This window comes from Thiothrix unzii (assembly GCF_017901175.1).
GTDB lineage: Bacteria > Pseudomonadota > Gammaproteobacteria > Thiotrichales > Thiotrichaceae > Thiothrix > Thiothrix unzii.
In genome coordinates this window covers 3,262,504-3,493,189 of sequence record NZ_CP072793.1, presented here as the reverse complement: position 1 = coordinate 3,493,189, position 230,686 = coordinate 3,262,504, and the positions used below count along the sequence as shown (strand labels likewise).

At 51.5% G+C, this 230,686-nt stretch carries 218 protein-coding genes and 1 pseudogene (1 of these 219 cut by a window edge); 103 read left to right on the top strand and 116 right to left on the bottom strand.

Features of this window, described 5'->3' with window-relative positions; genetic code table 11:
• Nucleotides 1-789, bottom strand: the beginning of a protein-coding gene (locus tag J9260_RS17410; protein WP_210218968.1) for a ribonucleoside-diphosphate reductase subunit alpha. It extends 2,088 nt beyond the left edge of the window; 789 of the gene's 2,877 nt are visible here — the first part of the coding sequence; it begins with the start codon at nt 787-789; its stop codon lies off the left edge, out of view.
• Nucleotides 790-1,101: 312 nt separating this feature from the next.
• Between J9260_RS17410 and J9260_RS17405 the strand changes: the two genes are divergently transcribed.
• Nucleotides 1,102-1,605, top strand: coding sequence for an HvfA family oxazolone/thioamide-modified RiPP metallophore (locus tag J9260_RS17405; protein WP_210218967.1), 504 nt, complete (start codon nt 1,102-1,104; stop codon nt 1,603-1,605).
• Nucleotides 1,606-1,724: 119 nt separating this feature from the next.
• Nucleotides 1,725-2,780, top strand: a complete 1,056-nt coding sequence (locus J9260_RS17400; RefSeq protein ID WP_210218966.1) for a thioredoxin fold domain-containing protein — start codon at nt 1,725-1,727, stop codon at nt 2,778-2,780.
• 5 nt (nt 2,781-2,785) lie between these two features.
• Here J9260_RS17400 and dsbD read toward each other — a convergent pair whose 3' ends face one another.
• From dsbD to J9260_RS17380, 4 genes are all read right to left on the bottom strand, one after another.
• Nucleotides 2,786-4,657, bottom strand: a complete 1,872-nt coding sequence (gene dsbD / locus J9260_RS17395; protein ID WP_210218965.1) for a protein-disulfide reductase DsbD — start codon at nt 4,655-4,657, stop codon at nt 2,786-2,788.
• A gap of 41 nt (nt 4,658-4,698) precedes the next feature.
• Complete coding sequence (locus J9260_RS17390) at nt 4,699-6,483, bottom strand: ABCB family ABC transporter ATP-binding protein/permease (RefSeq protein ID WP_343231188.1); 1,785 nt, start codon at nt 6,481-6,483, stop codon at nt 4,699-4,701.
• 153 nt (nt 6,484-6,636) lie between these two features.
• The gene (locus J9260_RS17385) at nt 6,637-7,083 is read right to left on the bottom strand and encodes a hypothetical protein (RefSeq protein WP_210218964.1); all 447 of its coding nucleotides are present in this window, start codon (nt 7,081-7,083) and stop codon (nt 6,637-6,639) included.
• 100 nt (nt 7,084-7,183) lie between these two features.
• Nucleotides 7,184-8,065: a DMT family transporter gene (locus J9260_RS17380; RefSeq protein ID WP_210218963.1), complete on the bottom strand. Its 882-nt coding sequence runs from the start codon at nt 8,063-8,065 to the stop codon at nt 7,184-7,186.
• A gap of 380 nt (nt 8,066-8,445) precedes the next feature.
• On the opposite strand from J9260_RS17380, the gene J9260_RS17375 reads away from it, so the two are divergent.
• Nucleotides 8,446-9,246, top strand: coding sequence for a phosphodiesterase (locus J9260_RS17375; protein ID WP_210218962.1), 801 nt, complete (start codon nt 8,446-8,448; stop codon nt 9,244-9,246).
• Nucleotides 9,247-9,251: 5 nt separating this feature from the next.
• On the opposite strand, the gene J9260_RS17370 is transcribed toward J9260_RS17375, so the two are convergent.
• The 6 genes from J9260_RS17370 to J9260_RS17345 form a co-directional block, all read right to left on the bottom strand.
• On the bottom strand, nt 9,252-9,704 hold the full coding sequence (locus J9260_RS17370) for an NfeD family protein (RefSeq protein ID WP_210218961.1): 453 nt from the start codon (nt 9,702-9,704) through the stop codon (nt 9,252-9,254).
• Nucleotides 9,704-10,579, bottom strand: a complete 876-nt coding sequence (locus J9260_RS17365; protein ID WP_210218960.1) for an SPFH domain-containing protein — start codon at nt 10,577-10,579, stop codon at nt 9,704-9,706. The genes J9260_RS17370 and J9260_RS17365 overlap by 1 nt, the downstream gene beginning before the upstream one ends.
• A 109-nt stretch (nt 10,580-10,688) precedes the next feature.
• Nucleotides 10,689-11,672 (bottom strand): GTP cyclohydrolase FolE2, encoded by a 984-nt coding sequence (gene folE2, locus J9260_RS17360; protein ID WP_210218959.1) that lies wholly within the window; start codon nt 11,670-11,672, stop codon nt 10,689-10,691.
• Between the two features lie 100 nt (nt 11,673-11,772).
• Nucleotides 11,773-12,261: a rod shape-determining protein MreD gene (gene mreD, locus J9260_RS17355; protein ID WP_210218958.1), complete on the bottom strand. Its 489-nt coding sequence runs from the start codon at nt 12,259-12,261 to the stop codon at nt 11,773-11,775.
• The gene (gene mreC, locus J9260_RS17350; protein ID WP_281419484.1) at nt 12,261-13,241 is read right to left on the bottom strand and encodes a rod shape-determining protein MreC; all 981 of its coding nucleotides are present in this window, start codon (nt 13,239-13,241) and stop codon (nt 12,261-12,263) included. Before mreC ends, mreD begins: the two co-directional genes overlap by 1 nt.
• 33 nt (nt 13,242-13,274) lie before the next feature.
• On the bottom strand, nt 13,275-14,321 hold the full coding sequence (locus J9260_RS17345; protein WP_210218956.1) for a rod shape-determining protein: 1,047 nt from the start codon (nt 14,319-14,321) through the stop codon (nt 13,275-13,277).
• A gap of 229 nt (nt 14,322-14,550) precedes the next feature.
• Between J9260_RS17345 and hslO the strand changes: the two genes are divergently transcribed.
• From hslO to J9260_RS17330, 3 genes are read left to right on the top strand one after another with little or no spacing between them, the layout of a single operon-like run.
• The gene (gene hslO, locus J9260_RS17340; protein WP_343231187.1) at nt 14,551-15,435 is read left to right on the top strand and encodes an Hsp33 family molecular chaperone HslO; all 885 of its coding nucleotides are present in this window, start codon (nt 14,551-14,553) and stop codon (nt 15,433-15,435) included.
• Between the two features lie 35 nt (nt 15,436-15,470).
• Nucleotides 15,471-16,055: an NAD(P)H-dependent oxidoreductase gene (locus J9260_RS17335; protein ID WP_210218955.1), complete on the top strand. Its 585-nt coding sequence runs from the start codon at nt 15,471-15,473 to the stop codon at nt 16,053-16,055.
• Nucleotides 16,049-16,819, top strand: coding sequence for an alpha/beta fold hydrolase (locus tag J9260_RS17330; RefSeq protein ID WP_210218954.1), 771 nt, complete (start codon nt 16,049-16,051; stop codon nt 16,817-16,819). Before J9260_RS17335 ends, J9260_RS17330 begins: the two co-directional genes overlap by 7 nt.
• Here J9260_RS17330 and J9260_RS17325 read toward each other — a convergent pair.
• The 7 genes from J9260_RS17325 to J9260_RS17295 form a co-directional block, all read right to left on the bottom strand.
• Nucleotides 16,816-17,787 (bottom strand): hypothetical protein, encoded by a 972-nt coding sequence (locus tag J9260_RS17325; RefSeq protein WP_210218953.1) that lies wholly within the window; start codon nt 17,785-17,787, stop codon nt 16,816-16,818. The genes J9260_RS17330 and J9260_RS17325 overlap by 4 nt on opposite strands.
• Nucleotides 17,788-17,940: 153 nt before the next feature.
• On the bottom strand, nt 17,941-18,858 hold the full coding sequence (locus tag J9260_RS17320) for a hypothetical protein (protein WP_246499511.1): 918 nt from the start codon (nt 18,856-18,858) through the stop codon (nt 17,941-17,943).
• Nucleotides 18,859-19,029: 171 nt separating this feature from the next.
• On the bottom strand, nt 19,030-19,881 hold the full coding sequence (locus J9260_RS17315) for a BPSS1780 family membrane protein (RefSeq protein ID WP_210218952.1): 852 nt from the start codon (nt 19,879-19,881) through the stop codon (nt 19,030-19,032).
• A 102-nt stretch (nt 19,882-19,983) separates the two neighbouring features.
• Nucleotides 19,984-20,271, bottom strand: coding sequence for an Asp-tRNA(Asn)/Glu-tRNA(Gln) amidotransferase subunit GatC (gene gatC / locus J9260_RS17310; protein ID WP_210218951.1), 288 nt, complete (start codon nt 20,269-20,271; stop codon nt 19,984-19,986).
• A 2-nt stretch (nt 20,272-20,273) separates the two neighbouring features.
• Entirely contained in the window at nt 20,274-21,704 is a 1,431-nt protein-coding gene (gene gatB / locus J9260_RS17305) for an Asp-tRNA(Asn)/Glu-tRNA(Gln) amidotransferase subunit GatB (protein WP_210218950.1), read from the bottom strand.
• A gap of 12 nt (nt 21,705-21,716) precedes the next feature.
• Nucleotides 21,717-23,177, bottom strand: coding sequence for an Asp-tRNA(Asn)/Glu-tRNA(Gln) amidotransferase subunit GatA (gatA, locus tag J9260_RS17300; RefSeq protein ID WP_210220827.1), 1,461 nt, complete (start codon nt 23,175-23,177; stop codon nt 21,717-21,719).
• Between the two features lie 115 nt (nt 23,178-23,292).
• On the bottom strand, nt 23,293-26,949 hold the full coding sequence (locus tag J9260_RS17295; RefSeq protein ID WP_210218949.1) for a DUF11 domain-containing protein: 3,657 nt from the start codon (nt 26,947-26,949) through the stop codon (nt 23,293-23,295).
• A gap of 211 nt (nt 26,950-27,160) precedes the next feature.
• On the opposite strand from J9260_RS17295, the gene J9260_RS17290 reads away from it, so the two are divergent.
• The 6 genes from J9260_RS17290 (at nt 27,161) to J9260_RS17265 (ending at nt 36,348) form a co-directional block, all read left to right on the top strand.
• A complete protein-coding gene (locus tag J9260_RS17290; protein WP_210218948.1) occupies nt 27,161-28,411 on the top strand; it encodes an MltA domain-containing protein in 1,251 nt (416 codons plus the stop codon).
• Between the two features lie 80 nt (nt 28,412-28,491).
• Nucleotides 28,492-29,589, top strand: coding sequence for an MltA domain-containing protein (locus tag J9260_RS17285; RefSeq protein ID WP_210218947.1), 1,098 nt, complete (start codon nt 28,492-28,494; stop codon nt 29,587-29,589).
• A gap of 73 nt (nt 29,590-29,662) precedes the next feature.
• Nucleotides 29,663-30,892, top strand: coding sequence for a coiled-coil domain-containing protein (locus tag J9260_RS17280; RefSeq protein ID WP_210218946.1), 1,230 nt, complete (start codon nt 29,663-29,665; stop codon nt 30,890-30,892).
• Between the two features lie 117 nt (nt 30,893-31,009).
• Nucleotides 31,010-32,479, top strand: a complete 1,470-nt coding sequence (dacB, locus tag J9260_RS17275; RefSeq protein WP_210218945.1) for a D-alanyl-D-alanine carboxypeptidase/D-alanyl-D-alanine endopeptidase — start codon at nt 31,010-31,012, stop codon at nt 32,477-32,479.
• A 147-nt stretch (nt 32,480-32,626) separates the two neighbouring features.
• Nucleotides 32,627-35,017 carry a YgiQ family radical SAM protein gene (locus J9260_RS17270; protein WP_210218944.1) on the top strand — a complete coding sequence of 797 codons (2,391 nt, stop codon included), beginning with the start codon at nt 32,627-32,629 and terminating at the stop codon, nt 35,015-35,017.
• A gap of 254 nt (nt 35,018-35,271) precedes the next feature.
• Nucleotides 35,272-36,348: a Fic family protein gene (locus J9260_RS17265; protein WP_246499509.1), complete on the top strand. Its 1,077-nt coding sequence runs from the start codon at nt 35,272-35,274 to the stop codon at nt 36,346-36,348.
• A gap of 44 nt (nt 36,349-36,392) precedes the next feature.
• On the opposite strand, the gene J9260_RS17260 is transcribed toward J9260_RS17265, so the two are convergent.
• From J9260_RS17260 to J9260_RS17250, 3 genes are all read right to left on the bottom strand, one after another.
• Nucleotides 36,393-38,513 carry a hypothetical protein gene (locus tag J9260_RS17260; protein WP_210218942.1) on the bottom strand — a complete coding sequence of 707 codons (2,121 nt, stop codon included), beginning with the start codon at nt 38,511-38,513 and terminating at the stop codon, nt 36,393-36,395.
• A gap of 73 nt (nt 38,514-38,586) precedes the next feature.
• Nucleotides 38,587-39,369, bottom strand: a complete 783-nt coding sequence (locus tag J9260_RS17255) for a nucleotidyltransferase domain-containing protein (protein ID WP_210218941.1) — start codon at nt 39,367-39,369, stop codon at nt 38,587-38,589.
• Entirely contained in the window at nt 39,370-40,278 is a 909-nt protein-coding gene (locus tag J9260_RS17250; RefSeq protein ID WP_210218940.1) for a nucleotidyltransferase domain-containing protein, read from the bottom strand. It abuts the gene before it with no gap.
• Nucleotides 40,279-40,317: 39 nt separating this feature from the next.
• Here J9260_RS17250 and J9260_RS17245 point away from each other — a divergent pair, with 39 nt between their 5' ends.
• The 5 genes from J9260_RS17245 to J9260_RS17225 all read left to right on the top strand — a co-directional run bounded on the left by J9260_RS17245 (nt 40,318) and on the right by J9260_RS17225 (nt 44,544).
• Entirely contained in the window at nt 40,318-40,461 is a 144-nt protein-coding gene (locus J9260_RS17245; protein WP_210218939.1) for a Fic family protein, read from the top strand.
• On the top strand, nt 40,458-40,880 hold the full coding sequence (locus tag J9260_RS17240) for a Fic family protein (protein ID WP_210218938.1): 423 nt from the start codon (nt 40,458-40,460) through the stop codon (nt 40,878-40,880). The genes J9260_RS17245 and J9260_RS17240 overlap by 4 nt, the downstream gene beginning before the upstream one ends.
• Nucleotides 40,881-41,071: 191 nt before the next feature.
• Nucleotides 41,072-41,338 (top strand): type II toxin-antitoxin system VapB family antitoxin, encoded by a 267-nt coding sequence (locus tag J9260_RS17235; protein WP_210218937.1) that lies wholly within the window; start codon nt 41,072-41,074, stop codon nt 41,336-41,338.
• Nucleotides 41,335-41,754 carry a type II toxin-antitoxin system VapC family toxin gene (locus J9260_RS17230; RefSeq protein ID WP_210218936.1) on the top strand — a complete coding sequence of 140 codons (420 nt, stop codon included), beginning with the start codon at nt 41,335-41,337 and terminating at the stop codon, nt 41,752-41,754. Before J9260_RS17235 ends, J9260_RS17230 begins: the two co-directional genes overlap by 4 nt.
• A gap of 132 nt (nt 41,755-41,886) precedes the next feature.
• Nucleotides 41,887-44,544 carry a DUF2339 domain-containing protein gene (locus tag J9260_RS17225; protein ID WP_210218935.1) on the top strand — a complete coding sequence of 886 codons (2,658 nt, stop codon included), beginning with the start codon at nt 41,887-41,889 and terminating at the stop codon, nt 44,542-44,544.
• Here the strand turns inward: J9260_RS17225 and J9260_RS17220 are convergent.
• A complete protein-coding gene (locus J9260_RS17220) occupies nt 44,541-44,627 on the bottom strand; it encodes a DMT family protein (RefSeq protein ID WP_343231193.1) in 87 nt (28 codons plus the stop codon). The two genes, J9260_RS17225 and J9260_RS17220, sit on opposite strands and share 4 nt — an antisense overlap.
• Before the next feature lie 148 nt (nt 44,628-44,775).
• Here J9260_RS17220 and J9260_RS17215 point away from each other — a divergent pair, with 148 nt between their 5' ends.
• The 7 genes from J9260_RS17215 to J9260_RS17185 all read left to right on the top strand — a co-directional run bounded on the left by J9260_RS17215 (nt 44,776) and on the right by J9260_RS17185 (nt 49,541).
• Nucleotides 44,776-45,615, top strand: coding sequence for a complex I NDUFA9 subunit family protein (locus J9260_RS17215; RefSeq protein WP_210218934.1), 840 nt, complete (start codon nt 44,776-44,778; stop codon nt 45,613-45,615).
• The gene (locus tag J9260_RS17210; RefSeq protein WP_210218933.1) at nt 45,603-46,076 is read left to right on the top strand and encodes a DUF2269 family protein; all 474 of its coding nucleotides are present in this window, start codon (nt 45,603-45,605) and stop codon (nt 46,074-46,076) included. The genes J9260_RS17215 and J9260_RS17210 overlap by 13 nt, the downstream gene beginning before the upstream one ends.
• A gap of 1 nt (nt 46,077) precedes the next feature.
• Complete coding sequence (locus J9260_RS17205; RefSeq protein WP_210218932.1) at nt 46,078-46,668, top strand: DUF4166 domain-containing protein; 591 nt, start codon at nt 46,078-46,080, stop codon at nt 46,666-46,668.
• 78 nt (nt 46,669-46,746) lie between these two features.
• Nucleotides 46,747-46,974: a type II toxin-antitoxin system Phd/YefM family antitoxin gene (locus J9260_RS17200; protein ID WP_210218931.1), complete on the top strand. Its 228-nt coding sequence runs from the start codon at nt 46,747-46,749 to the stop codon at nt 46,972-46,974.
• On the top strand, nt 46,971-47,375 hold the full coding sequence (locus tag J9260_RS17195) for a type II toxin-antitoxin system VapC family toxin (protein WP_210218930.1): 405 nt from the start codon (nt 46,971-46,973) through the stop codon (nt 47,373-47,375). Before J9260_RS17200 ends, J9260_RS17195 begins: the two co-directional genes overlap by 4 nt.
• Complete coding sequence (locus J9260_RS17190; protein WP_210218929.1) at nt 47,375-48,445, top strand: PDDEXK nuclease domain-containing protein; 1,071 nt, start codon at nt 47,375-47,377, stop codon at nt 48,443-48,445. The genes J9260_RS17195 and J9260_RS17190 overlap by 1 nt, the downstream gene beginning before the upstream one ends.
• A 151-nt stretch (nt 48,446-48,596) precedes the next feature.
• Nucleotides 48,597-49,541 carry a DUF808 domain-containing protein gene (locus tag J9260_RS17185; protein ID WP_210218928.1) on the top strand — a complete coding sequence of 315 codons (945 nt, stop codon included), beginning with the start codon at nt 48,597-48,599 and terminating at the stop codon, nt 49,539-49,541.
• Here the strand turns inward: J9260_RS17185 and ppx are convergent.
• From ppx to rpoZ, 4 genes are read right to left on the bottom strand one after another with little or no spacing between them, the layout of a single operon-like run.
• Nucleotides 49,538-51,022 (bottom strand): exopolyphosphatase, encoded by a 1,485-nt coding sequence (ppx, locus tag J9260_RS17180; protein WP_210218927.1) that lies wholly within the window; start codon nt 51,020-51,022, stop codon nt 49,538-49,540. The genes J9260_RS17185 and ppx overlap by 4 nt on opposite strands.
• A 57-nt stretch (nt 51,023-51,079) precedes the next feature.
• Entirely contained in the window at nt 51,080-51,466 is a 387-nt protein-coding gene (locus J9260_RS17175) for a RidA family protein (protein WP_210218926.1), read from the bottom strand.
• A complete protein-coding gene (locus J9260_RS17170) occupies nt 51,438-53,597 on the bottom strand; it encodes a RelA/SpoT family protein (protein WP_210218925.1) in 2,160 nt (719 codons plus the stop codon). Before J9260_RS17170 ends, J9260_RS17175 begins: the two co-directional genes overlap by 29 nt.
• A gap of 41 nt (nt 53,598-53,638) precedes the next feature.
• Nucleotides 53,639-53,854 carry a DNA-directed RNA polymerase subunit omega gene (gene rpoZ, locus J9260_RS17165; RefSeq protein ID WP_210218924.1) on the bottom strand — a complete coding sequence of 72 codons (216 nt, stop codon included), beginning with the start codon at nt 53,852-53,854 and terminating at the stop codon, nt 53,639-53,641.
• 183 nt (nt 53,855-54,037) lie between these two features.
• Here rpoZ and J9260_RS17160 point away from each other — a divergent pair, with 183 nt between their 5' ends.
• From J9260_RS17160 to J9260_RS17145, 4 genes are read left to right on the top strand one after another with little or no spacing between them, the layout of a single operon-like run.
• Nucleotides 54,038-54,241, top strand: coding sequence for a hypothetical protein (locus J9260_RS17160; RefSeq protein ID WP_210218923.1), 204 nt, complete (start codon nt 54,038-54,040; stop codon nt 54,239-54,241).
• Between the two features lie 3 nt (nt 54,242-54,244).
• Nucleotides 54,245-56,998 (top strand): sensor histidine kinase, encoded by a 2,754-nt coding sequence (locus tag J9260_RS17155; protein ID WP_210218922.1) that lies wholly within the window; start codon nt 54,245-54,247, stop codon nt 56,996-56,998.
• On the top strand, nt 56,995-57,369 hold the full coding sequence (locus J9260_RS17150; protein WP_210218921.1) for a response regulator transcription factor: 375 nt from the start codon (nt 56,995-56,997) through the stop codon (nt 57,367-57,369). Before J9260_RS17155 ends, J9260_RS17150 begins: the two co-directional genes overlap by 4 nt.
• Nucleotides 57,366-59,552, top strand: coding sequence for a 3'-5' exonuclease (locus J9260_RS17145; RefSeq protein ID WP_210218920.1), 2,187 nt, complete (start codon nt 57,366-57,368; stop codon nt 59,550-59,552). The genes J9260_RS17150 and J9260_RS17145 overlap by 4 nt, the downstream gene beginning before the upstream one ends.
• 93 nt (nt 59,553-59,645) lie before the next feature.
• Here J9260_RS17145 and J9260_RS17140 read toward each other — a convergent pair whose 3' ends face one another.
• The 4 genes from J9260_RS17140 to J9260_RS17125 form a co-directional block, all read right to left on the bottom strand.
• Nucleotides 59,646-60,671 (bottom strand): AraC family transcriptional regulator, encoded by a 1,026-nt coding sequence (locus J9260_RS17140; RefSeq protein ID WP_210218919.1) that lies wholly within the window; start codon nt 60,669-60,671, stop codon nt 59,646-59,648.
• Nucleotides 60,672-60,677: 6 nt separating this feature from the next.
• Nucleotides 60,678-60,962 (bottom strand): hypothetical protein, encoded by a 285-nt coding sequence (locus J9260_RS17135; protein WP_210218918.1) that lies wholly within the window; start codon nt 60,960-60,962, stop codon nt 60,678-60,680.
• An 85-nt stretch (nt 60,963-61,047) separates the two neighbouring features.
• Complete coding sequence (locus tag J9260_RS17130; RefSeq protein ID WP_210218917.1) at nt 61,048-61,806, bottom strand: HvfC family RiPP maturation protein; 759 nt, start codon at nt 61,804-61,806, stop codon at nt 61,048-61,050.
• Nucleotides 61,803-62,636 (bottom strand): HvfB family MNIO-type RiPP peptide maturase, encoded by an 834-nt coding sequence (locus J9260_RS17125; RefSeq protein ID WP_210218916.1) that lies wholly within the window; start codon nt 62,634-62,636, stop codon nt 61,803-61,805. The genes J9260_RS17130 and J9260_RS17125 overlap by 4 nt, the downstream gene beginning before the upstream one ends.
• A 74-nt stretch (nt 62,637-62,710) precedes the next feature.
• Between J9260_RS17125 and J9260_RS17120 the strand changes: the two genes are divergently transcribed.
• The 3 genes from J9260_RS17120 (at nt 62,711) to J9260_RS17110 (ending at nt 64,347) form a co-directional block, all read left to right on the top strand.
• The gene (locus J9260_RS17120; protein ID WP_210218915.1) at nt 62,711-63,577 is read left to right on the top strand and encodes a class I SAM-dependent methyltransferase; all 867 of its coding nucleotides are present in this window, start codon (nt 62,711-62,713) and stop codon (nt 63,575-63,577) included.
• A gap of 84 nt (nt 63,578-63,661) precedes the next feature.
• A complete protein-coding gene (locus J9260_RS17115) occupies nt 63,662-63,937 on the top strand; it encodes a type II toxin-antitoxin system Phd/YefM family antitoxin (RefSeq protein ID WP_210218914.1) in 276 nt (91 codons plus the stop codon).
• The gene (locus tag J9260_RS17110; protein ID WP_210218913.1) at nt 63,925-64,347 is read left to right on the top strand and encodes a PIN domain-containing protein; all 423 of its coding nucleotides are present in this window, start codon (nt 63,925-63,927) and stop codon (nt 64,345-64,347) included. The genes J9260_RS17115 and J9260_RS17110 overlap by 13 nt, the downstream gene beginning before the upstream one ends.
• A gap of 125 nt (nt 64,348-64,472) precedes the next feature.
• Here the strand turns inward: J9260_RS17110 and purD are convergent, their stop codons facing one another.
• Nucleotides 64,473-65,759, bottom strand: coding sequence for a phosphoribosylamine--glycine ligase (purD, locus tag J9260_RS17105; RefSeq protein ID WP_210218912.1), 1,287 nt, complete (start codon nt 65,757-65,759; stop codon nt 64,473-64,475).
• 123 nt (nt 65,760-65,882) lie between these two features.
• On the opposite strand from purD, the gene J9260_RS17100 reads away from it, so the two are divergent.
• Nucleotides 65,883-66,215 carry a hypothetical protein gene (locus J9260_RS17100; RefSeq protein WP_210218911.1) on the top strand — a complete coding sequence of 111 codons (333 nt, stop codon included), beginning with the start codon at nt 65,883-65,885 and terminating at the stop codon, nt 66,213-66,215.
• Nucleotides 66,216-66,257: 42 nt separating this feature from the next.
• Nucleotides 66,258-66,689, top strand: coding sequence for an FKBP-type peptidyl-prolyl cis-trans isomerase (locus tag J9260_RS17095; RefSeq protein WP_210218910.1), 432 nt, complete (start codon nt 66,258-66,260; stop codon nt 66,687-66,689).
• Between the two features lie 27 nt (nt 66,690-66,716).
• Here the strand turns inward: J9260_RS17095 and J9260_RS17090 are convergent, their stop codons facing one another.
• Both J9260_RS17090 and J9260_RS17085 read right to left on the bottom strand, forming a co-directional pair.
• Nucleotides 66,717-67,229, bottom strand: a complete 513-nt coding sequence (locus tag J9260_RS17090) for a PIN domain-containing protein (RefSeq protein ID WP_210218909.1) — start codon at nt 67,227-67,229, stop codon at nt 66,717-66,719.
• Nucleotides 67,210-68,280: a helix-turn-helix domain-containing protein gene (locus J9260_RS17085; RefSeq protein ID WP_210218908.1), complete on the bottom strand. Its 1,071-nt coding sequence runs from the start codon at nt 68,278-68,280 to the stop codon at nt 67,210-67,212. Before J9260_RS17085 ends, J9260_RS17090 begins: the two co-directional genes overlap by 20 nt.
• A gap of 152 nt (nt 68,281-68,432) precedes the next feature.
• Between J9260_RS17085 and ispH the strand changes: the two genes are divergently transcribed.
• Nucleotides 68,433-69,371, top strand: a complete 939-nt coding sequence (ispH, locus tag J9260_RS17080) for a 4-hydroxy-3-methylbut-2-enyl diphosphate reductase (RefSeq protein WP_210218907.1) — start codon at nt 68,433-68,435, stop codon at nt 69,369-69,371.
• 4 nt (nt 69,372-69,375) lie between these two features.
• Here the strand turns inward: ispH and J9260_RS17075 are convergent, their stop codons facing one another.
• The 9 genes from J9260_RS17075 to def form a co-directional block, all read right to left on the bottom strand.
• On the bottom strand, nt 69,376-69,951 hold the full coding sequence (locus J9260_RS17075) for a GspH/FimT family pseudopilin (RefSeq protein WP_210218906.1): 576 nt from the start codon (nt 69,949-69,951) through the stop codon (nt 69,376-69,378).
• Between the two features lie 154 nt (nt 69,952-70,105).
• On the bottom strand, nt 70,106-71,557 hold the full coding sequence (locus tag J9260_RS17070) for a TrkH family potassium uptake protein (protein ID WP_210218905.1): 1,452 nt from the start codon (nt 71,555-71,557) through the stop codon (nt 70,106-70,108).
• Between the two features lie 3 nt (nt 71,558-71,560).
• Nucleotides 71,561-72,934, bottom strand: a complete 1,374-nt coding sequence (gene trkA / locus J9260_RS17065; RefSeq protein WP_210218904.1) for a Trk system potassium transporter TrkA — start codon at nt 72,932-72,934, stop codon at nt 71,561-71,563.
• 5 nt (nt 72,935-72,939) lie between these two features.
• Entirely contained in the window at nt 72,940-74,325 is a 1,386-nt protein-coding gene (locus J9260_RS17060) for a sigma-54-dependent transcriptional regulator (protein WP_210218903.1), read from the bottom strand.
• Entirely contained in the window at nt 74,325-76,532 is a 2,208-nt protein-coding gene (locus J9260_RS17055) for a sensor histidine kinase (protein ID WP_210218902.1), read from the bottom strand. The genes J9260_RS17060 and J9260_RS17055 overlap by 1 nt, the downstream gene beginning before the upstream one ends.
• Nucleotides 76,517-77,089 carry a DUF4390 domain-containing protein gene (locus J9260_RS17050; RefSeq protein WP_210218901.1) on the bottom strand — a complete coding sequence of 191 codons (573 nt, stop codon included), beginning with the start codon at nt 77,087-77,089 and terminating at the stop codon, nt 76,517-76,519. The genes J9260_RS17055 and J9260_RS17050 overlap by 16 nt, the downstream gene beginning before the upstream one ends.
• Entirely contained in the window at nt 77,086-78,405 is a 1,320-nt protein-coding gene (gene rsmB, locus J9260_RS17045) for a 16S rRNA (cytosine(967)-C(5))-methyltransferase RsmB (RefSeq protein ID WP_343231186.1), read from the bottom strand. The genes J9260_RS17050 and rsmB overlap by 4 nt, the downstream gene beginning before the upstream one ends.
• On the bottom strand, nt 78,396-79,331 hold the full coding sequence (gene fmt, locus J9260_RS17040) for a methionyl-tRNA formyltransferase (RefSeq protein WP_210218899.1): 936 nt from the start codon (nt 79,329-79,331) through the stop codon (nt 78,396-78,398). The genes rsmB and fmt overlap by 10 nt, the downstream gene beginning before the upstream one ends.
• Complete coding sequence (def, locus tag J9260_RS17035; protein ID WP_210218898.1) at nt 79,328-79,870, bottom strand: peptide deformylase; 543 nt, start codon at nt 79,868-79,870, stop codon at nt 79,328-79,330. Before def ends, fmt begins: the two co-directional genes overlap by 4 nt.
• Before the next feature lie 98 nt (nt 79,871-79,968).
• On the opposite strand from def, the gene J9260_RS17030 reads away from it, so the two are divergent.
• The 12 genes from J9260_RS17030 to J9260_RS16975 all read left to right on the top strand — a co-directional run bounded on the left by J9260_RS17030 (nt 79,969) and on the right by J9260_RS16975 (nt 87,657).
• Nucleotides 79,969-81,084, top strand: coding sequence for a LysM peptidoglycan-binding domain-containing protein (locus J9260_RS17030; protein WP_210218897.1), 1,116 nt, complete (start codon nt 79,969-79,971; stop codon nt 81,082-81,084).
• A 277-nt stretch (nt 81,085-81,361) separates the two neighbouring features.
• On the top strand, nt 81,362-81,760 hold the full coding sequence (gene soxX / locus J9260_RS17025; RefSeq protein ID WP_210218896.1) for a sulfur oxidation c-type cytochrome SoxX: 399 nt from the start codon (nt 81,362-81,364) through the stop codon (nt 81,758-81,760).
• Between the two features lie 35 nt (nt 81,761-81,795).
• Nucleotides 81,796-82,251: a thiosulfate oxidation carrier protein SoxY gene (soxY, locus tag J9260_RS17020; RefSeq protein ID WP_210218894.1), complete on the top strand. Its 456-nt coding sequence runs from the start codon at nt 81,796-81,798 to the stop codon at nt 82,249-82,251.
• Between the two features lie 16 nt (nt 82,252-82,267).
• A complete protein-coding gene (gene soxZ, locus J9260_RS17015) occupies nt 82,268-82,576 on the top strand; it encodes a thiosulfate oxidation carrier complex protein SoxZ (protein WP_210218893.1) in 309 nt (102 codons plus the stop codon).
• 16 nt (nt 82,577-82,592) lie between these two features.
• On the top strand, nt 82,593-83,447 hold the full coding sequence (gene soxA / locus J9260_RS17010) for a sulfur oxidation c-type cytochrome SoxA (protein ID WP_210218895.1): 855 nt from the start codon (nt 82,593-82,595) through the stop codon (nt 83,445-83,447).
• Between the two features lie 204 nt (nt 83,448-83,651).
• Nucleotides 83,652-84,107: a thiosulfate oxidation carrier protein SoxY gene (soxY, locus tag J9260_RS17005; RefSeq protein ID WP_210218894.1), complete on the top strand. Its 456-nt coding sequence runs from the start codon at nt 83,652-83,654 to the stop codon at nt 84,105-84,107.
• 16 nt (nt 84,108-84,123) lie between these two features.
• Nucleotides 84,124-84,432, top strand: a complete 309-nt coding sequence (gene soxZ, locus J9260_RS17000) for a thiosulfate oxidation carrier complex protein SoxZ (RefSeq protein WP_210218893.1) — start codon at nt 84,124-84,126, stop codon at nt 84,430-84,432.
• A gap of 112 nt (nt 84,433-84,544) precedes the next feature.
• Complete coding sequence (locus tag J9260_RS16995; RefSeq protein WP_210218892.1) at nt 84,545-85,495, top strand: MBL fold metallo-hydrolase; 951 nt, start codon at nt 84,545-84,547, stop codon at nt 85,493-85,495.
• 49 nt (nt 85,496-85,544) lie between these two features.
• Complete coding sequence (locus J9260_RS16990; protein ID WP_210218891.1) at nt 85,545-86,120, top strand: DsrE family protein; 576 nt, start codon at nt 85,545-85,547, stop codon at nt 86,118-86,120.
• A gap of 68 nt (nt 86,121-86,188) precedes the next feature.
• On the top strand, nt 86,189-86,911 hold the full coding sequence (locus J9260_RS16985; protein ID WP_210218890.1) for a DUF4395 domain-containing protein: 723 nt from the start codon (nt 86,189-86,191) through the stop codon (nt 86,909-86,911).
• 57 nt (nt 86,912-86,968) lie between these two features.
• Nucleotides 86,969-87,223 carry a type II toxin-antitoxin system Phd/YefM family antitoxin gene (locus tag J9260_RS16980; RefSeq protein WP_210218889.1) on the top strand — a complete coding sequence of 85 codons (255 nt, stop codon included), beginning with the start codon at nt 86,969-86,971 and terminating at the stop codon, nt 87,221-87,223.
• Nucleotides 87,223-87,657 carry a type II toxin-antitoxin system VapC family toxin gene (locus J9260_RS16975; RefSeq protein ID WP_210218888.1) on the top strand — a complete coding sequence of 145 codons (435 nt, stop codon included), beginning with the start codon at nt 87,223-87,225 and terminating at the stop codon, nt 87,655-87,657. The genes J9260_RS16980 and J9260_RS16975 overlap by 1 nt, the downstream gene beginning before the upstream one ends.
• Here J9260_RS16975 and J9260_RS16970 read toward each other — a convergent pair.
• Nucleotides 87,642-88,337, bottom strand: coding sequence for a hypothetical protein (locus J9260_RS16970; RefSeq protein ID WP_210218887.1), 696 nt, complete (start codon nt 88,335-88,337; stop codon nt 87,642-87,644). The two genes, J9260_RS16975 and J9260_RS16970, sit on opposite strands and share 16 nt — an antisense overlap.
• Nucleotides 88,334-88,873, bottom strand: coding sequence for an RNA polymerase sigma factor (locus J9260_RS16965; RefSeq protein WP_202715545.1), 540 nt, complete (start codon nt 88,871-88,873; stop codon nt 88,334-88,336). Before J9260_RS16965 ends, J9260_RS16970 begins: the two co-directional genes overlap by 4 nt.
• A gap of 146 nt (nt 88,874-89,019) precedes the next feature.
• Between J9260_RS16965 and soxB the strand changes: the two genes are divergently transcribed.
• Nucleotides 89,020-90,765 carry a thiosulfohydrolase SoxB gene (gene soxB / locus J9260_RS16960; protein WP_210218886.1) on the top strand — a complete coding sequence of 582 codons (1,746 nt, stop codon included), beginning with the start codon at nt 89,020-89,022 and terminating at the stop codon, nt 90,763-90,765.
• Between the two features lie 79 nt (nt 90,766-90,844).
• Here soxB and J9260_RS16955 read toward each other — a convergent pair whose 3' ends face one another.
• Nucleotides 90,845-91,267, bottom strand: coding sequence for a GNAT family N-acetyltransferase (locus J9260_RS16955; RefSeq protein ID WP_246499793.1), 423 nt, complete (start codon nt 91,265-91,267; stop codon nt 90,845-90,847).
• Nucleotides 91,268-91,420: 153 nt separating this feature from the next.
• Here J9260_RS16955 and lipA point away from each other — a divergent pair, with 153 nt between their 5' ends.
• Entirely contained in the window at nt 91,421-92,362 is a 942-nt protein-coding gene (lipA, locus tag J9260_RS16950) for a lipoyl synthase (protein ID WP_210218884.1), read from the top strand.
• Between the two features lie 8 nt (nt 92,363-92,370).
• On the opposite strand, the gene J9260_RS16945 is transcribed toward lipA, so the two are convergent.
• Nucleotides 92,371-93,801 (bottom strand): hypothetical protein, encoded by a 1,431-nt coding sequence (locus J9260_RS16945; RefSeq protein ID WP_210218883.1) that lies wholly within the window; start codon nt 93,799-93,801, stop codon nt 92,371-92,373.
• Between the two features lie 237 nt (nt 93,802-94,038).
• Here J9260_RS16945 and J9260_RS16940 point away from each other — a divergent pair, with 237 nt between their 5' ends.
• From J9260_RS16940 to J9260_RS16920, 5 genes are all read left to right on the top strand, one after another.
• Entirely contained in the window at nt 94,039-94,794 is a 756-nt protein-coding gene (locus J9260_RS16940; protein WP_210218882.1) for an ATP-binding protein, read from the top strand.
• A 42-nt stretch (nt 94,795-94,836) separates the two neighbouring features.
• Complete coding sequence (locus tag J9260_RS16935; protein WP_210218881.1) at nt 94,837-95,571, top strand: ankyrin repeat domain-containing protein; 735 nt, start codon at nt 94,837-94,839, stop codon at nt 95,569-95,571.
• Nucleotides 95,572-95,586: 15 nt separating this feature from the next.
• On the top strand, nt 95,587-95,970 hold the full coding sequence (locus tag J9260_RS16930) for a hypothetical protein (RefSeq protein ID WP_246499507.1): 384 nt from the start codon (nt 95,587-95,589) through the stop codon (nt 95,968-95,970).
• On the top strand, nt 95,951-97,009 hold the full coding sequence (locus J9260_RS16925; RefSeq protein ID WP_210217672.1) for an IS701 family transposase: 1,059 nt from the start codon (nt 95,951-95,953) through the stop codon (nt 97,007-97,009). The genes J9260_RS16930 and J9260_RS16925 overlap by 20 nt, the downstream gene beginning before the upstream one ends.
• Nucleotides 97,010-97,082: 73 nt before the next feature.
• The gene (locus J9260_RS16920; protein ID WP_210218880.1) at nt 97,083-97,682 is read left to right on the top strand and encodes a hypothetical protein; all 600 of its coding nucleotides are present in this window, start codon (nt 97,083-97,085) and stop codon (nt 97,680-97,682) included.
• A 2-nt stretch (nt 97,683-97,684) separates the two neighbouring features.
• On the opposite strand, the gene xerC is transcribed toward J9260_RS16920, so the two are convergent.
• The 3 genes from xerC to dapF are packed head-to-tail and all read right to left on the bottom strand — an operon-like array spanning nt 97,685 to nt 100,149.
• Nucleotides 97,685-98,596 (bottom strand): tyrosine recombinase XerC, encoded by a 912-nt coding sequence (xerC, locus tag J9260_RS16915; protein ID WP_210218879.1) that lies wholly within the window; start codon nt 98,594-98,596, stop codon nt 97,685-97,687.
• Nucleotides 98,597-99,313, bottom strand: a complete 717-nt coding sequence (locus J9260_RS16910) for a DUF484 family protein (protein WP_210218878.1) — start codon at nt 99,311-99,313, stop codon at nt 98,597-98,599.
• Entirely contained in the window at nt 99,310-100,149 is an 840-nt protein-coding gene (gene dapF / locus J9260_RS16905) for a diaminopimelate epimerase (protein WP_210218877.1), read from the bottom strand. Before dapF ends, J9260_RS16910 begins: the two co-directional genes overlap by 4 nt.
• Before the next feature lie 126 nt (nt 100,150-100,275).
• On the opposite strand from dapF, the gene J9260_RS16900 reads away from it, so the two are divergent.
• Nucleotides 100,276-100,506, top strand: a complete 231-nt coding sequence (locus J9260_RS16900; RefSeq protein ID WP_210218876.1) for a sulfurtransferase TusA family protein — start codon at nt 100,276-100,278, stop codon at nt 100,504-100,506.
• Between the two features lie 48 nt (nt 100,507-100,554).
• Nucleotides 100,555-101,751 carry an 8-amino-7-oxononanoate synthase gene (gene bioF, locus J9260_RS16895; RefSeq protein ID WP_210218875.1) on the top strand — a complete coding sequence of 399 codons (1,197 nt, stop codon included), beginning with the start codon at nt 100,555-100,557 and terminating at the stop codon, nt 101,749-101,751.
• On the opposite strand, the gene truD is transcribed toward bioF, so the two are convergent.
• Nucleotides 101,660-102,742 carry a tRNA pseudouridine(13) synthase TruD gene (gene truD, locus J9260_RS16890; RefSeq protein ID WP_246499505.1) on the bottom strand — a complete coding sequence of 361 codons (1,083 nt, stop codon included), beginning with the start codon at nt 102,740-102,742 and terminating at the stop codon, nt 101,660-101,662. The genes bioF and truD overlap by 92 nt on opposite strands.
• 7 nt (nt 102,743-102,749) lie before the next feature.
• The gene (locus tag J9260_RS16885) at nt 102,750-103,685 is read right to left on the bottom strand and encodes a prenyltransferase (protein ID WP_210218874.1); all 936 of its coding nucleotides are present in this window, start codon (nt 103,683-103,685) and stop codon (nt 102,750-102,752) included.
• A gap of 83 nt (nt 103,686-103,768) precedes the next feature.
• Between J9260_RS16885 and ubiD the strand changes: the two genes are divergently transcribed.
• Nucleotides 103,769-105,232: a 4-hydroxy-3-polyprenylbenzoate decarboxylase gene (gene ubiD / locus J9260_RS16880; RefSeq protein WP_210218873.1), complete on the top strand. Its 1,464-nt coding sequence runs from the start codon at nt 103,769-103,771 to the stop codon at nt 105,230-105,232.
• On the opposite strand, the gene cobO is transcribed toward ubiD, so the two are convergent.
• The 3 genes from cobO to J9260_RS16865 are packed head-to-tail and all read right to left on the bottom strand — an operon-like array spanning nt 105,227 to nt 108,054.
• Nucleotides 105,227-105,832, bottom strand: coding sequence for a cob(I)yrinic acid a,c-diamide adenosyltransferase (gene cobO / locus J9260_RS16875; protein ID WP_210218872.1), 606 nt, complete (start codon nt 105,830-105,832; stop codon nt 105,227-105,229). The two genes, ubiD and cobO, sit on opposite strands and share 6 nt — an antisense overlap.
• Nucleotides 105,816-106,793: a tRNA-dihydrouridine synthase gene (locus tag J9260_RS16870; RefSeq protein WP_210218871.1), complete on the bottom strand. Its 978-nt coding sequence runs from the start codon at nt 106,791-106,793 to the stop codon at nt 105,816-105,818. Before J9260_RS16870 ends, cobO begins: the two co-directional genes overlap by 17 nt.
• Before the next feature lie 13 nt (nt 106,794-106,806).
• Complete coding sequence (locus tag J9260_RS16865; protein WP_210218870.1) at nt 106,807-108,054, bottom strand: ATP-binding protein; 1,248 nt, start codon at nt 108,052-108,054, stop codon at nt 106,807-106,809.
• Nucleotides 108,055-108,147: 93 nt separating this feature from the next.
• On the opposite strand from J9260_RS16865, the gene cobU reads away from it, so the two are divergent.
• The 6 genes from cobU to J9260_RS16835 all read left to right on the top strand — a co-directional run bounded on the left by cobU (nt 108,148) and on the right by J9260_RS16835 (nt 112,777).
• Nucleotides 108,148-108,678, top strand: coding sequence for a bifunctional adenosylcobinamide kinase/adenosylcobinamide-phosphate guanylyltransferase (gene cobU / locus J9260_RS16860; RefSeq protein ID WP_210218869.1), 531 nt, complete (start codon nt 108,148-108,150; stop codon nt 108,676-108,678).
• Nucleotides 108,666-109,709 (top strand): nicotinate-nucleotide--dimethylbenzimidazole phosphoribosyltransferase, encoded by a 1,044-nt coding sequence (cobT, locus tag J9260_RS16855; RefSeq protein ID WP_210218868.1) that lies wholly within the window; start codon nt 108,666-108,668, stop codon nt 109,707-109,709. The genes cobU and cobT overlap by 13 nt, the downstream gene beginning before the upstream one ends.
• A 93-nt stretch (nt 109,710-109,802) precedes the next feature.
• Nucleotides 109,803-110,072 (top strand): helix-turn-helix domain-containing protein, encoded by a 270-nt coding sequence (locus J9260_RS16850; protein WP_210218867.1) that lies wholly within the window; start codon nt 109,803-109,805, stop codon nt 110,070-110,072.
• On the top strand, nt 110,069-111,367 hold the full coding sequence (locus tag J9260_RS16845; protein ID WP_210218866.1) for a HipA domain-containing protein: 1,299 nt from the start codon (nt 110,069-110,071) through the stop codon (nt 111,365-111,367). Before J9260_RS16850 ends, J9260_RS16845 begins: the two co-directional genes overlap by 4 nt.
• A complete protein-coding gene (locus J9260_RS16840) occupies nt 111,364-112,098 on the top strand; it encodes an adenosylcobinamide-GDP ribazoletransferase (RefSeq protein ID WP_210218865.1) in 735 nt (244 codons plus the stop codon). Before J9260_RS16845 ends, J9260_RS16840 begins: the two co-directional genes overlap by 4 nt.
• A gap of 97 nt (nt 112,099-112,195) precedes the next feature.
• Complete coding sequence (locus J9260_RS16835) at nt 112,196-112,777, top strand: Uma2 family endonuclease (RefSeq protein WP_210218864.1); 582 nt, start codon at nt 112,196-112,198, stop codon at nt 112,775-112,777.
• Between the two features lie 30 nt (nt 112,778-112,807).
• Here J9260_RS16835 and J9260_RS16830 read toward each other — a convergent pair whose 3' ends face one another.
• Genes J9260_RS16830 through J9260_RS16810 form a run of 5 tightly spaced genes read right to left on the bottom strand, consistent with a single transcriptional unit; the run spans nt 112,808 to nt 117,773 of the window.
• Nucleotides 112,808-113,542: a sterol desaturase family protein gene (locus J9260_RS16830; RefSeq protein ID WP_210218863.1), complete on the bottom strand. Its 735-nt coding sequence runs from the start codon at nt 113,540-113,542 to the stop codon at nt 112,808-112,810.
• On the bottom strand, nt 113,542-114,423 hold the full coding sequence (locus tag J9260_RS16825; protein WP_210218862.1) for a DUF6999 family protein: 882 nt from the start codon (nt 114,421-114,423) through the stop codon (nt 113,542-113,544). Before J9260_RS16825 ends, J9260_RS16830 begins: the two co-directional genes overlap by 1 nt.
• Nucleotides 114,420-116,327 carry a 3-oxoacyl-[acyl-carrier-protein] synthase III C-terminal domain-containing protein gene (locus tag J9260_RS16820; protein ID WP_210218861.1) on the bottom strand — a complete coding sequence of 636 codons (1,908 nt, stop codon included), beginning with the start codon at nt 116,325-116,327 and terminating at the stop codon, nt 114,420-114,422. The genes J9260_RS16825 and J9260_RS16820 overlap by 4 nt, the downstream gene beginning before the upstream one ends.
• A 13-nt stretch (nt 116,328-116,340) precedes the next feature.
• Nucleotides 116,341-117,219, bottom strand: a complete 879-nt coding sequence (locus tag J9260_RS16815; protein ID WP_210218860.1) for a fumarylacetoacetate hydrolase family protein — start codon at nt 117,217-117,219, stop codon at nt 116,341-116,343.
• A 53-nt stretch (nt 117,220-117,272) separates the two neighbouring features.
• Nucleotides 117,273-117,773 (bottom strand): SH3 domain-containing protein, encoded by a 501-nt coding sequence (locus J9260_RS16810; RefSeq protein ID WP_210218859.1) that lies wholly within the window; start codon nt 117,771-117,773, stop codon nt 117,273-117,275.
• Nucleotides 117,774-117,917: 144 nt separating this feature from the next.
• Between J9260_RS16810 and J9260_RS16805 the strand changes: the two genes are divergently transcribed.
• Nucleotides 117,918-119,213 carry a hemolysin family protein gene (locus J9260_RS16805; RefSeq protein WP_210218858.1) on the top strand — a complete coding sequence of 432 codons (1,296 nt, stop codon included), beginning with the start codon at nt 117,918-117,920 and terminating at the stop codon, nt 119,211-119,213.
• Here J9260_RS16805 and J9260_RS16800 read toward each other — a convergent pair.
• Both J9260_RS16800 and J9260_RS16795 read right to left on the bottom strand, forming a co-directional pair.
• Nucleotides 119,210-120,391, bottom strand: a complete 1,182-nt coding sequence (locus tag J9260_RS16800) for a hypothetical protein (protein WP_210218857.1) — start codon at nt 120,389-120,391, stop codon at nt 119,210-119,212. The genes J9260_RS16805 and J9260_RS16800 overlap by 4 nt on opposite strands.
• Before the next feature lie 90 nt (nt 120,392-120,481).
• Nucleotides 120,482-122,491: a sodium-translocating pyrophosphatase gene (locus tag J9260_RS16795; RefSeq protein ID WP_210218856.1), complete on the bottom strand. Its 2,010-nt coding sequence runs from the start codon at nt 122,489-122,491 to the stop codon at nt 120,482-120,484.
• 395 nt (nt 122,492-122,886) lie between these two features.
• Here J9260_RS16795 and J9260_RS16790 point away from each other — a divergent pair, with 395 nt between their 5' ends.
• The 5 genes from J9260_RS16790 (at nt 122,887) to J9260_RS16770 (ending at nt 128,510) form a co-directional block, all read left to right on the top strand.
• Nucleotides 122,887-124,167 carry a CoB--CoM heterodisulfide reductase iron-sulfur subunit A family protein gene (locus J9260_RS16790; protein WP_210218855.1) on the top strand — a complete coding sequence of 427 codons (1,281 nt, stop codon included), beginning with the start codon at nt 122,887-122,889 and terminating at the stop codon, nt 124,165-124,167.
• 1 nt (nt 124,168) lies between these two features.
• A complete protein-coding gene (locus tag J9260_RS16785) occupies nt 124,169-126,385 on the top strand; it encodes a hydrogenase iron-sulfur subunit (protein ID WP_210218854.1) in 2,217 nt (738 codons plus the stop codon).
• A gap of 13 nt (nt 126,386-126,398) precedes the next feature.
• Nucleotides 126,399-127,034 (top strand): 4Fe-4S dicluster domain-containing protein, encoded by a 636-nt coding sequence (locus tag J9260_RS16780; RefSeq protein WP_202715589.1) that lies wholly within the window; start codon nt 126,399-126,401, stop codon nt 127,032-127,034.
• 16 nt (nt 127,035-127,050) lie between these two features.
• A complete protein-coding gene (locus J9260_RS16775; protein WP_093064866.1) occupies nt 127,051-127,950 on the top strand; it encodes a CoB--CoM heterodisulfide reductase iron-sulfur subunit B family protein in 900 nt (299 codons plus the stop codon).
• 83 nt (nt 127,951-128,033) lie between these two features.
• Nucleotides 128,034-128,510, top strand: a complete 477-nt coding sequence (locus tag J9260_RS16770) for an FKBP-type peptidyl-prolyl cis-trans isomerase (RefSeq protein ID WP_246499502.1) — start codon at nt 128,034-128,036, stop codon at nt 128,508-128,510.
• Here J9260_RS16770 and J9260_RS16765 read toward each other — a convergent pair.
• The 11 genes from J9260_RS16765 to J9260_RS16715 all read right to left on the bottom strand — a co-directional run bounded on the left by J9260_RS16765 (nt 128,507) and on the right by J9260_RS16715 (nt 138,820).
• Complete coding sequence (locus tag J9260_RS16765; protein ID WP_246499501.1) at nt 128,507-128,998, bottom strand: metallophosphoesterase family protein; 492 nt, start codon at nt 128,996-128,998, stop codon at nt 128,507-128,509. The genes J9260_RS16770 and J9260_RS16765 overlap by 4 nt on opposite strands.
• 101 nt (nt 128,999-129,099) lie before the next feature.
• Entirely contained in the window at nt 129,100-129,426 is a 327-nt protein-coding gene (locus tag J9260_RS16760) for an RNA-binding regulator (protein WP_210218853.1), read from the bottom strand.
• Between the two features lie 179 nt (nt 129,427-129,605).
• Nucleotides 129,606-130,523, bottom strand: coding sequence for a YkgJ family cysteine cluster protein (locus J9260_RS16755; protein ID WP_210218852.1), 918 nt, complete (start codon nt 130,521-130,523; stop codon nt 129,606-129,608).
• Nucleotides 130,524-130,622: 99 nt separating this feature from the next.
• The gene (locus tag J9260_RS16750) at nt 130,623-131,882 is read right to left on the bottom strand and encodes a 6-phosphofructokinase (protein ID WP_210218851.1); all 1,260 of its coding nucleotides are present in this window, start codon (nt 131,880-131,882) and stop codon (nt 130,623-130,625) included.
• Nucleotides 131,883-131,928: 46 nt separating this feature from the next.
• Nucleotides 131,929-132,282: a hypothetical protein gene (locus J9260_RS16745; protein WP_210218850.1), complete on the bottom strand. Its 354-nt coding sequence runs from the start codon at nt 132,280-132,282 to the stop codon at nt 131,929-131,931.
• 18 nt (nt 132,283-132,300) lie between these two features.
• Nucleotides 132,301-132,813, bottom strand: a complete 513-nt coding sequence (locus tag J9260_RS16740) for an FKBP-type peptidyl-prolyl cis-trans isomerase (RefSeq protein ID WP_210218849.1) — start codon at nt 132,811-132,813, stop codon at nt 132,301-132,303.
• A gap of 82 nt (nt 132,814-132,895) precedes the next feature.
• Entirely contained in the window at nt 132,896-133,549 is a 654-nt protein-coding gene (gene adk / locus J9260_RS16735) for an adenylate kinase (RefSeq protein WP_210218848.1), read from the bottom strand.
• Nucleotides 133,550-133,663: 114 nt separating this feature from the next.
• Nucleotides 133,664-135,691, bottom strand: a complete 2,028-nt coding sequence (gene aprA, locus J9260_RS16730; protein WP_210218847.1) for an adenylyl-sulfate reductase subunit alpha — start codon at nt 135,689-135,691, stop codon at nt 133,664-133,666.
• Between the two features lie 41 nt (nt 135,692-135,732).
• Nucleotides 135,733-136,203: an adenylyl-sulfate reductase subunit beta gene (gene aprB, locus J9260_RS16725; protein ID WP_202715578.1), complete on the bottom strand. Its 471-nt coding sequence runs from the start codon at nt 136,201-136,203 to the stop codon at nt 135,733-135,735.
• A 156-nt stretch (nt 136,204-136,359) separates the two neighbouring features.
• Nucleotides 136,360-137,562, bottom strand: coding sequence for a sulfate adenylyltransferase (gene sat / locus J9260_RS16720; RefSeq protein ID WP_210218846.1), 1,203 nt, complete (start codon nt 137,560-137,562; stop codon nt 136,360-136,362).
• A 295-nt stretch (nt 137,563-137,857) separates the two neighbouring features.
• On the bottom strand, nt 137,858-138,820 hold the full coding sequence (locus J9260_RS16715; RefSeq protein ID WP_210218845.1) for an MBL fold metallo-hydrolase: 963 nt from the start codon (nt 138,818-138,820) through the stop codon (nt 137,858-137,860).
• Nucleotides 138,821-138,959: 139 nt separating this feature from the next.
• Between J9260_RS16715 and J9260_RS16710 the strand changes: the two genes are divergently transcribed.
• Nucleotides 138,960-139,541 carry a thioredoxin family protein gene (locus tag J9260_RS16710; RefSeq protein ID WP_210218844.1) on the top strand — a complete coding sequence of 194 codons (582 nt, stop codon included), beginning with the start codon at nt 138,960-138,962 and terminating at the stop codon, nt 139,539-139,541.
• A gap of 55 nt (nt 139,542-139,596) precedes the next feature.
• On the opposite strand, the gene J9260_RS16705 is transcribed toward J9260_RS16710, so the two are convergent.
• From J9260_RS16705 to J9260_RS16650, 12 genes are all read right to left on the bottom strand, one after another.
• The gene (locus tag J9260_RS16705; RefSeq protein WP_210218843.1) at nt 139,597-142,095 is read right to left on the bottom strand and encodes a glycogen/starch/alpha-glucan phosphorylase; all 2,499 of its coding nucleotides are present in this window, start codon (nt 142,093-142,095) and stop codon (nt 139,597-139,599) included.
• Nucleotides 142,096-142,113: 18 nt separating this feature from the next.
• Nucleotides 142,114-143,577 (bottom strand): glycogen synthase GlgA, encoded by a 1,464-nt coding sequence (gene glgA, locus J9260_RS16700; RefSeq protein ID WP_210218842.1) that lies wholly within the window; start codon nt 143,575-143,577, stop codon nt 142,114-142,116.
• 64 nt (nt 143,578-143,641) lie between these two features.
• Complete coding sequence (locus J9260_RS16695; protein WP_210218841.1) at nt 143,642-144,550, bottom strand: type II toxin-antitoxin system RelE/ParE family toxin; 909 nt, start codon at nt 144,548-144,550, stop codon at nt 143,642-143,644.
• A gap of 3 nt (nt 144,551-144,553) precedes the next feature.
• Nucleotides 144,554-145,621 (bottom strand): AAA family ATPase, encoded by a 1,068-nt coding sequence (locus tag J9260_RS16690; protein ID WP_210218840.1) that lies wholly within the window; start codon nt 145,619-145,621, stop codon nt 144,554-144,556.
• The gene (locus J9260_RS16685) at nt 145,618-147,168 is read right to left on the bottom strand and encodes a DUF262 domain-containing protein (protein WP_210218839.1); all 1,551 of its coding nucleotides are present in this window, start codon (nt 147,166-147,168) and stop codon (nt 145,618-145,620) included. Before J9260_RS16685 ends, J9260_RS16690 begins: the two co-directional genes overlap by 4 nt.
• 43 nt (nt 147,169-147,211) lie before the next feature.
• A complete protein-coding gene (glgB, locus tag J9260_RS16680) occupies nt 147,212-149,101 on the bottom strand; it encodes a 1,4-alpha-glucan branching protein GlgB (protein ID WP_246499499.1) in 1,890 nt (629 codons plus the stop codon).
• Complete coding sequence (malQ, locus tag J9260_RS16675) at nt 149,098-150,468, bottom strand: 4-alpha-glucanotransferase (protein ID WP_210218838.1); 1,371 nt, start codon at nt 150,466-150,468, stop codon at nt 149,098-149,100. Before malQ ends, glgB begins: the two co-directional genes overlap by 4 nt.
• The gene (locus J9260_RS16670; protein ID WP_210218837.1) at nt 150,468-152,192 is read right to left on the bottom strand and encodes a glycoside hydrolase family 57 protein; all 1,725 of its coding nucleotides are present in this window, start codon (nt 152,190-152,192) and stop codon (nt 150,468-150,470) included. Before J9260_RS16670 ends, malQ begins: the two co-directional genes overlap by 1 nt.
• On the bottom strand, nt 152,174-153,514 hold the full coding sequence (glgC, locus tag J9260_RS16665; RefSeq protein ID WP_210218836.1) for a glucose-1-phosphate adenylyltransferase: 1,341 nt from the start codon (nt 153,512-153,514) through the stop codon (nt 152,174-152,176). The genes J9260_RS16670 and glgC overlap by 19 nt, the downstream gene beginning before the upstream one ends.
• Nucleotides 153,511-154,509, bottom strand: coding sequence for a glucokinase (gene glk / locus J9260_RS16660; protein ID WP_210218835.1), 999 nt, complete (start codon nt 154,507-154,509; stop codon nt 153,511-153,513). The genes glgC and glk overlap by 4 nt, the downstream gene beginning before the upstream one ends.
• Nucleotides 154,510-154,614: 105 nt before the next feature.
• The gene (gene pgi / locus J9260_RS16655; protein ID WP_210218834.1) at nt 154,615-156,216 is read right to left on the bottom strand and encodes a glucose-6-phosphate isomerase; all 1,602 of its coding nucleotides are present in this window, start codon (nt 156,214-156,216) and stop codon (nt 154,615-154,617) included.
• 185 nt (nt 156,217-156,401) lie between these two features.
• Nucleotides 156,402-157,028, bottom strand: coding sequence for a TetR/AcrR family transcriptional regulator (locus J9260_RS16650; protein ID WP_210218833.1), 627 nt, complete (start codon nt 157,026-157,028; stop codon nt 156,402-156,404).
• A 95-nt stretch (nt 157,029-157,123) separates the two neighbouring features.
• Between J9260_RS16650 and J9260_RS16645 the strand changes: the two genes are divergently transcribed.
• From J9260_RS16645 to speE, 10 genes are all read left to right on the top strand, one after another.
• Nucleotides 157,124-158,233 carry an S-(hydroxymethyl)glutathione dehydrogenase/class III alcohol dehydrogenase gene (locus tag J9260_RS16645; protein ID WP_210218832.1) on the top strand — a complete coding sequence of 370 codons (1,110 nt, stop codon included), beginning with the start codon at nt 157,124-157,126 and terminating at the stop codon, nt 158,231-158,233.
• 9 nt (nt 158,234-158,242) lie between these two features.
• On the top strand, nt 158,243-159,079 hold the full coding sequence (fghA, locus tag J9260_RS16640; protein ID WP_210218831.1) for an S-formylglutathione hydrolase: 837 nt from the start codon (nt 158,243-158,245) through the stop codon (nt 159,077-159,079).
• A gap of 224 nt (nt 159,080-159,303) precedes the next feature.
• Complete coding sequence (gene lexA, locus J9260_RS16635) at nt 159,304-159,909, top strand: transcriptional repressor LexA (RefSeq protein ID WP_210218830.1); 606 nt, start codon at nt 159,304-159,306, stop codon at nt 159,907-159,909.
• 21 nt (nt 159,910-159,930) lie between these two features.
• Nucleotides 159,931-160,257: a hypothetical protein gene (locus J9260_RS16630; protein WP_210218829.1), complete on the top strand. Its 327-nt coding sequence runs from the start codon at nt 159,931-159,933 to the stop codon at nt 160,255-160,257.
• A gap of 80 nt (nt 160,258-160,337) precedes the next feature.
• Entirely contained in the window at nt 160,338-161,789 is a 1,452-nt protein-coding gene (locus J9260_RS16625; protein WP_210218828.1) for a hypothetical protein, read from the top strand.
• Between the two features lie 119 nt (nt 161,790-161,908).
• A complete protein-coding gene (locus J9260_RS16620; RefSeq protein WP_210218827.1) occupies nt 161,909-163,096 on the top strand; it encodes a FimV/HubP family polar landmark protein in 1,188 nt (395 codons plus the stop codon).
• Nucleotides 163,097-163,403: 307 nt separating this feature from the next.
• Complete coding sequence (locus J9260_RS16615; protein ID WP_210218826.1) at nt 163,404-164,402, top strand: adenosine kinase; 999 nt, start codon at nt 163,404-163,406, stop codon at nt 164,400-164,402.
• 9 nt (nt 164,403-164,411) lie between these two features.
• Complete coding sequence (gene dprA / locus J9260_RS16610) at nt 164,412-165,587, top strand: DNA-processing protein DprA (protein WP_210218825.1); 1,176 nt, start codon at nt 164,412-164,414, stop codon at nt 165,585-165,587.
• On the top strand, nt 165,587-166,060 hold the full coding sequence (locus tag J9260_RS16605; RefSeq protein ID WP_210218824.1) for a Smg family protein: 474 nt from the start codon (nt 165,587-165,589) through the stop codon (nt 166,058-166,060). Before dprA ends, J9260_RS16605 begins: the two co-directional genes overlap by 1 nt.
• Nucleotides 166,061-166,131: 71 nt before the next feature.
• Nucleotides 166,132-166,989 (top strand): polyamine aminopropyltransferase, encoded by an 858-nt coding sequence (gene speE / locus J9260_RS16600; RefSeq protein ID WP_210218823.1) that lies wholly within the window; start codon nt 166,132-166,134, stop codon nt 166,987-166,989.
• Nucleotides 166,990-167,053: 64 nt separating this feature from the next.
• Here speE and J9260_RS16595 read toward each other — a convergent pair whose 3' ends face one another.
• Nucleotides 167,054-167,449, bottom strand: a complete 396-nt coding sequence (locus J9260_RS16595; RefSeq protein WP_210218822.1) for a hypothetical protein — start codon at nt 167,447-167,449, stop codon at nt 167,054-167,056.
• 7 nt (nt 167,450-167,456) lie between these two features.
• A complete protein-coding gene (locus J9260_RS16590) occupies nt 167,457-167,744 on the bottom strand; it encodes a heavy-metal-associated domain-containing protein (RefSeq protein ID WP_210218821.1) in 288 nt (95 codons plus the stop codon).
• A gap of 164 nt (nt 167,745-167,908) precedes the next feature.
• On the opposite strand from J9260_RS16590, the gene J9260_RS16585 reads away from it, so the two are divergent.
• Both J9260_RS16585 and J9260_RS16580 read left to right on the top strand, forming a co-directional pair.
• Nucleotides 167,909-168,181, top strand: coding sequence for a helix-turn-helix transcriptional regulator (locus tag J9260_RS16585; RefSeq protein ID WP_210218820.1), 273 nt, complete (start codon nt 167,909-167,911; stop codon nt 168,179-168,181).
• Nucleotides 168,178-169,452, top strand: coding sequence for a type II toxin-antitoxin system HipA family toxin (locus tag J9260_RS16580; protein ID WP_210218819.1), 1,275 nt, complete (start codon nt 168,178-168,180; stop codon nt 169,450-169,452). Before J9260_RS16585 ends, J9260_RS16580 begins: the two co-directional genes overlap by 4 nt.
• On the opposite strand, the gene J9260_RS16575 is transcribed toward J9260_RS16580, so the two are convergent.
• The gene (locus J9260_RS16575) at nt 169,438-170,943 is read right to left on the bottom strand and encodes a B12-binding domain-containing radical SAM protein (RefSeq protein ID WP_210218818.1); all 1,506 of its coding nucleotides are present in this window, start codon (nt 170,941-170,943) and stop codon (nt 169,438-169,440) included. The genes J9260_RS16580 and J9260_RS16575 overlap by 15 nt on opposite strands.
• A 552-nt stretch (nt 170,944-171,495) precedes the next feature.
• On the opposite strand from J9260_RS16575, the gene J9260_RS16570 reads away from it, so the two are divergent.
• Both J9260_RS16570 and J9260_RS16565 read left to right on the top strand, forming a co-directional pair.
• Nucleotides 171,496-171,885: a 3D domain-containing protein gene (locus J9260_RS16570; protein ID WP_210218817.1), complete on the top strand. Its 390-nt coding sequence runs from the start codon at nt 171,496-171,498 to the stop codon at nt 171,883-171,885.
• A gap of 73 nt (nt 171,886-171,958) precedes the next feature.
• Nucleotides 171,959-173,161 (top strand): BaiN/RdsA family NAD(P)/FAD-dependent oxidoreductase, encoded by a 1,203-nt coding sequence (locus J9260_RS16565; RefSeq protein WP_246499497.1) that lies wholly within the window; start codon nt 171,959-171,961, stop codon nt 173,159-173,161.
• Nucleotides 173,162-173,177: 16 nt separating this feature from the next.
• Here the strand turns inward: J9260_RS16565 and J9260_RS16560 are convergent, their stop codons facing one another.
• The 4 genes from J9260_RS16560 to J9260_RS16545 all read right to left on the bottom strand — a co-directional run bounded on the left by J9260_RS16560 (nt 173,178) and on the right by J9260_RS16545 (nt 178,322).
• Nucleotides 173,178-173,477 (bottom strand): TusE/DsrC/DsvC family sulfur relay protein, encoded by a 300-nt coding sequence (locus J9260_RS16560; RefSeq protein WP_210218816.1) that lies wholly within the window; start codon nt 173,475-173,477, stop codon nt 173,178-173,180.
• Between the two features lie 96 nt (nt 173,478-173,573).
• Nucleotides 173,574-174,800, bottom strand: coding sequence for an OmpP1/FadL family transporter (locus tag J9260_RS16555; RefSeq protein ID WP_210218815.1), 1,227 nt, complete (start codon nt 174,798-174,800; stop codon nt 173,574-173,576).
• 109 nt (nt 174,801-174,909) lie between these two features.
• Nucleotides 174,910-177,663 (bottom strand): DNA polymerase I, encoded by a 2,754-nt coding sequence (gene polA, locus J9260_RS16550; RefSeq protein ID WP_210218814.1) that lies wholly within the window; start codon nt 177,661-177,663, stop codon nt 174,910-174,912.
• The gene (locus J9260_RS16545; RefSeq protein ID WP_210218813.1) at nt 177,660-178,322 is read right to left on the bottom strand and encodes a thiopurine S-methyltransferase; all 663 of its coding nucleotides are present in this window, start codon (nt 178,320-178,322) and stop codon (nt 177,660-177,662) included. The genes polA and J9260_RS16545 overlap by 4 nt, the downstream gene beginning before the upstream one ends.
• A 148-nt stretch (nt 178,323-178,470) precedes the next feature.
• On the opposite strand from J9260_RS16545, the pseudogene J9260_RS18715 reads away from it, so the two are divergent.
• A pseudogene (locus J9260_RS18715) lies at nt 178,471-179,265 on the top strand (nitrilase-related carbon-nitrogen hydrolase); the annotation flags it as partial.
• A gap of 91 nt (nt 179,266-179,356) precedes the next feature.
• On the opposite strand, the gene J9260_RS16540 reads toward J9260_RS18715, so the two are convergent.
• From J9260_RS16540 to J9260_RS16510, 7 genes are all read right to left on the bottom strand, one after another.
• Complete coding sequence (locus tag J9260_RS16540) at nt 179,357-180,514, bottom strand: ChaN family lipoprotein (RefSeq protein WP_210218812.1); 1,158 nt, start codon at nt 180,512-180,514, stop codon at nt 179,357-179,359.
• Between the two features lie 131 nt (nt 180,515-180,645).
• Nucleotides 180,646-181,377, bottom strand: a complete 732-nt coding sequence (locus tag J9260_RS16535; RefSeq protein ID WP_210218811.1) for a MipA/OmpV family protein — start codon at nt 181,375-181,377, stop codon at nt 180,646-180,648.
• Nucleotides 181,378-181,397: 20 nt separating this feature from the next.
• On the bottom strand, nt 181,398-181,604 hold the full coding sequence (locus tag J9260_RS16530; RefSeq protein WP_210218810.1) for a hypothetical protein: 207 nt from the start codon (nt 181,602-181,604) through the stop codon (nt 181,398-181,400).
• Nucleotides 181,582-182,532 (bottom strand): hypothetical protein, encoded by a 951-nt coding sequence (locus J9260_RS16525; RefSeq protein WP_210218809.1) that lies wholly within the window; start codon nt 182,530-182,532, stop codon nt 181,582-181,584. The genes J9260_RS16530 and J9260_RS16525 overlap by 23 nt, the downstream gene beginning before the upstream one ends.
• Before the next feature lie 12 nt (nt 182,533-182,544).
• Entirely contained in the window at nt 182,545-183,747 is a 1,203-nt protein-coding gene (locus tag J9260_RS16520) for an RtcB family protein (RefSeq protein WP_210218808.1), read from the bottom strand.
• A 245-nt stretch (nt 183,748-183,992) separates the two neighbouring features.
• The gene (locus tag J9260_RS16515) at nt 183,993-184,409 is read right to left on the bottom strand and encodes a type II toxin-antitoxin system VapC family toxin (protein WP_210218807.1); all 417 of its coding nucleotides are present in this window, start codon (nt 184,407-184,409) and stop codon (nt 183,993-183,995) included.
• Complete coding sequence (locus J9260_RS16510) at nt 184,396-184,632, bottom strand: FitA-like ribbon-helix-helix domain-containing protein (RefSeq protein ID WP_210218806.1); 237 nt, start codon at nt 184,630-184,632, stop codon at nt 184,396-184,398. Before J9260_RS16510 ends, J9260_RS16515 begins: the two co-directional genes overlap by 14 nt.
• 147 nt (nt 184,633-184,779) lie before the next feature.
• Here J9260_RS16510 and J9260_RS16505 point away from each other — a divergent pair, with 147 nt between their 5' ends.
• Together J9260_RS16505 and pbpC are read left to right on the top strand one after the other, a co-directional pair.
• Nucleotides 184,780-190,416, top strand: a complete 5,637-nt coding sequence (locus tag J9260_RS16505) for an alpha-2-macroglobulin family protein (protein ID WP_210218805.1) — start codon at nt 184,780-184,782, stop codon at nt 190,414-190,416.
• 116 nt (nt 190,417-190,532) lie between these two features.
• Entirely contained in the window at nt 190,533-192,860 is a 2,328-nt protein-coding gene (gene pbpC / locus J9260_RS16500; RefSeq protein WP_210218804.1) for a penicillin-binding protein 1C, read from the top strand.
• Here the strand turns inward: pbpC and J9260_RS16495 are convergent.
• From J9260_RS16495 to tkt, 10 genes are all read right to left on the bottom strand, one after another.
• Nucleotides 192,847-193,317 (bottom strand): hydrogenase maturation protease, encoded by a 471-nt coding sequence (locus J9260_RS16495; RefSeq protein WP_246499495.1) that lies wholly within the window; start codon nt 193,315-193,317, stop codon nt 192,847-192,849. The two genes, pbpC and J9260_RS16495, sit on opposite strands and share 14 nt — an antisense overlap.
• A complete protein-coding gene (locus tag J9260_RS16490) occupies nt 193,314-194,783 on the bottom strand; it encodes a Ni/Fe hydrogenase subunit alpha (RefSeq protein ID WP_210218802.1) in 1,470 nt (489 codons plus the stop codon). The genes J9260_RS16495 and J9260_RS16490 overlap by 4 nt, the downstream gene beginning before the upstream one ends.
• Nucleotides 194,784-194,793: 10 nt before the next feature.
• Nucleotides 194,794-195,330, bottom strand: coding sequence for an NADH-quinone oxidoreductase subunit B family protein (locus J9260_RS16485; RefSeq protein WP_210218801.1), 537 nt, complete (start codon nt 195,328-195,330; stop codon nt 194,794-194,796).
• Nucleotides 195,323-196,054 carry a 2Fe-2S iron-sulfur cluster-binding protein gene (locus J9260_RS16480; protein WP_210218800.1) on the bottom strand — a complete coding sequence of 244 codons (732 nt, stop codon included), beginning with the start codon at nt 196,052-196,054 and terminating at the stop codon, nt 195,323-195,325. The genes J9260_RS16485 and J9260_RS16480 overlap by 8 nt, the downstream gene beginning before the upstream one ends.
• Nucleotides 196,051-197,805 (bottom strand): NADH-ubiquinone oxidoreductase-F iron-sulfur binding region domain-containing protein, encoded by a 1,755-nt coding sequence (locus J9260_RS16475; RefSeq protein ID WP_210218799.1) that lies wholly within the window; start codon nt 197,803-197,805, stop codon nt 196,051-196,053. Before J9260_RS16475 ends, J9260_RS16480 begins: the two co-directional genes overlap by 4 nt.
• Nucleotides 197,806-197,975: 170 nt before the next feature.
• A complete protein-coding gene (gene fba / locus J9260_RS16470; RefSeq protein ID WP_210218798.1) occupies nt 197,976-199,040 on the bottom strand; it encodes a class II fructose-bisphosphate aldolase in 1,065 nt (354 codons plus the stop codon).
• Nucleotides 199,041-199,084: 44 nt separating this feature from the next.
• Nucleotides 199,085-200,527, bottom strand: coding sequence for a pyruvate kinase (gene pyk / locus J9260_RS16465; protein ID WP_210218797.1), 1,443 nt, complete (start codon nt 200,525-200,527; stop codon nt 199,085-199,087).
• A 109-nt stretch (nt 200,528-200,636) separates the two neighbouring features.
• Complete coding sequence (locus J9260_RS16460; RefSeq protein ID WP_210218796.1) at nt 200,637-201,818, bottom strand: phosphoglycerate kinase; 1,182 nt, start codon at nt 201,816-201,818, stop codon at nt 200,637-200,639.
• A gap of 107 nt (nt 201,819-201,925) precedes the next feature.
• Nucleotides 201,926-202,930 (bottom strand): type I glyceraldehyde-3-phosphate dehydrogenase, encoded by a 1,005-nt coding sequence (gene gap, locus J9260_RS16455; RefSeq protein WP_210218795.1) that lies wholly within the window; start codon nt 202,928-202,930, stop codon nt 201,926-201,928.
• Between the two features lie 78 nt (nt 202,931-203,008).
• Complete coding sequence (tkt, locus tag J9260_RS16450; RefSeq protein ID WP_207250445.1) at nt 203,009-205,006, bottom strand: transketolase; 1,998 nt, start codon at nt 205,004-205,006, stop codon at nt 203,009-203,011.
• 221 nt (nt 205,007-205,227) lie between these two features.
• Here tkt and hisA point away from each other — a divergent pair, with 221 nt between their 5' ends.
• Genes hisA through J9260_RS16415 form a run of 7 tightly spaced genes read left to right on the top strand, consistent with a single transcriptional unit; the run spans nt 205,228 to nt 209,533 of the window.
• Nucleotides 205,228-205,962 carry a 1-(5-phosphoribosyl)-5-[(5-phosphoribosylamino)methylideneamino]imidazole-4-carboxamide isomerase gene (hisA, locus tag J9260_RS16445; RefSeq protein WP_210218794.1) on the top strand — a complete coding sequence of 245 codons (735 nt, stop codon included), beginning with the start codon at nt 205,228-205,230 and terminating at the stop codon, nt 205,960-205,962.
• Nucleotides 205,963-205,964: 2 nt separating this feature from the next.
• Nucleotides 205,965-206,738: an imidazole glycerol phosphate synthase subunit HisF gene (gene hisF, locus J9260_RS16440; RefSeq protein ID WP_210218793.1), complete on the top strand. Its 774-nt coding sequence runs from the start codon at nt 205,965-205,967 to the stop codon at nt 206,736-206,738.
• Nucleotides 206,739-206,745: 7 nt separating this feature from the next.
• Nucleotides 206,746-207,069 (top strand): phosphoribosyl-ATP diphosphatase, encoded by a 324-nt coding sequence (locus J9260_RS16435; protein ID WP_210218792.1) that lies wholly within the window; start codon nt 206,746-206,748, stop codon nt 207,067-207,069.
• A gap of 19 nt (nt 207,070-207,088) precedes the next feature.
• On the top strand, nt 207,089-207,343 hold the full coding sequence (gene tatA / locus J9260_RS16430) for a twin-arginine translocase TatA/TatE family subunit (RefSeq protein ID WP_210218791.1): 255 nt from the start codon (nt 207,089-207,091) through the stop codon (nt 207,341-207,343).
• A 15-nt stretch (nt 207,344-207,358) separates the two neighbouring features.
• Entirely contained in the window at nt 207,359-207,649 is a 291-nt protein-coding gene (gene tatB / locus J9260_RS16425; RefSeq protein WP_210218790.1) for a Sec-independent protein translocase protein TatB, read from the top strand.
• Complete coding sequence (gene tatC / locus J9260_RS16420) at nt 207,630-208,676, top strand: twin-arginine translocase subunit TatC (RefSeq protein ID WP_210218789.1); 1,047 nt, start codon at nt 207,630-207,632, stop codon at nt 208,674-208,676. Before tatB ends, tatC begins: the two co-directional genes overlap by 20 nt.
• Before the next feature lie 20 nt (nt 208,677-208,696).
• Nucleotides 208,697-209,533: a CvfB family protein gene (locus J9260_RS16415; RefSeq protein WP_210218788.1), complete on the top strand. Its 837-nt coding sequence runs from the start codon at nt 208,697-208,699 to the stop codon at nt 209,531-209,533.
• A gap of 278 nt (nt 209,534-209,811) precedes the next feature.
• Here J9260_RS16415 and J9260_RS16410 read toward each other — a convergent pair whose 3' ends face one another.
• Nucleotides 209,812-210,192, bottom strand: a complete 381-nt coding sequence (locus J9260_RS16410) for a tetratricopeptide repeat protein (protein WP_210218787.1) — start codon at nt 210,190-210,192, stop codon at nt 209,812-209,814.
• A 126-nt stretch (nt 210,193-210,318) separates the two neighbouring features.
• On the opposite strand from J9260_RS16410, the gene tsaE reads away from it, so the two are divergent.
• Together tsaE and J9260_RS16400 are read left to right on the top strand one after the other, a co-directional pair.
• Nucleotides 210,319-210,801 carry a tRNA (adenosine(37)-N6)-threonylcarbamoyltransferase complex ATPase subunit type 1 TsaE gene (tsaE, locus tag J9260_RS16405; RefSeq protein WP_343231185.1) on the top strand — a complete coding sequence of 161 codons (483 nt, stop codon included), beginning with the start codon at nt 210,319-210,321 and terminating at the stop codon, nt 210,799-210,801.
• Between the two features lie 155 nt (nt 210,802-210,956).
• Entirely contained in the window at nt 210,957-212,222 is a 1,266-nt protein-coding gene (locus tag J9260_RS16400) for an N-acetylmuramoyl-L-alanine amidase (RefSeq protein WP_210218786.1), read from the top strand.
• A 5-nt stretch (nt 212,223-212,227) separates the two neighbouring features.
• Here the strand turns inward: J9260_RS16400 and J9260_RS16395 are convergent, their stop codons facing one another.
• Genes J9260_RS16395 through J9260_RS16385 form a run of 3 tightly spaced genes read right to left on the bottom strand, consistent with a single transcriptional unit; the run spans nt 212,228 to nt 216,405 of the window.
• A complete protein-coding gene (locus J9260_RS16395; RefSeq protein WP_210218785.1) occupies nt 212,228-213,385 on the bottom strand; it encodes a GNAT family N-acetyltransferase in 1,158 nt (385 codons plus the stop codon).
• 18 nt (nt 213,386-213,403) lie between these two features.
• Complete coding sequence (gene tsaC, locus J9260_RS16390) at nt 213,404-213,958, bottom strand: L-threonylcarbamoyladenylate synthase type 1 TsaC (RefSeq protein ID WP_210218784.1); 555 nt, start codon at nt 213,956-213,958, stop codon at nt 213,404-213,406.
• On the bottom strand, nt 213,955-216,405 hold the full coding sequence (locus tag J9260_RS16385; RefSeq protein WP_210218783.1) for a DNA topoisomerase I: 2,451 nt from the start codon (nt 216,403-216,405) through the stop codon (nt 213,955-213,957). The genes tsaC and J9260_RS16385 overlap by 4 nt, the downstream gene beginning before the upstream one ends.
• 268 nt (nt 216,406-216,673) lie before the next feature.
• Between J9260_RS16385 and J9260_RS16380 the strand changes: the two genes are divergently transcribed.
• Nucleotides 216,674-217,027 carry a hypothetical protein gene (locus J9260_RS16380; protein ID WP_210218782.1) on the top strand — a complete coding sequence of 118 codons (354 nt, stop codon included), beginning with the start codon at nt 216,674-216,676 and terminating at the stop codon, nt 217,025-217,027.
• Nucleotides 217,028-217,080: 53 nt separating this feature from the next.
• On the opposite strand, the gene mnmE is transcribed toward J9260_RS16380, so the two are convergent.
• The 4 genes from mnmE to rpmH are packed head-to-tail and all read right to left on the bottom strand — an operon-like array spanning nt 217,081 to nt 220,682.
• On the bottom strand, nt 217,081-218,421 hold the full coding sequence (gene mnmE, locus J9260_RS16375) for a tRNA uridine-5-carboxymethylaminomethyl(34) synthesis GTPase MnmE (protein WP_210218781.1): 1,341 nt from the start codon (nt 218,419-218,421) through the stop codon (nt 217,081-217,083).
• Between the two features lie 14 nt (nt 218,422-218,435).
• Nucleotides 218,436-220,112: a membrane protein insertase YidC gene (gene yidC / locus J9260_RS16370; protein ID WP_210218780.1), complete on the bottom strand. Its 1,677-nt coding sequence runs from the start codon at nt 220,110-220,112 to the stop codon at nt 218,436-218,438.
• A gap of 26 nt (nt 220,113-220,138) precedes the next feature.
• The gene (gene rnpA / locus J9260_RS16365; RefSeq protein WP_210218779.1) at nt 220,139-220,543 is read right to left on the bottom strand and encodes a ribonuclease P protein component; all 405 of its coding nucleotides are present in this window, start codon (nt 220,541-220,543) and stop codon (nt 220,139-220,141) included.
• Nucleotides 220,544-220,547: 4 nt separating this feature from the next.
• Nucleotides 220,548-220,682, bottom strand: a complete 135-nt coding sequence (gene rpmH / locus J9260_RS16360) for a 50S ribosomal protein L34 (protein WP_028488473.1) — start codon at nt 220,680-220,682, stop codon at nt 220,548-220,550.
• A gap of 235 nt (nt 220,683-220,917) precedes the next feature.
• Between rpmH and dnaA the strand changes: the two genes are divergently transcribed.
• The 7 genes from dnaA to J9260_RS16325 all read left to right on the top strand — a co-directional run bounded on the left by dnaA (nt 220,918) and on the right by J9260_RS16325 (nt 230,502).
• On the top strand, nt 220,918-222,321 hold the full coding sequence (gene dnaA / locus J9260_RS16355) for a chromosomal replication initiator protein DnaA (protein WP_210218778.1): 1,404 nt from the start codon (nt 220,918-220,920) through the stop codon (nt 222,319-222,321).
• Between the two features lie 219 nt (nt 222,322-222,540).
• Nucleotides 222,541-223,650, top strand: a complete 1,110-nt coding sequence (dnaN, locus tag J9260_RS16350; RefSeq protein WP_210218777.1) for a DNA polymerase III subunit beta — start codon at nt 222,541-222,543, stop codon at nt 223,648-223,650.
• An 18-nt stretch (nt 223,651-223,668) separates the two neighbouring features.
• On the top strand, nt 223,669-224,766 hold the full coding sequence (gene recF, locus J9260_RS16345) for a DNA replication/repair protein RecF (protein ID WP_210218776.1): 1,098 nt from the start codon (nt 223,669-223,671) through the stop codon (nt 224,764-224,766).
• Nucleotides 224,767-224,796: 30 nt separating this feature from the next.
• Nucleotides 224,797-227,229: a DNA topoisomerase (ATP-hydrolyzing) subunit B gene (gene gyrB / locus J9260_RS16340; RefSeq protein WP_210218775.1), complete on the top strand. Its 2,433-nt coding sequence runs from the start codon at nt 224,797-224,799 to the stop codon at nt 227,227-227,229.
• A gap of 8 nt (nt 227,230-227,237) precedes the next feature.
• On the top strand, nt 227,238-229,277 hold the full coding sequence (locus J9260_RS16335; RefSeq protein WP_210218774.1) for a M3 family metallopeptidase: 2,040 nt from the start codon (nt 227,238-227,240) through the stop codon (nt 229,275-229,277).
• On the top strand, nt 229,274-230,041 hold the full coding sequence (xth, locus tag J9260_RS16330) for an exodeoxyribonuclease III (RefSeq protein ID WP_210218773.1): 768 nt from the start codon (nt 229,274-229,276) through the stop codon (nt 230,039-230,041). The genes J9260_RS16335 and xth overlap by 4 nt, the downstream gene beginning before the upstream one ends.
• Nucleotides 230,038-230,502, top strand: a complete 465-nt coding sequence (locus tag J9260_RS16325; protein WP_210218772.1) for a hypothetical protein — start codon at nt 230,038-230,040, stop codon at nt 230,500-230,502. Before xth ends, J9260_RS16325 begins: the two co-directional genes overlap by 4 nt.
• Nucleotides 230,503-230,686 lie beyond the last annotated feature (184 nt).

Here is a 230,686-nt window from a genome sequence, read left to right as displayed (position 1 = left end):
GATCTGAATGGTTTTTTTCAAGACTTCCGCATAAAGCTCAACCATTTCGTGCTGGGTGGCTTCGGTGTGCTGGCCTTCGAGGAAACTCAAGGCTTCGCGGCGCAAGCTGTCCATCAACATCCGCGCGGCTGCTTGGGAATAGTTGGGTTCGCGGTCAATCATTACGCGGGTGCTGATAATCAACGCGGTGGCAACTTCTTTTTCGGAAATGCCATCGTACAAATTGCGCATGGTGGCGGTCATGACTTGTTCAGCACTGACACCTTCCAAACCGTCAACCGCTTCTGCAATGATCTTGCGTAACCGATCTTCATCCAACGGTTTCAAATCGCCGGTAGCAGATTTTACGTGGATCACGTTTTCGGATTTTTTGCCTTTTTTCTTGGATTTTGACTCTTTTTCAGCACGTAACCGCGCCCGTTCGGCACGATACAGCACGTAGCTGCGGGCGACTTTGTGTTCACCAGCCCGCATTAACGCTAATTCCACTTGATCCTGGATGTCTTCAATGTGCACCATGCCACCATCGGGGGTGCGGCGCAGCAGGGCTTCAATCACTTGTTCGGTCAGCTTGCGCACCGTGTCGTGAATGCGTGCCGAACCGGAAGCCTGGCTGCCTTCCACATCGAGAAACGCTTTTGCCATCGCAATCTGAATTTTACTGCCATCAAAGTCCGTAACCTGCCCGTTGCGGCGCACGACTTTGCAGTGAAGCTGCAATTGCACGGGTGAAAGAGCCGTGGTGAATGAACTTTTTGATGTTATTTCAGGTGCGCTGGCAGCTTGCATGGTGATCCTCGGTGTCAGAAAACGGCTTGACAATACAGTTGAATTTTGATTTAGCCCAATAGTGGATTTCTTTTGGGTAAATACTATAGGATGTGTCTATATCGGTGGTCAAGCACAACATATTGTCAAAAACGTGTGTAAAGCCTGTGGATAACTCTTGCAAGCCTGTACCGGTACGGTGTTGCATCGTTACGTTGGATCATGAAAAAATCACGATTTGTTGCATCCAAGTTTCGATAGCTTGCGTACAATGCAATGAATCAGCACGACTGATTACAAAACAACCTTATTAGATGTATGGAGAGTACTCTCATGAATGCAAAATCATCACTGAAATTAGCTTTAGGCACGACTTTCGCAGCAGGTATCGCATTCGGTGCGACCCAAGCTTTAGCAGAAAATCCGTTCTCCGCCGACAAACTCAGCAGCGGTTACATGCAATTGGCTGAGAATAAAGCAGGCGGCGAAATGAAATGCGGTGCTGGCATGTGCGGCGCGAACATGAAAAAAGACGCGGAAGGTAAATGCGGCGGTGCGAAAGGTGACGAATGCCCAGCCGATACTGACAAAGACGGCAAAGTCACTAAAGACGAATTCATGACTCACCACGAAAAAATGTTCACAGAAGCCGATGCTGACAAAGACGGCTCTTTGAGTGCTGATGAGCGCAAGGCATTGCACGCTAAGATGGCTGAAGGCAAATGCGGCGGCAAGCAAGGCTCTTGCGGCGCGAAAACGCAAGCAGCACCAGCAGCGGCTGCGCCAGCTACTCCGGCTGCACCTGCGGCTGACAAACCGGCTGAAAGCGCGAAATAAGCGCGTATGGGGTTGCCCCATCCACGGCAACCCCTTTCCTTGCTTTCACACAGTTAATTGCCAACGCCTTGTTACCCTTGTATTTTCTGTTGATAAGCACAACGACGAGGAGGATGGCAATGAAAACCCTGTTAATCGCGCTCAGCCTAATGCTGTTTGGCGCAGCACACGCGGCATCACCGCCCGCACACCCCACCCAACTGGAAGCCGGACTCAATAACCCCGGTTATCAAGAAAAACCAGCGTGGTTTAAAGAATCGTTTCTCGATTTACGCGACGACCTCAGCGAAGCCAAGGCTGCTAACAAGCGTGTCATTTTGTATTTTTACCAAGACGGCTGCCCGTATTGCACCAAACTGCTGCAAGACAATTTTGGTAAAGCCGACATCGCTGATAAAACCCGTAAGCATTTTGAAGTGATAGCCATTAATATGTGGGGGGATCGCGACGTAACCGATCTCGATGGCAAATCCGTCACTGAAAAAACTTTTGCTGCCGCCCAGCAAGTGCAATACACCCCAACACTGCTGTTTTTGGATGAGTCCGGCAAAGTGGTATTGCGCGTCAATGGCTATTACGCCCCCGATAAATTCAACCTCGCGCTGGATTTTGTCGCGGGTAAACACGATCAGGCAGGCAGCTTCCGCGACTATTTCGCCAAACTCAAAGCAGATGGCAAAATTAACCCGTCCAGCAAAGAATACACCCTACCCCGCAGTTTACCGCAGCCCTTACGTTTACAAGAGGCGCGTAAAGGCACAGGCCGCCCCTTGATGGTGGTATTTGCTAAGGCAGATGAATGTGACACTTGCGCGGAATTGTTCGACGATATTTTCAAGCGTGAAAATGTGGTGTATTCACTCGGCGGACTCGACGTAGCGCAAGCCAACCCGGATGCGGACACCGCGATTCAAACCCCGGATGGCAAAGACATCAAACTCAACGAATGGGCAAAATCGCTGGGGATAAAATACAGCCCCAGCGTGGTGTTTTTCGATACTGATGGCAAAGAAGTGTTTCGCACCGAAGCGTATTTAAAAGCCTTTCACATCCACGGGGCGTTGGATTATGTCGCAACAGGTGCGTATCGCGCCCAACCGGAATTCCAACGTTACTTGCAACACCGTCGCGAAGTGCTGGAAGCCCACGGCTTTACCGTGGACTTAATGAAATAAGCGAATTATTTCAGCGCCTTATCCAGATGTGCGGCAAAGGCCGCCGCTGGCATAAACCCGACTTGGCGGTATTGGCGCAATTCCTGCCCGTCCTTGCTGAAGAACACAATCGCAGGCGGGCCGGAAATCTTAAAGTGTTGCAGCAACGCTTTGGATTCCGGGGTGGTTTTACTCACATCCGCTTTCAACAATACCGCCGTGCGTAATTGCGCCTGCACTGCGGGATCAGAGAACGTGTATTTCTCCATCTCTTTGCAGGTAACACACCAGTCCGCGTAAAAGTCCAGCATCACCGTTTGTCCTTTAGCATCAGCCAAGGCTTCGTTCACGGCATCCAGCGTAGTGACGGTGCGAAACGGAAGCGCAGTGGATTCCGTCGCGGCATTAGCTGCCCCGAAACCGCGTAACGGTTGCCACAATTCACCCTTGCCGGTGGTGCTGCCTACCAACACCAAACAGCCGTAAACCAGCACCAAAATACCCACGCCTTTCCAAAGCTTACGCCAACCGGTACTTTCGGTGGTTAATGGAGTCAACGCCCCCAAGAAAATCGCGGACAATACCAGCAACGCCGCCCACAACAACAAACTGACCGAGCTTGGCAACACCCGTTCCAGCAACCAAATGGCCACGCCTAACAACATCACCCCGAAGACGGCTTTAATCGCCTCCATCCAGCCGCCCGCACGTGGCAACCATTTACCCGCCGAAGTGCCGACCAAGAGCAACGGAATGCCCATGCCGATACTTAGCGCGAATAACGCCATGCCGCCCAACAGCGCGTCGCCAGTATTGCCGATGTAAATCAAAGCCCCCGCCAACGGCGCGGCGACACACGGCCCAACAATCAAAGCCGACAACATCCCCATCACCGCCACGCCCACTAAATTACCGCCTTCTTGACGATTACTCAGGTTGTTCAAACGGCTTTGAATCGCACTGGGCATTTGCAACTCATAAAACCCGAACATGGATAATGCCAACAACACAAAAATCGCACTGAACCCCGCCAACACCCAAACATTTTGGAACGTTGCCTGCAAGTTCTGCCCGAAAACACCTGCTAATACGCCCGCAATGGTGTACGTCACCGCCATGGCCAAGACGTAAACCAACGACAGCACAAACGCTTTACGTGGGGTTAAATTTTTCTGCCCAACAATAATCCCGGACAAAATCGGAATCATCGGAAATACGCACGGGGTAAACGCCAATAACAACCCAAAGCCCAAAAATCCCAGTAAAGTCAACACCGTATTACCGCTGGCAAGACGTTGTGCAATGGCATCTTGTTCCGGCACTGGCTCTGTCGTCGTGGCAGCGGTTTGCGCTACGGGTACACTGGTGGTTTCCCACGTCAGCGCGGCGGGGGCAGATACGCCCACTTTAAATGCCTGTAATTCTTCTGGGTAACAAATCCGCCCTTCCTCACAGCCGCGCCACCCCAACTCCAGCACAAAATTACCCGGTTGATTGGCATCGGTCAGTTTGAGGGGAATCACGATTTCTGCGTGTTCGTACAAGGCTTCGATATTACCGAAAAATTCATCGGTCTTTTTCTTGCCATCCGGCAGTTGCGTCTCACCGACCACCACACCATTCACCTGATGGGTTTTTACGATAAAGCGGTCTTTATAGAGGTAATGATTGGGCGCGACGACCCACGACAGATAGAGTTTATCGCCCTCCCAACGCGGCTTTCCAAACGCAAACGCCTGTTCCGGGGATAAACCTTCGTCACCAAAATCGAATGCGGCGGCATCCGTCGTCGCTGGTGGCGCGGTAGCAGCCGGTGGTTCAGCCATTACCACGCTGCTGGCTAACAATAACGCCAACAACCACACGTACCAGCCTTGAATCCAGTTTCGTTTCAACATACCGTCACTCCTCCTAGCTCTTTTCTAACATTTTCAGCATTCTACCGTGAGTCGTCATGCAATTGCAGTTCCCACATTCGCGCATACAACCCTTGCAAAGCCAGCAACGTCGCGTGATTACCCTGCTCGACCACTCTGCCTTGATCCAGCACTAAAATCTGATCTGCATCAACAATGGTGGATAAGCGGTGCGCAATCATCAACGTGGTGTAATGCCCCGCGACTTCGTGCAGGGTGTGCTGAATCGCCTGCTCCGTTGCGCTATCGAGTGACGATGTGGCTTCGTCGAAAATTAAAATTGGTGGTTGTTTTAAAATCGCCCGCGCAATCGCCACGCGCTGTTTTTCGCCGCCTGATAGTTTTAAACCGCGCTCACCCACCATGGTTTCCCAACCCTCTGGCAGGCTTTCAATGAAATCAAAGATATGTGCCATTTTCGCGGCGCGTTCAATATCCACTTGGCTGGCTTGCGGGTTGCCGTATTGCAGGTTGTAACGAATGCTGTCGTTAAACAGCACCGTGTCTTGCGGCACAATTCCAATCGCACGGCGTAAACTGGCTTGGCTGACCTGCGCAATATCCTGCCCGTCGATTAAAATACGCCCGCCAGTCACGTCATAAAAGCGGAACAACAACCGCGACAAAGTGGACTTACCCGCACCGCTATGCCCGACCACTGCCAATTTTGCCCCCGACGGCACGCTGAAAGATACCCCGTGCAAAATCGGGCGTTCCGGTTGATAGCCAAAATCTACCGCCTCAAAACGGATTTCACCGCGCGTCACTTGTAACTCGCTCGCCGTCGCACTGTCTTTAACCTCTTGCGGTGTTTCTAGCAAACGAAACACCATATCCATATCCGCCAGCGTGTATTTCACTTGCCGATAAACAATCCCTAGCGTTCCCAGCGGCAAAAACAATTGCAGCAAAAATGCATTCACCATCACCAAATCGCCAATGCTCATTTCGCCTTGCACGACCGCATTGGCAGCAAAAAACATAATGAACGTCACACCAATCGCAATAATCGACGACTGCCCGAAATTCAATATCGACATCGAAGTCTGGCTTTTCACGGCAGTTTCTTCCCACTCGCCGAGGGTGCGGTCGTAACGCTGCAACTCCAGCGTTTCGTTATTGAAGTATTTGACGGTTTCGTAATTGATTAAACTATCAACTGCTTGGTTGCTCGACTGCGAATCCAAACGGTTCATTTGATGGCGATGATCCATGCGCCACTCGGTAATTTTCACGGTAAACAGCACATAAACCGCCACCGTCGCAAAAGTAATCAAAGCAAATACCGGCGAGTAATTGCCCAACAAAATAAACGCCACCAAGGTAAATTCCACCGCAATCGGAATAATGCTGAACACCATGAAATTCATCAAAGTACTCACCGAAGCCGTGCCACGCTCCAGATCACGGCTGATTGCCCCGGTTTTACGCTCAAGGTGGAAACGCAGCGACAAATTGTGTAAATGCTCAAACACCCGCACCGACAGCTTGCGCATGGCGTGGTAGCGCACCCGCGCAAACACAGTGTCACGCAACTCGTTAAACAGCGCACTCGCCAACCGCAATGCACCGTAACCCAGCAGCAAAATTACCGGCAAAATCAACACCTGCTCCGGCTTACCTTGCAATGTGTCCACGATGTCTTTTAGCACCACCGGCACACCGACATTCGCCACTTTGGAAAAAATCAGGCAGGCCAGCGCGAATAAAGCCCGTCCCCGGTATTCCCACAAAAATGGCAACATGGAGCGCAGGTTATGCCAATCACGGCGGTTATCGGTGGGGCGTTCGGTGCGTGTGACCATCATATTGCGTATCTTTTAGAAAAGAGGAATACATGATAGCGCACAAGTGAAAGTGGGGGCAGTCGCATGTACTGCCCGCCCTGCCAAGGCTACCGCAATTCTCACGCAAATAAGACCTTGGCACGGTGGGCATCACCTCAGTTTGAGGTACTTGAGTTAACTGCGGTTAAACAGCTCGTCTGAACGGTAGTCACGACGACCGGGATCGCGGAAATCGGTGTAAATAATCACCCGTAACCGCCCGTCAGCCAAACGCTTGAAACGGATGTCACGTTTGGCAAAACCCTGATCAATCGTGCCACGCAACCAACCACCGGCGATGCTATTCGCGCCGACTTCCTGCCACTCACACGCGGTTGGATGGCAAGAACCGTACAATTTAATGTAAAACGGTTCGCCCGGTGGATAAGGTTGCCCATTCAAGATCTGATCCTGACACTGAAAACGCACATTAGCCCGAACGATGCCACGAGTATTAGCATCCACATTTGTCCATGCCCCCGCTTCACCCGGCGTTACACACAGCGCGGCGGCCGGGGCAGCATAAAACCCCGTTAAACTCAGTAAAAACAACAGACTTGCAATGATATTGGAACGTTTCATAGTGATTTCTCCCTCTGCTTTGGTTAGCTTCGCCTCTCGCTAAGGCTTGGGATAAAGGTACTGCGAAACCGCGCGTGATTCTGTGAAAAAGTACCCAAAGCTAACGCAACCACCGCCCGCCCCACTGGAAACTCGCCAGCCCCGCAAGGATCAAGCCAGTCCCCAGATACACCGTCAGCGACAACGGCTCGTGGTTTAACCAATGTCCAATCAACAACGAAGTCACCGGAGTCACCAGCGTAATCAACGCCACCCGTGACGCCTCAATACGGTTGATTAAAAAATAGTATAGTGAGAACCCCAACAACGAGCCAAACACCGCCAGATACACAATCGACAACCCAGCCCGTAACGGTATCTGCTGCGGCCATTGCCCATCAAAAATCCACCAAGTCAGCGTGAAAAACGGCAATGACAGCAGCAAACCGCTGGCGGTCATCATCAAGCCATGCTCTTTCGCATCCAACCATTTCAACCACACTGCGGTTGAGGATTGCCCCAACACCCCGCCCAACACCAGCAACACGCCCAACCAGGCTTGCTCACCGGCTTCTTGGCTGCGCAAAAAAATAGTTGCCAAGCCACCCACGCTCAATAACAACCCAAGGATACGGTTTAACCCCAACGGTTCGCCCAAATAACGCTGCGCCAAAATTCCGGTAAATACCGACGATGTGCCCCAAATGACCGCCACCCACCCCGAAGGAATGTACTTCGCCCCCCAATACGCACACAACATCGCCACATAGATACCCAATGCCGACGCACCGTAAGCCGTTACGGACTTGCGCGAAAGCCCCATAGGAATCCGCAACAACATCACCGCCACAATCGCTAACACGCAACCAATCGCCATCCGCGCCGTTAATCCGAACAGAAAACTGATACCCTCTTCCCCACTCCATTTGATGCCCAATGGCGTGGTTGACCAGATAAGAATTACGCCCAAATAGGCAGAAATAACCGACGTTGATGGTTGCACGGGCGTGTTTCGGTGATGATAAAGGCGTGTGGTATACCACAAATAAAAAACCCCGTCAGGGGGAACGGGGCTTGAGATAGTGAGGAGAGAGTTGCATTTTTTTATTCGCCTTCGGGTACGCTTGTTCCGAACAGTCGCATCCATGCGTTTCAGGGCTTACCTTGTAACCATCAATGCTTGTACCCTACTGTGGCTGCTAAACGGTAAAACTTACGTCTTACCTGCTGAAGAGTATAGGCGGTGAATCGCAATCCGCTCAACTAGAGTGCATTAACGGTCGGATTTAGCACTCAAACGGTTAGATGACATGACGTTAATGGCGCGTTTAAAAATTTTGTTTTACGCTAGGTGCTTATCCATCAAGATAGCGTTATCCAACCATGACGACCGCTGCATCCTCGACCGTGCGCCTTTGGCAAATTTCCGACAGCCATTGTTACCCTGATGATTCCACTGCGCTGGAATGGTCAAAGGAAACGGTGTACCCGAACCAATCGTTACGCGCAGTATTAGACCACCTGCAAACGACAGCAGCGGATCATGCGGCACTGTTTATCACCGGGGATTTAGCGCAAGAGGAAACCGCGCAAACCTACCAACGCACCAATGAGTTACTGGCTGACTTTCCGCGCCCGGTATACGTTTTACCCGGCAATCACGACATCCCCGAACTCATGCAGGCAAATTTAAGCGGCAAGGTGACACTCCCCACGCACGTAGCGTTTGGGCAATGGCACGTGCTGTTGCTGGATACCCATTCACCGGGCAAACCCGACGGGCATCTGGATGAAGCGCAATTTACCCAACTGGAACAGCAATTACGCGCTCTTCCTGAGCAGGCATTCGCCATTATCCTCATGCATCATCACCCCATCGACATTGGCAGCGAGTGGATGGATCGCATGGGGCTACAACAAAAACAACGCTTTTGGGAAATCGTCAGCGCGTTTAACAGCGTCAAAGCGGTGTTTAACGGACATATCCATCAAGCGTTTAACGGCGAATACCGCACTGCCAGCGGGCGCGTGATTCCGGTGTTTGGCACACCTGCCACCTGCATTCAACTCAAACCCACGCATCCGGTGTTTGCGTTTGACCACTTACGTCCGGCATGGCGCGAAATCGCGCTGCATCCTGATGGCACGTTGGAAACCGAGGTGCATTACCTGACACTGAGCTAGGCCAACTACACGGAACCGGCTTTTTCCACGGTAAACAACACGCCATCTACGCCCGTTACCCGCACACGTGTTCCCGATGGTAAATCTTCACCCGTCACCCGCCATGCGGTATCGCCGACACGCATGGTTCCGCGTCCGTTGATAATCGCTTCCGTCAGCACGTATTCCTTACCGATGTGACTGTGCAAGCGGTTGTTTAAATCAGGGGAATCACTGCTAATGTTTTCCTCACGAAACCGCGATTTGCGCCAACCCAACACACTGACCCCGGAAACCACCGCAAAAATCAGCAGTTGCCAGCTCAATCCCATATCAGGGATGAGCCACAGCAACAGGCCAGTCACAATCGCGCCGAAACCGAACCACATAACCAACATGGCAGGCACAAACACTTCCAAAGCCATCAGTAATACACCGAAAACCAACCAGTGCCAAAAGGCAAGGTGTTGTATATCCATCAGGTTTTATCCTTCATCGCCTTCCACAATTCATTGATACTGCCAATCGACCCCATCAAACCGCTGGTATCCAATGGCATGAAAATGGTTTTCTGTTGATTGGAATCGGCAAACTTACCCAGGGCTTCCACGTATTTCTGGGCGACGAAATAATTCAATGCCTGCACGTCACCTTGCGCTACCGCTTGAGACACCATTTGCGTCGCTTTGGCTTCTGCCAGTGCCTCACGTTCCCGCGCTTCCGCACGCAGGAATGCCGCCGATTTTGCACCTTCGGCTTCAAGAATCTGGGATTGTTTTTTACCTTCGGCTTCGGTGATTTGGGCGCGTTTTTGGCGTTCAGCCGTCATTTGCAAGTTCATCGCACGCACCAACTCTTGTGGCGGCTCAATGTCTTTAATTTCGACACGCAATACTTTTACGCCCCATGCGCTGGTAGCTTCATCCACGATGGTGAGTACCCGTACCCCGATTTCATCACGCTTACTCAGCAAGTGGTCAAGCTCCAAGCCGCCACACACTGAGCGCAAGTTAGTCATAATCAGATTCAGGATAGCGTGTTGCAAGTTAGCGACTTCATACGATGCTTTGGCGGGATCAAACACCTGATAAAACACCACCCCGTCGATATTAACGTTAGCGTTATCAGCGGTAATGACTTGTTGTGGCAGAATATCAAGCACCTGTTCCATCATATTAACCTTACGGCCTACCTGATAGATGACAGGAACCAATAAACCCAAACCGGGCTGCAAGGTGTACACGTAACGTCCAAAACGCTCGACCGTGTAGGCGAAGCCCTGAGGAACCATCTTCACACCCATGAAAATGAGCGCGACGATGAAAACTAAAATTGCAATGGCAAACGAGGTCATGTTAACTCCTTGGCGTGGTCATCCGCTTGATTATTGTAAGCATAACCAAGTTTAGTCCCGATCCTGCCAAGGAGCTAATATTTCCAGACGAAGCTGGGGTTATTCACTATCAGGTTGGGTGAACGTACTCGTGCGGGTCATCGCGATAGCCGTTTTCGACACCCTTGACCACAATCGACACCGCATCGTGGGCGTGTAAACTTTCCATATGATTGACGCGCACCCAGAAATCGCGCACCGAAGCATCATCGCTCAACGCTTGTTTCAAACGGCGGGCGGCATCTTCACAGAACATGAGATTAGCCGCATTGAGACGAGCGAATTCCTGTTCATCTTCGCGCTTTACGGTGGCTTGTACCGGGGTTTGCAGCGCGTTTTCAATGCAATCAATCAACTGAGTAATCGGCAAATGATTAACCACATCCACCAATTTCACTTTCACTTGGGCAATACTGCGTTGGCTGTGCGGGGTCGCACGGATACCCTGCGTCGTACCTAACCAAGCGTAAACCTGTTGCGCATCCACCGTCACGGTGTCCGCACCAAAGGTTTCACGAAAGCCTTCTTGGATCAATTGACGCGCTAATGCCGCCGAACACGGACAGGTGGAGGAATACGGCACATCCACGCTGATTTCTGTTTCGAGTTGACCATCACGCAAACTTGCAGCAACCCGCACCGGATAGTTTTTCCAACCACTGTTATCACTTAACAGGGAATTGCGGCGTTCAAAATAATCAAAACGGCATTCCAGATACGCGGCATTGCTCAAACCCTGATGGGAATCAACAAACTGCTGAATCGTCGCACCCAACACTTCGGGAGTCAGATCATTCATCGCCAGCATATTGTCCAGTGCCACGTACAAACGCGACATGTGAATACCTTTGCTGTCGGGGTCAGTTAAATTCACATACGCCTGTACCCGCGCCAGCATTTGAATCCGCCCACCTTGTAAGTTTTGCACAAACACGGGCAATTCAATCTGGCTCATTCCGACCCAATTGAGGGTTCCTTTAGGGCCTGTATGCGGCTGCTTGGCAACGTCCGGCATTGCACAAGGCAGTTCCTTACAGGCATTGGTCGAAGTCATGTGTCATTCCTCATTGATCAGGGCAGGTATTTATGTGGGGTCACGGTAACAAAACTGCAAGGTTTACGGTAATTCACCTGCTTATCTGCCGCGTTTTATCCTAGATGACTTTACGCTGCACATGGAAATACCCTAGCAGCGTATGATAGACAGGCCAGATAACGACACTACTCAACAACGATGCCCAATAGAATAAGCCGCCACTGACGCTATTGCCGGTAAAGCCCTGTATCCACAGACTGATGAGCAAATACAAAAACAAAACAGCCGTCAGCAAGGTCATTTGTTGCAAAAAGGCTTCCGGGTTCATGCGTAAACCCAGCCGCACTGCCAAATAAGTGACTAAAACGAAGCCCAGCGCGTGCTGCCCTAAAATTGAACCGTACAAGGTATCAATAATTAACCCCACGGCAAACGCCACCACCAAGCTCACCCGATCTTTAATCACCAAACCCCAATGAATCAGGGTCAAAGCAATCCACTCAGGTCGCCACGCGGCAATCTCTTCGCTCAGGGGAATAATGGTTAAAACAATCGCCAGCAACAGCGTGACTAACACGGCTCCGGGGAAGCGTGGCTCTTTATTCATTAGCGAGTGCCTCCCTGCTGGCGTGCAGGTGCTTCGGGTTTGCGGTCATCAGCCTGCTTAGTATCTTTCGCGTCTTTGTCTTCGTCGGTCACGGGCTTGCTAGACCTTTTCGGCTCAGGTGCAGGCAGTGGCTGCGGCTCAGGCACACCCGGTTTACGCCAGATCAATAAGACATCACGGGTGGCCTCATAATTCACCAAGGGTGCTGCTTTCACCGTTGCCGATGGTGCGCCCTGCTTAAACTCCACCCCTTGCGGAACCACTTTCGCTACCGGAAAACCCGGCGGATACAAGCCACCCAAACCGGAAGACACGAAAATATCGCCTTCTTTAATATCGCTATTACTGGGTAAATTCTTGATTTCTAGCGGCTGCCCACGCCCCGCGCCACTGGCTAAGGCACGTTCACCCGTGCGTTGACTGCGCACTGGAATGGTGTGATTGCGGTCAATTAATTGCAGCACTTTGGAACTAAATGGTGTGACTTCAACGATTTGCCCGTAAATATTTTCGCCGGACAACACCACTTGGTTTTCGTGAACACCGTCATTCGTACCTTTATTTAACAGCATTAAACCACGTACACGGTCATTAGCCGCTTCCAGAATTTCTGCCAAACTGAAGGTATAACTGGCGGAAGGAGCCGCATTTAACATCGCGCGTAAATGACTATTTTCCTGCTGCACCGAACTCAACACCCGCTGTTGCGCGGCGTAAGTTTGGATTTGTTCTTTCAAAGCGGCATTTTCCAACGCCAACTGTGTTTGTGCAGAGAAGAAACCGGCAGTGCGGTTGTAAAAACGGTGGGGAGAATCGACGCTGACCAGCAACGGATAAACCAACATCAACGAAGCGGTGCGGATTGGACGCAGCACATCGGAATGGCGGTAATCGACAGCCATTAACGTAAGTGCCCCCAACAGGAGCACCATAAACCGGAAAGAAAATCCCGGCGTGGAATGGTAGTTTACGTCGTTAATGGCTGCCTCCGCCGCGCTGTCTGGCTATGCTAATCAGTCGGTAGCGAGGAAGTTAACGCCTTCTTCTTCCATGATTTCCAGAATTTTGCCGCCACCACGGGCAACACAAGTCAATGGATCATCTGCAATAACGACCGGAATGCCGGTTTCTTCCATCAGCAAACGGTCAAGGTCACGCAACAATGCGCCACCACCCGTCAGAACAATACCACGATCCGCAACGTCTGCTGCCAATTCTGGTGGGGTTTGTTCCAGTGCCGTTTTCACCGCGCTGACAATGCCGAACAATGGCTCTTGCAGGGCTTCGAGAATTTCATTACTGGTCAAGGTGAAGCTACGTGGCACGCCTTCAGACAAGTTGCGGCCTTTAACATCAATTTCCAGCAACTCTTTGCCCGGATAAGCGGAGCCGATGCTGCACTTAATGCGTTCTGCGGTGGCTTCACCAATCAACATACCGTAATTACGACGCACGTAGCTGATAATTGCGTCATCTAAACGGTCGCCGCCGATGCGCACTGACGCAGAGTAAACGATGCCGCGCAAGGACATGATCGCGACTTCTGAAGTACCACCACCGATGTCCAGCACCATTGAGCCGATAGCTTCATCGACAGGGATGCCTGCACCGATAGCCGCCGCCATAGGCTCTTCAATCAGGTAAACTTTGCGTGCGCCTGCACCCAAAGCGGAATCTTTAATCGCGCGACGTTCTACTTGCGTTGCACCGCAAGGTACGCAAATCACCACCCGTGGGCTAGGACGTAAAATACGGCCTGCATCGACTTTGCGGATGAAATGTTGCAACATCTTTTCGGTGTAAGTGAAGTCAGCAATGACCCCATCTTTCATCGGACGAATCGCGGTGATATTTTCTGGGGTACGCCCCAACATCTTTTTGGCTTCGATACCGACCGCTTCAATGGATTTAGGACCACCGGGGCCACGGTCTTGACGAATAGCGACGACAGAGGGTTCGTCTAAAACGATACCTTTGCCCCGCATGTAAATCAGGGTATTGGCAGTGCCCAGGTCAATGGAGATGTCGTTAGAAAACAAACCTGAAATGGCTCTGAACATAGTCTAATTAATCCGGCTTAAGCTAAAAAAGGGAATGCTTGAACACATCCTGTGTGGTTGTCATTATTCCGCCAGCGGGGACATCGCTGGATACCCCGGAAAGAATCTGCTAAATGTAGCAACCACGACCGCTTTGGGCAAGCCAACTTGTGTGGTAAGTTCACGCTGCGGTTAAAACGCTGGCCTTTTTACCAGATTGACCGGCATTTAGAAAGTAATTCTGGATCAGATGAATAATTTTGTGGACATGATGGCTGTGGATACATTAAGACGGTTTATGTTAGAACGTGCACAAGTGCGCGGTGAATGGGTACATTTGGATACAAGCTGGCAGGAAATGTTAGGCCGTGCCGACTACCCACTGTTTGTTAAACAAGTCTTGGGTGAAGCACTCACGGCAGCGGTGTTACTCTCCGCCACCATCAAACACAGTGGCTCGTTAATCCTGCAAATTCGCGGTGAAGGCCCGATTCATTTATTGGTGGTGCAGGCCACACCACAAGGTACGGTGCGCGGCCTTGCCCAATGGAGCCGCGAACCCAGTGACACCACCTTAAGTGGCGTGTTTGGCGACGCGCAAATGGCGATTACCCTTGAAGCCCCGAATCGCCGGGAACGCTACCAAAGCTTGATTCCACTGGAAGGCGATACCCTCGCGCAAGCATTAGAGGCGTATTTTACCCGTTCAGAACAGCTCCCGACGCGCTTGTGGTTAACTGCCAACGCCCACACCACCGCCGGTCTTTTGTTGCAACGTTTACCGCACGAAAACGCTGATGATGAAAACTGGCAACGTGCGTCGTTATTGCTAAACACCCTGACAACGGATGAATTGGTGGATTTGGAAGCCGAAACCTTGTTGTACCGTTTATTTCACGAGGAAGAACCGCGTTTATTTGACCCTTCCCCGATTCATTTTCATTGCGATTGCAGCCTAGAACGGGTGGAAAAACTGGTGCAATCACTGGGGCAAGACGAAGCCACTACGATTCTGGAAGAACAGGGAAAAATCCAGATTACTTGCGAATTTTGTAACGCCAGTTATACGCTAGATGCCATTGACGTGGAGCAGTTGTACCGGGAAACCGTTCCGGGCAGCGATAGCGTTCACTAACCTACTTAGAACATTAATTAACTTTTGGAAATCCTATGCGTGTCCTGATTGTTTACGCCCACCCGAATCCGGGTAGCTTTAACCATGCAATGCTCGAACATTGCAGTCTTGGCTTACAAGAAGCAGGGCATGAAGTGCGGGTCAAAGACTTGTATGCAGAGGATTTTGACCCGGTGCTGCGTGCCAGCGAGTTGGCGGTGCTGCAACAAGGCAAAATCCCCGAAAAAATTGCTCATGAACAAGAAGCGTTGTTATGGGCTGACGGCTTGGTCTTCATTTACCCGCTGTGGTGGTTTGACCGTCCTGCGATTTTGAAAGGCTGGTTTGATCATGTACTCACCAACGGCACCGCGTTTGAATATTCCCAAGAGGGCGTGAAAGGCTTATTAACCCATCAACGTGCCTTGGTGCTGATTACTGCGGGTGGCTCGGAAGATTATTTCCGTAAAACGGATGCTGAACATTTAATCTATCGTCCAGTCACGGATGGTACGCTGGCGTTTTGTGGGATTGCCGATGTGCATCACCGCATTTACTACAATGTGCCGGGGCAAAGTGATGAAGGCCGCACTGCGATTCTCGCGGAAATTGCCGAATTGGGGCGGAATTTCGCGTGCTAAATTACCGCATTCACGGCGAACGCAACGACACCCAGCCCGTGTTAGTGGTATTGCACGGCTTGCTGGGATCACTGGATAACTGGAGTACCTTTGCACGCAGCCAAGCAGAGCAACGCTGTGTGATTGCGGTGGATTTGCGTAATCATGGCGATTCACCCGCGCTCACGGGCATGGCATACCGCGACATGGCTCAGGATGTGGTTGCGGTACTTGATGCCTTAGCAGTGACTGAGTGCGATTTAATGGGGCATTCAATGGGGGGGAAGGTAGCTATGTTTTTAGCACTCCACCACCCTGCGCGGGTACGGCGACTGATTGTGGTGGACATTACCCCCAAAGCTTACCCACCACGCCATCAGGCATTGTTACAAACGATGGTATCAATGCCGGTAGCGACGTTACGTAGCCGTAAACAAGCAGATGAATGGTTAAGCGCGGTGGTGAAACACCCGATGGAGCGCGGCTTCTTGCTCAAAAACTTAGGCCGTGATGCCAACGGTGCGTTTTATTGGCAGTGCAATCTGGCAGAAATTGTCCGCCATTACCTGACTATTTCCGCTTTTCCCGCACTGACCCTGCAATACGCCGCACCAACATTATTCGTGCGTGGCGGACAATCGGATTACATTGCCACCGAGGATATGCCGCTGCTGCAAGCGCAGTTTCCGCAAGCGCAATTGATCACGATAGCGGACGCAGGGCATTTGCCACACGTGCAAACACCCGCTGCATTTACCACAGCGGTAGCCGAGTTTCTCGCTTAAACTGGAATCCGGCGGTAGGTATTCACACGATTTGACCAACCAGCCAACCAGCGATTTTCGTTACGTGCTGGCGGGGAGTTTCTGACACGCCGTTCTAAAACGCGCATTGCTGCATTGGCGAACTCATGTAACGCAGGTTCGCCGGGGCGGGAAGGACGCATTTCCTCTAAAACCTGCAATAAACCCCAGTTCTGCCCGTTATAACCGCCGCTGCGATTTAAGCCTTCACCCTTGAAGTTGGTGTAATCAATCAAGGCGTACCAACCGCCCGGTGTATTAGCAACCGCATTCAAGTTATTGCTGATGTGTGGACGCAATTGACCGGGGGTATTGTTAACCAACTTAGGCATAGCGCGGCGAGTGCGATCCACAATGTATTGCGCTTGCAACATCCGCGTTTGGTACAACAAATTTTGTAACTCTTGCACTTGTGGGGTGTGCTTAGCCTGCATCAATTGAGCTTTAGAACTCCAAGGCGCACCGCTGTTTTTAGCTTGCTCCAACCAACCCGGCAAGCGCACACCCTTGGTTTGCATATAGGTCAGCAACTCTGGAAATGTATTGCCGAAACGGGCGGAACGCCCTGCCGGATACCAAGTGAAATGCCCAATCCCCATCGACGCAAAATCTTCACCGTCATTCCAGTGCACCAACTTATCGACGCTACCGCCACCTTCGTTTTTGAAGATTTGATCACCAATGACACGTAACTCCGCCGTAGAAAGCATCGGCATTCCGCTGTTATCGGGGGCACTGGCGGAACCGAGATTTTGCGAGGGATAAGGTGAAGCGTTCTGCCCCGCCGGATTCGGTAAATACCCACCATCACTTACGGTGTAAGCGTGAGGTGTAGCAGGCTGGGAAGGATACGTTGCACGATTGCCTTTGACCATCTGTGAGCTTGGGCTGCAAGCAGACAGGCCAACGCTGGCAATAGCTGCCAAAGCCATTACAGCTTTTGTTTTCATTGAGTCACCCTCTTATTTTTATTATTTCCCACTAAAGGGATGCCGTTCTGAATTATTTCGGAAACTATAATGGAAATCGGCGTATTGCCTAACTTTACCCGACAAGCGCGGCGGGTCAGCGCGGGTTTGTATGAAGCTTATGCAAGTTGCTGATTAAACACCCGGATTACGATACGTATCAATCCGATTAGACCAACCGGCAAGCCAACGGGCTTCGTTACGGGCGGGCGGAGAATTACGCACACGCCGCTGTAATACGCGACTGGCAGCATTCGCAAATTCGTGCAAAGCGACTTGCCCCGGCTTACTGGGTGTCATTTCATCCAACACCTGTAACAGCCCCCAGTTTTGCCCTTTGTAACCGCCGTAATACTGCAAGCCTTCCCCTTTGAAGTTGACGTAATCTACCAGCGCGTACCAGCCGCCGGGGGTATTTGCCACCGCATTTAAATTTTGCGCCACTCGTGAACGCGAAGCTGCCGGAGCTGCATTCACCAATTGCGGCATTGCACGACGCGCACGCTCCACAATGTAAGCGGCTTGCAACAAGCGAGTCTGGCTCAATAAATTTTGTAATTCCTGAATTTGCCCGGTCTGTTTGGCTTGAATTAATTCGGCTTTAGTACGCCAAGGTGCGCCGGTATTACGGGCTTGCTGTAACCATGCGGGCAATTGCACCCCGTTGCTGTGTAAATAGGTGAGTAAATCAGGGAAGGTATTGCCAAAGCGGGCGGAACGCCCAGCGGGATACCAAGTAAAGTGCCCAATACCCATTGACGCAAAATCTTCGCCGTCATTCCAATGCACGAGGTTGCTGTAATCACCACCGCCTTCATTTTGGAAGATTTTCGCAGCAATCAAATTCAATTCATTTTGCGAAAGCTGCGGCATTCCGGTGCTGGCTTTAGGGACTTTAACGGAGGCGGGCTTTTTAGCAGGTGTTTTTGCTGCGGTGGAAGGCTTTTTAGGGGAATCATCGTCATCGTCGTGAACCGCCTGCTGGCTACACCCCGACACGGCAAATAGCATGAAAATTACACAAAAGACACTCAAAAACTTTGCACGCAACATGCCACTATCCCCGTATCACAAGCCCAAAACACGAACATCCGTATGAGCGTAGAAATACCGGAAATCAGCCAAACCCATCCTTAATAAAATGGATTGTGCCGATAAAATTTCAGCATGAGCCACAGATACCGTTTAAAGCGGTTTCTGTGGCTATCGTTGCGTAATGCGTGCTTACTTGAGGAAGATGGCTTTGTAAGAAACGTACATCGTGCCAAACAACCAAGGAGCCAACAATAACAACTCCGCAAACAGCACCAAAGCTGCTACCACTAACAGCACCATGCTACCTTCCGTTGCCACTTGCGCAAAAAACAACAGACCGGGAGGCAACATCAGTGCCAACATAATGACCATAACGACCAACACATAAACCAACAGCGATAACGGGTTGCGCAAGCACCCCTGAAAACTGCGGCTCAATGACTCAAACACGGGCACATCGTTGAGCGTGATTAATTGCGTGGTAAACCAAAACAGCATCATCACCAAAATCCCGATAATGACGCTCACCGCCAGCAAACCAACGCTCAGGCCATTCAGCATTTTTGTTGGATCAAAACCACCTTCTTGAATGGCATCCAGATTCATTCCGACCAGCAAACCACCGATGATGATCATAAACAAAATCAACACGCCAAAGGTTAACGCACCCACACCCAATAAAGGCGCAAATTTTTGTTTAAAACCTTCAAATAAATAGTCAAAGCGCAACGCTTCGCCACGCTCAACGGCTCGCATTCCCAGCAACAGACCGCCTGTGAAAACCGGATTTAATAAAGACGTGGCAATATCACCTAACACCGGCACAAATCCCATCACGGCCTGAATGGCAAACAACGCCAGTGTCATTAACACCCACAAGCCCAAATTCGTTTTAACCAACGCCCAGCTTTGCGCTAACCACTGAAACGCGGCACTCGCAGGTAAAGAACGTGGTTCAGCTAACAACTCACCATTGGAGCTTGGTAAAGGCGGCGGGGTAACATCGGACTGAGGCGGAGAGTAAGGATTATTGTCATTCATAGCAGGCTATCCTGATAATTTGAGGAATCAAGCCAGCAGTATAGCCTGCCCAGCGTTACAGGGCAGGCAAATCCAGATTAAACGGCGTATCGCACGGATAACTTATTCAAGCACCTTCGGGACTAAATACAATCCGTCTTCCGTTTCGGGGGCAATACCTTGGTAATAATCGCGCTGATTGGTTTCTGTCACCACGTCGGCACGCAAGCGTTGTACCATGTCCAGCGGGTGCGCCATCGGAGCCACACCATCGGTATCCACCGCTTCCATTTGCGCCACTAAATCCAAAATATTGGACAAGTTTTTGGTGTAAGCGTCGATATATTCATCAGGCATTGCCAAACGCGCCAAATGTGCGACTTTACGAACTTCAGTTTCAGTAATAGCCATCATTAACCTGCCAATTTCTGTTTGAGGATGGCGTTGACCTGATCAGGGTTCGCCTTGCCTTTGGATGCTTTCATTGCCGCGCCGACAAAGAAACCGAACAGCTTGTCTTTACCCGCACGGTATTCTTCGGTTTGCTTAGGGTTAGCGGCGATAATATCGTCGATCATGGCTTCAATCGCGCCCGTGTCGGTGATTTGCTTCAAGCCTTTTTTGTCGATAACGGTGTCGGCATCGCCTTCGCCATTCCACATTGCGTCGAACACTTCTTTGGCAATTTTGCCAGAAATGGTGTTGTCCAGAATGCGTTTGAGTAAACCTGCGAAAGCATCCGCCGTGACTGGCACGTCAGCTAATTCGATACCTGCGCGATTCAAAGCGGCTGCCAATTCACCATTTACCCAGTTGGCGGCAAGTTTGGCATCGCCGCAGGCTTGAGCCACAGCTTCAAAGTAATCCGCCACATCGCGGCTTTGGGTCAGCATATCCGCGTCATAAGCACTGAGCTTGTACGCATCCATGAAACGTACTTTTTTCGCATTCGGCAATTCTGGCAAGGTTGCCCGCACCGATTCGATGAATTCCGGGGTTAACTCCACCGGCAGCAAATCCGGGTCGGGGAAATAGCGGTAGTCGTTCGCATCTTCCTTGCTGCGCATCGAGCGGGTTTCGTTGCGGTCAGGGTCGTACAAACGGGTTTCCTGTACCACTTTGCCGCCGGATTCGATAATGTCGATTTGGCGTTCAACTTCGTGATTGATGGCGCGTTCAATGAACTTGAATGAGTTCAGGTTTTTGATTTCCGCGCGTGTGCCAAATTCCGCACCGGGGCGACGTACCGACACGTTCGCATCACAGCGGAATGAGCCTTCCTGCATATTACCGTCGCACACGCCCAAGTAACGCACCAGTGCGTGCAATTTTTTCATGTACGCGACCGCTTCTTTGGCGTTGCGCATATCCGGTTCGGACACGATTTCCAGCAATGGCGTACCCGCACGGTTTAAGTCAATCCCGGTTTGGCCTTGGAAATCTTCGTGGAGGGATTTACCCGCATCCTCTTCCAAATGCGCACGGGTTACGCCAATGCGTTTGATTGAACCGTCTTCCAGCTCAATATCCATGTGACCAATGCCAACGATGGGTAATTCGTACTGGCTGATTTGGTAGCCTTTCGGCAAATCGGGGTAGAAATAGTTTTTGCGGGCAAACACCGAACGTGGTGCTAAGTGCGCGTCAATTGCCAAGCCGAATTTCACCGCCATGTGCACGGCTTCTTTATTCAAGACAGGCAATACACCCGGCATTCCCAAGTCAATCAGGCTGGCTTGAGTGTTAGGTTCTGCGCCATACGCAGTGGATGAACCCGAAAAGATTTTACTCTTAGTGGACAGTTGGGCGTGGATTTCCAGCCCGATGACGGTTTCCCATTCCATGTGCCGACCTCCTTACGCGAACGCGGTTGGCAGTTGTTTGTGCCAGCCTGTCCATTGTTGGTATTGATGCGCAATGTTTAACATCCGCGCTTCCTCGAAATAATTGCCGACCAATTGGATACCGACGGGCAAACCATCCGCCGCAAAACCGACCGGGAACGTCATCCCCGGCAAACCTGCCAAACTGACCGGAATGGTGTACAAATCTTCGAGGTACATTGAAATGGGGTCATCTGTTTTTGCCCCAATGCCAAATGCTGTGGTCGGGCAAGACGGCCCCATAATCACATCAACCTCGTTAAAGGCTTCGACGAAATCTTGTTGGATCAAGCGGCGAATTTTCTGCGCTTTCAAATAGTAAGCGTCATAATAGCCCGACGACAGCGCGTAAGTCCCGATCATAATGCGGCGTTTCACTTCCGCGCCGAAACCTTCCCAACGACTGCGCTCGTACAAATCTTTCAGGTCTTGCGGGTTAGAGCAACGATGCCCAAAACGCACCCCATCGAAACGCGCCAAGTTCGAGGAACATTCCGCCGGAGCCACCACGTAATACACCGGAACGGCTAAATGACTATTCGGCAAGGTCACTTCTTTAATGATCGCGCCCTTGGCTTCAAACTCTTTGACCGCTTTTTCAATGACTTCCGCCACTTGCGGATTCAAACCTTCGGCAAAGAACTCCTTCGGCAAACCAATGCGCAAGCCCGCGATGGAATCGTTCAAGGTTGCGGTGTAATCCGGTACTGCACGGTCAACGCTGGTGGAATCGCGCTCGTCCAAGCCAGAAATTACGTTCAGAGTAATCGCGCAATCTTCCGCCGATGCCGCCATTGGCCCGCACTGATCCAAACTGGAGGCAAACGCAATCATGCCGTAACGCGAAATGCGCCCGTAGGTCGGTTTAATCCCGGTGATATTACAAAATGACGCAGGTTGGCGAATCGAACCGCCCGTATCCGTACCCAAGGTCATCGGGGCTAAACGCGCCGCAATCGTTGCCGCACCGCCGCCGGAACTGCCGCCGGGTACTTTGTCGGTATCCCACGGGTTACGCACATTGCCAAACGCAGAGGTTTCATTAGACGACCCCATCGCAAACTCGTCCATATTATTTTTGCCGAGCAATACACCGCCAGCAGCTTTGAGTTTTGCAGCAACGTGAGCATCGTAAGGCGCAATAAAGTTGCTCAACATATTGGAGGCGCAAGTGGTGCGCACGTCTTGCGAGCAAAATAAATCTTTCAACGCGTAAGGCACGCCCGCCATTGCCCCGCTCAACTCGCCTTGGCGAATGCGGTTATCAATAGCGACCGCTTGCGCTTGAGCGGTTTCAGCCGTAACGGTGATATAAGCATTAAGTTCAGGGTTAAAACGTCCGATACGATTGAGATACGCATCGGTAGCTTCCATGACAGAAAATTGCCCTGAATGAATCCCATCGCGAAGTTCCTTCAGCGATAGGGTATGAATTGGGTTGGACATGCGTTCTCCAGTTTTTATAGTCCCGGCAAGGGGTAAGCAATAACCATGCAATAAGCGGCTTACTATAAGGCAAGCCGCTTATCGGGGGCAACTATCCCGCCGTTTAGCGTGGCACTGCACCATAGATAACGAAGTTCGCATTGGAATTGTCATTAAGCGGATGCACCATAATGTTGCCGAATAACAAATTCAGATCATTACCCGGCCCCGAAAACACCGTTAACCCATCCAGATTCAAGTCAGTAGCGTAATAACCCGCCATTTTAAAATGTGTGGTCACCAAGGTGTTATCAGGTGAGATCAACAGTGAGCCCAACATGATATTAGCATCACTACCCGGCCCCGAACCCACCACGGAATTACTGTTATTGGCATCACCTGCCCACAAAAAGGCTTTATCACCTGCCAAATAACGCTGATTATTACCGTAGACTGCGTAACTGGGTTGGGTAAAATCAATCACTGTAGCCGTTTCAGTTAAGCTCAGTCGCGTTGCCGTCATAACGCCAATGTGATTACGATGACGCAAAACCACGTAGTAATCCCCCGGCGGAACCCCTCGGAACACAATGTTAGTAGAACCTGTCTCTGCATTGATGACATCACCATCGCGTTGCAGCAGCGTCGCTTTCGCTGCCACCCGTTTTACCGGATCATCCACATCACGTAACTCCAATAACATCCAATCCACGGGAGTATTCCCTGCGGGCATTGCTTTAACGCTATCACTCATGACCTCCTTACCGAAGTGATTAAAAGGCGGAACACCCTCAAATACGGTATAGCCAAAACTGGTCACTAACTTATCAAACGGTTGTGGCTTAGGCAGAAACCCCTTCGTCAAAAGTTTGTCGGTCATTAAACCCGTCTGAGTGTTATACGCTCCCTGCAAATACGCCCGCACCGACAAATGCACGCTAGGCTCATCGTTGTTATCGAGGTAATTGGGAATGCCATCATCATCACTATCAACCGCATCAGCCGGATTTTTATCACCATTCAGATCAGCTTTTTCGGTAGCTGTCGGCTTACCATCGCCATCATCATCGGCATCCAGGTAATCCGGTATTTTGTCCCCATCCGTATCACGAGCATCGGCTAAATCTCCATCTGTATTCGGATCAGCCACTTCATATTGGGTCAGCAAACCATCGCCATCGTCATCATTATCCAAGTAATCGGGCACTTTATCTCCATCGGTATCCTTGCCGTCCGTGTAAGGGTCAGCTATTCCCTCCTGAATTTCCAATGCGTCGGGAATTCCATCACCATCACTATCTTCAGCCACATTGGTTAACGCCACTGTTAGTTTTTGACTCGCACAACCGCCTTTACTGTCACAAACCGTGACTTGCACCTCGTAAGTATTCTTTTTATCCGCATCCAATGGGCGTTCAAAATCCGGCGCACCGGTAAATTCTAACCAACCCTCGGTCGGATGAATCGTAAACGCCCATTTATCATCACCGCCCGTCAGCAACCAAGTTAAACCGCTACCCTCTGTATCACCATCTGCGTCGGTTGCATCGTAATCAAGCACTAGCAAGTTAGTGCTATTTTCCACATAGTTTTGGGTATGCGTAGCGGCATTGTTACCGGGAAGGATTACGGGTAAAGCGTTTTCAGTGGTGTCGTTAGTGACATTGACAGTCACCGTTTGCGTTGCCATTAACTTGCCATCGCTGACTGTCACCTGCACTACGTAGCTGTTATTTTTATCTGCGTCAGCGGGGTTTTCGTAATCGGGAGCTGCAATGAATGTTAATACCCCCGTGCTGGCATTCACCACGAACTTCCCTGCATCTGCACCACCACTGATGCTGTAACTTAATGCCTCACCATCAGGGTCAACGGCTTGTACCGCCGGGGTCACTACCGTTTGATTTTCCAACACCGAAACAGTGGCACTAGCTGGCAGAGTCGGTTTCTCGTTAACGTTGCCGACCGTGATCGTTAGCGTTTGTGTCGCGCTTAGCTTGCCGTCACTGACAGTCACCTGCACCACGTAGCTGTTGTTTTTATCTGCGTCAGCGGGTTTTTCGTAATCGGGAGCCGCGATGAACATGAGCCCCCCTGTGCTGGCGTTCACAGCAAACTTTGCAGCATCTGCTCCACCACTAATACTGTAATTGAGGACATTGCCATCAACATCCGTGCCACTCACCGTAGCCGCTATCGTTTGGTTTTCCAGTACCGGAAATATAGTAGTTGCAGGTAATGTTGGTGCTTCGTTAACGTTGCCAACCGTGATCGTTAGCGTTTGTGTCGCGCTTAGCTTGCCATCACTGACCGTTACTTGTACCACGTAGCTGTTATTTTTATCTGCGTCAACGGGTTTTTCGTAATCGGGAGCCGCGATGAACGTTAATACCCCCGTGCTGGAGTTCACTAAGAACCTCCCCGCATCTGCACCACCACTGATGCTGTAGCTTAATACATCACCATCAGGGTCAACCGCTTGTACCGCCGGGGTTACGGCATACTGATTTTCGGCAGCAGTTGCCGTTGCGGTAGCAGGCATAGTCGGCGCATTGTTCTCAACCGGGCTTAACAGTACTGTTGCAGTATCGTCTTCATTGGCATTGATATGGCGATTGAAGGGAGTTGAATCGGGATCTTCATTAAACGCATACAGAATTTCACCGACAATAGCGTATTGTGCCGCCGTAGCAACTTGCGCCCGAATCGTGATGCTTTTGGAACCACCCGCCGGAATATCCCCAGCCTGCCACTCACCCGTTGCAGGGTTGTAAGCTCCACCTGCATTATCACTAAGCCAAGTCAATCCCGCTGGCCATTCCAAACCAACCTGCGTCAAACTTGCGGCTGTTGCCGAACTGTTACTTACCGTCCAAGTTAACTCTACCGTGCTGTTATAACTAGGATTCGGGCGGTTAGTGCTGGCAGTCAACGCCAAATCAACCGGCGTGGAATTAGTACTGGTAAGCCATTTAAAAGCTGCACCAGAGTCGTACCCTGAATCGCGAGCATCTGCCATTGCCAATTTCACATGGTAAACCTGCCCCGCTTGCAAACCTGTAATCGCAGTGGTCAAAGTCTTGGTAAAACCATCCAACTGCGAAGCACTACTGCCCGTACCGTTACCATTGTCGATAAAATAGCCGGTATTTGACAACTGGCACGCCGCACCATCCGCTTGAGAGCCAGCCGCACCACCATTCACATTATTAACCGCAATCGGCGTCTGGGTATTCGGCAAAAAAGCCGCGTTACGTGTACCTGAAATCCCCGGCCCGGTAATAAATAGGCCGAATGCATCGTTGTATTGGCTGCACACGAATTCTGGGTATTCTTCCGAACCGAAGCTGAAAACGAAATTTGCTCTATCACCCTGCGGCACAATATCGAACTCAAAAGCCACCGGGTCATATTTTGCATAAGGGCTAATAGCTAATAAATCAGCATCACGATAGAGAGCTTGGGGGGTATCGTAACTGTAAGAGCCGGTGTTGTTAGGCGGCTGTAAACTGGCAACCCGTCCGGTGGTAAGAAAAATACCCGACTCAAAACCCAGCAAGGCTTTAGCACCGCCGAGAACGCCATACTGCTCGCCCGCACCGCGCGTGATTTGTGCATTTTGAATACTCAACCCTGGGCCGTCTAAAACGGCAGCCATCTGGGCGGGTGTAACGTTCGGATTGAAACTGAGTCCAGCACTAGCGGTACTGCTCAAGCCTGCAAGTACGGCGGTAAGGACAGACCAAACCAACGTTCCTGCACGGATTGTCTTTATTTTCATAGCCCGGTTCTTTTGTTTATTATGGTGTGCTACGCCCCAACGTGGCACTTGTAACGATAATGTTACTGCATTAAACGCCTACGTTTCCAGTTTAAACGCGCCGCTTGTCTGATACTACCATTGGTCGGTGTCGTGAAGTCAACTTTGCCCGCATAATCAACCCTACCCAAACTAGACAACAATAATAACAACGACGCACAGGGTAGCTTTCATGTTCAGACATTACTTTGTCGCAACCGCATTGATACTAGGCAGCTTAGTGCTACCTCAGTCAGTCATGGCGAATGTACCCGCATGGGAATCATGGCGACCGGTTTATACTCCGCAGCCCTACGCGCAACCTTACCAACAGCAACGCCGCGAATACGCGCCGCCTCGCCAAGGCAATCCGGTATACCGTCAAACCGCTTATGGCTCAGCGTTGCCGTTCGACGATTCACTCGAATGCGGTTACGCACAAGCATTGCAGCTCCCGGATCAGTGCATTCGCAAAAATGCCTACACCCGTGAAGGGTTGCAAACACAAGCCAGTTACCTCAAGCGCGTACCAGCAGCACAAAAAGTCGGCGTGGGTTGGGGCAATATTTCCAATGCTGCCCTGCTGGAAACGGTGCACGAATTGCTAAATTGGCACGATGGGATTGCGCCCGGTACGTTACAACAACGCTTTTCACTGCGGGAAATCAGCTCATGGCGCGGCGATGCCAAAGCTGAATACACCGGCTATTTCACCCCATTGCTGGAAGTGCGTACCCACCCCAACAGCGAGTACCGCATTCCCATTTACCGCAAGCCTAACGGTCAGTTAGCACAACTCAGTCATGCAGATATTGCACGTCGCGCCTTAGGCGGTAAAGGCTTGGAAGTAGCATGGACGAATGATCTTGCCAATTTATTTTTTGCACAAGTGCAAGGCTCTGGGATCGCGCGTTTCCCTGATGGCAAGGAAATGATGCTGGAATACGCCGGGGATAACGGCAGAACTTTCAGCAGTATTGCTGCATACATGAAACAACGCGGAATAAAATTGCGCAATTACGGCAATGAGGCCATCCGCGATTGGTTGCGGGCAAATCCACAACGTGCGGGGGAAATCATTACCTCGAATCCGCGCTATGTGTTTTTTAAACTAACCGCAGGTTTACCAACGACCGCTTCCGGCACGCGGGTGATTCCGGGACATACCGTAGCGGTGGATCGTAACTACATCCCGCTCGGTGCGGTTTTACTGGCGGAAGTACCACGCATTGATGCCAATGGGCGCGAAATTGGGCGAGATTGGCGATTACTGTTTGCACAAGACCAAGGCGGTAATATCAAAGGCGCGGGGCGTTTGGATTTATACACAGGCTTCGGGCGACAAGCAGAAAACATTGCACACGGGATTACCGGCTTCCGTAAGGCTTATATGCTGGTGCGCAAACCGGCTTACGGGGGCAATACCAACATGGCAGAACGTTAAGGAATTTGATAGGCAAAGCACAAGTTTGCGCATAAAATCAATCCTGATACTGTCTGTCATGGAATGTTGAGGGGCTTTTGATGCAACGGAAAATAGGGCTAACCATTGGGTTATGGCTGCTGAGTGCGTGCTATACGGCGAATGCCGTCGAAAATACACCAAAACCTGTCCATTGCGACGTGCAAATTCAGGGTTCCAGTTTAAATTTAGATGAGGCTTGCATCCGCAAAACCCCGGAATTGCGACGTGCTTTAGTCGATATGGCAGTGTATTTGCAATCCACTGATGCCAGCAAACTCACCGCCCCCACCTACCACGGGCCAATGGATAAACAACGCCTCATCAATACCGTGGAACAATTGGTCACTTGGTTAGACGGTAAATCCAGCTCCAAAAAACCGCTGGGGCAACAATTCGATTTTTATGCATTGGGTGATCCGCAAGATAAACGTCCGGTGCAATACGGTGGTTACTTCACCCCGCAATTAGCGGTGCAAGCCCACGAATCGGCGGAATACCGCTACCCGCTTTACGCCAAACCTAAAGGTGATGCCACACTGCCTTCGCGCCGTGAAATCATGCAAGGTGCGCTCAAAGGCAAAGGCTTGGAAATTGCTTGGACTAACGATCCGATTGGTTACTATTTCATGCAGGTGCAAGGCTCCGGGTTAATTCGCTTTCCCGATGGTAAAACGCAGTTGCTAGGGTTCGCGGGTAAAAATACTCAGGCTTACGTCAGCATCGGGCGTTACATGCAAGATAAAGGCTATTTGCGTACTGATAACTTATCCAACACCGCCGTGCGTCAATGGTTGAAACTAAATCCCGATAAATTGGACGAAGTATTAGGCGCGAATCCATCGTTTGTGTTTTTCCGCCCAGTGAAAGACGTAGTGCGTAGCGCGTCGACCCTGCCCGTCATCGCAGGGCATACCGCTTCGGTGGATAACAGTATGATTCCTTTCGGTTCGGTGTTATTGGTCGAGTTACCGATACGTGACAACAACGGTAAAATCGTGCAACATGAGTGGCGTTTATTGCTGGCAAGTGATCGTCGGTCGGATGATCAGGGCGTTGTCCGCATCGGCATTTACACGGGTGAAGGCGAAGCAGGCCGCTTAGAGGCGCAACGTTTTTTCCCGGCAGGAAGGGCTTTTCTGCTACAAAGCGGCTCATAGCCGCATCGTTTCCTGCTTCAGGCAGGTCTTAGATCTGGCATAAGAATAATCAAAATCGAATAGGGGGCTATTCATGTTGAGTTACATAGATTGGATCATTATCTTAATCGCCTTGATTGCGATGGGAATCGCACTGCTGCTATTTTTCCTTCCAACGGGTGATAACACCACGCAAACCGCACTGCGCGATTTACGCCTGCAAGCGGAAAAAGACCGTAAGCGCATTGCTGATGTGCTGGAAGTAACCCAACACGGTGCGAAAGATGCAGAGAGCTTGGTGCAAAAGTTGCGTACCCAAGTTAACGAAGTCAGCCAAAATTACCAAACCAGCCAAACCAAAATTGAACAAGCCGAACGCATTATCGAGCGGGTCAGTGCCGCTGAACACGAAATGCGCGATATTTCCACCCAATTGGGCGAACGCTTGCAGCACTTACAAAGCTACTGGGATGAGCAACTCGGCGATTCCATTGAAAGTGTGCAACGCATCAAAGGCAAACTCAAAGAAGGTTTGGAACATGTCGACGACAGCTTGTTTCGCTTGCGTGACCAAGAGAAAATGGCGCAAGGTTTTACCCGCAAGTTGATCGAACATCACCAAGAGCAAGTGCAAAACCAACAAGAAAACTCGCGCTTGTCCGCAGCCGTGCATACCCGCTTGGAAGATATGCTTAAAGAATCCAGTCATTTACTGGAACAAATGAAACGTTACCAGCAAGATGCTGATGCGGTATTCAACAGCTTTAGCCAAGAAATGTCCGGCTTGGAAAATCAGGCGAGTGAGCATTTTACCGGCCTATTCCAAACCACCGATCAAGCACGCGCTGAACTGGTGGCGGGCTTGGATGAAAGCCGTCAACACCTGAGCGATATGCGCCTGCGTGAAGCCCAAAGCGACGACCTGACCCGCCGCATTATTCAGCAATTTGAGCAAATTGATCACTTACGGGTCGAGCGCATCAGCAAAACGCTGGATTTGACCGACCAGATTTCCACCGACCTACACAACGGTGTTGCCAATGCGCGGCAAATGCTGGCGACGCTGGAACGTGCGGTGTCTGACGTTTCTGCCACCTTGACAGATCACCCAGCACCCGCAGTAACACCCATCAAGCCGCTGGCTTTTGCCAGTGTGGAACCCCTTGCGCCGGTTATGCCGCCGGACAGGACGGTCAGCAATATCCATAGTGTTACCGACGACAAAGCCTTGCTGGATGTATTGAGCGATTTAGCCCCTGCGGAATTTCCCGAAAACACTGCCGATATGCAGCGCAATTTGGTGTCATTACGGGCGTATCGCTAGGCAAGTGGACTTTCGTTGACTAAATGTGGACAGAAAGTGGCTTGACACTTGAGTTTTGAGCGGCCTGCTTCTACGCTAGGCACTTATCCACCAGCTATTATCATGAGGGGAGCACGTATGCTGAATTGGCGCATCACTGCCTTAACTGTTTTGTCCATGTCACTTGCTGCTTGCAGCTCACAACCTGCACCGCAAAATGCGGCTGCGGGTCAAAGCACCTACAGCGATGATGTGTTGCAATCTTCACCTACGCCCCCGCGTCGCCCTAGTCAATCCAACTATGCAAACCACAATAATGCTTCCGGTGCGCAGCAACAGCCTGCCAATCTGGCATCCGCTGGTGGTGATAAAACGTTCCGGGGTGAAGGCCGTTTAAACCGTTTTCCAGACAACATTGCCAACAGTTTGCGGTTACGTGGTTTAGCCGAACAGAACATGGGCGCGTACATTCGTCCGGCCAGCGGCGGGCAACCGTTGTTAACCGCTTATGCTGATACCCCGCGCAATCCCGCTTCCACCATGAAACTAGTAACGACGTATTCCGCGTTGGGTGTTCTGGGGCCGGATTACCGCTGGCCTACCGAAATTTACACCACGGGTAATCTGGCTGGCGATACCTTGCAAGGCGACGTTATTATTAAAGGTTACGGCAACCCTGATTTCCGTGAAGGCGATTTCCGCCAATTGCTGCAAGCGTTACGCGCTCGTGGGGTACGCAATATTGCAGGTAATTTTGTCATCGACAAAACCTACTTCAGCGTACCGAATCAAGGCAGTATTGACGGCAACGAAGGCGCGGCTTACAACGCTTTACCCGAAGCCCTGCTGTATAACGAACGCGGCAGTTGCTATGAAATGCGTGGCAAAGCCGGACAGATTCAGCGCATTTGCCCGATTGCCCCGCGCAACAGCAATGACTTGAACGCCAACTTATTCGGCGACTTCTGGCGCATTTGGGTCGGTGAAATGGGCGGACGTGTCGGCGGCGGCTTGCAAGTTGCGGGCTTACCGGGTGGCGCACAATTGGTACATACCCACCACTCCACCCCGTTGCGCAATGTCATTGTGGAAATCAATAAAGACAGCAATAACGTGATGGCGCGGCAATTACTGTTGAGCATGGGCGCGAAACAACACGGCGCACCGGGAACCACTCAAAAAGGCGCGTCAGCGGTTGGGCAATTCCTCGAAAGCCGTGGGTTACGCTTTAGCAATTTACGCATTGAAAACGGTTCTGGCCTAAGTCGCTCGGAACGCATTTCCGCGCGTGAAATGGGTGAAATGCTGGTCGATATTTACAACAGCCCTTACCGTGATGAACTGATGTCATCAATGGCAGTGCTGGGTGTAGACGGCACGGTGAAAAACCGCATGAAAAACCTCGCAGGGCGCGGCAAGTTCAAAACTGGTACGTTGCGTGACGTGCGGGCGTTGGCGGGTTATTTGACGGCTGCTAACGGGCAACCTTACGTGATTTCCATCTTACACAACGATGCGAATATTCGTGCAACGGCTAAAGAGGCGCACGATGATCTGGTTGAGTGGGTCTATTTCGGCGGGCAAAATAACGTTGCCAGTGCGCGTTAAACCCAACGCTTAGACGGTATTGAGGAGGATGAGGCGCAATGCCCCATCCCTCTCAAATGCGATTACCCTGTTTCACATTCAATCCTTTCAACACACAGATGGGGCTTTTGGTACAATCGGCAACTGAAATCTGATGGAAATGCCCTAATGCCGCCCAACGCCAGCCCCCACGTAGCCCCGAACTTATTCGACCACCCTAAATACTGGGCGGAATGCTATGGCACGTCCGACTATCTCCCCACCAGCCGTGCGGAAATGGACGCGCTGGGCTGGGATTCCTGTGACATTATTATCGTCACCGGGGACGCTTACGTAGACCACCCTTCGTTCGGCATGGCGGTGATCGGGCGGGTGCTGGAAGCACAAGGTTTCCGCGTTGGCATCATTGCGCAACCGGATTGGCATTCCAAAGACCCGTTCATGGCACTGGGCGCACCCAACCTGTTTTTCGGCGTGGCGGCGGGCAATATGGACTCGATGATCAACCGCTACACCGCCGACCGCAAAACGCGCTCCGACGACGCTTACACCCCCGGCGGGATGGCGGGCAAACGCCCTGACCGCGCCACGCTGATTTATTCGCACCGCTGCCGCGAAGCCTTCCCCGACGTGCCAATCATTATCGGCGGGATCGAAGCCTCGTTGCGCCGCATTGCGCACTTCGATTATTGGCAGGAAAAAGTGCGCACCTCGATCCTAATGGATGCCGCCGCCGACCTGCTGCTGTACGGCAATGCCGAACGCGCCATTGTCGAAGTCGCGCACCGCATCGCTTCCGGTGAACCAGTGGCGCAGATCACCGACGTGCGCGGCACGGCCTTCGTGCGCCGCGACACCCCGCAGGGCTGGATGGAAATCGACTCCAGCCGCATCGACCAACCGGGCAAAATCGACCGCATTATCAACCCGTATTTGAACACCACCGAGATGGACGAATGCGAGGTCGAAAAGCGCAATGTGCAATGGTTCAGCTACGAAGACCCGCGCAGCAAACGCACCGACGAACACAAACTCACCTTCCACCCCCGTGCCCGCTTGCAACGCGACAAGACCGTGATCCGCCTACCGTCGTTTGAAAAGGTCAGCAAAGACAAAGCCTTGTACGCCCACGCCAACCGCGTGCTGCATTTGGAAACCAACCCCGGCAATGCCCGCGCTTTGGTGCAAAAACACGGCACGGTGGACGTGTGGATCAACCCGCCACCCATCCCGCTGACCACGCCGGAAATGGATTATGTGTTCGGGCTGCCCTACGCCCGCTTGCCGCACCCGTCCTATAAAGGCGAACGCATCCCTGCGTATGAGATGATCCGCTTCTCGGTGAACATCATGCGCGGCTGCTTTGGCGGCTGCACCTTCTGTTCGATTACCGAACACGAAGGGCGCATTATCCAGAACCGTTCGCAGGAATCCATCATCCGCGAAGTCGAAGAAATCCGCGACAAAGTGCCGGGTTTCACCGGAGTCATTTCCGACCTCGGCGGCCCCACCGCGAATATGTACCGCCTCGCCTGCAAAGACCCGAAGATCGAAGCGTCGTGCCGCAAACCCGCGTGTGTTTACCCCGACATTTGCCAAAACCTCAACACCGACCACGCCGCGTTAAAAGAACTGTACCGCACCGCACGGAATTTACCGGGCATTAAAAAGGTGCTGATTGGTTCCGGTTTGCGTTACGATCTGGCGGTTAAAGACCCGGAATACATCAAGGAACTGGTCACGCACCACGTCGGCGGCTATTTAAAAATTGCCCCGGAACACACCGAATCCGCGCCGCTTTCCAAGATGATGAAACCGGGCATCGGCACTTACGACAAATTCAAGCAGCTCTTCGAGAAATACACCAAGGAGGCAGGCAAGGAACAATACCTGATCCCGTATTTCATCGCCGCGCACCCCGGCACGTCCGACGAAGACATGCTCAACCTCGCGCTGTGGCTGAAGAAAAACGGCTTCCGCGCCGACCAAGTGCAAGCGTTTTACCCCTCGCCGATGGCCTCCGCCACCACCATGTACTACAGCGAAAAGAACCCGCTGCACCAAGTCACCTACAAAAGCGAAAAGGTCGCCACCGCCAAAACGCCGGAACAGCGCAAGCTGCACAAAGCCTTCTTGCGCTGGCACGACCCCAAGAACTGGCCACTGCTGCGTAAGGCGATAGCGGCGATGGGGCGGCAGGAACTGATTGGCGATGGCGAGAACCAGTTGATCCCGCATTACAAGGCGGGCGAAGAACAGTTGGTGTATGAGGCGCATCGGCGCAAGAATAAAGGTGGGGAACATCAGAAGCGGGTGGGGAAACCTGTCGCGGCTGCAACGGCGGGTAAGCCGAATTATGGTAAACCTGTGCAAAGTGCAGCGGCTGGTAAACCCAATACTGGCAAACCCGCGCAAGCGGCAGCGAACAAACCGAATGCGGGTAAGCCGCAGGGTGGGAAAATGTTGACGCAGCATACGGGGTTGCCGCCGAAGCCACGGGCGGATATGGGCGGTAATAAGCCAAAACCGCCGGGCAAACCGAAACATCGCAGCAGGTAGATAACTACTCATGCAGTGTGTGCAGTATTACCAAGCACTGTAGATGGGGGCTTATCCCCGAAAAGCTAGCTGAAATTACCATATGAATTTTCTTATGGTAGAAAGTGGGTAAGTTTCTCCAATAATAGCTTGGCTACGGTGAGAATCTCCATTATAGTTTTTCTTATTGTAGAAACTATGCCACTTTCTAAAATATGAATCTATCTGAGTACCAATCTGGTCATTATGAAGCTCAATATGAGTACCAGAGCTTCATGCCATCCCTGATCAATCATCCTTGGGTGATCGCTGATCCTGCCCTGTCGCACCTACTGAGTCAGGCTGACCGCGCATTGGGTGAGCTGAATGCGTTTTCGCAATTGGTGCCAAATGTCGACTTTTTCATCCAGATGTATGTTGCCAAGGAAGCGACTTATTCAAGCCGCATTGAAGGCACGCAAACGAATGTCGAAGACGCTTTCAAGGATGCTGATGATGTCGCGCCAGAGAAACGTGACGATTGGGCGGAAGTGCAAAACTACATTCAGGCGCTGAATTATGCGGTGGCACGGCTGGAAACCCTGCCCCTATCCAATCGCTTGTTGCGAGAGGCGCACGCCACCCTGTTGCAAGGTGTCAGGGGTGCAACCAAACAGCCCGGTGAATTTCGCACCAGCCAGAACTGGATTGGCATTAGCCTGAAAAACGCGGTGTTTGTTCCCCCACACCATGAGCGAGTTGGCGAGTTGATGAGTGATCTGGAAAAATTCCTGCACGACGACACGCACTACGTATCACCGCTGCTCAAGATTGCGATTGCACATTACCAGTTTGAAACGATTCACCCGTTTCTGGATGGCAATGGGCGGCTGGGGCGGTTGCTGGTTCCGCTGTATCTGGCTTCCGAACAGATTCTTGCCAAACCGGCGTTGTATTTGTCGGATTACTTTGAGCGTAACAAGACGGCTTATGTCGATCACCTGATGGCAGTCAGGCAAGGCAACCACCTGCGTGAATGGCTGCTGTTCTTTTTGCATGGCGTGGCGGAAACGGCGCAATCCTCCATTGCCGTATTCAAAAGCATATTACTGCTCAAAGAGCGTATCGACAGAGATGTATTGCCACGCTTCGGTGTTCGTCGGCAGGAGAATGCGCAACAGCTTATGCGCTACCTCTACCGGAAGCCAGTTGTTGATGTGAAAACGGTTACGGAGCTTTTGGAAATCACGCAAAAAACAGCGGGGTCGCTGGTTGATGACTTGGTTAGTTATGGGGTGTTGGCTGAAATCACCGGGCAGCGGCGGAATCGGTTGTTTGTGTTTAGGGAATATCTTGCTCTATTCACAAGATAAAAATTCATCACCCATAAAAGCATAGCTAGCAACAGTCCATGTGCTCAGCTCTGCAAATTCTGAATTAAGTTGTTCAGATAATTCGCATCATTTCCTAAAGGCACGTGAATATAAATTTGCCCACCATTCTGCAACTCAACTAAAATCCCAAACATGAACAGCAAGCGTTCTAGATGCCTATTTATGAAAAACAACTTTTTATAATCGCTCCATATGGGTAAACCTTCATAAAAATCATCGAGATCCCGCTCAAACAACGAAGCCCAATCAATCAGATCATGACGAACCAAGATCTTCACAAATGCTTCTGTTCGTGGTGGCTCATCCTCAATTGATCTCCTTGAGGCAAAAAGTTTTGCGAAGCAATTCAAAAGATCACAGGCTTTAGATACTGCGAAAGAAAAAAATTCATCAAGGTTCTCATCCGTGCGGTAAGCACGACGTTTCTCAATAACCTCTTGAAAGAACAGAGCTATCTTTTTAGTCAATTTAGCCTCTTGTTCCACAACCGTCTCCAACGGATGCCCTGCAACACGCGTGATGTAGTAAGTAGCGAATACACCTCCTGAATAAAATTGCAGAAACCCTTCAATGGGATCACTAATTGACTTAAGAATTTGATCTGGAAATCTTTCATGCTGAATATAAAGAAACTCGGCATTCGCCAATGCATGGGTTATTGCTGCCAGTGCGAGTTTATAATCGTCTTCATTTTCTGAAAGAAATAAGTCTCCAATATAGCAACGTGCAATTATTCGAACTTTGTAGTTTCCATCTCTGACCACCAGAATAGGCATGGCGACACCCACACCATCGTCACCTTGATAAGATTGCAATTTTCTACTTGGCTCAAAACCACGACTGCAATTATTTAGTGCATCTTCATAATCCGCCGCAAAAGTCACTCCATCTAAAAATGAGGCAACCGTTGGAGACAGAAACTGAGCAATAATGTAACACACATGCCGTCCGATCAAGTTAGCCCTTTCTTGATCAGCACAGCCGATAAAACTAAGGTTCAAAGAGTTATATTCATCATCTTCTTTAGGCTGTATTTTTTCAAAAAAACTGGTGGTTTCCCGATTTGAGTCAGGTTGATCATCTACAAACAGTCCCCATTGATTTTCAGAAAGAGCACCTTTCACCAATGTATGTAGATCATGACGCACATTCCCTGTCGCTCCTGAAAGGAATTCTAATAGTTCCGGTTTCTTCTCATTCGTGAGAAAAAAGTCAAAAGACATCCTTGCAGCTAACTGATTATATTTGGCAGGATCAAATTCAGAATAATTTCCGTGCCGACCAACCGCCAGAGTTGATGGAGATAATGGAAGGACTACAATTTCGATTTTGTCTTTCTCCAATAAGAGAAATGGTTTGGCATCACCATTACTATCAACGCCGAAACAAACACAGTCAGGCAAAATCGCAGATGCTTGATTATGTGCAACTACAAACCAATCCAATTTGCTAAGTTCTTCGACACGAGCTTTTGGCGCAAATTCTTGAGAGAGTATTTTATTGTGTGAACCAGCAATAAGATTTCGTGGATCAGCAAGAGGACTATCTCTTAATAAACCAAGAATATCAGGTACTTTCTTTGATACCTCTTCCTTTCGTTCGCGTAAATGAAAATACCCTATGCGTGCAAGTGTGGAGCTGGAAATTCCTACCGATTTATACCACGCCATCTCTTCAATTTTTTCGATAAGAAGCTCTTCAATTTTAGGGGGAATCACGTATGCAGGAAATGTATTGCCTGACATGAAGTTCTCAGGTTTCTCAAGAACATCAGTGAGACTCGAAAAAAGCTTACCGACAATTTCTGTAAATACCCTACGAACATACGCAGTCCTGATTGATAGATGGACGGCAATTTCAGCTATCATATCAGCGGGGATTATCTGCCCACTTTTCAACCCACGAATCTGATCAACCATTGGAAATAGACGTTTTTCGTAATCAGTTATCAGATCGTCAAGAGTAGGGAGACCATCAAGTGAAGGTGGGGAATTGAAGTCCCGTTCCTTTGCAGCATCTTTTCTGGCTACGGGTATTGCAGTTGAACTACCTCTACGATACATCCATAGCTGATCTTTGCCATCAGGAATCACAAATGGCTTTTGAAAATGTTGTGGAATGAAGTGCTGCCCTCGTCCTGCCATATTCTACCCCTACAGCGTTTTCAGTATTCTACTGGATGCTGATTGAAATCTGTTAATAACCAGAGCAGGTCGATTAAATACCAATCATCAAAAACTCCCGCAAATCTCCATTCCCCAACGCCCACCGACGCGGCGGTAGTTTATCCACATCCGCCGCCATCACTTCCCGATACGCCGCCCGCACAAACGCCATACACAACGGATCAACCGCCCCCGTTTCCACTTCGGTTTTGGTCGCCTTGTCCCGAATCTGCCGCTGAAACGCCTCCAACACCGCCGTATCATCCGTCAATGCCTGCAACAAGTCCGGGAACACCACGGTAGGCATCGTGTGTTCGCGCATCACCCACAACGCACTCAGGGTGGCACGGCTGATGTAAAAGAACCGCTTCAGCTTGATGTCCGGCGCATCCAGCGCAGCAATCATGTTGTGCGCCATCGCGCTGTAATGGTGGAAAGTCGCCTTGGCGTTGAAAGTACGTTCGACCATCTCGCGCAGCACTGCCGCCCGTTGCGGGTCTTCGCGGTAAACCAGCGGTGAAATCAGCCATTCCTGAATCACGCTGTTGCCGCTGTTAGCGAGTGTCATCGCCTTACGCACATCCCAGCCGCCAATATCCAGCACCGCATTGACGGGCAATTCGATCACATCGCGTTCCGGGTCAAGCTGGATGTACCACTCCGGCGCATGGGCATACACAAAACGCACGTCGTAATCGCTGTCCGGCGAAGGAAAGCCCCACGAACGGCTGCCGCTTTCAATCGCGCTAATAATCGTCACCTGATGCTGGCGAGCCAGCGCCTCCAGCTTGCCCAACACTTCCGCGCGGATGCTGGTATTAATCCGTTCCTGCATTTACACCTTCCCCTGATACCGCTGCAACACCTGCCCAATCTCCTCCAACGCCCGCTTCGCCGCGTGCGGACGGCTCACCGCCTCACTGATCGAGCCGAAATGCTGTTCCAGACAATCCGTCAGCAATTGGCGGATGGCATCCGTATCCGGCGCATTCGGCAAGCGGCTGGCGAGATATACCCGTTCCAGATCGGCTTCCTTGCGGGCAAAGTAATCTTCCAGTTGCGGCAACGTCCATTCACCCCGGCGGATCGCTTTCATCTGCTCGGCATCGCGCTGCAAATCCATGTCCTGATGCATCAGCAATTGCTCAACCTCACCTAACAAGCGCACCACATGGTAGGCAAATTTCACGTCATAACCGAATTGCTCCGTCAACGCCTTGCGCTTGCCCTCCGGCTGTTTGGTACGAATTTTGTGCATCTGCCCGTAGGCATAACCCTTGAACTTCGCCCAGCAGCCCTTGTGCAAAAACAATTGCCGCCGCTCACGCACCAGCTTGCCGATGGGCGAGGCATACAGCACGCAATTTTCCGGCACATACAGGCTGTCGATAATGTTGGGGTTATTCTCGGTCAGCAGGCGGAAATACTTGGCAATCGCAAACACCGTCACGTCATATACCCGCCCCTTGCCACCCAACGCCGCCGCATCGCGGATATGGTGCTGCTGGTACTGCTCGAATTGCACCGAATAGCTGTCAAAACCCGGAATTTCGCCGCGCAAATGCGGAAACATCATGGTCTTGGGCGGAATCGCAAAGGCGTAGATGTCCATGTCCGAACTGTCGTTGCTAACCCCATACGCCACCGAACCCATGATGACTTCGTACTGCACGGCACTGCTAAGAAAATCCGGCGGGCTGGGCAGGAGCTTTTTTTGTTGGAGTGACTGGATGTGGCTGCTCATACGTGTCGCCTTATCTATTTATCTCAAATTTTATATATTTTGAAACAAAAATGCGGTTTTATCTATGCAGAAAGCAATGCCTACATCCACACACTGATCAAGGCGATTACCCTGCACTTTACCATCGGGTATGAACACCCGTTCCGTGATGGCAATGGGCGGGTCGCGCGTGGTCTGTATTGAAAAAAGCCCCGATCCAGTACGGAAAATCTTACCTTTACAGCGAAACGGATGGCATGGATTTAACCTACTTCATTGATTACCAATGCAGGATTATTGTGCGGGCGATTCAGGGATTCCTCGATACTTACCAGAAAATACGACGCGACATTGAGGCGTTTGACCGTTGGCTGTGGGATAGCGGACTGTATCGCCAACTGAATGACAATCAACGGATACTATTCAATATCGCTAAGGATGATCACCATCAACGTTTTACGGTAAGAGGCGTAGAAAACAACCTCGGCTGTTCCTACAACACAGCGGCGGCAGCACTCAATGGTCTGATAGATCTGGGGTTATTCCGCAAGCAGAAAGAAGACCGGGAATGGATCTATTTTTTGCTGGATAAACACACTATCCAAAAAAGCTGGAAAAGCTAATCCCTCGTTTTTCAAACCTTTAAACACACGGATCACGAGCCTATCAAGCTCTTCGACGACGTGGCGGCGGGCAATATGGACTTGATGCGCCACACAGCCAAAACGCAGGAACAGCACAAAACGCGGCGGCAGATAGCCGCAAACCAACAAGCGTAGTATCATCATCTGACACCCTTGATAGGTAAACGATTATGTACGCAGTAGAATTTGAATCCTTTATAAAAGGCAATACGCTGGAAATCCCAGCACATCTGCTCCAGCGTATCAGCAAAAATCGGCAGGTGAAGGTGATCATGCTGATGCCCGAAAAAACGGAAACGGCACAAACGACCTCTCAAACAGCACTCAAAGAACGCTTGTTAACCATTGCCAAGCGTTGTGCCGCATTGCCTCTGCTTGACCGCCGCACACCCGATGAGATTCTGGGTTACGACGATTACGGGATGCCAAGCGCATGATGATTGATTCGTCGGTTTTAATTGCCATCCTTGAAAATGAGCCAGAAGCAGCACGCTTGATTGAGGCGATTGCCGATGATCCGGTACATCTAATTTCAGCCGTATCCGTGGTGGAAACCAGCATTGTCATCCTGAACCGTCGCGGTGAGGCAGGAGTTACGGAACTGGATGCCTTTTTGCAGGAAGCAGGTATTGAAACCGTTGCGGTGACACCCGAACAAGCGACATTGGCACGGCAGGCTTACGAGCGTTATGGCAAAGGCAGGCATCCCGCCAAACTCAATTTTGGTGACTGCTTTTCGTATGCCGCAGCGGTGGCTTATGACGAACCGCTGCTGTTTAAGGGTAATGACTTCGGTGAAACGGATATTGCGTGCTGTATTGATTGGAAGACAAATCGAGCCCAACCATTCTGATTCCCACCAAGTACCGCACACGTAGCATCATACGCTACCTTGCGGCGCGGTTATTGCCACCTGTCTTGTTGCTTGCTGTCAGTCGGAATCTGTTCGCCTATACTGCGAGTAATGCTTTCAGATAGGTTGCTTATGTTAGTCATCTTCAGTTTTATTGCTGCCGCGCTCCTGATGGGGGCGTTAGATGAATCCCCGTTGCTGGGCGGTGTAATCGGCGCGTTACTGGCGTGGGTTTACGGCCTGTCTCAGCGGGTGCAACAGTTGGAACAAGCCCAACGCCACCCTGCTCCACCACCGCAGCCCGTGAGTGAACGCCCGCCCACACCTATCGTTGCTTCCCCACCCAAACCCACGCCGCTGCCAACAACGCTTGAACCGTCGCGCCCACTTGTGCCGCCGGTTGTTGCATCTGTTCCCTCCGCGCCTGCTTATCGCCCGCCAGAAGGCAACGCGCTGGATAAGGCGTTTGCGTCGGCTTGGAGTTGGCTTACCGGGGGCAATCCCTTCGTCCGGGTCGGTATTATCTTGCTGTTTATTGGCGTGGTGTTCCTGATGCGTTATTCGCTGGAACAAGGTTTATTGCCTGTGGAATTGCGCTTGCTGGGTGCGGCGACAGGGGCGTTCGCGCTGTTGGGATACGGTTGGAAATTGCGTAACCGTAGCGGGGCTTACGGGCTGATTTTACAAGCGGGCGGCATTGGTTTGCTGTACCTCACCGTGTTCGCTGCGTTTAGTTTGTATCAGCTTGTGCCTGCGCTGTTGGCCTTTGCGGTGTTACTGCTGATCGTGGTGGCGGCAACGGTGTTGGCGGTAAAACAAGACAGCTTGCCACTGGCAGCGTTTGCTGCGACCGGGGGTTTTCTCGCACCGTTGCTGACTTCCACGGGCAGTAATAACTACATCGGTTTATTCAGTTTTTACGCCCTGCTCAATGCCGGAATCGTCGCGGTGGCGTGGTTCAAAACCTGGCGATTGCTGAATTTGCTGGGGTTTGTGTTTACCTTTGTGATTGCTTCGCTGTGGGGCTGGTTTAGTTACCAACCGGAAAATTTTGCCACGACTGAGCCGTTCTTGATCCTATTCTTCCTGTTTTATCTAGCGATTGCGGTGCTGTTTGCTACCCGCACCCCTGTCAATTTCAAAGACAAGGTGGATAGTACCTTGGTATTTGGCACGCCGATTCTGGGTTTCCTGATGCAAACCAGCTTAGTGCGCGAGTTTGAATACGGCATCGCACTAAGCGCGGCAGGCATGGGGCTATTTTATTTGGCAATGTGCGCTGGGCTATGGCGACGTTTCGGTAAGCAACAACAATTGTTGATGGAAACGTTCCTTGCTCTCGGTGTGGTGTTCCTGACATTGGCAATCCCGTTCGCAGTCGATGGCATTAAAACCGCAACGGCGTGGGCGGTGGAAGGCGTTGGCATCCTCTGGGTCAGCATCCGTCAGCAGCAACCTTGGCGGCGGGTGTTTGCGGTCTTGCTGCAATTGGCCTCGTTAGTCGCCTTACTGCTGGAAGTTTTGTCTTTCACCCCACCCGACCTGAGCGATAGCCGTGCATTTTTGAACGGAGAATTCCTGTCAGTCGTGCTGGTCAGTGCCGCGCTGCTGATTGCCAGTCGCTTGCTGTCTGACGATTTCGACGACAAACGTGACTTTGAGCAACCGGTTGCGACGGTGCTGTTCTTTGCCGCTTGGTTGTTCCTGAGTTTGCTATTTGAAAAGCAAATCGGTGACTTTAGGCTGCACCAACATATCACCGCACTGCACTTGGGCTATGCAACCGTGATTGGTATTGGTTTGAGCATCCTCGCGCGGTTCAAGCTGTGGTCACTATCACCTTATCTGCTACCGATGGCGTTGCTGTTGGTGGGCTTGGCGATACTTAATGTTTTGGGGGATAACGTCTCCATCACCGTTGGCTGGGAATGGTTGGCGTGGGCGGCAGCGTTTATCAGCTTGTACCTAGCGGCGTTTAGGCTGCAACAACGCGGTTGGTTTACGAGTTGGCTGCATTTCACCCATGTCGCTTTGCTGTGGTTAGGGTTTGCGCTACTCAGCCACGAGTTATCGGTGCAAGTACAAACCTTAGTCGCCGTGGGCAGCACGTGGGATATTGCCAGCCTGCCACTGATTGGCGTGGTAATGCTAGGTTGGCTGCTGCGTGGTACGCGCTGGCCGCTACCCGATTACGCAGCGAGTTTATTGCACTTTGTCGCGTTCCCAATGGCAGGGATCTTAGGGCTGTGGGTGCTAATGTCCTTGCATAACAACGGGGCAACCCCGCCCACAACTTGGATTCCGCTGTTGAACCCGTTGGATGTGGTTACACTGGTCATCGCCTACCTCGGCTGGCAGCTTTATCAACACCCGGAAATTGCTCACTCCCCCTCGAACACCCAATTACTGCGTTACACCGGCGTGGGGCTTGCGTTCTTGTGGGCAAATACGCTGATTTTACGCGCCCAACACCACTGGAATGGTTTGGCCTGGGCGTTTCCTGACTTGCTGCTCCAACCCAGCACCCAAACCTTGCTCGCGATTGCTTGGACGTTGGGCGGAATGGCTCTGACATGGCAAGCTAACCGCCTTGGCAAGCGCAAGCTGTGGGTCTTTGGGGCAGTTTTGCTCGGTGCAGTGGTGTTAAAACTGTTCGTGGTGGACTTTGCGGCTTCGGGAACGGTAGCGCGGATTGTTTCGTTCTTAAGCGTTGGGGTGCTGCTGCTGTTTATTGGCTACCTTGCGCCGTTGCCTCCGGCGGAGCAGGCAATTGATAAAAGCACGGATTAAAGCCTATCCCGAAACATAAAATACACCGCTCCTAGCAGGCATAAACCTGCCCACAGGTAATCCAGCTTGAGCGGTTCTTTCAAATACAGTGCCGATGAACTTCCCCCAAGCCAACACTCCGAAATGATCTTTTCCTAAACGAAATAACCTCCAACTCTATCAAACCGGAGGTTTCGGGCAGCGCAACGCTTTACGCTAGAGCCTCAATCAACTGTGTTTCAAGGAATCCTGATGAAGATTTTACTGACGGGTGCAAGCGGCTTTATCGGTCGTCACCTTGCACAAGCGTTAACCGCTGAGGGACATCAGGTCACGCCAATTTCGCGCCGTAACGGGCAGGATATGCAAACCCTGTTAACGCCAGAGGCATGGCTACCCTTTTTGCAAGGCGTGGATGCGGTGATCAATAGCGTGGGCATTATTGCCGAAATCCGTGGGCAAACCTTTGAAAAATTACATCACCGCGCCCCAGCAGCGTTGTTTCGGGCATGTGAACAGGCGGGGATTCGTCGCGTGGTGCAAATTTCCGCCTTGGGTGCGGATGCACAGGCGTTTACCCCGTATCAGTTGAGCAAGTACGCAGCAGATGAGGTATTGCGCCGCTTGCCGCTGGAAGGGGTGGTGTTGCGCCCTTCGCTGGTTTACGGGCAAGGCGGGGCAAGCATGGCTTTGTTTCAACGCCTTGCCAACTTACCGCTGATTCCGCTGGTGGGCGATGGACAATACCGGGTGCAACCCGTACACATTAGCGATGTGGTGGCAACCGTGTTGCAGTGTTTGCACACACTTCCCGCGCAACGTACCTTGGATGTGGTGGGTGCGCAGCCGTTAACATTCGTGGAATGGTTGCAACAGTTACGCCGCGCTGCGGGTAAACACCCTGCCCCGACGCTGGCGATTCCGTTTGCCGCAGTCATGGCAAGTGCGCACGTCGGGCGGTTGGTGATGCCGCTGTTGCACCCGGATAATTTACGCATGTTGCAACGCGGTAATGTCGCCGACGTAACACCGCTGGCAGCGTTTTTGGGCAGAATGCCGCTGAGTGTGGAGGAGGGTTTATGCTGTATCTGAGTTTAAAATACTTACACATTTTGAGCATGGTGTTGCTGTTCGGCACGGGTTTGGGTAGTGCGTTTTACAAGTGGATGGCGGATCGTAGCGGCAATCTGGCGCATATTGCGGTGGTGAATCGCCATGTGGTGCTGGCGGACTGGATTTTCACCACACCGACGGTAATTTTCCAGCCGTTGAGCGGGTTGTGGATGGTGTATCTGCTAGGTTTGCCGCTGGCTACGCCGTGGATTGCGCTTAGTTTGGGCTTGTATGTTTTCGCGGGCTTGTGCTGGTTGCCGGTGGTGTGGCTACAAATTCGGATGCGTAACCTTGCCGATGCCGCGCTCATGGCACAAACGCCGTTGCCTGCCGAATACTGGTGGTATGCGCGGGTGTGGTTTTGGCTGGGTGTGCCTGCTTTCGTGGCGATGGTGGGCGTGGTGTTTTTGATGGTATTCAAAACCAGTTTCGGAGATTGATATGAGCGCGATTCCCTTGATGCAACAAGCTCTTGGTACGCAATGGCAGCAACTGCCACCCGCGTTACAAGCACATTACCAACAGGGCAGGAACACCGATGTCGGTGCGCTGGATATTGACTACCCCGCGCCGATGCAGCCTTACCTGCACTTTTTGCGACTGTTGGGTGCGCTGGTCAACCGCCGTGGCAAAACTGTCCCGACCACGGTGGAAAAGTGGATGGAAGGCGATACCCAACGCTGGCAACGCACGATTACATTTCCCGATGGCAAGGTGGTGGTGTTTAAAAGCCACTGGGTGTACGCGGGTGGCAATGAAGTGATTGAGTATGTCAGTCCGTTCATGGGTTTGCGCATGGCGGTGTCGGTGGTGGATGGCAAGCTGCATTACAGCGGGCGGCATTTGGTGCTGAAGCTGGGGCGTGTGCTGATCCCGATCCCCGAATGGCTGGTGTTGGGGCATACCACGATTGTGGAAACGGCGTTGGATACGGGCGGGTTTGCGATGGATTTCCGGCTGACACATCCGTGGTTTGGTGAGGTGTTTCGGTATGCGGGGGAGTTTCGGACAGAATCGCTAATAGCAGACTAACGGCTGGATGTGAACGACCTTTGTACTTGCCAGCACCCAACAGCTTAGCTAAAGTTATGACTAACCAAGGAACTAGCCATGCAAGTCAACATCCACGAAGCCAAAACCCAGCTTTCCCACCTCATACAATGCGTTCTGAACGGGGAGGAGGTCATCATCGCCCGCAATAATCAACCCGTGGTGCGCCTGCAAGCCCTCACCAAGCCCCCCGCCAAGCGCAAGCTCGGTTCACTACGTGGTTTGGTCAAACATATCGCTGATGATTTCGACGCACCGCTGGATGATTTTCAGGAATACATGGCATGAGGGCATTATTGGATACCCATACCCTGCTATGGGTGGTTGACAGCCCTGACAAACTGCCAGCCACCGTCGCAGCCATCTGCGAAGACGAAAACAATGCCCTTTTCATCAGCATTGCCAGCTTCTGGGAACTCGCTATCAAGATGAGTCTCGGCAAGATTGAACTGGACGACAATGCATTGGCTCACCTGAAAACATGGTGTGATGACAACGCTGTCCAGCTTTTGCCGATCAGCCTGAGTCACTGCCAGCAGGTTCAAACCCTGCCATTCCATCACCGTGATCCGTTTGACCGCTTGCTGATTGCGCAGGCATTGTGCGATCAGTTGGTGCTGCTCAGTGCCGACGGGCATTTTGCTGATTATGGCGTTGATGTGATTTGGAAACATTCAAAGGATACCTAATGCCCACAACACCACTAGCCACCCCGCCCGAACAACTCTACGCCCAAATCCGCCAACTCTTGCAAACGGCACAAACACAGGTGCAAGCAGCCATCAATCACGCGATGGTGCAATGCTATTGGGAAATCGGGCGCATGATCGTGGAATATGAGCAAGGCGGTGAAGCACGTGCAGAGTACGGCAAACAGACCTTGCAATACCTGTCCAACAAGCTCAGTCGGGAGTTTGGCAAAGGCTTCAACGTTTCAAACATCAAATATTTCCGCCAGTTTTACCTGACTTTTCCAATTCGCCACGCAGTGAGTGGCGAATTGACGTGGACACATTACCGCCACCTGCTGCGGGTCGAAAACCCCACCGCCCGCGACTGGTACGCCAACGAAGCCATCACCCAAGGCTGGAGCACCCTCGCCCTTGACCGCCAGATCAGCACGTTGTTTTACGAATGCCTGCTATCCAGCGGTGATGCGCACAAAACGGGAGTCGCTGCCGAAGCCCGGCAATTGATTGCCGAACAAGCACCACCCGACCCGCGTGATTTCATCCGTGACCCTTACGTGCTGGAATTTCTGCAAGCCAAGGTGGATGCGGGTTTGTACGAAAAAGATCTGGAACAGGGTTTGATCGACCAGCTCCAACAATTCCTGATGGAACTCGGCAAAGGCTTCGCCTTCGTCGCACGGCAAAAACACCTGCGGGTTGAAGGCGAGGATTGCTTCGTCGACTTGGTGTTCTACAACTACCTGTTGAAATGCTTTGTGCTAATTGACCTCAAAATCGGCAAGCTGACGCATCAGGATGTGGGGCAAATGGATATGTACGTGCGTGTGTTCGAGGAACAATACCGTGGCGAAGGCGACAACCCGACGCTGGGTTTGCTGCTGTGTTCCGAGCGCAATCAAGCGGTTGCCAAATATTCACAACTGGCAGATAACCCGCACTTGTTTGCCAGCAAATACAGCCTGTACCTGCCGACCGAAGAGGAATTGCGGCTGGAGCTGGAGCGTGATCGCAGCCTGATCGAAACCGCAATGGCTGAACAACGCGCAATTTACCGCACAACACCATGAATACAAGCATAATAAAACAATGCGTTACAAGATTTCCGCTGAATATCTGGAGTTCAACTCCGATATTTACACAAAACCCTAGCGATAGACCCCTACAGCGCATCCGTGTAGCATACCGCCCCAATAAACCATTGCTAATCAGGAGTTTTACATGGCTGCCGGGAGTCTTTTAGCCTTACTCGATGACATTACCACCGTACTTGATGACGTTTCTGTCATGACTAAAATAGCCGCGAAAAAAACCGCCGGGGTACTGGGTGATGACCTTGCGTTGAACGCGCAACAAGTAGCAGGCGTGCAAGCCGAACGCGAATTGCCCGTGGTGTGGGCGGTGGCGAAAGGCTCGTTCGTTAATAAATTAATTTTAGTGCCTGCGGCATTGTTGATCAGTGCGATTGCACCTTGGTTAATCACCCCGTTATTAATGTTGGGCGGGGCGTATTTGTGCTTCGAGGGTTTCGAGAAAATCTACCACAAGCTCACCCACAGCGATGCGCAAGAACACGCCGAAGATGCTGAGTTGCTCGCCGTGGCACACAACCCTGACATCGACATGGTGACGTTTGAGCAGGATAAAATTAAAGGCGCGATTCGTACCGATTTCGTGTTGTCGGCGGAAATCATTGTGATTGCGCTGGGCGTGGTGGAAAAAATGCCGTTCCTACAACAAGTGTTGGCTTTAGCAGCCATTGCCATCGTAATGACCATCGGTGTGTACGGCCTAGTCGCGGGCATTGTCAAACTCGACGACCTCGGCTTTCACCTGATTAAAGACAAAGCTACCGGTTTACGCCTAGCGTTAGGACGCGGCATTTTGTGGTTCGCACCTTGGTTAATGAAAACTTTGTCAGTGGTGGGAACTGCCGCGATGTTCCTCGTCGGCGGCGGGATTTTGCTGCACGGCATTCCGCACTCACATGATGTCCTGCACGGTGCGGAAAACTTTGTGCATCAGGTCGGCTGGGTCGGCGGCGTGTTAGCAGCCATTACCCCAACGATTCTGAACGGCTTGTTTGGCGTAATCGCAGGGGCTTTGGTACTGCTGATTGTTGCCCCCGCCACCAAGTTGGTTGGCCACTTTCGGCAAGCCGCTTAAAACGACAGGGTAAAATCCACCGCCGCCAAAAACGCCTGTTCGCGCTCAAGGTCAGCCAACAACAACGGGCGTTTTCCGGCTAAGTCGGTTTCGGTAAAGCGCAATTCCAAGCGATTTTTACCCGGCTTAATGCGCTCAATGCGCGGCGCGTGTTCGTTGTGCGAACGGTGTAATAATACCGCAAGCCGCAAGAGCACACTGAGGTACAACGCCGCCTGACGCTGCCCTGCATCCACCACTTCAAACAGTTTCGGGGAAAGTTTCTGGCGATGGGTGCGCACCAATACGCTTAACCAGCGTTGTTCTTCGCTGGAAAATCCCAATAAATCGGCATTTTCCAACAAATACCCACCGTGCTTGTGATAACTGCTGTGCGCAATCGCCAAACCCAATTCGTGCAAATCCGCCGCCCAGCCCAGCAAGGTATCGAGATGCTCCGGCAATTTCCATTCATCGCGGCAACGATTAAACAATTTATGCGCCGTTTTATGCACAAATTCCGCCTGCGCCAGATTCACCTGAAAACGCTGTTGGAACCCACGCACGGTTTTCTCACGTAAATCTTCATGCTGGTAACGGTCGAGACGGTCATACACCAAACCTTCGCGCAAGGCTCCGTCTGACACAAACATCCGGCGAATTTTTAACGCCTCAAATACCGCAATCAAAATTGCCAGACCACCGGCAAACACTGGCTTGCGCTCATCACTCAAACCGGGCAATTTGAGCTTATCCACATGCCCTGCCTCAGTCATCATGCCGCGTAACCGCTGCAAATTGTCCAACGTAATGCCGTAAGGTGCTAATCCGGTTTGCTGAATCACCTTTTTCACCGCGCGAATCGTCCCCGACGCACCCGTGGCGGATTCCCAGCCAATTTCGCGATAGCTGGCTTTAATCGGCATTAGCTCTAAATGTGCAGCGGTTAAGGCTTTTTCCCAGCAACTTTTGGCTAAGTTACCATCGGGGAAAAATCGCTGGCTGCTGGTAACACACCCCATGCGTAAGCTTTCAAGGTGCAATGGCTCAAACCCCTGCCCAATGATTAACTCAGTGCTGCCGCCGCCGATGTCCATTACGAACCGCTTACCCGGTTGTTCCTGCGCCAGTGAATGCGCCACCCCTACGTAAATCAACCGCGCTTCTTCACGCCCACTGATAATCGCAATCGGATGCCCCAATGCCGCTTCCGCCAACACCAGAAATTCGCGAGCATTTTTGGTTTGACGCAACGTATTCGTGCCAACTGCTGCCACCTGATCAGAAGGGAAATCGCGCAACCGCTCCCCAAAACGCTGCAAACACCCAAGGGCGCGTTGCTGCGCTTCTTTGGTGAGATTGCCTTTCGCGTCCAAACCACCGCCAAGCCGCACCGACTCACGCAAGCGATCCAATACCGTAAGCTGCCCGTGATCGTCGATTTGCACCACAATCATGTGAAAGCTATTGGAACCTAAATCAATCGCCGCTAATTTACGCATAGCACAAGACTCTTACCCCTCGCCCCTTGAGGGAGAAGGGCTGGGGTGAGGGGTCAATCAGGAATTCAATACCATAATGGCATCAACTTCGACTTGTGCGCCACGCGGTAACGCTGCTACGCCAATCGCCGCCCGTGCGGGGTAAGGTTCGGTGAAAAACTCCGCCATGACTTCATTAACCACTGGGAAATTCACCAAATCAGTGAGGAACACATGCACTTTCACGCAATCGTTTAACGACCCGCCCGCCGCCGCTGCCACTGCCGCTAAGTTGCTAAACACTTGGCGCACTTGCGCAGCAATATCGCCTTCCACCATTTGCATCGTAGCGGGAACCAAGGGAATCTGCCCGGAAAGGTAAACGGTATCGCCCGCGCGAACAGCTTGCGAATACGTGCCAATGGCTTGCGGTGCGTCAGTCGTGGAAATGATGATGCGGCTCATGGGAATCCTTTTTCGTCAACCGTGAAACATTTAAAACATTAGGGATGTGTTTTAGCTGACGCATGACCTCTTGTAAATGCTCAAGATCGTTAACTTGAATGATTAGGGTATCTTGTTTGACTTGACCCGCCCCGGTGATGTTCAGGTCTTCAATATTTACGTCCATGTCAGCTAAACTTTTGGTGATATTGTGTAACATGCCGCGCACATCGCGCACGTCAATCACAATCCCCGCCGAAAACTTTTTATCCACCATATCTTGCGCCCAAGCTACCGAAAACAGTGAGTCGCCTTGTTGCAAATGATGAATATGCGGGCAATCTGCACGGTGAATTTCCAGACCGTGCTGCTGGTGTTGCCGCGCCAGAATGTTTTCGGGGGGTAAGGGCAAACAACACGCCGCAAATTTAATCGCTAAACCGGTGGTTCCTTTGATCAGCAACGGCGTATCTTGCTTAGTATCCGCGCCTTTCAAATTGCCCAGTAAGCGTTCCGAGAGCAATTTGGAACATTCATCGCCGCGCCCAATCGCTTGGTAAAGGGCTTCAATCGTTTCATAGCCGGATGCTTTCAGGGTGGCTTCAAGACGCTCTGGTTCCAAACTGGTTAAATCGCAACCGCGCCCTCGTAACACACTGATTAAGCGTTCCTGCCCCAACGATTGTTGCGCCTCGGCAGTTTGTAAGCGTAACCAAGTGCGGATATACGATTTCGCCCGCCCCGTCACCACGAAATTTAACCAAGATGGCTGGGGCGAAGCGGCAGGATCAGTAATAATTTCCACCACTGCCATGTGCGGAATACGGGTATGTAACGGGCGTTCCATGCCGTCGACTTTCGCGCTGATGCAATGATGCCCCACTTGGGTATGTACGGCGTAAGCAAAATCCACCAAGGTCGCACCTTTGGGGAAATCTTTCACATCACCGCGCGGGGTATACGCATACACTTCAGCGTGGAATAAATCCGCCTGCATGTCTTCGTAAAACTCATCGGGGTTATCGGCTTGGCTTTCCAGCTCTTTCACTTGCGCCAACCACCGCCCCAATACCGCTTGGGTGTATTCGGCCTTACCGGTCGTGCGCATATCCGGGTAACGCCATTGCGCCGCCAAACCGTATTGCGCCACCTGAAACATATCGCGAGTTTGAATCTGGAAACGCACCGATTGATGCGCACTGGTAATCACCGTGGTTTGCAACGCCTGAAAACCGTAACCGCCTTTCGGTGTCGCAATAAAATCATTCAGCGTCCCCAAGCGTGGGCGATACAACTCGTGCAAAATCCCTAACGCGCGGTAACACTCGTTACGCTCACGCACCAACACCCGGATTTCCAGCAAACCGCACTGCTGATGGAAGGTCATGCCTTCACGCTTGCATTGCTCGTACATGCGGAACAGGTTCTTATCCCACATAAACACCGAAACATTGGGAATCGAAACTGCCAGCGTGTCAGTCACTTGCTGCACAATAGTTTCGTGCTCTTGCTCGTGCGCATCCAAATAGGTTTCGAGGGCGTGTTCTAATACCTGACTCCGCCAAGGATACAAACTTTTGAAAGCGTATTGCTGTAACTGACGGCGGATTTCATTCATCCCGAAACGGCGGGCAAGCGGAATGTATTTGGCAAAAGTTTCGTCTGCAATACGTCGCCGTGCATCCGGCTTCATATTATCGAGCGTGCTCATATTGTGCAGACGATCGGCTAATTTAATCAGCACCACCCGAAAATCATCGGTCATGGCGTGCATCATTTTACGGTAACTGGCAATGGTGACAGCGTGCTTGGTGGTCAACACTTCGTCTTTTTCGAGTTTGGTCACACCATCGACCAAATCGGCAACCGCTTTCCCAAACGGCTGGCTTAAATCGGCGTGTTGGTAGTGGGTGTCCTCCAACACATCGTGCAACAGCGCGGCACACAAGGTATCCGCGTCGAGGTGCAAATCAGCAAGGATATGCGCCACTTCTATCGGGTGAGCGATATAAGGCGTGATGCCATCTTTGCGGAAAACCCCATCGTGAGCATCAGCCGCCAACAAGAACGCATCGTAAACTTTGCGCACACTGGCCTCGTCCATGTAGCGTTCAATCAAACGCATCAGGTCTTGGGCGCGGAATATATTCATTCACCCCTCCTCACCCGGCTTTACCGCCAGCGGCCTATGGTTTAATCCTGATCAGGCAGTGTGACGACCACTGGTTTCGGGTTTAGCAAACCTTCGGCGATTTCACGCAAGGCAACCACTGTGGGTTTATCACCTTCTTCAGGAACCAAGGGTTGTGCACCGTGGGAAATGTCGCGTGCGCGTTTCGCTGCTTTCAAGACCAATGCAAAATTGTTATCGACGTGCGCGAGGCAGTCTTCAACGGTAATACGTGCCATAGTGTTCTATTTCCAAAATTTAATGGGATTACATTAAGCCGGATTATCCTTAAGGTCAACCCTAGGGAATACCAGCGGGAGTAACCCACCAGTTTATCGCTTGCTTGACCTTTTTGTATAGGGTTCATTACGTTACTGCCCTATGATGGACACTGTATTTGGCGAAAAAGGCAGTAACACCCCATGCTTAAAGGTATTCACTCGGAACGCTTGCTCGCGTTATTTATTCTCGGCTGGGCTGCGTTGAATTTTCCGTTGCTGGCACTGTGGGATCATCAGGCGATGTTATGGGGAATTCCGCTGTTTCCGGCGGGTTTATTCCTGATTTGGGCGGTGTTGATCATCGTGCTGGCATGGTTAATGGAAACCCACGAACACGGCAGGTAAGCAATGTTATCAAGCACAGTGGTTATTGGCGCATCGTTTGCGTATTTAGTGCTGCTTTTCGCGGTGGCATGGTTTGGTGATAAGCGTGCCGCGCAAGGGCGTTCGATTATTGCCAGCCCGTGGGTTTACGCGCTGTCGATGGCGGTGTATTGCACGGCTTGGACGTATTTCGGCAGTGTCGGGCGTGCCGCCAACGCAGGTGTGTGGTTTTTGCCGATTTATTTGGGGCCGATGTTGGCGATGGTGCTGGCTTGGATTGTGGTGCGCAAAATGATCCGCATTGCCAAAACCTACCGGATTACCTCTATCGCTGATTTTATTGGCAGTCGCTACGGTAAAAGCCCGTTGTTAGCCGGTTTAGTTACGCTGATTACCGTGGTGGGGATCGTGCCGTACATGGCGTTGCAATTGAAAGCGATTGCCAGCGGTTACGCGCTCTTAACCACGCCGAGCGGGGCGCAAGTCTTGCCAGCAGCGCATTGGTGGGCGGATAGCACGCTGTATATTGCGTTGGCACTCGCCGGTTTCACCATTATCTTCGGCACACGCCACTTAGATAGCACCGAACGTCACGAAGGCATGGTAGCAGCGATTGCATTTGAATCCATTGTGAAACTGGTGGCGTTTTTGGCGGTGGGATTATTCGTCACTTACGGCTTGTTTAACGGGGTAACAGATATTTTTGCGCAGGCAATGGCTAAGCCAGACTTAGCAGCCTTGCTGCAATTTGATCAGGGTAAAAGCTTTGCTTACCCGCAATGGTTTGCACTCACCCTACTCGCGATGCTTTCAGTCATTTTTTTGCCGCGCCAATTTCAGGTAATGGTGGTGGAAAATGTGGATGAGCGTCACCTCAAACGCGCGGTTTGGGTGTTTCCGTTGTATTTGCTGCTGATTAACTTATTTGTGCTACCGATTGCATTGGGCGGCTTGCTGTATTTTGGCGCGGGGCAAACCAACCCCGAATTCTTTGTCTTGTCATTACCGTTAGCGCAGGGCGAAACCGGTTTGGCTTTGTTCGTGTTTGTCGGTGGCCTGTCGGCGGCTACCGGGATGGTGATTGTGGAGGCCATTGCGGTGTCGACGATGGTGTGTAATGACTTGGTAATGCCGTTGCTGTTACGTACCGCACATTTTGCCGGACATGGCGATGTTACGCGCTTGCTGTTAACGATACGGCGTGTGGCGATTTTAGGAATGCTGTTGCTGGGGTATGTGTATTTCCACCTCGCTGGGGAAGCTTACGCACTGGTCAGTATTGGGTTAATCAGCTTTGCGGCGGTGGCGCAATTTGCTCCGGCGGTATTGGGCGGAATGTATTGGAAACACGGTACGCGACGCGGGGTGTTAGTCGGTTTACTGATGGGGTTTGCGTTTTGGGCTTACACCTTAATGTTACCGTCATTGGCAAAATCAGGGTGGATGTCGGCAGATTTTCTGGAAGCGGGTTTGTGGGGGCTGGCATGGCTCAAACCGGAACAGTTTCTGGGCTTACAGGGCTTGGATAACTTAACCCACTCGTTATTTTGGAGCTTGTTTGCCAATGTCAGTGCTTACGTGTTGGTGTCGCTGAGTAGTCGCCCGTCGGCGGCAGAAACCAGTCAGGCATTGCTGTTTGTGGATGTATTTGAGCGCACTGCCTCGGCCAATCCGGTGTTTTGGCAAGGCCGCGCCAAAGTCAGCGATTTACAAGCATTACTGATTCGCTTTTTGGGGGAAAATAAAACCCAAAACCTGCTAACGCAGTACGCGCAACAGGTTAACGTCGCACGCATTGCGCAAATTCCAGCGGATGCGTCGTTGGTGCAATTTGTCGAAACCCAGTTGGCGGGAGCGATTGGCAGTGCTTCGGCACGGGTGATGGTGGCTTCGGTGGTGGAAGAAGAAGCCCTTGAACTCGACGATGTGTTGCGTATTTTGGAAGAAGCCTCGCAATTACGCGCCTATTCGCAGGCACTGGAGGATAAATCGCGCTCGCTGGAACGCGCTACGGCTGAATTACGCGCCGCCAATGAGCAACTCAAGAGCTTGGATCACTTGAAAGACGATTTTATGTCGTCTGTTACCCATGAATTACGCACTCCCTTGACATCTATCCGTGCATTATCGGAAATGATGTTGGATGATGAGGAAATGCCGACGGAGCACCGCCAGCAATTTTTGGGTATTATCGTGGCAGAAACCGAGCGTTTGAGCCGTTTAGTCAACCAAGTGCTCGACATGGCGAAAATTGAAGCCGGACACGCCGAATGGCATAACAGCGACGTGGATATGCACGCACTGGTAACGCAAGCCGTCAATAGCATTGCCAGCCGTTACCATGAACAAGGTGCGACGTTGACGGTACACGGCACGGGCGCATTGCCGCCGCTGCGGGCGGATGCTGATCGTTTGATGCAAGTGATGTTGAATTTGCTCTCAAACGCGCTGAAATTCATTCCGCGAGAACACGGGCGGGTTGATGTTTACCTGCACGATACGTCCGACGGTATCACCGTGGCAGTGCAGGACAATGGCTGCGGCATTGCTGTTGAACAACAGACACAAGTATTTGAAAAATTCCGGCAAGTCAGCGGTATGGAGCAAACCATCCAAGGCACCGGATTAGGTTTGCCGATCAGTCGGCAGATTGTGGAACATTTTGGGGGGCGGTTATGGCTGGAATCAGCACCGGGAGAGGGTGCGTGTTTTAGCTTTTACTTGCCACGCGACCCTAGCAAGCAAACAGTAAATCAGGAGGAGACAACAACATCATGAGCCAGACCATTTTGATTGCGGATGACGAACCCAATATCGTGATTTCGCTGGAATACCTGTTAAAACGTGAAGGTTTCAACGTGTTAGTCGCACGTGATGGACAAGAAGCACTCGATACCATCGTGCGTGAACAACCGCACTTGGTATTACTCGATGTAATGATGCCCAAGAAAACCGGACTGGAAGTCTGCCAAAGTGTGCGGGCTAACCCACTGTGCGCCAAGGTGTTAATCCTGATGTTAACCGCAAAAGGACGTGACACGGATTTATCCAAAGGTTTGGCCTTGGGTGCGAACGCTTACATGATTAAACCGTTTTCCACCAAAGAGCTGGTACAGAAAGTTAAAACCTTGCTGGAGACGGGCGCATGAGAAAGGTCGATTGGCGCATTATTATCGGGGTCGGCATTGTCGGGGTGGTGTGTTTGGTGTGGCTATTGGTGACAGGCGGCCTGATTTGGGCGGCACTGGAAGAGCCGGATCGTGAAGCAGTGATCAATGCTGTGGGGCCACGGGTGGTGTTATTGGTGGTGATGTGGGCGGTATCGCTGGCGGCGGTTGGGGCGGTATTGCGGCAACTGGTGGCCTACTTTATGACCGCACCGGCACGGTTGGCGGAAGAGGCGCAAGTGTTGCTGGGAACGGATGTCAAACGCCGCTTAGTGGCGCAAGGCAGCGTGGAAAATCGCCGTCTGACTGATCTGTTTAATCAACTGGTGGAGCAGCGCGAAGCCTTGCGTTCGGAAATGGATGTGCGCGTGCAGGAAGCCAGCCGCAATACCGAAATGGAAAAAAGCCGCCTCGCGGCGTTAATGTCAGAGTTAACCAAGAGCGTGGTAGTGTGCAATTTAGACGGGCGCATTTTGCTGTACAACAACCGCGCCCGAATGCAATTCCGCGCCTTATCTAAAGCTCCCGGTGTCGCAGGTGGTGCAGAACTGGTGGGCTTAGGACGTTCGATTTACAGTGTTTTTGACCGCAAATTAGTGACACACGCGCTGGAAAATATTCAACATCGCCTGCAACGCGGTGCTGCCAGCCCTTCCGCACAATTTGTTACCACCACCCATGCGGGGCAATTGCTGCGGGTACAAATGGCTCCGGTACGCGCGGTGCAATCGCCAGATGGTGCTGCGGATATTGCCGTGAGTAACGACCTTACCGGCTTCGTGCTGATGCTCGACAATATTACCCGCGAATTTGAGGCCGACTCAGAAAAAGACCGGGTGCTGTACAGCCTGACCGAAGGTAGCCGCGCCGCACTGGCAAATGCGCAAGCCGCCGTCGAAGTGCTGGAATACCCCGATATTGAAGTCGAGATGCGTGAGCGTTTACTACACGTGATTCGTGAAGAAATTCAGGGGCTGGGAAAACGCATTGATGAAATGCAGACCTCTTCCACCAACAATTTGCGCTCACGTTGGCCGCTCGAAGACATGCTTGGTGCGGATTTCATTGAAGCTGCCGTGCGCCGCATCGAAACCAGTTTGCCAGTACGTGCCGAGTGGGATGCGGTGGATACTTCGTTGTGGTTAAAGGTTGAAAGCTTCTCGCTGTTACAGGCATTGGTACACCTGAGTAGCCGCTTAAATATCGAGTGCGGGGTTGATACGGTGCAATTGCGCCTCGCCGAAAACGCGCAGCGTGCTCAACTGGATTTGCTGTGGACACCGCAAACACCCGACATCAAAGCCATGATGAACTGGGAGTTAGAACAAATCCGTTCCGGCTCAGAAACCCTATCATTGACGGTGCAAGACGTGCTCACGCGCCACGGCGGCGACTCTTGGTACGAACGTGATGCCGATGGAGTACGCGCATTTTTCCGCTTTTTACTACCGCTTGCCGCGCCGCAGGAAGAGCTGGCTTCCGCTACGTTCTTACGCAATGAAAGCCGCCCGGAATACTACGATTTCGACCTATTCCAAAGCTCCGAACAATCACGCTCGTTGGAAGATCGCTTGTTAACTGAACTGACTTACACCGTATTTGACACCGAAACCACGGGACTTAATCCGGCGGGCGGCGACGAAATCATTCAGGTAGGCGCGGTACGCATTGTTAACGGCAAGCTGTTGCAGCAAGAATTCTTCGATCAACTGGTTGACCCGAAGCGCACGATTCCTGCCGAAACTATCCCCATCCACGGCATCAAGCCGGAAATGGTCAAAGGCCAACCCACCATCGGGCAAGTGCTGCCTGCCTTCCACACCTTTGCGCAAGATACCGTATTGGTGGCACACAATGCCGCTTTCGATATGCGCTGCTTACAGGTCAAAGAAAAAGCCACGGGAATTGTGTTTGATCATCCGGTGCTGGATACCCTGCTGCTTTCCGCTATGCTGCACCCCAATCAGGAATCGCACCGCTTGGAAGCGATTGCCGAACGCTTTAACGTCACCGTCATCGGGCGGCATACCGCGCTGGGCGACTCGATTGTGACGGCGGAAGTGTTCCTGAAACTGATTCCGTTACTCGCGGAAAAAGGCATTCTGACTTTGCGGCAAGCGCGGGAAGAAGCGCAAAAAACGTTTTATGCACGATTGAAGTATTAAGCAGGAACGCACCAATGGGCAAGGCTTGTGTATACTCTAGCCTTGCCCGATTGGAAAAGCAGGAAGTTGCGCAGTAGCGGATAACTCCCTCACTCAGTCTCCACTCCCCTGCGCCAACACCTGATGTACCTTCCGAAACTGTCCCGGTGTCATCCCAGACAGTTCGCGAAACGCATCATAGAAATTCGACTGCGAAGAAAAGCCGACTTCAAGCCCCACCGATAATACCGGCATCGACGGTTTATCCAGCAGCAAATCTTCGGCAGCTTCCACCCGATATTCACGGATGTAACGCGAAAAGCCTTTGCCAATGCGGGTATTGATCAGCTCTGATAGTTGATGCGGGGAAAGCTTCATGCGTTCTGCCAATAACGCCAAATCCAGATCAGGGTTTTGGTATACCTGTTCCTGATCCATTAAATTACCCAGCCGGGTTAGCATCTGTTCGCAATCAACTTGGCTCAAGGTGGAAACGGCGTAAGTTTCACGTGCAGCTTCCACCACTTCGGTGGGTAACTGCGGCATGGTGTATAAAGCCATACTGATTAGCAAAAATGCACCGCCAATCGCACTGGCATACACACTGAAAAAGACCCGCTCAGACAACCAAGGCAAGCCCAGCCCCAACAGCAATACCAGTAACGCCAGCAGTAACACGCCAGCTAACGCCCACAATTCCTGTCGAAACTGACTACGCTGCGCCCGCAAGGCATACACACTACGCGCCAGCCACAGCAAATAACCCGCTCCCAGCGCGAAAGCCAGCGGCAATGCATAAGCAAACGGTAACCAAGGTGCGATTAATAGCGGTACGAAATGCAGTAAATGCCACCAACGTGGGGTGGTTTCTGCGTGTAATAACGGGGAGCTAAACAAGTAAAACGTCGGAGCCACCGCAAACAGCAACACCGCGTACATCGGACTATGAATAAACAGCGAGGCGTGCTGCAAATACGCAAAATGCGCCGCTTGCAGCCCCGCCAATACCACCAATAACAGGATACCCATGCTTTGCGAGAGCAATTGCCCTTTGTAATTTGCACATTGAAAGTGTGTCCGCGCGGTAATTAACGCACTGAACAACGAAAAACCAATCAATAACAGCGCAAGGGTATCCATAACGGTTTAACTGTTATAACGCGGATCGTTCGGCTTGCACTTAGCATTAGCCCGGATCAATGCGTCGATTTGCTCACGGCTTAATTGCCCTTTACTTTGCATCGCCTCGTTTGCAATTTCCTCAATGCTTTTCACTGGGGTATTGCTGGCGGTGACATCAGATGCTTTAGCTGGTGTAGCAGCCGTTGCCGGTGAGGCTTTCACGGGTGCAATCGCATTGCAGCCGCTGAATAAAACGCTAGTCGTCAACAGTCCAAAGCTGACACACAGCTTTGTGCGGAATATGTTCATGGGGTCGCCCTCGATAGTGGATTTGTAAGCGATTAAATACCACATTCTTCGCATTTAGGCACATTAGGTTTACCAATACGGGCACTTATTGCCGATGGGCGGAAGTTCCCAAGATGACTTGCTGGGTATGCAACTGCTGCAAAATGGTCATGCCGAACCCCAATAACTGTTCAGGATCAGGATGTTGCAACGCCTGCGCCAATTGCAATAGTGCTTCGCGTGCAGTTGTGGTTTCCCCCAACAATTGCACCAAGTGTGCAGTCACCGCATTCAGCACCACAAAATCCACTTTCCCTTCACGATTGCGCAATAACAGTAAGTGCGTGGGTTGCGGTTCACTGGGCAACGTATCCGGCGCGATTGTCTGCACCGGATATTGGTAACTTTGCAGCAACATCACCGGGTTTAACACCAATGGTTCATCCAGCAAATCACCATCACTATTCACCGCCGCCCAATCCACTTGCGTATCATCCAGCAATAATGGCACTTCCACCCATTCGTAATGAGCTAATTCCAGCAAAAACGGGAATTGCGCCATTAAACGCACCTCCGCTTGCCGCGCCGTTAACCATTGCACAAATTCTGCCGGAATTTCCCGGAAATACGGTGACTGGCACGCATGTTCCGCATAAAACTGGCGCACCAATTCGCGCCACTGTGCATTATCCAAAATACTGCGCAATACCGGGAAACACCCGCTGAGAAAATCTTCCACATTATTGAATAACAGCCGCACATAAACCCCCATGCGCTGCGGGTCTACTCCCGCAGGTGGTGGATTCAGTGCAGGGTTACGCAAGTGCGCGGCAAAAGTACGTTGGTAATGTTCGGTGGCATTCATGGCGCGTATTTCCTTTGCAAGCTGGCGATTTGCTCCACTTCCGGCACTAAGTCCGCTAACGGTGGAATATTGTAATCGCGCTCCAACAAGGTGGGTAACACCCCAACCTGTTGATAAGTAAAATCCAGCAACTCCCATACCGGCGCAATCACCGTTTCACCGTGGGTATCAATCAATAAATTCGGCTCTTGCTGGTAATGCCCAGCCATGTGCATATAAACCACCCGTTCAGCAGGCAACTGCCGCAAAAATTCACGCGGGTCATAAGCGTGATTCACGCTATTCACATACACATTATTCACATCCAAATGCAGCCAACAATCCGCCTCGTTCAACACCGCATTAATAAAACTGGCTTCATCCATTTCACTGATTGGGGCTTGCAAATAAAACGAGGCATTTTCAATCGCAATGCGCTGCCCCAATACATCCTGCGCTTGGCGAATTCGCGCTACGGTATGTTTAACCGCTTCTTCAGTAAAGGGGATCGGCAATAAATCGTATAATTGCCCATGATCCGAACACCAAGACAAATGCTCGCTGTACAACGCAATCCCGTGGGCATCCATCAAGGTTCTGATTTCACGTAACAACGCGGTATTCAGTGGATTTAAACCACCCAGCGATAATGACAAACCGTGGCACACAAACCCAAAACGCTCGCTCAAAGCACGCAAACGTTGCGCACTGACGCGATCCGTTCCAATCCAGTTTTCCGGGGCAATTTCAAAGAAGTTGATGCACGCCGGAACCTGTTGCTCCAGCGCGTCCAAATGATCGCGGCGCAAGCCTAAACCCGCGCCACACACAGGAAAACGTGATTGTTGCATGGTTATACTCGGTTATTACTCATTGTTGATGATAAGCTATTTCCATCTGATGCGCACACAGGTAACAACGAACCATGCCCGACACCACCAACCCCCGCCTTTACACCCAAGGTTGGGACGATTACGAACTCATTGACGCAGGCAACGGCAACAAGCTGGAACGCTGGGGCAACCTCATTACCATTCGCCCTGAGGTGCAAGCCTATTTCAAACCGGGTAAGCCTTTCAGCGAATGGCAACGCTTCGCCCACTGGCAATTCATCGAAACTGATAAACACGCGGGAACTTGGCAAGCGTTACGCGATGCTGCGCCGAAAACGTGGGAAATCAGCTACCGTCAATTGCGCCTGCAACTGGAATTAACCCGTTTTAAACACATAGGTTTATTCCCCGAACAGCGCAGTAACTGGGATTACATCAGCGAAAATCTGCGGGCGGATGGGCGGTTTCTCAACCTGTTTGCGTATACCGGTGCTGCATCATGTAGCGCACGCCAAACCGGGGCAGAAGCCTTGCACGTTGATTCGGTAAAAGCCTTGATTACCTGGGCGCACACCAATATGGAACGCAGCGGTTTAAACGATATTCACTGGATACGTGAAGACGCGCTGAAATTTGTCGAGCGCGAACTCAAACGCGGACGGCATTACCAAGGCATTATTATGGATCCACCCGCATGGGGTTTAGGCGCGAAAGGCGAAAAATGGAAGCTGGAAAACAAGCTCGAAGCCCTGATCGAAGGCGCACAAGGGTTACTGGCGAAAAACGGCTTTCTGATCCTCAACACCTATTCACCGAGTATCAGTCTGGCAGAAATCACCCGCTTGGCGCATCACTACTTTGCCCCGCAGCGATGCGACATCCGCGAATTATGGATGCGCACCACCACGGGTAAAGAGCTGTATTACGGCAATGTCTTGCGGGTCGCATCCAAATACTGACGGCAAGCTTGTCAGGCATCATGATTGTTGCTAAGGTTGATTATGCCCATTACATAGACATAACTAAGCAAGCCGAGGAATATCATGGAACTAACAACAATTGCCGCAGCAAGAAGTCACCTGACACAGCTTGTGCATAGAGCTGAAGATGGGGCGGAAATTCACCTCACGAGGCATGGTAAGCCTGTTGCTGTATTGATCTCAATGGAACGTTTCAACGCCATGAGAGCACCAAGAAGCAGCATGTTCTTAGGTATCAAGGAATGGCGAGATGTGTACGGTGGGGTTGATTTAACAGATGATGAGATCGGTAGTTGGCGAATGAACCAACCAGCAAGGGATTTCTCATGGGAGGACTAATCTACCTACTGGACTCCTGTATCATTTCTGAGCCAACCAAAAAACAACCCAACGTCCGGGTGATGGAACGATTGGAGCAATACGATGGCTCTGTCTGCACCTCCGCTACGGTGTGGCGTGAGCTTGTCTATGGAATAGAAAAGATGGAGGCTTGCGCTAAACGTAAAGCGTTGGAAGCCTATATGCAGACACTTGAAGATCGTGGCTTATTAGTCATCGCCTTCGACAAGGAAGCCGCCAACTGGCTTGGAAAGGAGTCAGCTAGAGCAAGTGATAACGGCATCACTATTCCAATGGCTGACGGTGAAATTGCAGCAGTGGCATTTGTTAATAATCTGGTCGTAGCTACACGTAACTTGGATCATTTTAAATTATGCCAAGGCGTGAAAGTTGAAAATTGGTTTTTATAGCGTGAATCGTGTTGGCGTATTGTTGCACCCATGAATCAATCTTTGCAACAATGCGCCACACTACGCCACCTTACTCGACTACATCCAACAAGGTGGCGTTTTGGGAACATTAACGTAGGCGCGAATCAGCCCTGTTCACGTGCCACCGCACGATGCCCAATATCCGTGCGATAATACACACCATCCCAGCTAATGGCCTGCACCAACTGGTAAGCATTCGCCTGTGCTTCGGTAACATTATTACCCAAACCGACTGCGCACAATACGCGCCCGCCGTTGGTAACAACTTGCCCGTCCTGTTCAGACGTTCCTGCATGGAACACTTTACCGTCGAGCTTAGCAGCAGCTTCCAAACCACTGATGCTGTCACCCTTGCGATAAGCATCCGGGTAGCCGCCAGCCGCCAACACCACGCCCAATGACGCACGGCTATCCCATTCTGCGGTCACTTTATCCAAACGCGCATCCAAGGCTGCTTCCAGCAAACCGACGAAATCGGACTGCAAACGCACCATAATCGGCTGGGTTTCGGGGTCGCCAAAGCGGCAATTGAATTCCAGCACTTTCGGCACGCCTTGCGCATTAATCATCACACCCGCGTACAAAAAACCGGTGTAAGGAATGCCATCCGCCGCCATGCCGCGCACGGTGGGGTAAATCACTTCCTGCATAATGCGTTCGTGCATCGCCGGGGTAACGACTGGCGCGGGGGAATACGCCCCCATACCACCAGTATTAGGGCCTTTATCGCCATTATCGCGGGCTTTGTGGTCTTGCGAACTCGCCATTGCCAGCACGTGTTCGCCATCCACCATCACGATGAAACTGGCTTCTTCACCCAGCAAAAACTCTTCAATCACCACGCGACTGCCCGCTGCACCGAAGGCATTGCCTGCCAACATATCCTGCACCGCTGCAATCGCCTCGTCCTCGGTTTGCGCCAAAATCACGCCCTTGCCCGCCGCCAACCCGTCGGCTTTCACCACAATCGGCGCACCCATTTTGCGGATGTAGGCAATCGCCGGTTCAACTTCGGTGAAATTTGCGTATTCGGCAGTGGCAATGTGATGCCGCGCCAGAAAATCCTTGGCAAAGGCTTTTGACGATTCCAATTGCGCCGCTTGCTGGGTGGGGCCAAAACAACGCAACCCCGCAGCCCGGAATTTATCCACGATGCCTTTGGAAAGCGGTGCTTCAGGGCCAACCACGGTCAGTTCCACCGCATGTTGCTGCGCGTATGCCAGCAATGCATCCACGTCTTCTGCCGCAATCGGCACATTGCGCATATTGGGTTCTAACGCCGTACCCGCATTACCGGGAGCAACCAGCACCTCGCTTACCCGCCCGGACTGTGCAATTTTCCATGCCAATGCATGTTCGCGCCCACCGCCGCCTACTACCAAAACTTTCATGTTCGCTCCCGTAATCCTGAAAAACGCACCATTAAAGCGGGATTGCATGGCTGTTTCAAGCATTGATGCGTTAAATAACAGGATGTATTCCATACCGGAAAAGGAATCCTCCGGGAGAGGCGCATGTATTATTGTAGATGGTTAGTGTTAGTGGCATTGCTGGGTGGCTGTAAAGACTCCACCGCACCGGCAACGCCCGTGGAAATTCCCGAACAGCGCGTAGTAGCAACCGTGTATGTGGTTAACGCCAGCAGCGGTTCTGCCAATTGTTACCGCACCCCCGATAGTAACGCTCCCAGCGTCGCCACCTTGCGCAATGGGCAATTGGTCGATCTGGTGGCGGAACAAGAAGGCATTATCCAGCGCGGCACGCAATTTTGGTTACACGTTTACCCGCGTTTAAGCCACCGCCCCAGTTGCTACCTCAATGTTGATAGCCTTGTGCCGGTTTCCTAAGCTTCTGCTATGCTGTCGCTTTTACTCGCAGCACCCCACACCATGAGCAATACTGTGCAAGCCGATAGCCGCATTCGCTGGCATTACCAACTTTACCTCGCTGACGGGTATTTAGTGGAAGCCAGCGAAGACCCGCAAGGCGAAATTCTGCAACTCGGCGCGGGTGCATTTCACCCCAATATTGAAGCAGCATTAGTAGGCTTGCCGGTAGGTGAACCGATTCGCTTGGTCATCATGGCTTCGGAAGCCTTCGGTTTGCCAGACTCTGACGCAGTGCAAACGCTGCCATTGAGCGATTTCCCGACGGATATGGCATTGCAAATCGGGCATATCATCAGTTTCACGCTGCCCTCTGGACAGGAAATTCCGGGCAAAATCCAGCACATCGGCACGGATAGCGTGCAAGTCGACTTCAATCATCCATTGGCGGGGCATAATTTACGGTTTGAACTTGAGATTATCGAAATACTTTAGAAGTAACAGCTATTTATCATTTTGAAATTAGCAAGCTGGCGGATTTGACAATAACGTAGCCTCCAGCTCGTTCAGTCGTTGACGTGCTTGCTTCCAAGGTAATCTGCGCCCGTTCGCCTCCATTTGTGCATAACTATGTCTGGCAGATGCAATGCTAATCATACGGTGGCTGACTAATTGCTCGACCAGCCAAATACTACCTCTGGTTTCAACCTTTTCCGCTTTAGCAGCTTTTGTCAGGTTTTGGTCGCCCGTCAACAAAGTACATTGCTCCTGCTGCGCCAACGCTAGTGCCATGCAGTCATAACGCCCCGTGTTTTTGTATTTAAGGGTCAACGCCGAAACCCGGTTCATGCTCTCGCCATTCAAAATGCCCAATTGCAAACCGTAGGTGGGTAAGTAAGGGTGCTGTTCTGCCAACTCATCGGCAAATAGCAGGTTTGGGGTCTGAAACTGAAAAGGCAGCCTAAACATTGCGTGCAATAACTGCCCCTCTTCCATGTCGATAAGAATATTCGCATCACTGATCAGTAACTGCATCTGCGCCCTCTAACTTACGCTCACGATGGAATCGGGCTAACGGCATTCCTAACAGTTCAGCCGCTTTAGACTCGCCAATCCAGCTTTCCGCCAAAGCACGGTAAACCAGTTGCTTGAACAAAATGGTATGTTCGGCAGGGTAGACATTTCCCGGTTCTTGGGTTCGCCAGCCACTGAAATAATAGCGTTTCAATAAGTAATCAAAGGTTTTAGCGTCAATAATCGCAGTATCTAGCAGGCGGTATAAACAACCCATCATGCTCAACCCGAATTCATGTTTAAGCAGATAAAGCTCTTGCCATTCAATCATCCGGCGGTGTTGTCCCAATTGTCGTTGGATAGCAGTCGCAGGCAGCAAAAACGCACCCGCAAAACGGTTACAGGCTTTTTCTTCATCCAGCCCTGCGGTTAATCGTCCTTGAAGTAATAAATGTCCCAGTTCATGGGCTAACGTAAAACGTTGACGATCACCCGCCCAGTGTTGAGCCACCACGACAACGGGTTGCGAGCCAATGCGCACCGCCAAACCGTCAAACTTGGTTTGAGCCTCTACCGCAGAGAAAATAACCAGAACGCCCTGTGTTTCCAGAACATCCACCAAGTCGGTTATTTGATCTTCGCCCAGTTTCCAAGATTCGCGTGCAAATGCGGCTACTTGCTCCACATCATCCAAGGTATTCACCGATGCAGGCAAACCCGCAGGCAATGTAAACGGTTTAATTGGAAATTGAGGGTAGATGTTCGTCAATTCTTGCCAGCGCTCCGCTTGCTCCTCCACATCAGCATGAATACGTTTCAACAGTTTAACAGGTGTATTCGCACGCTTGCGGTATTCCACATCCGCCGAAAGCTGGACAGTGAAGGGACGGAAGAAATACTCACTGCGCACCGCCAAAGCTTTTGCCAACTTAAGTAATTGGCTGGAATCCGGGGTATTAACGCCATCCTCGTATTTTTTGATCGCGGTTTGGGAAACCCCCACTTGCTCTGCCAGCGCACGCAGTGACAAACCTGCTGCTTCACGGGCGCGTTTTAGACGTTCAGGGTACATGGCGACCTCCAGCTATAAGGTTTACAAAAAATAAGATTTTAGTATATTTTGTAAACCTTAGCACAGTTATGATTACGGAAAATAGCCTTGAAACCACCCTTTAGTTTACAGTTGCCCCAGACAATCACTTTTAGACCAGACGGAATTCCACCATGCAAGCCATTCTCGCCAACCCACGCGGCTTTTGTGCCGGTGTTGACCGCGCTATTGAAATCGTTGACCGCGCACTCGAAGTGTTAGGCGCACCCGTTTATGTGCGTCACGAAGTTGTGCATAACCGTTTTGTAGTGAATAACTTGCGCGACAAAGGCGCAATTTTCGTGCAAGAACTCGATGAAGTGCCGGACGATGCCACCGTCATTTTCAGTGCGCATGGCGTATCGCTGGCGGTACAGCAAGAAGCCAAACGCCGTGGTTTAAAAGTGTTCGATGCTACCTGCCCGTTAGTGACGAAAGTACATATTGAAGTCATGCGTTACAGCCGCGAAGGGCGCGAAACCATCCTCATCGGTCACAAGAATCACCCCGAAGTCGAAGGCACAATGGGACAATACGACCCCAGTTTCGGCGGCGCAGTTTATCGGGTGGATTGCCCGGATGAAGTAGCGCAGTTACAGGTACATAACCCCGAAAAATTGGCGTTTGTGACCCAAACCACGCTGTCGGTGGATGATGCGTCGATTGTGATTGATGCTTTGCGCCAGAAATACCCGGCGATTATTGGCCCTAAGAAGGATGATATTTGCTACGCCACCCAAAATCGCCAAGATGCCCTGAAAAAACTCGCGGATGAATGCGATTTGATTTTAGTGGTTGGCTCGCCCAATAGCTCCAATTCCAACCGCTTGCGTGAAATTGCTGAAAAACGTGGAACACCCGCGTATTTAATCGACGGCGCGGAAGACATCCAAGCCCATTGGCTTTCCGGCAAACACGCTGTTGGCGTAACCGCTGGTGCATCCGCCCCGGAAGTGCTGGTGGAAGGCGTGATTGCCTATTTGCAAGCGCAAGGCATGAGCGTGCGGGCGCAAGATTCAGGCATTACCGAAAATGTCGCGTTCGTATTACCCAAGGAATTGCGCAAATCTTAAACGTTTAGGGCGAACACGCACCGTAGGTTGCGCCGTATTTACACGAACTAACCCGGCCTGTCAGTGCAACTTTGACATCGTGGATATTGCTACCACCTTTCGTTAGGGTCAATTTGCCCGCACCAATCACCGTGCCATTAGGTCGATAACGAATCTGGCGCGGTGAGGTGAAATTGCTGCTAATCGCCACCCCGTCGGTATTGGGTAAATTATCTTGTAAAATCACTTCCGCTGATTCATTCACACCATTGCCGTCAAGATCGCATACATTCGTAGCCGTCACCGCCCCATCACCATTACAGTCGGTGAAAATAATCCAACCGCTTTCAAAGCCACCGCTGGCGTTACACGCTGTACCGGCACTATTACGCACGCACAGAGCCACGTCGTAACGGCGTTTTACTGCTTCGCTGCGAGCGTAATTCAACGAGGAAACCAATTGATTATTTAACGCGCTCAAACGGTTGTTTGCCGCCATATCGCTTAACGAGGGGAGTGCGGCAGAAACCAGTATCGCGGCAACAGCGAGTGTCACCATGAGTTCAACCAGCGTCATACCATGCTGTTTAGGGTTCATCATGCTTTTCCGTTCCGCTGCTATTATTGTTAGATTCTTAGAAAGGCAAAGGCTTCCATGCCATGCACGTACTTCCTTGAGGCGTTAGTATACGAGAGCGGCGCACCTTAGCGGGGGTCAGGTCGATAAACGGTTGCACCCAGCAGACAGCCCGCTGTCATTTGCGCCAAAAGGCAGGTGTGAGCAATACCAACAAGGTAAACAGCTCCAAGCGTCCCATCAACATTGCCAAGGCCAGCAACCATTTTGCCGTATCCGTTAGACCCGCGTAGTTATTGGCAACCTGCCCCAAACCCAAACCTTGGTTATTCAGCGACGAAGCCACCGCAGAAAACGCCGTTACCTGATCAGCTCCGGTTGCCATTACCCCCAACATAAAGAACACAAACACTGCCACGTAAGCCGCAAAAAATCCCCAAACCGCCTCCACCACCGTTTCAGGTAACGGGCTGCCATTAATCTTGATCACGAAACGCCCACTGGGGTGAACCAAACGATTCACTTCACGCCAACCTTGCTTCAGTAACAATAAGATACGAATAATCTTAATACCGCCTGCGGTTGACCCCGCCGACCCGCCAATAAAGCTTACGAAAAATAACAATGCCGGAACAAACGTCGGCCATGTTGAATAACTGGTCGTAGAAAACCCAGTGGTGGTAATACTGGAAATAAATTGAAAGGTCGAATGGTAAATGGATTCTGAAAACTCAGGATAAACTCCACGTTCAAACAAATAGATTCCCGCCAACCACGACACCAGCAAAACAATCAGTAAATAAGTGCGAAACTCAGAATCTTCCCAATACGTGCGCAAACTTAAACGATGCCATGCCGCAAAGTGCAAACTGGCATTAACTCCACCAAAAAACATAAAAACAATAGCAATCCACCCAATCAATTGACTGTCAAAATGCGCAATACTGGCATCATGGGTCGAAAAACCGGCAGTCGATAACGTGGTAAAACTGTGCGTAATTGCGTCAAACCAATCCATCCCCGCGAGGCGATAAGCCAAGGCACACACCAGCGTCAAGGTAAGATAGACATACCACAATAAGCGGGCAGTTTCCGCAATACGCGGGGTAAGTTTGGAATCCTTCACCGGTCCCGGAGTTTCCGCTTTGTAAAGCTGCATTCCCCCAACGCCTAACATGGGTAAGATTGCCACCGCCAATACGATCATCCCCATTCCGCCCAGCCACTGTATTTCCATACGGAAAAACATTAAGGAACGCGGAAACGTATCCAAATTACTAAAAACGCTTGATCCGGTGGTGGTAAACCCCGAAATTGCCTCATACATGGCATCGGTCAAGCTTGCATTCAAAGTATCTGAAAACATAAACGGCAAGGCGGAAGCCGCGCTCAATACTGTCCAAAACAAGGTAACGACCAAAAATCCGTCACGGGTGCGCAATGTCGCTTTAGCACGTCGCACGGGTAGCCACAACAACGTACCGCAGCTTAAAGTAATACTGAATCCCCAATAAAATGGGGTTAAATCAGGGTCGCCCATCATGCCGCCCACCAAAATCGGCGGTAATAGGGTCAGGCTGAATACCATCAGCAGCAACCCTAAAATCCGCTGGATAACGGGGTACTGCATGGCTTAAAAGAAATGAATACCGACTTGGAATAACTTTTCCACCGCCGGTACATAGCGTTTATCGGTCACAAATACCACCACATGATCATTTGCAGCAATGACTAAATTGGCAGACACCAGTTGTAATACGCCGTCGCGCAATACCGCACAAATACTTGCTCCCGGTGGTAAATTAATTTCTTCTAAACGTCGCCCTACCACCCGCGAAGTTTTGAAATCACCGTGTACAATGATTTCAACCACCTCTGCCGAACCGCGCCGCAACGCATGAACTGCGACAATATCACCGCGCCGCACATGCATTAATAACGAACCGATGGTAATTTGCTGCGGGGAAATCGCAATGTCGATATTACTTTCCACCAAATCCACGTAGCTAAGGCGGTTAATCAAGCACATTACACGCCTTGCACCTAAACGCTTGGCTAACATCGACGACAGAATATTGGCTTCGTCATCATTAGTAATCGCAATAAAAACATCGGTGTTTTCGATATTTTCTTCCAGCAGTAAATCTTCGTCCGCGACATCACCCTCTAACACAATGGTTTTGTCTAAACGTTCCGCCAGTTTGGTAGCGCGTTCCGGGTCTTTTTCAATGATTTTGACTTGATAGCGCGAGTCTTCCAGTAATCGTGCTAAACGATTACCGATATTCCCGCCCCCGGCTAACACAATGCGTTTATAGGGTTTATCCAGCTTACGCAATTCACTGATAATGGAACGAATATGCTTGGGGCTGGCAATAAAAAACAGCTCGTCATCGGCTTCAATCAAGGTGGTTTCCTTGACGTTAATCGACTTGCCTTTGCGGAAAATCGCGGCGACTTGCGCTTTCAATCCGGGCATGTGTTCGTGCATTTCGCGCAATTCATGCCCGACCATTGGCCCGTCGTGCAGAGCTTTTACCCCCACCATTTGCACCGTACCATTGGCAAAGTTTAAAACGTGGGATGCACCGGGATGCGAAATCAGATTAAAAATATAATCCGTGACCAATTGTTCCGGGCTGATTAACACGTCAATCGGCACGGCATTCGGCGCGAATAATGCGCCCCGATCAAGGTAATGCGAGGAGCGGATGCGGGCAATTTTCTTCGGGGTGCGGTACAAAGTTTGCGCCACTTGGCAGGCTACCATATTGATTTCATCACTGTTTGTGACCGCAATCAGTAAGTCCGCATCCTCAATTCCAGCGCGCTCCAGCACCCGTGGGTAAGAGGCTTGCCCGACTTCAACCCGCACATCGAGCTTTTCACGCAACGCCCGTAACGCCGCCGCATTGGTATCAACGATGGTAATGTCGTTGTCTTCGTGTTCCAACGCTTCGGCGACTGAACGCCCCACTTGCCCCGCTCCCAAGATCAGGATTTTCATGGCACTTACCGCAAGCCGTATTTTTTCGGGTCAACGTTTAACGAACGCATTTTGCGGTATAAATGGGTACGCTCCATTTTGACCTGATCCGCTAATTTACTGACATTACCGTCGGCTTGTTTCAATTGGTAAATCAAATAATCGTGTTCAAACTGTTCTCGAGCCTGACGTAATGGCATTTCAAATAAGCTTTCAGGAATTTTGCCCAAGGCTTCGGAAAATACCGGAATACGCGGGCCAATGGATTCTTCCACTTCTTCCAGCGACACTTCGGTTTCGGTGCCTAAAATCAATAAGCGTTGCACCAGATTACGCAATTCGCGGATATTGCCGTGCCAAGTATGATTACGCAGGAAATTTTGCGCCGACAAAGAAATATGGCGGTAAGGCAAGCCATCCTGCGCGGTTAACACATCCACATAATGATTCAGCAATTCCGGGACATCTTCGGGATGATCACGTAACGGTGGAATCATTAACGGAACCACATTCAGCAAGTAATACAATTCCTCGTTAAACTTGCCGCCGACGACATCATCCTGCAAATCGTGAGTGGATGAAGCCATTAAACTCACATCCAAGTCTACCCATTCATTGCCACCGCTGCGCATAAAACGCCGCTCTTTCAAAGCGTTTAACAAGCGCACTTGGGTATCACCGTCCAGCTCAAAGATTTCTGCTAAATACAGCACGCCACCATTAGCTTCATCAAGCAAACCGTATTGCACCTTGCCATTGTCTTCCGCACCAAACAGTAACTTGCCGACAATCGCTCCGGCATTACTGCCCACCGATAAGGCAGCACGCACAAACGGACGGTCTTTACGCGCACTGCGTGAATGGATGTAACGCGCAAACGACTCCTTACCCACCCCCGGTTCGCCGTAAAGCAGCACACGCGGATCGTGCTGAGCAATGCGTTTGGCTTGTTCGCGCAGGCGTTGCATTACCTGACTCGAACCGACCGGATCGGGCGACGTTGTTACCTGTTTACGTAAGCCCCGGTTTTCCTGTTCCAACTGACTCACACGCAAAGCATTGCTGATCGTCAGCAGCATTTTCGCCATCGACAACGGCTTTTCAATGAAATCGTAAGCCCCCAGCTTCGTGGCTTCCACAGCAGTTTCAATCGTGCCGTGCCCTGACATCATAATCACCGGGCAACACAAGCTTTCGCTTTCGCGCCATTCCTTGAGCAAGGAAATACCGTCCTGCCCCGGCATCCAAATGTCGAGCAAGATCAAATCGGGTTTGCGGCTGCGGTGTAATTCACGCGCCTTAATCGCGTTTTCGGCGACGACGACCCGATAACCCTCGTCTTCGAGGATTTCACCAACGAGCTGGCGAATGTCGGGTTCGTCATCCACCACCATGATGTATTGTGCTGTCATTATCCCTGCTCCTTCGGGGTTGGGGTGAGGGTGTCCTCAAGTGATCCTGTTGAAAACCTGATACTAAGCATAGCACCTCCGCTTTCATGGTTACGCGCGGTCAGATGTCCGGCGTGTTCTTCCACAATCTTTTTCACAATTGCCAAACCCAGCCCCGTACCCTTGTGTTTACTGGTGACATACGGCTCGAATAAGCGCGGCAATAATTCCGCCGGAATACCGGGGCCGTTATCGTGTACGCACAGCGACACCTGCTTAGTATCCGCATGATAGGCAGTGCGCAAGATAACGCTAGGATTGGCAACAGGGTTTTCTTCCAACGCTTCTAAGGCGTTTTTAATCAGGTTTACCAGTAATTGACGAATACGGTTCATATCGAGTTTTAATACCGGAACCGTGCTATCTAACTCCAGTTTCAGTGTCACTTTGGAATCATTGACCCGGTACAACTCCACTACTTCCTGCACCAACACGTTTAAATCAACGCGCTGTAAATGCAACGCGGGGGCACGCGCATACTCACTGAAAGCATTCACCATTAACTTGAGGTTATCGACCTGTTGCACAATGGTATTAGTCATGCGCTTGAGGAAACTCGCCGAGTCTTCACCCAATTCCCCGGCTAATTTACGCGCTAAACGTTCAGCGGAAAGTTGAATCGGGGTCAGCGGATTTTTGATTTCATGAGCCAAACGCCGCGCCACTTCGCCCCATGCTGCATCGTGTTCGGCCTGAATCAAATCGGTCACATCGTCAAACACCAACACCGAACCGCGCCGCTCCGAGGCATCCACCGGCAAAGATGCACCACGACACACCAGCAATTGTCGCCCGCTTTCCGTCGTCAAGGTAATTTCAGACTGCCATTCCGCGCCGCCCTGCACCGCCAAACGTGGCTGCACCACCTGCAAAAACGGATGCAACGCAGGCATATCACTTAGCACCTCAGCCAGGGGCTTGCCCACATACGCCAATAAGGGATGCCGCAAAATACTGCCCGCCGCGCTATTCACCCGCCGGATGACCCCGGCTTCATCCAGCGTAATAACCCCTGATGACAAATGTTCCAGCACCACGTGTAAATAATCGTGTTCCTGCTGAAGTTGACGACGAGTTTGCTCACGTTCTTGTTGCGCATCCGACAAGCGTTTGGTCATGGTATTAAACGACCGCGCCAGCAAACTGAAATCGTCTTTTTCCGACACCGGCAATTTCTTTTGCAAATCACCGGCCGCTACCGCCAATGTGCCTTCGACTAAAGTCCGTACCGGGCGGGTTAACCGCCGTGAGAAAATAAAAGCTGCCCACAACGCGAATAACACCGTCAGCACCATAATCACCACAATCATCAACCGAAATGCATCTTTAGTGGCATTACGTTGAAAATTCAGTTGCTTGTATTCATTACGCGCACTGCCCACGCTATTTGCCAGACTTTGCTCACGCTCTGAAATCGGAAACAACGCGGTTAAAATACCTTCCTGCTGGTTTTCAAGGCCGTAACGCACCCGCATTGCTACCCGTGATGACACTACTTTTGTCCCAATCGGCTCCAACTTGGCATAATAATCACGCAACTTCAGGGCTTGAAACACACCACGATCCGGCAAACGTGGAATCAACGCGCTGTTATCCGCCAACGCCAGCACCACCATATTGTTCGAGTTATCCAGCAAAAATACTTCCCGCGCCCCCAGTAACAAAAACTGCTCCAACAACGGTGCAATCGACTGCCGATCCAAACCAGCAATCGCCAGTTTCAAACGTTCTAATTCGGCTAAATGTTGGCGATTACGGGTATTCAAGGCGATTTCACTTAATTCGATGGAGTCGTCCAAAGCGCGTTCCACCGATACCGAAAACCAGCGGTCAATGCGTTCCCCAATCAAATTGATCGAAAACAATGACACCACCAGCACCGGCAATAAACTCAATACCAAAAAGCTGCTCATTAAGCGCAAGGTAAAACGCGAACCCGCCTGATGAGTGCGCCATTGGTAAAATACCCGCACCAAATTACCTAAAATAATCAGAGTTAACAGCAATAAGATGAACGCACTCAGATAAAAATGCCAGTTGCCGTAACGTGCGGCGTTCTCAGGGCCAATGGTCGCCATATTTAACAGCGACAAGGAGGCCAACAGCAGCAGAAAAATCAATGCTACCGGCAACCATTGCCAAACTCGGCTTTTTAGGGAATCGGCCACATGACTCCTTCGCTTTCCAAGGCGTAACGATCAGAAAATAATGCCTGTATCTTCAACGGTAAATGCAGCGTTTTGGGACTCAAGCGCACGCCAACCACCAACGACGCATCATTACCGTAAGCATTCTGCGGCAATGCAGGCAACGGGTAATCTTCCAAATGCCCCATCTGTTCCAAAGCTGCGATTAACGTTGAAAAACTCCAGTCTTCGCCGGTATCCAAACGCACCAACTGGTATTGCTTAGTTAACGGGTGATATTTCAATTCCGATTTCACACTCGCTAAATGCCGCTGGGTGTTCCACCACCAAGTTTGATGCCATTCCAAACCAAACGTCACCGCGTTTTCCAAGGTCATGCCATTGAGCAAGCCATCGCGTAAATATTGAGTCAGTTGGTAATCGAGTTGCACCTGTGTCACCAACGTGCGCGGCGATTCCCCCTCAGTCACCGCAAACCCTCGGAAACTGATTCCCGGAGTCACGCCAGACGCTGCTGTACTCAGCCAAACGCACAAAAATACGCCTAACAACCATCGCACCCCGATGACTTTGCTCACGCGCTTTGCTCCCCGTGTTGCTTACGCAACAAAGCATAGTAAAAACCATCCATCCCCGCATCCCCCGGTAAAATTTGTCGCCCAAAGGCCATTGCGTGCCCCCATGAATCACCCAGCGGTAACACTTGCGCATCGGGGTATTCCGCCACAAATGCCGCAATTTGCTGACTGTTTTCTTCCGGCAAAATCGAACAGGTTGCGTACAACAAATGTCCGCCCGGTTTTAACGTTTGCCATAATGCCCGTAATAACCGCGCCTGCTCCTGTTGTAATGCCGTAATATCGCTATCACGCCGCAACACTTTAATATCCGGGTGACGACGAATCACTCCGGTAGCCGAACATGGCGCGTCCAGCAAAATACGCTCAAACGCCTGACCATCCCACCAGCTCGCCACATCACCCGCATCCGCCGCCACCGTGTGCGCATTCAATTGCAATCGCTGAAGATTTTCCGTGACCCGCAACAAACGCGAGGCACTACTATCTAACGCGGTAAGCTGCAACTCATCCGTATGTTCCAGCAAATGCCCCGTCTTACCACCGGGAGCCGCGCACGCATCCAACACCCGCATTCCGGGCTGGCAATCGAGTAACAACGCCGCCAATTGCGCCGCCGCGTCTTGCACCGACACCGCGCCCTGCGCAAACCCCGGCAACAATTCCACACCCACCGCTTTATGTAAATTCAAAGCACTGGCAACGCATTCAACCGTATCCGCCGCTACCCCTTGCGCGGTTAACTGCGCTTGGTAAGCCGCCGCCGTGTACTGACGTTGATTCACCCGCAACGTCATTGCGGCGTGTGTATTGCTGGCTTGCACAATGTTTTTCCAATCCGTAGGCCAAGCACGCTGCACCCGCGCCAATAACCACGCCGGAAACGCATACAATGCGGTTTCCTGCCGATCTGCCGCGCTCAACAATGCCTCACGTTCGCGCAAAAACCGTCGTAACACGCCATTAACCAGCTTTTCCGCCCAGCCTTTACCGAGCTTTTTTACCGCTTTGACGGTTTCATTCACCGCCGCGTGATCAGGGGTACGCTGGTAAATCAACTGATACAAACCGACCCGCAACAAACATTCCACATCTTTATCAGCGGGTTTGAGCGGTTTAGTGACCAGTTGTTTCAAGACCGCGCTCAAGCGTTCGTGCCAGCGCAAACTGCCAAAGCACAGATCGCGCAGCAACGGCTGTTCCGCCGCCGCAATCGCCTGCGCCAACGGCTGTTGCAATACCTCGGTCAGCGAATCCCCTTCGTAAATAACCTGTTGCAACACACGGGCAGCAGTAGCGCGAGTACTCAAAAGCATTCTCCTAATAACGAGCGTCCATTGAGAAATTCCGCCGCTGATAAACGCTTACCACCCGGCATTTGCAAACTCGTCACCCGCACCACGCCATCACCGGTGGCAATATCAATCCCAGCCTTGCTTTCTGCAATGACTGTACCGGGGGAAGCAGGGGAACAGGGAGCAAGAGGAGGAATCGAAGAAGCGAAAAACCGTAATGGTTGCCCGTGATACAAAGTGTAAGCCGTCGGATACGCATCAAACGCCCGAATCATCCGGTCAATCGTAACGGCGGGCTGTGCCCAGTCAATTTCCGCTTCGCTTTTTTGCAATTTATGCGCGTAATTGGCTAAAGCCTCGTCTTGCACCTGCGGCTGTAACTGCCCCGCCATTAACACATCCAGTGTCTCCAGCAGCGCACTCGCCCCCAGTTCCGCTAATTTATCGTGAATACTTTGTCCGCCATCTTGCGCGGTAATGGGGCAAACCACCGTATGCAACATATCGCCGGTATCCAAACCCGCCGCCATTTGCATAATGGTAACGCCGGTTTGCGCATCCCCTGCGTAAATCGCCCGCTGAATCGGAGCTGCTCCACGCCAGCGCGGTAACAACGAACCATGAATATTCAAGCAACCATAACGCGGTATATCCAAGACACTTTGCGGCAAAATCAAACCATACGCCGCCACTATCATGACATCCGGCGCATACGCGCGTAAGGTTTCCTGCGCCTCCAACGGTTTTAATGATAACGGCTGTTCCACTGGAATTCCGGCATCCACCGCGACTTGCTTGACTGCACCAAAGGTCAGCTTGCGCCCACGACCAGCGGGACGATCCGGCTGGCAATAGACCGCCACCACTTGATGCGGTGACGCTAACAAGGCTTTTAAAGCGGGAACCGCAAAGTCAGGGGTTCCGGCATAAACAATCCGTAAACTCATTCAGCCGCCGCCTGTGCTTCTGCTTTGGCGGGCTTGCCTGCATTTTCTTTTTCCCACTTTTCCATTTTTTTGCGCACCCGCTGTTGCTTTAAGGTCGACAGGTAATCCACAAACAACTTGCCATCCAGATGGTCAATTTCATGCTGAATGCAAATCGCCAGCAAGCCATCCGCTTCCAACTCCAACGTTTCACCGGCACGATTCAAGGCTTGCACCCGGATACGCTCGGCACGGGTTACTTTGTCGTAGTAATCCGGCACTGACAAACAGCCTTCCTCATGCTCAATCTCGCCTTCTTTGTGGATAATTTCAGGGTTGATCAAGCATAAACGCTCATCTTTATGCTCAGAGATGTCGATAGTAACCACGCGCCGCAAGCTATTGACCTGCGTTGCTGCCAAACCAATGCCTTGGTTGGCGTACATGGTTTCAAACATGTCATCCACGAATTGTTGTAATGCCGCGTCCACCGCCGCTACGGGAGCAGCTTTGCGACGTAAACGCGCGTCTGGGTGATGTAAAATGTTTAATACTGCCATTGATAAATACCGAAAATCTAAAAGTTCTGAATGTTTTTCCAACCGTAGTTTATTATAAACCGCAACCTCCAACACATAATAACCACAAGGATACCACCATGAGGCATTCTTCTTCCTTTTTCTGGAAAGCATTGTTAGTCAGCACCGCTTCTGCCGCTGTTTTGAGCGGATGCGGCGCAACCCCGAATAAGCCGGAACACGACCCTTACGACCGCTATTACGGGCAACCGGAAACTACTTCACGCAATACCATCTCCCACAGCGACATTGTGGTAAACCCTGCCGCACCGCGCAGTTACGTGGTACAAAAAGGCGATACGCTGTGGGGCATTGCCCGTAAATTCCTCAATACCCCTTGGTATTGGCCGGAAGTCTGGGATAAAAACCAGCGCATCAAAAACCCGCACCTGATCTACCCCGGTGATGTGCTGCATTTGGAATACGCGCAAGGTAACGGTAACAAACTGGTTCCGCGTATTCGCATTGACCGTCATGGCTCCGGCGAACCCATTTCCAGCCTCACCCCATTCATGGCATGGCCGCGCGTACTGGATGAAGCCACTATTAAAAACGCACCGTACTTGCTGGCTTCTCAAGACAATCACACGTTGATTGGTTCCGGCGAGACGATTTACATCAAAAATCTGCGCGACACCCCACAGGGCAGCCGTTGCGCATTGTTCACCCCGAATAAAGCCTTACACGACCCGCAAACCGGTGCGCTATTGGGCTATGAAGTGATCTATAACGGTTATAGCCGTGTTACCCGCATTGGCGATCCTTCTACGGCTACCGTGGTCGAAGCCATTCGCGAAATCCGCCAAGGGGATCGGGTGTTCCAGCCGGTTGACGAAACTGCGTACCTCAATGTACCGATTCATATGCCGAACTTTACCGTGCGTGCCGATGTGATTTCCCTGTTTGATGCGGAGGCGGTTAGCGGCACTCACATGATTGCCACCATTAATAAAGGGCATCGTGACAATATTCAGGTGGGTCATACGCTCGGCCTTTACGCGCAAGGTAAAACCGTTAACGACCCTCATACCCTGCGCAAAACGCGCGAGGGCGCGGTTATTCCTGTCGAAAGTCAGCTTCCACCCGAAAAAGCAGCGAATTTGGTGATCTATAAAGTCACTGATAAAGTCAGTTACGGGCTGATTCTTGATGCAACCCGCGAAATCCGCACAGGTTATAAAGTCGGCAATCCCTAGTGCAATACTAGACCCGCTTACTTTTTTGTTAAAATTTGAGAAATATCAATGATGTTTCTCAAATTTTCCATATCAGAAATTCACTATTTAATAATATACTTATAAATACTTCATTTCATTAAGTTTTTTTTGCGTGAGTGGAAACAATCGGTTAAGCTGCGATTCCAAGTCTTGACATATCTCAATGCGCAAAGGGGCTGGTTGTGATCGCGCAGCACTTCACCTTCGCTTGGGTCCGGGCTTCGATAGTGATATTTCTGTTAGAGAGGAGGTAATCATGCGAAAACTATTTCGCACTTTGGCAATGTCAGTAGCCGTTTCGGTTTTGGCTGTGAATGCAGGCATGACATCCGTGTACGCGGCTGATCCTGTCAAAAAGGCAGAGGAACCTAAAAAAGAAGAGAAGAAGGAAGTCACCGGCAAAGACCTCGCGTTTGACCGCGCTATGGGTAACTGCTTGGCTTGCCACATGATTGCTGGCGGCGAACTGCCCGGCAACATTGGCCCGCCATTAATCGGTATGGCTGCCCGCTTCCCTGATAAGGCGAAACTGAAAGCGCAAATCTACGATGCTCGCGTTGCAAATCCCAACACCATTATGATTCCGTTCGGCCCAATGGGCATTCTGAACGATGAACAATTGGACAAAGTTGTGGACTTCATTTCAACCCTGTAATACTAAGATTTGCTCAAATTCTGGAGAGAGGAATTATGAAACGCAGAACATTTTTGCAAGGCACACTGGCAGCCGGTGCGGCTGGTCTTGCGGTCAGCGCAGGCTTGCTGACTCCAAGCATGGTTATGGCAGAAGGCGGCGGTGCATTTGATGCAAAATCAATGGACGACGCACTCAAAGCGATGGCTGTTACCCCGGAAGAGTCGAAAGACATTACCATTAAAGCCCCTGAAATCGCTGAAAACGGTGCGGTTGTACCGGTTGAAGTGACTACCACTATCGCTGACGTGAAAGAAATCAGCTTGCTGGTAGATGGCAACCCAACCCCGCTGGCAGCAACGTTCATCCTCGGTGAAGGTGCTAACCCTACTGCGTCTACCCGTATCAAAATGGGCAAAACCGCAAACGTAGTGGCTTTAGTCAAAGCAGGCGATAAAGCCTATTCAGCGAAACAGGAAGTCAAAGTCACCATCGGCGGCTGCGGCGGTTAATTAGGGGAGAACACACATGTCTAGCATTAAACTCAAAGCCAAAGCAGAAGGCGATAGCGTCGAAGTCAAGGCACTGATGACGCACCCAATGGAAACTGGGCAACGTAAGGATAAGAAAACTGGCGAACTGGTTCCGGCGCATTTCATTAAAGAAATCATCGTGACCGCTGGTGACAAAACTGTCCTCACCGCTAACTGGGGTGGTTCCGTTTCTAAAAACCCGTACCTCGCTTTTAGCTACAAAGGCAAAGCCGGTGACAAGATCAAGCTGTCTTGGACCGACAACAAAGGCGAGAAAGATTCTGCTGAAGCAGATGTCGCTTAATTACGTGGAGGTTTTCATGAAAAAAGCATTTACAGCGGTAGCCGTTGCACTGGCTTTAGCAGCTTCTGCGTTCAGCACAGCACAAGCAGGTCCGACAGAAGATTTAGCTGCCTTCCAAGGTCACTTTAAAGAAGCCTTTAAAGATGTTCCGTTCGCAGATTTCAAAGACGGTGCTTACGCACTGGATCCGAATCTGAAAGAACAGTGGCAGACAATGGAAGAGTTCCCCCCTTACGAACCTGATGTTGATGCAGGTAAGGCAATGTGGGAAAAACCGTTGAAAAACGGCAAAACCTACGCGGAGTGCATGGGCGACATCAAAACGCTGCGCACTAAATACCCTATGTACGATGCCGAAAAAGACACCATTGTCACATTGGAAGGCGCGTTGAATGCGTGCAAAACAGACGGTGATGGTGAAGGCTTTGTCGACAAAGAAGGCAAGCCGTTACTGAACAAAGGTAAAATCGCACAGTTGATGGCGCATATCGCGATGGAAAATCGTGGTAGCAAAATCGAAGTCGCGACACCAGAAGGCAAAGCGGTTGCATGGTACGACAAAGGCAAAAACTTCTACTACGCCAAGCGTGGTCAGTTGAATATGTCTTGTGCAGATTGCCACACCAACAATGCAGGTAAAATGATCCGCGCGGATTTGCTTAGCCCTGCGGTTGGTCATGTGACTCACTGGCCTACTTACCGTTCTGCGGATGGTGAAATCACCACACTGCATAACCGTTTCATGGGTTGCAACACGATGGTTCGTGCTAACAACTTCAAAGCACAAAGCGACGAATATAAAGCTCTGGAATACTTCCTGACTTATATGTCCAACGGCTTGGAATGGAACGGCCCCGGTTCACGTAAGTAACCGCTTCAATTCGATCTGACAATCGAAGAAACCCGGCTCAGGCCGGGTTTTTATTGTGCAATACTTCCACCCAACTATTTTTTACAAAAACGGAATATTCTTCACCGTTTCCGCATCTAACCCTGAGTGAGTCAGCGGTTGCCACTAAAAATCATGTAACCCTGATAACACAGCAAGTATGACAACACGTTGTAGAGAGGAATTATGAAACGCAGAACATTTTTGCAAGGCACACTGGCAGCCGGTGCGGCTGGTCTTGCGGTCAGCGCAGGCTTGCTGACTCCAAGCATGGTTATGGCAGAAGGCGGCGGTGCATTTGATGCAAAATCAATGGACGACGCACTCAAAGCGATGGCTGTTACCCCGGAAGAGTCGAAAGACATTACCATTAAAGCCCCTGAAATCGCTGAAAACGGTGCGGTTGTACCGGTTGAAGTGACTACCACTATCGCTGACGTGAAAGAAATCAGCTTGCTGGTAGATGGCAACCCAACCCCGCTGGCAGCAACGTTCATCCTCGGTGAAGGTGCTAACCCTACTGCGTCTACCCGTATCAAAATGGGCAAAACCGCAAACGTAGTGGCTTTAGTCAAAGCAGGCGATAAAGCCTATTCAGCGAAACAGGAAGTCAAAGTCACCATCGGCGGCTGCGGCGGTTAATTAGGGGAGAACACACATGTCTAGCATTAAACTCAAAGCCAAAGCAGAAGGCGATAGCGTCGAAGTCAAGGCACTGATGACGCACCCAATGGAAACTGGGCAACGTAAGGACAAGAAAACTGGCGAACTGGTTCCGGCGCATTTCATTAAAGAAATCATCGTGACCGCTGGTGACAAAACTGTCCTCACCGCTAACTGGGGTGGTTCCGTTTCTAAAAACCCGTACCTCGCTTTTAGCTACAAAGGCAAAGCCGGTGACAAGATCAAGCTGTCTTGGACCGACAACAAAGGCGAGAAAGATTCTGCTGAAGCAGATGTAGCGTAATCTGCGCCGCCCGCGTAGAGACGCAAAATTTTGCGTCTCTACCATAAACAACCATAACCACTGATCACTGCCCCACACACGCCCCCAACTGTCACGCTTTACCGGAGGACTCATGCGCGTTATCGCCGCATTCTTTACCCTTCTCTGTTTAACCATCGGGCTGAATGCCCATGCTGATGACAAACTGCCCCCCGTCGTGATGGAGCTGATCAAAGTTTCCGAACACGTTTACTATGTGCAAGGCGCACCAGGTGCTGCCACCCAAAACCACGGTTTCATTTCCAACGCTGCGGTGATTGTCACTGACGAAGGCGTAATTTTATTCGACACCCTTGGCACGCCAGCCTTGGCGCAATTATTCCTGCAAAAACTCAAAAAAGTGACTGACAAGCCGGTGAAAAAGGTGATTGTCAGCCATTATCACGCCGACCATATTTACGGCTTACAAGTATTCAAAGACTTAGGCGCGGAAATCATCGCCCCTGCCGGTGCTGAGGAATATCTCAATTCTGAAAACGCCGAAACCTTGCTGGCTTCGCGTCGCGCAGACCTTGCCCCGTGGGTCAATGCTGACACCCGCTTGGTTAAACCCGACCGTTATGTCGATGGCAATGAAGAAATCACTCTCGGCGGTGTCACCCTCAAACTCATTTTCAACGGCAAAGCGCATTCTGATGGCGACCAAAGTGTGCTGGTCGAGCCGGATGGCGTATTGCTAATTGGTGATTTGATTTTTGAAGGGCGCGTGCCTTTCGTGGGCGATGCCAATACCAAAATCTGGCTGGAACGCTTAAAAGACATGGCGCAAGGCAAGCTCACTGCGATGGTTCCCGGTCACGGCCCGATGTCCAAAAAACCGCAGGAAGTGATTAAAACCACGGTGCAATACATCGAATTCCTGCGTGAAACAATGGGCAAAGCCGTCGAAGACATGACCCCGTTTGACGAAGCTTATGCCGCCACCGACTGGGGCGATTTCATCCACCTGCCTGCATTTGAAGAAGCTAACCGCCGCAATGCTTATCAGGTATACCTGTCGCTGGAACAGGAAGGAATGCAATAAACAAAATTTGAATTAGAACAATTTTATCAACCGTAGGAGGAGACGACCCATGTTAAAACCAATCATACTGGGTTTATTGATGACTGCCAGCAGCGTTGCTGGTCTTGCAATCGCTGACGATGCCAAACCGGCTGAACCGAAAGCAGAAGCCGCCGCTGCTCCGGCTGCGGATGCCAAACCCGCCGAAGCCAAGTTTGACCCCGGTGTGCCTGCGCCCAAAGTCGCTGACGACTATTACGCCGGAGCTGAAAAAGTGGTAGTTCACGTCACAATGGAAGGTGACGAGAAGAAATACCTCGGCGTGCTGGGCAATGTCAGTAATTACATCAAAGCACTGGAGCAAACCGGCAAGAAAACCGACGCAATTGTCGTGATGAATGGCGATGGTTTAGGCTTGCTGACTACCGCCAAGCAGGTTGAAATGAATGCTGATTCTAAATTGCCCGCTAAAATCGCGGAATTGAAAGAAAAAGGCGTGAAATTCCAAATCTGCTACAACACCTTGACCGGGCGCAAAATCAAGTTTGCTGACTTGTACGATGCCAAACCGGAAGACGTGATTCCCTCTGGCGTAGCGGAAGCAGGCCGTTTGCAATCGCAAGGCTATCAGTTACTGAAGCCGTAATCGCAGCACAAGCATGGGGCTGAATTCATTCGGCTCCATTCTGCTTTATCAAGCTAGGAATTACCCTCATGGTCAATTGGATCATCACTTGCTGCAAGGATCTGTGGTTTCGCGACCGCAACGAAGTCAGCCCCTACATTAACGACACCGCTGTGCGCATCCGCGCGGGGCTATTGCTTGCGATTCCCATCTACATGGCGTTCACGCTGTTTGATGCCATCTTCGGTTCAGATTGGGTAATCACGGGCGCGGTAATTACCGACACGCTCGAAACCGATTTTGATGGACACATTTTGTATAATGTCGAAGCGATCAAGCGCACCTTTGACTACAGCACACAAACGTTGGTGCTGCTTTACGCGCTGTTTGAAATGATTTCCGGCATGTTTGTAAGCACTTCACGGCTTTCCCCCACCATTTTGCTCAGCAGCTTTCTAGCTAAAAATCTACGTCCGGTGTGGAAGCCGTTATTGCCCAAACGTTTTGCTTGGTCGATTGGCGCAAGTTTTATCATCACCTGTTTGATTTTCTTTAACCCCGAAATCTTCGCGGGCTGGGTCAATGCCGTTGCGGGCAGCGAAATACTTCCTGAAACCTACAACTACATGCCGTCCTGGATTCCACTGGTGATGGTGTGGGTCTGTTTTGGATTTATGTGGATGGAAACTGTATTGGGTTTCTGCGCGGGTTGCAAAGTGCACTCCTTGTTAGTCTGGATGGGCGTGCTAAAAGAAGAGTGCGAGGCTTGCAACAATTTGGATTGGGGTGAGTCCACCAGTAAAAAGCTCTAGTAAAAATCCTACTTGAGACTATAATTATCTGAAAAACGTAGTCTCATTAGGTATATCATGCAAATCTCTATCCGTGAACTAAAAGTAAACCCCTCCCATTACATCCGACAAGCGCAGGCGGGGCATACCGTATGGCTGACTTCCTACAAACAGGTGGTAGCACGTCTCATCTCGGTCCCCGCTCCTGCTTCTCAAACATTGCTGGGCAATATTCCCAATGTGCATTGGCTGGGTAAAAAACCCAATCTGAATCGACCACGCCCCACATTACGCGGCAAATCCCTTGCCGATACTGTGTTGGAAATGCGCTAATGCTGCTCTATCTGGACACTTCCGCCCTCGTGAAGTTGTATGTGCAGGAAGCCTATTCTGATGTGGTTAACGAACTTCAACAGCAAGCGGACGTTATCGCCTCGCACCAAATTGCCTTTGTTGAATTTCATGCAGCATTAGCACGCCGTCACCGTGAAGATGATGTGGACACGCCCACCTTTGAAGCCTTAAAACAAGCATTCGCAGAGGATTGGGTCGATTATTTGCAAGTCGAAACTGACCTGAGCTTACTGCAAAGTGCCGCAGAATTGGCGGAAGCCTTTTCCCTCCGTGCCTATGACAGCGTGCATCTCGCAGCAGCACGGCATTTGCAGCAACAAACGCCATTACCGCTATTGTTTGCTTGTTTCGACAAACGTCTGAACTTAGCCGCCAAAATGCTGGGAATGCAGTCTATTCAAATCGCAATATAACGCCACCCATCGCGCATGTGGTTTACCACAAATTCCACGGCGGATGGGGCAACTTCGGTGTCATTGACCAGTTCGACCAATTCGTTACGTTGTTTGAAGGAATACAGCGTATTGCTGCACGCTACAAATTTCAGGTGCGGGTATTGTTCGCTCATTTGCAAAATACGCCCTTCGTGCCGGGTCGTACCAAGGCGCAATAAATCAATGCCTTCCGCACTGGTAACGACGTAAACACTGCCGTCCTTAGGAGCGACTTGTTGCGCTAGATTTTCGGCTTTCACCAAGGCTTTTTCCAGTTTGGCAGGCTCATGTGAGTCCAGAAACACGATGAAACGGTCGTCGTATGCTGCCGCATTTTCTAGTGTCAAACCTTCAGGTTGCCACAATTTCGGGGCGTAGTGGCTGCTGCCTGCGCCAGCAAGAAAGATCAGGCCGAACACCAATAAGTACATCGCCGCTTGTTGCCATACCTGCGTGCGACGCACGGGCTGACGGGTCAAAGCGGGTAAGGGGTAAGCCGATTTAACCAGATGTTTGATGCGCTGGATTTCACACAATTCTTTTTGCAGCTCAAGGTCAGTTTCCACTTGAGCTAACACGTAACGGGTTTGTTCAGCATCCAATTGCCCATCTGCCAATGCGTGCAGACGATCGTGGATGGTTAGCTGATCGGGATTCATTTCACTCTCCGTAAATAGTGAACGTTGTCAGTTTGACGGATACCTTGCAGGCGTTTTTTCATGGTTTCGCGGGCGCGACTGAGGCGGCTCATCACCGTTCCTACCGGAATATCGAGGATCGCGGCAACTTGTTCGTAGCTGCACCCTTCCAAGTCCACCAGCGTCATCACTTGGCATTGATTCACCGGAAGCGATTCCACAGCAGTACGCACTTGCGTGACCAATTGATCATCGGCGAAGTGTTTTTCGGGGCAATCCGTACAGGTTAGCTCCATGTCGTCGATGTCCAGCGTCGGCTTTTGGGTGCGCAAATGCTCCATCCAGCAGTTGTGGAGGATTTTGTACAGCCACGCACCTAAACGCGCTTCATCTTTCAGTTGTTCTTGTTTTTCTAGGGCTTTTGCAAGGGTGTCTTGCACCAGATCGTCGGCTAACGCGCTATCGCCACACCATGCCACTGCCATGCGATGCAGCTTGGCGCGGTGTTCCGACAACTGCTGGTCGAGACGGTTAAAACGAAAATACTGACTAAACATGTGGTTTATAAGTTTCTCTTAGCGGTTCTAATGCACATGATGCAGAAAATTGACGAAATATTCCAAAAAAGATGGAATATTTTCACCTGCACCCCGTCACTACCCCTGTAGCTAGAATAACTTCAGCCCGTTTGAGGAGAGAAAACGTGAGTTTAACCCGTCGTGAATTTATGCAAATGTTGGCCGCTGCCAGCGTTGCCGGTTTCAGCCTGAATAACGCTTTTGCAGCAGATGCCAGTAAAGAAGGCGACAAAACCGCTGTCAAAGCCCCCAGCAACCCGTATGAACTGCCCGCCTTCGGCAATGTATCGTTGATGCATTACACCGACTGCCACGCGCAATTATTGCCGATTTATTTCCGCGAGCCGAACGTCAACTTGGGTATCGGCAGCATGAAAGGCGCAGTGCCACACTTAGTCGGCGAACACTTCCTGAAAAAGTACGGCATCGGAGCCGGTACGATGGATGCGCACGCTTTCACCTACATTGATTACGTTGAAGCCGCGAAAAAATACGGCAAAGTCGGCGGGTTTGCCCACCTGAAAACCTTGGTTGACCAAGTACGTGCGCAACGCCCAGGTTCATTGCTGCTGGACGGCGGTGATACTTGGCAAGGTTCGTGGACAGCGTTGAAAACCAACGCGCAAGACATGGTAGACGCACAGCTTGCTCTCGGCGTAGACGTAATGACTCCGCACTGGGAAATGACCTTCGGCGCGGATCGCGTTAAAGAAATCGTCGAGAAAGATTTCGCGGGCAAAATTGATTTTGTCGCACAAAACGTTTTCAGCAACGACTTTGATGAGCGCGTATTTGAACCGTTCGTGATCAAAGAAATCAACGGCGTGCCGGTAGCGATTATTGGGCAGGCGTTCCCGTATGTGCCAGTTGCCAACCCCAAACACATGGTCGCAGACTGGAGCTTCGGTATCCGTGACGACGACATGCAGCAAGCGGTTGACGATGCGCGTAGCAAAGGCGCGAAAGTCGTCATTATGCTGTCGCACAACGGCATGGACGTTGACCTGAAAATGGCCAGCAAAGTCACCGGCATTGACGCGATCATGGGCGGTCATACGCACGATGGCGTATTCCAACCGGTGGTTGTTGAAAATGCAGGCGGTAAAACGCTGGTCACAAACGCAGGTTCCAACGGCAAATTCCTCGGTGTGCTCGATCTGGATGTGAAAGACGGCAAAGTGGCGGATTTCCGTTACAAATTGCTGCCGGTCTTCTCCAACTTGTTGGAAGCCAACAAGGACATGCAAACCCTCATCGACAAAATCCGTGAACCGTACAAGAAAGAATTGGCGGAAGAACTCGCGGTGTGCGACGACGTATTGTACCGCCGTGGCAACTTCAACGGTACATTTGACCAGTTGATCTGCGACGCGCTGATGCAAGAGCTGGATGCGCCGATGGCGTTTTCACCGGGCTTCCGTTGGGGCACAAGCGTACTGCCGGGGCAGCCAATCACGTTTGAACACGTTGCTGACCAAACCGCAATCACTTACGGCACGGTCACACGTAACGAAATGACCGGCGAAACTGTCAAGAACATCCTCGAAGACGTGGCGGATAACCTGTTCAACGCTGACCCTTACTACCAACAAGGTGGTGACATGGTGCGCGTCGGCGGTTTGAAATTCACGTTTGACCCGACCGCTAAAATGGGCGAACGGGTATCCGACATGATGCTGGATGGCAAACCCTTGGATGCAAAGAAAACCTACCCCGTGGCAGGTTGGGCAAGCGTGCAGGAAGAAGTGCCGAAGAACAAGCAAATCTGGGAAGTGGTCGCCGATTACCTGCGCGACAAAAAGACCATTGGCAAGATCGAGCTGAACACGCCGAAACTCAAAAACGTGGATGGCAACGAAGGCTTGGCATAAGCACCTTAATGATGTTTCCTAACTACTGCTGAATTCCCGTTTCAGCAGCTTGGGCGAATCTTCGGATTCGCCTTTTTCTTTAGCCCAATTCGCATTCCATGTAATAAAACACCCCTTGCTGCTCAAGGATGCGAAAACCGCACCGCTGATAAAATTCACGCACCGGGTTATCAATAAACACCAGCAAACGCATAGACTGTTTACCGCGAATTTTGGCAAGTTGACGCATATAGTCTAAAGCGTAGCTGCCCACACCCTGCCCTTGCACATCAGGAATAACTTGTAAATCAGCAAGATGACAGACTGTTTCAGAGGCATTCAAACGCACCAAACCGACGCAACGTTGCGCCTGATACAGTCCGAAATTTTCAGATGCAGCCCAGAATCGCGCATAACAAGGGTCATCCCAGACCATGCCATGTCGTGCGTAATAGTCCGCCATGTTGCTGCGGGATAATGCCAAGGCAAAAGCGTAATCAATATTGGGGGTAATTTTTATCATAGTCACACGTCAATTCGATGTTTTGACAGAGTGTAGCAAGGAATAATCACCCTGACACCCCGGAAGATCACCGACAAATACCGTGGTTTGCACACATATGGGCATTCCGGCTTATAATGTGTCGACAATCCACCAACTGAGACAAGAATTACTATGGAACGCAAGGAACCCGGTCATAAAGAACGCGGTGCAGATAAAGTGGCTCGCATTCCGATTAAAATTGAGCCGACCACCGAATTTCGCCGCAAACCCGCATGGATCAAGGCTAAAGCTCCGTCCACCCCCGAAGTCAAACGCCTCAAAGCGGTGTTGCGTGAACAAAAATTGCATACCGTATGCGAGGAAGCGAACTGCCCGAATTTAGGCGAATGCTTCACCCACGGTACGGCAACCTTTATGATCATGGGTGATATTTGCACACGTCGCTGCCCGTTTTGCGATGTATCCCACGGCAAACCGTTACCGCTGGATGCTGATGAACCGCTCAATATGGCGCAAACCATTCAGGCAATGGGCTTGCGTTACGTGGTGATTACCTCGGTAGACCGCGATGATTTGCGCGATGGCGGCGCGGAACACTTCGTCAAGTGCATTCAAACCGCGCGTGAATTAAATCCCGAACTGAAAATCGAAATCCTCACCCCTGATTTCCGGGGACGCATGGAAATTGCGTTACACATTCTCGAAAGTGCACCGCCGGACGTGTTCAACCACAATATGGAAACCGTGCCGCGCTTGTACAAACAATCCCGCCCCGGTGCGGATTACCAGTATTCACTGAACCTGATCAAGGCGTTTAAACAGCGGTTTCCGCACATACCCAGCAAATCCGGTTTAATGCTGGGGCTGGGCGAAACCAACGAAGAAGTGATTGTTACCCTGCAAGATTTACGGGATCACGATTGCGATATGCTGACCTTGGGGCAATATTTGCAACCCAGCCGCCACCACTTACCGGTTGATCGCTTCGTGACCCCGGATGAATTTGCGGAGCTGGCAGTGATTGCCAAAGCAATGGGCTTTAGCCAAGTGGCAAGTGGCCCGATGGTGCGCTCGTCGTATCATGCGGATCAACAAGCAGCGGGAGTGTTTTGACGCACGCCCTACTGCAACGCCGCGTGCCGCTGATCCGGCCCCAGCAAAAACGCCGCCGGAGCCAGCAAACTGTCGGGGCTGTTGCGCATCCCCATACGGATGAACACCATAACTTTTTGTGCCATGTTTTCCGCCGCATTCAAAACGTAGCAATCTGCGTCGCGGCGGTATAGCAACACGCCACTTTGGATCAGCATTGCCAGCAAGGTTTTCAAGCGCGGCTCTTCGTCAACGGTTTCAAACGGAATACCGACTTGTTGTTCCTCGCCTTCTAAATGCAACGGCTGGATAAAGCCAATCAAGGTGCGTAATGGCTCTGCCGGGTCTTCATCATCCGCCGAAGCCATTTGACTGCCCACCAATAAGCGCGTGGCAAAGGTTTGCATTTCCGGCGAATTCAACGGAATTTCATGCTGATGCTGTTGATAGCCCGCCGCTTTACTGAACTGGTAAGCTGCTTCTTTACGCAAATGGAACAAACGCATCACAAACATCGCGCTGGCTAACAAGCCATCGTACATCGCTTGGAAAAACGGCTTGCCGGGGCTGATTAAATAATAACGCACGATCCCTAAAAACAACGCCACCAAGTCAAATACACCCGCCCAGATAATCCCGACAATCACTTGCAGGGAATACTCCTTGGGTTCTATCAAAGTGCCCATTGCGCGTTCCACCGGATTTTGCAAACTGCCCAAATCGTTTTTAATCAAACCGGTTAACGCTTGTTTGCTGGTCTCGGTATTGGTGGCGGCGCGTAATTTAGAAAGCTCAACCAATAAACCGTCACGCACCACGTCGTCACCACTGGCGGACAATTGCTGATTCACCAGCGTTAACTGTTCCCGCAGGTTTTTGAAATTGTCTTGGGCGACTTGCTGTTGCGCCCGCGCTTGCTCGTAATCATCCACTTTAGCGTAGTATGCGGGGCCTTTGCCCGGCCCTAAGCCCGAACGCCCGCCGCTACGGCCTTCCTCATCCATTAAGCGTTTGGTTTCCACCACTTTGGCATCGGCATCGCGTAAAAATTGTTGTTCCGCCGCCAATACATCACTTAATCCGGTGGTAATCGCTGCTTTCATACCCGTATCCACACTGTAAACCGAGTTTTGCCCCGGTAAACTGCTGATGTAAATGTAGGTATACGCGCTCAACGTCGAGAGCAATAACGCCGCCGCGTACACCACGATCAGGGCAATTTTCCCCAAACCGTGCACCATCGGGAAGGCTAATAAGGAAATCGCAATCGCAAACTGCACCGCTACCGCAAACAATAGCGCGTACAAGGTTTCCTCAAGGTATAGATACGCACCGGCATAAGTAAAAATGCCGTTCGCAGCAGTCAAAAACAGAATCACAACGGCAATCAGCCCGTTGATCAGGTTAAATTTGGAACTTGTCCCAGCGGTTGCCTGTTTAGGCATATGTTGTGTTGTCATAGCTTGATATACATCCTCGCGGTCGTGCCGCACTTCAAGAACATTAGCATTCTCTAATGCACTATTGCCTATTTATCACATACATTCGCAAATAGATACCTTGCGTATAAATATTGATCCATCATAAAAATAGCCCCCGCTATCAGAAAGCAGCAGAAAAGTCTTGCGTAAACAGCTAAACTTGGAAACTGTATTTCACCAGTAATGGCAGCACATCACCAAGGGAGTTGAGTTTCGATGGCTTTTGGCAAATTGACAATTGACTGGCGTAGCACCATCGCTGCGGTCTGGCGTTCCAACCGGCATTTTCTCAAGCCTATTACCAACGTTGACTTGGTAAACCCTGACACCCTGATGGGCATTGATGAGCAAAAAGAAGCTCTGTTTCGCAATACTGAGAACTTTTTGCGCGGCAAACCTGCCAGCCATGCCTTGTTGTGGGGTGCGCGTGGTGTTGGTAAATCGTCACTGATCAAAGCACTCTTAACCCGCTACCACACTTACGGGTTGCGCATGATTCAGATCCCTAAAGAGGATTTGCACTTGCTGGTGGATATTACTGATGAAATTGTCGACTCCCATCACCGTTTCATCATTTACTGTGATGACCTGACGTTTGAAGAAAGTAACGGCGAATACCGGATGCTCAAAAGCACGATGGAAGGCACGCTCGAAAAGCCGCCCGCCAATGTGTTGATTTATGGCACATCAGTCTGCCGTCGCTTAACACCGGCGCAATTGAGTGCGGGTAATCATGCGTTACCAAGCGCGGATTTGGAAGAAACCCTGTCATTGTCCGACCGTTTTGGGCTGTCATTACCGTTTAGCCCGATGAGTGAAGAAACGTATCTGGGCATTGTGGATAACCTCTTCAAAGGCCGCGTGCAAGACACCGACCTGCTGCGCCAAGAAGCAGTCAGCTTTGCTGCGGAACGCGGTGGCCCTAGTGGACGTGCCGCGCGGCATTTCTTTAACCATTGCCATGCCTCGTAAATGCTAACGGGGCGGTGAATAGCAAAAATCAAGGCGACACCCATGCATACCAAATACACCAGCCTAGCAGCCGCGATTTTAATCGCACTGACTCACAGCCCTGCATTATTAGCGGAAGGTTTTGACGACGTTTTCACCGCACGCGCTCCTGCTGCACCCGCTGCGGCAGAAGCAGTCGCTGCCCCCGAAGCAACCACTGAAACGTTAACCATGCCCGTAGCTACGCCTGATGGCTTTATGCCAGACCCAGCGGCGGCTCCTGCTGCTGCGCCAGTAGCTAATGCGGAAGGTTATATGCCTGACCCCACAGCCGCTGCACCTGCGGTAGATGCTAATGGCAACCCTGTTGCAGCGACAGAAGCGGCTGCACCTGCGCAACCCGAAGTGCCACAAATTTCCCAAGCGGAAAAAGATTCCAGATTCTGGTTAGCCGCCAGAGAAGGCAATTCCACCGAAGTGGCGGAAATGTTGCAGCAAGGGGCGAACCCAAACACCGTCAACGATAATGGCGCAACTGCCATTCATGGTGCGACCCAATACGGCTCTTTACCGCTGGTAATCTACCTGCATAAAAGTGGCGTAAATATCAATGCCACGACTACCAACGGTTGGACAGCCATACATACTGCTGCACGTTTTGGTAAAGCCGATATTGCCAATTACTTGAAACAGCAAGGTCTGAACCCCAATACTCCAACTAGTGATTTTGGTAAAACCCCCGTTCAGTTGGCTTTAGACAATGGCGACTTGCGGACTGCCCGAATCCTTGGCTATTAACCACAAGGAAATCTTATGAAACTGACCCACACTTTGCTGGCTGCCAGCCTGCTATTCGGCTTAGGCGCGTGTACTCAAGAAACCCAGAACAAAATTGGGCGTGAGATTAATAACTGGACAGGCGTTAACGGCGTGCTGGAAATCTACTCAGGTGACAAACTGGTGCGTCGCTTTATCAAAGTCGATAAACTCACCACCGCACTCGGCACAGACACCAGCAAAGACCGTCCTTACCGTTTTGGCTACGGCATTATGGATGCCAACCTCAATGGCGTGGTTGATTCTGGTGAAAAGAAAGTCTATTTCGAGTTCAGTGATTACTCAACGTCTTATGTGCTGATGTTACGCAGTCCGACCTCTCCTCGACTATATTTCAGGTATGAATCAAACACGTCTTGACCTCTACACCGACTACCTGACCGTGACCTTTGGCTACGCCACAGCAACGGGTTTATCCCAATTATTGGACGGCGAAATTAGCCACGATGCGATCAGTCGTTTTCTTTCGGGAGATGAGTACACCTCGAAAGACCTGTGGAAACAGGTAAAAAAGACCGTCAGGGAGGTCGAATCAGCCGATGGCATCCTGATCATCGACGATACGGTGCAAGAAAAGCCCTACATGGACGAAAACGATCTAATTTGTTGGCATTACGACCACTGCAAAGGGCGTAATATCAAGGGAATCAACTTGTTAAACTGTCTATATCATAGCAATGGTGCATCCATTCCTGTTGCATTTGAACTGATACGGAAACCGTTCCGTTTCTGTGACATCAATACACGCCAAGAAAAGCGGTGCAGCGATGTCACCAAAAATGAGCAAATGCGCTCCATGATTGACACCTGCATTCAAAACCAACTGACATTTTCATGGGTGTTGAGCGACATTTGGTTCGCCTCCGCCGAGAATATGGAACACATCAAGGAGAAACGGCAAAAGGACTTCATTATGGCATTGAAAAGTAACCGATTAGTGGCATTGAGCGAAGTAGACAGCAAGGCAAAACGTTACACACGACTCGACCAATTGGTATGGACAGAACAAAAAGCCATCAAGGGCTGGTTGAAGGGGCTAACCTTCCCCGTCAAGCTCGCCCGGCAAGTCTTTACGAACAAAGACGGCAGCAGCGGCATTTTGTATCTGGTCTGTAGCCGCTTGGCAGCAGAGTGGGACGAAATCACGACAACCTACCAAAAACGGTGGAAAGTCGAGGTCTTCCATAAATCGCTCAAATCCAATGCTGCCTTTGCGAAATCCCCTGCCCACACCGCTAAAACACAAGCGAATCACTTATTCGCCTCCATCGTCGCCGTCTTCAAAATGGAGTGTTTGACCATCAGCAAGCATCTTAACCACTTTGCCTTGCGTTCAAAGCTCTACGCCAAGGCAATTCGGGGCGCTTTTGATGAGCTACAGGTGCTTAGGGCTGCGTAACATCAGTTATGTGTTTTTCGAGAACCCAGCCTAAGTCACGTTGATACCCCATCAGTATCCACGGAAGGTAACTATGTTTCCCAAAGTATTAAGTATCAGCTTATTGTTGAGTGTCAGCGTGTTGTTGAACGGGTGCGGTGAGGACAAAACGCCAGCCGCACCCGCTGCATCGCCAACAAGCAGCACCCAAACCCCAATCGCGCCCAATCGCACCCTGACCAGTACCGCAGCAGGTACGGTACAGTTGGGCATGAGCCTGAGTGAAGCCATTGCAGCCTTACCCAATGCCACTAGCAACACCGCTGCGGATGGTGAAGGTATTGAGTGGATAGAAATCGCCGTCGAGGGTAAAACCTTAATGAGCGTCTTGCTCAATGAAGACCACACCATTTCCCTGATACGGGTATTCAGCCCGCAATTTGCCACCCCTGAAGGTGTTGCTGTAGGTGAAACCGTGCAAAGCGCGGCTGACAAGCTCGGCGGCCTTACTGGGATTGATTTCACTGAAATTGAATCGCGCGAATTTGCCAAATTCAAAGACATGCCAGACAACACCGAATTTCAGGTAATGGGCAAAGATGGCATGGCAGGGGTTTACGCCAACGGAGAAACCGCTACCGTAACTGCCTCCCCAGCGGCAACCATTAGCTCCATCTGGATTATGGAAGACTAAGGCTATTTTTTGCGGGCGCGTGGATGGGCTTTATCATACACACTCGCCAAATGCTGAAAGTCCAAATGGGTATAAATCTGGGTTGTGCTAATGTCGGCATGACCCAGCATTTCCTGCACTGCGCGTAAATCCCCGGATGATTCCAGCATATGACTGGCAAACGAATGGCGTAACTTGTGCGGATGCACGTGCTGATCCAGCCCTTGCTGCAACCGCCAATGATTCAAGCGAAATTGCACACTACGCGGGTGCAGGCGCGTCCCCCGCATACTCACAAACAACGCTGGTTCACCGTGCGCTGCTAACGCGCCACGCTGTTGCAACCATGCTTGCAAAGCCGTGACCGCAACCCGCCCAACCGGTACATAACGTTCTTTATTGCCTTTACCCAACACCCGCACCTGCTGCTGATGGCGATCAAAATGCGTCACGTCCAACCCCACCAATTCCGCCAAACGTAACCCGGAGGAATACAGCAATTCCATCAACGCACGATCACGCACCGCCAACACATCATCGGTTTCGAGTGATAACAAGCGGTCAAGGGTTTCCGCATCAAGGGTGTCCGGTAATTTGCGCACGTGTTTAGGCGATTGCACATCGACCACCGGATTGTGTTCGATCAGATTTTCGCGCAATAAAAAACGGTAAACGCGCCGGATTGAAGACAATTTACGCTGTAAACTTTTCCCCGACAGTCCCTTGCGGTGTAACTGACTGACCCACTGGCGTACCTGCCAAGTTTGCACCTGTTGTAAGGAGGGTTCGGTATCCGGTTTTTGCTTTTCAAGCCAAGCCAGAAAATCGTTTAAATCGCTTTCGTAGCTAACCACCGTGCGTGGCGAATAACGCTTTTCGCTGACGAGATGATGATGATAACGGGCAAGAATAATATCGGTAGGGGTGGTATCCACTCAGGAACCTGCTTCGAGGGCGTGCAACGGCATTGCCAAATGACGCGATAATGCCCGCGCCACTAACTCCCCTAATTGGGTAATGAATAATGTCCCCATGCCGGGGTAAAAACGTGCTTCGTTTTCGCTGCCCAGTGCCAAAACCCCGATTTCACGCGCTTCATACAAGGGAATCAACACTGCCGATTTAATATCCGCCCCCGCCGCACCAAACAGGAACGTTTGCTGACGCGGACGCAACCGCCCACACACCGGCTGGCGTTTACGAAATACCGTGGCTAGTTGTTTGAGGTATTTATCATCAGGGTCAATAAAATGCAGGCCATCACGCGCTTCACCGCGCCCAATCAAGCGCAACACCACGCTGTCGGCTTTAAAATCACCACGTAACAAGCTATTACAGGTTGCTACCACGTCGTCCAGACTGTCACACATCATCAGTTCTAAAGCCATGTGGTGTAAACGGTGCACCACATTTTCGCTGTCGCGAGCGGCTTTAAGCATATCGCCTTGGCGTTGCTCCAAATCCTGATAACGTTCACGCTGACGTTGCACCAAACGCTCCAACAGGGAAACCGTTCCGCCCGTTTGCGGATGCGGAATACGCAGCACATCCAGCACATCCTCATGGTCGTGGAAAAAGTCGGGATGCTCCCGCAACCACGCTGCCACTTGCGCCGCGCTGATGTCCTTACCCTGTCCGTCGTGTTTGCTCATAGTCTGAGTGTTCCCCTGAATACCGTTTCTGCCGGACCTGTCATCCAAACGGGCTGACCTTCGCCATCCCAGCGTATCTGCAAATCGCCACCCGGCAACGCCACCGTTACCTGCGTATCCAACAAACCTTGGATACATCCCGCCACCACAGCGGCGCACGCGCCCGTACCGCACGCCAAGGTTTCACCGGAGCCACGCTCGAATACCCGTAAACGGATACGATCACGCCCCAACACCTGCATAAACCCAACATTGACGCGCCGAGGGAAACTCGGATGATGCTCTAATGCGGGGCCAAGTACACCAACCGGAGCCGTATCGACATCCGTGACTTGCAACACGGCGTGGGGATTGCCCATCGACACGGCGGAAAAGGACACCCATTCTCCGGCTATCTCCCGATTATAAAGCGTTTGCTGCCGTTCGGAAATGAAAGGGATGCGTTCCGGCGAGAATTCTGGTACGCCCATGTTCACCATGACCTGTCCATTGGGCTGAATATTAAGCACAATCAAACCACTGGCAGTCATTACCGGAATCGTGGTTTTTTGCGTCAAACCCTGATCATACACAAACCGGGCGAAACAACGCGCCCCATTACCACATTGTTCGACCTCACTTCCGTCGGCGTTAAAAATGCGGTAGCGAAAATCAGCTTCCTCACCCGGATACGCTTCTACCACCAATAACTGATCACAACCCACCCCAAAATGGCGATCAGCAATGCGCTGCACCTGTGCGGAACTCAGGTTCACGACCTGATTGATGCCGTCTAACACCACAAAATCATTGCCGATTCCGTGCATTTTAGTAAATAACAGTTCGCCAGCCGCCATCATCTATCCCCGTTGAGCAAAGTATTAGTATACAAAGATATAGCGATCTAGCAATTTTGGTGATATGTTAATACCGCAAATTTTTACGGATCGCATTAGATTAATCGTTAGATCAGGAGAGGAAATATGTCTGATTTTCAACAAGAACTCGACGCACGCGGCTTGAACTGCCCACTGCCAATCTTACGCACGAAGAAAGCTATCAACGGCTTAACTTCTGGCCAAGTTCTGAAAGTTATTGCTACTGACCCCGGTTCTGTTAAAGATATGGAAGCATTCTGCAAGCAAACTGGCAATGCAATGATCAGCACGGCTGAAGCAGGCGGCGAATACACTTTCATGATTCAGAAAGCGTAATAGCTGGTGGGGGCGGAAGTTTTTCGCCCCTGCATCAATCCCACATCCATGCCATCTGATCCCAAATTTGCCAAAATTCGCGCCGTACTCGACGCACGCCGCAGCCAACACCTTTACCGCCGCACCTTACTCGCTGATTCCCCGCAACAACCGCATATGACCATCAATGGTCAGGCAATGCTGACTTTTTGCAGCAACGATTACCTCGGTCTTGCGAATCACCCTGACGTTATCCGCGCTTTTCAGCAAGCCGCTAATACTTACGGCGTAGGCAGTGGTGCTGCGCATTTAGTCAATGGACATTCACGCCCCCACCAGCAACTCGAAGAAGCTCTCGCCGCTTTTACCGGACGTGACAGTGCGTTGCTGTTTTCCACGGGTTATATGGCGAATCTAGGGGTGGCTAACGCGCTACTGACAAGTCGTCACGATGTGATTTACCAAGACCGCTTGAATCATGCATCGCTGGTGGATGCGGGGTTATTGTCTGGGGCAAAACGGGTGCGTTATGCGCACAATGACACCACGCAATTGCAAGTGCGTTTACAAGCACAAACCGACCCCAGCGTTACGCAACTGATTGTGACCGATGGCGTGTTCAGCATGGATGGCGATGTTGCCCCCGTCACCGATTTAGCACGGGTGGCACAAGCACATCAGGCGTGGTTAATGGTGGATGATGCGCACGGCTTTGGCGTATTGGGGAAAACCGGCGCGGGCTTGCTGGAAGCACACGGTTTAGATCAGGATTCAGTGCCCATTTTAATGGCAACCCTCGGCAAAGCCCTTGGCACTGCTGGCGCGTTTGTAGCGGGTAGTCGGGATTTGATCGAATACCTCAAGCAAAGCGCACGTACTTGGATTTACACCACCGCACAACCACCCGCCGTTGCCGCTGCGACGCTGGCAAGCCTGCAATTGCTAGAAACCGAAAGCTGGCGACGTGAGCATTTACACGACCTGATTCAGCAATTTCGGCACGGTGCGGCACAACTGGGTTTACCGTTAATGCCTTCTGATACCGCGATTCAACCGTTATTGATTGGTAGCAGCGAGCAAACCTTAGCCCTCAGCCAGCAATTAGCGCAGCGCGGGTTATTAGTCACTGCAATTCGCCCGCCTACGGTTCCAGCGAATACCGCACGCTTACGGATTACGCTGTCAGCGGCTCATTCAACAGCGGACGTGGAGCGGTTGCTGGATGCGCTGCAACAAATTCACCCAACTGTTCCAACAACACCGTAGCAAACGCCCCCGGTGGTAATGCAAACGCTAAGCGCAACGTAGACGTATCCAACACCTCACACTGCAACTCACTGACTTTGATCCGCAACGCACGACGTTCTGCTTTCAAGCCCTGCTTTTCTAAGCCTGCGCACAATGCCGGAAACCGCGCCGCTTGGGTGAATTCCAGCTCACGCGCTTGCGCTTGGGTATCGAGTTCGCCCTTACCCCACAGCACACCGCTGGGGTGAATATCCAAACTACTCAAGCGTTCCGGCAAGTTTTCAGCCGCATCATCCGCAAACCACGCATTGCTGCCATCCAACATAAAAACATCACCGGGTAAACGCTGATTCCAAGTGCCATCCTGTACCCGCTGTGAGAGGATGTGGTTAAAAATCCACGACCGAGCTGCTGATAAATACATACTGCACTGGTTACGGGTTTTGGGACGTAATTCCCCCTGAAACCAGCGCGAGGCTTTATCAACATTACCGCCTTCATGTCCGAAACGCTGTTCGCCGTAATAATTGGGAATGCCGTGCTGGGAAATTTGTTCGCAAATCGCCTGCGCTTGCGCAAAATCACCGCTGCATTCACGCAAGGTCAGTACAAAACGGTTGCTGCTGAGTGCGCCGCGCCGCAGTTTTTTATCATGGCGGCACTGCTGGAGGATTTCGATTTCCGGCGGCAATGCGGAAAAATCTGGGTCGGCTTTGCCCGGTAATTGCACGCTGTACCACTGCGTCGTCACCGCATGGCGGTCTTTTTGCCCCGCATAACCCACGTCTTTCGCCGCAATCCCGGCAATATTGGCAAGCTGAATCGCCACCCAATCGGTGTTAGAGCTGGTTTTACGGATTTGCAGCCACAAATGTTCACCGACACCCGACAAGGCGATGTCCATCTGTTCATCAACGATAAAATCTTCCGGCAATACCCGAAACTGACCGCACAAAGGCGCGGCATAAGCGCGGGCAAAACCGCTGGTCGCAAAGGTTGTCATATTCATGCGCGGACTATACCAACCACAGTGCTAGGCTTAATAGCATTCCGTGCAAAATGGCACTGCCAATCGTCATTTTAATCGCCGGTTCGAGATGATGCGGGGCGTGCGCGTGTTCCACCAATTGCAAACCTGCCCGCAATGCAATCCCCAACGGCAAAGCACTTAGCAACGCCATCGGTGGCAATACATCCAGCATTACCCACAAAACCAGCAACAACGTTGCCAGCAAGACCGCCGCCACATAAACCTTCGCCGCTGCATCCGCCCCAAAACGCACTACCCAATGATGCTTACCGCTGGCAGCATCGGCTTCGCGATCGGGAAACTGGTTAATCAGCAAAATATTCATGATTAACAACGACAAGGGCAAACTGATCACTATCGGATACCAAGCCAACGTTCCGGTTTGTACAAACCACGCGCCCAACGGGGTGAGAATGCCAAAACTCAAGGCAATCGTCGGTTCTCCCAAGCCGCGACTATTCAAACTCAACGGCGGTGCGGAATAACCCCAACCAATCACTAAACCCGCCACACCAATCCACAGTAAATCCATACCGCTTTGCCATGCCAACCCAATGCCAATCAGCATTGCCACCGAAAGCAAGCACGCGCCGAACACCAAGGTTTCCCCCGCGCTCAATACGCCGTTTTGGATAAAGCGACTGCCGCCGGTAAATGGAAACAAGCGTTGGGTATTGCGCCGATCCGTGCCGTTTTGCTCGTCGTAGTAATCGTTCAACACATTCATGCCCGCGTGTACCAGCATCACCGCCAGCAATGTCCACGCCAGTAACCAACCATGCAAGGCATAGCCTTGCGCCCACGCTGCCGCCGCGCCCACCACCGCCGGTACAACACTTGCCGCCAGAAAAGCGGGGCGGGTTGCCAGCCAATACCGTAACAACGGCTGCTGCCGCAAACTCAGATCGGGTTCTTGTGCCATCGTGTCGCCTATCGCGCTGCAAAAAACCGGATTATACGCACGCCCATAGCCGCTCGGCGCGGATTTCCGTTATTATCCTTGCCATGAAATACCATGACCTACGCGACTTTATCAAACAACTGGAAAAAATGGGCGAACTCAAACGGATTACCGTCGAAGTTGACCCGTATCTGGAAATGACCGAAATCGCCGACCGCGTTTTGCGTGCTGGCGGCCCCGCCTTGCTGTTTGAAAATCCCAAAGGGCATAACACGCCGGTACTCGCCAACTTGTTCGGCACGCCGCGCCGCGTGGCATTGGGGATGGGTGAACAATCCACCGATGCCTTGCGTGAAGTCGGTAAATTGCTGGCGTTGCTCAAGCAGCCTGATCCGCCGAAAGGCTTTAAGGATGCGCTGAATGCGCTGCCGATTTTCCGCAAAGTGCTGGATATGGCACCGAAAGTAGTCAGCAAAGCGGCGTGTCAGCAAGTCGTGGTGGAAGGCGATAAGGTGGATTTGAGCAAGTTGCCGATTCAGCATTGCTGGCCGGGGGATGCTGCACCGCTGATTACGTGGGGACTGGTGATTACCAAAGGCCCGAATCAGAAACGTCAGAATCTGGGAATTTATCGCCAGCAAGTGTTGGGCAAAAACCGCGTGATTATGCGCTGGTTGTCGCATCGCGGTGGCGCGTTGGATTTTCGGGAGTTTCAGCAGGCGAATCCGGGTAAGCCGTTTCCGGTCGCAGTGGCGATTGGCACTGACCCGGCAACGATTTTGGGGGCAGTCACGCCTGTGCCGGATTCGTTGTCGGAGTATGCGTTTGCGGGGTTGTTGCGCGGCTCGCGGACGGAGCTGGTGCAAGCGATGGGGGTGGATTTGCAAGTGCCCGCCTCGGCGGAATTTGTGTTGGAGGGGCATATTTACCCCGATGATTTCGCACCCGAAGGGCCTTATGGCGACCATACCGGCTATTACAATGAGATTGATAGCTTTCCGGTGTTTACCATCGAGCGCATTACCCACCGCAAAGACCCGATTTACCACAGCACGTATACCGGGCGACCGCCGGATGAACCGGCGATTTTGGGCTTGGCGTTGAATGAAGTATTCATGCCGATTTTGCAGAAGCAGTTTCCTGAGATTGTGGATTTTTACTTGCCGCCGGAAGGCTGTTCGTATCGCATGGCAGTGGTGAGCATCAAGAAGCAATACCCCGGTCACGCCAAACGGGTGATGATGGGGGTGTGGTCGTTCCTGCGCCAGTTCATGTACACCAAGTTCATTATCGTGGTGGATGATGATGTGAATACGCGCAAGTGGGAGGATGTGATTTGGGCAATGACCACGCGGATGGATCCGGCACGGGATACCACGTTGATTGAACATACGCCGATTGATTATCTGGATTTTGCTTCGCCCGTGTCGGGCTTAGGGTCGAAGATGGGCATGGATGCGACCAATAAATGGCCGGGGGAAACCACGCGGGAGTGGGGTACGCCGATTGTGATGGATGCGGCGGTCAAATCCCGCGTGGATTCAATTTGGAAGGATTTAGGGTTATAGATCAATCCCCCGCTGCGCCATCACACCATCCCGATAAGCGTGTTTCACATCTGCAATTTCCGCGACGGTATCCGCCAACTCGCGCAATGCCTCACTCGCGGCTCGCCCCGTCACCACCACGTGTTGCATCGGTGGGCGTTCAGCAAGCTCGTCCAGCACTTGATCCGCATCCAGATACCCGTAGTTCAGCAAGTAGGTGAGTTCGTCCAGCACCACCAGTTGATAAGCGGGGTCGGTTAACATGCGTTGTGCTACCGCCCAGCCGCGTTGTGAAGTGGCGATGTCTTGTTCACGGTTTTGCGTTTCCCAGGTGAAACCGTCGCCAAGTACGTGCCATTCACAATCGCTTTGTTTACCAAAAAAAGCTTCTTCGCCGGTATCGGTACGGCTTTTGAGGAACTGGCAAACCCCGACTTTCATGCCATGCCCCAAAGAACGCCCGACCATCCCGAAGGCGGAACTGGATTTACCTTTGCCATTGCCAGTCAACACCAGCAGCAGCCCTTTTTCCTGATCCGCACGCGCAATGCTGGCATCAATCAAGGCTTTTTTGCGTGCCATACGCTGTTGGTGGCGTTGGTTTTTAGCCGTGTCGTTCATCGTCGTATCCTGTGAGTTCGGTGGGCTGCATCATAGCGGCTTTTATGTGATTCGCATCTTTCATGCGTTTTATGTGTTGGAACAGGGTTTCGGCTTCCGGGTACTGGCGGCGCAAATAGGTGAACCATTGTTTGACAAATCCAGCCGCGTAACGCGGTTCGCGTTGCCCCAAATCGCTGGCTAAGTTGATCACTAACGGCAAAATCGTTGCCCAAGGTAACGGCGTATAAGGTGTGCCGTTGTGGTGCGCTTTGATACTGAGTGCAAGGTCAGGAAAGCTCAACGCGCCGCGCCCTAGCATTAAATCCACGCAGCCGCTTTGGGCTTGCGCATCACGGGCATCGGCTGCCGACCAAATTTCTCCGTTCGCAATCACCGGAATGTGCAGCTTGGGTTTAACCTTGCCGATTTCTGCCCAATATGCGGGCGGTTGGTAGCCGTGTTGTTTGGTACGCGCATGAACACACAATTCCGTCGCCCCCGCGTCCACAATGCCTAACGCAATGTCTTCAAACAAACTGCCATCATGAAAGCCTAAACGGATTTTCGCCGTCACCGGAATTGCCGGGTCTACCGCCGCACGCATTGCCCGCACAATCGCATGAACCCGCTCCGGCTCACGTAATAACACCGAACCACCGTCACTGCTATTCACCGTTTTCGAGGGGCAACCGAAATTAATGTCGATACCCGCCGCACCCAAGTTGGCAACAACCGCAGCATTTGCCGCCATGTAATGCACCTCACCGCCGAGCAGTTGCACATAAACCGGCACACCCGACGGGGTTTTACTGCCATGATGCAATTCCGGGCAGGCGCGGTAAAACACGCGCGGCGGCAATACTTCACGGGTAACGCGCACGAACTCGGTAACGCAACGGTCATAACCACCAATGCGTGTCAGTAAATCGCGCATGGTGTAGTCCATCACGCCTTCCATCGGGGCGAGGATTAGGCGCATCTTGGTCGATCTATCATGACATATTTGCGATGGGAATCGCTTGAGCATAAAGCGTTAGACACAGTTCTAAATCACTGACCGACTCGTATTTCGGCAATTTTCCAGACAGTTTTTCGCTTTCGCGCAAAATCATTTCAACACCGAAACCGCGCCTGTCCATCAAATAGCTTTTGCCCAATTCCACCTCATCCACGGGGTAGTAACGCGAAAACAAACTGGCAAGTATTTCATTGCGCGGCACTGACAAACGACTCATCGACTCCAACGACAAGGTGTTGGGTAACGCACCCGGCGAGTGAATCTCTAAGCGGTCAGCAAACATAAACAAGCGGATACGTTGCGCGTGCAGGGAATAATCACGGTGCGCCACCGCATTCACAATCGCCTCGAACACTGCACCTAAATGGTATTGCGGGTAATCCACACGTCCTAACGGTTTACGTGCCGCTGTGGTCATATTACGGCGCACAAAGTGGAAAGCATCGAGGATTTGCCTATCCAATGGCCCCCGGATTTCCTGCGCATCAAGCTGTTCGTTGGGATCATTCCGCAAGCCACTGTGGGCGACGGCAAGAATTTCAGCATTACGTAACCATTTGGTCGGGTCTAACGTGCAGAGCAATACCCCCGCAATGGTGGGCAGGGCTTCACCCTCACGATTGTCAATCAAATGCAGCCGTGCCAATTGCGTGATGGCATCGCCTTGGTCAGGTTTGATAAAACGGCGCAATAGCAGTGCGTCGAGATCATCGAAACTGGCTTTGGGGACGATTTGCTCCTCAAAACGCACAATCCGCGCCTGACTACGTTGCTGGAATAAACGCGCCAACATATCCGGCTGCATTTCGCGTTTGGCGTGACCAATGCGTTTGAAATAGCCATTCGCACTTTGGTGTACCCACAAACTGCGCGGCACTTCCGCGACGATCACGGCTTGTAATTGTCCGCTTGCATCCGGTAATTCGAGATGATGGGTAGCGATTTCCAGTGGGGGCTTGATACGGTCAACGCAAATAGCGGTTAACCACATTTCAACTTTATCCAAGTATTCCGCAGGAATACCGGTCACGTTGCGGGTTTTATCATCCACACCGAAAACCATTAGACCGCCGTTAGCATTACCCATAGCTGCCAGTTCATCAGACAGGCCGTCGGGATGTGGTTCAAAGCTTTTGCCGTTGTCTTTGGTGATGAGTTGTTTGAGTTCCAACGTCGAGTCTTCGCCCAAACGAAGACGTTGCATCAGTTTCACGAGGTTCATGATTCATCTCCAAAGGCGGATTCCAGTAACGCATGGCGTGATTATACCTCAGCTCCCCGAATCCTGTACCATCGGGCTTTTTAGGGGTACATCATGCAAGCCCTGATTCTTGGCGGTGCACGTTCCGGCAAAAGTGCTTTTGCTGAACGGGTGGCGCAGCACAGCGGGCAACCTGTGGTCTACATTGCAACCGCGCAAGCGCATGACCACGAAATGCAGCAACGCATTGCCCATCACCGCGTTTCACGTCCCGCGCACTGGCTCACAGTGGAAGAGCCACTGGCTTTGGCGACGTGTTTGCAACAGCACGCCGCGCCGGAACGTTTGTTACTGGTTGATTGTCTGACATTATGGCTGACGAATTTACTGTGTCTTGACGATGAAAATCGCCTCCAGATGGAAACAGAAGGATTACTCGCGGGTTTGGCACAATTACCCGGTGATGTGTTGCTGGTCAGCAATGAGGTCGGTTTGGGCGTTGTACCGCTGGGCGAGTTAACCCGCCGTTACCTGGATACCGCCGGACGCTTGCACCAACAACTCGCCGCACAACTGCCGCACGTGACTTTTTTAGTGGCAGGCTTGCCACAAACGTTAAAAGGAACTCCGCTATGCATTGGTTGACCCAGCCTTGCCCAATTCCCGACGCTGCGCTGTACCAAGCCGCGCAACAACGACAAGCACAACTGACCAAACCAACGGGCGCGTTAGGTGAACTGGAAACGGTGGTGATGCGCCTTGCCGCTTTGCAACGCCGGGAATTGCCCACGTTGAATGCCGTACACATTAGCGTGTTTGCAGCAGATCACGGGGTGGCGGATGAAGCGGTTTCGGCATTTCCACAGGCGGTAACAACGCAAATGGTGGCTAACTTTCTGCACGGCGGCGCGGCGATTAACGTGTTGGCGCAGGCATTGGGTGCCACCTTGGAAGTGATTGACGTAGGGGTAAAAACCGCGTTAACCCACCCCGCCCTGATCAGTCAACGTGCGGGTGATGGCACGGCGAATAGTGCCTTACACCCCGCCATGAGCCATGCGCAATTACACCTCGCGCTGCAAGCTGGTGCTGATGCCGCCAACCGCGCTCACACCCAACAAGCCGATTTGTTTATTGGTGGGGAAATGGGCATTGCTAATACCACTGCTGCCACCGCGTTGTATTGCGCTTTGCTGGATTTAGTCCCGCTGGAAGTAACGGGCGCAGGCACGGGTTTGGATCGGGCTGGCATATTGCACAAGGTCACGGTGGTGCAACGTATTCTTAATCTGCACCGCGCGGCACACCACGACCCGCTGGAAAGCTTACGCTGCATGGGCGGGTTTGAAATTGCAGCACTGACCGGTGCGTATTTACGGGCGGCGCAACTGGGGATTCCGGTATTGGTGGACGGCTTTATCAGCACTGCTGCGGCATTGCTGGCGGCACGGATTCAGCCGTCAATGCATCCGTGGTTGTTTTTGTCGCACACCTCCGCTGAACCGGGGCACGCTTTCGCGATTGATGCCTTGCAATTACGCCCGTTGCTGGACTTAGGAATGCGCCTTGGGGAAGGCAGTGGCGCGGCGGTGGCAGTGCCGTTATTGCGCATGGCGTGTGCGTTGCACGCTGGTATGGCGACATTTGCCGAAGCAGCGGTAGCGGGGAAGTTGTGATTTGAAAAATCCTAATAATCGTTAGGATTTCTATTGAAAAACAGTACAATCCGCCTACAATTCTAATAACTGTTAGGATTTTATGGAGCATTTATGGCTATCACCTTAGCCACCCCTACCGATGTCGGTCATCTGGTTAGAGCCGCCCGCAAAGCGCAAAAACTACGCCAAGATGATGCCGCCGGAGCAATGGGGGTTTCCGACATGTTTCTGAGTGGTTTGGAAAACGGCGCACCCGGTGTTCGTTTGGATAAATTATTGCAAGTATTACACGGCTTAGGCTTGGTACTCCAAGTCGAAGTCAATGATGATATTGCGGTGCAATACACCACATTACAGCGCACGAAAGCGGCTAAATCATGAAAGTGCTGCATGTTTACATCAATACCCGTCGGGTTGGAGAACTGCATGACACCAATGGCATTTGGTCATTTACCTACGATCCGACTTGGATTGATGCCGTTGATGGCTATGACATTAGTCCGATATTGCCGCGCCAGTTAGTGCCGCACGTCGATAACAGTTCGCAACGCAGTGTACAGTGGTTTTTCGATAATCTGCTCCCTGAAGAAGGCGCACGCACCTTGCTGGCACGCGATGCGCAATTGGAAAGTGCCGATGCCTTTGGCTTACTGGCGTATTACGGCGCGGAATCTGCTGGCTCTTTAATATTACGCACCTCCCCGGATGAAACACTGGATAGCGGTACAAGGCCACTCAGCGATGCTCACTTGCATGAGCGTATTCAACGTTTACCGACAGCTTCCCTATCAACAGGCGCGGCAAAACGCATGTCATTGGCAGGGGCGCAACATAAGCTGCCAGTCATTTTGCGGAATGGGCAATTATTCGAGCCAATCGGGGTAACGCCTTCAACGCATATTCTGAAACCTGATCACCCTGATACTCACTATGCGCACAGCGTGATTAATGAATATTTCACCATGCGCTTGGCGAAAGCACTCAACCTTATCGTACCGGAGGTAACACGGCATTACGTGCCAGAGCCGGTATACTTGATTGAGCGTTTTGACCGCGAGATAACACTGGCGAATACCGCCCGACTGCATGTGGTCGATGCCTGCCAAGTTCTTGATTTGGATCGACAGTTCAAATACGCCCAAGCCAGCGTCGAACGCTTAAGCCTACTGGCGAGCCGCTGTCATGCGCCTGCGGCTGCCCGCTTACGCTTATTTTCTTGGCTGGTGTTCAATGTGCTGGTGGGCAATAGCGATGCACACTTGAAAAACTTGTCGTTTTTAATGAGCAAACAAGGCGTAAGCCTTGCCCCACATTACGATTTACTCGCCATTGGAGTGTACGACACCAAAGCAATGGAACGCGATGTCTGGCCTCATACCACACTGGCATGGCCGATATTAGACAAGCGCACTTTCGCGGAACTGGATCGCACGACCTTGCTCAATGCGGGTGCAGTGTTGGGGATTCACGTTAACACGGCTCAACGCTTATTGGATTTCCAGCTTGAGCGTATCAAACCTGCCGCAACGCAATTGCTGACCGCTATTGAGCAGGAAAACCACACCCTATTGCAGCAACGCCCCGCCTTGAATCGCTTTTTTGCGGGGGAAGTACGCTGCTTACGCGCCATTCTTCATGTCATTATCAACGATATGGTGCAGCGGTTACGATCATGAAACTAAAACACTTTTTCCTCGCCCTATCCTTCCTCACTCGCATCCCCATCCCAAACTTGGGGCAGCTAGAACCACCTGACTTCGCCCGTGCCGCGCTGTTTTACCCCGCAGTAGGCGCAGTTATCGGCGTAATCTTATGCATACCGTTGCTGCTATTTCCGCACGCCCCGCCGCTGTTACTCGCAGCCATACTCACTGTCATTTGGGCAATGGTGACGGGTGGTTTGCACCTAGACGGGCTGGCGGATAGTGCAGATGCTTGGCTGGGCGGGTTTGGTGATCCCGCAAAAACGCACCGCATCCTCAAAGATCCGCTGGTAGGTGCGGCGGGTGTAATTGCCTTGGTCGGGGTGTTATTGCTGAAATTCGCGGCATTAGTGGCAGTGCTGGAACATGCTGCTTGGTGGCTAATTCTAATGGCTCCCATTATTGGGCGGCTATTGATTTTACTGCTATTTTTAACCACGCCGTATGTGCGGGCGGAAGGTTTAGCGAGTGCCGTTACTGCGCATTTACCTCGCACCACAGCTATCTGGATAGTTACTGGCGGTTTACTGCTGGGTTTCACGGTTTCCGGTAGTGGTTTGCTCGCTGTATTGCTGGGGTTTTGGCTATTGCGGCGATTGATGCTGCAACGCTTACAAGGTTGCACCGGGGATACTGCCGGAGCCACCGTAGAAATCGGCGAAATGTTGTGGTTAGTGGGCTGCTGCGTCAGTGGCAGCTACTGATGCTTCCTGCTTTACAGCCGGACGAGCGACAAGGAGATTCCTGCCAAGTCTGGCAAATGCTATGCTTTGCCCTATCAAAGGCAGGAGGTTATGCGCCATGTCAGTAGCACGCGAAGTACACAAGCACTACATCAGTGAGCAAGAGTACCTAGAAGGTGAAAAGCTTTCCAGCGAACGCCATGAGTATGTGGATGGGCAGGTTTACCTGATGGCAGGCGCGAGCAAACGGCATAACCGGATTGCTGGCAATTGTTATCGCGCCTTCATGGATGCGGGCAACAGCCAATGCGAAGCCTTCATGGGTGATTTGAAAGTCCGCGCATCCAAGCAACGCAAAACCTATTACTACCCCGACGTGGTGGTTGGCTGTGCAGAAGACGATGATGCCGATAACTACTATCTGGAAAAACCCTGCCTGATTGTTGAGGTCACCTCCGCTTCTACCCTGCGCAAGGATTATCTGGAAAAGGCACTGGTTTACCAGTCCATCCCCTCGCTGCAAGCCTACCTGATCGTGGCGCAAGACAAACCGCAGGTCGATATGCTGGTGCGTGATACCGACGGTGGTTGGGCGTTGCAACAATTCGATCAGTTGCAAGATGAAATCACGCTCCCCTGTCTGGAAATCATGCTGGGTCTTGCGGACATCTACGCCGGTGTTACCTTGTCTGAAGAATGATCGGGTTGAAACGCCTAAATATTCAAGCCTTTACCGCAACGCCGTCCCCAACCACCGATCCAGCCAAGGCAATGCAAACCCGAAATTGCCGCGTAACTTTTCGTGGTGCGCCTGATGATGTTGCACATAACCGCGCAACGCCCCACGCCGCGACCCCGGAAACAGGGTGTAATTGCAATGCCCTTGCACATTAATCACGATACTCAGCAGCGGCAACACCAGCAAACTGCTCAACGCAAACGGGTAAACCAGCAAAGCCAGCGGCATCACCGACCCCAGCAACGCCGCTTCGCCCCAATGAAAGGCATAAGTGGCATACGGGGTTGGAATCCGTGAACGGTGATGCACCCCATGCACCCGCCGCAACCACCAAGGATGATGCAAACCACGGTGCGCAAGGTAAAAATGCACTTCATTGAAGGCAAATAACACCACCACTTGCAGCACCCAAGCCGTCGTGCTGGTTAACGGTGCAGCACTCAAATAACCGTGTTGCAACAGCCACCACAAGCCCACGCCCTGCAACGCAAACACCTGAATCGACAGTAAACTGTGACGGATTTCCTCACGCACCTGCCCGGAGCGCGGCAAACTGGGCGTTACCACCGCACCTACTTGCTGCCGTTGCGCCCAACGGATTAACCCTTGCATCAAACCTGCGCTGCCAAAATACAAGCTGCTGAAAGCTAATACTGCCAGAAAGTACACTTCCCAGCCGTGCAATTGCGCAAGCTGGACATGACACCATTGATCAAACGCCAGCATCACGCGCTTGCCGCCTGCTGACGTTTCAGCAATACCAAATGGTGGTGCAACATCTCAGTTCCCAAGCCGTGCAATACCAACCGGAAACCTGCGCGTAAGGTCGAATGCGGCACTAATGGATGGCGATTATTCACCATCAATAACGGCAACGGATCATTGATAATTCGCGCCACGTACATCGCAATGGTTTCATCCAATTGCAACGAATTCACTGACCGCCAAAAGTCGCTGTCTGTCAGAAAAAACTGGAACACCGGGGTGTAAATTTCAATCGCCGTTTGAATATCCAGCTTATTGAATCGCCCCTGCGGTAATGCCTCCAACGGAAACTCACCATCGGTAATCGCGGAAAAATCCAGCGTTGGCGGCGCGACCAAACTACGCCCCTGCGCTTGCAGCTCGGTATTTAACGCCGTAATGAAATTAAACAAATTCAGATCATGACGCACAAACGCATCATCCAATAGCTCATCCAAGGTTTGAAAGCGCATGAAGTGCAACGCCGGAATCTCCACCCCCGGCACATTATCCAAAATGAACCGCTGGATTTCGCTACCCAAATGAAAATGCCGCAAGATAAACTGATTCGCCTGTGGGCTGACGAAATGCTTTAAGCCCCACACAATCGCCCGATGCAATGCAGCCGAATTACGCCATTGCGGTAACACGCTTTTAACAAGCTGCAACACCACAATCATGGCTCGCGCTAACGGGCGCACCACCGGCAACAAATATTGACGACTTTTACGGCTACTATCTTCCAACCAAGCCTGTTTCACTGCTGGCGACAACGGGGTAACGCTGTCCATATACAAGGCATACCACGGGTTAGGGTCGTCCCAATCGTGCTGCCAGTGCGCCCAATCATTGCCCGGTTTCATAGGATATGCTCCATTTGCAGGTGATAAAGCGTCGCTACATCCCGCGCAGTCCGCACAATATCCGCTTGCGCTGCTGCACCGCCCGCCGCTAATACCCATTGCAATGCTAATAACCAACGCTGCAAATGGTTCTCGTCGTTTTCACCGTGATAACGCAGGAAACGGTAACACCGCTCCGGCAACACCAATTGCTGTTTCACCAACGGCAATAGCCAAGGCACAATGCGTTGCCCCGTACCTTCAATAATGTAAATGCCGCCCAATAACCCAAACGGATTCGGCGTAGCCGCCTTGCGGTACATGTAACTGTTCAGTGCTTCACCACCGGGATTGCGTAATAACGCCTCAATATGCGTCGCCGTGCCACCCGCGTATTGGTAATCCTCAAACAACAGCTTGAAATCGTGTTGTTCATCATCGGCGTGCTGGGTAATCAGGCTGGCTAACGGCTGGCATTCCGCACTCAACTGCGCGACGGCTTGGCGCATCCACAAACTGCCTTCGCGTACTTGCGGAATCCATTGCGCCATCCAAGTCACGTAATCGGCGGAAGTCAATTTGCCCGCGTTAATTTTTTCCACCAACGGGGTGCGCCACATCCGCGAACGGAAACCGTGCCAAATATCCGCCAACTCCAGCAAAGTATCGCGAGTACGCCCCTCGTGTTGGGTAAATTCATGCGGTGGCGCGGGTAATGCCATCGCAGTCATTTCAGGTGCTGTGGCAGTCATATCTACCACTTCCAGCATAAAATAACTGACGGTAAAACGCCCTGATTCCGGCACAAACGCAAAGATTTTCTGCCCAACCCGCAGCGGATTTTGCGCCATCCATTCCGCCAGCATAATGAAAATCGAAGCCGCACCGGTATTGCCGCAGCGTTTCAGATTGCTAAACCATTTTTCACGCGCAATCCCCAACCCTGCTTGTTGCATCATGTCATCACAGGTTTTGCCCAAGGCTTCCGACGAGTAATGGCACAAAAACACATCCACCGCATCGGGTTGCACATGCCCTGCTTGCACCAACGCCGCGTATTCATGCACTGCGACTTCAAACAAATTCGGCAAAATGCGTAGATTCTGGCGCAATGCAAAATGCCCCGCCGCTTCTGCTTCCGCAACACTCGGAAAATCCAAAAACGAGGCTTCCGCACCCAACGCCCCGGAACTGGTATCGCGTTGCTTGGCGCGGTGACTGCCTTGCCCAAATTGCATACACACGGGGTAATCGCCGGAAAACGATTTCACGTGTACCCAGTGCAGTTTCAAGGCGAGTTTAGCCTGACGCTGGGCGTGTGCGGCTTTACCCAATAACACCGCGCCCGCGCCATCGGACAGCATCCAGCGTAAAAAGTGGGCTTCAAAGTCGGCGGAATAGGCTTGGCTGGCGAAACGTGAACGCTTGAAAATCCGCGATGGCATTTCCGCCGCTACCACCATTGCCAGCCGTTGTTGTGGGTTTTGGGTCAGCGATTGCGCCGCGTCTTTTAACGCCAACACGCTGGAGGCGCATACCCCGTGATGACTGTGAACTTCCATCGGCGGGGCGTGAAGTTCGCCTTGAATCATATTCGCCAAACCCGGCATTAACACATCACCACCCGATGATGCCGCCATCAACAAATCCAGCTCCGCCAATGGCAATGCCGCTTGCTGCAAACAGCCATGCACCGCCGCGCACGCCATCGCAGTGTGACTCATGGTGGTATTGCCGTGTTCATCCAGCGCGTAATGGCGGGTTTCAATCCCGTTTTCTGCCAATACCCGCTGTTTAATACGCCGTGAAGTGTGATCCAACTGCGCGACATAAGTATCAATGTGCGCGTTATCCACAGGCTGCCCCGGCAAATACTGACTCGCCGTCAACACGTAAATGTCATCGAAAAAGGTCGGTGCAACCATCGGTTTGTTTTCCTTATGCGACAATGCGATTGCGTAACACACCCACGTCCTGCACTTCGCACTCCACCACATCACCGGGCTGTAAATATTCCGGGGGTTCGCGCACAAAGCCCACGCCGCTGGGTGTTCCGGTCGCAATCACATCACCTGCTTCCAAGGTCATGCCCCGCGACAACCATTCAATAATACTGGCAACATCAAAAATCATCTGGCGCGTTGACGATGCCTGCTTAGTTACGCCATTGACCCGACAGCTAATCGCCAGTGCCTGTGGATCGGCAATCTCATCCGCCGTGACCAACCAAGGCCCCATCGGGCAACCACCATCAATGCTTTTCCCCAGAAAATACTGTTTGTGATTCAACTGAATATCCCGCGCACTCAAATCATTGATAACGGTGTAACCAAAAACGTGCGCCAGCGCATTTTCGCGGGTAATTTTTTTACCGCCTTTGCCCAGTATCACGCCTAATTCCACCTCCCAATCCAGTTGGGAACAGGTTTCCGGGTCAAACGGTACGGGTGCTTCGTGCCCAATCACGCTGGTCGGGCATTTGGTGAAAACAATGGGGTATTGCGGTGCTTTGCCGGTGCGCCCGATTTGATTGGCGGTTTCTTCGGCGTGTTCCAGATAATTCAGCCCTAAACACATGACGTTTTTACGCGGGCGCGGAATCGGCGCAAGTAACGTAATCGCCGTTGCTGGCTCGCGCATGACGGGTGTGGCATTAGCCGCCACCGCAGCGTAATCAACGCCGCGCTCAATCAAGGTAAGCATATCGCGCCAGGGCGACTGTTCCACACTGGGGTCAAGGGCTGGAATCAAGACCTGATCGCCAGCGGCAATGCACACGTAAGTTTGATGTTGATATTGGCAGGTTCCGAGTTTCATGGCGTTGTTTTTGTCCACTGGCAAATGATCAAGACTTGCCAGTGTAGCAGAAATTAAAACGACCAACTCGCAAGGTAACGCCGCCCGACCCAACCGCGTTTACCCTGATAATCCACCGGACACCAGCTCGCCGAACATTCGCCTGTGCCTTGCAATCCCGTTTCCAGCGGCGGAATCGTGCCTACAACAGCGGCACTGGTACTCGGCGTTTTACGGATATTTAAACGGTCAGTGTAACCTTGGGTGGAGTAATAGCGATTGCCGTCCGATTCTGTGAGGTGCTGGCAACTTGCCCAACCTACCGAGGTAGCGTATTGCACTTTGCACCAACTGCCGCTGCGGTCGCCCTTGTTTTGTACTCGTACCGCATTGAACGGAATTCGTGCCACTATCCGCCCACGACTGGAGGCAATGTGACGTAAGGCGAGACTGTCTGTCCCTGCTACACGGGTCACTGCGTAAAAATCAGGGCCATCGGCGGTGGCATAAGCGGTATTCACCGCGCCGAATGCCAGTATTGCAGTCAACGACAGGGTTAAAAAATAGGGTTTCATGATGCGCTCCTTGCGTGAGGGTTATTACTGCTTAGGGTAGCATCAATGCGCTAAAGTTCCTGTTTAGTAAAGACAAATAGCCAGCAACCCGCGCTCACGGGTAGAATGCGCCCACTTGTTAGTTAAAACGGAACCCGTTATCTCATGGATATTGCCATTTTATTTGGCCTGATTTTATTAAATGGCTTCTTTGCCATGTCTGAAATTGCCCTCGTCGCAGCACGTAAAGCCCGCCTACAAAACCTCGCACAACAAGGTGATAGTTCCGCTGCTACCGCATTGCGTCTTGGCGAAGACCCCACTTATTTCATGTCGGCGGTGCAAATCGGCATTACCTCCATCGGCGTATTAAACGGGATTGTGGGTGAAGCCGCTTTAAGCCCGCCGTTTAGCACTTGGTTACAAAGCTGGGGCTTAACTGCCGAGATTGCTAATCCTTTAGCTACCGTGTTGGTCGTCGTCAGCATTACCTATTTTTCCATCGTATTAGGCGAACTCGTGCCTAAGCGCATGGGGCAACTCAACCCCGAAGGCATTGCGCGTTTTGTGGCTCGCCCGATGTTATGGCTGGCGATTATTGCGAAACCGTTTGTGATGCTGCTGTCTGGTTCTACGCACTTATTGTTACGCATCCTCGGTATTAAAGATGACGGCGGCGCGGGCGTAACCGAAGAAGACATTCACATGCTGTTGAGCGAAGGCTCAGACGCGGGCGTTATTGAAGAGCAAGAACACCAAATGGTACGCAATGTATTCCGCTTGGATGATCGCCAGATTGCCTCGTTTATGGTTCCGCGTAACGACGTGGTATTTCTGGATGCAGATAAATCGCTGGAAGAAAACCTCAGCCAAGTGGAAGCCCACCGTTATTCACGCTTCCCCGTGGTACGCGGCAATTGGGAAGAAGTGCTGGGCATTGTCAGTACCAGTCAATTGCTTAATCAAATGTTGCGCGGCGCATCACCGAGTTTAACGGAACACCTCAACCCTGCGGTGTTTGTACCTGAGTCCCTCACCGGCATGGAGTTGCTGGAAAACTTCAAAGATTCCGGCGGGCAGATGGTGTTTATTATCGACGAATACGGTGAAATTCAAGGCATTGTCACCCTGCACGACATGATGGAAGCGATTACCGGCGAGTTCAAACCGCAACACCAAGACGATGCTTGGGCGGTACAGCGCGAGGATGGCAGTTGGTTAATGGATGGCCTGATTCCCATTCCTGAACTCAAAGACCGCTTAGGATTGCGTAGTGTCCCCGAAGAAGACAAAGGCCGTTACCACACCTTAAGCGGGATGTTAATGCTGCAACTGGGGCGTTTACCGCAAACCACCGACCACTGCGATTGGGAAGGCTGGCGGTTGGAAGTCATCGACATGGACGGCACGCGCATTGACAAGGTGCTTGCCAGTGCGCTTGAACCCATCGCGGATGCTTAACGACACGCTTGGTATTGACCGTTAGGCCAACACGGGGCAGCGATGGCTTCGCCCAAATTCGCTGCCAGCAAGCGTTCGCGCACCTCTAATAAGCGGCTGACCAAGCCTTCTTCAACCGCTGCATAAGCTGCTGAATCCACTTGGCGTTTCACCACAATCCCCAGCAATTCGGTAATCGCATTACCCACCGAGTTCTGGGAAATGGTGACAATTAACCGCCCCTGATCATCGCGGAATAGAATCTGTTTGTAAGCCGGTCGCCAGCGGATTTCATTGGCAAACTGCGGGTCTTGAATCACCCGTTCGCGCAAATCCCGCGCTACCCGCAAAAACCGCGAGTTACCCAGCAATACATCGTCAATCTGGTGCGGGAAATTCGCATTATCCGGCACGCGCTCTTCGCCTGTTGCCACCAACGAGAAAAAGGTGCGGTAAAAGTCCAAGAAACCACGCAATACTTGCTCGTATTCGTACCAGAAATAACGATCCGATAATTTATCGCGCCCGCCTTTTACTTCCCAACACGGCAAACCTTGCGGATAACCCGTCAAGCTTAACGCCGCATCTTCCGCTGGCAACAGACTTAGCATCTGTAAATCCAACACTTCCAAAAACTTACGGTAAACTTCGCTCAGTTGCCGCAAGAACAAGGTGTTATGCCCGCTATCGGTTAAATTCGGGTTATTAGGATCAGCCTCTTTCGCATCGCGCAACTGCGCCATGGGAAATACCATAAAGTGATTGTGAATCATGCGGATACTGGGCACACCCGGCTTATTCAAAGGCCAAGTGGAATCCAAACTCGCTTCCCCACACAACACCAAATGCTCCGCCGGGTCGGGGTACTTTTCAAACATATAATCACAAATAATTTGCGTCATCTGCGACCATACTTTCTTTTCCTGACGCTTCATTTGATCACGCCGCACCGGACGACCTAACGGGTCAAGAATCCGCCTCGACGTATCCAGAATAATCGAAGTATCAAACTCAACGCTGTGCCCCACTAACTTACGGTACATCAATAAATCATCAGGGGTGCGGAACAAACCGTTTTCTTCCGCCAGATTTTTCAAATTCGCCGGACTATTGAAAAACTCAACTTGCGTCATGCCTTGCGGCACATTCAAGCTCATTTGCGGGCAGGGTGTAGCAATTTCACGAGGTGCTGTTTTCATACGAAACTTTATAGTGATAGTTGGAGGAATTCCCTCTTAGCCCCTCTCCCGCTTAGCGGGAGAGGGGTTGGGGTGAGGGAATAGGCTGAATCAAGCCAATAACGGCACAATCATCAAAGCAACAATATTAATGATCTTAATCAGCGGGTTAACTGCCGGGCCTGCGGTATCCTTGTACGGGTCGCCTACGGTATCGCCCGTCACTGCCGCTTTGTGCGCCTCAGAACCCTTACCACCGAAATTACCTTCTTCGATGTATTTCTTGGCGTTATCCCACGCACCGCCACCTGTGGTCATGGAAATCGCCACGAAAATACCGGTGACAATCGCCCCCACCAACACGCCGCCCAATGCCTGCGCACCCAAAGTCAAACCCACAACCACCGGAATGACTACCGGCAACAACGATGGAATAATCATCTCTTTAATCGCTGCTTTAGTCAGCATATCCACGCACGTACCGTATTCTGGTTTCGCCGTGCCTTCCATAATGCCGGGAATGTCGCGGAACTGACGACGCACTTCCACCACTACCGAACCAGCGGCACGTCCGACCGCTTCCATCCCCATTGCCGCGAACAGATACGGAACCATCCCGCCGATAAACAGGCCGATAATGACCATGTGGTTAGAAAGATCAAACGTCATGGCGTTACCCAGCGCGTGGGTATAATCCGCAAACAACACCAATGCTGCCAAGCCCGCCGAACCAATCGCGTAACCTTTAGTAACCGCTTTCGTTGTATTGCCCACCGCATCCAGCGCGTCAGTAATGGTGCGAATTTCTTCTGGCAAACCCGCCATTTCCGCAATCCCACCCGCATTATCGGTAATCGGCCCGTAAGCATCCAATGCCACAATAATCCCCGCCATTGACAGCATCGAAGTCGCCGCAATCGCAATACCGTACAAACCTGCCAGTTCATACGCACCCCAAATCGCTGCACACACTGCCAATACCGGCGCGGCGGTAGAGCGCATCGAAACACCCAAGCCCGCAATCACGTTCGTGCCGTGTCCTGTGGTCGAAGCCTGCGCAATGTGGCGCACTGGCGCGTATTCCGTCGCGGTGTAATATTCAGTAATCCACACCATTGCCGCCGTTAACACCAACCCAATCACTGCCGAACCATACAGCGCATTTACCGAATACATCCCATTACCTTCCATCATAATCTGGGTAATCGGGTAAAACAGCACCAACGATGCCCCTGCCGCTACTGCCAAACCGCGATACAAAGCATTCATGATTTTGCCGCCCGCGTAAGCTTTCACAAACATCGTGCCTAAAATCGAAGCCAAGATGGAAAATCCACCCAACACCAACGGGTAAATAATCGCGTTTTCCGAGCCGTTCATGAGCAAACCGCCCAACAACATTGTCGCAATAATCGTTACCGCGTAAGTTTCAAATAAATCGGCTGCCATGCCTGCGCAGTCGCCGACGTTATCGCCAACGTTATCAGCAATAACTGCCGGATTACGTGGATCATCTTCGGGAATACCCGCTTCCACTTTACCCACCAAATCCGCGCCGACATCCGCGCCCTTGGTAAAAATGCCACCACCTAAACGCGCAAAAATAGAAATTAACGAGCCACCGAAAGCCAAACCTACCAAAGCGTGGGTAGCTTCACGAGCAGGCATTCCCATCGCAATTAACAGCGCGTAATACCCAGCCACGCCCAGCAACGCCAAACCCACCACCAGCAACCCGGTGATTGCACCACCTTTAAACGCCACATCTAACGCAGCATTCAAACCGTGTTTCGCAGCTTCAGCGGTGCGCACATTGGCGCGTACCGACACATTCATGCCGATGTAACCCGTCGCACCGGACAACACCGCCCCTAATAAAAAGCCGATGGCGGTTGCCCAACCTAAAGTAATAAAAATAAGCGCGAACAATAAGATACCGACGACTGCAATCGTGGTGTATTGACGATTAAGATAAGCCTGCGCACCCTCTTGCACAGCCTGAGCAATGTTGCGCATTGTCTCGCTGCCTTCGGGTTTGGCAAGCACCCAGCGGATCGTGATGAGTCCATAAACCAGTGCGGCTACTGCGCACAAGATTGCAATAGCAAGTCCTGTTGACATCGGAACACCTCCAAAGATTGATAGTAATTATGAAGTAACGGTCGACACGCCAAACTGTGGTGAAATGGCGGAAAAAGGTCACGTCCACTCAAACATAGTCGATGAATCGCTGTCAAGTGAGTTTTTCCTGTAAAATCATTGGGTAAGCATCAGAAAAGTAGAATATTATGAATAGTTGATATTTATCACATTTCTGGATCTTGATTAAAATTATTTATTTGCAAATTAAAAAATATACATACGCTCGTGGTAGTATGGCATGGCATAGAACGCGGTAAATATAGTATTCTCTGCGATCAATACGCGCAGTGCCCGCTTGTCATTTGTACACATGACAAATAAATCAGGTACTAACACAAGGATTCCCAAATACTGTCTTTGACGGAGGAGCCTCAATGACGGATGTCGTTGCAACCAACCAGACCATTATCGTCGTCGGCGGCGGTATCAGTGGCATGACCACTGCACTCGAAGCAGCCGAAACGGGTAAGCAGGTCATTTTGCTAGAAAAACGCCCTTACTTAGGGGGACGTGTTTCCCAGCTTTACAAATACTTCCCTAAAATGTGTCACCCGACCTGCGGTCAAGAAATCAATCAACGCCGCATCAAGATGAACAAAAATCTCACGGTGATTACCCAAGCGGAAGTGTCCAACATCAGCGGAGACAAAGGTGATTACACGGTTTCCGTGACCATTACCCCGCGTTACGTCAACAGCAATTGCACCGCTTGCGGCGACTGCGCCAAGGCTGCCACGACTGAATTTGACGACGAATTCAACTACAACCTCGGCAAGCGCAAGAGCGTTTACCTGCCTAACGCGATGGCATTCCCGCAGCAATACGTGATTGACCAGCGCATCATTGGCACTGCCGAAGCCGACGCTGCCAAAGCGGCCTGCAAATACGGCGCAATCGAGCTGGATCAGCAAGTCGAAACCCTCGACCTGAAAGCCGGTGCGGTGGTATTTGCGACAGGCTGGAAACCTTACGACGCGAACAAGATTCAGGCTTACGGCTACGACCGTTTTGCTAACGTCATTACCAACGTCGAATTTGAACGCTTGATGGATCCACACGGCCCCACCAACGGCAAATTGCTGCGCCCATCCGACGGCAAAGAAGCGAAAAACATCGCCTTTATCCAGTGCGCGGGTTCGCGGGATAAAAACCATCTGGCACATTGCTCACGCATTTGCTGCATGGCTTCCCTCAAGCAAACCAACTACGTGCAGGAAAAGTTTGGTGACGACGGCAAATCCACGATTTACTACATCGACATGCGGGCGATTGACCGTTTTGACGATTTCTACCAAAACGTGCAGAACAACCCGAACGTCAGCTTCATCAAGTCTAAAGTTGCGAAAATCGACGAAGACAAAGCGACCGGCAACCCTGTCCTACACGGCGTGAACACCGAAGGCTACCACCGTTACGCCAACCAACACGATCTGGTGGTATTGGCAACGGGCATGGAACCGAGTGTGGATTTCAAAGGTTTCCCGATCAAGATTCTGGTCAACGATGAAGGCTTCATCGAACATGACGACAGCAACGGCGGCATTTTTGCGGCTGGGGTTGCCTCCGACGCGCTGGACGTAAACCGCGCAGTGCAACACGCCACGGCTGCGGCCTTGCGTGCGGTGCAAGTCGTCAATCAGGTAGCAGGAGCATAAGATGAAAATTGGTGGTTATCTGTGTACGGGTTGCGGTATTGGCGACCGTCTTGACACTAAATCCCTCGAATCAGTAGCCGTGCGCGAAGGTCGGATTGGCTTCTGCAAGACCCACGACTTCCTGTGCAGTCAGGCAGGCGTGGATATGATCAAAGCCGACATGGCGGCGGAAGGCGACGACAAAGTAACCAAAGCGGTCATTATGGCGTGTTCGCGCCGTGCCAAAACCGAAAGTTTCAACTTCGGGGCAGTACCAACCGCGCGCGTCAACTTGCGTGAAGGTGTCATCTGGATTCGTCCCGAAGGCAGCGAACACGACGAAACCACGCAGGAAATGGCAGCCGACTACATCCGCATGGGTTGCGCCGAAGTCAAGGCGATGCAACAAGCCGATGCCAGTGGTGAACAAGGCAAAAACAACCACATTATGGTGGTCGGCGGCGGCATTACCGGCATGACGGCGGCACTCGAAGCCTCCAAAGCCGGTTACTACGCCAGCATTATCGAAAAGTCCGACCGTTTGGGTGGTGTCATGGGGCAACTCAAGCAACGCCAGCCAGAACATTCCCCGTTCCAAAACCCGCAAGATACCGGCGTTGCAGCCTTGATCGCAGCGGTGGAAGCGGATGACAAAATCACCGTTTACCTGAATTCCAGCATCGCGAAAACAGCGGGTGCACCGGGTCGTTTCGAGGTGGATATTGCCTCTACCGTAGGCGCTGGCACGCACGCTGAGTTTGGCGCGATTGTGCAAGCCACTGGTTTCACCCCTTACGATGCCAATAACCTGCCGGAATTCAGCTACGGCAAATCGCCGAACGTGGTGACTCAACTGGAATTGGAAGCACTGGCTCGCGCCGCAGGCGATGGCCCGATCAAACGTGCTGACGGTAAAGTGGTCGAAAACGTGGTATTCGTGCAATGCGCGGGTCAACGCAGTACCAAAGAAGGGCATTTGTCCTACTGTTCGGGTCATTGCTGCGCCACCAGCATCAAGCAGGCGATGTATTTCAAAGACAGTAACCCTGACATTGAAACCACCGTCTTGTTTGACGACATCCGTACACCGGGTGCAGGCGGCGAAAACTTCTACCGCAGTGCGCAAGATAAATTCGTGACATTCCGTAAAGGCAAAGTTTCCACGGTTGACGTTAAGGGCAATGAGCTGCAAGTCAATTTCAAAGACTTGATCCTTGACGAAGACGCGCAGATGGGTGCTGATCTGGTGGTATTGGCGACGGGGATGTTACCCAACTCCGGTACTGACATCGACACCATGAAGGACAAGGACGAAAGCGGCGAAGTCAAAGTCTCCGTCCAATCCATCCTTAACCTGAACTATCGCCAAGGCCCAGATATGCCGCAATTGGTGAATGGTTTCACCGATTCGCATTTCATCTGCTTCCCGTATGAAACCCGCCGCACGGGTATCTACAGCGCAGGCCCGGTACGCCGCCCGATGGATGCCGCGCAAGCGCAAACCGACGCGATGGGCGCGGTGATGAAAGCGATTCAAGCGATTGAAAACTCCGCGATTGGTCGCGCTGCACACCCCCGTTCCGGCGATTTGAGCTTCCCGTCATTCCGTAAAGAAGGCTGCACCCAGTGCAAACGCTGCACCGTGGAATGCCCATTCGGCGCGATTGACGAAGACGAAAAAGGCTACCCGAAATACAACGAAGCGCGTTGCCGCCGTTGCGGGACGTGCATGGGTGCTTGCCCGGTACAGGTTATTTCCTTCAAGAACTATTCCATCGAAACCGTCGGGGCGCAATTGAAAGCTGTCGACGTGCCAGATGAGTTCCAAGAAAAGCCACGTATTCTGGTACTGGCCTGCGAAAACGATGCTTACCCTGCCCTCGACATGGCAGCGATGAAACGTAACGAATCCAGCGCGTTTATCCGCGTGATTCCGGTGCGTTGCCTCGGCTCTACCAACACCATCTGGATCAAGGATGCATTGGGTAGCGGTTACGACGGCGTGGTCATGATGGGCTGCAAAAAAGGCGCAGATTATCAGTGCCATTTTGTCAAAGGCTCGGAAATGGCGCATGTTAGGATGGCGAAAATTGGCGACACCCTGTCTACCATGAACCTCGAATCCGATCGCGTCGCGGTGCATGAAGTCGCCATTACCGACATCGACCGCGCACCCAAACTGCTGGATGAGATGGTTGAAGTGATTAACCGTGTCGGCCTCAGCCCGTTCAAGTTCTAAGGAGGATGCTGGAATGACTACTGCTGTCAATCAAGCGATGGTTGAAAAATACAAAGGCAACTTCCTCAAAGAAGTGACGGATAACGTCGAGGAAGGCAACTGGGTCAAAATGTGTATGCAATGTGGCGTATGTTCCGGTTCGTGCCCGCTAGGGCCGCACTGGGATCACCCGCCGCAAGAGCTGTTCATGATGATCCGCGCCAACAAGCGTGAGGAAGTGCTGTCATCCACCTCGATGTGGATGTGTACCTCGTGCTACAACTGTGTGGCACGTTGCCCGCGTGGTCTGCCGATTACGCACATCATGCACGGCTTGGCGCACTACGGTAAGCGCATGGGCATGAAACCCAAGAACCAGCCGACCGAAAAATTCGGGCAAATGTTCTGGGATAACCTGATCAAGAAAGGCCGTGTCAACGAGCTAAAACTGGGTCTGGGCTTGTACTTCAAAGACGGTTTCGCGGAAGGCGTGAAAGTGTCGATGGGCAAGCAAAAGCTAGGGTTAAACATGATGAAAGCCAAGCGTATGTCACCGATGGAAATGCTCGGTGGGCATGGCGTTAAGGATCTTTCTGGCTTCCACGCCATGCTGAAAAAAGCCGAAGAGCTGGAAGCAGCACGTGTCGGCGCAAACACTGACGCGAAATGAGGAGGATGAGGTAACAATGGCAAAGCATGAATATTCTTACTACCCCGGCTGTTCTTCCCAGAAGGGAGCATCGTCTTCCAACTTGGAAAAGTCGGTGGAAACCCTGTGCGAAGAGCTGGACATCAAGCTGAATCCAATCCCGGATTGGAACTGCTGTGGCGCATCCATCGGCTACGCGGGCGGTGGCGAACTGCCGCGCATGACGCTTTCCGCACGTAACTTGGCCTTGTCCGAAAAGCATCACCCGGATCAGGACGTGGTAGCCACTTGCGCCGCTTGCTGGCTCAACACCCGCGAAGTGCAGGAACGTCTGAACCACAACCCGACCCTAAAAGCGGAAACCAATATTGCGCTGCAATCGGTGAAGCTGGAATACAAGGGTAACAAGAAAGTCCGCCACATGGTGGAAGTGCTGATCGAAGACATCGGCTACGACGTACTGGGTTCCAAGGTTAAAAAGCCGTTGGAAGGTCTGAAAATCGCCGGTTACGTCGGTTGCCAAACCAACCGCCCATTCGGGATTGCCGGTGAATCGTTCGAGAACCCGATGTATCTGGATAAGATGGTCGAAACCCTCGGCGCTGAAGCCCTCACCAAGTACGACAAAAAAGTCGCTTGCTGTAGCGGTGCACTGATGTTCTCCGAACCCGAAAAAGGCCAGGCATTGGTCAAGGACATCATCGAATCCGCTTACGACAGCGGTGCGAACATGATCGTCACCCCTTGCCCACTGTGCCAAGCCAACGTTGAAATCTACCAAGATGACATCAATGCGCGTTACAAGACCAATTTCGACATGCCGGTCATGTACTACAGCCAGTTGATGGATGTGGCATTTGGGCGTTCGGCACTGGATGCCGCGTTGAATGGCAATATCATCCAATCCAAGAAATTGCGTGAAATTGCCGACAAATAAGCGATAACTAACCGTTTATCGCACGTTTAGGGAAAAGGGGGCATAATGCCCCTTTTTTCTTGCCAAGGAATTGATTGATAAATATGAAAACAACCACATTATTAGCATTGGCTGTGGCACTCTCCGGCAGCGTTTTTATGGCAGCATGTTCGGACAAAACTGCCACGACGAGTACCACTGGCACTTCTTCCCCACAAGTAACGGATATTAAAATGGTCGATTTAGTTAAAACGGATGTAAAAGTAGGCGACGGCGCAGAAGCTACCGCTGGCAAGATGGTTTCTGTGCATTACACGGGCTGGTTGTATGACGAAGCCGCTGCCGACAAGCACGGCAAGAAATTTGACAGTTCGCGCGACCGTGGGCAGCCCTTCCAATTCCCACTGGCTGGTGGTCAAGTGATCAAAGGCTGGGATGAAGGCGTACAAGGCATGAAAATCGGCGGGCAACGCACCCTGATTATCCCTGCGGAAATGGGCTACGGTGCGCGTGGCGCGGGTGGCGTAATTCCACCGAACGCCACGCTGGTATTTGACGTTGAATTGCTCGGCGTAAATTAATCCGCAAAACGGATTTCGCGAATATCCCAGCTCTGGTCATTCGCACTCAGCACCAAACAGGATGGCCCGCCATGATTGCGGGTCAGCCCTGCTGCACCGGGATTTACCACCCACGGCAACGCACTTTTATCTTGCACCATCTTATGGGTATGTCCGTAAACAATCACGCGAGCATCAGGGTGTTGCGCACGTAAAGAATCGTGGCAAGGGGTGTGATGCCCGTGTTCGTGACCATGCTCAATGCAAATCTTACCGCCCGGCAATTCCAATTCACTAATGGATGGCAGCGGAAAATCAATCATGCAACGTGGTTCGTTGTTACCCGCTACCGCAATCACCATTGCACTTTTGGGTTGCATTGCTGCGAGTACATTTTCCCCGCAAATATCCCCTGCATGAATGGCGTAATCACACTCACGGATGATTTCGATAATGCGCGGGTCAAGATGTCCGTGCGTATCGGAAATAATAGCGACAGAAACAGTCATTATTTTTACCCTAAAACTCTTAATTTGGTTGTGATTGTCGCAAAAGCAAAAACCCGGCACAAGGCCGGGTTTTTGGAATGCTTGGTTAAGCCGAGGGCTTATTACCAGCGACCGCCGCCGCCACCACCGCTACGACCACCGCCAAAACCACCGCCACCGCTGCGATTGTTATCGCGTGGTGCTTGTGGTTTCGCTTCGTTAACTTTCATACCGCGACCGCCCATATCAGCACCATTCAGGCCGTCGATAGCTTTTTGAGCTTCGCTGCTGCTGGACATTTCTACGAATGCAAAGCCTTTGTTTTGCCCGGTATCACGGTCAGTGATAACGCTAACAGATGTCACTTCGCCGTATGCAGAGAATTTTTCTTGCAAACCTTGTTGAGTGACGGAATAAGGCAAATTGCCAACGTAAAGTTTAGTAGCCATGAGAACCTCCTTAAGGTTTTCGTAAACCGTTCAAGAGGATGTAGACAGGATGCCCGCAGACTCGAAAGAAACGATGTAAAATGAAGTGCTCAGTATACAGGTTTTCCGGCGGGTAGATAGCCCGCCAGTCGGATAAAACCGAAATAACCTGAAAATTCGTGTGACTTGCTTAGTTTTTACTAAACCGCGCCGGGTTCTAAGCCACTGTTCAATGCGGCTTGGCGTTCTTCTTCGGCGCGTTTCAAATGCAAATCCACGGCAGCCTTATGGCGTAACTCAATAATATCCTTACGCTCTTCCCAACGTTTTTCGAGAACATTTTCGTGCGTCGGAATGGTTTGCTCATCAAACAACACTTGGCGCAGCAAGCGGAATGCAAATTTCTGCAAAACCACGTCATCTTGGAAAGCAGTACGCTCGTCATCACTTATCATGTAAGCCTTGGCAAACGCGGGGCTTTCCACAAAGCGACGGAAGCGGTCAATGTCGAAACTTGCCATGAAATACAACTGGAAACTCAGTGGATCAGGCTTGCCAATCGCAGGGCCCGCTGATTTCTTTTTCAGCATCAACTGCATCCATTCGCGATTGATTTCGTCGTATTCCGGCACGCCTTGTGCGGCACGGTAATCGCGCACGGTCATCACCTTGTCAGTATTCCAACCTTGGCAATGCTCTTCCTTGTTGCGAAAATAATATTGCACATCTTGGTAAGTATCTGCTGCACGGTGTGATAACAGCCCCAGCCCGTAATAACGACAAGCGGCAGGGCGATCTTCATATACGCTGCAACCTTCTTCACGCACGAACAAACAGGTTTTGTTGTCGTCGGTACGCAATTTGATGCCGGGAGTGCCGTGACCATCTGTCTCAAACGGCACGGTATGCTTGTCGAGGAATTCGCTGGAAGTCATGCCCAAGCGTTTTTTCAGGCGCAGGATGTCATACGGTGCGAGGGTTACATCCGCAGCCTTACAGCAAATATTGAAACAGGAAACACCAGGGTGGCAGTTAAACTGGATAGTGGTGTCATCCGTCAGCAGTTCAGGAATGAGGGAGCTTTGGAATTCCTCAGGAATGTCGAGTTTTTCAGCCATGATCTTTAGTTACCGGGGTATGTACTGTATGAAACGATCAGTATAAAAAGAACGCCCCTGTTGTGCAAACAGGGGCGTTACTTGTGGGGAAGTTAAGGTTTACAGCTCGAACGCTGGCAGCTTTTTATCCAGCAATACGTGCTTCAGCGTCACATACTTCGGCATACCGTTTTCGTATGGCGGATAATCTTCGCCTTCGATCAACGGTTGCAGGTATTCGCGGCAAGCGTCGGTAATGCCGTAGCCATCTGCGCTGATATAATCCAGCGGCATCATTTTTTCGACGTTGGCAATGTCTTTCAACTCGCCTGAACCAATGTGCCATGTGTACGGATTGTTGGAATCACGGATAACTGCTGGCATGACAGAGTTTTTGCCTTCCAACGCCAATTCAACTGCTGCTTTGCCCAGTGCATACGCCTGCTCAACGTCAGACTTGGACGACAAGTGACGCGCCGCACGTTGCAGGTAATCCGCAACCGCCCAGTGGAATTTATACCCCAGCGCGTCTTTGATCATATTGGCAACAACCGGAGCAGCACCGCCCAATTGCGCATGACCGAACGAGTCACGAGTCCCCTGCTCTGCCAGGAACGTACCGTCAGGGTAATGGCAACCTTCGGACACCACGATACTGCAATAGCCATACTGTTTAACTTTCGCATCGACTGTCGCGAGGAATTTTTCCTGATTGAACTCAACTTCAGGGAACAGGATAACAACCGGAATATCGTTGTTAGCATCGGCTGCCAAACCACCTGCTGCGGCAATCCAGCCTGCGTGACGACCCATGACTTCCAGCACGAAAATCTTGGTGGAAGTGGCACACATGGAAGCCACGTCGTAGCTGGCTTCACGGGTGGAAACCGCGATGTATTTCGCTACGGAACCAAAACCGGGGCAGTTGTCGGTCACAGGCAAATCGTTATCCACGGTCTTAGGAACGTGGATAGCTTGAATCGGGAAGCCCATCGCATCCGCCAGTTGGGAAACTTTCAGGCACGTATCGGCAGAGTCACCGCCGCCATTGTAGAAGAAGTAGCCAATGTTATGCGCTTTGAACACATCGATCAGACGATCGTATTCACGCTTATTCTTTTCCAAGCTCTTCATTTTGTAGCGGCAAGAACCGAATGCACCGGATGGGGTGTGGCGCAAGGCTGCAACATCTGCATCGGAAACCTTGCTGGTATCAATCAGGTTTTCCAGCAATGCGCCGATAATGCCATTTTGACCGGCGTAGACAGTACCGATCTTGTCGCTGTGTTGGCGAGCGGTTTCAATCACGCCGCAGGCTGAAGCGTTGATAACGGCGGTAACACCACCGGACTGTGCGTAAAAAGCATTCTTAACGGTCATAACACAAACTCCTCTATGCAATCTCTCAAACTAACGTGTGGATTCTTCAAGCTGTGGGAAAATTCTTATTGCGCTCGCTCTCGTGGTCTGCCTGCAAACGCAGCAGGAAGAGAACGCAGTCGCCTAAATCGGTGTATTCTTCAATGCCGGTGTTGAATTGTTCTTTGGCAGAGTAGAAAAATTGGGAGCGGTAGCGGTTCTCGCCGGTCTTGGCGACGAGGAAAGTACAGCCATCGTGTTCCCAATACAGTGCGGGGCATTCGGTGACTTCGCGGTCGGCTTTGGAGAGGCGCAGTTCGACATCGACCTCTTCCGCCACGATGCCGCCGTTGCGCCAACGTTCATTAATGCTTTGCTGAATAATGGATTTTTCGAGGGCGGTCAGATCAGGAACTGCCATAACATGCTGCCTCTGTTGTTAGTGAATGGTTGTACTGCCAAAATCGGTCGGTGCGCCGGATTCAATCCCGTGCAATAACTCATCCTTGCTGGCATCACGGATCGCGATAACTTTGACATGGAAGGTCATGGTTTGCCCAGAAAATGGGTGATTGCCATCCAAAGTCACGGATTCTTCAGTAACACTGGTCACGCGGAAGGTTTTAATTTCGCCATTTTCGGCTTGAAATTGTGCTTCCGCACCGATTTTGCGGTAAGGCGGTGGCACATGCTCAATATCTTGCACCAAAATCAGGTCAGCATCAGCTTCGCCCCATGCGCCATCAACGGCTGGAACATCAACAGACACTTCATCACCCACGCGGCAACCGACCAAGGCTTTTTCCACCACGTCATACAAACGGTTATGGCGCATGAACACCATGCTCAAGGGTAAATCCACTTGCTCCATAATCTCACCATGGCGGTCAGCGATGCGGTAAGTGAACTGGACTACCTTGCCAGCAGCCACTTTTTCGGGAGATGCAGTCATTGTTGCTCCTGATATTTTACGTTTAGTGACACAAGACGTAGAGACGCAAAATCTTGCGTCTCTACCCCCCAACACTAGCGATTTAACCCAATGCCGCGAAAATATTGTCGCGAATCGAGTCAACCGAACCCACGCCTTCGATACGGATATAACGCGGTGCTTTGGCTTCGCCAGAAGTCGCCCACGCCGAGTAATAACCGATCAACGGCGCAGTTTGCGCATGATAAATTTCCAGACGCTTCAATACGGTTTCTTCCGCATCGTCAGCGCGTTGGATTAAGTCTTCGCCGGTTTCGTCGTCTTTGCCTTCAACTTTTGGTGGATTGAATACAACGTGGTAAGTACGGCCTGATGCAACGTGAACACGACGACCGCTCATGCGACGCACGATTTCAGCATCTTCAACCGCGATTTCAACGACCGCATCAATATCAACACCTTGGGTTTTCAGGGATTCGGCTTGCGCCAAAGTACGTGGGAAACCGTCGAATAAGAAACCATTGGCACAATCGGCTTCAGCCGTGCGCTCTTTGACCAGACCGAGGATGATTTCGTCAGAAACCAGACCGCCTGCATCCATGACTTTTTTGGCAGCGATGCCCATTTCAGTGCCTGCTTTAACCGCAGCACGCAGCATGTCGCCAGTGGAAATTTGAGGGATATTGTATTTTTCTTTGATGAAATTGGCTTGAGTGCCTTTGCCCGCGCCGGGGCCGCCTAACAGGATAACTTTCATGTGGTGAACTCCTCCAGAATTACTACCGTAGATAAAAATCAGGGCATCATGAGATGCCCTGATTTGGCCTAAACCCGATAGTAAGGTTTAGAGCTGTAGTCAAGCAACCCCTTCTTAGTGGGCAGCAGGCTTAAACAGCTTAGACTTATCAACCAAGTCCTTGTGAGCGCGTTTGAACACAGTCCAAGTTTTGGTTTCTTTGTCGTAAACAGAGTTTACGAAGCAATGCCAGTTTTCTTCGTCTACCAGGTTGTAGTCCATACGGTAGTAGAAACCAGGGTAACGGCTTTCCTTACGGAATTGGATGTGCTTCATGTGCGCTTCCGCCGTCAGGATACGGTGATAGTTTTCCCATGCGCGGAGCAATTCGTGCAGGTCTTTTGCACGCATTTTCATCGCATCTTCTTTCAACATACCCAGTTTTTCTTCCGCTACTGCCAACATGTGACCGTTGGTAGTGTAGTAAGTCGCAACACCTGCAACATACTCGTCCATGATTTTCTGGAGACGGAACTGCAACATACGTGGAGTGATGTAGTGTGGGTTTACATCAATCGCAGTGGTGTAGTCTTTGTGTTCCAAGAAAGTACGAACTGGGCGGTAGATTTCTTCAACCAGTGTTTCAACCGGTGTATCCAGTGTAGGAACCCAGTCTTTGTTGTCCATGACGAACTTAACCATAGACTGTGCACACATACGGCCTTCAGTGTGTGAACCAGAAGAGAACTTGTGGCCAGAAGCACCAACACCATCACCCGCTGTGAACAGACCACGTACAGTAGTCATGGAGCGGTAGCCCCAGTTCCAGCCTTGTGGCAGGTGAGCAGGGATCAGAGCTGCGTCTGGATGTTCTTCAGTAGTCGGTGCACCAACGTCATCTGGACCAGAAGCCCAGATACCGCAGCAGCCTGAGTGTGAACCCAGCAGGTACGGTTCGGTAGGCATCAGTTCGGAGTTTTTCTTTTCTGGTTCGATGTTTTCACCAACCCAGATACCGCACTGACCGATACACATGTCAAGGAAGTCTTCCCACGCTTCTGCTTCCAAGTGCTTTACTTCACGAGGAGACAGTGTTTCACGCAGTTTTGCCAAAGCGGTAACGGTATCCATATAGATTGGACCGCGACCTTCTTTCATTTCCTTGAGCATCAAGTGGTTACGCAAGCAAGATGCTGGAACCGCTGCTTGACCATACGGAGGATAGTCGTTCAGCAATTCTTTGTTCTTGGTCATGTAGACTTCGCCATAGGCGTTAGTCGCTTGAGCTTTGAACAACAGGAACCATGCGCCAACCGGACCGTAGCCGTCTTTGAAACGTGCTGGAACGAAACGGTTTTCCATCATGGTCAGTTCTGCACCGGCTTCAGCAGCCATGGTGTAGGTGGAACCTGCGTTCCATACTGGATACCATGCACGACCTTGGCCTTCACCAACGGAACGTGGACGGAAGATGTTTACGCAACCACCAGCTACCAGCAGGCAAGCCTTGAATTTGTAAACGTATACTTTGTCTTCACGAGTAGAGAAGCCAACAGCACCCGCAACGCGGTTTTTGTCGTTAGCATCATTGACCAGCTTAACGATGAACACACGTTCCTGAATGTTGTCAGAACCCAGTGCTTTCTTAGCAGCTTCAGCAACGATCCACTTGTAGGATTCGCCGTTGATCATGATCTGCCATTTACCGGAACGAACTGGATCGCCGCCGTCTTTCAACAGCTTGCCGCCTTCTTTCGGCCAAGTAGCACCGTCAAAACGTTCGCCGTTTACAGTTTTCCAGATTGGGAGACCCCATTCTTCAAACAAATGTACGGAATCGTCAACGTTACGGCCTAAGTCGTAAGCCAAGTCGTCACGGGTGATACCCATCAGGTCGTTGGAGACCATGCGAGCGTAGTCCGCTGGGTCTTGGTTTGGACCGATGTAAGTGTTGATTGCAGACAAACCTTGTGCAACTGCGCCGGAACGATCCATTGCTGCTTTGTCAACCAACTTAACGGTGATGTCAACGCCAGCGTCTTTCGCTGCGCCGATCCACGGCATGATTTCATACGCCGCGCCACACGCAGCCATACCGCCACCGATGATCAGGATGTCCACTTCTTCTTGGACAACTTCTGGATTACCAAATGTACCTGCCATTTGTGTTTCCTCAATGCTTAAATGTTAATAACGAAGCGTAATTACTTGCAGATCAGTTCAGCCGGGTTGCCAGCGCGGTAGCCGCCCATGACATCACGAGTCAACAGTGCTTTACCCAAGTTAGCCAGATCAGCTTTAGGCTTGCCGCCGTAGCAATCAATGGAACCTTCTGGGGTAGTGCGGATCGGGAATTTGAAACGCTTCATTACGCCGTTACGGAATTTGATAGACCACATGATGGAGTCTTGACCGCGCAAAGGCTGTACAGAACCACCGAGTGGTACAACGTCAGCATAGTGACGTGCTTCGATTGCGTTAGAAGGGCAGATTTTAACGCAGGAATAGCATTCCCAGCATTGATCCGGCTCTTGGTTATACGCTTTCATCGCGTGACCTGTGGCAGAACCATCAACGTCCAGCTTCATCAGGTTGTGCGGGCAGATGTACATGCAAGCGGTGCGATCGCCGCCCTTGCAGCCATCACATTTGTCAGTACGTACAAACGTAGGCATTGTGTAACTCCTTCAAATTAATTGTATTGCTACATACGGTCACAGAACTCAACCAGTGAAGCCTGTGCCCTTTCCTCAAAGCTCAGACTGCACCAGAGATACTTTTTCTGGGCGGCTATATTGCCGAATGCCCAGAGATTTTCATTTCGACTTATCTTAGTCGTTTTCACTTTGATAATAATCGATCAGGATCTGAGCCACTTCAGGACGAGAAAACTCCTTCGGTGGTGCAATGCCCTGACCAAGCATTTCACGAACTTTGGTACCAGAAAGAAGTACAAAATCTTCCTTCTTGTGATCCGGTGCTTCGCACATCATCACAACCTTATCCAACTTCTTGGAGTAAGCCGTGTGGTCTGCACGGAAAATTTCGATCTTAAGCGCATCCTTAGGCACTTCCTTATCGAAGATTTCCTGAGCATCAAATGCACCGTAATGATCACCAACACCCGCATGGTCACGACCAATAATGAAATGCGTCGCACCCATGTTTTGGCGGAACACGGCATGTAATACCGCTTCTTTAGGCCCTGCATACAACATGTCGAAACCGTAACCGGTTACCATCGCGCTGTTTGGCGGGAAGTACAGTTCTACCATTTTGCGGATTGCAGCATCACGTACTGGAGCAGGGATGTCGCCTTTCTTCAGCTTACCCAACAGCATATGGATGACCAAGCCATCACAGCCGAGACGATCCATCGCCATGTGGCACAGTTCTTCGTGTGCTAAGTGCATCGGATTACGGGTCTGGAAGGCAACGACCTTGTTCCAGCCACGCTCGGTAATTTCATTGCGGATTTCAACAGCAGTACGGAAAGTATCCGGGAATTCGCTCTGGAAGTAGGAGAAGTTCAGTACCTTGATCGCCCCTGACAGGCAAACTTTGCCTTGGGAATTGAACGTATCCGCGCCGATATGCGCTTCACCTTCAGCAGGACGATAAATCTGCTGGGTCATGGTAGCCATTTCTTCGTCAGTGAATGCTTCAACAGCTTCCACATCCATCACCGCCAAAACCGGATTACCGCTAACATTAGGGTCTCTCAGCGCGATACGATCGCCTGCTTTGATACTACCAGCATCTTCAACCAGATTGAGAACGGGTGTCGGCCAGAACAGACCCGAAGTGGTATGCATATTGTTAGCGACTGACAATGCATCAGCCTTATTCATGTAACCAGTAAGCGGATTGAAGTAACCACCAGCAAGCATGACAGCATTCGCAGCAGTGGCAGAGCTAACGACAATGGATGGTAATCCTTCAGCTTCTTGCTGTAACACTTCTCGCTCAGCAGCATCTGATACGTATAGTGGATTGAGTTCGTCGGAACCGTGTGGTGCTACTAACTTAGACATGGATCTGCGCATTCCTGATAGGCTAATTTTTTTACAAAATCGCACCGCCAATAACAAAAATCTATTATATATATAAATTTTCCATTGGTAGTGTTCGCGGAATTTTGAAACACGCATACTTTATACGCTTTTAGTGCGTAAGCCTATGAGTTTGTTCTTGTTGGTGCATAAGTTTTTTTTATCAAAAGCCATGCTATCTCATTAATTTTCAAGAAGATAATTATATTATAATTTACTAATCCTTAATGCTTGGATTAGTTGACTTTATTCATATACTATTCCAATCTACTGAATATTAACGATGTTTTACTTTATCCAAACGCTGCAACCAAACATCCAATCCTTGTGCATTCAATTCCGAATCAACAGCCAGTAACTCCCGGCTATCCCTTTCGGACAGGTTACAACCATGAGCTGCTATCTCTTCAAGCCAGTACTGCATGATTTGCTCACGTAACTGGGCTACACGATCTTGCGGAGTACCACGCAATGCCAGTGCTATCTCACTTAACTTACTGATACTTTTACGTAAAGTTTCCATTAGCAGTGGTACATCAGTGACTCGACCGTAATGGGTTAACAGCATCGCAGCGGGTTGCAGGGCTTGCAGCTTATCCAAACTTACCAACCATTCATCGGGTGAAAATGCCACGGGAGTAGTCGGTGCAAACATCCATACACCCTTTGCCGTATCAAATTCACGGTAAGAAATCCCGAAGGTATCGCCAGTGAAACAATAAGCACTGCGTTCATCCCAGATGCAGCCGTGGTGATTTGCGTGACCGGGAGTATCGTAAAACGTCAGGATGCGTCCGTTCAGATCCACGGTATGACCGTCTTGTGCCAATGTTACCCGCGCTTCAGGAATTGGAATCAATTTGCCGTAATCTTTAGCAAAACCTTCCTCACCGTAAACGGCAGTTGCTCCGGCTTGTAACCGCGACGGATCAATCATGTGCGGCGCACCTTTGGGGTGCACGATTAATTGCGCCTGCGGACAACGCGCCATCAACTCGCCTGCGCCCCCTGCGTGATCAAGGTGAACGTGAGTCGGAATCACATAACGCACATGCTCAACGCCCAAACCCAAATCGGCTAACACTGCGATTAACAGTGGAATCGTGTGGTAAGTCCCCGTATCCACAAACGCTACCGCATCACCTTCGCGCACCAGATAACACGCCGCCATGTGCGGGCGGTACAAATCGGTGTCAATGCAGTAAATCCCATTGCCTAAATCTTGATAGCGTGCCGTCATGTTATGCCTCCGTTGGTGTGTTATCGCAACGCAGCATTCTACCTGAAAACGGAGGTTTGTTGTCTTCAGCACGACAACTCTGGGTATAATTCAGCAAACCACTGTTATCTCGTTTCAATTTCAATAAGGAGACACTCCTATGGCTCGCACCCCGTCAACCATGCTGGAACTTGGCACACAAGCTCCCGACTTCGCCCTGCTCGAACCCGCCAGCGGCAATGTCGTGGCACGCGAAGATTTCTCCGGAAAACCGTTACTGGTTGCTTTTATCTGCAACCACTGCCCTTACGTGATTTTAATTCGTGAAGCTTTCGCGCAACTCGCCCGTGAATATCAGGAACGCGGCGTGGCGATTGTGGCGATTAATGCCAATGATGTTGAAAATTACCCGGATGACAGTCCTGAGAAAATGGTGGAAGAAGTACAGCAGCACGGTTACACCTTTCCCTATCTTTTTGATGAAACCCAAGCAGTAGCAAAAGCCTACCAAGCCGCCTGCACCCCAGATTTATACCTGTTTGATGCGGATCACAAGTTGTTTTACCGGGGGCAATTTGATGATGCTCGCCCCAGCAATGGGGTAACGGCAAGCGGAAGTGATTTGCGTCATGCTTTGGATCGGCTGTTAGACAATATGTACCCGCCCGATGAGCAAAAAGCCTCGCTGGGTTGCAATATCAAATGGAAAGTGGGCAACGAACCGGATTATTACGGTCACTAAGATGCGTTACAGCCCTTCACCCGCGACGGATGAAGGGCGTAAAAACAAAACAGATTTACTCGACCGCGCCACCGGGGACTAATTTCCAGATGTCGCGGTTGTATTCCAGCATGGTGCGGTCAGTGGAGAAAAAGCCACTCGATGCGGTGTTGAGAATACTCATGCGCGTCCAGTGGGTTTGATCCTGCCAAGCTTGCGATACCCGTTCCTGCGCATCCACATAACTGCGGAAGTCAGCCAAAGTCATCCACGGATCGTGCGGACTCAACAACCCATCCAGCACCATATCGAAAATGCCCGGTTCGCACGGGTTAAAGTGACCACTGCGCAACCAGTCAATCACCCCGCGTAAATCCTCATCCTGTTCCACATAAGTCCAAGGGCGGTAATCGTGGCGCAGTGCATCCACCTCGTCAGCACGCAACCCAAACAGGAAGAAATTCTCTTCACCCGCTGCTTCCAGAATTTCGATATTCGCACCGTCATACGTGCCAATAGTCAACGCACCGTTCATCATGAACTTCATATTGCCCGTGCCGGATGCTTCTTTCCCAGCAGTGGAAATTTGTTCTGACAAATTCGCTGCCGGAGCAATGATTTCCATGCTCGACACCCGGTAGTTAGGCAGGAAAGCCACTTTCAACTTGCCATCGACTTCCGGGTCATTGTTCACCATGTCCGCAACGCTATTAATCAGCTTGATAATGCGTTTTGCGATCACGTAACCCGGTGCGGCTTTGCCCCCAATCAGGACGCAACGGTTTGCCCAATTTTCCACACGCCCCAGCTTAATCCGACGGTACAAGTGGATAACGTGCAATAAATTCAGCAACTGGCGTTTGTATTCGTGGATGCGCTTCACCTGCACATCGAACAGTGCGGACGGGTCAAATTCAACCCCGCACTCTTGCAACACCAGTTTCGCCAAACGCTGTTTATTGGCAAATTTAACCGCTTGCCAGTCCGCAAAAAAGTCATCATTGGATTTGGTAGTGAGGCTTTTCAAACGTTGCAATTCGCTCAGGTCTGCAATCCAGCCGTTACCAATTTTGCTGCTGATCAACGCCGTCATGCCGGGGTTGGCGTGCGCTACCCAGCGGCGCGGAGTCACGCCATTAGTTTTATTGTTGAATTTATCCGGCCATAACTCGTAAAAATCGTGGAACAAACCATCCACCAGCAACTGCGAATGCAACGCTGCCACACCATTGATCGAGAAACTGCCCACAATCGCCAACCAAGCCATACGCACTTGCTTAACGTTACCCTCTTCGATGATCGACATGCGGCGTTGACGTTCGGTATCGCCCGGCCATTTCATCGACACTTCGCGCAGGAATCGCGCATTGATTTCGTAGATAATTTCGAGGATACGCGGCAACAACTTTTCAAACAGGTGTAGCGGCCAACGCTCTAAGGCTTCTGGCAATAACGTGTGGTTGGTGTACGCCATGCATTTCGTGGTAATCGCCCAAGCCTCGTCCCAACCCATGCCTTTTTTATCGACTAAAATACGCATCAATTCCGCAACCGCAACGGTCGGGTGCGTGTCGTTCATCTGGAACACATTGTCGGCAGCAAACAGGCTGTAATCGCTGTTACCCTGACGTTCCCACAAGCGCACCGCATCTTTGATACTGGCAGAGGCGAGGAAATACTGTTGGCGCAAGCGTAATTCTTTACCGTTTTCGCTGCTATCGTTAGGGTAAAGCACCATCGAAATGTGTTCGGCGTGATTTTTCGCCTCCACCGCTTCGGAATAACTGCCCGCGTTAAATTCATCCAGATTGAATTCATCTGTCGCCGTGGCTTTCCACAAACGCAGCGTATTGACGGTATTATTTTGATAACCGGAAATCGGCATATCAAACGGAATCGCTAACACGTCATCTTTGCTATTCCAACGCACCCTGCGCGTGCCATTTGCATCAATATAGTGCTCGGTATACCCACCGAATTGCACCCGCTGCGTATATTCAGCGCGTTCAACTTCCCACGGATGCCCATCGCGCAACCAATGATCAGGGTCTTCCACCTGATAGCCTTGCTCAATGCGCTGGCGGAACATACCGTATTCGTAACGAATCCCGTAGCCAATCACCGGCAAACGCAAACTCGCACAACTGTCCATGAAACACGCCGCTAACCGCCCCAGACCGCCATTGCCCAAGCCCGCATCCGGCTCTTCCGAAACCACTTCTTCTAAATCGGCGCAATAGTTGAGTAATGCCTGTTGAGTCGCATCCCCTACGCCCATGTTTAATAAGTTATTACTGAGGGAACGCCCAATCAAAAATTCCAGCGACATGTAATACGCACGGCGTTTCCCCGGCTGTAAATAATCGCCCCACGTCGCCCGCCAATCCACGGTTAAACGATCCCGCAGGGTATACGCCAACGCCTGATACAAATAAACCGGCGGACACCCCTGAAAACGCCCTAAGTGATAAGACAAATAACGCTGAAAATCGCTGCCTAACGATTCCGCATCATTGGGCAAAGGGTCAAGCGGAACCGGCACATAAGGCACGTGCGTTGAAAACTGTGATGTCATAGGAATTCCTCGTTGTCGTTAGCGGTCTGCACGATAAAGATGCAAATACTGTGCCGCGCTTTTTTCCCAGCCAAACGCCTGCTGCATTCCGGTGGCTTGCACCGCTTCCCACTGTGCGGGATTGGCAAAACACGCCAAAGCGCGTTGAATCGCCTGCAACAAACCCTTGGTACTCAGCTCATGAAACACGAAACCATTAGCGGTTCCCGCCTTCAGGGCTTCCGGGGTTGCGTCAATCACCGTATCGGCTAAACCACCGGTATGAAATACCACGGGCGGCGTACCGTAACGCAAACTGTACATTTGATTTAACCCGCACGGTTCAAACCGCGAAGGCATTAAAAACACGTCTGAACCGGCTTCCAGCAGATGCGCCAGCGATTCATCGTAACCAATGAAAACGAACACACGTTCCGGGTATCGCGCCGCGAGTTCGCGCAAACGTTGCTCAAAATAACCGTGTCCCGCACCAATCAGCACCAAACGCGCCTCGGTCGTTTCCAGCAAGGTCGGAATGGCATTCACCACCAAATCCACCCCTTTTTGCTCCACCAGACGGCTCACCATGCCCAGTAACGGGTGTTGCAAATGCGCACCGGGATTATCCACCCCAAAACGTTTCAGCAACTCGCGTTTATTGCGGCTCTTGCCCGGTTCAACTTGTCCGGCGAAATACCAAGCGGCAAGATGCGGATCACTCGCAGGATTCCACGCAACCGTATCAATCCCATTGAGAATACCGTGTAATTTATAACGACGTGATTGCAGCAAGCCGTCCATGCCGTAACCAAACGCCGGGGTACAAATTTCCTGCGCGTAAGTCGGGCTAACCGTCGTCACTGCATCTGAATACACAACGCCTGCTTTGAGCATGGAAAAGCCGCCGTAAAACTCCACCCCTTCCGCCGACCACCAATGGTGTGGCAATTGCAGCGCGGCGAAATCCGCTTGGGAAAAATGCCCGCCGTAAGCCAGATTATGAATGGTAAACACCCGTTGCGGGCGTTGCGGCAAATGATCCAAAAACGCAGGCACTAAACCGGTTTGCCAATCGTGCGCATGAACCACCTCTGGCAACCAACCAACGCCCTGTGCATCTTCCGCCAAGGCAGCAGCAACCCGCGCAAACACGGTGAAACGCTCGGCATTATCGCCCCAATCGTAACCTTCCGGCTGCAAATACGGGTTGCCGGGGCGGTCAAACAATGCCGGACAATCCACTAACCACAACGGAAACGGAAAATCCGGGTGCTCTGCTTCCACCACGCGTACACTATGCTGACGGTTTGCACCTTGCACATCCAGCCAACCCAAAATGCGAATTGTCCCCAACTTCCGCAACACATCGCGGTAAGCAGGTAACAATAAACGCACATCCACCCCTTGCGCCTGCAATGCACACGGCAAGCTGTAGGCCACATCCCCCAATCCCCCGGTTTTCACCAAAGGAAACACCTCACTGGCAACAAACAACAGTTTCATGGCATTGATCTCTACAATCTCATTGAAAATACAGTTTTAGAGAAGAAATTAATTAGTGGCTCTGTCATGTGTTATTTCGCATCTGTAACTGGTGAAATAACGCTTCTGCTTTAGGGATATTCTCAGTATATCCACCACTGTTACTTTTCTTAATAAAGCCCAACAAAATAGCGTGTTTAGCATCACTCATCGCCTTGAACAAGATGCGAATTGCTCCACCGGAATAAGCACTAAAGCGTATTTCACGGATACCATCACTATTGATGAGTGAATCAAATAAAGGTTTTGCTCCCTGAAACTGGCGTTCGCAAGCCAACTTAAACTTATCAAACACTCGCCGTTTATTTTCAGCAGCAAGCTCTTGATACCAACTAACGAACTCAACTGTCATCACCGCTTGAGTACACACAGCTTTAATATCATCCTGTGAAAACTGCTGAAATAATTGCTGCCCATGTGTCTGAGTGGCAATATGGTGTAAAGCCAGTTGCTCATCAATATAACGCCCATCATCCGCTATCCGTGCAATTGTCACTTGGTGACTAGCCCATTGTGGCGATGTGTTGATGCTCAGCAAAATAGCATCGAGGAAATAAGCTAAGGAGAAGGTGTCCGCGTATCTAGGTATAGGATGATTCGGCATATAAAACGAATAACTGGCTATATCGTCTAGTGTTTCTGTGTCTAAATAATCTAAAGCAGGACTTTTATCCTCTAACTGAGTTAGAAAGTTATGAAGATCCCGCTCTCCTCGTGCCATTAAAAGGTTCAAGAAATCATCGTAAGTGAAGGATTCCGCCAAAGAAAAATCATGCAAATTATCATTAGAAAGCGTATCCAAATACAGAAGGTAACGATCACCATTCTGGTATAAAGCTAAAACACCCTGCCAAGAATCTTCAAATAATTGGTAAGCCTGCTCAGCAGAAGCAGCGGGGAAGCTGTTTGGATTCAAGCACAAACTAATATCCACGCATCAGCCCCGCTTCGCCAACAATGCACTGTTTTTCAAGGCTTGATCAAAGAAGCCATCAGGCCAAAAATCCAGTTTACCGTTTTGATAGATTTTAGGAGATTTAACTTCAGTCACTCCCTCCTTATTTTTAGTCAGATAATGAAAAGCAACATTATCTGCATCCAGCAAACCTTCTTTTACTGCCAGTCGAATACCATCCATCAAGTGATCACTGTGTGTTTCCACCAATACCTGCACGCCTGAAGCAGCCGCTAAAGCTAATAAACGTCCCATTGCCGTCTGCCCCTGTGGATGCAAGTGAGCCTCTGGATTTTCCAGAATCACCAATCTCCCTTCCGATTGCCGCTTCTCATCCCAACGTTCACCCCAATTATTAACCCATCCATCAGCAGGTGCTTGTGCAACCATACCCAAAACCGCTACCAAAATAGGCAAGGTATAGCTCAAGCCAAAACCCACATTGACTGGACGGAATGTATCAATCTCTGCCCGTGATACATCCGCTTTTGCATCGGGTTCAAATGAAAACTCGATGCCGGGGGCAATCTCACTTAACCATCCATCCAGAACATGTTGCAATGATTTAGATTGCGCTTTGGGATGCACCAATGTGTCAGGTATCCGTGAATCACGTAATCGTCCCAACACATCCAACACATAACGGCCTTGTTCTCCCATGTCTGGTAGTGCCGAAAATGCCCGACGCAACGGCAACACAGTTTGTGGCCCCAAACGGTCTGCACTGACATAAAAACTGACGGGGCAACGTTCGGGATTTTCCAACGCATCATCATTCAAGTGAAAACGCGATGACGTGCCATCCGTAAATATGCACATAATTTCAATCGCATCACTTGGAAAAGACAAACGTGAACGCATATCACTGACATCACCATGATGTTCTAACAGCGGCGATTGACCATTTGCTGCTTGTTGATACATCCGCACCGCCTGAATCAGGGAGCTTTTGCCGCTATTATTCAAACCCGATAGCAAAGTCAGTGGCTTAAAAGGAATTTCTGCATCAGGATAAGATTTAAAAGCTTTTAAATGTATGGCACTAATCACGCCGTTTGCTCCTGCTTTGCATAAGTAATGATATTCTTCACCAGATTACCAAGATACATATAACGACGCTTAACGCTCTCAACCTTTGAAGCATGGCGGCTGATAGAGGAGTAAAGTGACTCCCCTATATGTCCATTTAATAAAAGACATGAATAATTTTCTATTCTTTTTTCATTTTCCTCTGAAGGTGTTTCTTGAATTCTCAGAGGGAATACTCTGATAAAGTCTATATCATCTCCAAATACAAAAAATGTCAATTTCTTTAAATTAAATTCTTTTATTATTCCATCAGATGTTTTATATATTAAAGATTCCTCTTTAAAATCAAAATCTGCTATTAAAAACGGATCAATCAATTCTCGCAGCCTATCATCGCCATTTAACAGAATATCATATACTCTCACTAAAAGCTCCTTATTCCTATGCAATACATTAAAATCTTCTTGATTTAATTCTGCGAGAATATTTCCCCATGTTTCAAATAATGCTTTATTGACCGGAGTACGATAATAACCTCGAACAGATAAGGATTTACGGAACGTATATTTCCCAAACAGTATTAGCCCCCGCCTCATGGCAAGTTCAAAACGCTCACTCAGGCATTTAATACTTCTTACTTTAATCTCAGGGATATTTTCTTGGCTACCAAATATCTTTATAAGCTTTGACTGCTCTAAATTGGGCATTAGGTTAATAACACGCATGGTATTACTTAACCATGTATCCATATTACCCTTATAGGCAGAGTGTGGAAAAACCGCAAACGCTAAGAAATAAAGCACCAGTTCACGCGCTGCCATCCGACTATCATTGATAGAGTTATCTGTCGCTTCCTTAAAAGATTTACTTTCTGCTAACGTTGCGAGCAAATCTGTTACTTGCCCCTGATACAAGGCATGACGTATTTCTTGGGAGGTTAACGGTAAACCACCAGTATTCAATCGCTTGAAAACATTGCGCTTAACTTCTTCTGGCGTACCTGGGTTAATAATGGTAAAGCGCATTTCTGTTTCTAAGATGGTATTGATCATCCGCTGATAGGCCGGACTATTAATATCAATATCATCGAACGTTTTACCGTTTAAGCGTTCCCCCAGAAACTCCAGTTTTTTCAGCCGCAATTTCGCGTTGTTCTCATCACCCAAAATAAAATTACGGATGGTAGACAAACGTTGCAAGCCATCCACCACGTCCCAACGTCCTTCCACATCCGCTGACACGTAGAACATCGGCAGAGGAATCCGTAGGATAATAGATTCAATCAAACGGCTACGCCGCCCATCATCCCAAACCTCTTTACGCTGGAAATTGGGGTTGAGACGAACAGAACCTTGCTTCAAACGCCGAATCAGGGTATCCATCGGCACAACACGCTGTTCAATGGAAATCAAATCAGGATCAAATGGCTCAATCAGATCGTCAGCATCATCAGCTTCGACACCCGCAGGTTCACCACTCTCGGATCGTGCTTCATGAATAGTGGTAAGCTGTTTCTCTGGGACAACCCCATTCTCTGATGCCTCAATTTCCGTGGACTCATCAATCATGATGATTTTATTTCCTTTGAAAACATGGAATGACACCGATTATCTACGCTCCACTCGATAAGAACAAGGCGGCAAGCGGTGGCAGAGTCACTTCCACAGAATGCGTAAAGCCCATCCAAGGCTCTGCCAACACCGACAACGCCCCCGCATTACCGCAGTTACTACCGCCATAATAAGTCGAATCGGTATTCAGAATTTCGCAATAACTCGCCGCCTCCGGCACACCAATGCGGTAGTTATAGCGCGGCACTGGGGTAAAGTTTAGCAAAATCACCACCGTATCCTGCGCTGTTTCGCCGCGACGCACCAAACTCAGCACCGACTGATCCGAATCATGGCAATCAATCCACTGAAAGCCGCGCCCGTCAAAATCAAACTGATGCAACGCCGGTAAATCCCGGTACAACCGGTTTAAATCCCGCAATAAATGGCGCACGCTGTCATGTGCCGGAAAACTGCACAATGACCAATCGAGTTCACGCTTGGCGTTCCATTCTGCCCATTGCCCGAATTCCGACCCCATAAACAGCAATTTCTTGCCGGGATGCGCGTAATGCCATGCGTAAAACAAGCGCAAATTCGCAAATGCCTGCCAGTAATCCCCTGGCATTTTATCCAGCATACTGTGCTTTAAATGCACCACTTCATCGTGCGACAACGGCAACACAAAGTTTTCCGAATACGCATACATCTGGCTAAACGTCAGCAGATTATGGTGATATTTGCGGTGAATCGGGTTTTGCTCAATGTACGACAGGTTATCGTTCATCCAACCCATATTCCATTTCATGCTAAAACCTAAACCGCCCAGCTCCACCGGACGCGATACCGCAGGCCATGAAGTTGATTCTTCCGCAATCGTCAGCACTCCGGGGAAATAGCCATGAACCACCGTATTCATTTCCCGCAAGAACGCAATGGCTTCTAAATTTTCACGCCCGCCGTACTGATTCGGCAACCATTCACCCGCCTTGCGCGAATAATCCAGATACAGCATCGAAGCCACCGCATCCACCCGCAACCCGTCGATATGGAATTCATCAATCCAGAACAGCGCGTTGGAAATCAGGAAATTACGCACCTCATTACGCCCGAAATCAAAGATCAGCGTTCCCCAATCTTGATGTTCGCCCCTGCGTGGGTCAGCGTGTTCGTACAGCGGTTCGCCGGTAAATTTTGCCAGCGCGAAAGCATCTTTCGGGAAATGCGCCGGAACCCAATCCAGCAACACCCCAATGCCTTGCTGGTGACAAGCATCCACAAAAGCACGAAATTCATCCGCCGTACCGTGGCGGGCAGTCGGTGCGTAATAGCCCGACACCTGATAACCCCACGATTCATCCAGCGGATGTTCCGCTACGGGGAGCAATTCAATGTGGGTGTAATTCAAATCTTTCACGTAAGGAATCAACGTTTCCGTCAATTCTGCCCACGAATAAAAACGCCCGTCCGGGTGTTTGCGCCAAGAACCGGTATGCACTTCGTAAACGCTGAGTGGGCGATGTTGCCAATCAAACTCGGCGCGTGCTGCTACCCATTGCGCATCTTGCCAAGTGTAATCACCTACGCTCGGAACGCATGATGTGGTTTCTGGGCGTAAAAACATTTGCTGGGCATACGGGTCGGTTTTAACCAGCAAATGCCCATTACGGTTAAGAATTTCGTATTTATACGCCGCGCCGCTTGGCAAGCCGGGAATAAATACTTCCCACACCCCGGAATCCCCGCAACAACGCATCGGGTGTTCACGCCCGTCCCACTGATTAAAATCGCCGACCACGCTCACACGTTGTACGCCCGGAGCCCAGACTGCAAAACGGCAACCTTCAACGCCTTCTAGTACCAGCGGATGTGCGCCCAAGATTTTCCAAGCATGATGATGCTTACCTGCCATCAACAAATTGAGGTCGAACGCACTTAACAGTGGTTTCATGGCGGTGTATTTCCTAAACGTTGGTGGTGTAATAAGGATTCGTGCAAAACCGATGCCAAGTTTTCCGGCAACTGTGACCACTGGAAACGCCACTGCCAATTGCCGTCGACTGTCCCCGGTACATTCATTCGTGCCGCATTATCCAACTGCAATAAATCCTGCAACGGCACTAACGCCAATAACGCATTACTGGCAAACACCGTATCCAGCATCGCGGTGGTTAACGCGCTCACATCGGTAATTGCCAGCGACTGCAAGACGTGTTGCTGCATCGCAGCATCCAGACTGTTAAACCAGCCCAGTAAGGTATCATTGTCGTGCGTCCCGGTGTAATACACGGTATTTTCACGCACGTTCTGCGGTTTATGCGGGTTATCTTCAAAATGGTCAAAGCTAAACTGCAATACGCTCATACCAGGTAAAGCGTATTTATCGCGCAACGCGGTGACATCCGGGGTAATCACCCCCAAATCTTCCGCCACTAACGGTAAATCGCCCAAAGCCGCTTGAATACTGGCTAACATGGCATCGCCGGGAACGTTTTGCCAGTAACCGTTGATCGCGGTCGGCTCACTCGCCGGAATCATCCAACTCGCCGCCAAGCCACGAAAGTGATCAATCCGCACCAGATCAAAAAACGCAAAATGGTATTCCAAACGTTGCCGCCACCACTGGAAATCGGTTTGCGCCATGCGTTCCCAGTGATAGTGCGGGTTGCCCCAGCGTTGCCCGGTTTCAGAAAAATAATCCGGCGGCACGCCCGTAACCCATTCTGCTTCACCGTCTGCATTCAGCAAAAACAATTCCGGGTGCGCCCAGACATCCGCGCTGTCATAAGCCACAAAAATCGGCATATCGCCAAACAGTGCGACACCTTGCCGGGTGGCGTATTGACGTAAATCCTGCCACTGGCAATAACAACGGTATTGCTCTTGAATCAAGCTGCTAATCGCCGCCGCGTGTTCACTACGCACTTGCGCCATTGCCTGCGGTTCGCGCTGACGCAACGCACTCGGCCATGCCGTCCACTCCTGCCCCGCAAACTGCTGCTTCAACACCATGAACAATGCATAATCGTCCACCCAATGCCGCTGACTTTCGTACCAAACACTGAAAGCGGTAGCGTCATCACTCCCCGACACCCCGCCAGCAAACAACCCCGGATTAATCGCAAACGCCGACGCACACTGATACGGCGACAACCCCACCAGCGGCACACCCAACGGCAACATCTGCCACACCCGTAAACCCGCCTGCGCTAACCAATCAACCCAGCGATAAGCATCTGCATCCAAACGACCGGATGGCAATGATGTCGGGTGCAACAACACACCAGCAACACGCCCCGTATTTAACCCTTGACCCATTACGTATTCCTGCGCATCGTACCGGCGTTTTCCGCACCGCCACCGCCTTGTGAAACTGGCTTATCGAGATAATCGGGAGCTGGCACACCCAACAGCGCGTATAACTTACGCAACTGCCGCCGATACAACCGCTCGAAATCACGCACGCTGTCCGATGGGTTGTAATCCCCAAACCACCAGAACCAGTCGGAGCCTTCGCACACCCCTAATTGACGGCTGGCAAGCTCTTGCTGTGCCGGTGTTAATGACCCTGCTGCCATCACACGATCAAACACGTGTTTGGCTTCCACCAAGTAATCCCAGCCACGATTTTTGTCTGGCGAACCAATCCAAGTCGAAAACGAACCATACACCCAGCTCCCCGCACATAACGCAGGCAATGGGCGTGAGGGTAAAGTTTGGCTAACTTGTGCAAAGGTGGTGACATTAATCTGATCAGAACTCACTAATGCGGCATACAAGGCTTCGAGGAAATACGCACCGTTGTTCGGGTAATATTCCCACGCATTTTCCCCATCCAGAATAATCGACACGACGCGCTGCGGTGCATGACTATTTAAGAAAACCGCAATGTTTTCCAAATGCTGAACGAAATCACCCACGGCATCACGGGCGTGCCAATCGCTGTATTTAAAGCCGATTAAATCCGACAAGCCGTCATCGCGGAAAAACACCCGCACCTCAGAATCTGCCAACTGGTAAGGCATAAACAGGCTGCGTTTGCTGTGTTCGTCCTCGCCGTCGTAAGCCGATAAGCGGCAACTATTACGCCACACACCTTCACCAGAAGCCGTCCAGCGAATCCCGTATTCATCCAGCAAGCGCACCGCATCTTCGCTCACACCACCTTCGGATAACCACACACCTTGCGGTTTACGCCCGAAATAATGCTCAAATACTTCAATACCGCGCTGTAAATGCCAACGCGAACGCTCCACACCTTCCGGGTAATCCGCTGCGTGCGGTGCAGGTGCATCCGGTAATGCACAACGCATATTCTGGAAATCGTTGAGCAACGGCACAATCGGGTGCATGTACGGAGTCATCGACAGTTCAACCTGCCCGCGTTCCGCTAATTGCCGGTAACGTGGTAGCAATCCCGCCAAACAATCACGCATTACTTGCAGCAACTCATGCCGGTCTTGCGCTGTAAACTCCTTACCCTGCGCCATTAAGCGTTGCACACTTGGAAGGTGTTGCAACGACTGCCCCAGCCAAGCCAAGTGATACCAAGTCAGCAAATCCAGAAAATACTGGTCACTTAAATACACCAAGGAACAACGAAACCGCTGATTACCCACACCCGACTCATCGGTTGCGCCAATCATTTTGAACAAACGCTGAAACGGCGGGTGCTTATGAATCATCGTCGGCGCGTGGCAACGCTGGCATTCCCCGATCAGTTCCGCACGCTGACTGACATCAACGGGAATCGGCTCGATACCCGCCAGTAAATTCAACAAGCGGTCATGCATCGGTGCGCCGGTTTCCAGAAACTGGGTTACAGACTGCGCGTAATCATCCACCTGCTCCAATAGCACCGAAGAAAAATTCACTACACAACGCATACGCGGCTGCATTTCCAAATGTGCCGCCATATCGCTGTAATCTTTCAAACCGTGCAGGTAAACCCACGGCAAACGGTAATCACCGTCTAAGCCATCACGATACCAAGGCTGGTGCATGTGCCAGCACAAAACGACATTTAGCTTGCCATCCGCCATAAGGTATCCTTGTCTTGGTCACTGTTGCCGGTGCGCAATTTCTGCCCCATCATTTCCGCCGTAATTAACACAATCCCCTCTTCGGTGACGTGGAAACGCTTGCGGTCGAGTTCTAAATCTTCACCAATTACAGTGCCGTCAGGAATCACCGTGCCTTTATCAATAATGGCTTTGGTAATGCGGCAATGCTGCCCAATACTGACTTTCGGCAAAATCACGCTGTCTTTGATAATGCTGTACTTTTCCACCGTTGAAGCGAAAAAGATCATGGAACGCTTGACCCGCGCCCCCGACAGGATACACCCGGCAGAAATCAGCGAATCAATCGCTTCGCCACGGCAACCATCATCGTCAAACACAAATTTAGCGGGTGGGTATTGCGCCTGATAAGTCCACACCGGCCAATCACGGTCATACAGATTCAGTTCGGGATCAACCCCGCACAACTCCATATTCGACTGCCAGTATGAATGCAGCGTACCCACATCGCGCCAATACCCCGGTTCACCCGTGCTTTTGCGGAAAGGGTAAGCCATTGCTTTGGCTTTATGGATACTTGACGGAATAATGTCTTTGCCAAAATCGCGCGATGAATGGGCTTTAGATGCATCTTCATGCAACACGCGGTACAGGAAATCCCGCGAGAAAATGTAAATCCCCATCGAAGCCAAGGCCACACCCGGCTTACCCGGCATTTCTTCCGGCTGGCTGGGTTTTTCCACGAATTTGTTAATCCGTGAATCCTGATCCACCGACATCACCCCAAAACCTTTCGCTTCTTCCACTGGCACTTCAATACAGCCCACGGTGAAATCTGCTCCCGTTTCGTGGTGATACATCAACATTTTGGAATAATCCATTGTGTAAATATGATCACCGCCCAGCACTAACACGTAGTCGGGGTCATGACGCTGCACAATATCCATATTCTGGAATAGTGCATCCGCCGTACCCTGATACCACTCTTTCTTCGCAGTACGTTGTTGTGCCGGTAAAATTTCCACGAATTCGCCGATCTCCGCACGCATGAAACCCCATGCCCGCTGTAAGTGACGAATCAACGAGTGCGATTTATATTGGGTTAATACCCCAACGCGCCGAATCCCGGAATTCACGCAGTTAGACAGGGCAAAGTCGATAATGCGGTATTTACCACCAAACGGCACTGCCGGTTTCGCTCGCCACATGGTCAAATCTTTCAAACGTGAACCTTCACCGCCCGCCAGCACCAACGCCAACGTTTTACGGGTCAATTCCGTGACCATCTTTGGCTCAGTGTAATAGCGGTACAGCTTGGCCTGTTGCTGTTTATCCAAGGTCATATTGTTGCTTCCTCATCGCAGATCATTGTGGTGTCAAGTGCCGCTGCCAAAGCTCCTTGTAAGCCGAGGCGCGTATTAGTAATTAAATAAATAGGCGTTTGCTGGACTAAACCGGACATGCGCCCCTTGTCGCAGCACGCCTGTAAAAAGCGTGGAGTTTGCAGCCAAGGTTGAATCCGTGCGGAAATACCGCCGCCCAGATACAAACCGCCGCGTGGTTGATAGAGCAGGGCAAGATTGCCCACCCAATTAGCGTATATGTCCACAAACAGCTCCATTGCTGCGTGTGCCACCGGATCGCCAGCTAAAGCGGCGGCATTCACTTCCGCACCGTTACGCGCACCCAACGCAGGCGGGATTTCCCCGGTCATATCTTGCAAGCAAAAGCGGTAAACCTGATTCACACCGGGACCGGATAACACCCGTTCCCACGATACATGCGCAAAAGTTTCACGCATAAAACTCAATAAACGTTGCTGTTGCGGATTAGCTGGGGAAAAGTCGATGTGTCCGCCTTCTGTGGCAAAAGCGTGGTAACGCCCCTTGGTTTTGGCTTGCATCCATGCCAAACCCAAACCCGTGCCCGCACCGGTAATAACACGGGTTGCGCCAGCCAGCGGTTCCGCTGGATTCAACATAACGTAATCGGATGCTGTCAGCGTGGCGACACCGCGTGCTGCCGCCTGAAAATCATTGATAAATAGTAAATGTGGAGTCTTCAACGCTGCTTGCAGTGCCATGCGTTCCAGCGTCCAGTCGAGATTGGTTAAACGAATAACCCCATCCTGCACCGGCCCCGGCAAGGCAAGGCACACCACCGCTGGCGACGCGCTTTGCCGGGCATCGCTAACAAACTGCTGCATGAGGCTATCGGCACTGACGAAATCGGCACTCGCGTATACATGCTCAAAGCACACACTCACCACGCCATCGACAACCTTTGCCCATAGCAACCAGCTCTTGGTGCCGCCAATATCACCTGCAATAATGTCCATGCAATACCTGTGGTTCTATTTTTTGCTATCTGTCTTTAGCTCAATGCTAACAGCTTCACGTTGTGCTTTACCTTGTGACAGGTCAAGGTTCGATGAATATTTTCCTTATTGCACCTGTTCGCGATAATGATTAATCAGACCATTGGTCGATGCATCGTGACTATGAACCGCACTTGCTGCGTGTAATTCCGGCAAAATTTGCTTAGCTAACTGCTTACCCAGTTCCACACCCCATTGGTCGTAAGAGTTTAGGTTCCAAATGACACCTTGCACGAATATTTTATGCTCATACAACGCAATCAACATGCCCAAGGTATGCGGAGTCAGCGCGTCCAGCAATAAAGCATTACTAGGGTGATTGCCAGCAAACACCTTCGGGGCTAACGGCTCGCTCGCACCACTGGCAACGGTTTCCTCCAAGGTGCGCCCGCGCATTAACGCTTCGGTTTGCGCAAGGAAATTAGCCATCAGAATATCGTGATGCGCGTGCAAGGCCGTCGGTGGTGTTACCGAAATAATGAAATCCGCCGGAATCAGTTTCGTACCCTGATGAATAAGCTGATAAAACGCATGTTGCCCATTGATACCCGTCGCTCCCCAAATAATCGGCCCGGTCGACTGGCTAACAGGGTTGCCATCGCGGTCAACCGATTTACCATTGCTTTCCATATCTGCCTGCTGCAAATACATCGGCAAACTGCGCAAGTAATGATCATAAGGTAAAATTACCTGCGATTCAGCCGCGAAATAATTGTTGTACCATACCCCCAGCAACGCGAGGATCACCGGCATATTTTCTGCCAGCGGTGCGCTACGGAAATGCTGATCCATTGCGTGCGCCCCGGCTAATAAGGCACGGAAATTTTCCATCCCAACAGCCAGCACAATCGGCAAACCAATGGCTGACCATAGCGAATAACGCCCGCCAACCCAATCCCAAAATCCAAACATATTGGCAGGGTCAATCCCAAAATCCATTACCGCCGCACGATTGGTGGAAACTGCCACAAAATGCTTGGCAATGTGCGCCGGGTCACGCGCCTGCTGTAAAAACCATTCACGCACGTAATGCGCATTACTCATGGTTTCTTGGGTGGTAAAGGTTTTCGAGGCGACGATAAACAAGGTGGTTTCAGGGTCAAGATTTTCCAGAATCTCTACTACATGCGCCCCGTCCACATTCGACATGAAATGCGCACGCAACTGCGGTGACTGATACGGTTTCAAGGCTTGGCACACCATTTGCGGCCCCAGATCAGAACCACCAATCCCAATATTCACCACATCGGTGATTGGCTTGCCCGTATAACCACGCCATGCACCACTACGCACCTGCGCGGCAAAAGCCTCCATGCTGACTAATACCGCATTGACTGCTGGCATTACATCCTCACCATCGACCATGACCGGGGTATTACTGACGTTACGCAAGGCGGTGTGCAATACCGCACGCCCTTCGGTATGGTTGATTTTATCACCGCTGAACATACGCTCGCGCCATCCGGCAACATCCGCTGTTTCCGCCAGTTGCAGCAACAAACTTAAGGTTTCAGGCGTAATTCGGTTCTTGGAATAATCCAGTAAAATACCGCCGACACGCAGGGAAAACCGCTCGAAACGCGCCGGATCTTGCGCAAATAATTCACGCAGGTGTGTATCACGAATGGCTTGGAAATGTGCCGCTAATGCGGCTTGAACAGTTGGCATGATTCCTCCTCACTAAGCCCCGGCAAACAAACATGGTTAAGGGTATGCAAATAATATGCCGGAACACGGATGCGCAGTATTGATCTAACGCACGTTATTGTTATTGATGATACAGAATTGTCCGCGAAATACGATGAAGGCGCAATGAATTTGCACCGTTTTTGTGCTTAATGCGCCGCACGAGCCTATCCGACCGTTGCCGCCTGCTGACAACCACCGTTTTGGAGTACGCCTGCACGGATGGTTTGCAGCAATTGTGGCGCGTATTCCGGCAAAGGATTTTCGATCACACCATCCACGCGCAACTGGATCATACGGATCGCCCCACCAAAAATGCTGGAGGTAATGACCCACGGATCAAGCGCAACGAAATCACCGTTGTCGATACCTTGGCGCACAATCTGACGCATTTTGGTAAACGGGGCAGAACGACACGCCAACGGTTCTTCGGAAATGAATTCGGTGTGCTTGGCATGAAACGCAAAGGCGATGATATTGCGGTGGGTTTCGGTGTAACCAAATAACTGCTGGATAATGGCTTCACATTGCTGCCAAGGGGTTGGGTATTCCGCCATGACCGCATCCACTAACTCGTCGACTTCATTAAGGATATGTTTGTAGAGTGCTTGCGCCACGCCTTCTTTGCCGCCGAAGTGATTGTAAATCGAGCCGATGCTGACTTGCGCACGCTTTTGCACTTCGTGGATTGAAACATTGTGGTAGCCATTTTCGACAAACAAATCCAATGCTGCGGTCAGAATACGACAGTCAATCGGTTCGGGCTGGGTAGGACACTTCTTTAAGTACGGCATACTGACAAGCCTAGCCAATCCCCCGATAAATAGCAATTGACAGAAATGAACATTCATTCTACTTTTGAGGAACAATACATTTAGGAGTAGAGCGTATGAAATGCCGTGCAGCCGTGGCGTGGGAACCTAAAAAACCACTGGTGATTGAAGAAATTGAAGTCGAAAAGCCGCGTGAAGGTGAAGTTTTACTGCGAGTGGTAGCTTCAGGCGTGTGTCATACCGATGCGTTCACCTTGTCGGGCGATGACCCCGAAGGCGCGTTTCCATGTATCCTCGGTCACGAAGGTGGCTGTATTGTGGAGGAATGTGGCCCCGGTGTGAAAAACCTGAAACCGGGTGATCACGTTATCCCGCTGTACATTCCTGAGTGCGGTGAATGCGAATATTGCCATTCCACCAAATCCAATTTGTGCCAATCCATTGCCTCGACGGTGTGGACAGGCTATATGCCAGACCATACACGCCGCTTTACCTGCAAAGGGCAGCCGATTTACCACTACATGGGTTGTTCCACGTTCTCGGAATACACCGTTGTGCCGGAAATTGCGTTGGCAAAAATTAACCCTGCCGCGCCGCTGGATAAAGTGTGTTTGCTGGGTTGTGGCGTGACCACGGGGATTGGTGCGGTGCTGAATACGGCTAAAGTTGAACCAGGTTCGACGGTTGCGGTATTTGGTTTGGGCGGAATAGGCTTGTCGTGCATCCAAGGCGCGGTGATGGCAAAAGCCGGGCGCATTATTGCCATCGACATCAACCCCGGCAAGTGGGCAATGGCGCAAGCACTGGGTGCTACCGATTTCGTTAACCCCAAAGACGTGAACGGTTCGATCAGCGAATACATCAAGGAAATCACCAATGGCGGCGTGGATTATTCCTTCGAGTGCATTGGCAATGTCCACGTGATGCGCGATGCGCTGGAATGCACCCACATGGGTTGGGGTGTTTCCACGGTGATAGGGGTGGCGGGGGCTGGGCAGGAAATTGCTACCCGTCCATTCAACTTGGTGGTTGGGCGTACTTGGAAAGGCACTGCCTTCGGTGGCGTGAAAGGGCGTACCGAATTGCCGGGTTACGTCGAGCGTTACCTAAGCGGCGAAATCGTGCTGGATAGCATGGTGACGCACACCATGCCGCTGGATGACATCAACCGTGCGTTTGATTTGATGCACAGCGGCGAAAGCATCCGTTCCGTGATTATTTTCTAAGGAATGCCTATGAAGCTGATTGAAAGTGTTAAAGAATTCGGTGGCTACCTCAACCGTTACACCCATTATTCGGTGGCGTGCCAGAGCGAGATGACGTTTTCGATGTATTTGCCACCACAGGCTGCGCACAGCAATGTGCCTGCGTTGTATTGGCTGTCAGGGCTGACCTGTACCGATGACAACTTTCGGGTGAAGGCCGGGGCGCAACGTTACGCCGCCGAGCATGGCATTGCGCTGATTATTCCTGATACCAGCCCACGTGGGGATAGCGTGCCGGATGCCCCAGAACATTATGATCTGGGGCAAGGTGCGGGCTTCTACGTCAATGCGGTTCAGCCGCCGTGGGATAAGCACTTTCGTATGTACGATTACGTAGTGGAAGAATTACCCCATTTGGTGGAAATGCATTTGCCGCTGATTCCGGGGGTGAAATCCATTAGTGGGCATTCGATGGGTGGGCACGGTGCATTGATTGCCGCACTGAAAAATCCCGGAGCTTACCGTTCGGTGTCGGCATTTGCGCCGATTTGCCACCCGCTGAATGCGGCGTGGGGCAAGGGCTGTTTCACTGCGTATTTGGGTGAGAATGCTGCATTGTGGCAAGCGTATGATGCGACATGCTTAGTGCAGGCAGGGGCGCATCTGCCGGAGATCTTGATTGATCAAGGCACTGCGGATGAGTTTCTGGTGGACGGGCAATTACAGCCAGAAGCATTTCAGGCCGCTTGTTTGCAGGCTGAGCAGCCATTGTCTTTGCGGATGCAAGACGGCTATGACCATAGCTACCATTTCATTGCTACGTTTATCGGCGAACATATTGCTTGGCACGCCAAAGCATTACGGTAATGCGCCTGACCAACTGAAAAATTATCAATCTACGGCTGCTTTCCCCAAGCAGCCGCATCCTTCCCAAAACAATCACCTAGCCTTGTCACCTCACCCAAAATCTACCGCTCATCGGTAAAACCGAACAAAAAGCGAATCTAGTTAAGAATTTTTGATTTGCTTTGTCCGCCCTTGCTTACGTATATTTGGTTCGTGTTTTGTTCGTTTTGATAAAAGGAAAGCCCATGCTCACCCGAAGACAGCAACAAATTATGGACATTATCCAAACCTTGTACGCGCGTAACGGCTACGCCCCGACTTTGGATGAAATCGCCCTTGCCAGCGGCATTAATACCCGCAGTACGGTGCATCAACACGTGCAAATCCTAATCCGGGAAGGTTATTTGCAAGCAGCGACGGGTAAACGTGCCTACCGGATGCCTTCCGAGGCAGAGTCGCACCACCCGCAGCAGCCGTTAGCGTTACCGTTTATTGGCTGTATCGCTGCCGGTAAGCCGATAGCCGCGATTCCCGGTCGTGATGAAATTAACCCGCTGGATATATTCAGTGGTAAAGGGCGTTTCGTACTGGAGGTCAAAGGCGAATCCATGATCGACATCGGCATTATGGACGGTGACTTTGTGGTGATTCAAACCCAAGAGGAAGCACGTGATGGCGAGGTAGTGGTAGCGTTAGTGGAACGCGAGGAAGCCACTCTCAAACGTATTTACTATTTACCCGACGGCAACATTGAGTTGCGCCCCGAAAACAGCACGCTGCGCCCAATGGTCTATCCGGCGGAAAGCGTACAGGTACAGGGCAAAATGGTCGGTTTATTCCGCAGCTATTAAACAACATCTAAGGAGACAACCATGACTAGCGATATGACAACGCAACAACCGCCACTCAGCCAAGAACTGAGTGAATTGCACACCCTGAATGCACAACCGGAATGGGGGCAGGTCTGGAAAGTCACCCGCGCTTTGCTGGTGGTGTGGGCAGTCGCGGTGTGGGTACTGTTGATTTTATTTCCCGGTGTCGGGCAAATCAGTGACATGGCGAGTGCGACGTTGCACTTACCGTACATGCTGATTGGTTTGGCATTGGTGGGCGCAGTAGTGGCAGCACACAGCTTAAAGGCTGATGGTCACTTGCTGTGGTTTTTAGGCGTATTACTGATGTTAGCAGGTTGGATGTGAAAAGCGACGTGAGGAAAGCGGCAACTTCCCCCACGTCTAATCCCTGCATTCAAAGAGTTCGATCACAGGAGGGTTTCATTATGACTGATTCTACCACAAACACCAAACTTGACCGACCAGCGCACCTGGTGGCTACCAAATCCCTGCGCGACATCCTCGCGGATTTGCGCAAAGCCGAGGCGTGGTTATTGATGGCGGCCTTCGCGGCATTTCTGGCTTCCGCGTTTTTTGTTGTGAAATATTTCGTGGGCGGCGACATGATTCCCGCCAATTGGACAGGGGAGCAATGGGCAAACGCGCTATTAGGTTTGGGCATTACCGCTGTGATTACCGCCGCCCAAGCATTTTTATACGCCAGCGGCTACAAAGGTTCGGCGGCAATTGCTGCCACCATTGTAGTAGTGTTTTTCGGCCTGTTTTCGGAAGTGTCGCAGTCGATGGAACGTGAGGATGCTACCGTGCGCCACCGTTCGGAAAACTCCCCAGTGTTCCAAGCCGCGTTGGGCAGCATTACCACCTTAACCAGCACCGCCGCGCAAATTTCCCCGGAACAAAAAGCCTTGGCTGATGCGCGGGCGCAATTGCATTACTGGCAAAATCTCAGGTCGCAAAAACAGGCGAATGCGGCAAAGGTGAAAGCTTCGTTTGCCACCATTGAGCGCAATATTGCCCGCTATCAACAGCAATCGCTGTCATTCGAGCAGCAAACCCAATGGCAAGGTAGCAACCATGCGAATTTGCTGGGTGGGGCAATTGCGCAAGCCAAAGCCTTGGAATACGACGAGGACAAGCATTACGCCATGATTCGCCTGATTAAAGGTTTGTTTGGGGTAGCGGGGATTTGGGCATCGTTTTTGTTTTCAGTGATTATTATTGGCACGTTTGAATACGCTTTCCACTTTGTCGGGGCGTATGTCGCGGATCACAAACGCGCGTTATTACTGCTGGGGCGCGACACACGCGGTGAATTGATTCACCCCGAAAATCCCGCATTAATCGCCGCTCAAGAAAACGGCATTCCCAAAGATTACGGCAATGCCTTGCGCGAAACTTACCTAAACTGGGTGACACCAGAGCGTGTGCCGGTGAGCAATGGCACAGCGGAAACCCGTGCGCAACCCTCCACACCGGTTGAAGTGCCTGTCGCCGCGCCAGCAACAGCCGAGGAACGCCCTGAACCGATGCCGTCAAATGTGCCGGATTTAACCCGCGAACGCTTTTTCCGGCTGATTTATACGGAAGTGCGCACCCGTATTATCAATGGCACGATCAAACCCACGGTGCGCCCGGTGACAGACGCGGTGACGGAGGTTATTCGCCATCACACCCAAACCTTAGGGTTACAACCATCATTAATCGGCAAACCGGAACGCCAGCGCATCGCCGAAAAAATCCTCGAAAAACTGGCACAAGAAGCGGTATTAGAACCCAATCATGAACAAGGCATTGGCAAACCCAAATACCGTTTGGCTAATCGTTGGGCAAATCGCCCGCCGACCGACATTCCCGCAGCCGCACATCTAGCGCAATAAATGTTCCGCAGATAACGCTCGTGGGTATATCATGCCCCTTCATCCCGCTCTGGCTGCAAAATGTAGCCAGATCGTCTATATAGGGGGATACCTTTTTCGAGTGTCGTTGCGGAAACATTATGAAAAATCCATTCATTAGCATCATCCTTGGGCTATTACTCAGCGTTAGCGTCAGCATTCAACCCGCGACGGCTGCGAATACTTACGGGCCGACTACCGGGCAGGAAACTCTGTGGAGCATCGCCAGTCGCCTGCGCCCCACTTACGCTGTCAGCACGCAACAAATGATGTTGGCGATCCGTGCGAAAAACCCACAAGCGTTTACCGTTTCCAATATTAACGCGCTGAAAAAAGGCTCGGTACTGAAACTGCCCACACTGGCAGAAATTCAACAACTGGATCGGATTCAGGCATTACGCAATGCCCGTCAACAAAACCGTCACTGGCAGGCACGGCAGCAACACACTTACGCCAAAGCACCTCAAAAAACTGCCAAGCCCAAAGCCACGCGCGTCAATCTCAGTGCCGCCCGCACCACCCAGCAACGCCTTAAACGCGAAATTGCTACCCTGAAAACTCAGCTCAAACAAGAACAACAGCGCAGCACCCAATTGAGCGCGAAGATTCGTGAACTGCAAGCGACTACAGCGGGCACAACGACCACACCAGCGGACTTGGAAACCTTGCGCACCCAAGTCACCGAAATGAAAACCGTCTTGGCGGAAAAAGATTCCCATATCAAAAATTTACAGGCATCCCTCAAAGAAGCCAGTGAATCCATCAAACGGCAATACGCTGAAAATCAAGCACTTTACGACAAACTCAAAACCGCCAGCCCGGAAAGCGTGCCACCACCGCCTGCGGCTACCGGCAATAAACCACAACTGACGTTAGCAGAAGTGCCAACCGACACACCGGCTGCCAGCAACACTGCTAAACCGCCCGCCGTTTTTACTGATCAAGTAGCTGGTGCTATACCAACACCCGCAGCCTCAACCGGCACACCGCTCACCAGTTTATTAGAGCAGCAATCCGCCGCCGCCAAAGCGCAACAAAATGCAACAGCAACTGGCACGACGGATGCCATCGCTCCTGCGGGTACACACAACGGAACCACTGCGAACACGGTTACGCCCTCACGTTTATCATTTATCATCGCGCTGATTTCGCTATTATTTATCTTGGCATTATTGTGGCGAGCCTTCAGCCAGCAACGCAGCCTGCGCAAGGAAATTGCCAGCTACACTGCTGAACCCGCATTCGATGAAAAATCCGACGAACGCACCGAACCCAAGCTCAACGGATGATGCAGTTTTTGCACAAGCGGTGTGGATAACTATCCGCTCATCTGAAAAATGTTTAGGTCACCGGCAATAACTTAAATCCTTCGTTCACCACCATCGCCCTATTTTAGGGTGATTAGGCTAGGTTTTTCCTGATGAGCGGTGTTTTTTTACCGATAAACGTAACTATTTTAAGCTGCCTCTGGCAATCTGCACCGTTTATTGGCAACCTCCCCATCCTGTAACGTTATCCCCCACCGCGCTATACCCTGTGGATAACTTAGTGGATAACTGTGAGTATCTTTTCGCATTCAATACCTAAGAGGTTTTCATGAAATACGACGTATACGGTATCGGCAACGCGCTGGTCGACAAAGAATTCGAGGTGACGGAAGCGTTTTTAGCAGCGCACGGCATCCAAAAAGGCATGATGACCCTGATCGACGAGCCGACTCAACACCGTTTACTGTCTGGTTTAACTGCGACTTTTGGTCTGAAAAAACGCGCTAGTGGCGGTTCTGCTGCCAATAGCATTGTGGCGGTCAGCCAGTTTGGCGGCAGTACTTTTTATGCTTGTAAAGTCGCGAACGATGAGTCCGGTGAGTTTTACATGCAGGATTTACACGCGGCTGGGGTGCAAACCAAACTGGATCAAGTACGTTGCGGTTGCGAAGGCGTTACCGGTAAATGCATGGTAATGGTCACACCCGATGCCGAGCGCACCATGAATACGTTTTTGGGGATCACTGCCGACTTTTCCGAAGGCGAATTGCATTTGGATGAATTAACCCAAGCGCAATATCTGTACATCGAAGGTTATTTAGTCACCTCTGACGTGTCACGCGCCGCAGCGTTAAAAGCACGGCAAGTCGCAGCGCAACACGGAGTCAAAACCGCCATGACCTTTTCTGATCCGGCAATGGTGCGTTTTTTCCGTGCAGGCATCGACGAAATGATTGGCGACGGCGTGGATATTCTGTTTTGCAATCAAGAAGAAATGAGCGTTTTCACCGGACACGACGATTTGACACAAGCCATCGCCGCCATCAAACCGTTTGCACGCAAAGTGGTCGTCACCTTAGGTGCGCAAGGCGCATTAATCGTCGATGCTGACGGTGAAACCCGTGTTGCCGCCAATCCGGTCACCGCGGTTGATACCAATGGTGCGGGTGATATGTTTGCTGGGGCATTCCTGTACGGCATGACGCACGGCATGAGTAATGCGCAAGCGGGGCAATTAGCCAGTCTGGCAGCGTCACGTATTGTCACCGTTTTCGGGGCGCGATTGCCGAAAGCAGCGCACCAAGACGTATTAGCAGCGGTGATATAAGGCGTACCCATGAGCCAGAGCAATCCTTTAAGTGATAACGAACTCCGCGCCCGCCTGCATTTCTGGCGAGCTAAAGGCATTGGGCCGGGCAGTGTGCGGCGCGTGGTGGAACACTTTGGGGGAGCCGCCGAAGCCTTACGGGTAAACGATCAAGCCTTGCAGGAAGCAGGATTACGTGCGGAAGGCATTACGGCTTACCGTGCGTTACCTGCGAATGCCGCTGCTGCTGATTGGCAATGGCTGGAAGCCGACCCGCAACATCATATCTTGGTGCCGGAAGACAGCCGTTACCCGGCATTGCTTAAACGCATCCGCACCGCGCCGCCTTTGTTGTTTGTGCTGGGCAATGCGGAATTACTGAACGACCCGCAAATGGGTATGGTCGGTAGCCGCTCCCCCACCCAAGGTGGCAAGGACAATGCACGCGCGTTTGCCGCTCACTTTGCCAATAACGGCCTTACTGTCACCAGCGGGCTGGCGGTGGGAATTGACGCGCACAGCCACGAAGCCGCGCTGGATGCCAACGGCAATACTATTGCAGTGGTAGGCAACGGCCTCGACATTATTTACCCGTTGCGCAATCGCCAACTGGCGGAACGCATTGTGAATCACGGCGCAATTGTGTCGGAATTCCCAATTGGCATTCCCGCACACCCGCAACATTTCCCACGCCGCAATCGTATTATCAGCGGCATGAGTTTTGGGGTATTGGTGGTGGAAGCAGCCTTGCAAAGCGGCACGCTTGTTACCGCCCGTCACGCAATGGAACAGGGTCGCGAAGTGTTTGCAATTCCCGGTTCAATCCACAACCCGTTGGCACGCGGTTGCCATCACTTGATTAAGCAAGGTGCGAAACTGGTGGAAACCGCTAACGATATTTTGGAAGAAATTGCCCCGCAATTGAACGTCTGGCTGCAACAGGATAAAGCCAGTAACCTCTTGTCAGAACAACGTCCTAGCGTTACCCAAAGCGAATTCAACTTCGCTGATACCGTTGATCCTGAATACGCACAGGTGCTTGATGCGTTGGGCTACGAACCACTACCGATTGACCAGATTATCCTGAACACAGGCTTGACCGCTGAGGCAGTTTCCTCCATTCTGCTGATGCTGGAACTACAGGGCTTTGTAGCAGCATGTGGTGGTGGGCACTACATGAGGTTGGGGCCGAGAAACGGAAACTGATGAAAGAAAACACACTGGATGTCCTCTTCTACCTTTTCGACAATTACCCCGACATGGGCGATAACCTGCCGGAAGACCGTCAATCAATGCACGGTTATTTGCAAGAGGCTGGTTTTTTACATAGTGAAATTACCCGCGCTTTCGACTGGTTAGAAAGCCTTGGTGATGAAGCTGCCCGCGTCGAAGTGACTTACCGCTCGTCTGCTACGCGCATGTTTTCACCGGAAGAACAATGCTGGTTAAACAGCGAGTGCCAAGGTTATTTGGTATTTCTGGAACAAGCCGGAGTGATTAGCCCCGAAGCCCGCGAACAAATTCTTGACCGCGTACTGGAACTGAAAGACGAAGACTTCAATTTAGATCGCCTTAAATGGGTGGTTTTGATGGTATTAATCAACCGTCCCGAAGAAGGTAACAGCTTTTTCTGGGCAGAAGGCTTAAACCTGAATGGCGGCGCACCCGTGTTTCATTGAACAGACATTCACCCCGCCGATTGCTTGTGGCATGATAGCCGCCTTGAATGACCACCTAGCAAGGCACTGCCATGACATCCAACCCAAACTGGTTTACTGAACTGTCTGATTCCGGCACGATTTTCGGGCTGGAATTGACCGAAGCGGCAAAAATCCACGAAGAACAAACCCCGTTCCAGAAACTGGAAATCTACGATACCACCACCTTCGGCAAATTAATGACGCTGGATGGTTGTACGATGGTGACAACCCGTGACAATTTCGTTTACCACGAAATGATGTCGCACCCGGTACTGTTCAGCCACCCTGCACCAAAACGGGTTTGCATTATCGGTGGCGGCGATTGCGGCACGTTGCGCGAAGTGCTGAAGCACCCGGAAGTGGAATCCGCGATTCAAATCGACATTGATGAGCGTGTTACCCGCGTTAGCGAGATGTTTTTCCCGGAATTGTGCGAATCCAATAATGACCCGCGTGCCACCCTCGCGTTTGAAGATGGCATTGCCTGGATCAATAACGCCGAACCCGGTTCACTGGATATTTTGATTGTGGATAGTACTGATCCGGTCGGCCCCGGCGCGGTATTGTACAGTGAGGAGTTTTTCCGGGGTTGCTGGCGGGCGTTAGGGGAAAACGGTTTATTGGTACAACAAAGCGAATCACCGCTGGTTCACGCCGCGAAAATCATTAAGCCGATGCACGACACCATGCGTAAAGCGGGTTTCAGCGACATTCAATTGCACCAATTCCAGCAAGTATGCTACCCGACCGGGTGGTGGAGCTGCACTATCGCTGCGAAAAGCGGTTCCATTGCTTTTACCCGTGAAGCCACTGCACAAACGCTGAGCTTCCCCACCAGCTACTACAATGCGGAAATTCATCGGGGCAGTGCGGCATTACCACAATTCCTGAAAGCGATTTTAGCGTAAGACGAGTCCCCCATCCCTAGCCCTTCCCTCGCAAGAGAGGAAGGGCGTAAGAGGTAGGGAATTCTTACTTTTTCTCAGCACTTAGCTGTTCTGCGCCGGGGTCGGGGATTTCGACCAGCTCACCTTTGACCAGTTGTTCGGGGTCACTGTTGACCGTTTCCGAAGTCGGTGCTGCCAGTGGCTCTTCGGTAACATCGGCCACCAATGGCACGCTTTCTTGGATGCTTTCGCTTAAATCGGTCATGCGCTCAAGGCATTTGCTGACATAAGCAGCTTTAGCAGACTCGGCAATACCGTCTTCCTCTGCATAGGTATTACACAAATCAGTCATGTTTGAGGTGGTATTTTCCGCAACTTCGGGAGCCACGGCACTGGCAACGGGTGCTTTATTCTCTTCTGCTTGCACTACTGCCGCCATACTCATGCTGATCGCCGCCACAGCGATTAAAATGTGTTTCATATTCTCACTAACCTTTGGTATGCATATCAATTCGGCCGATGGCACAACTGACGACGGAAATGGCCTTTTCTTTGAAGGCATCAAGACCCGCCACCGTACCACGCTCAGGATAACCCAGCCCAAACAGTATTTTTACCGCAGCGTCATGAACGTCTGTGTCGCTTTGCACCATCACTGTCTGGTTAGCTATATCGACATCAACGGCGGTAATTCGTTCGTCTTCCAATAATTTTTTGGTAATGGTGTTGGCGCAGCCACCACAGCGGATATTTTCTACTTCAATTCGCGTTTCCATCGCCGTTCCTCATCGTGTTTTGCTTACACAGAATATGGAAGCACTTGGCAGAAAATACAAGGATTATCCTTTAATTGAGTGTACAAGCCACTGACTACGTTTAAAAATGCATTACAAACGATTCATTATTTGAAAAATAGCACATTTTGCATTATATAGTTTACATGGATATGCAAGCCTTGGGCGTAACCCTGCGCACTGCCCGTAAACAGCGCAACCTGACCCAAGCCGACCTCAGCGATAAAGTCGGCATGAGCCGCGCCACTTTATCCGCCATTGAAAACGGCACGATTAATGAGGTAGGCATCCGTAAAATCATGGCATTGTGTGCTGTCTTAGGTTTGGAATTGCAGGCGCAACCGCTGGCAACGCGCCGCCCGACCCTGCACACCCTTGTGGATGAAGCACAACACCGTAAAACAGGTCGTAAACCGTGAGCAAACACCCGCAGACCGATCAAGGCAGTTTAGCCATTTTTGTGCAAGGTCAATCCTGTGGCACACTCGGACGCAGTGCCGTGCGCCCACACACCTATGTGTTTGGTTATCACCCGACAACACCCGCCACCCACGCGGTTTCCCTCACCATGCCCGTGATGGCGGATCAATACGGCTACCAGCAAGGCATTCACCCGATTTTTCAGATGAATCTGCCGGAAGGCGAATTGCGTGAATTGTTACGCAACCGCTTTCAAAAAACCGTGCAGCATTTTGATGACTTGGCCTTGCTAGGAATTGTCGGGCATTCGCAAATCGGGCGGATTCGGCTGGCTGCGGTGGGGCAAACGCCGGATGCAATGCCGTTACAAGATATGCAACAGTTGCGCACTTACAGCGGCACAGAAGACTTATTCACGGAATTGTTACAACGTTACGCCAGTTATTCGGGGATTTCCGGGGTGCAACCCAAAGTGCTGGTGCGTGACAGCCACACCGTCGCCAGCGTGGCGCAACCGGAGCAATTCAGTTACCGCGACGCAACCCACATTATAAAGGCGTGGAATCCCGAACGTTTTCCGCAATTAGCCGCGAATGAATACTTTTGTATGCAAGCAGCACGTCACGCCGGTCTGGAAACACCAGAGGTTGAATTGGTGGCGCAAGGGCAATTATTGGTGGTGAAACGCTTCGATCTGGATAATAAAGGTGGGTATCACGGCTTTGAAGATTTTTGCGTACTCAATGGGCTGGCAACGGATGACAAATACGTGGGTAGTTACCAGGATATTGCCCAGCGCATCCGCCAATTTGTCTCACCGCATTTGATTCACGAAGCTTTGGAACAGTTTTTCCTATCGCTAACCCTGAGTTGTGCGGTGCAAAATGGCGATGCCCATTTGAAAAATTTCGGGGTGCTTTACGACGATCCAGAGGGTGAAGTGCGCTTTGCGCCCGCGTTTGACATTGTTTCCACCACGCCTTACATCCCCAACGATACCTTGGCGTTATTGTTTGGGGGCAGCAAAGCATTTCCGAACCGCAAAGCCCTGCTCACGTTTGCGCGGCAGTTTTGCACTATTAATGAACGGCGGGCGAATCGGCTGCTGGAATGGGTAGTACACGGGCTGGAAACCACCTTACCCGCATTGCAAGCCTATCAACACGCCAACCCCGAATTTGCCGAGATTGGCGAGCGCATGGTGACGGTATGGCAAAATGGCATTGCCATGCTGACCGAGCGCGAACAAGATTCATCAGGTGTGGCGTAACTGGCGTTGATTGCGGATAACGCTGCGTTCCTGCGGGGCATTGCGGCGGAACTCCTTTAAAAATGGCACCTGGCCTTTCTGCCCGGTGCGCGAGTAGTCTTCCAGCAACGCCGTTTCCAAGGTTTCACGCGCAATACCCAAGACCTCCTGCCCACCCTGATACACCATCACGAACAAGCGTGGCAGCGCAATCTGGTGGGTTTGCTGATCTTGTGCGTAAATCCACTCTGACAACGCCCAAAACCGCGTAAACGGCGCGTCACCCAGTAACAGCGGCAATGCCTGCCCAAATCGCCCGGAATTGCCAATCATGTCCCAATAACGTGCAAACCGCCCCATTTGCTGGGTGGTGCGAAAATCGGCGCGGTCGGTGCGTAAAATATTGTAGGGCGGCAACGGGTTATACACCATGCCAAAGCTCTCGGTATGGCGTGTAATCGGCGTACCACGCAACCGTTTCAGAATTCCCACCTGAATTTCATGCGGTGCAAGCGCAAGCAAACGATCAAAACCATCCCCAAAACTCGCCAGATCTTCCCCCGGCAACCCAAAAATCAAATCCGTATGCAAATGTGCCGTAGAATTTTCGCGCAACCAGCGAATATTTTCCGCCGATTTGTCATTGTCCTGCTTGCGGCTGATCAAACTTTGCACTTCTGGATTAAAACTTTGGATGCCAATTTCAAACTGCAAGCTGTTCGGCGGAAAACGGGTGATACGCTCTTTCAGGGCTTCCGGCAAGTGATCGGGGATCAACTCGAAGTGCAAAAAAGTTTCTGAATCCAAACGTGCTAAAAAAAAGTCCAGAATCGCAATCGTGGTTTGAATTTTCAGATTAAAGGTACGATCCACAAACCGGAATTGCCGCAAACCACGCTGCCACAAGGTTTCCATCTCTTCCAAAAAACGATTTAATTCAAAGGGATAAGCGGTTTTATCCAAGGCAGACAGGCAAAATTCACACTTGAACGGGCAACCCCTCGAGGCTTCCACATAGATAAAGCGAGTGCGCAAATCTTCATCGGTGTAGTACTGATAGGGTGACGATAATTGCGCCAAAGGCACGGGTTCACCCTTAGTAATCTTCTGCAAAGGCCGCTGACCGCACAATAATTGCTCACAAATTTGCCGAAAACTCACTTCCGCCGCGCCAGCGATTAAATAATCAGCGGTTTTCACGATATTTTGCTGTTCCGGTTCGTAACTAACCTCCGGGCCACCCACAATAACCATCACATTAGGGGCTAATTGCTTCAATAAGCTAACCAAGGCCGTTGCCTCAGTAATGTTCCAAATATAGACCCCCAAACCGATGATCTTGGGATTTTCCGCTAACAGTTGTTCAGCAATATCCAGCGGACGTAACGCAATGGTAAATTCGCGAATCACCGCACGCGCTTGCAGCTCACCCAAGTTTGCATACAAATAACGCAAACCTAGCGAGGCATGGCTATAGCGGGCATTCAGTGTGGTCAAAATAATATCAGGCATCACAAACCAAGCTCATTGTCATGGCAGAAGATTCTATCAGTATTCGCCGATAAACGGTGTGACCACAGAAAAAATACCCTGTCTATTTCAATACCATGAGAAATATTAATTATACGCAATAATATCATGATAAATAAGCAATAAAGCCATTAAAAAATCATTCTTAAACGCCATAAATAGAACAAAAATTACCCACATGATGACAATGCGATTTTTCTAGTCTACACTCCGTTTCACGTATCTCATTGTTTGAAAGCATTAATTCATGTTTAACAAGAAAATGCGGGCAAACAATGAGCAGTGGGAAGCGAAAGGATGCGCGTTTCCGTGATAGCAGGTAGCTAATTCCCGTAGAGAGATTATTTATATGTCAACAAATTAATAAATCACAAACCGTCCAACAGCAACCCATTGGTCGGAATGTTAAGCAAAGGCTTCCATTAGTATATAACTGTATGCTAATGTCCGCTCCCATCCTTCAATCATACCTTTAAAACCATTCATTAATTTTTCGTTAATTTTCATTTAATCAAACATTTAGGTACAATAGTCATGTTTACTGTAACTCGTTTTCTGGTCGTTGTTGCGCTCGCCTTCGGCGTAGTCGGCACTGCTACCGCAGGAAAAGAGCGGTCAAACAACCTCATGGTTACCGCAACAGCTTATAACTCTATTCCGGGACAAACGGATAGCACTCCTGACATCGCCGCTTGGGGCGACCGCCTACGGCCTGGTATGAAAGCCATCGCCGTTTCTAAAGACCTTCTCAAACACTATGGCTTGTCGCGTGGTGACACCATCAAGATCAAAGGTTTGGAAGGCGAATACACTGTTCTCGACAAAATGCATCCCCGCTGGCGCAAAAAGATCGACATCTATATGGGTACTGATCGCCGCGCTGCTAAACGCTGGGGCAGACGTAACGTCGCCATTCACTGGTGATACCCCCGGTATGATAGAAGGATTATCCAAAGCCCGCTGAAAAGCGGGCTTTTTTCTTGATGGGCGAAGGCTTATGATGCGCCCCATGCAAACCACAGATACTTATGATGTCATTATTCTCGGCGCAGGTGCGGCAGGTCTCATGTGCGCAGCGCAAGCAGGCAAACGCAGACGGCGCGTGCTGCTGCTCGACAAAGCTGAGAAAATTGGTAAAAAAATCCTGATTTCCGGCGGCGGGCGTTGTAACTTCACCAATCTCAACGTCAATCCGGCTGCTTACTTGTCGCAGAACCCGCATTTTTGCAAATCTGCGCTCAGTCGTTACACCGCGCAAGATTTTCTCAGCCTGATGCGCCAATACCGGCTTACTTGGCACGAAAAGACCTTGGGGCAACTGTTCTGCGATCAAAAAGCTCCTGCAATTGTCGAAATGCTCTGGGCGGAATGCCGTGCTGCTGACGTAGCGTTGCGCCTCGATACCGAGATTGAGCGCGTTACTCACGATGCAGCGGGTTTTGACCTTATCACCACTCAAGGCCATTACCACTGTACATCGTTAGTTATCGCCACGGGTGGGCCTTCGATTCCACGCATGGGGTCAACCGATTTCGGGTTGCGCATCGCGAAACAGTTCGGCCTGAAAAATATTCCATTCTCGCCCGCCCTTGTACCGTTTACCTTGACGCAGGAAATGCTTGATGGCTTATTCGCAGGACTTGCAGGAATCAGCACCGAAATCACTGCTGAATGCGCGGCTGGCGCGTTTCGTGAAAACCTGTTGTTTACCCACCGGGGCTTGAGTGGCCCGGCAATGCTGCAAATTTCGTCTTACTGGCAAAAAGGCGCGGCTGTCAGGATTAACCTGTTACCGGGTAAACCTGTGTTCACTTGGCTGCAAACCCTGCAAAAACAGCGTCCCAAGGCCGAATTAAAAACTGTGTTGGCAGAAGTCTTACCCACGCGCCTCGCGCATCGCTTGTGCGAAACCCTATTTCCCAACCGTCCGCTAGGGCAATACGGTGAAAAAGCGTTACAAGCTATTGCACAACAATTACAAGCATGGGAAATCACCCCCGCAGGCACAGAAGGAATGCGTACCGCTGAAGTGAGTTTAGGCGGGGTAGACACGCGCGAGTTATCCTCCAAAACGATGGAAGCGCGTCAGGTAGCAGGTTTATATTTTATCGGGGAAACCGTCGATGTAACGGGCTGGCTCGGTGGGTATAACTTTCAGTGGGCGTGGTCGTCGGGGTGGTGTGCGGGGCAAACAGTATAGCCCCGCACTCATTCGTTTACACGCAGCCAGTCGGCTTAGGCAAACCACCGTATTTGGTGATCGGCTTCATTGGGCCGGTCTTCCACTGCGCAAACAGCTCTTTTTGATCCATATTGATGAATTTGGAAAACTTGCGAATCGGTGGCACAACCGCTTGGTCATCGTAGTATTCACGCGCTTTCATGATTTGATCCCACTTCGCGTCGGTCAATTCGACACCATCCGCTTCTGCCATTGCTTTGCCGATTTCTGGTGTCCAATCGTCCATGCTCAACAAGTAACCGTCACCATCGCGACCCGGTATTTCAATGCTCATCGCTATCTCCTCAAATGCCTAGTAATCTAATCAGGTATTGCAATGAAATGACAAATAGGGGGTAAGTGTCAATATTCACATCGGGTTTGGGGGATTTTAAAAAGCCCAGTTCAACTGAACACCCACCACATCCACCTTGCTGTCGTAGTTACCTTTAAGCAAAAATGGAATGCCCGTGATCATTTTCGTATTTTCAATAGGAGTACTTTTTGTGGAGATATGCGTGTAGGCAACATCCACGTCGAAATTCTTCTTTACCTTGTAGTTTGCACCCACTGCTACCCAAGTTCGGTCATTATCTGGTGTGCGCGGGCTGCGCAGTTGTGCATTGGGAACGGGACTTTCATCTAGTGCAATGCCACCACGTAGCTTCAAACGTTCACTATACTGGTAATTAGCACCAATGGCGTAACGGTTAGCGTCTTTCCAGCCTTGATATTCATTAGATAGGTCAACTCCGTTGGATCTCACAACCCTGATTCGTTCATAGCTACTCCATTTTGTACGAGTAACGTCACCCATCACTTCCAATTTATCATTCACTTTGTGCCCGACCGATAGCGACATATGCGCTGGCAGGCTTGCATCGGCCGTAACATCTGCATTTAGTGGTGCAAAATCAGATTTCGACGTGCCTTTCAATTTATGATCGACACCAGAACGATAATGAAGGCCAATCTGCGTTTTTTCTGTTGGCTTGTATAAAAGTCCTGCGTTAACCCCAGTGGATAGATGATCTTTACCAGCGATAGTCACGGTAGGCCCTGTGGGAAGAGCACTTTTTAGCTTTACTTCCATTGACTGCGCACTAATACCAGCTCCTACGCTGAGTTGGTCGTTAACCTTGTAGGCGATGGATGGATTGATATTTAATGTTTTGATAGTGGATTCTAAGGCATGAGCACGCCCAACCCAATTATCGCTATACTCTGTTCCCAAACCGAAAGGTGCATTGACTGATAAGCCCGCACTCATTTTATCGTTTAAACGACGCACAACGTATACGCCGGGAACAACTCCATTTTTGCCACCATCGGCAGTTCCAACCCCCGGTAGTGTTGAGCCATCGTTGGTAAATTGTGCTTTCGGCATAACCAGATGGGCGGATGTACTGATATGTGTATCAGACTTTAACTCGGTCATCCCTGCTGGATTGAGCCAAGCGGTGGATGCATCTTCCACTACCGCAGTGTTACCAGCAAATGCATTACCCGTACCAGAACCGGCTTGGTTAGCCAAAGCAAATCCGGCGGCGTGAACCGACGTATTCAGCCCACACAAAACGGCAACAACCAGAATATTTCTGGAAAAAATAGATTTCATGACAGTTTCTCCTCTTGTTTCCTCGATCAAGAAATTAACAGAAACAAATAGGAGAAGAAAGTTTTATAAGACCAATAAATGAGGTAAATAGTCTAACTATTGGCAAGAATTAATGCGCCTCATCCCAATTATTCCCCACCCCACTCTCCACCAACAATGGCACTGCTAACACTGCGACATTCGTCATCAGCGCAACCACGTGTTCACGCACCGTTGCCATTTCGTTTTCAGGCACTTCAAACACCAGTTCATCGTGCACTTGCATAATCATTTTGGTACGCAAGCCGCTGTTTTGCAGCCAAGCATCCACCGCCAGCATCGCCTTTTTAATAATATCCGCCGCCGTGCCTTGCATCGGCGCATTAATCGCAGTGCGCTCCGCATACTGACGGGTAGCGGCATTTTTTGAATGAATATCCGGCAGGAATAAACGCCGCCCGAACAGCGTTTCCACATAGCCTTGGGCGCGAGCCTGTTCGCGGGTGTCATCCATATACTGTTTCACGCCGGGGTAACGGGCAAAATACAGATTGACGTAATCTTGCGCATCACGCCGATCCACCCCCAACTGTTTTGCCAAACCAAATGCCGACATCCCGTAAATCAGCCCGAAGTTAATCGCCTTCGCCGCCCGACGTTGTTCCGTGGTCACTTCCGCCAACGGTGTACCGAAAACTTCAGCAGCCGTGGCACGATGCACATCCAACCCTTGCGCAAACGCATTCAGCAAACCGGCATCACGGGACAAATGCGCCATAATGCGTAATTCGATCTGGGAATAGTCCGCCGCCAGCAATTGACAGCCGCTTTCCGCGATAAACGCTTGGCGAATGCGCCGCCCTTCCTCATTGCGGATCGGGATATTCTGCAAATTAGGGTCTGACGATGACAACCGCCCGGTCGAAGCCACCGCCTGATGGTAAGAGGTATGCACCCGCCCGGTACGTGGGTTAATTTGCTGTGGCAATTTGTCGGTGTACGTGGATTTGAGTTTCGCCAACCCACGATGCACCAAAATCAGCTTAGGCAATTCATGCCCCATATCCGCGAGTTCTTCCAGCACGTCCTCAGCGGTAGACGGCTGCCCTTTGGGGGTTTTGCGCGGCGCGGTCAAACCAAGTTTGGTGTAAAGGATTTCCCCCAATTGCTTGGGTGAGGCAAGGTTAAATTCCTGCCCTGCTGCTGCGTAAGCCTCCAACATCACGGAATGCATCCGCGTTTCCAGTTCCTTACTGTGATGCGCCAACATCGCCGCGTCGACTTTCACCCCATTGCGCTCAATGGTGGATAGCACACTCACCAGCGGTACTTCCACGCTTTCGTAGAGCTTGCGCTGCCCGTCGAGGGCTTGCAGTTGCGCCCAAAAATGCTGATGCAAGCGTAGGGTGTAATCGGCATCTTCCGCCGCATACGGTGTCGCTTGTTCCAACCCGACCTGATTAAACGTCAGTTGGTTTTTGCCCTTCCCGGCAATATCCGCAAAGCTGATAGTGGTATGGTTGAGGTGCTTGGCACACAGCGTGTCGAAATCGTGGCGGCTGGCGGTCGAATCCAGCACATACGATTGCAGCATGGTGTCGTGGGCAATACCGCGCAAGGTAATCCCGTGATTCAGCAATACGCTGCGGTCGTATTTGAGATTTTGCCCGATCTTGCGAATAGCAGGGTCTTCCAGCAAAGGCTTGAATTGCGCCAACACTGCTTCGCGATTGAGTTGTGGTGGTGCACCGAGGTAATCATGTGCCAATGGCAGGTAAGCAGCCTCTCCCGGTGTGATGGCAAAAGACACGCCGACGATTTGCGCTTCCATGTAGTCAAGGCTGGTGGTTTCGGTGTCGAAGGCGAATTCGGCGGCGGCTTGTAGGCGGGTTAGCCAAGCTTCTAGGTCGGGTTGGGTGAGGATTGAAGAATAAATCCCCCCCGCCCCCCCTTTTTCAAAGGGGGGAGTAAGAGGCAATTGCAGTTCATCTTCTTCTGTTCCCCTCTTTGAAAAAGGGGGGCTAGGGGGGATTTTCTTCTCTACATCCAACCCCGCCAACCGCGTCCGAAACCCATACCGCTCATACAATCCCCGCAAGGTTTCCACATCCGGCGGATCAAACGCCAGCGTTTCCGGCTGCAAATCCAGTTCCACATCGCATTTAATCGTGACCAGCTCGAAAGACAGCGGTAAATGTGCCAAGGCTTCGCGCAGGTTTTCGCCGATTTTGCCTTTGAACTCGGCGGCTCGTGCCATAATGTTTTCCAGCGAACCGTATTCGTCCAGCCATTTGACCGCTGTTTTGGGGCCAACTTTGTTGACACCGGGGACGTTATCCACGGTATCGCCAATCAGCGCGAGGTAATCGCGGATGCGTTCCGGCGCAACCCCGAATTTTTCCACCACACCAGCGGGGTCGGCGTAATGCCCGCTCATGGTGTTAATCAGGTGAACGCGCTCATCCACCAATTGCGCCATGTCTTTGTCGCCGGTGGAAATAATCACTTTGCCGTCGTAGTGCGCCGCCAAGGTGCCGATTACGTCATCGGCTTCCACGTCAGGAATAATCAGCAGCGGGTAGCCTTGCGCCCGGATAATCGCCAGCAACGGTTCAATTTGGCAGCGCAAATCGTCCGGCATCGGCGGGCGGTTGGCTTTGTATTGCGGGTAAAGGTCATCGCGGAAGGTTTTGCCGGGTGCGTCGAAAATCACCGCCATGTGCTCTGGGTCGTAATCCTTGCGCAATTTATCCAGCATATTCAACACGCCGTGCATCGCACCGGTAGGCTCGCCGTGCGTATTAGTCAGCGGGGGGAGCGCGTGGAAAGCGCGGAACAGGTAGGATGAACCGTCCACGAGGACGAGCGGTTTGGTCGATTTCATGCGGTTTGTTCCTGCAACACGTAGACTTTTTCTTCGAGTTTGGTTAACCCGCGCTGGCGAAAACCGGGGCTGTCATCCAGCACATCGGTCACAAACAATAAGCTGACCGCCAATGCATCCGCGTACAACACCTGCACTTCCGCTTCATACACCGCAAACGGTGGGCCATTCATCTGTTGCTGATCGTATTCCAGCGTAATCAATAAAGTGCGGCAGTGCGCCGGTAAAATCTGGATTAAATGTTGGGCATAACGCTCACGCATTGCCGGTGGCAAAGCAATTAACGAAGCGCGGTCAAATGCCCCCGCACACTGCGCCACTTCCGCCGCACTTAATGCAAAGAAATCACCCAGCCAAATCACCAGACCATCGGCTTCCCAACGCTGTAACACGCCATGTGTGGTAATCGTCGGTTCTAAACGATTTTCAGCAAAAAAATCGCGCACCGCAATCGGGCTTAATTCCCCCCCAATCACGCCGTAACCTTGCGCCCGCAACCACAATAAATCTTGGCTTTTGCCACACAGCGGCACGAAAATATTGCTCCCGGCGGGAATCTGCAATTGATCCCAAAACGCCTGCAAGTGGTTGTTAAAATCGTCTTGGTGAAAACCGATTTGATTCTGTTCCCAGCGTTCCAACCAAAAATCTGTATGCATCCTGAATCTCCAAGAAAAAACCGACCAAAGGTGCAATGAATCTGCTTATAGGGGTTAAAAAACTTTGTCTTATATTTACCACAACAACCTGTGTACTATAAGCAACAGTTAGTTGGTCTCTTCAATCATTTGAAAAAAGGGCAAAATCATGGGTGGCGCAAACTTTTCCCATTCCCCCGATAACGTCCGGGTTGCCAGCGTACAATATTTACAGGGGCAAATCCGTGCGTTTGACGATTTTAGCAAACAACTGGAACACTGGATCAGCACCGCAGCCGAACAACAGGCGGATTTTGTAGTTCTGCCCGAACGCTTTACCCTGCAACTGCTAAGTTTATCGCCGCGCAAACCCAGCAGTGGCGAAGCACTCGCCATCCTCAATCATTATACGTTTAAGATTGAAAAAAGCCTGCGACGTTTCGCCAGTAAATACCGCATTAACGTGATTGGTGGCAGTCATTTAATCAGCCGTCCCAATGGTCAGGTGGAAAACGTTTGTTTAATCGCGTTACGTGATGGCAGTTTGCACCACCGTGCGAAAATCCATATTCCTGAAGCCGAAAGCCGCACATGGAGTACTTGTTCGGGCGATGCTGCCGACGCGCTGGAAACCGACTGCGGCACAATTGGCATTTTATTAGGGCAAGACGTGGAAAGCCCGGAACTAGCGCGGCGTTTGGTTAACCAAGGCGCGGGTTTATTATTCACCCCACACTGCTCTACATTGCGCGAACATTACCTGCGGCTACGCCATGCGGCACAGGCACGTGCCTTGGAAAATCCGGCATACGTGATTTTGAGCGGCAATGTGGGTTACTTGCAGGGCGTGAGTGGCATGGGCAGTCAATACGCCCAAAACGTGGTGTTAAGTGCCTGCGATTTCAGCCATTCCCACGACGGTGTTGTCAGCGAAGGGGCTGCTAATACCGAAATGCTGTTAGTCGCCGACTTACAACCGGAAATTTTATGCCAAATGCATACCCGCAGTGCCCGCCCCACTTGGTCGCGGGAGCTGACACCACCGGCGGATTTGTTTACTGCAAGACCACGTTATAAGCGGCTAAATCCGCAACACCTTGGCGTTGCACCGTCACCTGCGCCTGTTGCCCCGGCTTATAACGTGCCAATGCCAGCATCAAATCGCTCATACTCGTGACACTGAGCGCGTCAATCGCGGTAATGCGGTCATTGGTTTGCAACCCGGCGCGTTGTGCCGCGCTGTTTTCCAACATCGCGCCGATCGTCACCGCGTTGGGGGCGGTGTTTAACTTCACCCCCAAACGACCTGTCGCTGGTAACGCCAGCGGCTTAGTCAACAGGTAATAATCCACTGTTTCCGCCTGCACATCACTTTCGTCACTGCTGGCAACAGTAGTCACGCTTATATCAGGGCGTTGCTGAGTCACGTCTTGTGGAATTCCTGCACCGTGGCTGATATGCCCGGAGCCTGAAAACACCACCATGCGCCACTGCGGATTGGGTTGTAAAAAACGGATAACATTCTGCGCCATCGTTTCATCCCACACCCGTTGCACCAGCATGAAATTATCCAGTTGATGCTGTGCGCCAGCGTGTTGCGCAAATACTTTTTCCAGACGTGAACGGTAAGCTGGATCGGGCGGGCTGATACTGGCAGGCAATTGCGCACGTTGCGACGACGACAAGGCTTCCAAACCACCTTGAGCCACTTTGCGGGTTAATTCAGTGGGGGCGTTCAAAGCCATGACCGGCAAACCGTTGGCTTTGGCGTATTCCATAATCGGGCGCAACATGCGGTAGTCGTAACGCCAGCGATCAAAATATTCGGTACGGCGCAGCAATTCGGCTTCGTCGATTTTGCCCGCTAACCACGCATCCACCACCGGCTGAAACGGTTGCTGAAACCATTCCACCCCAATCGCCACTTGCGGATTACGCCGATGCAACGCCTGCAAAATCGCCAATTGGTTCAAATGATGGTCATAACGGTCGTGCGTTTCCCCAACAAAAACCACGCGGTGCGTATCTAATGCCTCAATCAACGCTGGGAATGCTAAACGTTTACCGTCGTGTAATGCTTGCGGCTGATAATTCCCCAGCCACGCGAGGACATCCTGCACATGGCGGTGTTCTAAAACGGCAGCATTAACGCTTGCCGCCCACCATACCAAAGCCACGCAACACGCGGCGAGCCACTTACGCTTTATTATCATGCGGGGAGTACCCTTAAATCGTGGGAACTGAGGAAGTGTGATTAAATCGACCGCAGTTTACCATATCCCACGTTAGCGGTTGGTGCATTTCCGATAAAGCCAAGGGTTAACACTGACTAACGCATCGCGCCTCACCAACGGTAAGTCATACCTGCGTAAGTTCCCCACACGGTGCTGCGTTCCACTAACGGACTGTCGGTAATCGCGCTGCCGTAATGGGTAGCATCTACTCCGCCGACCAAGGTAAGTTTCGGGGTTAAGGCTTTCCGTAAGGTCAAGCCGGTTTTCAATGCTACCGCTGAACCCGCCTGATACGCAGGGCGACCGGCTTTGACTTCAGCCGCATCCACACCCACGTAATAATCGGTCAATTTGCTGGATAACCATTGCGCTTCCACATACGGGCGCACGCTGGCTTGATGCGGCGCGGGGTTGTGGGTGTAACGTAATTTTGCTTGCGTACCTTTGTGGGCATTGGCTACGTCTTGCGCCACATCGACATTCGCGACACCGCTGGGTAATTTCCACGCGCCACCGACCCGCACATTGACGGCACGGTCTAATTTGCGCATATCACTAAGGGTTTGGCTATCGCCACGCTCGTGATCCCATTCATCCAAGCCTGCGCCCACGTAAAATTCGCGCTGTGGTGCTTTGCTGAATGACCAAGTGATCCCCGGAATGTCAAAACCGCTGTTATTCAACTTGACCGGACGTGCACTGATGACCGTATCGCCATCAACAAACGGAGATTGGTTGGCGGTGACGGCTAAACCTACGTCCCAAGTGCGGGGAGTGGCAGTTTCTGCGTGTGCATAGAGTGGGAATAAACAAGCAATCAGGGGCAGGACTTTGTAAGGCATGATTAGGCTTCCTAAAGGGTTTAGGCTGCCAGTTTAGTACAAGTGAGAAGTGTGGGGTTAAAAAAATCGGGGGCGGAAAATCCGCCCCCTGCTTTATCCACCAGCTTACGCAACTGGCGTTTATCTTCCTGCCGTTTAGCAGAATTACTTTTGACGTGCGCCCCACCCCGATGAATAAACAGGTGGTGTGCAACGGGATTGCGGCTACGCCGCTGCTTGTTTGCCATACGATTTCTCCTGTGTTGGCAGTTTGAACCATTGCGCTTTACCGTGCCGTTGCAGGTAATGCAGATACCGGACAGGTTTGAGGAAGTCCGGGGCTTCGCTGGTTTTGACGAAGCAAAACTTTTTGGGCAATTCGGTGTACAAATAACGCGGCGGCTTGCCGTATTCGTAATAACGCTCAATCCCCTTGAGGCGGTTTCCGGTATCGTAGCTGTGGTAAAACACTTCACGAATACCCAGTTCGCGCCGAATAAAGCACAGAGCTGCGGTGAGAATTGCTTCATCCCACACCCGCGTATAGGGGCGCAGCACTTCGCGGTATTCCTGCATATTGCTGTCGCCGTACAACCAATCGTGCGCATTGTTATTCGCACCTTTGATCCAATCGGACTGAATTTCCTCGATCAATGCCTGATTACTGGCGAAATCAAGATCAATTCGCGCCCAAGCCAGCGTTTCTAGGTTGCCATCTTTACGCACCGGATGCCCGTGGTAGGAAAACGGCGCAACATCGTCGGTTTTAACCAGTGTTTTGTAATGCTGATGGTGGTCGTTGGCAAAATTCAGTTGCAGCACTAGGTCGTAACCGGTGCGGCAAATCTGCTTCCAATGGCGGTCGTCCTTGTCATCTGTGCCCCACTCGTCCAGCGTGAGGATGAAATTCAGCGGCTTGTGATCGCGGTATTGCGCCAACACCGACTCCAAATGCCAAGGCTCCAACATGCCATTGCCTGCTAAAGCCAAGGCTTCTGCGACGATAGGTTTGGTTAACAATTTGGCGTAAGGGGAGCGGCGCAATGCACCAATCCCCATGCCATTGCCAATGTAATCCTTGAGCAATTGCAGCGCGTAGCTATCCGGTGCGTAGCGAAACACCGTGCGGTTGCCGCTTAAGCATTCGCGGATCAGTTCAACTTGTGTTTTCTCCATGTTTCACCTCGTTTAGCCTTTCACGCAAATGACTTGACGCAATGTATGTACGACCTCGACCAGATCGCTTTGGTTCTGCATCACCACGTCGATGTCCTTGTACGCGCCGGGAATTTCATCGACCACGCCTTTGTCCTTGCGGCATTCGATACCCTTGGTCTGCGCTTCCAGATCGAGTGTATTGAAACGCCGTTTGGCTTCGGTGCGGCTCATGCGTCGCCCCGCGCCGTGCGAGCAGGAGCAGAACGATTGTTCGTTGCCCAAGCCGCGCACAATGTACGATTTCGCGCCCATGCTGCCGGGAATAATGCCGAGCTGCCCCAACTGCGCACTGATTGCGCCCTTGCGGGTCAGGTAAACTTCCGCGCCGAAGTGCTCTTCCTTTTGCACGTAATTGTGGTGGCAGTTGATCGCCTCGCGAGTGGTAGTGAACGCGGGCAAGGCTTTGCTACGTTGCAACGCGTCCAATACCAAACGCATCATTTCGCGACGGTTGGTCATGGCGTAATCCTGCGCCCAACCGACGGCTTCCACGTAATCATCAAAATGTTGCGTGCCTTCGGTGAAGTAGGCGAGATCTTTGTCCGGCAATTGACCGAGTTCCCGCCCCACATCCTTTTTGGCCTTTTCGATGAAATAGCGCCCGATGGCATTGCCAACCCCGCGACTGCCGGAATGCAGCATCACCCACACGTCATCACTTTCGTCGATGCACAGCTCGATAAAATGGTTGCCGCCGCCGAGTGTGCCGAGTTGCTTGCCCCATTGGCGGTGAAAATTTTTCAACATTTTCACCAATCCGGGGTGCTTGTCGGTAATCACATCCAGATGCTTACCCATGTTATTGAGTGTAGAACCGTTGATGCTGGGGCGTTCGTGTTCATCGAAACCCGTAGGCACGCGCTGTTCAATCGCCGTGCGAATGCTGTACAAGTTGTCAGGCAAGTCGTGGGCTTTGAGCGATAAACGTACCGCGTTCATTCCACAACCAATATCCACGCCGACGGCAGCGGGAATAATCGCGCCACGGGTGGGAATCACTGAACCCACGGTCGCACCAATGCCGTGATGCACGTCGGGCATCGCCGCAATGTGGCTGTGGATGAAGGGCAGTTGCGACAGATTTCCCAATTGTGTCAGCGAACCGCTATCCACATCGTCAGTAAAAATCTTGACCGGAACCTTGCCCTTATTGAGCATAAAACTGATAGGCATAAAAAAACCCCGTTGGTTTTTAGGCCATCCGGGGTTTTCGACATGCTGCACACGAAGCACCGCATTCTTACGCCGGATGACTGACATCAGTCCCCCGGCACAAGCGCGGGAGACACTAGTTAAGTAAACTGCTCCGTATTTGTTCATTCAGCATGTTGTGTCTCCGTAGTTGAGGTTGATAATGAGGGAAAAGTGTAGCGTAAAAACAACAGATGTCAAGCACCAGTCGGATGCAAAAACCGGGTTTAGCTAAACGGATTCAGGAGTTTCGCCCCGGTTCCTGCAAAATCATCCACATTGCGTGTTACCACTGTTAAATCATAGAGTAACGCGCTGGCAGCGATCAGTTTATCCAGCTCATGTTCGTGGTGTGGGACACGCAATCGTCCCCACAATTGAGCAGTATCAGCATCAACCCCGATAATATGATCTTGATACTCGCTCAGAATTTGTTCCAACCAGTGTTCCAATTGAAGGGCTTGTGTAGCGTCATTACGACGACGGATCAGCTCAATTCCCCGCCGCAATTCACCGATAGTGACCGCTGAAAGCCATAACCTGTCACCGTTGTTGATGACTCGTTGAAAAAAGGCTTGCACACCCGAATTAGCGCGTTGACCTTTACGGATTTCGCTGATGACATTGGTATCAAGCAAATACATCAGCAACCTGCTGCTTACCTTGGATGCGTTCAAAATCCGCATCTGTGCCAACGTTAGGCATTGCCGCTAAAATTTCGGCAAGACTGCGTTTTTTCAGCACCAACAACACCTCTCGCAAAATGGCGCGGTGTTCCATTTCAGCACTTCTGCCGTTACGGGCAGCACGTTGCTTGAGTGCCTCGATAATTTCAGGCTCAAGTTTACGGACGATCAAATTCGACATAATTTTGAGTTCCACACAGCAAGAATGCTATCAATGCTATCAAACATGCCAATTTGAGTGAAGTGTTTTGTGTTTTAGGTTGAACAAGCGTTAATATTCAGGTCTAAAATGATACTGAAAACCAACCATGAGACTGCGGGGATTATGATGACAATATTTCCACCCCTGTTTCGCGCCCTCCTTGTCCTGTTGCTGCTGTCTGCCAGTGCAACTTTGACAGGTTGTGGTGACGATGCCACCAGCACCACCACTGCGCAAACTACCACCGCTAAACCCGATGCCGCCGCGCAAGAGCGTACCCGCGTACTGACCGAGTTGTTCAGCCAACGCCCGCCCAGCGTGCAACGACGTAACAAACCGTTGACGATTGGTTTTCGCCAAGCGGTGATTAGCGATGATAAAATCGGCAGTGATGCCACCGCTTACCTCAAGTTTTCCCCCAGTGTGGCGGGCAAGGCGCAATTCGACACCGCCAGCAGTATCGTGTTTGTCCCTGACGCTGCGTTGGCTTCAGGGCAAAATTACACCGTCAGCGTCAAGCCAGCGGGCTTGTTGAATATACCGGCGGACACTCAACCCGTTGAATTTGCGTTTAAAACCGCACCAATGGAATTGGATATTCAAATTCAGGGGCTAGACCCGGTAGCCGATCAGCCAAACCAGATGCAATTGGAAGGCAAGGTTTTCACCGCTGATTACGTGGAAGCCGCCGCAGTAGAAAAAATCCTGCAAGCCAGTACGCAACAAAAACCGTTGAGCATCGGCTGGGAACACAACGACAACGGTACAGAACACCGCTTTGTGGTAGTGAATGTTCCCCGTGAAACCTTTGGCACGGATTTACACCTGAGCTGGGATGGCAAAAGCCTGAACGCACAAAACACGGATAGCAACGGTTCACGCGATTTCAAAATACCCAGTCAGCAAACCTTTAGCATTACCCGCATTGATACCCTGCACGCCAATGCGGAAGGCAAACCGCACGTCAGCATCAGCTTTTCCGACGCACTCGACCCCCAGCAAGACCTGAAAGGCTTGGTGCAACTGGGCAGCGGCGAAGTGACTACGCAAATTGTCGGCAGTCGCCTGTTGGTTTACCCCGCTGGCGAACTCGAAGCGGGCGAACATAAATTAATCCTGCAAGCTGGTATCAAAGCCGCCACCACTACCTTGGGCACACTCGCCGAACGCACTGAGCAAGCCATTACCCTCGAGCCGCCCAAACCCGCCGTGCGTTTTGTTGGTAAAGGCAGCATCTTACCGGAAGGCCAAAACATGACCATTCCGCTGGAAGCGCGTGGCGTGAATGCGGTGCAATTAACCGCGATGGAAGTATTCCCCGAAAACGTTGAGCAATTCCTGCAAGTCAACGGCTTGGATGGTGAGCGCGAATTGGAGCGCGTCGGACGTTACGTGTGGCGTAAAACCATCCCGCTGACTGCCGCTAATCCTAACCAGTGGAACCGTTACAGCATTGATGCCAGCGAATTGTTTAAAACCAAACCGGGTACGCTGTATCGCTTAGAACTGTCGGTTGACCGCCGCCATTCGCTGTTCCCTTGCCCTGCGGGAACGCCCGCGCCGCAAGTCAGCGATAAACCGTTGGCAAGTGCTGAAGATGACAACGGCACTGAAACCAGCGGCTGGGACGGCATTGAGGAATACACTCTCACCAGCGAAGATTACGACTGGGACAAGCGCGAAGATGCTTGCACCGACAGCTATTTTCACCACAGTGACGATGTGAAAGCAGGGCATAATTTTGTTGCCAGCAATCTGGGTTTGATCGCCAAACAAGACGGCAAAGGGCAGTTGCACATTATCGCTACCGACTTGCGCACAGCTCAAGCGGCTGCGGGTGTGAGCCTGAGTTTACGCAATTTCCAAGGGCAAACGCTCACCACTGCCACTACCAATGGCGATGGTTTTGCTGAAATCACTGACCCCAACACGCCGTTTTTACTGGTAGCGGAAAAAGCAGACGACCGCGCTTACCTCAAACTCAATGGCGAGAATGCACTCGAAACCAGCCAGTTCGATGTCGGCGGCGAAACCGTGCAAAAAGGCTTGAAAGGCGTGCTGTATGGCGAACGCGGCGTATGGCGTCCCGGCGATGACATTCACCTCACGTTCGTATTGCAAGACCGCGCCAAAACCTTGCCCGCGAATCATCCGGTTACGGTGCAACTGTTTGATCCGACCGGCAAACTCAAGCAAACCGTCACCAACAAACAGCCCACAGGCGCGTTTTACCCCTTCACCCTGAAAACGGCGGAAAGCGACCCGACGGGTGACTGGTTGGTGAAAGCGGTACTCGGCAGCAGCACCTTCGACAAAACCCTGAAAATCGAAACCGTGCGTCCCAACCGCTTGAAAGTGGAGCTGAATTACGGTGTCACCGCATTGCATGGCTACCGTGATTTACCTGAAGCTACCTTGTTTGGGCAATGGTTACACGGCGGCACGGCGAGCAAGCTGAAAGCTGATGTCAGCGTTAAGTTGCGCGAAAAAACCACCGAATTTACCCGCTTTGCCGATTATGCCTTCGATGATCCGACCCGCAAGCTGGACAGCGAAGAACAGCAATTGCTGGAAGGCTATCTGGACGAGCAAGGCTATTTGCGCTTCAGCAAAGGTTTCCAGCCGGAAAAGCCTGCACCGGGCATGTTAAGCGCGTGGTTTACCAGTCGTGTGCATGAAGAGGGCGGCGGTTTCAGCATCAGCAAACAGGAAATCGACTACCACCCGTTTGAGCATTATGTCGGTATCAAGTTGCCCAAGGGCGATGCCGAACGCGACATGTTGCTGACCGACACTGAACACACCGTTTCCATCGGCAGCCTCAATGCGGATGGGCAGGAGGTGTCCTTGCCGCAAGTCGAAGTCACCCTCTACAAAATCGAGTGGAAATGGTGGTGGGACAAAACCCCGGATTCACTCGCTGAATACGCCGATTCCAGCCACAGCAGCAAATTGCAGCAATCCATCGTCAGCACCACCAACGGCAAGGGCGAGTGGAAATTCCAGATCAAATACCCGGAATGGGGGCGTTACTTAATCCGCGCTTGTGATTTGCAGGGCAAGCATTGCACCGGTAAAACGCTGTACGTGGATTGGCCTGGCTGGGCAGGGCGTGCGCAGGAAGATGGCAGCGGTGCTGCCGCGATGTTGCGTTTCAGCAGTGACAAAACCAGCTATCAGGTCGGCGAAACCGCGCAAATCCAATTGCCGGATGCGCAAGCCGGACGTGCCTTGTTCACGGTCGAAACCAGCAGCCAGATTCTGGAACAACGCTGGATCGACTTTAACGGGCAACGTACCCAAATCCCGCTGCCGATTACCGCGAATATGGCACCGAACGCCTACGTCAGCGTGACCTTGTTGCAAGCGCACCAGAACAAGCAGAATGACCGTCCGATCCGTTTGTACGGCATCATTCCGCTCACAGTGGAAGACCCGGCAACCAAGTTGCAACCTGTCGTGAAAGCGGCGGAAGAATGGCAACCGGAAAGCACCCCAACGTTTAGCATTAGCGAACAATCCGGTCGCGCCATGGATTACACCCTTGCCGTGGTGGATGAAGGCTTGCTGGGATTGACCCGCTTTGAAGCCCCCGATTTGCACAAAGCCTTCTACCGCAAAGAAGCGCTTGGCATCAAAACGTGGGACTTGTTCGACAGCGTAATCGGCGCATACAGCGGCAATCTGGAACGCATTCTCGCCATCGGTGGTGGCGACGAAGCACAAATTGACGATGCTGCCAACAAGCCGAAACGCTTCCCACCTGTCGTCAAATTCTTAGGCGCGTTCCATCTGGATGCCGGGCAAACCAAGGAACACAGTGTTGAGCTGCCGTCTTACCTTGGTGCGGTACGCATTATGGCGGTTGCCTCCGATGGTCTGGCTTACGGCAAGGCTGAACAGCCTGTGTTCGTGCGCCAACCGCTGATGTTGCTGTCATCCTTGCCGCGTACCCTGAAAGTGGGCGAACGCATCGAAGTGCCGTTGACCCTGTTCGTATCCGATCCCAGCGTGAAATCGGTGGAGGTGAAACTGGAAGCGGATGGCGCATTTGCCAGCGTTGGTCCCACACTCACCGTGCCGTTCACCCAAGCGGGTGAAAAGGTCGTGACACTGTTCCTCAAAGCAGGCGACAAGCCAATGCAGGGCAAGCTGAAATTTACCGCCACCAGCGGCAAACTCAGCAGCAGCCACGAGGTAAACCTGCAAGTGCAAGCACCAAACTTACCGAGCCTGCGCACGGTCAACACCACGCTCGAACCGAAAGCGGACTGGAAAGAAACCATCACGCCGCACGGCATGGTGGGTACAAACCAGAGCACACTGGAACTTTCCAGCCTGCCCAACCTGAATCTGGCACAACATCTGGATTATCTGGTCAACTACCCGCACGGCTGTTTGGAGCAAACCACTTCGGCGGTGTTCCCGCAGTTGTACTTACCCAAACTGCTCAAGCTTGACCTTGAACGCCAGAAACAGGTGGAACACCACATCAAACGCGCCATCACCAAACTGGGCGATTTCCAAAGCAGCAATGGCAATTTGATGTACTGGCCGGGTTCGACCGAAGCCAACGATTGGGCCAGCATTTACGCGGGACATTTCCTGATCGAAGCGCAAAAGCAAGGCTACAGCGTACCACTCGGCTTGCTGACCGCATGGCAAGCGTATCAGGCAAAACAGGCGCAAGACTGGACGGCAGGCAGCGGCGAAGACACCAGTTCCACCCAAGCCTACCGCTTGTACGTGCTGGCAGTCGCAGGCAAACCGCAGTTGGGTGCGATGAACCGTTTGCGCGAATCCGGCAAAGCCAATCCGCAAGCCCGCTGGTTACTCGCCGCCGGGTATTTGCTGGCAGGTCAAGCCGAAGCCGCGCAACAAACCACGCAAGGTTTGGTGGCAACTGAGTTGAATACCGCGCTGTCCGAGCAAACCTTCAGCCAAAAACTGGGGCAACTCGGTTTGCAACTGGAAACCTTGCTGGCACTGAAAAAGGTGCAGGATGCGGAACTGGTGGTGCAGCAAATCGCTGCTGAACTGGGTACAGGCACTGCCCACAATACCCACGATCTGAGTTGGGCATTGCTGTCGGTGGCGCATTACCTCAGCAGCAGTCAGCAACCGCTGGCGGTGCAATACACGCTCGACCAAGGCACGGCGACACCGCTGAACAGCGCCCAACCATTGCTCAGCCAATTGCTGAATGCGCAAGATGCAGCATTCCAGCTTGCCTTGCACAATGACGGCGACCGCAAGCTCTACGCCAGCGTAACCCAACGTGGCACTGCTCCGGCAGGTAACGAACAGGCGGAAGCGCAAGGCATCGACTTGCAAGCAACCTTGCTCGACAAGCAAGGCAGCACGGTGTGGGATACCACGGCGGCAACTGGCACATCCACCTTGCCATTGCAGCAAGGACAGGATTACACACTGAATGTCACCGTCACCAACCCCAGTACGTCGGCAATCAAGCACGTCGCCCTGTCCACCTTGCTGCCTTCCGGTATGGAAATCGGCACGGCGAGTGCGGACAAGCCTGCTGGCATTACCTATCAGGATGTGCGCGATGATCGTGTGTTGAGCTATTTCGATCTGGCAGCGGGTGAAACCAAAACGGTCAGCGTCAAACTCAATGCAGCGTTCCTGGGCGAGTTCTACTTCCCGGCGATTAGCGGTGAAGCGATGTACCAGCCTGCGGTGCGGGCGCGGACGGCGGGTTTGGCGGTGAAGATTATGAAGGTTGCGCCGGGGGCGATGCCCTGAGTGACGTAGCCGTCATCCCCCCCATCCCCAACCCTTCCCCCGCAAGGGGTGAAGGGAGCGAAGATGAAAGAGGGGGGGGACTCTTGTTCCTTCCCCCCTTGCGGGGGAAGGTTAGGATGGGGGGGATTCTTCTTCTCTTCATCACCTTCGCCCTCTGGTGGTACTTCTACAGCCTTCCCCCCACGCTCTTCGCCACCACCCACTCGCACTTGCTGTTAGACCGCGACGGCAAGCTGCTCAGTGCGCACATTGCTGCCGATGGGCAATGGCGTTTCCCCGAACTCGAAAGCGTGCCGGAAAAATTCGCCACCGCACTGATCCAGTTTGAAGACAAGCGTTTCCGGCAACACAGCGGCGTGGACTTCCTCGCCCTTGCTCGCGCCACTTACGACAACCTGCGTGAACAGCGCGTGGTCAGCGGTGCAAGCACTTTGAGTATGCAAGTCATCCGCCTCTCACGCGGCAATCCACCGCGTACCTTGCCTGAAAAAGCGGTGGAACTGCTGCGGGCATGGCGTTTGGAAAGCCGTTACAGCAAGGATGACATTCTCAAACGCTACGCCAGTCACGCCCCGTTTGGCGGTAATGTGGTTGGTTTGGAAGCGGCGGCATGGCGTTACTTTGCACGTAGCCCCGAACAATTGTCGTGGGCAGAAAGCGCGATGCTGGCGGTATTACCCAACAACCCCGCCCTGATTCACCCCGGACGCAACCGCGAACGTTTGCTGGCAAAACGTAACCGTTTACTGGGTTTGCTGTTAGCCCAAAATGTATTGTCGAAGCTGGAATACGATCTCGCTATTGCTGAACCTTTGCCCGAAGCACCGCATCTATTGCCCCGCCTTGCACCACATTTGCTGGATACGTTGGCGGCGCAACACCCCGACGGACAACGTTTTCGCACCACGCTGGATGCGGGTTTGCAGCAGCAACTCAATACGCTGGCGCAACGCAGCGGCGAACAATTGGCACTGGAAGGCGTGCAAAATCTGGCGATTCTGGTGCTGGATAATCGTACCTTTGCGGTGAAAGCGTATGTCGGTAATCGCCCAATGGACACACGGCGTGAGCAAGGCCACGCGATTGACATGATCCAGCGTCCGCGCAGTAGCGGCAGTACCCTCAAACCCTTGCTGTTTGCCGACATGATTGAGCAAGGGCTGATTGTGCCGGATTCGCTGGTGGCGGATGTGCCGGTGAATTACAGCGGTTTTACTCCTCAGAATTACAACCGTCATTACCACGGCGCGGTGAGTGCGCGGGAAGCCTTGGCACGGTCGCTGAATATTCCAATGGTGAACATGCTCAGCGTGCGCGGGGTCGAGCCGTTTTTGATGCAATTGCGCCAACTGGGGTTTAGCCATGTGCAGCGTTCGGCGCGGGATTACGGCTTGAGCCTGATTTTGGGCGGGGCGGAAACCTCTCTGTGGGATTTGAGCGTGGCTTACGCCAACCTTGCCAACCGTGCGGCGCAAGATCAGCAACACCAGCAAACCTTCTGGCAACAGGGACGGATGTTGCAAATCCAGCCTGCCAATAGTCCCCGCATTGCCACGCTTTCCACAGCTACCGCATGGCTGACGCTGGATTCATTGCTGGAAGTTGCCCGCCCCGGCGATGACGGTTACTGGGAAAAATTCAGCAGCAGCCGCAAAGTGGCGTGGAAAACTGGCACGAGTTACGGGCAACGCGATGCGTGGGCGATAGGCACTACCCCGGATTACACTGTGGGCGTGTGGGTCGGTAATGCCGATGGGGTCGGGCGGGCGGGATTGACTGGGACGCAAAGTGCCGCGCCGATTTTGTTCAATACCTTCAGTTTGTTGCCAGCGAATAGGGGCTGGTTTCAACGCCCAGATTGGCAAATGAGCGAGATGGAAGTGTGCCGCGATGACGGTTACTTGAGTAATGGCGCGTGTGATACCAAGACGGTATCCGTGCCGTTGAGCAGCCACTTTGCGCGGATTACGCCTTACCACCAACGCATTCATCTGGACGCTACCGGGCAATGGCGCGTTACCAGCGAGTGCGAAGCGGTAGCGAACATGCAAACCCGTAACTGGTTTGTGCTGCCACCGGATCAGGCAGATTATTACCAGCAATTTCATGCCGATTACCAGCCGTTACCACCGTGGCGGGCGGATTGTCAGGGCAGTGATAGCGGGCAAGGGGAAGCCCTGAGCGTGGTGTATCCGCAAGACAATACGCAGATTTATTTGCCGCGAGAACTCGATGGCAAGCTGGGGGAAACGGTGTTTCGTGCTGTACCAACGCACCCCGAAACCTTGCTGTACTGGCATTTAGATAACCAGTTCTTGGGCACGACGCAGACGTTTCATCAGCAAGCGGTGCAACCCGCAGCGGGCAAGCACCGTTTGGTGGTCGTGGATGAAGCGGGGAATCGGGTGCAAACGGACTTTGAGGTGTTAATCACCGCTCATTAACATTCGCCGCGCTAAGACTCACAAAATGCTGCACCCACGCCAGTGCCGCCGCTAGATTCTCCGCTGCCTGCGCCGTTAACGCATCCCCCAATTCAAACGCATAGCCGCGTATGTGTAACAAATATGCAGACGGCGTATCCACCCCGTACACTTGCCGGAAAGCATGAAGCACCGCAGCAGGCGACAGCGCATGACTGGTGTAACTGCTATCCTGTCGCGCGGTGAGTTGTTCCACCACATACGGCGCAGCACAGCTCACGTCCGCATCCATGAACAGCACGTATTCGCGCCCTACTAAGTCGGTAATGTGCTCAACTTGGAGCTGCATATCGGTTTGGCATTCGACACCGGGCAAGCCTTGAGCGGCGATTGCTTCCAGCAACAATACGCCGAGGGCATCATCACCACACCCCGGATTGCCGTAGCCAAACAGTAGAATCGGGGACAGCGCACTCACAGCGCACACTCGACCACACCATCCATGTTTTTGCTGACGCGATTGAGAACTTCCCCGGTCGCACTGACCAGCTCCACCTGTAACGGCATCTTGCCCAGCGCATGGGTAGCACACGACAGGCAAGGGTCATACGCCCGCACCGCCACTTCCAGATGGTTGAGCAAGCCTTCGGTGATTTCCTGCCCATCAAGATAGTGGTTGGCAACCGAACGTACCGACTCATTCATGGCGTGGTTATTGCTGGTAGTGGAAACAATCAGGTTGGCTTTTTCAATCAAGCCTTGCTCATTGACCTGATAGTGATGGAACAACGTGCCACGAGGGGCTTCGATGACACCGATCCCTTGCGCCCGTTTTTCGCCCGTTACCACCAAATCCGTCCCGGTAATGTCGGGGTCGTTGAGCAGTTCCTGAATCGCTTCGGCGCAATGCAGCATTTCGATCATCCGCGCCCAGTGGAACGCCAACGTGTCATGCACATACGCGCCATCCGCAAAGGCACGGAAGCGTACCCGCGCCGCTTCCGCCAGCGGGGTGGGAATGCTGTCGCACAGATTGACCCGCGCCAGTGGCCCGACCCGATACCAGCCATTGTCCTTGCCAATCGCAGTGAGGTAAGGGAATTTCATGTACGACCAGTTGCGCACTTCTTCGCGGATGGCGGAACCGTAATCGCGGTAATCGAACTGGTCGAAAATATCGCTGCCATCGGCACGTCGGGCGCGTAAACCGCCGTGGTACAACTCCAGTTCGCCCTGCGCCCCGACCATGCCCAGATAGTTGGTCGACAGGGTAGCAAAAGCATGGTTTTCCGGGTGTTGTAGGTGGATGGTTTCATTGAGTGTGACCGCATCCTGCGACCAGCGGATAATATCGGCAATGTCCACCAGCAGGGCTTTGCGTTCATCATCGCTCAAGGCTTTGTTCATGCCACCGGGAATCGCTGCCGCGCCGTGGATACGCTTACCTGCAATCGCGGCGATGACTTGCTGCCCGTATTTGCGCAGTTTCACCCCTTTCAGGCCAATGTCGGGGTAATCTTCCAGCACACCGACGATATTGCGGTGCGCCAGATTCGAGCCGAAACCGAACAGGAAATCGGGTGAGGACAGGTGGAAAAAATGCAGCGCGTGCGATTGCAACACCTGCCCGAAATGGATCAGGCGGCGCAGCTTGGTGGCGGTTGGGGTCAGTTCATCCACCCCGACAATCTGGTCTACCGCTTTCGCCGCCGCTAGATGATGCGACACCGGGCAGATACCGCACAGCCGTTGCACAAAATACGGCACTTCGGTGTAAGGGCGACCCTGGATGAATTTCTCAAAGCCGCGAAATTCGACAATGTGTAAACGCGCTTCCTGCACATGATTGTCGGCATCCAGCAGCAGGGTGATCTTGCCGTGCCCTTCCACCCGCGATACCGGGTCAATGGCGATGCGGCGCGTGTTGCTTGCAGTGTGTTCCATGTCCAGACCCTCAATCGTAATGCAGCATGGCTTTCGGCAGGGAAGGTTCTTTACCCGCCAATAAGTCGCTCAGGATGGTGAAAAACGCATCGCCCGGTGGCGGGCAACCCGGCAGGTAGTAATCCACCCGCACCACTTCATGCAGGGGGTGAACCTTGGACAGCAGCAGCGGCAATTCGGGGTCAGACGGAATCATCGGATTATCCACCCCCACGCCGTTTAAATAGGCTTCTTCCAGACATTCTTGCACCGTGTAATGGTTGCGCATCGCCGGAACGCCGCCGTTGATGGCGCACGCACCGACCGCAATCAGGATTTTGCACTGCTGGCGGAATTCGCGCAGCACATGCACGTTTTCGGCATTACACAAGCCGCCTTCCACCAGACCAATGTCGCAGGGCTGGCAATGCTTGATGTCGGTGAGGGGGGAGCGGTCAAACTCGACGTATTCCAGCAAGCCGACCAGCCGCTCATCCATGTCCAGAAACGACATGTGGCAACCGAAACAGCCTGCCAGTGAGGTAGTGGCAATACGGATCTTACTCATCGTGATGCTCCGTTTTTTGTAGGCCAACGTGGGCAACATCGGACTCGGCAACCGAATGCAGGTCGAAGGTGCGCCGCCCGAACGGGACTTCACAGCCATGATTTTTCGGCAGGATTGCCCCGACCGGGCAGATATGCGCGGCGGCATCGTCCAGCGTCAGATCGCTGTCGCCCAGTTTGCCGCTGGAGGTGTTGACGATAATGTGCGCACTTGCACCACGTCCGCTGATGGCGAACACGTTTTTGCTGTCCTGTTCGCGGCTGGCACGCACGCACAATTCGCACAGCACGCAACGGTCACGATCCAGCACCAGGTCGGGGTGGGAAGCATCCACCTCACGGCGCGGGTAAAACGGCGGGAAATGCCCGTCCAACATGCCGAAATGGTAGCCGAGGGCTTGCAGGGTGCAGTCGCCGGTTTTGCTACAGGTTGGGCATAAATGGTTGCCTTCCACGAACAGCATTTGCAGCAGCGTCTTGCGCACTTCCTGCAAGGCGGGGGTGTTGTTGTCGACTTTCATGCCAGCCGCAGCGGGCAAGGTACAGGCGGAAACACTGCGCCCGTCCACTTCCACGGTACACAGCTTGCAACTGCCGTGCGGGGTCAGCCCCGGTTTGTGGCACAGGTGCGGGATGTAGATGCCTGCTTCCAATGAAGCATCCATGATGGTTTGTCCGGGCGCGAAAGGGATTTCTTGCCCATCAATAAATAAGGTATTACTCATGACAAATGTGCCTCCGCATCATCGCGGTGGGTCAACTCGCGGGTAGTGGCAAGGGCGGCATCCAGATTAAAGAACGGCTCGTAATCCTGATGCAGCAAGCGGTCGGCGTAGACTTGCGGGAATTTTGCCAGCAAATCCAGCAGCGGATTGGCGGCGGTTTGCCCCAGCCCGCAATGCGAACGGCGTTTCACCACCATTGCCAACCGTGCCATTTCGGCTTGGTCGTAAGGTGTGCCATGCCCTGAAGCAATCTTGTCGATATACTTACGCAATAACGGCGTACCTACGCGGCAAGGCGTGCAAAAACCGCAGCTTTCGTGGGCAAAGAAATGGGTGAAATTGCGCACCACCGCCAGCAAATCGCGCTGTGCGCCGTAAATCATGATTGAGCCGCCGGTGGCGAGGTCTTCAAACGCCAGCTTACGCCCAAATTCCGCCCGCCCGATCAATGCACCGGAAGGCCCGCCAACTTGTACGGCTTGCGCGTCTTGCCCTCCACAGGCTTCCAGCAAATCTTGCACGCTAATGCCAAAGGAGTATTCGTAAATACCGGGTGCAGTGCAGTCGCCACTGACGCTGAACACCTTGCTGCCTGCGGATTGCGCTGTGCCATGCGCCTTGAACCATTCCCCGCCATGTACAGCAATGTGTGTCGCGGCAACCAGTGTTTCCACGTTATCCACTACCGTCGGCTGCCCCAAATAGCCGTGCATCACCGGAAACGGCGGGCGTACCCGTGGCACACCGCGCTTTTGTTCCAACGATTCGAGCAACGCCGATTCTTCGCCGCAAATGTACGCGCCCGCACCCATTACAATGCTAATGTCGAAATGGAAATCCTGCTGATCGAGGATGTTTGCGCCCAGCAAGTTAGCCTCACGCAGGCTTGTCAGCGTCGCTTCGAGTTGCGGCAAGAGGTAACGGTATTCGCCGCGCAAATACAAATAGCCGTGTTGCGCCCCGATGGCATAAGCACACAACGCCATGCCTTCAAACATTTGTACCGCATAACTGTTTAGTAGAACCCGATCTTTGAACGTACCGGGTTCGCCCTCATCCGCATTGCATACCAGGTAGCGGGGTGTAGCGGGTACTGCGCGGCACAATTGCCATTTCAAACTGGTGTTGAAGCCTGCCCCACCACGTCCACGCAAACCGGATTGCGTCATTTCAGCCAGCAAGTTTTCCACACCGCCTTGTAGTGCAGCGCGTAAACCAGCACCCATTGGCACGTTATTGCTGAGCAATAAACCCGCCTGACGGATATTGTCTTGCACGACAAACCATTCCGCAGGCCAATCATCCAGCGGTGTACCTGCATTGATCAGCGACACCAACGACGGCAAGTGTCGTGCCGTCAGTTGGGTCAGAACGCGCCCGTTCACTAAGGCTGCCGTACCTTGATCGCACATCCCCATACAGGAAGTTTCGTCAATGCTAACTGCACCATCCGCACGGGTAACGCCGGGGGTAACGCCCAGCAAATCGCATAACGTGTGCATCAGCGACAAATCGCCGCAACTGGTGCAATTGCTGAAGAGCAAATCAATGCGCCCGCGCGGGCTACGGTGGAAAAAGCTGTAGAAATCAATGACAGCTTCGACTTGGCTGATGGGCAGCCCAAGTTCCGCCGCGAGTGGGGCGATTTCCCGTGGAGGAATGTGCAAGAATTGGCGTTGCAAGTCGTGCAAGCGATGTAATAAGTGGTCGTGAGGTTGCTGACCTACGCCAGAAGATAATGATTTTGGCATGGCAGATGACTCGTTTTATTGCGTGTCTAGATGGATATTGTAACGCCACCCTGCAACCAATGTATGACTTAACTCAAGCAATCTGGGCAAAACAAAAAGGGAGCCGAAGCTCCCTTTTTTTACGCGCTTGCCGTAGAGACGCAAAATCTTGCGTCTCTACATTGGCTGGTTTACGACACTTTCGGGTCGAGCTTGCCAGCTTTGTATTCATTAAACATGACTTCCAGTGAAACTGGTTTGATTTTGCTGGCTTGACCGGCACAACCAAACGCTTCAAAGCGGTCTTTACAGATGCCTGACATCGCTTTGGTTGCTTCTTTCAGGAATTTGCGTGGGTCAAAGTTAGCCTTGTTGTCAAACAGGTGCTTACGGATTGCACCAGTCGATGCCATACGCAGGTCAGTGTCGATGTTAACTTTACGCACGCCGTGCTTGATGCCTTCAACGATTTCAGAAACCGGCACGCCGTAGGTTTGGCCCATGTCGCCGCCGTAGTTGTTAATGATTTCGAGCCAATCTTCTGGAACAGAAGAAGAGCCGTGCATAACCAAGTGAACGGTCGGGATGCGAGCGTGGATTTCTTTCACACGGTCGATACGCAAGACGTTGCCGGTAGGCTTCTTGGTGAACTTGTATGCACCATGAGACGTACCGATGGCAATCGCCAGCGCGTCAACGCCAGTCTTGCGCACGAAGTCAGCCGCTTCTTCTGGGTCAGTCAGCAATTGGGAATGATCCAATACACCTTCTGCGCCGTGACCGTCTTCTTCGCCCATCATGCCGGTTTCGAGTGAACCCAAGCAACCCAGTTCGCCTTCAACAGAAACGCCGCAAGCATGAGCCAGCTCAACCACTTTACGGGTAGTTTCAACGTTGTATTCGTAGCTGGATGGAGTTTTCGCATCCGCCATCAACGAGCCATCCATCATCACAGATGAGAAGCCAGACTGGATGGAACGGAAGCAAACTGCCGGTTCAGAACCGTGGTCTTGGTGCATAACCACTGGGATGTGCGGGTACATTTCAACCGCAGCCAGTACCAAGTGACGCAGGAACGGTTCGCCTGCGTAAGAACGCGCACCAGCAGAACCTTGCAGGATAACAGGGGAGTTGCACGCATCAGCCGCTTGCATGATGGCGTGAATTTGCTCCATGTTGTTGACGTTGAACGCTGGCATCCCGTAGCTGTTTTCAGCCGCGTGATCCAGTAATTGACGCAAAGAAATCAAAGCCATGTTGTTCTCCTCGAAATGTTGTTTAAACTGTTAACGTGTGTGCTTTAGCCGTTTTCGTGTTCACCGACCCGCAGGATTTTCATCTGATTGGTGCCGCCCTTCGTGCCCATCAGATCGCCTTTGGTAATGATCACTAAGTCACCGTTTTCGACGATGCCTTCTTCAATCATCAACTCGACCGCTTGACGGTTGGCTATTTTCGGGTCTTTCATCGGTTCATGCAATTTCACCGGATAAACCCCGCGATACATGCTTACCCGCCGCGCCGCTTCATCATTGGAGGTCAGCGCGTAAATCGGAATACCGGAACGAATCCGCGACATCCACAACGGGGTTGCACCGGATTCGGTCAGTGCTGCAATCGCACGTACACCCATGTGGTTAGCGGTGTACATAGTCGCCATCGCGATACCCTCGTCGATGCGATCAAAACGGTTTTCCATGCGATGCCCGGAACGGCGGGTTTCGTTGGAATTTTCCGCTTCCTTACAAATCGCTGCCATCGTTTTAACCACGAGCGCAGGATGTTTGCCGGTAGCGGTTTCGCCGGATAGCATCACTGCATCCGTGCCATCCATGACCGCGTTTGCCACGTCGAAGACTTCCGCCCGCGTCGGGATCGGGTTGTCGGTCATGGTTTCCATCATTTGCGTAGCAGTAATCACTGCACGATTCAGGCTACGTGCACGGCTGATCAGGCATTTTTGCGCCTGTGGCAACTTCGCATCGCCGATTTCCACGCCCAAGTCGCCGCGAGCAATCATAATCACGTCGGATGCGAGAATGATTTCATCACGAATGGTGGGTTCCATCGTTTCCGCACGTTCCATTTTGGCAACGATCGCGGCTTTGCAACCGGCTTCCAGTGCCAAACGCCGGGCTTCGTGAATGTCGTCAGCCGAACGCGGGAATGACACTGCCAAGAAATCCACCCCAATGCTGGCAGCAGCCGCAATGTCTTCCTTGTCTTTATCGGTCAAGGCTTCGGCACTCAAGCCACCGCCGCGCCGATTCAAGCCTTTGTTATTGGAGAGAATACCGCCGTTGATGGCACGAGTATGGATTTCCTGTCCCCGCACTTCGACGATTTCCAACACAATGCGCCCGTCATCCAACCAGAGTTCGTCTCCGGCACTCACGTCATTGACCAACTCTTTGTAACCGAGGCCAACGCGCTCTTGGGTTCCGGCATCGCTGGCAAGATCCGCATCCAAAATGAAGGCATCACCCGATTTCAGGGTAATTTTGCCGTCTTTGAAACGTGAAATACGTAATTTAGGCCCTTGCAGATCGCCGAGAATACCGACGATACGCCCTGCTTTATGCGCTAACTCACGCACCAAAGCCGCACGTGCCGCGTGTTCTGCGTGCGTGCCGTGCGAAAAATTCATTCGCACCACGTTCACGCCAGCCCGGATAATGGCTTCAATCGCCTCCGGCGTATCGGTAGCAGGCCCCATAGTCGCTACAATTTTTGTCCTTCTCAATGGATTACCTATTAACTGTGTGCTGTAAAGTGCTTAGTTTATGCTTGTTTTATGTCATTTGTGTGGGATTGTAGGGGGGAAATATTTTTCACCCCCTACGGAAGGGTCATTAACCCTTAGCGCGTTCTTCCAACATGGCAACCGCTGGGAGGACTTTGCCTTCGAGGTATTCGAGGAAAGCACCGCCCGCTGTGGAGATGTAGGAAATTTTGTCGTAAATGTCGTACTTCTGGATCGCTGCGATGGTGTCGCCGCCGCCTGCCAAGGTGAAGGCTTTGGTTTCCGCCATTGCCATTGAAATCGCTTTCGTGCCTTCGCCGAATTGGTCGAACTCGAATACACCGACCGGGCCGTTCCAGACGACAGTGCCAGCGTTCATGATAATGTCGACCAGTTCTTGCGCAGACTTGGGGCCGATGTCGAAAATCATGTCGTCGTCAGCCACGTCTTTGGCGTCTTTCAATACGGCTGGTTCGGCTGGGTCGAATTTCTTGCCGCAAACCACATCAACCGCGATGGGGATGATTGCGCCGCGTGCGGTCATTTTGGTGATCAGCGCATTGGCGGTGTCAACCAAATCGTCTTCGCACAAAGACTTACCGACGTTATGACCTGTGGCTTTCAGGAAAGTATTCGCAATACCACCGCCGACAACCAACTGTTCGCACTTCTTAGACAAGGCTTCCAAGACGGTCAGTTTGGTGGAAACTTTAGAGCCGCCAACGATAGCCACCATTGGGCGAGCCGGGTTTGCCAATGCTTTGTCCAACGCCAGCAGTTCTTCAGTCAGCAACATGCCAGCGGCTGCGACTGGGGCAAACATACCTACGCCGTAAGTTGATGCTTCAGCACGGTGCGCAGTACCAAACGCATCCATCACGAATACATCACACAGGGCAGCGTATTTCTTGGCGGTTTCTTCAACGTTTTTCTTTTCGCCTTTGTTAACGCGGCAGTTTTCCAACACGACCAATTCGCCGTCAGCCACGTCAAAACCACCGTCAACCCAATCCTTGATCAAGCGCACGTCTGAACCCAAACGCGCTGCAATATTGTCAGCAACCGGTTTCAGGGAAACGGCTTCAGACCACTCGCCTTCGGTCGGACGACCCAAGTGAGAAGTCACCATGACTTTTGCACCCGCATCCATTGCGAACTTGATAGTCGCCATTGAAGCAGTAATACGTGCGTCGGAAGTTACTTTGCCGTCTTTGACAGGAACGTTCAGGTCGGAACGGATCAGAACACGTTTGCCCTTCAGATCCAGATCGGTCATTTTGATGAAAGCCATGTGGTGGAACTCCTTGCAGAAATCAAATCAGTCAAATAAAGCGCGGGGTGATTTATGTGACGGATCTGGGAAAGAGGGCGAGGGATTCCCCGCCCACCTCTTGAACCTTAGTTCGCTGCGACGTGCTCAACAAAGCGCAGCATGTTCGCGGTGTAGCCGTATTCGTTGTCGTACCAAGCCACGACTTTCACGAATGTGCCATCCAGCGCGATACCCGCTTCAGCATCGAAAATGGAAGAGAAGCCAACGCCACGGAAGTCAGTGGAAACCACTTTCTCGTCGGTGTAGCCCAACGTCTTGCTCATGTCGCCAGTGGTAGCTGCGTCTTTCATCGCTGCACAGATTTCAGCGTAAGTCGCTGCATTGTTCAGCTCAACAGTCAGGTCAACTACGGAAACGTCAGACGTAGGCACGCGGAATGCCATACCAGTCAGCTTGCCTTTCAGCTCTGGCAGAACAACGCCAACCGCTTTTGCAGCACCTGTAGAAGATGGAATGATGTTTTCCAAAATACCACGACCGCCGCGCCAGTCTTTCATGGAAGGGCCGTCAACAGTTTTCTGGGTAGCAGTTGCAGCATGAACGGTAGTCATCAGACCACGCTTGATGCCCCACTTGTCGTTCAGAACTTTTGCTACTGGAGCCAAGCAGTTAGTGGTGCAAGATGCCGCAGAAATGATCGCTTGACCTGCGTAAGTCGTGTGGTTTACGCCGTAAACGAACATTGGGGTAGTGTCTTTGGAAGGTGCAGACATAACCACTTTCTTCGCGCCCGCTTCGATGTGCTTTTGGCAGCCAGCGTCGTCGAGGAAGAAACCAGTGCATTCCAGCACGATGTCTACGCCGATGTCGCTCCACTTCAGGTTAGCAGGATCGCGTTCAGCAGTCAGACGTACTGTTTTGCCGTTTACGACCAAGTTGCTGCCTTCAACCGCAACGTCACCACCGAAACGACCGTGTACGGAGTCATACTTCAGCATGTATGCCAGATAATCAGGTGCGAGCAGGTCATTGATGCCCACTACTTCGATACCGGGGAAATCTTTTGCAATAGCGCGGAAAGCCATACGACCGATACGGCCAAAACCATTGATACCAACTTTAATTGTCATGAAGAACTCCTCGAAAATTAACCAGATAAAATAGTTGGCGACTTCCCTCCTCAGAAAAGCCGCCGGGTGTCATTTTGCTTACGCAACGCTATTGATAGCGTTCAGAACGTTGTCAACAGTGAAACCAAACTGCTTGAACAACTGATCCGCCGGTGCAGATTCGCCGAACGTAGTCATGCAAATGACCTTGCCGTTCAGACCCACGTACTTGTACCAAGCGTCACCGATGGCTGCTTCGACTGCAACGCGGGCAGTGACTGCGGCAGGCAATACGGATTCTTTGTACGCCGCATCTTGTGCATCGAATACATCGCAAGAAGGCATGGAAACCACGCGCACTTTCTTGTCAGATTTCGCCGCTGCTTGCATTGCCAATTCGACTTCAGAACCGGTAGCAATCACGATCACGTCCGGTGTGCCGTCGGTGTCTTTCAACACGTAGCCGCCTTTAGCGATGTTAGCAATCGTCGCCGCATCACGTACTTGATGTTTCAGATTTTGGCGCGAGAAAATCAAGGTGCTAGGGCCTTTGTATTCAATCGCATGTTTCCAAGAAACAGCAGTTTCTACCGCGTCACATGCACGCCAAACGGACATACGCGGGATCATGCGCAGCGTTGGGATTTGCTCAACTGGCTGATGGGTAGGGCCGTCTTCGCCCAGACCGATGGAGTCGTGAGTGTAAACAAAGATGCTTTGAATCTTCATCAACGCCGCCATACGCAGGGCATTACGCGCGTATTCGGAGAACATCAGGAAGGTAGCACCGTAAGGCAGCAAGCCGCCGTGCAATGCCATACCGTTCATGATCGCGCTCATACCGAATTCACGCACACCATAAGACAGGTAGTTGCCGCTGAAATCTTGCGCTTTGCCGTGGCCTGCACTGATGTGCTTGCTGGACTTGTTGAAAGTGTTGTTGGAAGGTGTCAGGTCAGCCGAGCCGCCGAGGAATTCCGGTAACAATGGTGCAAACGCATCCAGTGCATTTTTGGAAGCCACGCGCGTTGCAGGTGATTCAGCTTTTGCATCAATCGCCGCGATCGCTGCCGCAGATGCTTCAGCCCAGTTAGCAGGCAATTCGCCAGCCATACGACGTTTGAATTCAGCCGCTTCTGCTGGGTAAGCCGCTGCATAAGCTGCAAACGTGCCGTTCCATGCTTCTTCAGCCGCAGCACCCTTCGCTTTCGCATCCCAACCTGCGTAAACATTGTCAGGAATCGCAAACGGTTCAGCGTTAGTCCAACCCAATGCTTGGCGAGTCAGCGCGATTTCAGCGTCACCCAGTGGTGCGCCGTGGCAATCGTGTGAACCTGCTTTGTTCGGTGAACCAAAACCGATGGTGGTTTTGCAGCAAATCATCGAAGGCTTACCGGTTTCTGCTTTCGCTGCTTCAGTTGCTGCTTTGATCGCGTCAGCATCGTGACCGTCAACGCTCAGCACGTGCCAGCCGTAAGCTTCAAAACGCTTAGGGGTGTTGTCGGTGAACCAGCCATCGACTTCGCCGTCGATAGAGATATTGTTGTCGTCGTAGAAGCAAATTAGTTTGCCCAAGCCCATTGTGCCTGCGAAAGAACATGCTTCATGGGAAATACCTTCCATCAAGCAGCCATCGCCCAAGAACACGTAGCTGTAATGGTCAACAATGGTGTGACCCGGCTTATTGAATTGCGCGGCGAGGATTTTTTCAGCTAATGCCATACCGACAGCGTTGGTGATACCTTGACCGAGTGGGCCTGTGGTGGTTTCAACGCCCGGTGCATAACCGTACTCAGGGTGGCCTGGGGTTTTGGAATGCAATTGGCGGAACGCTTTCAGGTCGTCCATGCTCAGGTCGTAGCCAGTCAGGTGCAGCACGGAGTATGGCAGCATTGAGCCATGACCGTTGGACATGACGAAACGGTCACGGTTTGCCCAAGTAGGATTCTGTGGATTATGGGACATGAAATCGTTGTAGAGGACTTCGGCAATGTCTGCCATGCCCATCGGTGCGCCCGGATGACCGGAATTTGCTTTTTGTACGGCATCCATAGCCAAGACGCGGATTGCGTTAGCCAGCTCACGGCGTGTAGTCATTGACGGGTCTCCTGTAGTTTCAAGTTTGGATCAGCAGTGCCTTGTGAGTATTTATTATTCAGGCAGTATAAAGCTTTGTATTGTGTCGGACTTCCCCCTCAGGGGCAACTCTCCCTTGTTGGATAGATAAACTGTATCGTTTGGGTGAGTAATGGGCTATAAAGCCTGACGCTTTGGTTATTTTGCGGTAGCATTCACGCTTCACAACCAAGGATTGAACCATGCTGCTGATCCCCGCGATTGATTTGAAAGACGGCCAATGTGTGCGCCTGCGCCAAGGCCGTATGGATGACACCACTGTGTTTGCCAGCAACCCCGTCGATGTTGCCCAACGTTGGGTGGATGCGGGCGCACGCCGTCTGCACTTGGTCGATTTGAACGGTGCATTTGCAGGCAAGCCCGTGAATGGCGACGTGGTTCGCGCGGTCGCAGCACGTTTCCCGAATGTTCCGGTGCAAATCGGCGGCGGTATCCGCGATGCAGCCACCGTAGCGGCGTATCTGGAAGCGGGTGTGCAATATTGCATAATCGGCACAAAAGCGGTGCAAGAACCGCAATTCGTTATCGACCTGTGCCAGCAATTCCCCGGTCACATTATCGTTGGGATTGATGCGAAAAACGGCATGGTCGCCACCGACGGCTGGGCGGAAGTGTCTTCAGTTTCCGCGATTGAACTTGCCAAGCAGTTTGAGCAAGCCGGTGTCAGCGCGATTGTTTACACCGACATTGCCCGCGATGGCATGATGAAAGGCGTGAACGTGGAAGAAACCGCGAAACTTGCCGCCAGCATCAAGATTCCCGTCGTCGCCTCCGGTGGCGTGACCAATATGGATGACATTAAAGCCCTGTGCGCGGTGGAAGACCAAGGCATTATGGGCGCAATCCTCGGTCGGTCGATCTACGAAGGCACAATTGATCTGGCAGCCGCGCAACAATACGTCGATTCGGTGAAATAATTATGGGACTCGCCAAACGCATTATTCCCTGCCTTGACGTGAACAACGGTCGTGTCGTCAAAGGCGTGAACTTCGTTGACATCCGTGATGCGGGCGACCCGGTGGAAATCGCCGCCCGTTACAACCGCGAAGGCGCGGACGAAATCACCTTCCTCGACATCACCGCCAGTTCTGACAACCGCGATACTATCATCCACATGGTGGAAGCCGTGGCCTCGCAAGTGTTCATTCCGCTCACCGTCGGCGGCGGTATCCGCAAACCCGAAGACGTGCGCCGCATGTTGAATGCCGGTGCGGATAAAGTCGGGATTAACACCGCTGCGATTACCAACCCCGATTTGGTACGTGAATGCACCGACTATTTTGGGTCGCAATGCATTGTAGTGGCGATTGATGCCAAGCGCGTCAATGAACCGGGCGAACCGGATCGTTGGGAAGTATTCACCCACGGCGGGCGCAACCGTACCGGTATTGATGCGGTGGCATGGGCAGAAAAAATGGCGCAATACGGCGCGGGTGAATTGCTGGTCACGAGCATGGATCGCGATGGCACAAAAGTCGGTTTTGACCTCGGCTTAACCCGTGCAATTACTGACCGTGTGGGTATTCCGCTGATCGCTTCCGGCGGGGTGGGTAATTTGCAACATTTAGCCGATGGCGTACTCAAAGGCGGGGCGGATGCAGTACTTGCCGCGAGTATTTTCCACTTTGGTGAATACACCGTGGGTGATGCCAAACGCTATATGGCAGCCCAAGGCATTGAAATGAGGTTATAATCGCGTAATGAAACACGATACCGTACTCAACCAACTCGCTGAAGTGCTGGAAAGCCGCAAACAAGCTCCGGCTGATAGCTCTTATGTTGCTAAACTCTACGCCAATGGCTTGGATAGCATCCTAAAAAAAGTCGGTGAAGAAGCCACCGAAACCGTCATGGCAGCGAAAGACGGTGACAAAGATAAAATAGTGTATGAAGTCGCGGATTTGTGGTTTCATACACTGGTATTACTGGCGCAGCAGAACCTGCACCCCGACGACGTGCTCAATGAACTCGCGCGACGTTTCGGCATGTCAGGTCTGGTAGAAAAAGCCAATCGACACTCCTAAATTGGAAGGATAAGCAACCATGCATTTTAGCCCACTACAATTGATCCTCGTCTTAGTCATTGTCATTCTGCTGTTTGGCACCAAAAAATTACGCAATATGGGCGGCGATTTAGGCGAAGCCTTCAAGAATTTCAGAAAAGCAGTCAAAGACGGCGATGATGCCGAAACACAAAAAGATGTTGCTGTGCAGAAAGTTGACCAACAGCCACCAGCACAGCCCATCCCACAAGGTCGAGTCATTGATTCGGAAGCCAAGGAAAAGGATAAGGTCTAAAGCGCAGCCTAAACCATGTTTGAAAGCAGTTTTCTCGAAATGCTCCTCATCGGTGTCGTTGCCTTATTGGTAATCGGCCCCGAACGTTTGCCGACCGTAGCACGCACCATTGGGCGATGGATTGGTAAAGTCCGGCGTTTCGTTGCCAATACACGCGCCAGTGTTGAGCGCGAGCTGCATACCGAAGATTTACGTGAAATGCTATTCCGACAGGAAGAGGAAATGCGCAATTTGCGGATCATGATGCAAGAAAAGACCGACTCGGTACGCAAGGAATTAGAGCAGCATGACAAACCCCAGCAGTGATAATTCCGCTCAGGATGCAGGTTTTAAGGCGGTTTTAGAACATTTGTTTGAATTGCGTGACCGTCTATTACGTATAGTCATTGCGATTGTCGCCGTTTTCATTCTGCTATCCCCCTTCGTTCAAGATCTATACAACTGGTTATCCGATCCGCTGATACGCCATTTACCCGAAGGCGAGAAATTGATTGCTATCGGGGTAGCGTCACCGTTTTTGATTCCGTTTAAACTAGCACTGATGGTGGCGTTTATTGTGACGTTGCCGTATACCTTTTATCAAATTTGGGGGTTTATCGCTCCCGGTTTATACCAACATGAAAAACGCTTAGTAACGCCCCTGTTGTTGTCTAGCGTGGGATTATTTTACGCGGGCATGGCTTTTGCCTATTACCTAGTGATCCCCATGATCTCTAAGGCTGCGGTGGCTTTTGCACCAAGCAACGTCACCCCGACACCCGATATTGCTGCTTATCTGGATTTTACCGTTGCCATGTTTCTGGCGTTTGGCCTGAGCTTTGAAACGCCAGTTGCCACTATTCTGCTGATTAGCATGGGCGTGGTTAGTGTTGAAACGTTAATCAAGGCACGTCCGTACATCATTGTCGGGGCATTTGTCATTGCGATGTTTTTAACACCGCCGGATGTAGTATCACAAGTGTTAATGGCTGTGCCTATCTGGTTGTTGTTTGAACTGGGTTTGTTATTAAGTCGCGTCTTTAGTAAACATTTTTCACGCTTCCAAGCCGAAAAAACGGCGTATGAGGCGCAGACAATAGCTAATGATGTGCCCGCCATCACCGCCACTGGCGTTGTTGCAACAACCGCAGCAGCAGGCGCGGCAGCCGCAACGTGGGAAGATACGCAGTACACTTACGAAGAAACAGTCGATGTGCAGTCCACCGATCACGAGGAATTTCGCCCCTTGACCGAGGCAGAAATGGAAGCGGAACTGGAACGCATGGATGAAGAGTTCAAGCGGCTTGAAGACAAATTCCGCAAAGAAGCTGAAGACCCGTCCAAAGGGGAGTAACCACTGATAAGGCGTTTAGCATGTTAAAATTAGGCAGAAACAACCTGCTGCGGGTGGTGAAAACAACCAGCTTTGGCGTTTACCTCGACGGCGCGAATTACGGCGAAATTCTGCTACCTAAACGTTACGTACCAACCGACTGTCAAATTGACAGTTGGCTGAAAGTGTTCGTTTATCTGGATTCGGAAGACCGCTTAATCGCCACTACCGAAACCCCAAAAGCGCAAGTCGGCGAGTGTGTCAGCCTAAAAGTGGTCGATACCAACCGTTTTGGCGCGTTTTTAGACTGGGGTTTGCCGAAAGATTTGCTGGTTCCACGCCGTGAGCAAGCGCAGCCGATGCAAGTCGGGCAATCTTATGTGGTGTACGTCCATGTTGATGCGCCCAGCGAAAGCATTATTGGTTCTTCGCGGCTGGAATTATTTCTCAATGAAATCGGCAGCGATTTTAGCCCACGCCAGGCAGTGGATTTGCTGATTTACGAACGCACCGAGCTGGGCTTTAAAGCGGTGATTAATAACACGCACTTAGGCTTATTGTATGCCAATGAGGTGTTTCAACCGCTGAGTGTGGGACAACGCCTGAAGGGTTACATTAAAGCGGTACGTACTGATTACAAAATCGATTTAATGCTGCAATTACCCAGCGCGGTAGCACACGATGCTGTGGCCACGAAAATTCTTGAGCATTTACGCGCACGCGGCGGCAGTTCTAACTTCACGGATAAAAGCTCACCCGAAGCGATTTACCAAGAATTTCAGGTAAGCAAGGCGCATTTCAAACGCGCGATTGGCTTGCTGTACAAACAACAACTGATTGTTATTGCTAAAGACGGTATTCGTTTGACGGGTATCTAAAAGATAAATACCCCCGCTGTGACACGGGGGTTAGAGGAGTCGAAACATGGTCAGGCATCTTGTTATTATTGATGTTTAAGCCTGCTCTCTGCTTCTTGGGGCTTGCTGATAAATTCTATTTTGCTGTTAAGCTGTTCTGACTGAGAGACATATTGCAACCCCCATGCCAACCTCAGAAAACAAATTAACCTTTTGATAAATATAGACTTATAAAAAACAGCCAAGCAACCCTACGCTAGCTGTCACTAGCAAAGCTGTCAGAAAACGACACGTACTTGTCACTGTTGACCTAAACGCAGCATTGCTTCTTGTGCGTATCCCAGCCCTTGAGTCGCCGCACGCTGATACCACTGACGGGCTTGAGTAAGGTCGTGTGGTATACCCCGCCCGTTTTCATACATCCACCCCAAATTAAACTGCCCATAGGGGTTGCCTTGCTCCGCCGATTTGCGGAACCACTTGACGGCTTCGCTATCATTACGCGGCACACCGTTACCGCTTTCGTATTTCCAACCCAAATTGTTTTGCACATAGGGATCTTCGGATTGCAAATCCAGAATGATTTCATTTGTCGGGGTTGGAACAGGGGAAGTCGGTGGGGATTCATTCGCCGACACAGAGAACACTACCAAGAAGGCAAGCAACGGAAATTTACTCATAAGATGACACTCCAAAACACGCAAGGAATAGTGAGTGTAGTTCAACTTTTAAGCACTAGCTAAAAAATAAGCAACTTATTTGCTAACTTTTACAGCAATAAAATCCATCGTCCTACCCTGATCAGCGTGCACGTTATTGCAGACCGACCGCTACAACCGCTAGGATTGCCTTATTTACATGAAATCCTCAACCCCATGACCGAATACCTGCAAATTGACAATGAAGCCGCCATGTTAGCCTTGGGTGCAACGTTAGCGGCACGCTTCCCACACGGCGGATTGATTACCTTGCACGGTGACTTGGGCGCGGGTAAAACCACCTTAGTTCGCGGTTTATTACGGGCGTTAGGGCACGAAGGTATTGTGAAAAGCCCGACCTACACCTTGGTCGAACCGTATTCGTTGGCAGATTTAAGCGTTTACCACTTCGATTTATACCGCCTCACCGACCCGGAGGAGTTGGAGTACATGGGTATCCGCGATTATTTGCGCCCCGATGCCTTATGTTTAGTGGAATGGCCGGAACAAGCAGGAAACAGTTTACCAAAAGCAGATTTGCAAGTGTTTATTCACCACGCAGGCGATTCGCGTCGCGTTGAAATCAAATAATTCCATTACTATCATATTCTTATGTAAACTTCATAAAAATTCACTTGAAATAGTGCCCGACACCATGAATACTTAATGGTAGTTAGCACCGTTTCGGGCAGAATGCAGAGCAAAATGCTCACAAATCAATCATCTGGTGTTTGAGAAACGCACTCATGGATAGCAATCACGTAACGCGGAGAGGTTTTCTCCTCAAACTAAGCCATTTAGCCAGTGTCATCGCGACCGGAATAGCCGTACCCAGTACGCTACTCGCCGCCGTCAACGGGCGATTGACCGGCGCAAAACTGGAAGGCACACCCGGACAAATCACATTTTCCCTATTGCTGGATGAGCCGGTAGAACACAAAGTATTTACCCTGAATGATCCTAATCGGGTCGTCATTGACCTGTTGAACACGCGCTTATCAGGGCAACTCAAGCAAGGCGCACACGAACGCTTCCCCGTCACTGGCATCCGTTACGCAGAACGCCCCGAAGGTCATTTGCGGGTGGTCTTGGATGTTGCTGAAAACGTGAGTGTAAAATCCGCAATGCAGGCCGAAGGCAGCCAAAACACCTTACAAGTTAGCATTCAAGGTTCCGGTAATGTGCCGCCACCGCCGCCGAAAAGCGAGCCTGCGATTGAAAAGAAAAAGGTTGCAGCCCCACCAGAAGCCGTTCCTGAAAAAAAACCCAGAGACAAACCCGTCACGTCGGAACCGCCACGCAGTAAATTTATCGTGGTAATTGACCCCGGACACGGCGGTAAAGATCCCGGTGCGGTTGGCAGTAACGGTACGCGCGAAAAAGACGTAGTGCTGGAAGTTGCACGTAAACTCAAAACCCGTATCAATCAAGAAAAGGGCATGAAAGCTGTATTAACCCGCGACAGCGATAGCTTTATTCCACTGCGCCAGCGCATGGAATTTGCCCATCAGCAAAAAGCCGATTTATTCATTTCGGTACACGCAGATGCCAACCCCAATGCGCGTGTCAACGGTTCTTCGGTCTATATTCTGTCCGAAACGGGCGCGTCCAGCGAAGCTGCACACTTACTGGCAGAAAGCGAAAACTCTTACGAACTCAAATTTGGTGAACACCGCCTGCAAGACACCAATACCCGCCTTGCTTCGGTGCTGCTGGATTTGAGCCAAAGCGCGATGATGGAACGCAGTTTAGATCTTGCTAAAGGGGTGTTAAGCGAACTTTCCAAGGTCAACAACCCATTGCGTCGTCGGGTTGAAAGTGCGCGTTTCGTGGTGTTACGTTCCCCCGAAATTCCTTCGATGTTGGTGGAAACCGCGTTTATCAGTAACCCCACCGAAGAACGCCGCTTACGCACCGCCGAATACCAGCAAAAACTGGCGGCTGCGATGTTTAAGGGGGTGAAACGCTATCACCTTGCTTACAGCGCGAACCGCAACCGCGCTAACGCTTAACTCGATTAAGCTAAACGCGCTAAAGGCAAGCATTCGGGTCGGTAAGGCGAATGCGCTTGCACTTGTGCCATGTATTGCGCCACGGCATCACGCTCATACGCGGTATGACGCGCAATCGCGGCATACAACGCATCATCCCGCAACCAGTGACTAGAGCGCGTTAAGGTTGGCACAAAACCACGCGGTACTTTGTGTTCACCTTGCGCTCCGGGTTCAAACACCTGCAAGCCGTGACGAATGCAATACTCAATACCTTGGTAATAACACGCTTCAAAGTGCAGACTGTCGACATACTCGGTGCAGCCCCAATGCCGCCCATACAAACGGCTGGCACTGCGGAACATTAACGAACCAGCAATGCATTCGCCCGCTGCATTATCCGCCATAACCAACACCACTTGTGCGCCCAACACCTGCGCCATTGCCTGAAAAAAACCGACATTCAGCGTCGGCACACCCCACTTACTTTCAAACGTGTGTCGGTAAAAAAACGCAAATTGCTCCCAATCTGCCGCACTCGCACTATGACCATCCAGTAGACGTAACTGCACCCCGGCATCCTGCACTTTACGCCGCTCTTGCTTGAGGTTTTTGCGCTTTTTAGCAGTCAACGTTGCCAAAAAATCATCAAAACAAGTGTAATCTTGGTTATACCAGTGAAACTGGCAATCATGGCGGGTTAATAAGTCCTGCTGTTGCAACCACTCCTGTTGCTCACTCACCGCAAACAAACAATGAAAGCTGCTGGCCTGTAACGCCTCCGCCACTTGGGTCACAGCGGAAAGTAACAGCGGGTACAATTCCGCTTCGCGCCCTGCTTGCACCAAGCAACGTTGCCCACTCGCCGGAGTGTAGGGAATCGCCGAGACCAGTTTGGGGAAATAACGCAAGCCCTGTTGTTGGTAAGCGTTTGCCCACGCCTGATCAAACACGAATTCACCGTAGGAATTGTGCTTTTCGTACAACGGCATCGCCGCCACCAATTCCGTCCCTTCAAACACTGCAATGTGACGCGGCAACCAGCCGAACTTTTCCCCGACACAACCGTGATGTTCAAGTGCAGCTAAAAAACCGTGCTGTAGAAATGGGTTGGCATCCTGCACCAGTGCGTTCCACTGCTGAGGATTAATGACATCAATTGAAGACAGAATTTGAATTTGCATGAGCGGATAGTATGCCCATCAACTGAAGCGGACAATTTCCCCTGTCAGCCCCTGGCGGATTTCCGTAGGTTGAGCCTGTCCACCCACAGGTGCGTCCACAATACCATCCAGCAACGTACCAAATTGCGCAGCTACGGCTTGCGCATCACGAGCAGGGGGTAGGGTGCTCAAATTGGCACTGGTGGAAATCAACGGGTGTCCTAAACGCAAACACAATGCACGGCAGGTGGGATGTGCGCTGACGCGTACCGCCAGCGTGTCATGTTCGCCCCGAATTAGCGGTGAAACGTGTGGTTGTGCGGGTAAAATCCACGTCACCGCACCCGGCCATGTTGCCATGACCCGCGCGTGCGTTACGCTATCGAGGGGTAATAAATACGGTGCAAGCTGGTCAAAATCCGCCGCAATCAAAATCAAACCTTTGTGTGCAGGGCGTTGTTTGAGGGTTAATACTCGCTGCACCGCTGCCAGTTGCGCCGGATCACATCCTAAACCATAAACGGCTTCGGTGGGGTAAGCAATCACCCCACCGCGCTGTACCGCTTGAATACACGCTTCAAATGCCGCTGTCATGGTGTCTTCGAGGATTTACTCGCGGGTTTTTTAGGAGCTGCCTTTTTGGTGGTCGCTGTCTTGGCAACTGCTTTTTTCACCGGCGTTTTCTTCGCCGCTGGCTTGGCTTCGGCTACTGGCGTTGTGTCATCTGCACTGGCTTTTTTAGCAGCGGTTTTCTTGGCAGGCTTTGCCGGAGTCGCCGCCGCAATCAAGGCTTGGCACTCTTCCAACGTAAGGCTATCAATGTCACGATCCTTGGGCAGTTTCGCATTGATCTTACCTTGTTTGAGGAATGGCCCCCAACGACCTTTAATGACTTGCAAACCATCACCGAAATCACGCAGCAATTTTTCCGCATCCTTTTGCTTTTTCTCAGCAATCAACTCCAACGCCCGTTCCAACGTTAGGGTGTAAGGATCATCCTGCTTGCCTAATGAAGCGTACTCGCTGCCGTATTTCACGTAAGGCCCGAAACGCCCGACATTGGTGCTAATCGCTTTGCCTTCGGCATTTTCCCCTAAATGGCGTGGCAATTTAAACAGCTCCAACGCCTGTTCAAAGGTAATGCTATCCATCTTCATACCCGGACGCAGGCTGGCGAATACTGGCTTTTCTTCATCGTCTTTGGAGCCAATTTGCACAAAAGGCCCGAAACGTCCCATCCGTACTGACATCGGTTTGCCGGACGCAGGGTCAACCCCCAATTCGCGTGATTGCAATACGTCGCTGCGGTTTACGCTGCCCATCTTTTCATCGACTAATTGATGAAACGGCTGCCAAAACGCATCCATCACCGGAACCCAAGTCTTTTCGCCGCGAGAAATCTCATCCAATTGATCTTCGAGATTCGCGGTAAACGCATAATCCACGTATTGCGGGAAATGCTCCGTCAGGAAACGGTTAACAATGCGCCCAATATCGGTTGGGGTAAAACGCCGCATTTCCAGTTCCACGTATTCACGCGACAGCAACGTGGAAATAATGCTGGAATAGGTGGAAGGGCGGCCAATACCAAACTCTTCCAACGCTTTTACCAACGATGCTTCCGAATAACGTGGCGGTGGTTCGGTAAAATGCTGATCCGCGTTAATATCAAGCAAAGTAATCCGTTCACCTTCAACCAACGGTGGCAACGCATTGTCTTTCTCGTTTTCGCGGTCGTCCAAACCTTCTTCGTAAACGCTCAAGAAACCGGGGTCACGCACCGTCGAACCGGTGGCACGGAAAAAGCTCCCGGCAGTCGCGGTCAAATCCGCTGCTACCGTATCGAACGTCGCGAAAATCATCTGGCACGCTACAGTGCGCTTCCAGATCAAATCGTACAGCTTAAACTGTTCCTCGCTCAAAAACGCCTTCACGCTTTCCGGGGTACGCAAGGCGGAAGTCGGGCGCACCGCTTCGTGGGCTTCCTGTGCGTTTTTGGACTTGGTTTTGTAAAAGTTCGGGGTTTCCGGCAATTTACTACTGCCGTAACGTTGCCCAATTAACTCGCGCAATTCCGTTACGGCTTCGTTTGCCAACGATACCGAGTCAGTACGCATATAGGTAATCAAACCCACCGTACCGCCACTGCCCAAATCAATCCCTTCGTACAATTGCTGGGCAATCCGCATAGCGCGTTGGGTTGAAAAGCGCAATTTACGCACCGCTTCCTGCTGCAAGGTGGAAGTCGTAAACGGCGGGGAAGGGTAACGCTTGCGCTGTTTTTTCTCGACCTTGGTGACTAACAAACTGCCTTGCGCGGCTTGCAATAAACGTTCGCGCAACGCTGTCGCTTGTGCTTCATTATTAATGTCAAACTGATCAAGCTTGTTGGCATCCAAGGTGTGTAAACGTGCGCTAAACGCCTGCGCGTCTTTTTCATTGTGCGCAGTCATCGTCCAGTATTCTTGGGTAACGAAGCGTTCAATTTCTTCCTCACGCTCCACAATCAAGCGCAATGCCGGGCTTTGCACCCGTCCTGCTGACAAGCCTTGTTTAATCTTACGCCACAGCAACGGCGACAAGTTAAAGCCCACCAAGTAATCCAGCGCGCGCCGCGCTTGCTGCGCATCCACCAAGTCATACGCCAGTTCACGCGGATTGCCTATCGCTTCTTGAACCGCACGTTTGGTAATTTCGTGGAAGACTACCCGATGCACCGTTTTATTTTTTAACGCACCACGTTCTTGCAACAATTCATGCAAATGCCAAGAAATGGCTTCACCTTCCCTGTCCGGGTCAGTCGCCAAATATAAGGTATCAGCTTTTTTTAATGCCCGCGCAATTGCATCGACATGCTTCTGGTTGCGGTCGATAATTTCATAGCGCATAGCATACCCATTCTCAGGGTCTACCGCGCCTTCCTTCGGTATTAGGTCACGCACATGACCATAAGAGGCAAGGACTTCAAAGCCCGGCCCCAAATACTTTTGGATTGTTTTTCCCTTCGCCGGAGATTCGACGATGACCAGATTTTCGCTCATTATTTATGTGTGCAGGCCAAGACTGCCTGTATCCTGATTTATCACAGGGCGCATTTTATCCCCGGAAACGCTCCAAAAGTAAAGCACTGTCACTAGGAAGGGTAGAAATTGACAGTTTTTGGACGCAAAAAGCCCCATGATCACGAAACGATTCGACCAAGTGTATCAATTCCCAGACAAGGCGGCGGTGGCAAAACCACTTTTTACGCCCGTCTAACCTAGACTTCAGAGATAGGATTTTTAAACCACGACAAGGAGTCGTATTGTTATGAATACACAAGGAATTGGCTGTCATGCCAGCGCACTAGGAAATATCGCTGCTAGTCGCCAGCCAGAATCTTCTGGTAGCGTTCAACAATTTGAAGATGCATTAAAAGGCACACAAAGCAGCCGATGTGGCAGTGCGCAAAGCGGATCCGATCAAACCGATGCATCAATTGAGGGGCAAAATGATTCGCTATCACAACTACAAGATATGCTGAAAATGCTCATGCCATTACTACAAGATATGGTGGCAAACCTGCAAAAAACAGAAACGACGACTTCCAACAATCAAAATTCAGTATCCAATTTCGGACAACAACAGCAAGAGAACAGTCAATGCGAAGCTTGTAACGCTTAACGGCGTGAATCATTGCACTAAAGGGGAGAAGCTTGCTTCTCCCCTTCAACGATCTACTTGCCGATGCAAAACGAACTAAAAATCTCGCCTAACAAATCATCCGGCGTAAACCGCCCCGTAATCTGTCCCAAAGCATCCTGTGCGGTACGCAACTCTTCCGCCATCAATTCGCCCGCATTGAATTCACGCAACTGATACTCCGCCCGTTCCACCGCTGCCTGAGTTTCTGCCAATGCCTGCAAATGCCGCCGCCGCGCGATGAAGGTATCTTCCGCCTCGCCCTGATAGCCCATCCGGGTTTTCAGCTCGGCACGTAAGGCATCAATCCCCAGCGACTGTTTGGCGGAAATATACAGGTGTTCGCCTTGCTTGCCGGGTTGCTTGCCGCTTAAATCGACTTTGTTATGCACGGTAATGCGCGGCAGGTGAGGGGGTAAGCGTGCCAGAATGTCCGCATTTTCCGGTTCATCATGGCGGGTATCATCCACCAACAACAGAATCAAATCCGCTTTAGCAATTTCCGCCCATGCGCGTTCAATGCCAATCTTTTCCACCGGATCATCACTTTCGCGCAAACCTGCGGTATCGACAATGTGCAGCGGCATTCCGTCAAGGTTAATGCGTTCGCGCAACACATCGCGGGTGGTTCCGGCAATTTCGGTGACAATCGCGGTTTCCTGCCCCGCCAATGCATTCAGCAAACTCGACTTACCCGCGTTGGGTCTGCCCACAATCACCAGATGCATCCCGTCACGCAATAAGCTGCCTTGCCGTGCTTTCAGGAAAATCGTGTGTAATTGCTGTTTAATGCTTTCCAGCCGGTTAGTCACCGCGACATCCGCCAGAAAGTCGATTTCCTCATCGGGGAAATCCAACGCGGCTTCCACATACACCCGCAATTCGATTAAGCCCGTGAGCAACACATTCACGGCAGTGGAAAATTCACCCTGCAAAGAACGCAATGCCGACCGCGCTGCCTGTTCCGACCCCGAATCAATCAAATCGGCAATCGCTTCCGCTTGCGCCAAATCCAGCTTGTCGTTTAAGAAAGCACGTTCGGAAAACTCGCCGGGGCGAGCCAACCGCGCACCCAATTCCACGCAACGTTTGAGCAGCATATCCAGCACCACCGTGCCTCCATGCCCTTGCAGCTCTAACACGTCTTCGCCAGTGAATGAATGTGGGGCAGGGAAATACAGCGCGATACCGTCATCCAACGCCGCGCCATCGGCAGCTTTAAACAAACGGTGAACCGCTTTACGCGGGGAGGGCAGAGAGCCAAGGATACCAAGGGCAAGCTCAGGAACAAGCTTGCCGGAAAGCCGGATAATCCCGACCCCACCGCGCCCCGGCGGCGTGGCTACGGCAGCGATGGTGTCAGGATTGTTCCACATGAAACATTAACCTCTTAGGCGTGTCCCACAATTTTCTTATTGATGAACCATTGCTGGGCAATCGACAATGCGTTATTGACCACCCAGTACAACACCAGACCCGCCGGGAACCACAAGAACATTACCGTGAAAATAATCGGCATGAACTGGAAGATTTTCTGCTGCATCGGATCAGCCGGTGGCGGATTAAGTTTTTGCTGCAAAAACATCGACGCACCCATAACCAGCGGTAGCACGAAGTACGGATCCATAATCGACAAATCTTTGTACCACAGCAACCACGGAGCTTGGCGCAATTCCACGCTTTCCAACAGTACCCAGTACAAGCCCATGAACACCGGAATCTGGATCAAAATTGGTAAACAACCACCCAGCGGATTGATTTTTTCCTTGCGGTAAATTTCCATCATGGCTTTTTGCTTAGCTTGTGCATCATCCGCGTAACGCTCGTTAATTTCTTTGAGCTTCGGTGATACCGCTTTCATTTTCGCCATCGACTTGTAACTCATTGCCGATGGGTAGAAAAACGCCAATTTGATCAATACCGTGAGGAAAATAATCGTCCAACCCCAGTTGCCGACGACGTTATGGATCATCTGCATCAGCCAGAAAATCGGCTTGGAAATGAAGGCGAAAATACCGTAATCGACGGTTAAATCCAGACCGGTAGCAATGCTTTCCAACATGTCTTGGTCTTTAGGCCCGACATAAAAATCCGATTTAAACACCCCGGTTGCACCCGGCGCGACTTGCTGAGCAGCACTACGCATCCCCAACACATAGCCTTTCACGCCTTGGTTTTGGCTCACCATGCTGTAGTACTGGGTTTCTTGATCTTGCTGCGGAATCCACGCACTCAGGAAATAATGCTCCTGCATCGCCACCCAGCCACCATTGACGGTTTCATTGACTGGCTTTTCATCCAGATCGTCAAATGACAACTTGGTGTATTTGCCGTCGTGGAAATACGCGCCACCGACATACGCTTGCACCCCACTCAACAAGCTGCCCGCGTTTGCCGCGTAACCGTGTTTGAGCTGACGGTATTCAGTACCGCTCCAAATGCTAGTGGATTGGTTGTTAACTTCGTGTTCAACGTTAACCAAAAAGCTACCGCGCTTGAACACAAAACGCTTGGTGACAGTAACGCCATTCGCACCTTGCCAAGTGAGCGGCACTACCAATTCATTTTGTCCGTCCGCTAAGGTGTAATCCGTTTGCGCCGCTGTGTAAGTCGCCAAATGATCCGGGGCTAAGGTTTTAGCATCGCCACCCTCAACCACCTGATGTTGCAGACCGGATTGCGCGACGTAGTTACGTCCGTTCAAATCCAGAATTCTGACGGGCTTATCCGGGGTATCCAGACTGATGGGGTAGGTGGGTAAATCCGTTTCCAGAATTTCACCACCACGGGTGTTAATGCGCAACACCAAGGTATCGGTACGCACTGTCACCGTTTGCCCTGCAACACCGTTTTCGGCAACAGGCACATTAGCCGTTTGACCGGGTACTGCGGCACTACCTTGTGCAGGCACTTCCTGCGTTGCACTACCGCCATTACTGGCTGGGGTACTGACACTGCTGGTAGTAGGGGTTACGGGTTTAGGGGCATGATCTTGCTGCCATGTTGTCCATACCAAAAACAGCATGAATAACAAGGTGAGATAAAGGAAAGGACGTTGCGAATCCATGGGTAATGCAATCCGGTTATTGGCGGTTAGGGGAGGGCAGTCTCATTGGGTTTGCCCAGCCCGGCAGAGTATAGCTTGTGCAGGCGCAACCATAAACCTTCCAATTGCTGGAAAAGCTCAAAATTGCTCATAGTCAGCACTTCGGAACGGCACATGATCACCAAATCAACCGCAGGCAGCGTACTTTGATGATGGCGAAAACTTTCACGCACCAGTCGCCGGATACGATTACGCTCGTGCGCTCGCCGTAAGGCTTTTTTAGCAATGGCCATCCCCAAACGCGGAAAGCCGACCGTGTTAGCGGCGGCTCTGGCATTCAGACCATTGGCGTGCAGGCGTTTACCGTGTTGGAACACTCGCTGGAATTCAACCCCACGAGTCAGGCGCACTTCACGCGGAAAGCCTGTTATTCCTGATTGACCTGCATTCAAAATCTTATGGGATCAGGCGTGCACGGCCTTTCGCACGGCGAGCACTCAAAATTTTACGACCATCAGCAGTTGCCATGCGTGCACGGAAACCGTGAGTACGGGCGCGGTGGATTTTGCTCGGTTGAAAGGTTCTTTTCATGACAGGTCACCAGTTAATTCAGTAAATCAGTTGCTCGTTCTGCCCCAGAAGTTTTTCTGTGTGCACGGGCAGCCAAAAAGGTGAGGCACATTAAGGGATTGCGTCTATTTTGTCAAGCAAGCGATGAAGACTTGGCGATAGCTTGTGCTTGTGGATAACTCCGTAGCCCGTCTATAATTAGCCGTTCCAATGCAACCCGTACCACCCGTTTCAACCACCTTGGAACCCTTCCCTTATGCTCTGGCAACAATGCTTACAACAACTGCAACAGGAAATCCCTGATCACGAAATCAACACTTGGTTACGTGCCTTACATGCGGTAGAAAATCGTCAGGCGTTATACCTGCTCGCACCGAATACCATTGTATTACAACAAGTTCATGAACAATATTTGCCACGTATTTTGTTTCATGCGCGGATTTTAAGTGGGCATCAAGATTTTGATGTGCTGTTACAAATCGGCTCATCCACCCCAACCACTCCACGTAACCTCAATGGCAAGAGCAGCAACGCACCGCTGGAGGTTTTGAGCATTCGCGAGCAAAGTCCGCCGAATCAACTGAGCAGTGCGGCACTGGCAAAATTGGCAAATCCCGCCCCAGTCAGTGAGCGTTTCTCCAATACATTAAACCCACGGATGAGCTTTGCCAATTTCGTGCAAGGCAAATCGAACCAGTTGGCCTGTGCCGCCGCGCAACAAGTGGGGGAACGCGATGATAGCGGTTACAACCCTTTATTCATTTACGGCGGCGTAGGCTTGGGTAAAACCCACTTGATTCACGCCATTGGCAATTTGATCCTGGAGCGTGACCCCGGAGCCAAGGTCATCTACGTCTACGCGGAACGTTTCGTGAATGACATGATTTCCGCCATCCGCAATTCCCGTATGGAAGAATTCAAACAGCACTATCGCAGTGTGGATGCATTATTGATTGACGATATTCAATTCATTGCCGGTAAAGACCGCTCAATGGAAGAATTTTTCCACACCTTCAACGCCCTTTTGGAAGGCCAGAAACGCATTATCATTGCCGGTGATCGCTTCCCGCGTGATTTGGAAGGTATTGAAGACCGTCTAAAAACCCGCTTCAACTGGGGCTTGACCGTACAAATTGAAGCCCCGGATCTGGAAACCCGTGTCGCCATCTTACGCAAAAAGGCCGAAGATTCCGGGTTGCGCTTGCCCAACGATGTGAGCTTTTTCATTGGGAAACGCTTCCACTCCAATATCCGTGATTTAGAAGGCGCGTTGCAACGGGTGATTGCCAGTATGCGCTTGAAGTGCGTGACTCAGATTACCCTTGATTTTGTACAAGACGCGCTACGTGACCAGTTAGCCAGCCAAGACAAAATGGTGTCGATTGCCAATATAAAAAAAAGCGTGGCGCAGTACTACAATATTCGGATTACTGACATGGATTCACAGCGGCGCAATCGCTCAGTGGCACGTCCTCGGCAAATCGCCATGGCTTTAGCTAAGGAATTAACCAACCACAGTTTGCCAGAAATTGGCGAAGATTTTGGCGGACGTGATCACACCACGGTATTACACGCACAACGTAAAGTAGCGGAATTACGTGACTCTGATCCCAAGCTGGAAGAAGACTATCGCATCCTGTTACGCACGCTAACAAGCTGAGGACAGACAACCGAATAACCACCGGAGTAAGGTGTGGATAACAGGTGGATGGAATTCTATCCACAGGTAACAGACAAATTACCCGAAACTATCCACAGGCTTTCTCCACAACCCAATCTCGGTAAATTGGCAAAGTAAATCAGTTAGCTATGAAAAGTATCCACCGTAACTGCCTTGCTTTATTATGACTACTAACTTTTATATATAAGATAGAATCTAATGAGACTGACACAGACCCGCGAAAATCTGCTTGAATCGCTCCAATCTACTTTGGGTGCGATTGAAAAACGTCATACGGCTCCTATTCTGGAAAACGTGTTGTTACGGATTGAAGGTACGCGCTGTTTCTGGCGAGGAACCGATCTGGAACTGGAGATAGCGACCCATAGCCTGATCATGGATGGTGCTGACGGTGAAATCACCCTACCCGCCCGTAAGCTGGCTGACATTTGTAAATCGTTACCGGCAGAAAGCATTGTCAATCTCGAAATTCAAGCCGACAAACGCGCCCGCTTAACCTCAGGCCGGAGTCGTTTTGAACTGGCTACCCTACCCGCGAGTGAATTCCCAGAGCTGGAAGACATTGGTGAATTACAAAGCTTTGAATTACCGGAAAACCAGTTTAAGCATTTGTTAGAGCGCACCGCGTTTGCCATGGCTAACCAAGACGTGCGTTATTACCTCAATGGCATGTTATTGGAAGTCACCGAAGAAGGTGTGCGCACGGTTGCTACGGATGGTCATCGTTTAGCCCTGTGTTTCTTCCCTATGGCGTTGCCAGCGATTACCCAGCCACGACAACTGATTATCCCGCGTAAGGGCGTGTTGGAGCTTTCACGGCTGTTAAAGGCCGATTCTCAAGTGCCTATCCAGATTCAATCCAGCCAAAACCATTTACGGGTGCAATTGGACAACTTACGCTTTACCACGAAATTGATTGACGGGCGTTACCCTGACTACCGCGCTGCTGTGCCACCAAGTGGGCAGGTGCAAGTCGATTTGGATCGTAAAACCTTCAAAGACATGCTGAATCGCGTCGCCATTTTGTCCAATGAGAAGTTTCGTGGGGTGCGTTTATCGCTGCATGATCACGTATTGCAGGTTCAAGCCCACAATCCTGAGCAAGAAACTGCTACGGATGAATTGGATGTGAATTACGCGGGGAAAGAATTTAGCATTGGTTTCAACGTGACTTACCTGCTGGATGCGGTGAATCATTTGCAAGGTGAAACCCTATGCCTGCATTGCAATTCACCAGAAAGCAGTGCGTTACTCACCGACCCTGACGATGAAAGCGTGCGTAACGTTATTATGCCCATTCGCCTGTAAGCCCCGGTACGCAAGCGCATGTGGTTAAGCCGGGTCAGCGTTGAACATTGCCGCGTGGTTACTCATGCGGAGCTGACTTTGGCGGAACGGGTCAACGTGCTGTACGGCGATAATGCCTCCGGCAAGTCCAGCGTGCTGGAAGCCTTGAGTGTATTGTCACGCGGGCGTTCGTTTCGTACCCCGCGTATTGCCGAATTGATTAGCCGGGGGGAAACTGAACTCACTGTTGCTGCGACAGTGGAAAACGGTTTATCCGGTGCGCGTTACCCCTTGGGCATCAGCAAAAGCGTGGCGGATACGCGCATTCGTATTAACCACGCGGATGTTCCGCAGCAAGCCGAACTCAGCAGCCACGTTCCCCTCACCCTGATTCACCCCGGCTCAGTAGAACTGGTCACGGGTAGCCCGACTGCACGACGCGCGTTTCTCGACTGGATTGCGTTTTACCGTTTTGCCGATTTCAACACCGCATGGCGGCAGTATCAGCGGGTGTTGAAACAGCGCAATACCTGTTTGCGTGATCCGCGTCAACGTCAGGCATTGCCGCAGTGGACGCAACAACTCATCAGCTTACAGCCAATACTTTACCGATACCGGGTGAACGCGCTGAATGCTTTGCTCGAAGTTTTGCGACATGCGCACGAACTGTTAGCCTCGTCGGGCACACCGCAACTCCACCTTAGTAGTGGTTTTCCGCAGGGTATTGCAGTAGAAGATGAAACCGCACTGCACGCTTTTTTTCGTGAGAAAGCGGAACAGGAACTCAAGCAAGGTTTCAGCCTTTACGGTGCGCATCGAGCCGATTTACACATTCTGCTGGATGGGATACCGGCAGTACGGATTGCCTCACGCGGGCAACTGAAAGTACTCGCGGTGAGTTTATTATTGGCGCAAAGCCATGCCGTTGCCGAGAGCGGTACAAAACGCGGTATAATCGCCATCGACGACTTGGCAGCAGAATTGGATGAGCAAAATCAGCAAGCGTTATACAATACGCTGCACACGACACAACAACAGTTGCTGATTACCGGCACACATCATCAACCTTTGAAGAACTGGGTGGCGGATGCCAAGGTGTTTCACGTGAAACACGGGCAAGTGTTTGCCAGTACCTAGCCACCAAATCACAGCAATAATGGAAACGACATGACTGAACCAACACCTGTACCAACCTACGATTCCTCGAACATTAAAGTACTCAAAGGCTTGGAAGCGGTGCGCAAACGCCCCGGTATGTACATCGGCGATACCGATGACGGCACGGGTTTGCACCACATGGTCTTCGAGGTGGTGGACAACTCCATCGACGAAGCCCTTGCCGGTTATTGCAAAGAAGTCAAAGTCGAAATTTTCAGTGATGGCTCGGTACGCGTGTCGGATGACGGTCGCGGCATTCCAGTGGATATGCACGAAGAAGAAGGGCGTTCTGCCGCTGAAGTCATTATGACCGTGTTGCACGCAGGCGGTAAATTTGACGATAACTCTTACAAAGTGTCGGGCGGTTTACACGGGGTGGGTATCTCCGTGGTGAATGCGCTGTCTGCTAATTTGGAATTGACGATTCGCCGCAATGGTAAATTGCATCAGCAGATGTATAAGTTAGGCGATCCGGTTGCACCACTGGCGATTATTGGCGATACCGAAGGTACGGGAACATCCGTGCGCTTTTGGCCGAGTGCGGAAATTTTCGCGCTGACGGAATTCCATTACGACATCCTCGCGAAACGCTTACGCGAACTGTCGTTTTTGAATTCTGGGGTGCGCATTCATTTGATCGACCGTCGTGGCGAGGGTCGTGAAGACATCTTTGAATACGAAGGTGGTATCAAAGCCTTCGTTGCGCATCTCAACCGCAATAAAGCACCGATTCATAACAATATTATTTACTTCACTACCGAGCGCGATGATGTAGGCGTGGAAGTAGCGTTGCAGTGGAATGACTCGTATCAGGAAAACATTTTCTGCTACACCAATAATATTCCACAACGTGATGGTGGTTCGCATTTGTCCGGTTTCCGTGCTGCCCTCACCCGCACCTTGAACAGCTACATCGAAAGCGCGGGCTTAGCCAAGAAAGAAAAAATTAGCCCAACCGGCGATGATGCGCGTGAAGGCTTAACCGCTGTGTTATCAGTGAAAGTGCCTGACCCGAAATTCTCATCACAAACCAAAGACAAACTGGTGTCATCCGAAGTCAAAGGCATTGTCGAAGCGGCAATGAACGAACGCCTCGGCGAATTCTTGCTGGAAAGCCCTTCCGAAGCCAAGCTGATTGCAGGCAAGATGATCGAAGCAGCGCGGGCGCGTGAAGCGGCTCGCAAAGCCCGTGATATGACCCGCCGCAAAGGTGCATTAGACATTGCCGGTTTGCCCGGTAAACTCGCTGACTGCCAAGAAAAAGACCCTGCCCTGTCCGAATTATTCCTCGTGGAAGGGGACTCAGCCGGTGGTTCCGCCAAGCAAGGGCGTGACCGTCGTACCCAAGCGATTCTGCCATTGAAAGGTAAAATCTTGAACGTGGAACGGGCGCGTTTCGACAAGATGATCAGCTCCCAAGAGGTCGGCACATTGATCATCGCACTCGGCTGCGGCATTGGGCGTGAAGAATACAATATCGAAAAATTGCGTTACCACCGCATCATTATTATGACGGATGCGGACGTGGACGGTTCACACATCCGCACCCTGCTGCTGACCTTCTTCTATCGGCAATTGCCGGAATTGGTGGAACGCGGTTACATCTACATTGCACAACCGCCGTTGTACAAAGCCAAGCGCGGCAAGCAAGAGCAATACATCAAAGACGACAGCGAGATGGAACGTTACTTGCTGCAATTGGCATTGGATGGCTCCAACCTGCATCTGGATGCACACTCCCCTGCCATCAGCGGCGAAGCCTTAGAAACCTTGGTGCGCCAATACAATGCCGCCAAGCAAGTGATTAGCCGTTTGTCACGCCGTTATGACCGTAATTTGCTGGAAGCCTTGCTGTTTGAAAGACTGCCATCCACTGAAGACATCAACAGCGTAACCGCTGAGTCGTTTGCCGAATGGGTAGGCAGTGCCATTGCCACGATGAACACGGCGGATAACGGCGCACGTACTTATACCTCGCATTTAAACAAAATTGACGATAGCGCGTGGACGCTGGAAGTTAACCGTCGTCAGCACGGTCTTGACCACCGTATTCTGCTCGACCGCGATTTCTTCCTAATGCCAGAAACCAAATTGCTGATCAAAACCAACCGCGAAATGGATGGCTTGCTCGGTGAAGGCGCGGTCGTGATACGCGGCGAACGCAAATACGAAGCGCAACGTTTCGACCAATTGGTGGAATGGTTGATGAAAGAAGCCAACCGTGGTTTGCAAATCAGCCGCTACAAAGGTTTGGGTGAAATGAATCCTGAGCAGTTGTGGGATACCACGCTGAACCCCGAAACCCGCCGTTTGATGCAAGTGCGTGTCGAAGATGCGATTGCTGCCGACGAAGTGTTTACCATGCTGATGGGCGATGAAGTCGAGCCGCGTCGTGACTTTATCGAAAAGAATGCGTTGTCTGTTTCCAATCTGGACGTGTGAGGTTTCACGTGAAACAAGAAAATCCCTTGCTGGACATCAGCAACCTGCCGCTGTTCTCGCAAATCAAGCCGGAACATGTGACCCCAGCGTTGGATGTGGTACTTAACGATAACCGTGCCGGTTTGGTACAAACCTTGGCACAAACTATCGGTTTCACGTGGAACAATTTGGTTGTGCCCTTGAACGAAGCCAGTAACCGGTTGGAGCGGATGTGGTCGCCCGTCAGTCATTTGAACGCCGTGGCGAACAGCGAGGAATTGCGCAAGGAATACAATGCCAACCTGTCACGCCTCAGTGATTACCACACCGAAATGGGGCAGAACGCGCAGTTGTTTGAAGCAATTCAGGCGATTCGGGAAAACGATACCTCGCTGGATGCGGCACAGCAAAAAAGTCTGGATGACAGTTTACTGGGTTTCAAACTCTCCGGCGTGGCGTTGCCAGTGGAGCAAAAGGAACGTTACCGCGCTATCAGTCAGGAACTCTCGCAACTGAATTCACGCTTTTCTGACAATGTGCTGGATGCCACCAATGCTTGGACGAAGCAAATTCTGGATGTGAACGAACTCGCGGGTTTACCGGAATCGGCATTGGAAATGGCAGCGCAAACCGCCAAACAGCGCGATTTGGAAGGCTGGGTGATTACCCTGCAATTTCCCTCCTACTTCCCGGTGATGACGTATGCGGATAACCGCGAATTACGGGCGGAAGTTTATCGTGCGTATACCACTCGTGCGTCGGATTTGGGTGCGAATCCTGAATGGGATAACGCTCAGGTGATGCGCGATATTCTGCGTTTGCGTCACGAAGAAGCCACCCTGCTCGGCTATGCGAATTACGCCGAATTGTCGCTGGCAACCAAGATGGCGGAAAGTCCGCAACAGGTGTTGGATTTCCTCGAAGACCTTGCACACAAAGCCAAGCCGTTTGCTGAAGCCGAGTTTGCTGAGGTGCAGGCGTTTGCACGGGAACACTTGGGGCTGGATGAGGTGCAAGCGTGGGATGTGGGCTATGTCAGTGAAAAGATGAAACAAGCGCGGTTTGACTTCACCGACGAAGATTTGAAACCCTACTTCCCGGCTGATCGCGTGATTAGCGGTTTGTTTGCGTTGGTGAATAAACTCTACGGTGTGCGCATCGAACAGCAGACGGCGCACATTGATTTTTGGCATCCCGACGTGCGTTTCTATTTGGTGTATGACCGTACCGATACGGTGCAAGCGTGTTTCTATCTGGATTTGTACGCACGTCAGCACAAGCGTGGCGGGGCGTGGATGAGCGATTTCTGTGGGCGGTTCCGGCGTGCCGATGGTTTGCAAATTCCGGTGGCGTTCATGACTTGCAATAGCAGCGCACCCGTGGGCGACAAACCTGCGCTGTTTACCCACGATGAAGTGGTGACACTGTTCCACGAATTCGGTCACGGGTTGCATCACATGCTTACCCAAGTCGATTACCCCGACATTGCCGGAATCAATGGGGTGGAATGGGATGCGGTCGAGTTACCGAGCCAGTTCATGGAAAACTGGTGTTGGGAGCGCAGTGTGTTGGACATGATCGCGGCGCATTGGCAAACCGGTGAAACCTTGCCGGAAGCCTTGTTCCAGAAAATGCAGGCGGCGAGGCATTTCCAAACCGCGATGGGGACAGTGCGCCAACTGGAATTCTCCCTGTTCGATATGCGTTTGCACCTTGATCCGCAAGCGGCAGAACCCGGCAAGTTGGAAGCTATCCGTCAGGAAGTGTTGGCGCAAGTGGCAGTAATTAAACCCCCCGCGTTTAATCGGATGCCGAACAGTTTCACCCACGTATTTGCCGGTGGTTACGCGGCAGGCTATTACAGCTACAAATGGGCGGAAGTGTTGTCAGCGGATGCGTTTGCCCGCTTTGAAGAAGAAGGTTTGTTTGACGCAGGCGTGGGCGAAGCATTTTTGCGGGAAGTGCTGCAAGTCGGTGGTTCACGCAAAGCAATGGAATCGTTTGTTGCCTTCCGTGGGCGTAAACCTTCCGCCGATGCCCTGCTTCGCCACAGCGGTCTTACTGCATGAAGATTGCGACATGGAACGTCAATTCGCTGCGAGTACGCCTCCCGCATGTCTTGCAATGGCTGGAGGCTGCGCAACTGGATGTACTAGCGATTCAGGAAACCAAAACAGTCGATGAGCAGTTCCCGCTGGCAGAGCTTGAAGCCGCTGGTTACAACGCGGTATTCGCTGGGCAGAAAACCTATAACGGCGTGGCGATACTCAGCAAGTCGCCTGCTACGGAAGTTATTACCGACATCCCCGATTTAGACGACCCACAACGCCGCATCCTTGCCGCCACCATTGACGGGGTGCGGGTGGTAAATTTGTACGTGGTCAACGGCGCGGAAGTCGGTTCGGACAAATACGCTTACAAGCTCGATTGGCTGGCGAAAGTGACCGGGTGGTTACAGCAACAAGCCGCGTTGTATCCGTCATTAGTGGTGCTCGGCGATTTCAATATTGCCCCTGAAGACCGCGATGTGCATGACCCAGTGGCATGGGGGGAAGGTATCCTCTGCTCCCCTGCTGAACGTGGCGCGTTGCAGGCAATTCAGGCATTAGGTTTAAGCGATACCTTCCGCCAGTTTACCCAGCCGGACAAAAGTTTTAGCTGGTGGGATTACCGTGGCGGTGGTTTTCGGCGTAATCACGGGTTGCGGATTGATTTGATTCTTGCCAGCAAGCCGTTAGCAGATGCTTGCCAGTCGTGTGTGATTGACCGTGAACCACGCACGTGGGAAAAGCCGTCGGATCATACGCCGGTGGTGGCGGAGTTTTTCGTATGAAACCTTGGGTGTTTATCGTTGGGTTTGTGGTGGCCTTGGCGGCTGCATTAGGTTATTTTTTGATCAAGAAATCACCAGAAGATGTATCCGTGATCCACCACTTAACGCTGCAACAGCCCTGCGATTTGCACCTTGCTCCGTGTGTTGCAGCGGATAACGTTGGGCGTTCGGTGCGTTTTCAGTTTACACCTGCCGCTATTCCTTTGATGAAAGAATTGAAGGTGCAAGTCGATATAGACGGTATTCCTGCGTATCAAGCAGCGCAGGTGATTGTTGAAGGTACGAACATGTTCATGGGGTATCAACGTGCTGAATTGCGTACCGATACTGCATCTAGTTTGACTGGAACATTAGTGCTGCCAGTGTGTACCCTTGAAAAAATGGCATGGCAGGCAACACTCGATATAGAAACCCCGACTGGCAAAATACAGGCCATCTTTCCCTTTATCACGCAACGCTAGTGTCATTCCCCGCACGTATTTCCTGCTTTAGCTTGTCAACCTGTCAGGTTGAGCGACGTTAATCCTTTCACACTGCCCCGTCTGGCGCGATAACTGCCGAGTTTGTCGGTTAGTGATTGTTATCAGCGCGATAATATCATTCCATTAGTGTTGTGTCAGAACGCGGTATAAAGTCATGAATGGG

What these genes read in the sequence shown, in the direction of transcription:
- J9260_RS17405 (WP_210218967.1), top strand. Translation starts at nt 1,102, where the DNA reads ATGAATGCAAAATCATCACTGAAATTAGCTTTAGGCACGACTTTCGCA.
- J9260_RS17400 (WP_210218966.1), top strand. Translation starts at nt 1,725, where the DNA reads ATGAAAACCCTGTTAATCGCGCTCAGCCTAATGCTGTTTGGCGCAGCA.
- dsbD (WP_210218965.1), bottom strand. Translation starts at nt 4,657, where the DNA reads ATGTTGAAACGAAACTGGATTCAAGGCTGGTACGTGTGGTTGTTGGCG.
- J9260_RS17390 (WP_343231188.1), bottom strand. Translation starts at nt 6,483, where the DNA reads ATGATGGTCACACGCACCGAACGCCCCACCGATAACCGCCGTGATTGG.
- J9260_RS17385 (WP_210218964.1), bottom strand. Translation starts at nt 7,083, where the DNA reads ATGAAACGTTCCAATATCATTGCAAGTCTGTTGTTTTTACTGAGTTTA.
- J9260_RS17375 (WP_210218962.1), top strand. Translation starts at nt 8,446, where the DNA reads ATGACGACCGCTGCATCCTCGACCGTGCGCCTTTGGCAAATTTCCGAC.
- J9260_RS17370 (WP_210218961.1), bottom strand. Translation starts at nt 9,704, where the DNA reads ATGGATATACAACACCTTGCCTTTTGGCACTGGTTGGTTTTCGGTGTA.
- J9260_RS17365 (WP_210218960.1), bottom strand. Translation starts at nt 10,579, where the DNA reads ATGACCTCGTTTGCCATTGCAATTTTAGTTTTCATCGTCGCGCTCATT.
- folE2 (WP_210218959.1), bottom strand. Translation starts at nt 11,672, where the DNA reads ATGACTTCGACCAATGCCTGTAAGGAACTGCCTTGTGCAATGCCGGAC.
- mreD (WP_210218958.1), bottom strand. Translation starts at nt 12,261, where the DNA reads ATGAATAAAGAGCCACGCTTCCCCGGAGCCGTGTTAGTCACGCTGTTG.
- J9260_RS17345 (WP_210218956.1), bottom strand. Translation starts at nt 14,321, where the DNA reads ATGTTCAGAGCCATTTCAGGTTTGTTTTCTAACGACATCTCCATTGAC.
- hslO (WP_343231187.1), top strand. Translation starts at nt 14,551, where the DNA reads ATGAATAATTTTGTGGACATGATGGCTGTGGATACATTAAGACGGTTT.
- J9260_RS17335 (WP_210218955.1), top strand. Translation starts at nt 15,471, where the DNA reads ATGCGTGTCCTGATTGTTTACGCCCACCCGAATCCGGGTAGCTTTAAC.
- J9260_RS17325 (WP_210218953.1), bottom strand. Translation starts at nt 17,787, where the DNA reads ATGAAAACAAAAGCTGTAATGGCTTTGGCAGCTATTGCCAGCGTTGGC.
- J9260_RS17320 (WP_246499511.1), bottom strand. Translation starts at nt 18,858, where the DNA reads ATGTTGCGTGCAAAGTTTTTGAGTGTCTTTTGTGTAATTTTCATGCTA.
- J9260_RS17315 (WP_210218952.1), bottom strand. Translation starts at nt 19,881, where the DNA reads ATGAATGACAATAATCCTTACTCTCCGCCTCAGTCCGATGTTACCCCG.
- gatC (WP_210218951.1), bottom strand. Translation starts at nt 20,271, where the DNA reads ATGGCTATTACTGAAACTGAAGTTCGTAAAGTCGCACATTTGGCGCGT.
- gatB (WP_210218950.1), bottom strand. Translation starts at nt 21,704, where the DNA reads ATGGAATGGGAAACCGTCATCGGGCTGGAAATCCACGCCCAACTGTCC.
- J9260_RS17295 (WP_210218949.1), bottom strand. Translation starts at nt 26,949, where the DNA reads ATGAAAATAAAGACAATCCGTGCAGGAACGTTGGTTTGGTCTGTCCTT.
- J9260_RS17290 (WP_210218948.1), top strand. Translation starts at nt 27,161, where the DNA reads ATGTTCAGACATTACTTTGTCGCAACCGCATTGATACTAGGCAGCTTA.
- J9260_RS17285 (WP_210218947.1), top strand. Translation starts at nt 28,492, where the DNA reads ATGCAACGGAAAATAGGGCTAACCATTGGGTTATGGCTGCTGAGTGCG.
- J9260_RS17280 (WP_210218946.1), top strand. Translation starts at nt 29,663, where the DNA reads ATGTTGAGTTACATAGATTGGATCATTATCTTAATCGCCTTGATTGCG.
- dacB (WP_210218945.1), top strand. Translation starts at nt 31,010, where the DNA reads ATGCTGAATTGGCGCATCACTGCCTTAACTGTTTTGTCCATGTCACTT.
- J9260_RS17270 (WP_210218944.1), top strand. Translation starts at nt 32,627, where the DNA reads ATGCCGCCCAACGCCAGCCCCCACGTAGCCCCGAACTTATTCGACCAC.
- J9260_RS17265 (WP_246499509.1), top strand. Translation starts at nt 35,272, where the DNA reads ATGCCATCCCTGATCAATCATCCTTGGGTGATCGCTGATCCTGCCCTG.
- J9260_RS17260 (WP_210218942.1), bottom strand. Translation starts at nt 38,513, where the DNA reads ATGGCAGGACGAGGGCAGCACTTCATTCCACAACATTTTCAAAAGCCA.
- J9260_RS17255 (WP_210218941.1), bottom strand. Translation starts at nt 39,369, where the DNA reads ATGCAGGAACGGATTAATACCAGCATCCGCGCGGAAGTGTTGGGCAAG.
- J9260_RS17250 (WP_210218940.1), bottom strand. Translation starts at nt 40,278, where the DNA reads ATGAGCAGCCACATCCAGTCACTCCAACAAAAAAAGCTCCTGCCCAGC.
- J9260_RS17235 (WP_210218937.1), top strand. Translation starts at nt 41,072, where the DNA reads ATGTACGCAGTAGAATTTGAATCCTTTATAAAAGGCAATACGCTGGAA.
- J9260_RS17230 (WP_210218936.1), top strand. Translation starts at nt 41,335, where the DNA reads ATGATGATTGATTCGTCGGTTTTAATTGCCATCCTTGAAAATGAGCCA.
- J9260_RS17225 (WP_210218935.1), top strand. Translation starts at nt 41,887, where the DNA reads ATGTTAGTCATCTTCAGTTTTATTGCTGCCGCGCTCCTGATGGGGGCG.
- J9260_RS17215 (WP_210218934.1), top strand. Translation starts at nt 44,776, where the DNA reads ATGAAGATTTTACTGACGGGTGCAAGCGGCTTTATCGGTCGTCACCTT.
- J9260_RS17210 (WP_210218933.1), top strand. Translation starts at nt 45,603, where the DNA reads ATGCTGTATCTGAGTTTAAAATACTTACACATTTTGAGCATGGTGTTG.
- J9260_RS17205 (WP_210218932.1), top strand. Translation starts at nt 46,078, where the DNA reads ATGAGCGCGATTCCCTTGATGCAACAAGCTCTTGGTACGCAATGGCAG.
- J9260_RS17200 (WP_210218931.1), top strand. Translation starts at nt 46,747, where the DNA reads ATGCAAGTCAACATCCACGAAGCCAAAACCCAGCTTTCCCACCTCATA.
- J9260_RS17195 (WP_210218930.1), top strand. Translation starts at nt 46,971, where the DNA reads ATGAGGGCATTATTGGATACCCATACCCTGCTATGGGTGGTTGACAGC.
- J9260_RS17190 (WP_210218929.1), top strand. Translation starts at nt 47,375, where the DNA reads ATGCCCACAACACCACTAGCCACCCCGCCCGAACAACTCTACGCCCAA.
- J9260_RS17185 (WP_210218928.1), top strand. Translation starts at nt 48,597, where the DNA reads ATGGCTGCCGGGAGTCTTTTAGCCTTACTCGATGACATTACCACCGTA.
- ppx (WP_210218927.1), bottom strand. Translation starts at nt 51,022, where the DNA reads ATGCGTAAATTAGCGGCGATTGATTTAGGTTCCAATAGCTTTCACATG.
- J9260_RS17175 (WP_210218926.1), bottom strand. Translation starts at nt 51,466, where the DNA reads ATGAGCCGCATCATCATTTCCACGACTGACGCACCGCAAGCCATTGGC.
- J9260_RS17170 (WP_210218925.1), bottom strand. Translation starts at nt 53,597, where the DNA reads ATGAATATATTCCGCGCCCAAGACCTGATGCGTTTGATTGAACGCTAC.
- rpoZ (WP_210218924.1), bottom strand. Translation starts at nt 53,854, where the DNA reads ATGGCACGTATTACCGTTGAAGACTGCCTCGCGCACGTCGATAACAAT.
- J9260_RS17160 (WP_210218923.1), top strand. Translation starts at nt 54,038, where the DNA reads ATGCTTAAAGGTATTCACTCGGAACGCTTGCTCGCGTTATTTATTCTC.
- J9260_RS17155 (WP_210218922.1), top strand. Translation starts at nt 54,245, where the DNA reads ATGTTATCAAGCACAGTGGTTATTGGCGCATCGTTTGCGTATTTAGTG.
- J9260_RS17150 (WP_210218921.1), top strand. Translation starts at nt 56,995, where the DNA reads ATGAGCCAGACCATTTTGATTGCGGATGACGAACCCAATATCGTGATT.
- J9260_RS17145 (WP_210218920.1), top strand. Translation starts at nt 57,366, where the DNA reads ATGAGAAAGGTCGATTGGCGCATTATTATCGGGGTCGGCATTGTCGGG.
- J9260_RS17140 (WP_210218919.1), bottom strand. Translation starts at nt 60,671, where the DNA reads ATGGATACCCTTGCGCTGTTATTGATTGGTTTTTCGTTGTTCAGTGCG.
- J9260_RS17135 (WP_210218918.1), bottom strand. Translation starts at nt 60,962, where the DNA reads ATGAACATATTCCGCACAAAGCTGTGTGTCAGCTTTGGACTGTTGACG.
- J9260_RS17130 (WP_210218917.1), bottom strand. Translation starts at nt 61,806, where the DNA reads ATGAATGCCACCGAACATTACCAACGTACTTTTGCCGCGCACTTGCGT.
- J9260_RS17125 (WP_210218916.1), bottom strand. Translation starts at nt 62,636, where the DNA reads ATGCAACAATCACGTTTTCCTGTGTGTGGCGCGGGTTTAGGCTTGCGC.
- J9260_RS17120 (WP_210218915.1), top strand. Translation starts at nt 62,711, where the DNA reads ATGCCCGACACCACCAACCCCCGCCTTTACACCCAAGGTTGGGACGAT.
- J9260_RS17115 (WP_210218914.1), top strand. Translation starts at nt 63,662, where the DNA reads ATGGAACTAACAACAATTGCCGCAGCAAGAAGTCACCTGACACAGCTT.
- J9260_RS17110 (WP_210218913.1), top strand. Translation starts at nt 63,925, where the DNA reads ATGGGAGGACTAATCTACCTACTGGACTCCTGTATCATTTCTGAGCCA.
- purD (WP_210218912.1), bottom strand. Translation starts at nt 65,759, where the DNA reads ATGAAAGTTTTGGTAGTAGGCGGCGGTGGGCGCGAACATGCATTGGCA.
- J9260_RS17100 (WP_210218911.1), top strand. Translation starts at nt 65,883, where the DNA reads ATGTATTATTGTAGATGGTTAGTGTTAGTGGCATTGCTGGGTGGCTGT.
- J9260_RS17095 (WP_210218910.1), top strand. Translation starts at nt 66,258, where the DNA reads ATGAGCAATACTGTGCAAGCCGATAGCCGCATTCGCTGGCATTACCAA.
- J9260_RS17090 (WP_210218909.1), bottom strand. Translation starts at nt 67,229, where the DNA reads ATGCAGTTACTGATCAGTGATGCGAATATTCTTATCGACATGGAAGAG.
- J9260_RS17085 (WP_210218908.1), bottom strand. Translation starts at nt 68,280, where the DNA reads ATGTACCCTGAACGTCTAAAACGCGCCCGTGAAGCAGCAGGTTTGTCA.
- ispH (WP_210218907.1), top strand. Translation starts at nt 68,433, where the DNA reads ATGCAAGCCATTCTCGCCAACCCACGCGGCTTTTGTGCCGGTGTTGAC.
- J9260_RS17075 (WP_210218906.1), bottom strand. Translation starts at nt 69,951, where the DNA reads ATGATGAACCCTAAACAGCATGGTATGACGCTGGTTGAACTCATGGTG.
- J9260_RS17070 (WP_210218905.1), bottom strand. Translation starts at nt 71,557, where the DNA reads ATGCAGTACCCCGTTATCCAGCGGATTTTAGGGTTGCTGCTGATGGTA.
- trkA (WP_210218904.1), bottom strand. Translation starts at nt 72,934, where the DNA reads ATGAAAATCCTGATCTTGGGAGCGGGGCAAGTGGGGCGTTCAGTCGCC.
- J9260_RS17060 (WP_210218903.1), bottom strand. Translation starts at nt 74,325, where the DNA reads ATGACAGCACAATACATCATGGTGGTGGATGACGAACCCGACATTCGC.
- rsmB (WP_343231186.1), bottom strand. Translation starts at nt 78,405, where the DNA reads ATGCTTTTGAGTACTCGCGCTACTGCTGCCCGTGTGTTGCAACAGGTT.
- fmt (WP_210218899.1), bottom strand. Translation starts at nt 79,331, where the DNA reads ATGAGTTTACGGATTGTTTATGCCGGAACCCCTGACTTTGCGGTTCCC.
- def (WP_210218898.1), bottom strand. Translation starts at nt 79,870, where the DNA reads ATGGCAGTATTAAACATTTTACATCACCCAGACGCGCGTTTACGTCGC.
- J9260_RS17030 (WP_210218897.1), top strand. Translation starts at nt 79,969, where the DNA reads ATGAGGCATTCTTCTTCCTTTTTCTGGAAAGCATTGTTAGTCAGCACC.
- soxX (WP_210218896.1), top strand. Translation starts at nt 81,362, where the DNA reads ATGCGAAAACTATTTCGCACTTTGGCAATGTCAGTAGCCGTTTCGGTT.
- soxY (WP_210218894.1), top strand. Translation starts at nt 81,796, where the DNA reads ATGAAACGCAGAACATTTTTGCAAGGCACACTGGCAGCCGGTGCGGCT.
- soxZ (WP_210218893.1), top strand. Translation starts at nt 82,268, where the DNA reads ATGTCTAGCATTAAACTCAAAGCCAAAGCAGAAGGCGATAGCGTCGAA.
- soxA (WP_210218895.1), top strand. Translation starts at nt 82,593, where the DNA reads ATGAAAAAAGCATTTACAGCGGTAGCCGTTGCACTGGCTTTAGCAGCT.
- soxY (WP_210218894.1), top strand. Translation starts at nt 83,652, where the DNA reads ATGAAACGCAGAACATTTTTGCAAGGCACACTGGCAGCCGGTGCGGCT.
- soxZ (WP_210218893.1), top strand. Translation starts at nt 84,124, where the DNA reads ATGTCTAGCATTAAACTCAAAGCCAAAGCAGAAGGCGATAGCGTCGAA.
- J9260_RS16995 (WP_210218892.1), top strand. Translation starts at nt 84,545, where the DNA reads ATGCGCGTTATCGCCGCATTCTTTACCCTTCTCTGTTTAACCATCGGG.
- J9260_RS16990 (WP_210218891.1), top strand. Translation starts at nt 85,545, where the DNA reads ATGTTAAAACCAATCATACTGGGTTTATTGATGACTGCCAGCAGCGTT.
- J9260_RS16985 (WP_210218890.1), top strand. Translation starts at nt 86,189, where the DNA reads ATGGTCAATTGGATCATCACTTGCTGCAAGGATCTGTGGTTTCGCGAC.
- J9260_RS16980 (WP_210218889.1), top strand. Translation starts at nt 86,969, where the DNA reads ATGCAAATCTCTATCCGTGAACTAAAAGTAAACCCCTCCCATTACATC.
- J9260_RS16975 (WP_210218888.1), top strand. Translation starts at nt 87,223, where the DNA reads ATGCTGCTCTATCTGGACACTTCCGCCCTCGTGAAGTTGTATGTGCAG.
- J9260_RS16970 (WP_210218887.1), bottom strand. Translation starts at nt 88,337, where the DNA reads ATGAATCCCGATCAGCTAACCATCCACGATCGTCTGCACGCATTGGCA.
- J9260_RS16965 (WP_202715545.1), bottom strand. Translation starts at nt 88,873, where the DNA reads ATGTTTAGTCAGTATTTTCGTTTTAACCGTCTCGACCAGCAGTTGTCG.
- J9260_RS16955 (WP_246499793.1), bottom strand. Translation starts at nt 91,267, where the DNA reads ATGATAAAAATTACCCCCAATATTGATTACGCTTTTGCCTTGGCATTA.
- lipA (WP_210218884.1), top strand. Translation starts at nt 91,421, where the DNA reads ATGGAACGCAAGGAACCCGGTCATAAAGAACGCGGTGCAGATAAAGTG.
- J9260_RS16945 (WP_210218883.1), bottom strand. Translation starts at nt 93,801, where the DNA reads ATGACAACACAACATATGCCTAAACAGGCAACCGCTGGGACAAGTTCC.
- J9260_RS16940 (WP_210218882.1), top strand. Translation starts at nt 94,039, where the DNA reads ATGGCTTTTGGCAAATTGACAATTGACTGGCGTAGCACCATCGCTGCG.
- J9260_RS16935 (WP_210218881.1), top strand. Translation starts at nt 94,837, where the DNA reads ATGCATACCAAATACACCAGCCTAGCAGCCGCGATTTTAATCGCACTG.
- J9260_RS16930 (WP_246499507.1), top strand. Translation starts at nt 95,587, where the DNA reads ATGAAACTGACCCACACTTTGCTGGCTGCCAGCCTGCTATTCGGCTTA.
- J9260_RS16925 (WP_210217672.1), top strand. Translation starts at nt 95,951, where the DNA reads ATGAATCAAACACGTCTTGACCTCTACACCGACTACCTGACCGTGACC.
- J9260_RS16920 (WP_210218880.1), top strand. Translation starts at nt 97,083, where the DNA reads ATGTTTCCCAAAGTATTAAGTATCAGCTTATTGTTGAGTGTCAGCGTG.
- J9260_RS16910 (WP_210218878.1), bottom strand. Translation starts at nt 99,313, where the DNA reads ATGAGCAAACACGACGGACAGGGTAAGGACATCAGCGCGGCGCAAGTG.
- dapF (WP_210218877.1), bottom strand. Translation starts at nt 100,149, where the DNA reads ATGGCGGCTGGCGAACTGTTATTTACTAAAATGCACGGAATCGGCAAT.
- J9260_RS16900 (WP_210218876.1), top strand. Translation starts at nt 100,276, where the DNA reads ATGTCTGATTTTCAACAAGAACTCGACGCACGCGGCTTGAACTGCCCA.
- bioF (WP_210218875.1), top strand. Translation starts at nt 100,555, where the DNA reads ATGCCATCTGATCCCAAATTTGCCAAAATTCGCGCCGTACTCGACGCA.
- truD (WP_246499505.1), bottom strand. Translation starts at nt 102,742, where the DNA reads ATGAATATGACAACCTTTGCGACCAGCGGTTTTGCCCGCGCTTATGCC.
- J9260_RS16885 (WP_210218874.1), bottom strand. Translation starts at nt 103,685, where the DNA reads ATGGCACAAGAACCCGATCTGAGTTTGCGGCAGCAGCCGTTGTTACGG.
- ubiD (WP_210218873.1), top strand. Translation starts at nt 103,769, where the DNA reads ATGAAATACCATGACCTACGCGACTTTATCAAACAACTGGAAAAAATG.
- cobO (WP_210218872.1), bottom strand. Translation starts at nt 105,832, where the DNA reads ATGAACGACACGGCTAAAAACCAACGCCACCAACAGCGTATGGCACGC.
- J9260_RS16870 (WP_210218871.1), bottom strand. Translation starts at nt 106,793, where the DNA reads ATGCGCCTAATCCTCGCCCCGATGGAAGGCGTGATGGACTACACCATG.
- J9260_RS16865 (WP_210218870.1), bottom strand. Translation starts at nt 108,054, where the DNA reads ATGAACCTCGTGAAACTGATGCAACGTCTTCGTTTGGGCGAAGACTCG.
- cobU (WP_210218869.1), top strand. Translation starts at nt 108,148, where the DNA reads ATGCAAGCCCTGATTCTTGGCGGTGCACGTTCCGGCAAAAGTGCTTTT.
- cobT (WP_210218868.1), top strand. Translation starts at nt 108,666, where the DNA reads ATGCATTGGTTGACCCAGCCTTGCCCAATTCCCGACGCTGCGCTGTAC.
- J9260_RS16850 (WP_210218867.1), top strand. Translation starts at nt 109,803, where the DNA reads ATGGCTATCACCTTAGCCACCCCTACCGATGTCGGTCATCTGGTTAGA.
- J9260_RS16845 (WP_210218866.1), top strand. Translation starts at nt 110,069, where the DNA reads ATGAAAGTGCTGCATGTTTACATCAATACCCGTCGGGTTGGAGAACTG.
- J9260_RS16840 (WP_210218865.1), top strand. Translation starts at nt 111,364, where the DNA reads ATGAAACTAAAACACTTTTTCCTCGCCCTATCCTTCCTCACTCGCATC.
- J9260_RS16835 (WP_210218864.1), top strand. Translation starts at nt 112,196, where the DNA reads ATGTCAGTAGCACGCGAAGTACACAAGCACTACATCAGTGAGCAAGAG.
- J9260_RS16830 (WP_210218863.1), bottom strand. Translation starts at nt 113,542, where the DNA reads ATGCTGGCGTTTGATCAATGGTGTCATGTCCAGCTTGCGCAATTGCAC.
- J9260_RS16825 (WP_210218862.1), bottom strand. Translation starts at nt 114,423, where the DNA reads ATGAAACCGGGCAATGATTGGGCGCACTGGCAGCACGATTGGGACGAC.
- J9260_RS16820 (WP_210218861.1), bottom strand. Translation starts at nt 116,327, where the DNA reads ATGGTTGCACCGACCTTTTTCGATGACATTTACGTGTTGACGGCGAGT.
- J9260_RS16815 (WP_210218860.1), bottom strand. Translation starts at nt 117,219, where the DNA reads ATGAAACTCGGAACCTGCCAATATCAACATCAAACTTACGTGTGCATT.
- J9260_RS16810 (WP_210218859.1), bottom strand. Translation starts at nt 117,773, where the DNA reads ATGAAACCCTATTTTTTAACCCTGTCGTTGACTGCAATACTGGCATTC.
- J9260_RS16805 (WP_210218858.1), top strand. Translation starts at nt 117,918, where the DNA reads ATGGATATTGCCATTTTATTTGGCCTGATTTTATTAAATGGCTTCTTT.
- J9260_RS16800 (WP_210218857.1), bottom strand. Translation starts at nt 120,391, where the DNA reads ATGAAAACAGCACCTCGTGAAATTGCTACACCCTGCCCGCAAATGAGC.
- J9260_RS16795 (WP_210218856.1), bottom strand. Translation starts at nt 122,491, where the DNA reads ATGTCAACAGGACTTGCTATTGCAATCTTGTGCGCAGTAGCCGCACTG.
- J9260_RS16790 (WP_210218855.1), top strand. Translation starts at nt 122,887, where the DNA reads ATGACGGATGTCGTTGCAACCAACCAGACCATTATCGTCGTCGGCGGC.
- J9260_RS16785 (WP_210218854.1), top strand. Translation starts at nt 124,169, where the DNA reads ATGAAAATTGGTGGTTATCTGTGTACGGGTTGCGGTATTGGCGACCGT.
- J9260_RS16780 (WP_202715589.1), top strand. Translation starts at nt 126,399, where the DNA reads ATGACTACTGCTGTCAATCAAGCGATGGTTGAAAAATACAAAGGCAAC.
- J9260_RS16775 (WP_093064866.1), top strand. Translation starts at nt 127,051, where the DNA reads ATGGCAAAGCATGAATATTCTTACTACCCCGGCTGTTCTTCCCAGAAG.
- J9260_RS16770 (WP_246499502.1), top strand. Translation starts at nt 128,034, where the DNA reads ATGAAAACAACCACATTATTAGCATTGGCTGTGGCACTCTCCGGCAGC.
- J9260_RS16765 (WP_246499501.1), bottom strand. Translation starts at nt 128,998, where the DNA reads ATGACTGTTTCTGTCGCTATTATTTCCGATACGCACGGACATCTTGAC.
- J9260_RS16760 (WP_210218853.1), bottom strand. Translation starts at nt 129,426, where the DNA reads ATGGCTACTAAACTTTACGTTGGCAATTTGCCTTATTCCGTCACTCAA.
- J9260_RS16755 (WP_210218852.1), bottom strand. Translation starts at nt 130,523, where the DNA reads ATGGCTGAAAAACTCGACATTCCTGAGGAATTCCAAAGCTCCCTCATT.
- J9260_RS16750 (WP_210218851.1), bottom strand. Translation starts at nt 131,882, where the DNA reads ATGACCGTTAAGAATGCTTTTTACGCACAGTCCGGTGGTGTTACCGCC.
- J9260_RS16745 (WP_210218850.1), bottom strand. Translation starts at nt 132,282, where the DNA reads ATGGCAGTTCCTGATCTGACCGCCCTCGAAAAATCCATTATTCAGCAA.
- J9260_RS16740 (WP_210218849.1), bottom strand. Translation starts at nt 132,813, where the DNA reads ATGACTGCATCTCCCGAAAAAGTGGCTGCTGGCAAGGTAGTCCAGTTC.
- adk (WP_210218848.1), bottom strand. Translation starts at nt 133,549, where the DNA reads ATGAAAGTTATCCTGTTAGGCGGCCCCGGCGCGGGCAAAGGCACTCAA.
- aprA (WP_210218847.1), bottom strand. Translation starts at nt 135,691, where the DNA reads ATGGCAGGTACATTTGGTAATCCAGAAGTTGTCCAAGAAGAAGTGGAC.
- aprB (WP_202715578.1), bottom strand. Translation starts at nt 136,203, where the DNA reads ATGCCTACGTTTGTACGTACTGACAAATGTGATGGCTGCAAGGGCGGC.
- sat (WP_210218846.1), bottom strand. Translation starts at nt 137,562, where the DNA reads ATGTCTAAGTTAGTAGCACCACACGGTTCCGACGAACTCAATCCACTA.
- J9260_RS16715 (WP_210218845.1), bottom strand. Translation starts at nt 138,820, where the DNA reads ATGACGGCACGCTATCAAGATTTAGGCAATGGGATTTACTGCATTGAC.
- J9260_RS16710 (WP_210218844.1), top strand. Translation starts at nt 138,960, where the DNA reads ATGGCTCGCACCCCGTCAACCATGCTGGAACTTGGCACACAAGCTCCC.
- J9260_RS16705 (WP_210218843.1), bottom strand. Translation starts at nt 142,095, where the DNA reads ATGACATCACAGTTTTCAACGCACGTGCCTTATGTGCCGGTTCCGCTT.
- glgA (WP_210218842.1), bottom strand. Translation starts at nt 143,577, where the DNA reads ATGAAACTGTTGTTTGTTGCCAGTGAGGTGTTTCCTTTGGTGAAAACC.
- J9260_RS16685 (WP_210218839.1), bottom strand. Translation starts at nt 147,168, where the DNA reads ATGATTGATGAGTCCACGGAAATTGAGGCATCAGAGAATGGGGTTGTC.
- glgB (WP_246499499.1), bottom strand. Translation starts at nt 149,101, where the DNA reads ATGAAACCACTGTTAAGTGCGTTCGACCTCAATTTGTTGATGGCAGGT.
- malQ (WP_210218838.1), bottom strand. Translation starts at nt 150,468, where the DNA reads ATGGGTCAAGGGTTAAATACGGGGCGTGTTGCTGGTGTGTTGTTGCAC.
- J9260_RS16670 (WP_210218837.1), bottom strand. Translation starts at nt 152,192, where the DNA reads ATGGCGGATGGCAAGCTAAATGTCGTTTTGTGCTGGCACATGCACCAG.
- glgC (WP_210218836.1), bottom strand. Translation starts at nt 153,514, where the DNA reads ATGACCTTGGATAAACAGCAACAGGCCAAGCTGTACCGCTATTACACT.
- glk (WP_210218835.1), bottom strand. Translation starts at nt 154,509, where the DNA reads ATGGACATTATTGCAGGTGATATTGGCGGCACCAAGAGCTGGTTGCTA.
- pgi (WP_210218834.1), bottom strand. Translation starts at nt 156,216, where the DNA reads ATGCCAACTGTTCAAGCCGCATTAGCGGCACATTTCCAAGCCATTCGT.
- J9260_RS16650 (WP_210218833.1), bottom strand. Translation starts at nt 157,028, where the DNA reads ATGCCGTACTTAAAGAAGTGTCCTACCCAGCCCGAACCGATTGACTGT.
- J9260_RS16645 (WP_210218832.1), top strand. Translation starts at nt 157,124, where the DNA reads ATGAAATGCCGTGCAGCCGTGGCGTGGGAACCTAAAAAACCACTGGTG.
- fghA (WP_210218831.1), top strand. Translation starts at nt 158,243, where the DNA reads ATGAAGCTGATTGAAAGTGTTAAAGAATTCGGTGGCTACCTCAACCGT.
- lexA (WP_210218830.1), top strand. Translation starts at nt 159,304, where the DNA reads ATGCTCACCCGAAGACAGCAACAAATTATGGACATTATCCAAACCTTG.
- J9260_RS16630 (WP_210218829.1), top strand. Translation starts at nt 159,931, where the DNA reads ATGACTAGCGATATGACAACGCAACAACCGCCACTCAGCCAAGAACTG.
- J9260_RS16625 (WP_210218828.1), top strand. Translation starts at nt 160,338, where the DNA reads ATGACTGATTCTACCACAAACACCAAACTTGACCGACCAGCGCACCTG.
- J9260_RS16620 (WP_210218827.1), top strand. Translation starts at nt 161,909, where the DNA reads ATGAAAAATCCATTCATTAGCATCATCCTTGGGCTATTACTCAGCGTT.
- J9260_RS16615 (WP_210218826.1), top strand. Translation starts at nt 163,404, where the DNA reads ATGAAATACGACGTATACGGTATCGGCAACGCGCTGGTCGACAAAGAA.
- dprA (WP_210218825.1), top strand. Translation starts at nt 164,412, where the DNA reads ATGAGCCAGAGCAATCCTTTAAGTGATAACGAACTCCGCGCCCGCCTG.
- J9260_RS16605 (WP_210218824.1), top strand. Translation starts at nt 165,587, where the DNA reads ATGAAAGAAAACACACTGGATGTCCTCTTCTACCTTTTCGACAATTAC.
- speE (WP_210218823.1), top strand. Translation starts at nt 166,132, where the DNA reads ATGACATCCAACCCAAACTGGTTTACTGAACTGTCTGATTCCGGCACG.
- J9260_RS16595 (WP_210218822.1), bottom strand. Translation starts at nt 167,449, where the DNA reads ATGAAACACATTTTAATCGCTGTGGCGGCGATCAGCATGAGTATGGCG.
- J9260_RS16590 (WP_210218821.1), bottom strand. Translation starts at nt 167,744, where the DNA reads ATGGAAACGCGAATTGAAGTAGAAAATATCCGCTGTGGTGGCTGCGCC.
- J9260_RS16585 (WP_210218820.1), top strand. Translation starts at nt 167,909, where the DNA reads ATGGATATGCAAGCCTTGGGCGTAACCCTGCGCACTGCCCGTAAACAG.
- J9260_RS16575 (WP_210218818.1), bottom strand. Translation starts at nt 170,943, where the DNA reads ATGCCTGATATTATTTTGACCACACTGAATGCCCGCTATAGCCATGCC.
- J9260_RS16570 (WP_210218817.1), top strand. Translation starts at nt 171,496, where the DNA reads ATGTTTACTGTAACTCGTTTTCTGGTCGTTGTTGCGCTCGCCTTCGGC.
- J9260_RS16565 (WP_246499497.1), top strand. Translation starts at nt 171,959, where the DNA reads ATGATGCGCCCCATGCAAACCACAGATACTTATGATGTCATTATTCTC.
- J9260_RS16560 (WP_210218816.1), bottom strand. Translation starts at nt 173,477, where the DNA reads ATGAGCATTGAAATACCGGGTCGCGATGGTGACGGTTACTTGTTGAGC.
- J9260_RS16555 (WP_210218815.1), bottom strand. Translation starts at nt 174,800, where the DNA reads ATGAAATCTATTTTTTCCAGAAATATTCTGGTTGTTGCCGTTTTGTGT.
- polA (WP_210218814.1), bottom strand. Translation starts at nt 177,663, where the DNA reads ATGAAATCGACCAAACCGCTCGTCCTCGTGGACGGTTCATCCTACCTG.
- J9260_RS16545 (WP_210218813.1), bottom strand. Translation starts at nt 178,322, where the DNA reads ATGCATACAGATTTTTGGTTGGAACGCTGGGAACAGAATCAAATCGGT.
- J9260_RS16540 (WP_210218812.1), bottom strand. Translation starts at nt 180,514, where the DNA reads ATGATAATAAAGCGTAAGTGGCTCGCCGCGTGTTGCGTGGCTTTGGTA.
- J9260_RS16535 (WP_210218811.1), bottom strand. Translation starts at nt 181,377, where the DNA reads ATGCCTTACAAAGTCCTGCCCCTGATTGCTTGTTTATTCCCACTCTAT.
- J9260_RS16530 (WP_210218810.1), bottom strand. Translation starts at nt 181,604, where the DNA reads ATGGCAAACAAGCAGCGGCGTAGCCGCAATCCCGTTGCACACCACCTG.
- J9260_RS16525 (WP_210218809.1), bottom strand. Translation starts at nt 182,532, where the DNA reads ATGGAGAAAACACAAGTTGAACTGATCCGCGAATGCTTAAGCGGCAAC.
- J9260_RS16520 (WP_210218808.1), bottom strand. Translation starts at nt 183,747, where the DNA reads ATGCCTATCAGTTTTATGCTCAATAAGGGCAAGGTTCCGGTCAAGATT.
- J9260_RS16515 (WP_210218807.1), bottom strand. Translation starts at nt 184,409, where the DNA reads ATGTATTTGCTTGATACCAATGTCATCAGCGAAATCCGTAAAGGTCAA.
- J9260_RS16510 (WP_210218806.1), bottom strand. Translation starts at nt 184,632, where the DNA reads ATGTCGAATTTGATCGTCCGTAAACTTGAGCCTGAAATTATCGAGGCA.
- J9260_RS16505 (WP_210218805.1), top strand. Translation starts at nt 184,780, where the DNA reads ATGACAATATTTCCACCCCTGTTTCGCGCCCTCCTTGTCCTGTTGCTG.
- pbpC (WP_210218804.1), top strand. Translation starts at nt 190,533, where the DNA reads ATGGGGGGGATTCTTCTTCTCTTCATCACCTTCGCCCTCTGGTGGTAC.
- J9260_RS16490 (WP_210218802.1), bottom strand. Translation starts at nt 194,783, where the DNA reads ATGGAACACACTGCAAGCAACACGCGCCGCATCGCCATTGACCCGGTA.
- J9260_RS16485 (WP_210218801.1), bottom strand. Translation starts at nt 195,330, where the DNA reads ATGAGTAAGATCCGTATTGCCACTACCTCACTGGCAGGCTGTTTCGGT.
- J9260_RS16480 (WP_210218800.1), bottom strand. Translation starts at nt 196,054, where the DNA reads ATGAGTAATACCTTATTTATTGATGGGCAAGAAATCCCTTTCGCGCCC.
- J9260_RS16475 (WP_210218799.1), bottom strand. Translation starts at nt 197,805, where the DNA reads ATGCCAAAATCATTATCTTCTGGCGTAGGTCAGCAACCTCACGACCAC.
- fba (WP_210218798.1), bottom strand. Translation starts at nt 199,040, where the DNA reads ATGGCTTTGATTTCTTTGCGTCAATTACTGGATCACGCGGCTGAAAAC.
- J9260_RS16460 (WP_210218796.1), bottom strand. Translation starts at nt 201,818, where the DNA reads ATGGCTTTCATCAAAATGACCGATCTGGATCTGAAGGGCAAACGTGTT.
- gap (WP_210218795.1), bottom strand. Translation starts at nt 202,930, where the DNA reads ATGACAATTAAAGTTGGTATCAATGGTTTTGGCCGTATCGGTCGTATG.
- tkt (WP_207250445.1), bottom strand. Translation starts at nt 205,006, where the DNA reads ATGACTACACGCCGTGAGCTGGCTAACGCAATCCGCGTCTTGGCTATG.
- hisA (WP_210218794.1), top strand. Translation starts at nt 205,228, where the DNA reads ATGCTGCTGATCCCCGCGATTGATTTGAAAGACGGCCAATGTGTGCGC.
- hisF (WP_210218793.1), top strand. Translation starts at nt 205,965, where the DNA reads ATGGGACTCGCCAAACGCATTATTCCCTGCCTTGACGTGAACAACGGT.
- J9260_RS16435 (WP_210218792.1), top strand. Translation starts at nt 206,746, where the DNA reads ATGAAACACGATACCGTACTCAACCAACTCGCTGAAGTGCTGGAAAGC.
- tatA (WP_210218791.1), top strand. Translation starts at nt 207,089, where the DNA reads ATGCATTTTAGCCCACTACAATTGATCCTCGTCTTAGTCATTGTCATT.
- tatB (WP_210218790.1), top strand. Translation starts at nt 207,359, where the DNA reads ATGTTTGAAAGCAGTTTTCTCGAAATGCTCCTCATCGGTGTCGTTGCC.
- tatC (WP_210218789.1), top strand. Translation starts at nt 207,630, where the DNA reads ATGACAAACCCCAGCAGTGATAATTCCGCTCAGGATGCAGGTTTTAAG.
- J9260_RS16415 (WP_210218788.1), top strand. Translation starts at nt 208,697, where the DNA reads ATGTTAAAATTAGGCAGAAACAACCTGCTGCGGGTGGTGAAAACAACC.
- J9260_RS16410 (WP_210218787.1), bottom strand. Translation starts at nt 210,192, where the DNA reads ATGAGTAAATTTCCGTTGCTTGCCTTCTTGGTAGTGTTCTCTGTGTCG.
- J9260_RS16400 (WP_210218786.1), top strand. Translation starts at nt 210,957, where the DNA reads ATGGATAGCAATCACGTAACGCGGAGAGGTTTTCTCCTCAAACTAAGC.
- J9260_RS16395 (WP_210218785.1), bottom strand. Translation starts at nt 213,385, where the DNA reads ATGCAAATTCAAATTCTGTCTTCAATTGATGTCATTAATCCTCAGCAG.
- tsaC (WP_210218784.1), bottom strand. Translation starts at nt 213,958, where the DNA reads ATGACAGCGGCATTTGAAGCGTGTATTCAAGCGGTACAGCGCGGTGGG.
- J9260_RS16385 (WP_210218783.1), bottom strand. Translation starts at nt 216,405, where the DNA reads ATGAGCGAAAATCTGGTCATCGTCGAATCTCCGGCGAAGGGAAAAACA.
- J9260_RS16380 (WP_210218782.1), top strand. Translation starts at nt 216,674, where the DNA reads ATGAATACACAAGGAATTGGCTGTCATGCCAGCGCACTAGGAAATATC.
- mnmE (WP_210218781.1), bottom strand. Translation starts at nt 218,421, where the DNA reads ATGTGGAACAATCCTGACACCATCGCTGCCGTAGCCACGCCGCCGGGG.
- yidC (WP_210218780.1), bottom strand. Translation starts at nt 220,112, where the DNA reads ATGGATTCGCAACGTCCTTTCCTTTATCTCACCTTGTTATTCATGCTG.
- rpmH (WP_028488473.1), bottom strand. Translation starts at nt 220,682, where the DNA reads ATGAAAAGAACCTTTCAACCGAGCAAAATCCACCGCGCCCGTACTCAC.
- dnaA (WP_210218778.1), top strand. Translation starts at nt 220,918, where the DNA reads ATGCTCTGGCAACAATGCTTACAACAACTGCAACAGGAAATCCCTGAT.
- dnaN (WP_210218777.1), top strand. Translation starts at nt 222,541, where the DNA reads ATGAGACTGACACAGACCCGCGAAAATCTGCTTGAATCGCTCCAATCT.
- recF (WP_210218776.1), top strand. Translation starts at nt 223,669, where the DNA reads ATGTGGTTAAGCCGGGTCAGCGTTGAACATTGCCGCGTGGTTACTCAT.
- gyrB (WP_210218775.1), top strand. Translation starts at nt 224,797, where the DNA reads ATGACTGAACCAACACCTGTACCAACCTACGATTCCTCGAACATTAAA.
- xth (WP_210218773.1), top strand. Translation starts at nt 229,274, where the DNA reads ATGAAGATTGCGACATGGAACGTCAATTCGCTGCGAGTACGCCTCCCG.
- J9260_RS16325 (WP_210218772.1), top strand. Translation starts at nt 230,038, where the DNA reads ATGAAACCTTGGGTGTTTATCGTTGGGTTTGTGGTGGCCTTGGCGGCT.